Consider the following 230686-nt stretch of genomic DNA (forward strand, 5'->3'; position numbering starts at 1 on the left):
AAAGATCCACCGGAGCACCCAACACCACCATGCCCCTGCTGTTGCCGAGCGAGAGTGCCCAGGCGCCAGCAGCAACCACCCACAGACCGGTCCCCAAAATGGTGTTACGGATTTTCACAATATGTTCTGGTTTTGGTGCAGACCATTCTTGCACATAAGTCCCGCGCAACGCCAGAGCCATAATGGCGCTATGAAAATTCAGTTTCCCAACATCGGAATCGTGGGCACAGGGGCCATGGGCCGGGGCATTGCGCAGATCGCCGCGCAGGCCGGAAGCCAGGTGTTTTTGCTCGATGCAAACCCCGGTGCCGCGCAGGCCGCCCAGGCCGCGTTGCAAGAGCAGTGGGCCAAGCTGGTGGCCAAGGGGCGCATCGACGCCGACCAGGCCAGTGCATTGGCCGCAAGGCTGCACCCCGTGCAGGCCGTCACCGATCTGGCGGGCTGCGACCTGGTGGTGGAAGCCATCGTCGAGCGCCTGGATGTGAAGAAAACGCTGTTTGCCGAGCTCGAAGCCGTGGTGCGCAGCGATGCGGTGCTGGCGACCAACACCTCCTCCCTGTCCGTCACCTCCATCGGCGCGGGGCTGCAGCGGCCCGAGCGTTTGGCGGGCTTCCACTTCTTCAACCCCGTGCCCCTCATGAAAGTGGTCGAGGTGATTGCCGGGCTCAAGACCGATGCCGCCGTGTGCACCGCGCTGGCTGCCTATGCCAAAGAGATGGGCCACACCCCCGTGCAGGCTCAAGACACGCCCGGCTTCATCGTGAACCACGCAGGCCGTGGGTTCGGCACCGAAGCATTGCGCATCGTGGGCGAAGGCGTGGCGGACTTCGCCACCATCGACCGCATCCTGCGCGATCAGGTGGGCTTCAAGCTCGGACCGTTCGAGTTGATGGACCTCACGGCGCTCGACGTGTCCCACCCGGTAATGGAATCCATCTACCGCCAGTACTACGACGAACCGCGTTTTCGCCCCAGCGTGATCACGGCGCAGCGGCTGGCCGGGGGCATGGTCGGCAAGAAGGTCGGTGAAGGCTTCTACCGCTATATCGACGGAGCTGCCCAGGTGCCGGCCGAGCCGCCCGTGCCGGTGGTGGCCGATATTCCGCCGGTGTGGGTCTCGCCCCGCGCTGCGCGGCGTGCCGAGCTGTACCAGTTGCTCAAGGACCTGGGCGCCACCATCGAGACGGGCCAGTCGCCATCGCCCCACGCCCTTACATTGGTCGCGCCATTGGGCTTTGACATCACGACCGTGGCCGTGGTCGAGCGGCTGGACCCGGCCCGCACCATCGGCATCGACATGCTGGTGGAAGATGCAGCCACCAAGCGCCGCGTGCTGGCCACCAACCCTGCTACGCGCGTGGACATCCGCAATGCCGCGCATGCCCTGTTCGCACGCGACGGCAAGGCCGTGAGCGTGATCCGCGACAGCGGCGGCTTCGTCACGCAGCGCGTAGTGGCCACCATCGTCAACATCGCGGCCGACATCTGCCAGCAGGGCATCTGCTCCCCCAAGGACCTGGAAACCGCCGTGACCCTGGGCCTGGGCTACCCACAGGGCCCGCTGGCCATGGGTGACCGCTGGGGCCCGACCAATATTCTTGAAGTGCTGTTCAACATGCAGACCGTGTACGGCGACACCCGCTACCGCCCCAGCCCGTGGCTCCGCCGCCGCGGTGCGATTGGCCTGAGCCTTTCTCACGTAGAAGAAGCCTGACGCTTTACTGCCCTTTCCCTCGAAGTCGAAGGCCTAGTCCATGACCGCAGAACTGCAGAGCACCAGCCGGGGCCAGACCCTGATCCTGACCCTTCGCAACCCGGAGCGGCGCAATGCCATCGACCCTGCGATGTACGCGGCGGGCGTGGAGGCGCTGAGCGTGGCTGAAAGCAGCGCCGACATCCGCAGCGTGGTCATCACCGGGTCTGACGGCATGTTCTGCTCGGGGGGCAACCTGCAGCGGCTGCTGGCCAACCGGCAGCAGCCGCCCGAGGTGCAGGCGCAGAGCATCGAAGGCCTGCACAACTGGATCGAGACCATCCGCACCTACCCCAAGCCCGTGGTCGCGGCGGTGGAAGGTGCGGCGGCGGGCGCGGGCTTCTCGCTGGCGCTGGCCTGCGACTTCATCGTCTCGGCTCGCAACGCGGTGTTTGTGATGGCGTACAGCAACGTGGCGCTGTCGCCCGATGGTGGCGCCAGCTGGAGCCTCTCGCAGGCCCTGCCGCGGCAGGCAGCCACCGAGATCCTCATGTGCGGCGACCGCATCGGCGCGGAGCGCCTGCACGCGCTGGGCGTGGTCAATCGCATTGCAGAGCCCGGCGCGGCGCTCGACGCTGCGCTGGCGCTGTGTGAGCAGCTCAATGCCAAGGCACCCAACGCGCTCGCCAGCATCAAGGAACTGCTGGGCGAGGCACCCCAGGCCAGCCTCACTGCGCACCTGGGCCGCGAGCGCGATCACTTTGTCAAAAACCTGCACCACATCAACGGTGGCGCGGGCATCACGGCTTTCCTTGAAAAAGGCGTGCCGCGTTACGAATAGCGCCGCATCCTGGGCACCCACGCCTGCCCAAAAGCCCCGCTTGCTCATCAGCAACCGGGGCTTTTTCTTTTCTTAGGTCCCGCTTGCACCGCACAGACACGCAGGTGACAACCCTGACGCAGGACGAAGGTCCCTGACGCGACAATGGTCCTGTTTCTAGTCACGCAAAAGACAGGCCATGGACGACCCGATTCTTACTATCGAAGAACGTGAAGCGATCAACTCAGGTCGCTGGTTTTCATCCCTTTCACCTTCGCTACGCCACGACATCCTCCGATGTGCATACGTCAAACGCTTCAAGGACGGCGGCCTTATCGCCGCACGCGGCGACCCGCCCGAGGAGTGGATTGCCTGCGCGCGCGGTGCGGTGCGGGTGAGCTCCACCTCCATCTCGGGCAAGCAGATCACGCTGACCTATGTGGAGCCGGGCATCTGGTTCGGCGATGTGGCGATCTTCGACGGGGACCGGCGCACGCACGATGCCTATGCGCACGGCGACACCACGATCCTGTGTGTGGCCAAAGCCGACTTTCGCAAAATCCTCGCGGCGCACACCGAGTTCTACGAGGCCATGCTGCGCTTGCATGCACGGCGCATTCGCCAGCTGTACGGTTTGGTGGAAGACCTCAACACCCTGCCCCTGCGCGCGCGGCTGGCCAAGCAGCTGGTGCACCTGGTGCGCAGCTACGGCATTCCCAGCCTGTCGGACGGCAGCGAGATGCGCATTGGGCTGCAGCTGGCGCAGGAAGAGCTGGCGCAGCTGCTGGGCGCATCGCGCCAGCGGGTGAACCAGGAGCTCAAGGCGATGGAGCGCGAGGACGCCATCCGCATCGAGCCGGGTGGCTTGGTGGTGCGCGACCGCGAAGCGCTGATGCGCATTGCCGAAACCGACAACTGAAGAAACACGGACTCCCCGCCCACCCATGAGCAATTTCGACCATTTCGTGGGCACCCGGCCCGTCTCCGACCAGCATGCGTTCGATATCGACACGCTGACAGCCTGGTTGACTCAAAACATGGAAGGCTTTGCCGGCCCTCTGGCGGTAGAGATGTTCAAGGGCGGGCAGTCCAACCCCACTTACAAGCTCATCACACCCGGCACCAGCTATGTGATGCGCGCCAAGCCCGGCCCGGTGGCCAAGCTGCTGCCCTCGGCCCATGCCATCGAGCGTGAATTTGCCGTGATGAGCGGCCTGTACGGCACCGATGTGCCCGTGCCCCGCATGTTTGTGCTGTGCGAGGACGAGTCGGTGATTGGCCGCGCGTTCTACGTGATGGAGTGCATGCAGGGCCGCGTGTTGTGGGACCAATCCCTGCCCGGCATGACACAAGCCGAGCGCGGCGACATCTACAACGAGATGAACCGCGTCATCGCCGCACTGCATACCGTCAAGTTCGCCGACCGGGGCCTGGCCAGCTACGGCAAGCCTGGCAATTATTTCGACCGCCAGATCGGCCGCTGGAGCAAGCAGTACGTGGCGTCCGTCACGCAGCCCATCCCCGAGATGGACAAGCTCATGGAATGGCTGCCTGCCCACATGCCCGCCAGCGCGCGCGACGAGGCCCACGTCTCCATCGTGCATGGCGACTACCGGCTCGACAACCTAATGTTCCACCCCACCGAGGCGCGTGTGATCGCGGTGCTCGACTGGGAACTGTCCACGCTGGGCCACCCGCTGGCGGACTTCAGCTACCACTGCATGAGCTGGCACATCCCCGCCGCCATGGGCCGCGGCATTGCCGGGCAGGACCTGGCCACCCTGGGCATCCCCGACGAAGACAGCTACATCCGCCGCTACTGCGAACGCACCGGCATCGCCACGCCCGAAGCACTGCGTGCCGACTGGAACTTCTACCTGGCCTACAACATGTTCCGCATCGCCGCCATCCTGCAGGGCATTGCCAAGCGGGTGGAGGCAGGCACCGCCTCCAGCGCGCAGGCCAAGGCCTCGGGCGACACCGCGCGGCCCATGGCCGAGCTGGCGTGGTCGTTTGCGCAGCGTGGGTGAAGCAGGCACGACAACCACCGCACCCCAACAGGCGTACCCGGCAAACCAGGCTGGAGAGCCGCCCCTCGATTACCAACGGAGAAGACACCCATGGACTTTGACTACTCGCCCAAAACCAAGGAACTGCAGGCCAGGCTGCTCCAGTTCATGGATGACCACATCTACCCGAACGAGGCCGCGTACAAGAACGAGCTGGCCGCCAACACGACGGCAGGCAAGCGCTGGACGGCGCTGTCGACCATCGAGAACCTGAAACCCAAGGCCCAGGCTGCCGGTTTGTGGAACCTGTTCCTGCCGGTGGACAGTGCCGCCGCCTCGGGTTATGCAGGTGCGGGCCTGACCAATCAGGAATACGCGCCCCTGGCCGAGATCATGGGCCGTGTGCCATGGGCCAGCGAAGTGTTCAACTGCTCCGCGCCCGACACCGGCAACATGGAGACCATTGCGCGCTATGGCGACGATGCCAACAAGGCCCGCTGGCTCAAGCCCTTGCTCGAAGGCAAGATCCGCTCGGCGTTCGCCATGACCGAGCCCGACGTGGCATCGAGCGACGCGACCAACATCGAAACGCGCATCGAGCGCGACGGTGACGAGTACGTGATCAACGGCCGCAAGTGGTGGATCTCTGGCGCGGCCGACCCGCGCTGCGCCGTGTTTATCACGATGGGCAAGACCGACCCCGAAGCGCCGCGCCACTCGCAGCAGAGCATGGTGCTGGTGCCGGCCGATGCCAAGGGCATCACCATCATCCGCGCACTCAACGTGCTGGGCTACGACGACGCGCCGCACGGCCACGTGGAAATGACTTTCGAGAACGTGCGCGTGCCGGTGTCCAACATCCTGTTGGGCGAAGGCCGTGGCTTTGAGATCGCGCAAGGCCGCCTTGGCCCCGGGCGCATTCACCACTGCATGCGCCTCATCGGCCTGGCCGAGCGCGCGCTCGAGCTGATGTGCAAGCGCGCCTCGTCGCGCGTGGCCTTTGGCAAGACGGTGGCCCAGCAGACTGTTACGCAGGAGCGCATTGCCGAAGCCCGCTGCAAGATTGACATGGCCCGCCTGCTCACGCTGAAGGCTGCCTGGCTGATGGACGTGGCCGGCAACAAGGTCGCCAAGACCGAGATCGCCATGATCAAGGTGGTCGCCCCGAGCATGGCCTGCCAGGTCATCGATTGGGCCATGCAGGCCCACGGCGGCGGCGGCATGTGCGACGACTTTCCGCTGGCCTATGCCTATGCCGGTGCACGCACGCTGCGCTTTGCGGACGGCCCGGACGAAGTGCACCGCAACGCGATTGCCAAGTGGGAGCTGGGCAAGTACGGCACCTATGGCCGCGATGCGGGCGTGCCTGTCACCCGCGGAGGTTAGGAAATAAGCTCCCCCTGAGCCGCTTCGCGTCTTCCCCCTCTCTCGCGCTGCGCGCGGGAGGGGGACGCCCCCAGCGCGGCGGGGCGGCCCTTGCGCGGGGGCACTGGCCCTGGGGCGTGCCAGTCGCATAGGGCGTGGGACCCGCGCACACCATGAACAACGGGGCCACTGGCCCCGTTTTCCGTTTTCCGTTTTCCGCTCCGTTTCCTTTCGGGTCAGGCGCTCGCGGCGCTACCGGCTGATGTGTGACTCGTCGTCCGGCCCCGCCACCGACATCGGCGGCAGGTTCTGCAAAGCGGCCTGCCCGGCCACCAGCAGCAGCTGCTTAGCGTGCGCGATTTCGGCCAGGCTGCGCTGGGTGTGCTCCAGGCGCAGGTAGACCTTGCCCCGCGCGAGCATCAGCACCATGGGCGATTTGGCGCGCTCTGCGCCGCCCTCGCCTTCCACCGCGTTGAGCAGTTGCGAGACCACCGGCGCATGGATCCAGCGCTGCGCCAGCTCGATCCGCTCGGCCACCACCGTGAAGTGTTCGCGGAAGGATGCCGGTAGGCCGGGCCAGGTCATCTCTTCGTACATCGACAACCAGCGCATCTCTTCGGGCAGGTTGCTGCTGATGGCCGTCTGCAGCGTGTCGGTGATGGCGTTGTAGGCGGTGCCCTCCAGGACTTCCTTGAGCGGGCGGTTGATGACCATCACCGCAGCGTCGGGGTCCGCGCCCACGTCGGCGCGGCCGCGCAGTTCCAGGCCGTGCACGTAGTCGCGGGTGGGCACGCTGCATTCCAGCCGCCAGGGGTGGCCGTGGATGTCACCGCCCAGGTCGAAATGCCCTTCGGTTGCGTGGGCCACGATGGGCAGCCGCTGGTCTGCGGCCCAGCGGGACACGTCGCGGTTGGTCACCGGGCGGCCCGGGCCGGATGCTGGGCCGCCATAGGCGCTGAATGCTTTGCGGAGGCGATCAAACATGGGGCTGCCGAAGCCAAGGCTTCGCAAGAGTCACGGGTGCAGGCATTATTGGGGGCATTGGCTTGGAAGGGAAGAAGCCCCCCCTGAGTCGCCCGCGGCGCCTTCCCCCGAGGGGGACGCACCCGGTGGACTGGCGGAGCCAGATCCACGGGTGCACTGGTTTGAGCCGAGCCTGTTTGGGCGGCTGTGGCTTGCACAGCGTTTTGGATGAATGACATGCTTTTTGTGAACTTGAACCGCCGCCTTGCCCTTTCTACCGCAGCTTTGGCGCTGGTGACACCCTTGTCCGCCTTCGCGCTGCCCAAAGATGCCTCGGCCTCGGCGCGCCAATTAGTGCGTTGGGCCACTGCCACCGCCGACCACCAAGGCCTACCCTTTGCCGTGATCGACAAGCCAGCGGCCCGTATCCATGTGTTCTCGGCGCGCGGGGAATGGATGAGCAGTTCGCCCGTGCTGCTGGGCGCGGCATTGGGCGACCGGTCTGCGCCGGACATCGGCCAGCGGCCGCTGTCGCAGATCCGCCCAGACGAGCGCACCACGCCGGCAGGCCGTTTTGTGACCGAGCCTGGGCGCAATCTGAAGGGCGACGACATCGTCTGGATTGACTACGAGGCCGCTGTGTCGCTGCACCGCGTGCGCAGCGTCAGCGCCGCCGAGCGCCGCCACCAGCGCCTGGCCAGCCAGGGCGCGGGCGACAAGCGCATCAGCTACGGCTGTGTGAATGCGCCCGAGGCGTTTTACAACCAGTTCATCTCGCCGTTGTTCGGGCAAGCCCGTGGCGTGATCTACGTGTTGCCCGACACCGAACCGTTTGCTACATTTTTTGTAGCTGCAAACGCTTACCAATAAAGCGCTAGAGGCCATTTTGGCTTGATTTTTCAGCCTGACGCACCCGCGCCGGGCGCGCCACCGGCCTTCAAGCCCGGGCAGACTCCAGCCGGAACACGGCCCGGCGCCCACCCACCTGCAGCCCCCGCGGGTTGACGATGCGGTCTGACCGGCGCGGCGCCAGCGCCTCGCGTTGCCGGGCATCGAGCCAGCCGAGCTGGTCCATTACTTCCACGGCGGCGGCCACCTGCGCGACCATGTTGCCGTCCATGACCTTAAGTGCAAAGGCCTCGCCCCGGCTGCGGCTGCCCACCACCTGCACGCCGTCGGCGCCGGTCTTGGAGACCCAGTCCCCTTGACCCACGCGCATGAAGTCCAGGTCGTGCCGGCCTGTGCCCGAGCCCAGCTCCGGCCGCGCGACCATGGCATCGGCCAGTTCGGTGAGGCTCTGGTCCAGGTCTGTGTCCGGCGCGCCACCCGCCAGGCGGGCATAGCCCCGGGCCAGGCTCGCCAGCGGCATGGCGTAGTTGGGCGCCGAGCAGCCATCGATGCCCATGGCCAGTTGTTCAGGCGCCAAGCCCACCGCTTGCGCAACGTGTTCGCGGATGGCGACCTGCAGCGGATGGGCCGGGTCGAGGTGATCGTCCAGCGGCAATCCTTGCTGCACACAGTGCGCGACAAAGCCCGCGTGTTTGCCGCTGCAGTTGTTGTGGCGCTCGTCTGGCACAAAACCTGGGGGCAGCGCGCCGAGGCCCAGTTCGGCAAACAGCGGCCGGTGGCAGCCGCAGCGCAGCGCGTGGTAGTCCTTGCCCACGCTGGCCAGCATGCGCTCGGCTTGCTCTACGTGCATGGGCTCGCCGTTGTGGCTGGCGCACAGCAGCGCCAGCTCGCCCTGCCCCCAGCCCAGCGCGCGGGCTCCGCCCGACTGCATGAAAGGCAGCGCCTGGAACGCCTTGATGGTGGAGCGGGTGAAGGTGACCGTGTACGGGTCGCCCACCTGGGCCAACACCCTGCCGTCGCGGTCGGCCACGGCCACCGCGCCCCAGTGCTGGCACTCGACCAGGCCGCCGCGGGTGACTTCGATCAACGGTACAAAACCCATGGTGTGCTTTCTTGCAGCCTGCGTCACCGCGCGGCGGCGGCAGAGGTGGGGGCGCTGGATGGAGTGAGCGTGAGCTCGTGCGTCCAGCGCGCAGGCCGGCTTTGCAGCGCGCGGTAGCCGGTCTCGGCCCACGTGCTACTCATGTCGCGGTAGCGCGGAGAGAACACCAGGCCGCTCTGGCCTGTCTGGTAGATGAAGCGCGACTGTTCCAGGTCGGCCAGGTCATACACCGCGCGCAGCGATGCCGCATGGCGGTTCACATACGGGCCGCTCGCTTCGCCCGCGTTGTACTGGCCCACGTTCACGGTGTAGGCATCACCGTGGGATGGAACGCTCACATCAAAGAAGCGGGCGAGTGCCGGCACGTTGCCAAACGGCCGGTGCGCGCTGAGCGCCGGGTGCGCCGTGCCCCAGCGCCACGTGGCCGGGTTGGTGCCGTACACCGCCTGCAGGCGGTCGAGCGCACGGCCCAGGGCGGCGGCGGATTGCTCAGCACACGACGCCGGCTGGCACCACCAGCTGTCGTTGCGCTCCAGGATGCCTTCGAGCGCCGCACGGTAGTCGCGCTTGCCGTAGGTGGCGGTAAACCGCTCTTCGCCGATGCGCGGAATGATGACGCCGCGTGCCAGCTCGTCCGTCCAGGCCACAAAGATCAGCGGCGCGGCTTTGCCCGCGTCCATCACGCCATCGAAACCCTGCAGCTGCTGTTGCGCTGCGGCCGCCAGCGCGTGTTTTGATTGGGCCTGCTGCAGATGCGGCAACAGGCGGCGCGTAGCCAGCGAAGTCACATCGCGGTGGATGGCTTGCATGCTGGCCGCGTCGTGTTGGGGCGTGGCCTCGATGAGCTGCGCAATGCGCTCGTAGCGGTAGGGCAAGGCCCAGTCCTGCGTGAGGAAATGCGGGTAGCCCGGCGCTGTCACGCGCTGGTTGGCGGTGGCGATCCAGCCCCGGGTGCCATCGTCCTGCGGGGTCTGTTCGTAGGGGATCCAGCCCTTCCAGTCGTAGCGTGCATCCCAGCCGGGCGATGGTGCCACGCCGCGGATGTCGTTGGCGGCATCGCGCAGCGGCACGCGGCCTGCGGCCTTGAAGCGGATGTTGCCCTGCACATCGGCTGCCACCACGCTCTGCATGGGCGAGTGGTAGTGCGCCAGGCCTGCAAAAAGCTCGTCCACGCTTTGGGCCTGGTTGGTCTTGAAGCCCGCCAGCACGGTCTGGTTGTCGTCGTCCAGCGCGCTCCAGCGCAGCGCGATCACGTATTTGCCCAGGTCCAGCACGTCGGCGTGCGACTTCTGCACGTCGCTCAGCACGGGCCCGTGGCGGGTGCTGCGCACCTGCAGCTGCACATCGGCTTCGCCCTTGACGCGGATGGTTTCATTGCGCACCTTGAAGGGCGCCCAGCCGTCCGGCGTGCGGTATTGCGTGGCGTCGGCCGGGTTGATCTGCTCCAGGTACAGGTCCTGCACGTCGGGGCCCGTGTTGGTAAAGCCCCAGGCCACTTTGTCCGTGCGCCCCAGGACCACAAACGGCATCCCGGGCAAGGTGGCGCCCACGGCATTCATGGCGCCCATCGGCGTGCCGTCCGATGCCTGGCCCGCGGGCGCCTGCATGCCGGCAAAGTACCAGATGGCCGGCGCCGACAGGCCCAGGTGGGGGTCGTTGGCAAGCAGCGGCTTGCCGCTGACGGTGCGCGTGCCAGACAGCACCCAGTTGTTGCTGCCCTTGCCCTCGTTGGTGCCGGCGTTGCGGGTCAGCTCCTCGGCCCAGGCTAGCATGCCGGCGCTGATCTGCCGCGACAACACGCCGTCGCTTGGTGGCGGATTCACCTCGGGTGCTGTCGCCGTGTGGGCACGGCCCTGCGCCGCCGCCGTGGAGCCTGCGCCACCCGCGCGGTACACGCCCAGTTGCCGATACATCGCAGCCAGGTCGGCCGATGCAGCCGGCTTCTCGCCCGGATAAGGCGGCATCAGCTGCCACAGGCGGTCGGTGTCCAGCGTGCGGGCCACCGACAGGCGCGCGAACTCGGTGCCCCAGTTACCGCCCAGGTCCAGCGCCATCATCAGCGCCCAGCCCACACTGTCTTCTGGCTCCCACACCGCGCCCTGTGCACCGCCGGGTTGCACGCCCAGCACATGGAACTCGGGCGGCAGCGCCTGTGGTCGGTCTTTGTGAAAGGCGTGGATGCCTTTGCTGTAGGCCTGGAGCGCCTCCTTGGCGTACAGCGGCAGGCCGGCGTACTGCCGGCGCGCCACGCCCATGATGTCGAGTCCGCGCATGAGTTTGTCGGTCTCGAGCGTGGCGCTGCCAAAAACTTCGGACAGCTGGCCGTGCATCACGCGGCGGTTGAATTCGAGCTGCCAGGTGCGCTCTTGCGCATGCACGTAGCCGATGGCAAACCAGGCGTCCTGCGGGGTCTGCGCCTCAATGTGGGTGACATCGGAAGCATCGCGCCGCACCTGCACCGCCTGCGCAAGACCGGCCACCCCCAAAGTACCGTCCAGCGTGGCAAAGCTGCGCTGCACATACACCGCGGCGCCCGTGCCTGCCAGCAGCGCCACCACCACCAGACCGAGGGCGGTCCGTTTCATCCATGCCATGTTGTTGTCTCCTGTCGCATTGTTTCTTGTGGTGGCCGGTGCGTCGTGGGGACGCGTGGGCCCAGTTCGGAGTGCTGCGACCGCGGCGCACCAAAAGCCCGCGGGCGAGCCCCGCTTTTTTGAATTTTGCGCCGCGGCTTCAGCCCAGGTGCACGCTGCTGCCCGCCACGCGAAAACTCACCGTCGGGGCGCCGGGCTGCATGAACGACACGCCAAGCGCAATGTGCCCTTCGCCATGGAGGATGCAGGCGTCGCGCCGCAAACGCACGGGCGAGCCGCTGCCCTGAAACCGCACCCAGGTCCCGAAGCTGCTCATGTCCGTCAGCACAAAGCCGCTGTTGCGCCAGTCGATGCGCGCATGCAGGCGCGATACCCGCGGATCGTTGACGCACAACTGCGCGTGCAGCGCGCGGCCGACCAGCACAGGCGTGTCTGCGGACGTGAAGGCCCGGTCCACGCCGTGCCAGGAAAACTGGATCTGCCCCAAAACCGGATCGGGCGGGGCGAAGTTGCTGACCAGGGCCGCCTGCATGGTCAGCGAGTCGGGCGCTTCGTCCTCGCGCCATTCCACGTGGTAGAGCATGAGCAGCTCGGCCTTGCCGCGGATGTCCATCATGCCGAGCTTGCGGTACCAGACGTCCGGCGCGGCGCCTGCCAGCAGCACCGTGGTCTCGGTGGCCCAGATCTCGCTGGGCCCGGCCCGCTCGCACAGGCGGGACGCCACATTCACGGCGTCGCCGTAACAGTCGCCGTCCACATCCACTACCTCGCCACTCGCCACGCCGACGCGCACGTCCGGCCAGTGTTCCTTGCGTGCCTTGTGCTGGCGCAGCATCGCGGCCATGGCGCTGACACCACTGGCCGCATCGCCAAACACGCCCAGCACGCCGTCCCCCAGCATCTTGACCACCCGCCCGTTATGGGACTCGATGGCCTCGCTGATCCAATGGGTGACCTGGGTGACGGATTCGGTGGCGCGCTCGTTGCCCAGCGCCTCGTACAAAGCGGTACTGCCGGAGATGTCTGCGTAGACCATCGTGGACAACACACTCATGAACGCAGGCCAATCAGTAACATCATGTGAATCAGTTTAGTGCAAGCGCCCGGGGGGCGCACTCTGCAAAATGGCAGGAGATGTCGGGTGGGTGCGGGCTGCAGCCAGTTCGGTTTTAGAGACCGTCTATTGATCCCGATCCCTCCTCACCAACACGTAAAAATTGGCAACAAATCGGCAGTGCGTGTTGTCTTTATACAAAAACAGGAGCATTCCCCTTGCGCGGATGCTGGGCCGCGCTTAATTTGGCCGACCCCGCTCACTAAAGCTCCCTCGAAACCGCCCTCGCCTCCCTCCATGCGCTGGAACAAGCCCACTCTTCGCAACGACCTGCAGGACCTGCTCGGCCGCGACAAGCCGGCGTCGACCGCATGGGTGCGCAACCAGGGGTTGGAGGACGTGCGCCAAGCCATGCTGCAAACGCTGGTGGGCAACACGGGGTGCGAAGTGGCCAGGATGAACATCCGCTTGCGCTACGCGGGCGACATTGAAGCCCTGTGGTACCTGCGCGCTGACCTCTTCAACACCCTGTCACCCCTGCGCGGCGCGGCAGGTGCGCAGTGGGTGGTGGACCAGCTCACCACCCTCTTCCAGGGGCAATTGCCGCGCACGCTGCGGCCGCCACAAACCCCGCATTCGCCGCACGTTCACTGAGCATTGGACGCCCCGCTTCAGGGGCGCACCAGGCGCCGCGCCGGCCCGCATTGCAAGTCTTCAGGAAATCGCTCTTGCCAAAAGTTTGCTGAGCGACCCGAAGCCCCGCGCTAGTGCTAGTGCTGATGCCCCCAGTAGATCAACGCGTCGCGCTCTTCCACCGACAACGACACCGTGGCGCCCACGGGCAGCAGCACCTTGGTCTCCACATGGCCGAATGGCAGGTTCGTGAGCACGGGCGCCTTGATCTGGGTGCGCAGCCAATCCACCACCGACTGCAGCTTGTAGCCCTTGTCGTGCGGCGCGAGGGTGAAGTTGGTGAACTGCCCCAGGACCACGGCCTTTTGCTGGGCCAGCACGCCGGCGTGCAGGAGCTGGGTCAGCATGCGTTCGATGCGGTAGGGGTGCTCATGCACGTCTTCCAAGAACAGCACGCCACCCTTGACCGCCGGCAGGTACGGCGTGCCCACCAGCGAGGCCAGCACCGCCAGGTTGCCGCCCCACAGCGTGGCGCTTTTCACATACACGTTGGGCACCGCAGGCTTGCCCGTGGTGGCGCTGGGCTTTTCATTGTTCATGCGCCAGCCTGTGCCTTCGCCGTGGCCGGTCAGCAGGTCGTCAAAGCAGGCTTCCATGATGTCGTCGGGCTCGCCCGCCACACCAAAGTCGGCGCCCAATGACGGGCCCGCCCAGGACGTGGCGCCGGTCTTGGCCAGCAGCGCCAGCTGGAAGGCCGTGAAGTCGCTGACCCCCACAAACCGCATGCCGCCCGCAATCGCCTTGGCCACTGCCTTGTAGCGGATGCCCGGCAGGATGCGCGACAGGCCATAGCCCCCGCGCGAGATCAGCGCCACATCGGCCCCGCTCGCAGCGGCGCGGTGGATGGCGGCCAGGCGTGTGGCGTCGTCGCCCGCAAACCGGGTGTGTGTGGCCAACGCGTCCACGTCCACCTCGACCTCATGGCCCAAGGCCTTGAGGCGGGCTATGCCGCGCTTGAAGGCCGCCTTGTCGCGCACCGCACTCGAAGGCGAATAGATATAGATGTGCTTGGGCCCGTGGTCGTGGCTGCAGTGGGAATGGTCGTGATCGTGGTCGTGCAAAGCGCCCGGGCCCCCAAAGGGCCCGCTCCGTCAAAAAGAGAGGTCCGGTGCGATGTCAGCCGCTGGAACGGCCAGCGCCGGAAAGCGCGAAGTATTCCACAGCCCGCGCGGCGATCTCCTCGCCGTGTTCCTGCACGAAGTGGCCGGCCTGCGGCAGCACGATGGGCGCGGGGCAGCCGCGGATGTCGCGTTGTAGACCCTGCATGGCAGCAAGCCCCAGCACGGGGTCCTTGGCGCCGACAAACATCAGGCTCTGGCCCTGCCACTGCTGCTGCCAGAACTGGCGCGCCTGGCGCGACAGGGCTGCGCCCGGGGCGTCCTCAGCGTCGGGCACGCGCTCAGGGAAGGCGCGCAACGCCGCGCGATAGCCCTTGTCTGGGAACGGCGCGTCATAGGCCGCGCATTCCGCGGCCGACAGGTGCGGGTTGCCGCGTGCAAACAGCCGCCCCACGCCATACAGCGGCTTGTCGTGGCACATCGCGCGCCAGTCGACAAAACCCGCGGGCAGCGGCGCGTCGCCCGTGGCCAACAAGGTGTTCATCACCAGCACACCCGCAAAACGCTCAGGGCAGGCCATGGGCAAAGTCAGCCCGAGGATGCCGCCCCAGTCCTGCACCACGAGCACCACGTTGCGCAGATCCAGCCGCTCGAGCAGCTCCAGCAGCGTCTGGCGGTGCCATTCAAACTGGTGTGCGGCGTCTTTCTTGGGCTTGTCGCTTTTGCCAAAACCGATCAGGTCGGGCGCCACCACGCGGTCGCCCGCCGCGATAAAAGCCGGCAGCATGCGCCGGTACAGATAGCTCCAGGCCGGGTTGCCGTGCAGGCACAGCCAGGTGCGCGGCGCACCGTGCGCACCGCTCTGCGGGCCCTCATCCAGGTAGTGCATGCGCAGGCCGGCCAGGCTGGGCAGGTCGCTCACATACCGCGGCGCCCAGGGGTAGCCGGGCAGGTGGGCAAAGGCTGCATCGGGCGTGCGCAGGGCGTCGTCGCGCAGCGGGTGGCGGGCCAGCGCCTCGGTGCGCTGCTGGCTGCGGCGGCGGCGGAAGAACTCGCTCAGCGCCGCGCCGCATTCCTCGGCCAACACCCCGCCGTGCACCTGCGTCTGGTGGTTGATCTCGGCATGCCCAAAGAGGTTAAGCACCGAGCCCGCCGCACCCGTCTTGGGGTCCGGCGCGCCGTAGACCACCCGCGCGATGCGCGCATGCAGCATGGCCCCGCTGCACATGGCGCAGGGCTCCAGGGTCACGTACAAGCTGCAGCCATCCAGGCGGTAGTTGCCCAGGCGCTGGGCCGCGGCGCGCAGTGCCACGATCTCGGCATGCGCCGTGGGGTCGTGGCCCTCCACCGGCGCATTGCGGCCGGTGGCGATCACCTGGCCGTCCTTGACCACGATGGCGCCCACGGGCACTTCCCCCGCGTGCGCGGCGGCCTGGGCCTCGGCCAGCGCAAGCTGCATCCAGTGCATGTCGTCGTTCAGCGTCATTGCTACCAACTTAATAGCAAAAAACCATTACAAAACAAGCGCTAGAGGCCATTTTTAGCATTATTTCTCGTCTTCCGGCATGGGGCGTGCCTGCTGCATCAGCCCTTCCATCTGCTGCTTGACCTGCTGCTGGATCTGCTGGCTTTGGTCCCGCACCGTGGCGGCCGGCGCGGCCGATGCGGGTGCCCCGGCGCTGCCGACCGGGACCGTTTGCAGCGAAGGCACAGGCGTGCGGACGGCGGAGAGCTGCTTCTTGGCCAGCAAACCCACCACGCCCAGTACCACCACCAGGCCGACCAAACCAAAAACTGCACGCATGAAAGAACTCCTTAGGCGGGCTTGGCGCCCGGTCCACCGCTGGCAGAACTGCCTTGCCCGGCGCGATACCGGCCCGACTGTAAAGGCAAACAGCGACTGCCAACACCATGGAAAACGGCCGCACTGGGCGGCCGCTGTTGGAAGGGAACATGCACGCGTTGGCGAGGAGATCAGTTCAACGCCACGCGGTTGCCGTCCTTGTAGGTGTACAGCGTTACGGCGGGCGCCGTCAGCTCGCCCTTGGCCGTGAAGGCGATGTTGGCCGTCACGCCCTTGTATTCCGTCTTGCCGATGAAGGGGATGTACACCTTCGGGTCCACCGAGTTGGCACGCTTCATCGCATCGGCCAGCACCATGGCAGCGTCGTAGGCATAGGGGCTGTAGATCTGGAACTGGCCCGGGAACTTGGCGTCGTAGCGCTTCTTCCAGTCGGCGCCGCCCTGCATCTTGTCGACCGACGCGCCGCCCGTGGCGCAGGTCACGTTCTTGAGCGCGGGGCTCTTGCCCGACAGTTCGGGCAGCTTTTCGGTGCACAGCGCGTCGCCCCCGAAGAACTTCACATGGCCCAGGCCCAGCTGCTCCATCTGGCGCAGCATGGGGCCGGCCTGCGCGTCCAGGCCGCCATAGAAGATCGCGTCGGGCTTCTTGTTTTTGATGGACGTGAGGATGGCCATGAAGTCGGTGGACTTGTCGCTCGTGAATTCCTCGCCCACCACCTTCAGCCCCTTTTGTTGCGCCGTGGCCTTGAACACCGAGGCCACGCCCTGCCCATAGGCCGTGCGGTCGTCAATGATGGCCACGCTCTTGAGCTTGAGGTGGTCCGCCCCGAACAGCGCCAGCGCCGCACCCAGCGCGTTGTCATTGGCGATCAGCCGGAAAGTGGTTTTGTAGCCGGGCTTGGTCAGGTCCGGATTGGTGGCGGCCGCCGTGATGTGGGGCACGCCGCACCGGTCATAAATCGCCGCTGCCGGGATGGACGTGCCCGACTGCAGATGCCCGACGACGCCCGCCACCTTCTGGTCGCACAGCTTTTGCGCGACGGCGGTGGCCTGGCGCGGATCGCCGGCATCGTCTTCGGCCGCAAGTTCAAACCTGATCTTCTTGCCGCCGATCACGAGGTTCTGGGCGTTCAGGTCGTCAATGGCCAGGCGCACGCCGTTTTCGGTGTCCTTGCCAATGTGCGCAATGCCGCCCGACAGGGGGCCGGCGTGGGCGATCTTGACGGATTGCGTGTCCTGCGCAAAGGCGGGGCCTGCCGTGATTGCGCAGGTTGCTGCGGCTGCAGCAGTCCATTGCAGAAGTGACGGGGACGAAAGGCGCAGTCGGTAAGCACGGCGAAACACGGTGAGGATCTCCAAAAACAGGATGAGCAAACTGCCACGCACCACCTTGGGGCATGACAGGGCCCCGCATCCTAGCCACCCGAGCCCGTGTTTGCGCCCAATTGATATGTAAACATAGCAACGTGGCGCATCATTAATCTGGCTAATAGTCAGCCCACCGCCGCGGGCAGCGCGCGGGGATGGCGCTGCACCGACCATGGCTGGGATAATCACGCCCCATGTCCCTCCTGCCCCACCAGCTCGAACTACTCTCGCCTGCGCGCGACGCCGACATCGGCATCGAAGCCATCAACCACGGCGCCGATGCCGTCTACATCGGCGGCCCGGCCTTCGGCGCACGGGCCGGCGCAGGCAACGACATCCGGGACATCGAGCGCCTAGTACTGCACGCGCACCGCTTCAACAGCCGCATCTTCATCACCCTCAATACCATCCTGCGCGACGACGAGCTCGAAGCCGCGCGCCGGATGGCCTGGCAGGTGTACGAGGCTGGTGCCGATGCGTTGATCATCCAGGACATGGGCCTGCTGGCGATGGACGATATGCCGCCCATCCAGCTGCACGCCAGCACCCAGACCGACATCCGCACGCCCGAGAAGGCGCGTTTTCTGCAGGACGCAGGCCTGTCCCAGATCGTGCTGGCGCGCGAGCTCACGGTCCAGCAGATCGCCGCGGTGCACAAGGCGCTGGGGCCGGTGGATTCGCCGGGCCGCGCCAATATCGAGTTCTTCATCCACGGGGCACTGTGCGTGGCCTACAGCGGCCAGTGCAACATCAGCCATGCGCAAACCGGCCGCAGCGCCAACCGCGGCGACTGCAGCCAGGCCTGCCGCCTGCCCTACCAGGTGACGGACGCGCAGGGCCGCTTCATCGCGCACGACAAGCACGTGCTCTCCATGAAGGACAACAACCAGAGCGACAACCTGCGCGCGCTCATCGACGCCGGGGTGCGCAGCTTCAAGATCGAGGGGCGCTACAAGGACATGGGCTACGTGAAGAACATCACCGCCCACTACCGCACGCTGATCGACGAGATTCTGGAAGAGCGCGAGAGCGCAGGCCGGCCGCTGTCGCGCTCTTCCAGCGGCGCCACCACCTTCACCTTCACGCCCGACCCGCTGCAGAACTTCAACCGCGAGTTCACCGACTACTTCGTGACCGGCCGCAAGGAAGACATCGGCGCGTTCGACACCCCCAAGAACCCGGGCCAGGCCATCGGCTGGGTGACCAAGGTGGGCCCGGACTTCGTCGAGCTGGAGGTGAGCGACCCCGCCACCGTGCTGCACAACGGCGACGGCCTGTGCTACTACGACCTGCACAAGGAGCTGGTGGGCATGGCCATCAACGTAGCCGAGCCCGTGTCGGCCCGCAGCGTGGGCCAGTGGCGTGTGTACCCCAAGGACCCGATGGACGGCTTCAAGAACCTGCGCAAGGGCACCGAGGTCAACCGCAACCGCGACATGGACTGGGTGCGCACGTTGGAGAAAAAGTCCAGCGACCGCCGCATCGGCCTGTGGGCGCACCTGAGCGAGACGCCTGCCGGCTTCAGCCTGATGCTGACCGACGAAGATGGCAACGTGGGCTGCGCCGACGTACAGCAACCTCACCAGCGCGCCACCGATGCGCCCAAGGCCGAAGCCAGCCTGCGCGAGCAACTGGGCCGCTTCGGCGCCACCATCTTCGCGGTGCACGACATTGCGCTGCAACTGACCGAACCCTGGTTCGTGCCCGCGTCAGTCCTCAACGCGCTGCGCCGCGATGCGCTGGCCGACCTGGAAGACTGCCGCGCCCGCAACTTTGCGCGCCTACAGCGCGCGGTGCCGGTGGAGCCGCCCGTGCCCTACCCCGAGGACACGCTCTCGTTCCTGGGCAATGTGTTCAACCAGAAGGCGCACGATTTTTACGTGCGCCACGGCGTGAAGGTGATCGATGCGGCGTATGAGGCGCACGAGGAGGAAGGCGAAGTCAGCCTGATGATCACCAAGCACTGCGTGCGCTTTTCGATGAGCCTGTGCCCCAAGCAGGCCAAGGGCGTGACGGGCGTGCAGGGCACCATCAAGGCCGAGCCGCTGATGCTGATCAACGGCAAGGAGAAGCTCACCCTGCGCTTTGACTGCAAGCCGTGCGAGATGCATGTGGTGGGCAAGATGAAGAAGTCGGTGCTCAACCAGCACGCCAAGGAGACCGAGGCGCTGGCCGTGCCGCTGCAGTTCTACCGCGCGCGGCCAACGGGTAAATCGCTATCGAAATAGTAGCTGCTGGCGCTTGTCCATCAAGCGATAAAGGCACTTTTCATTCAATATTCGCAGGCCGTAACGCGCCTGCGGTCAGCCTGCATCGGCCCCGCGTCGAGCCTGAATGCAGCTTGAATACAGCCTGCGCTGAGCGCATAAGCTCATAGCCAACGATTCGACCCATGCGCACCGCCCCGGTGCAAGAATGGCCGCTGCCGCCTGCCAGCACCCTTCGCTGCAGGCGCCTCCATCAGCGTTCTCATTCCACACAACGGGAGACTCCTGCGCATGAAGATCGAAACCCTTGCCGTCCACGCTGGCTACTCGCCAGACCCCACCACCAAGGCGGTGGCCGTGCCCATCTACCAGACGGTGGCGTACGCCTTCGACAGCGCCCAGCACGGCGCGGATTTATTCGACCTGAAGGTGCCGGGCAACATCTACACCCGCATCATGAACCCCACGACCGACGTGCTGGAAAAGCGCGTCGCAGCGCTCGAAGGCGGCATCGCGGCACTGGCCGTGGCCTCGGGCATGGCGGCCATCACCTACGCCATCCAGACCATTGCCGAGGCGGGCGACAACACCGTGTCGGCCAGCACCCTCTACGGCGGCACCTACAACCTGTTTGCACACACGCTGCCCCAGCAGGGCATCACCACGCGCTTTGCCGACCCGCGCGACCCGGCCAGCTTTGCGCAGCACATCGATGCGCGCACCAAGGCGATCTTCATCGAGTCCATCGGCAACCCGCTGGGCAACGTGACCGACATCCGCGCACTGGCCGATGTGGCCCATGCGCACGGCATTCCGCTGATCGTGGACAACACGGTGCCCAGCCCCTACCTGCTGCGCCCCATCGAGCACGGCGCCGACATCGTGGTGCACTCGCTCACCAAGTACCTGGGCGGCCATGGCAACAGCGTGGGCGGCGCCATCGTGGACAGCGGCAAGTTCCCCTGGGCCGAGCACAAGGCCCGCTTTCCGCGCCTGAACGAGCCCGACGTGAGCTACCACGGCGTGGTCTACACCGAAGCCCTGGGCCCCGCCGCTTTCATCGGCCGCGCGCGCGTGGTGCCGCTGCGCAACACCGGCGCGGCGCTGGCACCGCTCAATGCCTTCTTGATCCTGCAAGGCATTGAGACCCTGGCCCTGCGCATGGACCGCATCTGCGACAACACGCTGGCGCTGGCCAAATACCTGCAGGGCCACCCCAAGGTGGAATGGGTGCGCTACGCCGGCCTGCCAGACCACCCCGACCACGCGCTGGTGCAGCGGCAGTCGGGCGGCAAGGCATCCGGCATTTTGAGCTTTGGCCTCAAGAGCGCCGATGCAGACCCGCGTGCGGCGGGTGCGCGCTTTCTGGATGCGCTGCAGCTCTTCACCCGTCTGGTGAACATCGGCGATGCGAAATCGCTGGCCACCCACCCCGCATCGACCACTCACCGCCAGTTGAACCCCGAAGAGCTGGCCAAGGCGGGCGTGAGCGAGAGCATGGTGCGCCTGTCGGTGGGCATCGAGCACATCGACGACCTGCAGGCGGACCTGGTGCAGGCACTCGACGCCGTTTGACCATTCGACCGCAGCCGGTGCCAGTTGCGGGATACTGGTGGGATTGCCCCGCAGATCGCGGGGCGCCCTGACCCTCCATCGCCATGTTCCGCCTAGCTCCTCTTGCACCACTCACCCTCGGCCTCCTGACTCTGGCCGGCTGCAGTTCCTCACTGTTCACCCCGCCGCGTGGCGCGGATGTGACCGAATCCCAAGTCACCAGTTTCCGCCAGCGGGAGGACGAACAACTGCTGCGGCAGCAGGTGTCGCCGCCGCTCGACACGCCCTTGACGCTGCTGGAGGCACCGCTGCCGCGCTACCCGTCTTTCCTGCTGAATGACACCTCGCACAAAGCGCGCGGCAATGTGACGGTGTCGTTCGAGATCATGCCCAGCGGGCTGGTCGGCACGGCGCGCGTAGTGTCTGGAACGGGGGAAGATGCGCTGCACAAACCAGCGATCGATGCGGTACGCCGCTGGAAGTTTGCGCCGCTGCTGCGCAACGGGGAACCCGCCCGCCTGATGCTGCAGCACACCTTCCGCATGGAGCCCTGAGCGGGCCAGATGCCCCGGTAAAGCGGCTCAAGCCACTCATGCATCCCGCGCCAGCCGCACACCCGTGTATTGCCAGCAGGCCGTGGCAGGAAAGAAGTTGCGGTAGGTGCTGCGCGCGTGCCCTGGTGGCGTGGCGCACGAACTGCCGCGCAGCACGTACTGATTGACCATGAATTTGCCGTTGTACTCGCCCACCGCGCCGTCCGCGGTGCGAAAGCCGGGATAGGCGGCGTAGCTCGACTGGGTCCACTGCCACGCGCTGCCGAACAGTTGTTCCAGCGCTTGCCCATCGTGGGCGCCGTGGCCATCATCGTCGTGCCCACCAGCCGCTACGGCTTGCGCAGCATGCTCCCACTCGGCTTCGGTGGGCAGGCGCGCGCCCACCCACCGGGCGTAGGCATCGGCTTCGTAGTACGACAGGTGCACCACGGGCAGGTCGCCCCGCAGCGGCTGCAGTCCTGCCAATGTGAACGCATGCCAGACGCCGCTGTCCAGCCGGTGCCAATACAGGGGGTGGTCAAGCACTTGGGCCACGCGCCAGTCCCAGCCTTCGGCCAGCCAGTGGGCTGGGTTGTCGTAGCCCCCGACCTCCACAAAGGCCAGCCATTCCGCGTTGGTCACCAGCCGCGAGGCCAGCGCATACGGCGCCAGATACGTGCGGTGGCGCGGGCTTTCGTTGTCGAAGGCAAAACCGTCGTCCCGGTGGCCGATGTCCACCAGCCCGCCGTCCAGCGTTAGCCACCCGAAAGGCTTGGTGGCCGGCACCAGGGCCAGGTCGCCGGTCGAACCGGCAGCGGTACCGTACGCCGGCCATGTGGAGTTGCACGACAGCAGGTGCTTGACGTCGGTCACCAGCAGCTCCTGGTGCTGCTGCTCGTGCTGCAGGCCCAACTCGATCAGTGCGCACAGGGCGGCGTTGTTCAGCACCGTGGGAAGCAGGCGCGCCATGCGTTGGTCCACATTGACACGGTAGGCGCGCACCTCGTCCAGCGGTGGCCGGGTCAGCAGCCCCCGCTGCGGCCGCGGGTGCTTGGCACCCACGCCGTTGTAGTAGGAGTTGAACAGCACGCGGAACGCGGGGTTGAATGGCACAAAGCCCAGTTCGTTGGGCTCCAGCACAAAGGTTTCGAAGAACCAGGTGGTGTGTGCCAGGTGCCATTTGGCGGGGCTCGCATCCGGCATGGACTGCGCGCCGCAGTCTTCAGCCGACAGGGGCGCGACCAGGGCCACGCTGTGGTCCCGCACAGCGGCATAGCGCGAGAGCAGCGCGGTCAGCGGGGGGCACACATCCATGTTGGTCATACTGAATCCATCCTCAGGGGCGCGCGTGCACCACGGCAAACCAGCCCCGGTCGTCCGTCCAGGCCTCGGCCTGCGAGAACCCGGCGCGGGCCAGCATGTCGGTAAACACGGGCAGGGGGTATTTGTAGCTGTTTTCGGTGTGGATGCGTTCACCCTGGTCAAACCGGCGGCCGCCCCCGGGCCAGCGCACTTGCGAGTCTGCAAGCGCCTCCAGGTGCATCTCGATGCGCGACTCGCCTTCATTGAAGAAAGCGCGGTGCTGCCACTGCTCCACGTCGAAGTCGCTGCCGATCAGCCGGTTCACGTGCGTGAGCACATTGCGGTTGAACGCTGCGGTGACACCGGCTGCGTCGTCGTACGCGGCTTCGAGCACTTGCACGTCCTTGGGCAGGTCGATGCCAATCAGCAGGCCGCCGTCGTTGTCGATCAGCTCGCGCATGTGGGCCAGCAGTGCAAGCGCATGGGGCGGGTCGAAATTGCCGATGGACGAACCCGGGTAGAACACCAGTCGGCCGCTGCGCGGGATGTCTGCGGGCAGGACAACGCCCTGCGTCATGTCGCCGCCCACCGCCCGGGCGTCGAGCTCTGGAAAGTCATCGCGCAAGCCCTGCACCGCGGCCTGCAGAAAGTCGGCCGAGATGTCCACGCCCACAAAACACGCCGGCTGCACCAGGCGGCACAGCGTGCGCGCCTTTTGGCAGTTGCCGGCCCCCAGCTCGACCAGCGTGCGCCCGGTGCCCACAGCCCGCTCGATGCTGGCGGCATGCTGCTGCATCAGGGCGGTTTCGGTGCGGGTGGGGTAGTACTCGGGCAGGCGGGTGATTTCCTCGAACAGCTGCGAGCCATGCTGGTCGTAGAAATATTTGGGGGAGATGCTCGCGGGCCGTTGGTTCAGGCCGCGCATGATGTCGTCGGTGGGGCTTGGCAAAAGCATGGGTCTTGAGGCGTCTTGCGCGGTGCAAGCCACCGCTGGTTCATCGATCGGGACCGCCCCGGATCAAAGCCCAGAAACTACCCCGCACCAGGCGGAGGCGCAAGACCCCACAACCGTCGCGCGATTCTGCGGTGCCCGGGTGAGGCTGCGTGTAGGTCGTTTCCCCGTTGCCTTGGACATCGGCCTGTGCCGTCGTCGGGCTGGCGCCATTCGATTTTGGGGCGCTGGCTGGGAGCCCACAGGGAATGCGGCACTTTTCTGGCCGCAGAAGCTCCCAGCCATTGCCACCTTTTTTGCAGGAGCGCTCCATGCCCGTCAGCACTGCCGATAGTTTTGCGCCATCTTCCACCCCTTCCCGCGGTGACCCGGTCGAGCGGCAGCCACCACCCACCCGGCGCCAGTGGCTGGGGCAAAGCCTGTGCGGCGCTGCCCTGGTGGCCGTGCCCGCCCTGGTGCAGCGGGCGGCAGCGGCCCAGGGCACCTTGGTGCCCACGCCGCGCCAGACCGAGGGGCCCTACTACCCGGTTCAAATCCCCAAAGACAGCGACAGTGACTTGCTGCGCAACGGCAGCCTGCGCTACGTGTTGGGGCAGGCAGTGTGGGTCGAAGGCCGGGTTACCGACACACACGGCGTGCCGCTGGCAGGCGGCACGGTCGAGATCTGGCAGTGCGACGCGACCGGCCACTACCACCACCCGGGCGATGGTGGCAAGGCGGCGCAGGCGTTCCAGGGTTTCGGCCGCGTGGCGCTCGGGCGCGACGGCCGCTACCGCTTTCGCACCATCCGGCCCGCACCGTACACGGGGCGCACGCCGCACATCCATTTCAAGGTACGCCTGCCCGGGCGCGAACTGCTGACCACGCAGATGTACGTGGCCGGAGACCCGGGCAATGCGCGCGACTCCCTGTGGAGCCGGTTGGGCGAAGCCGAGCGCGCGGCGCTCACGGTGCCCTTTGACCCGTCGCCCGACGGCATGCGGGCCCAGTTTGCGCTGGTGGTGCTGACCTGATACGCGCGCCAGACAACGTCGGTCCCCTGTAAGCGCCGCATCGCAGCACAGCGCAGTGCGGTCTGACGCGTTCATGGACCCTTCGCCAGATCCAGACGAAATCCCCCTGGTTCGCGCGCACAACGGCCAGCGGGTGTGCTGCCCGAAACCGCGCCATCTGTACCTTGCCCTGCTGCAGCGCCTGGCATACGCTTGGCGACGCTCGAGCCCAAGTCCCTGGCCCGCCCTCCCCCCACGCAAGGAACCCCCATGCTCCAAATGCGCCCCAACTGCGAATGCTGCAACAAGGACCTGCCGCCCGACACCACTGACGCGCGCATCTGCACGTTCGAGTGCACCTTCTGCAGTGACTGCACTGGCACCCGACTGGGCCATGTCTGCCCCAACTGCGGCGGCGATCTGGTGCAGCGCCCTCGGCGGCCTGCCTCCAAGCTCGCCCAGTACCCCGCGTCCACCGAGCGCGTCCTGAAGCCCCAGGGCTGTGGGTTGATGGCATGACGCTCGCTACCCTGCTCGTCTTTTCGCTGGTGGCCTTGGTGGCGATTGCCACGCCGGGGCCCACCGTGCTGCTGGCGCTGGCCAACGGCTCGCGGTACGGAGTGCGCCGGTCGCTGCCCGGCATGCTGGGCGCGGTCGTGTCGGACCTTGTGCTGGTGGGTGCCGTGGCCCTGGGCTTGGACGCGCTGCTGGCAGCGTCGGAGTTCTGGTTCTCGGTGGTGAAGTGGCTGGGTGCGGCGTATCTGGCCTGGCTCGGTGTGCGCCTTCTGCGCTCACAGAGCGGCCTCGACATGGCGCAAGCCGGTGGCGATGCGCCAGGCACTGCAGCCACGCCGCGCGGCATCTTTGTGCGCTCGTTTCTGGTGGCCGTCACCAACCCAAAAGGCTATCTTTTCTGCTCGGCGCTGCTGCCGCAGTTCATCGACGCCGACGCGCCGCAATGGCCGCAGTACACCGCCATCGCGGTGGTGTTTGCGGGCCTCGACTTTGTGGTGATGCTGGCCTATGCGGTGATTGGCGCGCGCGCCGTCAAGCTGCTGCGCCGCCGCGCCGTGTTGTGGCTGGACCGCTGCTGCGGCGGTGCCCTGCTGGCGCTGGCTGGCTCGCTGGCCCTGTACCGCAGGGCTTAGCACCATGCCGGTGGCACGGCCCGAGGCCGGTGTGCGGCCGCAGCATAGGCCCTAAGGCCATACAAAAAGGCCTGCACAGCGCAGGCCCGTTCTGAGCGCGTGGCAGGCCGTCAATGCGCAGAGGACTTGCCCCGCACGCGCTGCACCAGCTTGACGCCCACCAGCACCAGGCCGCCAGCGATGATGCCGACCACCGCGTTAAGCAGATTGGGCACCAGCACGCCCCACAGCCAGCCCACGGGCCACTGCGCAGCGGCCGCGCCCGCGCCATCGACCGCATGGTGCAGGGCCGGAACACCGTGCACCAGGATGCCGCCACCCACCAGGAACATCGCCGCCGTGCCCGCGATGGAAAGGCCCTTCATGAGCCAGGGCGCGGCACGCAGGATGCCCGTGCCCACGGCCTTCGCCACACTGCTGGCCTTGTTGCTGAGCCACAGGCCCAGGTCATCGAGCTTGACGATGCCGGCCACCAGCCCGTACACGCCAATCGTCATGATGACGGCGATGCCCGACAGCACAGCCACCTGCTGGGTGAAAGGCGCCGTGGCCACGGTGCCCAGGGTGATGGCGATGATTTCTGCCGAGAGGATGAAGTCGGTGCGCACCGCACCCTTGATCTTGTCCTTCTCAAAAGCCACCAGGTCCACCGCGGGGTTGGCGTTGGCCTGCACATGGCTTTCATGCTCTGCAGCGTCTTCGTGCGGCGCGTGCAGCAGCTTGTGCGCCACCTTCTCGAAGCCTTCAAAACACAAAAAGGCACCGCCAATCATCAGCAGCGGCGTGACAGCCCAGGGCGCGAACGCGCTGATGAGCAGTGCCGTGGGCACGAGGATGACCTTGTTGATCATCGACCCCTTGGCCACGGCCCACACCACGGGGATTTCGCGCTCGGCGCGCACGCCGGCCACCTGCTGGGCATTGAGCGCGAGGTCGTCGCCGAGCACGCCCGCCGTTTTTTGCGCGGCCACCTTGGTCATCACCGACACATCGTCAGCCATGGCAGCACTTTTTTTGGCTGCCACCTTGGTCATCAAGGCCACGTCGTCCAGGATCGTGGCGATATCGTCGAGCAGGGCCAGCAAGCTGCCAGAGGCCATGGGTAATCCTTGAAGAAATTGGTTTTGGTTGGGTTGGCCAGCGGGTCGCACGGCGCCGCGGCGCCCGCACAAGGCCGCCGGGGGCGCGGGCGTTTCGCACCGCCGCTGTGGGCTGCACTATAGCAACGCGGTGCAGCCCACAGCCGCGTCGTCGGCAATTGCAGGCATACAGGCCGCCGGGCGCAATGCTCGGGCTTGCATGGGCGGGCACTTCGCGGCAAGGCGCATACTCGCCGCTTCACCCCACCACTAGAGAGGGTCCCTGCAAGCCAGCGCTTGGACGGGCTTCGCGCCCCGCCATGCCAGGCTATCTCACCAAGCAGGAAGACATCGCCATCGCCGGCGTTGCCGACCTGGTCATCCGTTCGCTGCTGGACAAGCAGCAATTCAGCGACCCCGAGGGTGCCGCGGAGGCCCTGGGCATCTCATCGGCCGCGTGGCCGCTGTTCGGCCTTCTGTGGCCTTCGGGTGCGCAGCTGGCGCAACGCATGGCCAACCGGCCTTTGCAGACCGGAGAGCGCGTGCTGGAAATCGGCTGCGGCCTGGGCCTGTCCAGCCTGGTGTGCCACCGCCGCGGCGTGGACGTCACCGCCAGCGACTGCCATCCGATGGCCCAGCAGTTCCTTCAGGAAAACACGCGCCTCAACGGTCTGTCGCCACTGCAGTACCGGACCGGGCACTGGGGTGCAGACGACCACGGACATGGCAAGTCCGGTGCCGTGCAGGGCCGCTTCGACCTGATCATGGGCAGCGACGTGCTGTACGAACGCGATGCGCGCGCATCGCTCGCGGCCTTCCTGGACCGCCATGCCGGCAACGGCGCCCAGATCTGGATCGTGGACCCGAACCGGGGCAATCGATCCACCTTCCACAAGCAGATGGCCGTGCACCGGTTCGAAGTGGTCGAAGAGCGGCTGGACCACCCTGCAGTGGATACCGCACCCGCCTACAAGGGGCGACTGTTGGTGTACCAGCGGCCGGTGCTGGACTGAAGTCCGGCTGACGCTACCCGCAGGACGCTTTAATTGGCGCAATGCTGCGGGCCCGGACTCGGCCCCATGAGTAGGCCAAGGATCCGGCGGCAGGTCAGGGGCACGAAGCCCCGGCCGGCTGGACTGCACCAGCCAGCGTCGCCTGCACCCGCCAGGCCGGAGCGCTCACCCAGCGCTCACCTCACCCACTTGCGCGCATTGCGCCAGATGCGCATCCACGGGCTCAACTCGCTGTGGTCGCCGCTGGTCCAGCTCATCTGCACGTTGCGGAACACGCGCTCGGGGTGCGGCATGATGGCCGTGAAGCGGCCGTCCGCCGTGGTCACGCCGGTCAGGCCGCCGGTGCTGCCGTTCGGGTTGAACGGGTACTGCTCGGTGGCTGCGCCGTGGTTGTCCACGAAGCGCATCGCGCCAATCGCCTGCGCCGCGTTGCCGCGGAACTTGAAATTGGCATAGCCCTCGCCGTGCGCCACGGCAATCGGCAGGCGGCTGCCCGCCATGCCGGCAAAGAACAGGCTGGGGGATTCCAGCACTTCGACCATCGACAGGCGGGCTTCGAAGCGCTCGCTCTGGTTGGTGGTGAAGCGCGGCCAGTCCTGCGCACCGGGAATGATGTCGGCCAGCTCGGCAAACATCTGGCAACCGTTGCACACGCCCAGGCCGAAGGTGTCCGTGCGGCCGAAGAAGCCCTGGAACTGCGCGGACAGCACTGGGTTGAAGGTGATCGAGCGCGCCCAGCCGATGCCGGCGCCCAGCGTGTCGCCGTAGCTGAAGCCGCCGCAGGCGACCACGCCCTTGAAGTCTTCGAGCTTGACGCGGCCGGTCTGCAGGTCGGTCATGTGCACGTCGTACGCCTCGAAGCCCGCCTCGGTGAAGGTGTAGGCCATCTCTATGTGCGAGTTGACGCCCTGCTCTCGCAGGATCGCGACCCGGGGTTTGGCCAGGTTCAGGAACGGCGCCGCCACGTTGTCGGCCGCGTCGAACGTGAGGTGCACGTGCATGCCGGGGTCGGTGGCCTCGCCCGCGGTGGCGTGCTCGGCATCGGCGTTGGCGGGGTTGTCGCGCTGCTGGCAGATCTTCCAGCTGACGGCGTCCCACACCTGGTGCAGGTCGGTGAGCTTGGCGCTGAACACGGCCTTGGCGTCGCGCCAGACCTGCAGCTCGCCCTTGCCGGCGTCGATGGTGGACGATTGCGGCCGGGTCTTGCCGACGAAGTGGCTGAATTTGGACAGGCCGTGCTCGCGCAGCACCTGCATCACCTCGTTGCGCTCTGCGGTGCGCACCTGCAGCACCACGCCCAGCTCTTCGTTGAACAGGGCCTTGAGCGTGAGTTCTTCGCGGCGTGCGCTGACCTGCTGCGCCCAGTTCTTGGCGTCGCCGGTTTCCATGCGGCTGTCGCTGATGCCGTCGCCTTCGGTGACCAGCAGGTCCACGTTGAGCGACACGCCCACGTGGCCGGCAAAGGCCATCTCGGCCGCGGCCGCCAGCAGGCCGCCGTCGCTGCGGTCGTGGTAGGCCAGGATGCGGCCCTGGGCACGCAGCGCGTTCACGGCATTGACGGTGTTGACCAGGTCCTGCGGGTCGTCCAGGTCGGGCACCACGTCGCCGCTTTGCTCCAGCGTCTGGCCCAGGATGCTGCCAGCCATGCGGTTCTGGCCCTTGCCCAGATCGATCAGCACCAGGGTGGTGTCGTCCTCCTGGGCGTTGAGCTGGGGCGTGAGCGTGCCGCGCACGTCGGAGAGCGAGGCGAACGCGCTCACGATCAGGCTGACGGGGGACGTGACCTTCTTCTTGTCTGTACCTTCAGACCACTGCGTGCGCATCGACAGGCTGTCCTTGCCCACGGGGATGGACACGCCCAGCGCCGGACACAGCTCCATGCCCACGGCCTTCACGGTCTCGTACAGCGCGGCGTCTTCGCCGGGCTCGCCACACGCAGCCATCCAGTTGGCCGACAGCTTCACACGCGGCAGCTCGATGGGTGCAGCCAGCAGGTTGGTGATGGCCTCCGCCACTGCCATGCGGCCGGACGCGGGCGCATTGATGGCCGCCAGCGGGGTGCGCTCGCCCATGCTCATCGCTTCGCCGGCAAAGCCTTTGTAATCGGCCAGCGTCACCGCGCAGTCCGCCACCGGCACTTGCCAGGGGCCGACCATCTGGTCGCGGTGCGACAGGCCGCCCACGGTGCGGTCGCCGATGGTGATGAGGAAGCGCTTGGACGCCACCGTGGGGTGGGCCAGCACGTCGATCACGGCCTTTTGCAGCGGCACGCCGTTGAGGTCCATGGGCGCGAACTGGCGCTGCACGGTGGCCACGTCGCGGTGCATCTTGGGCGGCTTGCCCAGCAGCACGTTCATGGGCATGTCCACCGGCAGCTTCTGGTCGCCCGCGACCACGGCGGTGTCTTCCAGCACCAATTGGCGCTCTTCGGTGGCCGTGCCAATTACGGCGAAGGGGCAGCGCTCGCGTTCGCAAAACGCCTTGAACAGCGGCAGCGACTCGGGCGCGATGGCCAGCACGTAGCGCTCCTGGCTTTCGTTGCTCCAGATTTCCTTGGGTGCCATGCCCGATTCTTCGAGCGGCACAGCGCGCAGGTCGAAGCGTGCGCCGCGGCCGGCGTCGTTCGTCAACTCGGGGAAAGCGTTGGACAGGCCGCCCGCACCCACGTCGTGGATGGCGAGGATGGGGTTGGCAGCGCCCTGAGCCCAGCAGTGGTTGATGACCTCTTGCGCGCGGCGCTCGATCTCCGGGTTGCCGCGCTGCACGGAATCAAAGTCGAGTTCGGCCGCATTGGTGCCGCTGGCCATGGAGCTGGCAGCACTGCCGCCCATGCCGATGCGCATGCCGGGGCCGCCCAGCTGGATCAGCAGCGAACCCGCGGGGAATTCGATCTTGGTCGTCAGGCCCGCGTCGATCACACCCACGCCGCCGGCGATCATGATGGGCTTGTGGTAGCCGCGCTGCACGCCGGCGACTTCCTGCTCGTATTCGCGGAAGTACCCGGCCAGGTTGGGGCGGCCGAATTCGTTGTTGAACGCTGCGCCGCCCAGGGGTCCTTCGACCATGATCTGCAGCGGGCTGGCGATGTGCTCGGGCTTGCCCACGGTGCTGCCCCAGAGCTTGGACACGGTGAAGCCGGTGAGGCCCGCCTTAGGCTTGGAGCCCCGGCCGGTGGCGCCTTCGTCACGGATCTCGCCGCCTGCGCCGGTCGATGCGCCCGGGAAGGGCGAAATGGCGGTAGGGTGATTGTGCGTTTCCACCTTCATCAGCACGTGCTGGGTCGCGCTACTCTTTTGATAGCTGGTAGCGCTTATGGAATCAGCGCTGGAGGCCATTTTGGCTACAAATCGCTCGACTTCGCCGCCTTCCATGACCGACGCGTTGTCCGAATACGCGATCACCGTGTGCTGGGGCGCCAGCTGGTGGGTGTTGCGGATCATGCCGAAGAGCGACTTGTCCTGCGCCACGCCGTCGATGGTGAACTGGGCGTTGAAGATCTTGTGGCGGCAGTGTTCGCTGTTGGCCTGCGCAAACATCATCAACTCCACGTCGGTGGGGTTGCGCGCGAGGCCCGTGAAGGCGTTGACCAGGTAGTCGATCTCGTCCTCGGCCAGGGCCAGGCCGAAGCGGGTGTTGGCGGACTCCAGTGCAGCGCGGCCACCGCCGAGCACGTTGACGTGCTCCATCGGCGCGGGCTGCAGCTCGGTGAACAAGGCTGCTGCGGCGGCGCGGTCGGCCACCACGGATTCGGTCATGCGGTCGTGCAGCAGGGCGGCCACCTGGGCCAGTTGCTCTGCGGTCAACTCGGGCGCGCGGCCCAGCAGACCGGATTTGAGGCTGATGCGGTATTCGGTGATGCGCTCCACCCGGCGCATGGCGATGCCGCAGTTGCGCGCGATGTCGGTGGCTTTGGAGGCCCAGGGCGAGAGCGTGCCCAGGCGGGGCGTGACGAGGATGGCAGCGCCGTCCTCCAGGCCCGTGTAAGGATCGCCGTAGGTGAGCAGGGCCGACAGGCGCTCGTGCTCGGCGGGCGTGGGGGCCGCATCGGTGGCGACCAGGTGCACAAAGCGCGCTGCAATGCCGCTGATCTTGGGGTGGATGGCTTCCAGGGCGGGTTGGAGTTGCTGTGCGCGGAAGGTGCTGAGGGCGTTGCCGCCCGCCAGCGTGGTCATGTGCAAGGTCACTGTAGCGGCCTGTTGGGTGTGAGGGTACGTGGTGGCGCTGACGTGAGGCCCCCGGTTGGTGGGCGGGAGCGACGTGGTCAGCCCGGCATTTTACCGGGCCGCAAAGCCGTGACTGCCGCCGCAAGAGGGCGATGGGATAATTGCGGCATGAGCATCACCATCAAAAGCGCCGCGGACATCGAAGGCATGCGCCTGGCATGCCGCCTGGCCTCCGAAGTGCTGGACTACATCGCCCCGCACATCAAACCCGGCATCACCACCAAAGAGATCGACCGCCTGGGCGCCGAATGCATGGCGCAGCAAGGCACCATCTCAGCCACGGTCGGCTACCAGCCGCCCGGCTACCCGCCCTACCCCGCCTCGCTGTGCACCTCGGTCAACCACGTCGTGTGCCACGGCATCCCCAACGACAAGCCGCTCAAGAAAGGCGACATCGTCAACGTGGACGTCACTGTGATCACCAAGGACGGCTGGTACGGCGACAACAGCCGCATGTACATCATCGGCGAAGGCTCCATTGCCGCCAAGCGCCTGTGCGCGATCACCTTCGAGGCCATGTGGCACGGCATCGTCCAGGTCAAGCCAGGCGCCCACCTGGGCGACATCGGCCACGCCATCCAGAAGTTTGCCGAGGCCCAGGGCTTCTCAATCGTGCGCGAGTTTTGCGGCCACGGCATCGGCAAGAGGTTTCACGAAGAGCCGCAGGTGCTGCACTACGGCCGCCCCGGCACGCTGGAGGAACTGGTGCCCGGCATGGTCTTCACCATCGAGCCCATGATCAACGCCGGCCGCCGCGAGGTGAAGGAATTCGGCAACGACGGCTGGACCATCGTGACCAAGGACCACAGCCTGTCCGCCCAGTGGGAGCACACGGTGCTGGTCACCGAGACGGGCTATGAAGTGATGACGCTGTCGGCCGGCTCGCCGCCGCTGCCCTCCTTCGTGACTGCGACCAAGACCTGACCCTGCGCCGGCCCCTGCCCGCCGGCGCGCACAACTCTTGCATGGCTTTTGGCATGGCCCAACATCATCGCGACACCCGACGACCATGACCGAAATCCATGCATTGCCTGAGGTGCGCCCCTTGGCCGACGTGCATTCCCTGCGGGACGCTTATCGCCGCGACAAGGCCGCGCTGCTGACCGACCTGCAGGCCACGGGTGCCTCGATCCGCGGCATCCGGGGGCTGCTGCGCAAGCTATCCACCCTGGCGGGCGGCCTGCTGCAAACCTTGTGGCAACGCGCCGATCTGCCGGCCGACATGGCACTGGTGGCGGTGGGCGGCTTTGGGCGCGACCAGCTCTTTCCGCATTCGGACGTCGATGTGCTGCTGCTGTTGCCCGACGGCACGGCGCCCGAGGCCGGCAGCGTGCTGCGCGCCCAGCTGGAAGGCTTTATCGGCAGTTGCTGGGATGCGGGGCTGGAGATCGGCTCCAGCGTGCGCACGGTGGCGGAATGCCTGGCCGAAAGCGCGGGCGACGTCACGGTGCAAACCTCGCTGCTCGAGTCGCGCCTGGTGTGTGGCAACGCGGCGCTGTTTGCCGATTTCCAGCGCCAGTACCGCGAGCAGATGGATCCCCAGGCCTTCCTGGTGGCCAAGACGCTGGAGATGCGCCAGCGCCACAACAAGTACGAGAACACGCCTTACTCGCTGGAGCCCAACTGCAAGGAGTCACCCGGCGGACTGCGCGACCTGCAAATGATCCTGTGGGTGTCGCAGGCCGCGGGCCTGGGCCGCAACTGGAAGGAGCTGGCCGCCAGCGGCATGGCAACCGCCTTCGAGGTGCGCCAGATCGAGCGCAACGAGGCCGTGCTGTGCCTCATCCGCGCGCGCCTGCATGTGGCAGCCGGCCGGCATGAGGACCGACTGGTGTTCGACCTGCAGACCGCCGTGGCCGAGTCCTTTGGCTACCGCTCACAGGCACCCGATGGCTCGCGCCTGCCGATGCGTGCCAGTGAAAGCCTGATGCGCCGCTACTACTGGGCGGCCAAGGCGGTGTCGCAGCTCAGCCAGATCTTGCTGCTCAACATCGAGGAGCGGCTGAACCCGTCCACGCACGAACCGCGCCCGATCAACGAGCGGTTCTTTGAAAAAGCCGGACTCATCGAGGTGGCCAGCGACGACCTGTATACGCGCGACCCCCACGCCATCCTCGAGACCTTCTTGCTCTACCAGACCACGGTCGGGCTCAAGGACTTGTCGGCCCGCACGCTGCGCGCGCTGTACAACGCGCGCGGCGTGATGGACGGCGCCTTCCGGCGCGACCCGGTCAACCGCGCCAACTTCATGCGCATCCTGCAGCAACCGTCGGGCATCACGCATGCGATGCGGCTCATGAACCAGACCTCGGTGCTGGGGCGCTACCTGTGGGTGTTTCGCGGCATCGTGGGGCAGATGCAGCACGACCTGTTCCACGTGTACACCGTGGACCAGCACATCCTGATGGTGCTGCGCAATGTGCGCCGCTTCTTCATGGCCGAGCATGCGCACGAGTACCCCTTCTGCTCGCAGCTGGCCGGTGGCTGGGACAAGCCGTGGATTCTGTACATCGCCGCACTCTTTCATGACATCGGCAAAGGCCGTGGCGGCGACCATTCACAGATCGGCGCCGTGGAAGTGCGGCACTTCTGCCGCCAGCACGGCGTGGACCGGGAGGACGCCAAGCTCATCGAGTTCCTGGTGAGCGAACATCTCTCGATGAGCCGCATCGCCCAGAAGGAAGACCTGAGCGATCCGGATGTCATCGCCGCCTTCGCACTGCGGGTAGGCAACGAGCGCTATCTCACCGCGCTGTACCTGCTCACCGTGGCCGACATCCGGGGCACCAGCCCCAAGGTGTGGAATGCCTGGAAGGGCAAGCTGCTGGAAGACCTGTACCGCGCTACCTTGCGCACCTTGGGCGGCCGCGCGCCCGACGCCGCTGCCGAGATCGAGGCCCGCAAGCGCGAGGCCCTGGTGCTGCTGGCACTGAGCGCCTTGCCCTTTGAAGCGCACAAGGCGCTGTGGGCCACGCTGGATGTGAGCTATTTCATGCGCCACGAGGCGGCCGATATCGCCTGGCACACACGGCACCTGTCGCGGCACGTGGGCGCGGCCAAGCCCGTGGTGCGTGCGCGCCAGTCGCTCGCGGGCGATGGCCTGCAGGTGATGGTGTACGCGGCCGACCAGGCCGACCTGTTCGCGCGCATCTGTGGCTACTTCGACCGCGCGGGTTTTTCCATCCTGGACGCGCGCGTGCACACCGCCAACAACGGCTACGCGCTCGACACCTTCCAGGTGGTGGCCTCGTCGCAACCGGGGCACTACCGCGAGCTCACGCATATGGTCGAAAGCGACCTGGTGCGGGTGATCGAAGCTGGGGGCCCGTTGCCGGAGCCGACGCGTCGACGGGTTTCTCGCCGGGTGAAGAGTTTTCCGGTGGCGCCGCGCGTGACGCTGCGGCCCGACGAAAAGGCGCAGCGCTGGCTGCTGGCCATCTCTGCCAGCGACCGCGCAGGCCTGCTCTACTTGGTGGCACGCATCCTGGCGCAGCACCACCTGAGCGTGCAGTTGGCCAAGGTCAGCACGCTGGGCGAGCGGGTGGAAGACACCTTCCTCGTGCAGGGGCCGGAGCTGCAGAACAACGCGCGGCAGATCCAGATCGAGACGGAACTGCTGCGCGAGCTGTCGGACTGAAGAGCGGTGTGGCGGGGGCAGCGCTGCTGTGCCCCGTCCTGCCCGGGCTTCAGCGGTGCAGCAATGCGACGGACTGAATGCTATTATTTTTATAGCGATAAGCGCTTATAGATTAAGCGCTAGCGGCCATTTCTATCTAATTTTGATGCTGTGGCGCACTCAAGCAGCGGGTCATTCGCCGCTGCAGACAACCGGCGCCGGGGAGATGCCGCATCGCCCGCCGCCGACCGCCCGAGCGCAATGCTCAGTCGTCTTCCGTGGCGCTGATGTCAGGGAACAGCACCTCGGTAAAGCCGAACTGCGTGAAATCGCGCACCCGCATCGGGTAGAGCTTGCCCACCAGATGGTCGCACTCGTGCTGCACCACCCGCGCGTGAAACCCGTCCACCGTGCGATCAATCGGATCGCCATAGGGGTCGAACCCCGTGTACCGGATGCGCGACCACCGCGGCACCTTGCCCCGCAGGCCTGGCACCGACAGGCAACCCTCCCAGTCTTCCTCTTCCTCGTCGCCCAGCGGCGTGATCACGGGGTTGAGCAGCACCGTGGGCGGCACCTGCGGCCGGTCTGGATAGCGGGGATTGCGCTCATTGGAGCCAAAAATCACGAGCTGCAGGTCGACCCCGATCTGTGGTGCGGCGAGGCCCGCGCCGTTGACGGCGCGCATGGTGTCGAACATGTCGCGCACCAGCAGATGCAAGGCGTCGGTATCGAATTCGGTGACGGGCTGGGCAATGCGCAGCAGGCGCGGGTCGCCCATTTTCAGAATGCTGTGTACGGTCATCTTCGTGGTGTGTGATGTGGGGCCGCGAGGGTCGAATGCACAGCATAGCGCGGCGGTCACCGGCGCCCCCCCGTGCGACCTGCGACCTGCGACCTGCGACCTGCGACCTGCGACCTGTGGCATGTGGCAAGTGGCATGTGGCATGTGGATCATGCAAGCCGTGGGCTCGGGCGACAATCGCGCCATGGCCACCACGCCCACTGACCCCGCAGATCCTGCTGGCGCCGATCAACCGCCCTTGCGCCCATTGCCCTGGCCCGTGCGGTGGCTGCTGCTGGGGTTCGCGGTGCTGTGTCTCGTGATGGGCGTCATCGGCGTGATCGTGCCGGGTCTTCCCACCACCGTGTTCATCCTGATGGCCGCGTGGGCCGCGGCACGCAGCTCGCAACGGCTGTACCGATGGCTCTGGAACCACCGGCTGTTCGGCCCACTGTTGCGCAACTGGGCACAGGGCGGCAAGGTCAGCCGCCGCGCCAAATGGAGCGCAGCCCTCTTCATGGCCGCCAGCGCAGCTATCTTGTGGATGGGTGGCGCACGCACCTGGGTGGCTGTCGTCGCCTCGGCATGCATGGCCTGCGTGCTGGTCTGGCTGTGGCTCAGACCCGAGCCCTGAGTGCGCGCCGGTCTGTGCCGCGTGCACGCTCATCGGTGCGGCGGAGGTACTCCACGCAGGCCCGCTTGAGTATTCAAATCACTATTTTTGTGTATATAATCTAAGTCTTGTTCCTCGATAGCTCAGTTGGTAGAGCGCCGGACTGTTAATCCGTAGGTCCCTGGTTCGAGCCCAGGTCGAGGAGCCAAAATTTACAGGCCCTGCATGTGTACGCGGGGCCTTTCAGTTAGTCAATTGTCAGTACCGATCATTCCTCGATAGCTCAGTCGGTAGAGCGCCGGACTGTTAATCCGTAGGTCCCTGGTTCGAGCCCAGGTCGAGGAGCCAAACAAAAGCCCACCATGTCCTTCATGGTGGGCTTTTTTGTTGACGCGCAGACCCTCGATGCGCTGCTGCACCACATGCCGGACAATGGCAGGTATCCCGCCTCTGCCGCCCCACACATGTCCCCGCAACTGCCCTGGCTGGAACCCGACGACACCCTGCCCCATCCCGAACAGGCCTGGGGCCCGGCAGACCCGGCGCCGGGTCTGCTGGCCGCCGGTGGCGCACTGGACGTGGCGCACCTACGAGCAGCCTACGCGCAAGGCACCTTCCCTTGGTATGGCCCGGGGCAACCCATCCTTTGGTGGGCACCCGATCCGCGCATGGTGCTGCCGGTGGCCGAGTTCAAATTGCACCGTTCGCTGCGCAAGACTCTGCAGGCTTTCCGTGCCGCCCCACATTCAGAAATTCGCGTTGACCACGCCTTTGACGACGTCATCACCGCCTGCGCAAACAAGGAGCGCGACGGCCAGGCTGGCACCTGGATCGTGCCCGAGATGGTGGCGGCCTACTCGCAGCTGCACGCAGCGGGCTATGCACACAGCGTCGAGACCTGGATCGACGGGCGTCTCGTCGGCGGGCTCTACTGCGTTGCCATCGGCCGGGCCGTGTTCGGCGAGTCGATGTTCGCCCACGCTACCGACGCCTCCAAAATCGCGTTGTCGGCGCTGGTAGCGATGTGCCGCCATCACCAAGTGGCGCTCATCGACTGCCAGCAGAACACCCGCCACCTGGCTTCGCTGGGCGGCCGCGAGATTCCGCGCAGCACATTCCTCGCGCACATCCGGCAGGCCCAGGCATTACCCCCTCCTGCGTGGACATTTGACCCCGTATACTGGAACGAGCTGCTGCCCTCCACCGCCTCCACGGCATGACGCAACTCAACGACCTCCCGCTGCAGACCCTGCAGTTCTATGCGACGGCCCCCTACCCCTGCAGCTATCTGCCGGACAGGCAAGCGCGCTCGCAGGTCGCCACCCCCAGCCACTTGATCCAGAGCGATGTGTACTCCGACCTGGTGGCCAAGGGTTTCCGCCGCAGCGGCATGTTTACGTACCGCCCGTATTGCGACGGCTGCCACGCCTGCACCCCCCTGAGGGTGTTGGTCAACGAATTCCAGCCCGACCGCAGCCAGCGCCGCTCCACGGTGCGACATGGCAACCTCCACGCACGCGTACTGCGACTGTGTTTTGTGCCGGAGCACTACCAGCTGTATTTGCGCTACCAAAACGGCCGCCATGCAGGCGGGGGCATGGACCATGACAGCATCGACCAGTACACGCAGTTCTTGCTGCAAAGCCGGGTGAACTCCCGCCTTGTGGAGTTCCGCGAGCTGGATGCCCATGGCGAGCCCGGCACGCTCAAGATGGTGTCTATCCTCGATGTGCTCGACGACGGCTTGTCGGCGGTCTATACGTTCTACGAACCTGAGCCGCACTGCAGCTATGGCACCTACAACGTGATGTGGCAGATCGCCCAGGCCCGGTCCTTGGGCTTGCCACACGTGTACCTGGGTTACTGGATCGAAGCCAGCCCCAAGATGAATTACAAGGCCCGCTTCTCACCCCACGAGATCCGCACGGGCGGGCAATGGCAACGGGCTGCCCCGGCAGCCACGCAGACCGGCTGAAGCGCGTTCGCATTTCACAAGATAAAATGGAGCGGTCGCTACAACACCGCCGCCATGAAAAAAATCGATCCGAGCATTCCCGCGAAACCAAGCGTTCAGGTGCTCGAGCGCATGTTCACTTTGATCGATGTGTTGGCGTCTCGTGAAGAGGCGATCTCGCTGAAAGAGATCAGCGAAAAGACCGGGCTGCACCCCTCCACCACCCACCGGATCCTGAATGACCTGACGATTGGCCGGTTTGTGGACCGCCCCGAATCAGGCAGCTACCGCCTTGGCATGCGGCTGTTGGAGTTAGGCAATCTGGTCAAGGCCCGACTCAGTGTGCGCGATGCGGCACTGACGCCCATGCGCAACCTGCACAAGCTGATTCAGCAACCGGTGAATCTGAGCATGCGGCAAGGCGACGAGATTGTGTACGTGGAGCGTGCTTACAGCGAGCGCTCTGGCATGCAGGTCGTGCGCGCCATTGGAGGCCGCGCCCCACTGCACCTTACCTCCACGGGCAAGCTCTTCCTCGCCCTGGACGACCCGCAACGTGTGCGCGCCTACGCCACCCGCACCGGGCTCGCCGGCCACACGCGCAACAGCATTACCCAATTGCCCGTGCTCGAGCGGGAGCTTGCCAAAGCCCGGCAATACGGCATGGCGCGCGACAACGAGGAACTGGAGCTGGGCGTGCGCTGCATGGCTGCGGGCGTGTACGACGACCAGGGCAAGCTGGTGGCGGGGCTGTCCATTTCAGCCCCTGCGGACCGGCTGGACGAAGGCTGGTTGCCCAAGCTGCAGGCCACCGCCAATGAGATATCGCACGCGCTGGGATTTATCGTCAGTACTGAAACCTCAGGTGACACCGCAAGCGGCCACAGCACCGGGCTTCGCTGATTTCCGCGGACAACTCCTTGGAAGGCGGCTTTGCTTCGCCAAACGCTCTGGACTATCAACACACCGCCAGCATTGCCAAAATAAAAAGGCCGACCGGCTATGCCTGGTCGGCCTTTTGATCAATTCACTGCGATGTGCATCGCCGCCTCATGCGATATGCGCGGTCTCGCGGTCACCTCAACCGTGATTGCCAGCGCGAGCCTGCAACGGTGCCGTCAGCGACGAAGGCAGCGTTTCTACCCAATGGCGCACACGTTCCGCGTCGCCCAGGCGGCTGAACTTGCCCGCAGAATCCAGGAACACCATGATGAGCTTGCGGCCAGCAACCTGCGTCTGCATGACCAGGCAGCGACCTGCCTCGGAGATGTAGCCGGTCTTTTGCAGGCCAATGTCCCAGGTGGGGTTCTTCACCAGGCCATTGGTGTTGTTGTATTGCAGCGTACGCTGGCCGACGGCCACTTCGTAGCCTGGCGAGGTGGACAGTTCACGCAGCAGCGGGTCACCGTGCGCAACGTTCACCAGGGTGGCCAAATCGCGCGCACTTGACTGGTTGCGGCTCGACAGGCCGGTAGGCTCCACATAGCGGGTGCCGGTCATACCCAACAGCTTGGCTTTGGCATTCATCTGCGCCACAAACACGTCGAGCCCGCCGGGATAGGTACGGCCCAAGGCATGCGCCGCGCGGTTTTCGCTGGACATCAGCGCCAGGTGCAGCATCTCGCCCCGCGTCAGGGTTGTGCCCACGTTGAGGCGCGAGCGGCTGCCCTTTTCGGTGTCCACATCATCTTGCGTGATGGTGATGGGCTCGTCCATGGGCAACTTGGCCTGCGAAATGATCATGCCCGTCATGAGCTTGGTCAGCGATGCGATAGGCAACACGGCCTGGTCGTTCTTGGAGAGCAAGACTTCGTGTGTGTCCTGGTCGATAACGAGTGCCACGCTGGACTTGAGATCCAGGGGATCGTTGATCTCATGCAAGCCTGCCATCTGACCAAAGGACGGCTTCGCGGGAACAAACGCGACCCGGGTCGCTGCCTTGGATGTCCTGGCGGACACGCGTACTGGCTTGGCTGCTGCAGCAACCTTGCGGGGCGCCACGGCCCGTTTGACAGTAGCGCTGGACGCGCTGACCTGCGATTTTTTAACGGAGGCTTTTTTGCGGTCCTGTGCATGGACGCCGGGCGCTACCAGCGCCGCGCTCACCACAACAAAACCCAGAAGCTGAAGAAAACGGTTCACTGCGGTGCGATTGCGAAGGTGCATCCGAATGCTCCAAACGGTAAGAAGTATTGTGCAGTGTACAGAATCAAAAAAAGTCGCGCAAGATCAATACCTTGCGCGACTTTCCCAGAAAGCGAATGAAATTATAAAGTGATCAATCAGCCTTGTGCGGCTACCCGATCAGCTTTACTTTGTAACTTGTTCAGGGCACTCAGGTAGGCCTTGGCGGAAGCCACAACAATGTCCGGGTCAGCCCCGACGCCATTAACCACGCGGCCGCTGTTTTGCAGTCGCACAGTGACCTCGCCCTGGCTTTCTGTCGAACCACTGATCGCATTGACCGAGTAAAGGACCATTTCCGCACCGCTCTTGACGAGCGATTCGATGGCCTTAAGGGAAGCATCCACCGGGCCATTGCCATCCGACTGGCCTTGCACTTCCTTGCCTCCCACCGTGAAAACGATGGAGGCCTGCGGGCGCTCACCGGTTTCGCTGTGCTGGGACAGGGATACGAACCCGTATTGCTCCTTCTCGTTGGTCACGCTTTCGTCGCTGACCAATGCCAGGATGTCTTCGTCGAAGATTTCGCTCTTGCGGTCGGCCAGTTCCTTGAATCTGGCAAAGGCGCCGTTGATCTCAGTTTCGCTGTCGAGCTGGACACCCAACTCCTGCAGGCGCGCCTTGAAGGCATTGCGGCCGCTGAGCTTGCCCAACACGATCTTGTTGGCCGACCAACCTACATCCTCAGCCCGCATGATTTCGTAGGTGTCGCGCGCCTTGAGGACGCCGTCCTGGTGGATGCCGCTGGCATGCGCGAAGGCATTGGCGCCCACCACCGCCTTGTTGGGCTGAACCACAAAGCCGGTGGTCTGGCTGACCATGCGGCTGGCAGCCACGATGTGCTTGGCGTCGATGTTCAAGTCCAGGTCGAAATAGTCGCGGCGCGTCTTGATCGCCATGACCACTTCTTCGAGCGAGCAGTTGCCCGCGCGTTCGCCCAGGCCATTGATGGTGCATTCCACCTGGCGAGCGCCGCCGATCTTCACCCCGGCCAGCGAGTTTGCCACGGCCATGCCCAAGTCATTGTGGCAGTGCACCGACCAGATGGCCTTGTCGCTATTGGGAATGCGCTCGCGCAGCGTCTTGATGAAGTTGCCGTACAGCTCGGGGATGGCGTAGCCCACGGTGTCGGGCACGTTGATCGTGGTGGCGCCTTCGGCAATGACGGCTTCGAGCACGCGGCAGAGGAAGTCAGGGTCGCTGCGGTAGCCGTCTTCCGGACTGAACTCGATGTCGGCCACCAGGTTGCGGGCAAAGCGCACCGACTGTTTGGCCTGCTCGAGCACTTGCTCGGGCGTCATGCGCAGCTTCTTTTCCATGTGCAGCGCCGATGTGGCGATGAACGTGTGGATGCGCGCGCTGTTGGCGCCCTTCAGGGCCTCGGCCGCCCGCGAGATGTCGCGGTCGTTGGCGCGGGAGAGCGAGCAGATGGTCGAGTCCTTGATGGCGTTGGCAATGGCCTGCACCGCTTCGAAGTCGCCATTCGAGCTGGCTGCAAAGCCGGCTTCGATCACATCCACCTTCAGTCGTTCGAGCTGGCGCGCAATGCGCAGCTTTTCGTCCTTGGTCATCGATGCGCCTGGGGACTGCTCTCCATCGCGCAAGGTGGTATCGAAAATGATGAGTTTGTCAGCCATGTCGTTCTCCTGGTATTGGTGGGTGAGGTCCCGCAACGTCAAAAATCTGGCGCCCAAAGCAAAAGGCCCGTTGCGGGTGCATACGGGCCTTTGTGGAAAAGTGTGCGCGTGCGCCTACTGTCTCCGCCCGTGGGGAGGTAGCAGTAGAGCCAGAGCAAACGTGTTCATGCAACGCAATGTAGCACAATTGCTCCGCCGCCCTTAATGTCACTTGTGCAGCCCGCGCTCATCCGGCTCGTCCGTCGAGGTGCTGATCACGCTGGTGTGCTGCCCCTTGGCCTTGCGCCAGGCATACACGCCATAACCGCTCACGCCATAGAAAACGAACAGGCCGAACAGCACGATGGGCGGATGGATGTTGATGACCGCAATACCGAGCGCAATCAGCACGATGGCGGCAAACGGTACGCTCTTTTTCATCTGGATGTCTTTAAAGCTGTAAAACGGCACGTTGGTCACCATCGTGAGGCCCGCGTACAGCGTGAAGGCAAACATGGTCCACGTGATCTGCGACCAGCTGAGCCACAAGTCCTCGCCAGGGCGAACGCCCAGTTCAGTCATCAGCCAGATAAAGCCTGCGACCAGCGCCGCGGCGGCTGGCGACGGCAGGCCCTGGAAGTAGCGCTTGTCCACCACGCTCGTGTTCACGTTGAAACGCGCAAGGCGCAGCGCCGCGCAGGCGCAGTACACAAACGCCGCGATCCAGCCCCAGCGGCCCAGACCCTGCAAGGCCCATTCGTAAGCAATGAGTGCCGGGGCGGCTCCGAACGACACCATGTCGGAGAGCGAATCCATCTGCTCTCCAAACGCACTTTGGGTGTTGGTCATGCGGGCCACGCGCCCGTCGAGGCTGTCGAGCACCATGGCGCAAAACACCCCCACGGCGGCCATGTCAAAACGGCCATTCATGGCCATCACGATGGAATAGAACCCACCAAACAATGCTGCCAGCGTAAAGAGGTTGGGCAGAATGTAGATGCCCTTGCGCCGTTTGCGCACCATCACACCGGGGTTGTCGGTGGACTCATTGCCGTCATGCATCAAATAGACCTCCAGCGCTTGCCCAGCCTACGCAAGTCGCTATTAAATTTATAGTTTTTGACCTGAGCTCGAAGATCAGGCAGCGCGCGGTGCACGCCAAAGGCGAAGGCCGCAGTGTAGCGCTTGGAAACATGGCTCCCGACCTCGCACGTCCCCATAAGATCCGACCAGACTCAGGTCCGTCTGGCCACAAAAAAGGCCACCGAAGTGGCCTTTTGATGCATCCCTCTGGCAAGAGGAAAGAATCAGTTGCGGGTCTGGTCAACCAGCTTGTTCTTGGCGATCCAGGGCATCATGGCGCGCAGCTTGCCACCCACCACTTCGATGCTGTGGTCAGCCGTATTGCGGCGGCGGGCCGTCATCGATGGGTAATTCAGGCGGCCTTCCTGAATGAACATCTTGGCGTAGTCGCCGTTTTGGATGCGCTTCAGAGCATTGCGCATGGCAGCGCGCGACTGCTCGTTGATCACTTCAGGACCGGTCACGTACTCGCCGTATTCGGCGTTGTTCGAGATCGAGTAGTTCATGTTGGCAATGCCGCCTTCGTAGATCAGGTCCACGATGAGCTTGAGCTCGTGCAGGCATTCGAAGTAGGCCATTTCAGGGGCGTAGCCGGCTTCAACCAGGGTTTCGTAACCCATCTTGATCAGCTCGACGGCACCGCCGCACAGCACGGCCTGTTCGCCGAACAAGTCGGTCTCGGTTTCTTCCTTGAAGTTGGTCTCGATGATGCCGGCCTTGCCGCCGCCATTGGCTGCAGCGTAGCTCAGGGCCAGGTCACGGGCCTTGCCGGACTTGTCCTGGTGCACAGCGACCAGGTGGGGCACGCCGCCGCCTTGGGTGTAGGTGTTGCGCACAGTGTGGCCAGGGGCCTTGGGGGCGACCATCCACACGTCCAGGTCAGCGCGGGGCACGACTTGGTTGTAGTGCACGTTGAAACCGTGGGCGAAGGCCAGCGAAGCGCCTTGCTTGATGTTCGGTTCGACATTGTTCTTGTAGACCGCTGCAATGTCCTCATCGGGCAGCAGGATCATGACCACATCGGCAGCCTTGACCGCGTCGTTGACTTCCAGCACGTTCAGGCCGGCCTTGCCAACCTTGTCCCACGATGCACCGCCCTTGCGCAGGCCGACCACGACCTTCACGCCACTGTCGTTCAGGTTTTGTGCGTGCGCGTGGCCCTGCGAGCCATAGCCGATGATGGCCACGGTCTTGCCCTTGATCAGGCTCAGGTCGGTGTCTTTGTCGTAGAAAACTTTCATGGGTCGCTCCGGTAGAAATGCGTTGTTGGGGGTTGAAAAATAAACCGTCGATTGTCTTACATCGGATTGGGATTCGGCCGGATGGCTAGGCGGGAGGCCGCAAACAGTGCTGTAGCACGGCAAGGCTCCCCAACGACGCTAGCCGGTCGAAGGCCAATCCGTCACACGCGCAGGATGCGCTCGCCGCGGCCAATGCCGCTGGCACCAGTGCGGACGGTTTCGAGAATGGCCGTGCGGTCAATGGCCTGGAGGAAAGCGTCGTTCTTCGACTGGTCGCCGGTGAGCTCGATGGTGTAGCTCTTCTCGGTCACGTCAATGATGCGGCCACGGAAGATGTCGGCCATGCGCTTCATCTCCTCGCGCTCCTTGCCCACCGCGCGCACCTTCACCATCATGAGCTCGCGCTCGGTGTAGGCGCCTTCGGTGAGGTCCACCACCTTCACGACCTCGATGAGGCGGTTCAGGTGCTTGGTGATCTGCTCGATGACGTCGTCAGAGCCCGTGGTCTGGATCGTCATGCGCGAGAGCGACGGATCCTCGGTGGGCGCCACGGTGAGCGATTCGATGTTGTAGCCACGGGCAGAAAACAGACCCACAACGCGTGACAGCGCACCGGGTTCGTTTTCCAGCAGAACGGCAATGATGTGTTTCATAGGTGCAGATTCCTCTTTTCGCTGCCCTCCCCCGTGCACGGTAATACACAGGCTTGGCAGGCAATAGATTCGTCAAAAAAAGTGATTGCTATCTAATTGATAGCTATTGGCGCTTGATAAACAAGCGCTGGCGGCCGATTTGGCTTAAAGGTCTTCCGACCCCAGCAACATTTCGGTAATGCCCTTGCCGGCCTGCACCATCGGGAACACGTTCTCGGTGGGGTCGGTCCGGAAGTCCATGAACACCGTGCGGTCCTTGAGCTTGCGGGCTTCACGCAGTGCAGGTTCGACGTCCTTGGGATGCTCGATCAGCATGCCCACGTGGCCGTAGGCTTCTGCCAGCTTCACGAAATTGGGCAGCGCATCCATGTAGCTGTGGCTGTAGCGGCCGGAGTACTCGATCTCCTGCCACTGGCGCACCATGCCCAGATAACGATTGTTCAACGAGCAGATCTTGATCGGCGTGTTGTACTGCAGGCAAGTGGACAGCTCCTGGATGTTCATCTGCACCGAGCCTTCGCCGGTGATGCAGAACACTTCGGAGTCCGGCTTGGCCAGCTTGATGCCCATGGCGTAGGGAATGCCCACGCCCATGGTGCCCAGGCCACCGGAGTTGATCCAGCGGCGCGGCTCGTCAAAGCGGTAGTACTGCGCGGCCCACATCTGGTGCTGGCCCACATCGGATGTGATGTAGGTGTCCGCATCCTTGGTCATGTTCCACAGCGTCTCGACCACGTACTGCGGCTTGATGACGTCGCTGCTGCCCATGCTGTACTTCAGGCAATCGCGCTTGCGCCAGCCTTCGATGGTGTCCCACCACGCGGCGAGCGCACCTGCATCGGGGCGGGTGCTGCTCTCGCGGATCATGGAGATCAGCTCGGTGAGCACATCCTTCACGTCGCCGACGATGGGGATGTCGACCTTCACGCGCTTGGAGATGCTCGACGGGTCGATGTCCACGTGGATGATCTTGCGGTCGTTCTGCGCGAAGTGCTTGGGGTTGCCAATCACGCGGTCGTCAAAGCGCGCACCCACAGCCAGCAGCACGTCGCAGTTCTGCATCGCGTTGTTGGCTTCGATGGTGCCGTGCATGCCAAGCATGCCCAGGAACTTACGGTCACTGGCCGGGTAGGCACCCAGGCCCATCAGCGTGTTGGTGACTGGATAGCCCAGCATGTCAACCAGCGTGCGCAGCTCGTTAGTGGCGTTGCCCAGCAGCACGCCACCGCCGGTGTAGATGTACGGGCGCTTGGCCGCCAGCAGCAGTTGCAGCGCCTTGCGGATCTGGCCGCCGTGGCCCTTCTTCACCGGGTTGTACGAGCGCATTTCGACGCTCGACGGGTAGCCGCTGTAAGGCACCTTCTTGAAGGAGACGTCCTTGGGCACATCCACCACAACGGGGCCGGGGCGGCCGGTGCGGGCAATATGAAAAGCTTTTTTCATCGTCATGGCCAGATCGCGTGGATCCTTGACGAGAAAGTTGTGTTTGACGATGGGGCGGGTGATGCCGACGGTGTCGCATTCCTGGAAGGCATCGAGCCCGATGGCGGGCGTAGGCACCTGGCCGGAGATGATCACCATGGGGATCGAATCCATGTACGCCGTGGCGATGCCGGTGACCGCATTGGTAAGGCCAGGGCCGGAGGTCACCAGCGCAACGCCCACTTCGCCCGTCGCGCGGGCATAGCCGTCGGCGGCGTGGACTGCCGCCTGCTCGTGCCGGACCAGCACGTGCTGGATGGTATCTTGCTTGTAGAGCGCGTCGTAGATGTAGAGAACGGCACCGCCGGGGTAGCCCCAGATGTACTGGACGTTCTCAGCCTGAAGCGACTTGATGAGGATCTCAGAACCCATGAGGTCCTGCGAGCCGGGTGCTGGAGAATTGGTGTTGCCCTGCGCAGCAGCGGCCGCCGAAGTGATTTCGGCCTTGGAGATTTCCATGATCAACCTTTGTGAATTTCTCTGACGAAAAACCTTGGGTGCTCCTCGCATGAGCTCTTGTGAAGCCAGCTTGGAACTTGAGGCCAAGGACATTGGCGGGATGATTACCGCGCCGGACCGTGACCCGTTTGCCTTTTGAATTGCAGCGGCGATTATCGCACTGCAACACATGTAAAGCGGTAGCGCGCCGAAAAAAACACCTGCGGATGCGATAATCAGCGGCTCAGCGTGCCGGACGGCCACATTTTTGTGGCCACTGCGGCGCCGAATTCTCCCGGACTACCCTGTCTTGGCCACCGAACAAGAACTCTCCGACTTCCTCAAAAGTGTAGAAAAGCGCGCGTTCAAGCGTTCGCTTTATCACGTGCGCAATGAGGAAGCGGCTCTTGATATCGTGCAGGACAGCATGCTCAAGCTCGCGGAACACTATGGCGACAAGCCAGCCGCCGAGCTGCCCATGCTCTACCAACGCATCCTGTCCAACTGCACGCTGGACTGGTTTCGCCGGCAGAAAACCCGCAATGCACTGTTTTCGAGCATGAGCGACTTCGAAGGGCCCGGCGAAGATGGCATGGATTTTGATCTACTCGAGGCGTACTCCGGCCCTGAGGGCAGCGAAAGGGCCGAGAGCGCAGAAGACCTGACCCGCCGGGCCCAGGTGTTCTACGAAATTGAAGCGCAGATCGCCGAGCTTCCGCCACGTCAACGGGAAGCGTTCCTCATGCGTTACTGGGAAGAAATGGATGTAGCAGAAACGGCAGCCGCCATGGGTTGCTCGGAAGGCAGTGTCAAAACGCACTGTTTTCGTGCAATACAAACCTTGAGCAAGGCACTGAAAGCCAAAGGAATCGAGCTATGAACACTGTACAGATCCCATCGACATCCGCACAGGACGCTGCAGACCGCTTTGCGCTGCGCGTGACTGCGCGGTTGTCCAGCGGCACGGACGAGCTTGCCTACGATATTTCCGAGCGTTTGCGCGCGTCGCGCATGCAGGCACTTGCCAAGCGAAAGAAGTCGGTGGCGCCCGTGCGCATCGCGGCGCCGGTGACCGTGAATGCCGGCGGCAGCGCCACGCTGGGCCGTGGCGGTAGCGAAGGCGGCGGCTGGTGGAGCGCCCTGGTGTCGGCAGTACCGCTGATGGCCCTGGTGGTCGGTCTGGTGATGATCAACATCGCGCAAGACGAAAGCAGCGCCAACGACGTGGCCGAAGTCGACGCCGCGTTGCTCACGGACGATTTGCCCCCTGAGGCATATTCGGACCCTGGCTTCGTACAATTCCTCAAGACCTCTGCACAGTCGAACTAAGCTTTTTTGGGTATCGACAACACCGTCCTGCATGCACCCAAGCCCTTCTGACGCTTCCCCCGCCCTGCCAGCCTTCGTGCTGGCATTGGCGCTCTTGGGCGTGCTCGCAGTGGTCGGCGGTCAGGTGCTCGTGCAGATGCGCATGGCGCCCGGCACACTGGTACCTGCGGGTGCAGAGGCTGCGGTGGCCAGTCCCAACAACGCGCGCGCGCCCAGCGGGTATGGTGCATTGGCAGCCCCCCAGATAGAGACCGGCCCTGGCTGGGAGACCCTGACCCGGGCCCAAAAGCTGGCGCTCTACCCCCTGGCCGAGCGCTGGGCGCTTCTTAGCGAAGCACAAAAGCGCCGGTGGGTGGCGCTGGCGGGTAATTTTTCGAGCCTGCCGCCCGAAGAGCAAACCAAGTTTCACGAGCGCATGACGGACTGGGCGAGCCTGAGTGCCCAGCAGCGCAACCAAGCCCGGCTCAACTACGCCGTCACCAATCGGCTGGCGGGCGACGACAAACGCGCCCAGTGGGAGGCTTACCAGGCGTTGTCCGAGGAAGAGCGCCTGTCCCTGGCAGCCCGTGCCGCGCCCAAGCCCAAGGGGGCGGCGACAGCCCTCCAGCCCGTGTCTCCGAAGAAATTGGCCCAGGTCCCCGCAGCGACCCAAGCCAACCCGGCGCGCCCCAACGTGCCCAAGATTCCTCCCGTGGCCGACAACTCTCCGCGGGTGGCGGCCCCTGTGCCCTCATCTGGTGCTCCCGCTGCACCAAGCTCGGCAGCCACGTCGTCTTCCAGCACGGTAGAAACCACGCCGGTCTCGGTGCCCGTCGCCGTGCCCGCAGCGCTGCCCCCCCTGGGCAGTGGTTCGTCTGAAAGCCCGGCTGCTGCCCCAGCGCCTGTCACGCCCGATAATTCCGGTTTGTACCCTCAATAACCGGGCCGCCCGCCGGCCCGGCCTGCCTTGTTATCCGGATGATCGACTCTTCACCTGCCACCTCACCGCAGGCCGACGCCGCCAGCACCCCACCCCTTCGCAGCATCACGCCCAATCTCTGGCGGCGCATGGCCTGCTGGCTGTACGAAGGCATGCTCATGTTCGGGGTCGTTTTTATCGCCGGCTACCTTTTCGGTACGCTGAGCCAGACGCGCAACGCCATGGACAACCGCCACGCGCTGCAAGCCTTTCTGTTCGTGGTCTTCGGCATCTACTTCACGTGGTTCTGGGCCAAGGGCCAGACGCTGGCGCAAAAGACCTGGCTCATCCGCGTGGTCGACCCCGCCGGGAAACCCATCACGCAGGCCCGCGCCTTGCTGCGCTACGTACTCAGCTGGGTGTGGTTTTTGCCGCCGCTGGCGGCTTACCTGTTTGGGGTACCGGTGCTGGAAGTCCTTGTGCTGCTGGGTGGCTGGGTGGCTGTGTGGGCCATCCTGAGCCGCTTTCACCCCGAGCGCCAGTTCTGGCACGACGCGTTGGCGGGCACGCGCCTGGTGCACTACGAGCTCCCGAAAAAATAGCGCCGGGCGACGTGCAGCGCGCCGCAGCTGTCATGCGGCTGCGAGAGAATGTGTTCACCATGTCCACTCCCCTTCCTGAGCCCCACGCTCCCGCCAACCCACAAAAGGCCCGGTCGGGCCTGAACCGCATCTGGCACGCTGCCGGTTATTCACTCGAGGGGCTGCGCGCAGGCTGGGGCGAGAAGGCATTCCGCCAGGAGGCCATCGCCGCCGCAGTGCTTTTGCCCGTGTCGCTGTGGTTGGGGCGCAGCTGGGTCGAGGTGGCGCTGCTTGCTGGCTCCGTACTCATTGTGATGATCGTGGAACTGCTCAACACCGGCATCGAAACCGCCATCGACCGCATTGGCCCCGAGTGGCACGACCTGTCCAAGCGCGCCAAGGACATGGGCAGCGCGGCCGTGCTGCTGGCCCTGCTGCTGTGCGCGGGGATCTGGGGCGCTGCGGTTTTTCAAAGGATTTTTATTCGTGGCTGAACCCGCTTTTTCCGTGTGTGTGTACTGTGGCTCGCGCCCCGGCGAGAACCCGGCCTTTGCCGACGCGGCGAAAGCCGTGGGCCACTGGATCGGTCGCCAGGGCGGCCAGCTGGTCTACGGCGGTGGCCGCAGCGGCCTGATGGGCACGGTGGCAGAGGCCACGCGCCTGGCTGGCGGCCGTGTGGTGGGGGTGATTCCGCAGGCGCTGGTGGACAAGGAGTTGGCCAACCGCCTGTGCGACGAGCTGCACATCGTGCAGACCATGCACGAGCGCAAGGCGTTGATGGCCGAGCGCAGCGATGCCTTTCTGGCGTTGCCCGGCGGCATCGGCACGTTCGAGGAGTTGTTTGAAGTGTGGACCTGGCGCCAGCTCGGCTACCACGACAAGCCGCTCGGGCTGCTCAATGTCGCGGGCTATTACGACGCGCTGATGGGCTTTCTGAACCACAGCGTGGCCAGCGGGTTCATGGGCGAATGGCAGATGGGCTTGCTGCATGCATCCACCGATGCCGAGGACCTGTTGTGCACCCTGGTCCAGTCTGCAGGGCCCGACCAGACACAGGTGACGCTGCGCGCGGTGATCTGAGCGGCCCGGTCGCACAACACGGCCAAAACGACAGGGCCCGGGGAAGGCCCGCCGTACCCGAGAACAAAAAAAGAAAGGGGCGGAAATCCGCCCCGTTACTTTTGGGTGGCGAGAACACTCGCCAGCCAGCCCGCAGCCTCAGACCGCAGCGTCGTCCAGGTCACCGGTGCGGATGCGCACCACACGCTCCACGGCCGTCACAAAGATCTTGCCGTCGCCGATCTTGCCGGTGCGGGCCACGTTCACGATGGCGTCCACGCAGCGGTCCACGTCTTCGGTCTTCACAACCACCTCGACCTTCACCTTGGGCAGGAAGTCCACCACGTATTCGGCGCCGCGGTACAGCTCGGTGTGGCCCTTCTGGCGGCCAAAACCCTTCACCTCGGTCACGGTGAGGCCGGTGACGCCGCACTCGGCCAGGGCTTCGCGGACTTCTTCAAGCTTGAAGGGCTTGATGACGGCGGTGATCATTTTCATGGCGGGTCTCCTGTGGATATGGAAAAAATTAAAAAGGCTGGGGGCTGGCGCTGCACAACGGTATCAGTTCTCTGGGCCGATCACACGGCCGCTGGTTCTTGACCAGGCCGGCAGTACAAGCCTGCTGCGCAAAGACCCATCGGCGGTTGCAGGCGCCTAAGGCGCTCAAAGCGTTCGCACTTGCACGCAGCGCGAGAGGTGGCCGAAGCCCCCCAGTAGCTCAAAAGTAGCCGTCGTCGCGCCATTTCAAGCCCGAAACTTGCTGGTGATAGGGTAACGCCAGTCCTTGCCAAAGCTGCGGCGCGTCACGCGAATCCCCACGGGCGCCTGGCGGCGCTTGTATTCGTTGAGCTTGATCAGCCGCGTCACGCGCTCCACATCGGCGCGCTCAAATCCGCTGGCGATGATGGATTCGATCGGCTCGTCGTTTTCCATGTAGCGCGCGACGATGGCATCGAGCACCTCGTAGGGCGGCAGGCTGTCCTGGTCTTTCTGGTCGGGGCGCAGCTCGGCGCTGGGCGGGCGCGTGATGATGCGCTCCGGAATCGGATTGGCGCCCGTGCCGTACGGGTCGTTGGCGTTGCGCCAGCGCGCCAGGTCAAACACGCGGGTCTTGGCCACGTCCTTGATTACCGCAAACCCGCCTGCCATGTCGCCATACAGCGTGCAGTAACCGGTGGCCATTTCGCTCTTGTTGCCCGTGGTCAGGACGATGGAGCCGAACTTGTTGGACAGTGCCATGAGCAACGTGCCGCGGATGCGCGCCTGCAGGTTCTCTTCGGTGGTGTCTTCGGGCAGGCCGACAAAGTCTGTCGCCAGCGCAGCCTTGAAAGCCTCGAACTGCGGCTTGATCGAGATCTCGTCATAGCGCACGCCCATGCGCGTGGCCATGTCGCGCGAATCGATCCAGCTGATGTCGGCCGTGTAGGGCGAGGGCATCATCACCGTGCGCACCTTGTCGGCGCCCAGCGCGTCCACCGCAATCGCCAGCACCAGGGCCGAATCGATGCCGCCCGACAACCCGAGCACCGCCCCGGGGAAACCATTCTTGCCCACGTAGTCCCGCACGCCCAGCACCAGCGCATTCCACAGGTCGGCTTCCCAGCTTTTCTCTGGATCGACGATTGCTTTTATTTTGATAGCGCCTTGCGCTTGCTGGACCTGCGCAAACACCAGTTTTTCTTCAAAAGCAGGCCCGCGGCCGGCCACCGAGCCGTCGGCGTCGAGCGCGAACGAGCGGCCTTCGAACACCACTTCGTCCTGGCCGCCCACCAAATGGGCATAGACCAGCGGCAGGCCCGTTTCGGTCACCCGCTCGCGCATCGTGGTTTCGCGCTCGGAGCTCTTGCCCACATGGAACGGCGACGCATTGATCACCGCCAGCAACTGCGCACCCGCGGCCGCCGCATCGCGCGCGGGCTCCGGAAACCAGGCGTCCTCGCAGACCAGCACACCGACGCGCAGGCCTTCGACCTCAAACACGCAGGGCTTGTCGCCGGCCACAAAGTACCGGCGCTCGTCAAACACCTGGTAGTTGGGCAGCTCGCGCTTGGCGTAGGTCTGCTCGATCTGCCCGTCGCGCAGCACGCTGGCGGCATTGAAGCAGGCACTGAATGCAGGCGCATCGGGCGCCACGGCCTGCGGGTGCCCGAGCACGATGGCCAGGCCTTTCAACCCTGCCGTCTCGCGGGCCACGGTTTTCACGGCATCATCACAGGCCGCAATGAAGGCGGGGCGCATGAACAGGTCTTCGGCCGCGTAGCCGCAGATCGCCAGTTCAGGCGTCAGCAGCAGCCGCGCGCCCTGGGCGTAGGCCTCGCGCGCCGCGGCAATGATCTTCTGCGCATTCCCGGGCATATCGCCCACCACAAAGTTGAGCTGCGCAGTGCAAATGGAGAGCGTCATGGAACTGAAGGCGGCCCTGGTGGCCGGGTTGGATACCGCCATTGCAGGCCCGCGCAACGGTCGGCGGCACGGGAGAGTGCATGGCTGAGGAAGCCGCCATTATCGCCCGCGTACTCGCGTCTCCGCTCGACGTGGACGCCGCCGCCTGGAACGCGCTGCTGGCCCGCCAAAGCCACCCCACGCCCTTCATGCGGCACGAATACCTGGCCGCCCTGCACGAAAGCGGCAGCGCCACGCCGCGCACCGGCTGGGCGCCGCGCTTCATGACACTGTGGGACGGCGACGCACTGATTGCCGCCTGCCCGCTGTACCTCAAGAACCATTCGTACGGCGAATATGTTTTTGACTGGGCCTGGGCCAGCGCCTACGAGCAGCACGGCGTGCCCTACTACCCCAAGGCCGTGGTGGCCGTGCCCTTCACCCCCGTGCCCGGCACCCGCCTGCTCGCACGCGACGACGCAGCGCGCGCCCTGCTGGTGCGGGCCGTGTGCCAGTGGTGTGAAGAGGAGAACGTGTCGTCCGTGCACATCCTGTTTGCCAGCGACGACGATGTGCTGACCAGTGCGCAGCAAGAACTGATGCTGCGCCACACGGTGCAATTCCACTGGAAGAATGTGGCCCCCACGCTCGGCACTGGCGTGTCCTCGCTGCCCCCCGAGGGGGCCCTCGCCGCCTTGGGGCGGCCCGGCGGCGGCGAGAACGTGGCCCCCACGCTCCCCGCTGCGCGTGGTTCGCTGCCCCCCGAGGGGGCCCTCGCCGCCTTGGGGCGGCACGGCGGCGGCTCGGGACAAACCTTCACCAGCTTCGACCACTTCCTTGCCAGCCTGGCCCAGGACAAGCGCAAGAAGATCCGCCAGGAGCGCCGCCGCGTGGCCGAGGCTGGGGTGAGCTTCCGCTGGGCACGCGGTGCGGACATCGCCCCGGCTGACTGGGATTTCTTCTACCGCTGCTATGAGCGCACCTACCTCGAACATGGCAACCCGCCCTACCTCACGCGGGATTTCTTCGCGCGCATGGCGGCGCACATGCCCGAGGCCTGGCTGCTGTTTGTGGCCGAGCGCGGCGGCCAGCCGATTGCTACCAGTTTGATAGCTATTGGCGCTTATCCATCCAGCGCTGGCGGCCAAAATGACCAGAACATGGTGGCCTACGGCCGCTATTGGGGTGCGCTGGAGCGGGTGGACTGCCTGCACTTTGAGGCCTGCTACTACCAGCCGCTGCAGTGGTGCATCGACCAGGGCGTGGCCCGTTTCGAAGGCGGCGCGCAGGGCGAGCACAAAATGGCCCGCGCGCTGCTGCCCGTGCAGGCCACCAGCGCCCATTGGCTGGCGCACCCGGCCTTTGCCGAGGCGGTGGAGCGGTTCCTGCAGCGCGAAGGCGCCGGGGTGGAGGACTACCTGAGCGAGCTGCAGGCGCGCAGCCCGTTCAAGGCCACGGCCTGATCAGCCGAGCGATTGATCCGTCCATACAAGGCCGTCGCCGCCGGAGTGGGCGTGGGCGTGGGCGCGGGCTTGGGCACGGCTCAGCGACGGGCGAATAGGCAAATGTGCGAGTAGGCGCGCCAACGATCACGCCAAGGGCCCATCCGCTCCAGCAAATGAAGCGGATCAAGCCGCGGAGAGCCTGAAAAACGCCACCGTGTTCACCAGCGCCTGCGCCTGGCTGCTCAGGCTGCTGGCGGCGGCGGCCATTTCTTCGACCAGCGCGGCATTCTGCTGCGTGGCCTGGTCCATCTGCGTCACGGCCTCGCCCACCTGGCTCACGCCCTGGCTCTGTTCGGTGCTGGCGGCACTGATCTCGCCCATCAAGTCGGTCACGCGCTTGATGGCGCCCACGACCTCGGCCATCGTGGCGCCGGCCTGGTCGACCAGTGCAGTGCCTGTGCCCACGCGCTCCACGCTGTCGCTGATCAGCGCCTTGATCTGCTTGGCGGCGTCTGCCGAGCGGCCCGCCAGGCTGCGCACTTCGGTGGCCACCACCGCAAAACCCCGGCCCTGCTCGCCCGCACGCGCCGCCTCCACCGCGGCGTTGAGCGCCAGGATGTTGGTCTGGAACGCAATGGAGTCGATCACGCCAATGATGTCGGTGATCTTGCGACTGCTGTCCTGGATGCCCTTCATGGTGCCCACCACCTGGCTGACCACATCGCCGCCCCGCACGGCCACGGCGGATGCACTGAGCGCCAGCTGATTGGCCTGGCGGGCGTTGTCGGCGTTCTGGCGCACGGTGGAATTGAGTTCTTCCATCGACGCAGCGGTTTCCTCCAGCGCGCTGGCCTGCTGCTCGGTGCGGGCGCTCAGGTCGTTGTTGCCCTGGGCGATCTCGGAAGAAGCCGCGGCCACGTTTTCGGAGCCCGAGCGCACCTGCCCGACGATGCCCGACAGGTTGTGCTGCATTTCGGCCAGCGAACGCAGCAGCTGCGCCAGTTCATCCCTGCCCTCCGCATGAATGCGCGAAGACAGGTTCCCGCGGCTGATTTCGCCCGCCGCCTGCGCGGCCTGGCGCACGGGCCCCACGATGGAGCGGGCGGTCCACAGCGCAAACACCGCACCGAGCACCATCGACACCAGCGCACCAAGCGCCAGCGCCCACTGGCTCGCAACCGCCGTGCGGATGTTGAGCTGCCCGAACTGCCCGAGCTGCTTGTGGGTGTGGTCGGCCATGTCGGCCAGCGCCGTCAGGTAGTTGTTGGCCAGGGGCTTGAGGTCGCTGTCCACCAGGGCAAAAACATCTTCACCCGCCTTTTTGCGCTCCAGCAATTTGGCGCGCGCGCCCACATAGGCAGAACGCGCGGTGGCAATGCGGTCCATCAGCGCTTTTTCCGCTGCGCCATCGCTCAAGCCTTCGAGCTTCTTTTGCGCAACGCTCGCCCGCTGCGAGGTCGCCGTCATATCTGCCGCAAGCGATTCGATGTAGCCCGCGTCCGTTGCCTTGAGCGAGGCCGACGCGCGCACCCAGTTGAGGTCGATGGCCGCCTTCCAGTCCTGCGCCAGCGCATTGCGCTCCATCTCGGTGGTGGCAATCTGGACGCTCGCGTCCTTCAAAACCCCCAGCCGCCAGACGCCCAGCGCCGCGATGGCCGCAGTGATAAGGAGCACAAGGGCAAACGCCAGGCTCAGGCGTGCGCCGATTTTGAGATGGTTCATGGGACTGTTTCGGGGGAGAAGAAGGGCTGTTGTCTGGTGACAGACCAGCCTTTGCGATTGCCGGGCGGCTCACTTGGCGCCACGGCGGCCACGCGGCATAGCGCCTGATGGGGTGTCAAACACGGGGTCGATTATCGACCGATTAATAAGCATGCATTCTATTGACCCGCAGGGTTTCACGGCGGTCCGGCGGCAAAGTGGGTTGCACGCAACAAAAAGCACGCTGGAGGCGGACCTTCACCGTGCTTTGTTTTTGATAGCTATCAGCGCTTATTGGACAAGCGCTAGAGGCTATTTTTACCCCTGTTTTTGTCCGCAACCGAAGCGGTCCCCTCAGAAGCTTTCCCAGTCCTCATCGTTGCCGCCCTTGGCGGGCGCAGGGGCCGGGCCTGGCGCGGTAGGCTTGCTGGCTGCCGGGGCTTTGGCGTCGGGCCTTGGGGCGGACAAGCTGGCCCGCGACTTGGCGGCGGTCTTGCTGCCACCGATGGCGCTGCTAGCGCTCTGGGGCAAGGCGCTGCGTGTGGCGGCATAGGCCGGTGCCGGCACCGGCGCCCGGTGTGCGAACGATGGTGCAGGTGCCGCGGCCTGGGCGCGGGTGGTGTTGCCGGCACTGGCATCGAGCTTGAACACGGCCACCGCATTCACCAGCTCGCCGGCCTGCGCATTCAGCGCACTGGCGGCGGCAGCCATCTCTTCGACCAACGCGGCGTTCTGCTGCGTGGCCTGGTCCATCTGCATGACGGCTTCGCCGACCTGGCCCACGCCCGCGCTTTGTTCACTGCTGGCCGCACTGATCTCGCCCATGATGTCGGTGACCCGGCGGATGGCTGTGACCACTTCGGTCATCGTGGCGCCGGCCTTGTCGACCAAGGCAGTGCCTTGCTCCACCCGCTCCACGCTGGCGCTGATCAGGGCCTTGATTTCCTTGGCGGCCTCGGCGCTGCGCCCGGCCAGGCTGCGCACTTCGCCGGCCACCACCGCAAAGCCACGCCCTTGATCGCCCGCACGCGCGGCTTCCACGGCCGCGTTCAACGCAAGGATGTTGGTCTGGAAAGCGATGCCATCAATCACGCTGATGATGTCTGCGATCTTCTTGCTGCTTTCGTTGATGCCCTTCATTGTCTCGACCACTTCGGACACTACGTCACCGCCCTGTACGGCCACGGTGGATGCGCTCATCGCCAGCTGATTCGCTGCCCGCGCGTTGTCGGCGTTCTGCTTGACGGTGGAGCCGAGCTCTTCCATCGACGCTGCGGTTTCCTCCAGTGCCGAGGCCTGCTGCTCGGTGCGGGCCGACAGGTCGTTGTTGCCCGAGGCAATCTGCGAACTGGCCGAGGCCACGCCCTCGGCATTGCTGCGCACGGAACTCACGGTGTTGACCAGGCTTTGCTGCATGCGCTGCAGCGCACTGAGCAGATGGCCGGTTTCGTCCTGGGACTGGACAACGATCTGCCCGCTCAGGTCGCCACTGGCCACGCGGTCTGCCGCTTCGACGGCCTGCGCCAGGGGTCGGGTGATCGACCGGATGATCGAGATCGCCAGAAAGACCGCCATCGCAATCGCAATGGCGCTCGCGATCAGCACATTGCGCACCAGCGCATGGGCCGCAGCTTCGGCCCGCTGGCCAGCCGCCACCGTGATTTGCGCTTGAAACTCCACCTGCTCCTGAATCGTGGCCTGGTAGGCCAGCTGCACCGGGCGAAACTGCTCCTCCAGCAGCTTGATGGCCTCGTCCTTTTGACCCTGCTGGATCAACGCCAGGTATTGGTCCCCCACCTTGACGAACTCGGCGCGCCGCAGTTGCATGCGGGCCAGTATGTCTTCGCCCTTGGGCGAATTGATGAGGGTGTCGAGCGTCTTGTATTGCTCTGCCGTGCTGGTCCTGGCGGCCGCAATCTGGTCCCGGGCAAATCGGGTCACCGTGTCGGTGGAGAACAGCGCCAGGTTGCGAAACTGAATAGCCTGCACGTTCACGCGATCCGCCAACGTCCCCAAGGATCTTGTGATGGGTATGCGCGCGTCGATGACGTCCTTGAGTTCTGCACGCTGGCTGGCCGACTGGGCCAAACTCACCGCCCCCAGCGCGATGAGAAGCAACACCATGACGGCAAACGCCGCGGCCAGTCGGGTTGAGATCTTCAGCTGATTCATGTTCTCTGTCTCCTCGGGTTGACGGTGTTTTTTAGCTGTGGAAACCGCGTCGGCACAGAGCGTTGTGGCAGGCCTTCATCGCCACTGCGCCGCGGCGCGCGCGGTCCACGCCATCGCCATCGATGGCGGCAACGAGGGCAGCTCACCCGCCGCTGCACAGCCGCACGCTGACGGATTGATACCAGCGTGCGCTGTCGCCCCGCGTAGGCCGACGGCGCATGTACTTGCGTCTGGACAGTGCGGGCATCCCGGGTGCCCCGATGGCAACGAGCGCGTGAGAGGCTGTCCCGCGCGCCTTCGCTGCCGAGGCGTGCCCCAGCGCTTACCCCCTGGCGCCCACGGTTGAATTGGAGAGCTAGCTCCATTCCCGCCCGGCGTTCGCGCACAAAAAACTGCTACCGTGCAAAGCCGCCCCGCCGGCCGCACCCTTCCCCGCTTTTGAATGACGCCGTGATGCCCTTTTTCAGCCAGAAGAAAGAAACCGACCCCCACCACTTTCCGCCCCCGAGCCTGCCGTTGCTGGCGCTGGAGTTGCGGGCGCCCTGGGAGTTTGGGGCGGTGCTGCCGGCCTGGCCCGTGCTGCAGCGCGCCCCCAAGGGCGACGGCCACACGGTGATCGTCTTCCCGGGCCTCACCGCGGGCGATGTCACCACGTCGCCGCTGCGTCGTTATCTTGAATCCCGCAACTACCACACCGAAGGCTGGGGCCAGGGCCTGAACCTGGGCCCGCGCGACGGCGTGCTGGACGCCGCCAAGCGCCAGTTGCAAGCTGCCCATGAGGCAAGCGGCAGCAAGGTGAGTTTGGTGGGCTGGAGCCTGGGCGGCGTGTACGCGCGCGAACTGGCCAAGGAGATGCCCGAGCGCGTGCGCTGCGTGATCACGCTGGGCACGCCATTTGCGGGCCACCACACTTCGACCAACGCCTGGCGCCTGTACCAGCTGGCCAGCGGCCGCAGCATCGAGCGCGAGACCGAAAACTACAACCTGCCCGAAGCCCCGCCCGTGCCCACCACCAGCATCTACTCGCGCAGCGATGGCGTGGTGGCCTGGCGCGGCAGCGTGCAGGCGCCCGCTGCGCACAACCCGCACACCGAAAACATCGAGGTGGTCGCCAGCCACTTTGGCATTGGCCTGAACCCAAGCGCCTGGTGGGCCGTCGCCGACCGGCTGGGGCAGCCGCAGGGGCCCGGCGCCGTGTGGCAGCCGTTTCAGCGGCCCCGCGTGCTGGGCTCGCAGATCATGTTCCCAGACCCGCAGCGTTGAGCGGGCCGCGGCCTGCCTGCGCGGTGGGCGGCCGTTGCGGACATACATGCGGCTTTAGGGTGATCTGCTATTTTTTTTATAGCTACTAGCACTTACTGGATAAGCGCTAGGGCCCATTTTCTCTCAAACCCATGCTCCGGGCCAAGCCACAGCCAACCTGCTGGCGTGTCGCCAGCCGCCGACCTGGCGAAAAGTTTGGTGGTGGCGAACAAGCTGAAGCCGTCGTCGGCCGCACGCCGCACTCCAACGTGCGGCGCACCCTGGAGCTGGCGATTCAGCGCCGCAGATCTTCCTGATGCACCTCGCCAAAGCGGGTCACTTCGCGCTCCTGCGGCTCGGGGATGGCCTCGCTGGGTGGGTCAGATTGGGCGGGCGCCACGGCCGACCCGCCCAGCGCGCCGGTGACTGCGCCCACCACTCCGCCGACGACGGCGCCGGCAGGCCCTGCAACGACAGTGCCCACCACTGCGCCCGCAGCAGCGCCGGCCACTGCCCCGCCGCCGACTGCGACGCCTTGCAGTTGTGCGCCAGGGCGGTCTGCACCCGTGTGCACGACGCCGTCGTCGCGCAGGTTGGGGCCAGGCAACGGCGCGGTCTGTTCGCGGCGCGCCTGCTCGGACAGGTCGTTGTCACGGGTCACGGCTTCAATGGTCGATGGGTTCATGGAGGTCTCCTGCAGTGGATGGGCTGGCAGGCGCTCGGTGAGCGCTGCCGTCCTTCGGTTGTAGGCCTCCTTGATGGGCTATTGCGCCGTCTGCGGGCGTTCAACGCTGTCGGACAAGGACTTCGTCCAGGGTGTGCCGCGGGTTCCAAACGATTGCCAGCGGGGCGCGGTGCTACGCACGTGCGGGCGTTGTGGTCACTGCCCGGCGCGTGGTCGGCAGCCCAGCCGGGGTGGTCGGCGACTGCGGTTCAGCACCGGCTGATGCGCGTACCTGCAGCCTTCTCCAAAGCCCCGACGCGGGCACCCCTCAGGTGGCAGGCAGATAGGGTCGCCGTGGGCGACGGGGACGCGCCCATGGGCTGAGCCGGGCATGGCCGCACGCAACCCATTCACCGTCGCGCCAGCCTCAATTGCTCCTATCCTGATAGCTGCAAAGGCAATAGGAATAAGCGCTAGAGGCCATTGAGGCCCTTACCCTCCATTGCATCCCCGCAGTGCCAGCAAGACACCGCAGAAATCAGAAGCTCTCCCAATCGTCATCACCGCCCGCAGCCGTGGCAGTGGATGGCGCAGGTGCTGCTTTGGCCGTGGGCTTGGCAGCGGGCTTGGGGGCCGACAGGCTCGCCACAGGCGCCGCACTGCGCTGGCTGGCTGGCGCCGCCGATGCGCCACTGCGCGCAGCGCCCAGTTTGGCAGCCGCAGGCGCAGCCACCCGGCGGGCCGGTGGCGCAGGGATGGGCGTGGGGCTGCGTGCTGCGACAGGTGCGTGCACTGCGGGCGCGCTGCGCGCCACAGCGGTCGTTGCGGCATCCAGCTTGAACACGGCCACCGCATTCACCAGTTCGCCGGCTTGGGCATTGAGCGCGCTGGCGGCGGCAGCCATCTCTTCGACCAATGCCGCGTTCTGCTGCGTCGCCTGGTCCATTTGCGTGACGGCTTCGCCCACTTGCGATACGCCCTGGCTTTGCTCGCCGCTGGCCGCGCTGATCTCGCCCATGATGTCGGTCACGCGGCGGATGGCACCGACCACCTCGGTCATCGTGGCACCGGCCTTGTCGACCAGCGCCGTGCCTTGTTCCACACGCTCCACGCTGGCGCTGATCAGGGCCTTGATTTCCTTGGCGGCCTCGGCGCTGCGCCCGGCCAGGCTGCGCACCTCGCCGGCCACCACGGCAAAACCGCGGCCCTGCTCGCCGGCGCGGGCGGCTTCCACGGCGGCGTTCAGCGCCAGGATGTTGGTCTGGAAGGCGATGCCGTCGATCACGCTGATGATGTCTGCGATCTTCTTGCTGCTGTTGTTGATGCCCTTCATGGTCTCAACCACTTCGGCCACCACGTCGCCGCCTTGCACTGCCACCGTCGATGCGTTCAGTGCCAGCTGGTTGGCAGCGCGTGCGTTCTCGGCGTTCAGCTTGACGGTGGAGCCGAGCTCTTCCATCGATGCTGCGGTTTGTTCCAGTGCCGAGGCCTGTTGCTCGGTACGGGCCGACAGGTCGTGGTTGCCCGAGGCGATCTGCGCGCTGGCGGTGGCCACGCCTTCGGCGTTGCCGCGCACGCCCGACACCACATGCGACAGGTTGTCACGCATGGCGCCCAGCGCGGTGAGCAGCTGGCCCATTTCATCGCGGCCGCCGGGCGGCACATCGGCCGCCAGGTCGCCCGCCGCAATGCTGCGCGCCGCCTGCACGGCGTGGCGCGCCGGCACGGTCACCGAGCGCGTGATGCCCACACCCAGCAGCGCGGCCAGCACCACGCAGGCCACCATGGTGCCCAGCAACCACAGGCGCGCCATGTCAAACACGCTGTGCGAATCGGCACTGGCCTGCGCCGCGTTCTCGGCGTTGATCTTTTGCAATTCGCCCAGCGATTCGGCGGTGGCCACAAAGGCGGTTTCCGACTCGCCGGCGTAGAGCATGCCCAGCGCGTCGCCGGTGAGGTCATGGGTTTCGGTGGTGCTGAAGTCGACGTTCTTGGCCACCTCGATCAGGTCGGCCTGCAGCGTGATGTATTTGGTCTTGCGCTCTTTGTACTGCTTGAAGGCCTCGCGCTCGCGGGGGGTGTCGGCCAGGGGTTCCAGCGCAGTCTCGACGCGCTCGACGTCCTTGTGCCGCGCCAGCACCTGCTCGGAAAACGCCTTCACCTCGGCGGCATTGCGCGCGGTGGCCAGGCCCCCTTCGGAGCGGCGCATGCGGTTGAGCAGCACCCGCAGTTCGCCCACCTGGGCCACGGTCGGCAAGAGGTCGGTGGCCAGGCTGTCGGCACTGCTTTGGATGCGCGACATCTGGACCAGGGCCATCACGCCCAGCAGCGTGGTGAACAGCACCATCAGCAGGAAGCCTGCTCCCAGCTTGACGCCGATGCGCAGATCGGAAACTTTCATGAATCACCCTTCAGAGGGCGGTGCCCGGGCCCGCCGCCATTTGTAACAAAATGCTGACCCAGTCTATCAGTCCGGGGCCGCATCTCGTCTCAGGTGTTTCACGGTTTCGGCATCCGTTGCGCAGCAACAGCGACGGGCTCCACAACTCCATTTTGCTACCAATTTCATAGCATCAAGCGCTTAACCAACAAGCGCTGGGGGCTTCTACGGCACCCATTCTGTAGGGTTGGGTCCCCTGCCCTACTGCGGCAGCACCTCCAGCACGATGAACTGGTTGGCCTGCGTGTCGGCCGTGAAGTTGTTGTCGGCCGCCAGCACCAGCGTGCGGTGGCCGTTGGGCAGCGTGTGGCCCCAGGTGATGGCTTCGATGTTGTCGAGCTTCACGCCCTGCCAGGTAAGCGGCATCTCCAGCAGCACCTTGCGCGTCATGGGCGTGTAGGTGGCGCCCGCCAGGCGCTGCGTGCGGCTCACGTCGGTGGTGGCGCTGGTGATTTCGGTCCACACGAGGCGGACGGTGTTGCCCACGCCCGAGGCAAACGCGCGCTCGACCGCGATGAACTGGCCGTTGCCCACGGCCAGCAGGTCTGACAGGCCGTTGTCCGGGCCAAAAGGCGCGCCCGGCGCGGCATCCACCGGGATCTTGGGCAGCGCATAGGCGTACTGCCCCTTGGGCTGGCCGGTGGTGGGGTCGATGGCGGTCACGCGCACGACGCTGCCGGCCTGCAGCGTGGTGAGCGGGCCGTCCTGGATCAGCGCGTCTTCGTTGGCGGCATACACCGTGCCGTCGGGCGACACGGCCAGGGCCTCGAACACCTTGTTGCTGCGCGCGCCGTCGGTGGTGTTGTCGGCGTACTGGTACATGGCAGGCAGCGTGAATTCGCGCACAAAGCGCCCTTCGCGTGTCATCTGGCGCACAAAGGGCTGAAAGCGGCTGGCGGGGGTGGCGTTCCAGTTGCCTTCCGATGCCCAGTACAGGCTGCCATCGGGTGCGGTGCGGATGGCTTCGGGGTCGACCGTGCGGGCGTTGGCGGGGAATGGCGTGCCGTCCTCGCGCAGCATGTGGGCTTGGCGGTTGATCTTGATCTTGACGGCGCCGCTGGCGTCGTAGTCGATGCCCAGGTTGTAGAAGCGCGGCGTGCCACGCTCGCCGCCGCGGTCGTCCGAGATGGCCCAGTAGCTGCCGTCGGCCGCACGGTCCAGGCCCGAGATACCGCCAAATTCCACACCGTCGAACACCGTGCCCGTGGGCAGCGACGCACTGCCCAGCAGGCGCAGCGATGCGATGGGCTGTGCGCGGCCGCCATCCACGCCATCGCCATCGTTGCCGCCGCAGCCGGCGAGCGCAGTGGCCATCGCAATCGCCGCCGCCACGGTGGTGGCGAAATGCCGCCAGGAATGATGTTGCCCTGCCATGTGTTTGCTCCCGCCCTGTCAGGCCGTTGAATGGATGAAAGCGCCCGAGGCTAGGGGGCGCATGTTTCCCGGGCGTGACAGGGAGAGCTCAGCAGCTGGTCGGTGGCGGGTCGGGATACCGAGTGGCGAGTGGCGGAAGAGCGACCGCGGACGAGATCAACGGCACGGACCGCAGCGCGACGATCATCAAAGCGGCCAAAAAAAAAAGCGCACAGCCAAATCGCTGTGCGCTCTTATTTTGATAGCTACTTGCGCTTATGGATCAAGCGCTGGCGGCCATTTTGGCTTCAAACCCGGCATGGACGGCCGGGCGCCGGGCCTCAGGCGTTGTTGGCCTTCTTGTAGGCCGCGATACCGTCGGTGACTTCCTTCTTGGCGGAGTCGATGCCTTCCCAGCCGACGACCTTGACCCACTTGCCCTTTTCCAGGTCCTTGTAGTGCTCGAAGAAGTGGGCGATGGCGTTGCGGCGCATGGCGTTCACGTCGTCGATGGTCTTCCAGTGGTCGTACATGGGCAGGATCTTGGACGTGGGCACGGCGATGACCTTGCCATCCACACCGGCCTCGTCTTCCATCATCAGGATGCCCAGCGGGCGGCAGGGCACCACCACACCCGAGTGCAGCGGGTACGGCGTGATCACCAGCACATCGACCGGGTCGCCGTCGCCCGACAGGGTCTGCGGCACGTAGCCGTAGTTGGTCGGGTAGTGCATGGCCGTGGTCATGAAACGGTCCACGAAGATCGCGCCGGATTCCTTGTCCACTTCGTACTTGATCGGGTCGGCGTTCATCGGGATCTCGATGACCACGTTGAACGCTTCAGGAATGTTCTTGCCAGGGGTGACGTTGTTGAGGGACATGTCTTTGAATAGTGGTTAGTGAACGTAACCCACGATGCACGCTGTAATCGGCCGTGTCCGTTCAAGGGACAAAGCAACCTGCGGTTGTCGGGATTAACCCTGATTTTAGGTGCACGCCCCTTTCTGCCCGCTTGCATGTCACCGTTTGGCTGTAAATTGGCCCTGTTGGCCAATCGACTCCTTGCGCGTTAGCAGCCCGGGAGCACGAGGAAGCAACGCAGCGGAAGCACCACCGACCTGCGTTGTGTTTCCTTCCGTGCGACTGAATTTTCAAGGAGTGACGAATGGCTGGAACTACAGCGCTGACTGCCCCCCTGATATTGGCTCTGGTTTGCGGATTGATTGCGGTGGGCTACGGGATCTGGGCGCGGGGATGGATCCTCGCCAAGGACCCCGGCAACGCCCGCATGCAAGAGATCGCCGCCGCCATCCAGGCCGGTGCCGCCGCCTACCTCGCCCGCCAGTACAAGACCATCGCCATCGTCGGCGTGGTGCTGGCCATCCTCATCGGCATCTTTCTGGACGGCACGACCGCCGTGGGCTTTGTGGTGGGCGCGGTGCTCTCCGGAGCCTGCGGTTTCATCGGCATGAATGTCTCGGTGAAGGCCAACGTGCGCACGGCGCAGGCCGCCACGCACGGCATCGGACCAGCACTCGACGTGGCGTTTCGCGGCGGGGCCATCACCGGCATGCTGGTGGTGGGGCTGGGCCTGCTGGGCGTCACGGGCTTCTATTGGTTTCTGGCGGGCAACGGCAACCTCACGCCCACCGCCAACCTGGCCACGCTGCTCAACCCGCTGATCGGTTTTGCGTTTGGCTCGTCACTGATCTCGATCTTTGCGCGGCTCGGTGGCGGCATCTTCACCAAGGGCGCCGACGTGGGCGCCGACCTGGTGGGCAAGGTCGAGGCGGGCATCCCTGAAGACGATCCGCGCAACCCCGCCGTGATTGCCGACAACGTGGGTGACAACGTGGGCGACTGCGCCGGTATGGCGGCCGACCTGTTCGAGACCTATGCGGTGACGCTGATCGCCACCATGGTTCTGGGCGCGTTGCTGGTGGTGAGCGCCCCGGTCAACGCCGTGGTGTACCCGCTGGCGCTGGGGGCCGTGTCCATCATCGCGTCCATCATCGGCTGCTTCTTTGTGAAGGCCTCGCCGGGTATGAAGAACGTGATGCCCGCGCTGTACAAGGGCCTGGCGATTGCGGGCGTGCTGTCGCTCATCGCCTTCTACTTCGTCACGGTGTGGATCATGCCGGACAACTCCATCCTGGCCAGCGGCAGCCAGATGCGCCTGTTTGGCGCCTGCTTCACCGGGCTGGCGCTGACGGCTGCGCTGGTCTGGATCACCGAGTTCTACACCGGCACGCAGTACTCGCCCGTGCAGCACATCGCGCAGGCCTCCACCACCGGGCACGGCACCAACATCATCGCGGGCCTGGGCGTGTCGATGCGGTCCACCGCCTGGCCGGTGATCTTTGTCTGCCTGGCCATCCTCTCGGCCTACCAGCTCGCAGGCTTGTACGGCATTGCGGTGGCGGCCATGTCCATGCTGTCCATGGCGGGCATCGTGGTGGCGCTGGATGCCTATGGCCCCATCACCGACAACGCAGGCGGCATTGCCGAGATGGCAGAGCTGCCCAGCAGCGTGCGCGACATCACTGACCCGCTGGACGCCGTCGGCAACACCACCAAGGCGGTGACCAAAGGCTACGCCATCGGCTCCGCCGGCCTGGCCGCCCTGGTGCTGTTTGCCGACTACACCCACAAGCTCGAGAGCTACGGCCGCGCCATCACGTTCGACCTGTCGGACCCCCTGGTCATCGTGGGCCTGTTCATCGGCGGGCTGATCCCCTACCTGTTCGGTGCCATGGCCATGGAGGCTGTGGGCCGCGCCGCCGGCGCCGTGGTGGTGGAGGTGCGCCGCCAGTTCCGCGACATCCCCGGCATCATGGAAGGCACGGCCAAGCCCGAGTACGGCAAGGCCGTGGACATGCTGACCACCGCCGCCATCAAGGAGATGGTGATCCCCAGCCTGCTGCCCGTGGTCGTGCCCATCGTGGTGGGCCTGGCCCTGGGCCCCAAGGCGCTGGGCGGGCTGCTGATGGGCACCATCGTCACCGGCCTCTTCGTGGCCATCAGCATGTGCACCGGCGGCGGCGCGTGGGACAACGCCAAGAAGTACATCGAAGACGGCCACCACGGCGGCAAGGGCAGCGAAGCCCACAAGGCCGCAGTGACCGGTGACACCGTGGGCGACCCCTACAAGGACACGGCCGGCCCGGCCATCAACCCGCTGATCAAGATCATCAACATCGTGGCCCTGCTGATCGTGCCGCTGGTGGTCAAGTTTCACGGCGGTTAACGCACACTGACTCCGGGCGACGCGGGCTTGGAGTAAGGGACAACAGGGGGCCTCGGCCCCCTTTTTGCCGCGTACGATGGCAGCCATAGGCCCCCCTTTACCCACCACGACGGCCATGACACCCACCCCACCGCTGGCCACTGCCCCCTCTGACAGCCATTCGGCGGCATACCAACGCATCGTGCACAGCGTGCTGGCGGATGCCCGGCACCAGATGGAGCACATTGCCGAGGCTGCGCGCATGGCCCTGCAGTCGCGCCAGGACCAGGCGCGCACGCCCGGCGAGCTCCACGCCCTGCGCGAAGCGCGCGAGCAGCTGTCACGCCTGGCCTTTGTGATGGCCGAGCGTTATCCCGACGCACTGCGCAAGGCCCTGGCAGAAGAATCCGCGCAGCACGAGGAGAAACCCACCCGCTCGCTGTTCAGCATCCACTTCGACGACCTGGAGCTGATGGACGAGGCGCAGATCAACGAAAGCGTGGAGCGTGCCCGCGCGCGGCAGGTGCTGATCACGGCCGTGGAGGGGCCCCTGGCCGACCTGGACGCCCTGGTGTGCGCAGCGCTCGGTCTGCCGCGCGTTCAGCCCGAACACAACCCGCTGCGGCCCGAAGTCTTCTTGCAGGCGTTGCAGGCCCTGGTGTCGCAGATGCAGGTGACCACCCAAGTGCGCCACGACTGGATGGGCCCGCTGGCCCACGCGCTGGGCAACGAACTGCGCGCGCTGTATCTGGCGCAGATCGAGCGGCTCAAACAAAGCGGTGTGCAGCCCGTGGGCTACGCCATGCGCCAGGGCGATGGGCAGGTGATCTACGTTGCCCCGGCTGCGGGCGGCGCATCGCCCGGCTTTGCGTCCGAGACCGACCTGCCCGAAGCGGCGGCTTCGGCCGACCCGCTCTTGACGCTGGACCGCCTGCGCCGCCTGCTGCTGGGCGAATTCAGCGAGCCCGCGGCGCTGATGGAGGAGGCGCTGCCGTTCCAAGCCGCGCTACCGCCTTCATCCCCAATCGCTGCTGCGCCTGGGCGCGGACCGGCCGAGCCTTTCACCAACCCGTTGGCCCGCGAGTTCGATCACCCGGACCCGCTGCCCCCCATCGACGTCCCCATCGACCCCCCTGCCCCGGATTTCGCCGCCACCGTGCCCGCCGCTTTCGAGGCGCTGCAGGAGATGAACCAGGTCGACCGGATGATGGAGCGCCTGGGCAGCCAGCGGTCAAAGGCAGGCGATGGCAGTGCAGACCACGCGGCCCATACACCGCGCAGGCACGCTGGCGGCCTGGGCGAGGTGCTGAGCATGGAAGTGGTCTCGCTGATGGTGGACAACATCGCGCGCGACGCCCGGCTGATGTGGCCCGTGCAGCAATTCGTCCGCGCGCTGGAGCCTGCGCTGATGCAGCTGGCGCTGGCCGACCCCCGCTTCTTCAGCCACAAGGAGCACGCCGCGCGCCGGCTGCTGCAGGACATCACCGACCGCAGCTTGGCCTTCAACGGCACCGAGGCGCCCGGGTTTCAGAGCTTCATGCGGTCGCTGATGAACATCGCCGGCCCGCTGGCCACCGCCACCATCGAAGGGCCGCAGGATTTTGAGCACGTGCTGGAGCAGCTGCACGCCAAGTGGGCCGAGAAGGACCAGGCGCGCAAAGAGGAGCGCCTGCGCGCCATCGAGGCACTGCAGCACGCCGAGCAGCGCCACCTGCTGGCCGCCCAGATCTCGCGCGAGATCTGGCTGCTGCCCCAGATCGGCGAGGTGCCCGAAGCCGTCTCCCGCTTCCTGCTCGGCCCATGGGCGCAAGTGGTGGCCCAGGCGCGCCTGACCGACACCAGCGGCAGCACCGACCCGGGCCGTTATCAGGAGCTGGTGGACGCGCTGATCTGGAGCGCACAGCCCCAGCTGACCCGCGCCCACACCGGCCGCCTTGCCCGCCTGCTGCCCAAGCTGTTGGCCAAGCTGCGCGAGGGCTTGGCGTCCATCGACTACCCGGCGGCCCGCACCGAGGCCGTGTTCGAGCTGTTGATGCAACTGCACCAGCAGGCCTTCAAGCATGGGCCCCGTGCAGCGGCCCCACCCCCGGCTGCCGTGGCGGACGCGCCGGCCCTGGCCCAGCCCGCGCCGCTGGACGACGACGACCCGTGGGTCGCGCCCTCCGAGGCCCGCGAATCGGGCCACATGGACCTCTCGGAGTCGCCCGAATCCGTCAACGCCGCAGTGGCGCCGGAGCCCACAGCCGTCGACCCCACCGCACTGCCCCCATTGGCTGTCGGCACCTGGGCGAACCTGCTCGTGGCCGGCCAGTGGGAGCGCACGCAGCTGTCCTGGATCGGCTCGCAGGGCAACCTTTTCCTCTTCACCAGCGCGTCCGGCCGCACCCAGTCGATGACGCTGCGGCTGCTGGACCGGCTCTTCCAGCAAGGGGCCCTGCAGGTACTGACCGAGCAGTCCGTGGTGGACGGCGCGCTCGACGCCGTGGCGCAGGCGGCCATGCGCAACAGCGTGGAGAGCAGGCTATGAGGGTTTTGCTACTAAAAGAAGAGCTACTTGCGCTTATGGAATAAGCGCTGGAGGCCTTTTTTATTGAAAAAATGGCCCGCTGCACCGGCTTGGCGGATCTCCCGCGCTGAGGGCCTCGCTGCCGCGGTCTTGGAATCCCCTTCACGAATTGCGCGGCGTGGAGCGTAGACCCGGCGCTCGGCAGCGTTGAAAAGGCTGGGGCAGCGATTGCCGAAGGCTCACCGGGCACCCCATCGCTCCACATTCGCACCGCTCGATGGCCGCTCGATCGCGCAGCAGCTCCTTAGCGTTCCCCAGGTAGTCAAATCCGTGGCAGGGTGATACCCTGCATGCGTTCAGTCCAAGGCTTTTGCGACATTCGAGAGATCGAGGGGATTTGTCAGGGCCTTAGCCCGCTTCGGCGGGCTTTTTTACGCCTGCACTTCGGCAGGCGTTTGGCGCCTTTCGTTTAGCACGGGGTTTACGCATTCCCTTTGGCGCGTGGTCTGGCGTGCCGGCTGGCTTCAGCAGGCCTCCCGCATCGGCCTTCAACTCCGCTTTTCGCGCCGCCTTCACGGCATAAGGTCAGGGGCTGACCAGACCCGCGCCGGCACGCAGCGCGCGCCCTTCACACCTGCGCCGCCACCGCCGCCCGCAGCAAGGCCGCCGAGGGCGCCACCAGTTCCGCCAACTCCCCCGCTCGGCCTAGTTCAATGGACTGCAGCACCATCTCATTAATGCCCCCCACCACCGCGATCGCCATGGCCGGGTGCAACGGCGCGCCGTGATCTTTGTCGGCGCGCCGGTTGATCACTTCCAGCATCAGGTCCACCAGTTGCTGGTTGGCCCGCCGCCGTGCGGCAAGGCCCGGCATGCCCAGGCCCAGAATCTCGATGAAGAGCGTGCGCAGCAAGACCGGATTGCAGGCCAGCGCGCCGAAATACGCCGACAGCGCCTGCTCGAGCTGCGCCTGCCAGTCGCTTTGCGGGTCAATGGCGCCGCGCAGCACCGCCAGCGCGTTGCGGCTGGCCGATTCGTACAGCGCCGTCAGGCATTCGGCCTTGTCGGCAAAGTGTTCGTAGAACGTGCGGCGCGACACGCTGGCCTCGCGCACGATGTCGGCGATCGTGGTGTCGGCATAGCCCTTGGCGGCCACGGCGCGGGCCATGCCCTCGAGCAGGCGGGCGCGGTGTTCCGCAACCAGCGGCGGGGTGCCAACGGGGGTGGTTTCCTCAACAGCAGTCATAGCGCGCAGATCCCTTCTCACCAAAAGGTACTTGACAGTACCACACCCGCCATCCATGATGCGGCACCCTGGTACGGCCAAGTACCAATGCCGTCTAGATGCCCTTTTTTTACCAGCGCCAAAGCGCTGCAGGAGATTCTTTCATGACCGAACTCGTCGTGCGCCGGCTGCTCATCGACCTGGAGACTCCGTTTGACCGCCACTGGTGCGGTGGCGACGCGTTTCGCACGGCGTTCTTCAACGCGCTGTCGATGAGTTTCCCGGTGGGCGAGCAGTTCTTTATCGACGCGGTGAAGGGCGGCCACAAGGCCATGGCGCCCGAGCAACACGCGCAATTTGCGGACGAGGTGCGCGGCTTCATCGGGCAGGAGGCCACGCACCGCCGCATCCACGCCCTGTTCAATGGCCACCTTGAAAAGCAAGGCCTGGTCAACGAATGGGCCGCACGTGCGCAGGAACGCATGAAGCTCTTCGACGGCGCCGACCCGCGCCACCCTCTGGCCGTGACCGCGGCCAACGAGCACTTCACCGCCCTGCTGGCCGAATGGCTGCTGGCCCACCCCGGGACCCTGCAGGGTGCGGAGCCGCGCCTGGCCACCATGTGGCAGTGGCATTGCGCCGAAGAGTCCGAGCACAAGAACACCGCCTTCGACATCTATCAAGCCCTGGGCGGCAACCACGAGTGGCGCATCACCTGGTTTCGCCGCATCACCATCGTCTTTCTCGGCGATGTGCTGCGCCAGACGGTGGGCAACCTGCGCCGCGATGGCACGCTGTGGCAGTGGCGCACCTGGTCCAGTGCCGCGCGCACGCTGTTTGGCAAAGGCGGCCTGGTGCGCGAGACATGGCGCCCCTGGCGCGAGTACCTGCGGCGCGACTTCCATCCCAGCCAGCACGGCACCGACCTCTCGCAGCGCTGGTTGGCCGAGCACAGCCAGGCGTACGTGCCCGTCGGCGCGCGATGAGCCTTCCCTGACACCCGCAGGATTACCTTCAACGGCCCTGGGGCAACCCGGCCCACACATCCATCGGCAGCCATTCCAGCGGCAGCCGCACCTCCACCCCCTCGCGGCTCCCCCGGGCACGCAGGTAGGCCATGGATGCATCAAAGTCGTCGAGCGGCGGCGGCATCGGCTGCAGGGGTTGGCCGGGCGGCTGCCAGAAGTCGTCCCAGTGGATAGGGATGACGCGCCGCGCGCCCACTGCGGTAATCACCTCGGTCCACAGCGCGTCGCGGTAGCTCTCGGGCCGCGGGCCCAGGGCGCCAATGCCCTGCATCACCACGTCGGCGTGCACGCCCCGCAGGGCCCCGTGCTCAAAGCCTGCGCTGCCCACGATGAGCAAGGTCTTGCCGCCATGCTCGATGTGCAGCGCATAGCTCTGGCCTTCCTTGTAGTCGCTGGCACGCACAGGCGGGTGCAAGGGCTCTGTGATCTCGCCGCCGGTGAAGCCGGTGGGCGCATGCCGGCTGGGGTACAACGTGGCGGTAAAACGCCCAAAATGCAGGGGCTCCCCCAGCTTGGCGATGCGGATCTGCGCTTCAGGCAATCCCGCGCCCCGGCCCACGTTGGCCGTGGACGGCGAGCCCAGCAGCAACGCGCCCGTGCGCCGGGCGACCTCGGGAGCATCCATGGCATGGTCATAGTGCGAATGCACGGGGATCACCGCTGCGAGCCTGCCCGTCTTGCCGGTCAGCCCGGCACGCTCCAGGCCCTGGGCGATGGCCTGCAGGTCGGGCTCCACCTTGCCAAGGAAGGTCTGCAGCTTGCCGGGGCGGGAGAAAAAGCCGTCGGTGAGCAAGGCCGTTTCACCATCGTCCAGCAGCACGGTGGAAACCCCGAGGAAAGTCACCTTCAGCGGCGCCGGCGGCCCGCTGCCAACGGGCGCCTTCCAATGCAGGTCCGCGTACGGGGCGAGCGATCGATGCTGCTGCAGCGCCCACCAGAGCGCAGCCAGCGCCAGCAGCACCAGGGCCAGCACCGCCAGCACTGCCCTCTTGAACACCGTCACGGTCCCCACTAGGGCACCGCCTTCACAGCAGCCTGGGCTTGCCGCCGCAGCACCAGCGTGCCAAACAGCGTGGCCAGGACGTACATGCTGACCGAGTAAATGGCTGCAGGCAGTGCCAGCTGGAAATTGCCCAGTACCGACAACGCAATAAAAATCGCCAGCGTGGAGTTGTGGATGCCGATCTCAAAGCTGATGGCCGTGGCCATCGATTTATCCAGCCCCGCCGCGCGCGACAGGTAGTAGCCCGACGCGAGGCTGATGGCGTTGAACAGCAACACGGCCGGACCGATGCCCGCGAAGGATTCGACCAGCGCTGTCCATTCCTTGGCAATCGCAATCAGCGCAAACGCGGCCAGCACCACGGCGCTGAAGATCTTCATGGGCTTTTCCATGCGCGCGCTGAAGGCCGGCGCGCGTCGGTGCACCGCCATGCCCAGGACCACGGGCACCAGCACGATGACGATCACCTCGACCACCTTGCCAAACTGCAGCGGCACCACCTGCCCCGTGTGCGCAAAGGTGTTGATGGCCCAGTTGGTGATGAGCGGCAGGCTCACGATGGACAGCACGGTGTTGATGGCCGTGAGCGAGATGTTCATCGCCACGTTGCCCCCAAACAGATGGCTGAACAGATTGGCCGACACACCGCCGGGCGACGCTGCCAGCAGCATCAGCCCCACCGCGTAGATGGGCGCCACGCCCAGCAGCACGATGAGCGCATAACACGCTGCGGGCAACACCAGCACCTGCAGCGCCAGGGCCAGCACGACGGCCCGCGGGTGGTGCATGAGGCGCTTGAAATCGCCCACCGTGAGCGACAGCCCAAGACCAAACATGACCAGCCCGAGGGCGATGAACAACAAGGTGGGAAGCACGGACACAAAACTCATGTGCGCACGCGGCCGCAATCGGCCGCGCTCCATTCAATGCGGGTAGAAACAGCACGGCCCACGGCATACCCCGAGGGCGCCGTGGGCCTGGTGCCGCAACCCGGACAACAACAAAAAGAACAGGAAAAAAGTGGGGCGGAAGGCGATGCGTGCTTACGCAGCCGCCTGGCCCGTACGCTGCCGCACCGGGCCGCTGCGGGCTTCGATGGCGGCCTGTACTTCCTTGCGCAGGCCGAGGGCAAACGCCCACTCGGCCACCACAAACAGAGGCCCGACCAGCAGACCCACAAGGTCGTCCACAAAGGCGGGCTTGCGGCCTTCGTAGTAGTGGCCCACAAACTGGATCACCCAGCCCACCGCAAACAGGCCGATGCCCGAGGCCAGCCACACGGCCATGCTCTGCACGGCCAGCCATTGCGCCACTGCCAGCATGGCTGCCAACAGCGCGGCCATGGTCAGGCCGAAGCGGGCATCGAGGCGAAAGTAAAAGACGCTGCTGGCCAGTGCGCAGAACAAGGCCGGGGTGACCGGCAGATCGCCCACCATCCACGTGGGGCGCGAGAGCAGCACCACCACGGCGAACATGATCATTGGCACGCCCACAAAATGGGTGTGGATGTTGCGCGGGTCGCGGTGGTAATCGGCGTACTGGGAGAGGTGGTCGATCAGGGTTTTCATGGGTGTCTCCGGGTGTTCTTTTGAGCAGCATCAATACTCGCTCCGCGGCCACGCCAGCGTCTGTCGTGCACACGACAAAAAGACCTACTCCGGCCACCCTCCTCCGGCCCCCGCCGCCCTCCACTACGCGCCTTGCGCACTGTTCAGACTGCATGACCGACCCCGCCGCCTATCTGCCCATCCTTGCGTCCGGCCGCTGGTTTGCCCACCTGCCCGCGGACTTTGCCCAGCCGCTGATCGGCATGGCGCACCTGCGCCAGCTGCAGGCGGGCGAGGTGCTCTTTTTGCGGGGTGACGCGCCCTGTGGCCTGTACGCGGTGGTGCGCGGGGCGATCAGCATCTCGGGTACGGGCGGGCGGGCCAATGAGGCGCGCGCCGCGCTGCTCACGCGGCTGGAACCACCCAACTGGTTTGGCGAGATCTCGGTGTTTGACGGCTCCGCACGCACGCACGACGCCCATGCGGCCGAGGCCAGCACCCTGCTGCAGGTGCCGCACGAACGGCTGCAGGCCTGGCTGCAGGCGCACCCGGTGCACTGGCATGCGCTGGCCCTGCTGCTCACCGACAAGCTGCGCACCGCCTTTGTGGCCATGGAGGAATTGGCCCTGCTGCCCGCCCCGCAGCGGCTGGCCAGGCGGCTGGTGATGATGGCCGAGGGCTACGGCCAATGGACGGCCGAGGGCCAGTCGCGCCGTGTGCTGTCCATCTCGCAGGAGCAGTTGTCGCTGATGCTGGCGATCTCACGCCAGACCACCAACCAGATCCTCAAAGACCTGGAGGCGCGGCACCTGCTGCGCGTGCAGCGCGGCGAAGTGGAAATCCTGGACCTGGGCGCACTGCGCGCCACATGCTACTGAAACAATAGCTACCAGCGCTTATGCAACAAGCGCCAGGTGCCTATTTGACACAAATAATAAGCACACATTCCATTTCCGGGCAAAATGACGGCCATGCAACTGAACTACATCGCCAACGCCTCGGTTCCTTCCGCATCGGGCCGCACGATCCCCATGATCGATCCGTCCGACGGCCAGCCCTTCGACGAGATCCAGCGCAGCAACGCCGACGACATCGATGCGGCGGTGCATGCGGCGCGCCAGTGCTACCACGCGGTGTGGCAAAAGCTGGCGCCGGTCGAGCGTGGCCGGTTGCTGCAAAAGCTCTCGGCCAAGATCCTGGAGCATGCCGATGAGCTCACCGCGCTGGAACAGCGCGACTGCGGCAAGCCCACCAAGCAGGCGCGGGCCGATGCGATTGCGCTGGCACGCTACTTCGAGTTCTACGCTGGCGCCTGCGACAAGTTCCACGGCGAGACGATCCCCTACCCCGATGGCTACAGCGTGCTGACCTGGCGCGAGCCGCACGGCGTCACCGGTCATGTCATCCCCTGGAACTACCCCATGCAAATCTTTGGCCGCAGCGTGGGCGGAGCCCTGGCTGCAGGCAACGTCTGCGTGGTCAAGCCGGCCGAAGACGCCTGCCTGTCGCTGATCCGCGTGGCGCAGCTGGCGGCCGAAGTGGGCTTCCCCTCCGGCGCGCTCAACATCGTCACCGGCTACGGCCACGAGGTAGGCGACGCGCTGGCGCGCCACCCCGGCATCGACCACATCAGCTTCACCGGCAGCCCCAAGATCGGCACGCTGATCCAGCAGGTGGCCGCCGAGCGCCACTGCCCAGTGACGCTGGAGCTGGGCGGCAAGAGCCCGCAAATCATCTTTGCCGATGCCGACCTCGATGCTGCCGTCCCCGTGGTCATCAACGCCATCGTGCAGAACGCCGGGCAGACCTGCTCGGCGGGCTCACGCGTGCTGATCGATGCGTTGATCTACGAGCCACTGCTCGAGCGCCTGGGCACGGCCTTTGAGGCGCTGCGCGTGGGCCCGGCCGCGATGGACCTGGACGTGGGCCCGCTGATCCGCCAGACGCAGCAGCAGCGCGTGTGGGACTTTTTGTCGGACGCGCAGGTCGCCGGCATTCCCATGGTCGCCCAGGGCATCGTGGTGGCTGACGCACCCGACACCGGCTACTACCAGGCGCCCGTGTTGCTGCGCGATGTGCCGGTGAACCACCGGCTGGCGCAAGAGGAAGTCTTCGGCCCCGTGCTCAGCGCCATGGCGTTCGAGGACGAGGACCATGCGGTGGAGCTGGCCAACGCCACGCAGTTCGGCCTGGTGGCCGGCATCTGGACGCGCGACGGCGCCCGCCAGTTCCGCATGGCCAAGCGCGTGCACAGCGGCCAGGTGTTCATCAACAACTACGGCGCTGCGGGCGGCGTGGAGCTGCCGTTTGGCGGCGTCAAATCCAGCGGTTACGGCCGTGAGAAGGGTTTCGAAGCGCTGTATGGCTTCACGACCTTGAAGACCGTCGCCATCAAGTACGGCTGAAGCACACAGGTGTCCCGCTCGCACACGACGGCGCGTGCAGGCCCCGCTAACCTCGGCTTCTTCTGTACGACGATTTTTCTTCCGCCATGCCCCTGAGCCCTCCCGCCCCCCGCACCCTGAAGCATGTCCGCCGGGTGAACTACCAGGGCTTTGAACGCGACGATGGCCTGTGGGACATCGAAGGCGAGCTGCACGACAGCAAAGCCTACGACGCGCCCTCGCACCGCGATCCGACGCGCACGCGTCTGTCGGGCGAGGCCATCCACCACATGTGGCTGCGCGTCACGGTCAACCGCCAGCTGGTGGTGCAGGCCATCGATGTGGCCATGGATTCGCACCCGCTCAAAGGCTGCACCGAGGCCCAGGCCGCGCTGCAGCAGATGGTGGGCTGCAGCATGGCGCGCGGCTGGCGCCAGGCCATCCAGAAGCACCTGGGTGGCGTGGCCAGCTGCACCCACCTGCGCGAGCTGCTGTTCAACCTGGCGACGGCGGCCTTTCAGTCGGTGCCGGCCGTTTTTTCGTCGAGCAACCCCGACGAGCCGCCCCGCCACCTGGGCCAGTGCACGGGATGGGACTTCAACGGCAACGGCGTGAAGGAATTTTTTCCGCAGTTCTACGGCCGGGTGCCGCAGGCGCCTGCTGTCCGAGCGAGCGCCTCGCAAACGTCGTCGCAGCCGACCACACCAGAAATACCAGTCAAATCAGCCTCTAGCGCTTGATAAATCAGCGCAAGCAGCTATCAAATTTGATTTAAACCCCAAACACCCATCGGAGACCCCATGCGCGCACAGAACAAATCCATCATCGTTACCGGCGCCGGCAACGGCATTGGTGAAGGCATTGCCAAGCGCCTGGCGGCCGAGGGCGGCAAGGTCATCGTCAACGACATCAACGAAGCCGGTGGCCAGCGCGTGGTGGCCGACATCACGGCGGCCGGTGGCACAGCGGCCTTCTTCAAGGCCGACGTGACGAAGTCTGCCGAGGTCAAGGCGATGGTGGACGAGGCCGTGCGCCTGTACGGCCAGCTCGACGTGGTGGTCAACAACGCGGGCTGGACACACCGCAACCGCCCCATGCTGGAGGTGAGCGAGGAAGACTTCGACAAGGTCTACGCCATCAACATGAAGAGCATCTACCTGTCGGCCATCCACGCCGTGCCCGCGCTGCGCAAGGCCGGTGGCGGCAGCATCATCAACATTGCCTCCACAGCCGGGCTGCGTCCGCGCCCGGGCCTGACCTGGTACAACGGCTCCAAGGGCGCCGTCATCATCACCAGCAAGTCCATGGCCGCCGAGCTGGGCCCCGACAACATCCGCGTGAACTGCATCAACCCCGTGTTCAACCCCGACACCGGCCTGGCCGCCGAGTTTGCCGGTGGCCCGGTAGACGAGGCGCGCCGCGCCAAGTTTTTGGCCAGCATTCCACTGGGCCGCTTTTCCACCGCGCTCGACGTGGCCAACGCTGCGCTCTACCTGGCCAGTGATGAGGGTTCGTTCATCAGCGGCGTGTGCATTGAGGTAGACGGCGCGCGCTGCGTTTGAGGCCCGCAGGGCGGGGATGCCGCGTCCACGGCTGCCGCATTCCTCGCGCCTCGCCCCTTCGTTTTGCCGGCGCGCACTGCGCTGCGGCCTGAATACGCAACCTCGCTGGCCCGTCACCGCAGGCTGCGCCACCATGCCGCCCATTGATCCCGGTCAATTCCCCTGCCAGGGGCATCCCCCCGCGAAAGCAGTCCATGCGGCAAAATCACGCCATGGCCGAACGTGTGATTCCCCTGGTTGACCAACGCATCGCCGCACTGGCGGCACGGGTGCCGTTGCACGCCACGGCGCCCACGGGCCTGCTTACCGACACCCGGGGCCGCCCGCTGCGGGACCTGCGCATCAGCGTCACGGACCGCTGCAACTTCCGCTGCAACTACTGCATGCCCAAGGAAGTGTTCGACAAGGACTACCCCTACCTCCCCCATGGCGCCCTGCTCAGCTTTGAAGAGATCACGCGGCTGGCGCGGCTGTTTCTGGCGCACGGCGTGCGCAAGATCCGGCTGACCGGCGGCGAGCCCCTGCTGCGCAAGAACCTTGAAGCGCTGGTGGCCCAGCTGGCCGAGCTGCGCACCGTGGACGGCCTGGCGCCCGACCTCACGCTCACCACCAACGGATCGCTGCTCGCGCGCAAGGCCAAGGCCTTGAAGGACGCCGGCCTGAGCCGCGTGACGGTGAGCCTGGATGGCCTGGACGACGCGATCTTTCGCCGCATGAACGATGTGGATTTTCCGGTGGCGGACGTGCTCGACGGCATCGAGGCCGCGCACGCTGCCGGCCTGTCGCAGATCAAGGTCAACATGGTGGTCAAGCGTGGCACCAACGACCATGAAATCCTGCCCATGGCCCGCCACTTCCGCGGCACGGGCACCACGCTGCGTTTTATCGAATACATGGACGTGGGCGCCACCAACGGTTGGCGCATGGACGAAGTGCTGCCGTCGGCCGAGCTCATCGAGCGCCTGCGCGCCGAGCTGCCACTGGTGCAGCTCAGCCCCAGCAGCCCCGGCGAGACCGCCGAGCGCTGGGGCTACGCCAATGCCGCCGGCCAGCACGACGCGAGCCTGGGAGAGGTGGGCGTGATCAGCAGCGTGACCCAGGCCTTCTGCCACGACTGCAACCGCGCCCGCCTGTCCACCGAAGGCAAGCTCTACCTGTGCCTCTTTGCCAGCCAGGGCTACGACCTGCGCACCCTGCTGCGCGGCGGCGCCAGCGACGATGCGATTGCATCGGCCATCGCCCCCATCTGGCAGCAGCGCACCGACCGCTATTCGGAGCTGCGCAGCAGCCTGCCTGCGGAAACCGGGCAAGGAGCGCGGCGGGTGGAGATGAGTTACATCGGCGGATAACAGTGGTGGCCGTCGCAACACGATTGCCCTGCAGAGCGTTATCGCCGCGCGATGGCTCGAACACCGATTTGTAAGGCACCATGGGTTGCTGCCGACATCCTCTTTTCCTCGAACCCACGCCATGCCCCTCGCCCCCAAGCACCGTGCGCTGTTTCTGGCCAATGCCACGGTCCTGATCACCCACCAGATCGACGCCGCGTACTGGCACGAATGGGAGCTGTTTCACATCCCCGGCGGCAACCAGGTCAACCTGTTGCTGAACCTGCCCATCATTGCGCTGGTGCTGTACGCGCAGGCGCAGGTGGCCCGCGGCACGGGCACCAGCGCCCTGCTGTTCTACAAGCTGATGCCTTGTCTGGGGGCCCTGACCGTGGCGATTCATGGCCTGTTCTTTGCGCTGGGGCACGACGCATTCACTCAACCTGTGTCCCTGGGCTTGTTGGCCTGCACGGCCGTCCTTTCGTGCCTGCAGCTGACCGCACTGCGTGGCCAGCAGCCCGGTTAACACCTTCATTTTTACGCCAGGCGCACCTCCATGATTGACACCCAATACATCACCGGCCTTGTGCTTGCCGGCGGCCGAGGCTCCCGCATGGGCGGGGTCGATAAGGGCCTGCAGAACTTTCGCGGGCTGCCGCTGGCGCTGCACACGCTGATGCGGCTGCAGATGCAGACGGGCGCTTCGATGGTCAACGCCAACCGCAATCTTGCGGCCTACGAGGCGTTTGGCGCCCCGGTGTGGCCCGATGTGCTGGCCGACTATGCCGGCCCGCTCGCAGGCTTTTTGACCGGGCTTGAGCGCTGCGAAACACAGTGGCTGCTGACGGTGCCCTGCGATACGCCCCTCTTCCCGCTCGACCTGGCCACCCGCCTGGCGGCGGCTGCCAGCGAGCAGGACGCGGACATCGCCATGGCGTGTGCGCCGGAGGACGACGGCCAGGGCCGCCTCAATGTGCGCCCCCAGCCGGTGTTCTGCCTGCTGCGCGTGGAGCTGCTCGAAAGCCTGGTGGCGTTCACCCAGGCAGGTGGCCGCAAGATTGACGCGTGGACGGGCCAGCACCGCTGCGCGTTGGTGCCGTTTGACCGGCCGGGTGACGATCCGCAAGCCTTCTTCAACGCCAACACGCTGGCCGAGCTGCACGCGCTGGAGGGGGCGGCAAACCGTTAGGCCTGGCGCGCACTGTGCGCTCCCAGCCATATCCCGCACGCCGTACAACACATCGCGCCGCCCCCCAGCGCTGTCTTTACCCCACCATGCCCAACGCCCACAGCAATGCATCCGCGGCCCCGGTGCCCGCCCCACCGGCAGTGCGCATCCGCGCGCTGACGGCGGCCGATGCCGTGGCCTACAAGGCATTGCGCGACGAGGCGCTGCGCACGGCGCCCGATGCGTTCACGTCCGACTACGCCTCATCGGTGGGCCGCCCGGCCAAGGAATACGCGGTGCGTTTTGGCTCGGTGGAATCGGGCATGTTCTTCCTGGGCGCGTTCAACACGGCCGGCCAGCTGCTGGGCTGTGTGGGCTGCGAGCGCGAGCAACGCGCCCAGCAGCGCCACTGCGCCAGCGTGGTCGGCATGATGGTCGCGCCCGCGGCGCAGCGCCAGGGCATCGGGCAGCAACTGGTGGCCGCCTGTGTGCAGGCCGCGCGCCAGGTGCCGGGGCTCACGCAACTGGTGCTGACCGTGACCTCGACCAACACCCACGTGGTGCGACTGTACGAACAGGCAGGCTTTAGCGCCTGGGGGCTGCTGCCGCGCGCTGTGGTGGTCAACCACGTGGCCTACGACAAGCTGCACATGCTGCTTTTGCTAACCTCGGACCCTTTTCCCGCCTGCCGCTCCAAGTGACCGCAGCCGCACCGCGGTGACCACAATACGGCAGAGCAGATTGCCCTAATCGATTGCCTCATCGCCCATGAAGACCATTGCCCAAATCGCCGCTGAACTGCAGGGCTACGACCCGCAGGCCCTGAGCGCTGCCGACGTCAACGCGTTTCTGGACCGCCTGGTCGAGCCCGTGACGCAGACCGAAGAGCTGCCGCTCTTCCAGGCGCTCGGCCGCGTAGTGGCACGCGACGTCGTATCGCCCATCAGCGTGCCGCCCCACGACAACTCGGCCATGGACGGCTATGCGCTGGCCGGCGCACAACTGGTGGAGGGCCAGCCGCTCACGCTGCGCGTGGTGGGCACGGCGTTGGCTGGCAAGGCCTGGGCCGGCAGCGTGGCCGTGGGCGAGTGCGTGAAGATCATGACCGGCGCCATCATGCCCGCGGGGCTGGACACGGTGGTGCCGCAGGAGTTCACCAGCTCACCTGACGCGGGTCAGCACATCACCATCGCGGCCGATGTGCTGCGGGTGGGCGACAACCGCCGCTTCAAGGGTGAAGACTTGATGGAAGGCGGCGTGGCGCTGGCGCGTGGCGAGCTGCTCACGCCCGCGGCGCTGGGCCTGGTAGCCAGCCTGGGCCTGCCCACCGTGACGGTCTACCGGCGCCTGCGCGTGGCGTATTTTTCGACCGGCGACGAAATCCTGAGCCTGGGCGAGGCGCCCCGGGAAGGCGCGGTGTACGACAGCAACCGCTACACGGTGTTCGGCCTGCTCACACGACTGGGCGTAGAAGTGATCGACCTGGGCGTGGTGCGCGACGAGCCTGAGCTGCTGGAGGCCGCGTTCCGCAGCGCGGGCCAGCAAGCCGACGCCATCATCACCAGCGGGGGCGTGAGCGTGGGCGAGGCCGACCACACCCGCACGATGATGAAGAAGCTGGGCGACGTGGCCTTCTGGCGCATCGCCATGCGCCCCGGCCGCCCGATGGCCGTGGGGCGCATCGCCGGCGCTGAATTTGAAGCCAAAACAGGCTCTAGCGCTTTATCTATAAGCGCTGATAGCTATAAAAATAATAGCGAACGCAATCCAAACACAGGGGCAGTGCTTTTTGGGCTGCCGGGCAATCCTGTGGCGGTGATGGTGACGTTCCTCGCCTTTGTGCGCCCCGCCCTGCTGCGCATGATGGGCAGCACCCGCGCCGCGCCACCGCTGCTGCGTGCGGTGTGCACTGAAGCGCTGCGCAAAAAGCCCGGCCGCACCGAATACCAGCGTGGCACCGTCACCACCGCACCCGACGGCACGCTGCAGGTGCGCACCACCGGCAACCAGGGGTCGGGCGTGCTCAGCTCCATGGTGCAGGCCAACGGTCTCATCGTGCTGCACCACGGCCAGGGCAACGTGGCCGTGGGCGACATGGTGGACGTGATGGTGTTTGACGGCGCCATTTGATCCGCCCTGGCAAGGTCTTCGTGGATCGCGGTGTCGTCCCGCACTGACACCCGTTCGCGGCGATAGCCCCTGCCCTCACCTTGCCCTGACTGCGTACGCTGGACCCATTCCGCTGGACCCTCTTAGTTGATAGAAACACGCCATGCCCTACACCGCCACACACCTTGCCCAGCCACCATCCCGCGAAGCCATCGACAGCCTGAACGGCGCCACGGTGCTGGAGTTCGGCACGCCCTGGTGCGGCCACTGCCAGCGGGCCCAACCCCTGATCGAGGGCGCCCTGAAGGACCGTGCTGAGGTCTCCCACGTCAAGGTGGAAGACGGCCCCGGCCAGCGCCTGGGCCGCAGCTTTGGCGTGAAGCTCTGGCCGACGCTGGTGTTTTTGAAGGACGGCAAAGAAGTAGAGCGGCTGGTGCGCCCGCAGGGCCAGCAGGACATCGTGAACGCCCTGCAAACCATTGCAGCGCCAGCAGGCTGAACACGCCTCCAGCGGTGGGCGGCGAGCAACTCGGGCTCGAACCCCAGCCGACACAAAAACAAAAGGCCCCGACGGGGCCTTTTGTTTGAGAGTCAGCACAACAGCTACTTGCCTACGTAATCATGCATGTGCAGCGTGTGCGCGGGCTCTTCGGTCGCCACCGCCGTGTTCGCGCCCGGCACCGATTTGCGCGCGAACAGCGTGTACATGGTGGGCACCACGAAGATGGTAAGCAGCGTGCCCAGCGACATGCCGCCCACGATGACCCAGCCGATCTGCATGCGGGTCTCGGCACCTGCGCCGGTGGCCAGCGCCAACGGGATGGCGCCCAGCACCATGGCGCCGGTGGTCATCAGGATGGGGCGCAGGCGCTGGGCCGACGCCTTGACCAACGCATCGACCATCTCCATGCCCTGCTCACGCAGCTGGTTCGTGAACTCGACGATCAAGATCCCGTGCTTGGTGATGAGGCCCACCAGCGTGATCAGGCCGATCTGCGAATAGACGTTGAGCGATCCGCCACTCCACTTGAGCGCCAGCAGCGCGCCCACCATCGACAGCGGTACCGACACCATGATCACCAGCGGGTCGATGAAACTTTCGAATTGCGCGGCCAGCACCAGGAAGATGAATACCAGCGCCAGCACGAACACAATGCCCAAAGCACCCTGCGAGCTCTTGAACTCGCGCGAGGTGCCGTTCAGATCGGTCGTGTACCCGGGCTTGAGCACCTTGGCAGCAGTGTCGTCCATGAACTTGAGCGCTTCGCCCAGTGAGTAGTCGGGCGACAAGTTGGCGGTGATGGTGGCCGAGCGGCGCTGACCGAAGTGGTTGAGCTCGCGCGGGCTCACGCTCTCGCGCACCTTGACGAGGCTTGAGAGCGGGATCATCGAATCGTTGCGCCCGCGCACATAGATGGCGTCGATGTTCTCGGGCGTGGTGCGGCCGCGTGCGGCGGTCTGCACGATCACGTCGTACTGCTCGGCATCGCGCTTGTAGCGCGTGACAGTGCGCCCGCCCAGCATGGTCTCGATGGCTTTGGCCACCACGTCGACGTTCACACCCAGGTCGGCCGCGCGCTCGCGGTTCACTTCGATGCGAAGCTCGGGCTTGTTCAGGCGCAAGTCGATGTCGGGGCCGACGATGCCCGGGTTCTGCGCGATCTCGGCCATGAACGCCGTGGTGACCTGGTTGAGGTTCTCGTAGGTGTCAGAGGTCTGGATCACATAGGTGAGCGGCCGCGCACGAAAGCCCTGGCCCAGCGATGGTGGCGTGATGAGGAACGCGCTCACGCCCGGAAGGCCGGCCACCTTGGGCTGCAGGTCACGCGCCAGCTCCAGCGTGGTGCGTTTGCGCTCCTCCCAGTCGACGGTGCGGTAGATCACGCTGGCTTGCGCCACGGTGGGGTTGCCGATGTTGGCGAAGATCCGGTCGAATTCGGGGTAGTCGCGCCCGACTTTTTCAAGCTCGAGCGCGTAGCGGTTGGTGTATTCGAGGGTCGCGCCGTCGGGCGCGGTGACGTTGACGAGCACCGTGCCCCGGTCTTCCAGCGGCGACAGTTCCTGGCGCATGCTGGGGTACACCACGAAGAGTGCAGCGCCGCTGATCGCCATGATCCCGACCACGATCCAGCGTGCCTGGAAGATCGCGCCCCGGATGCGGCCGCCGCGCCCGGTGCCGCTGTCTTTGCCGCTCCCACCCCAACGGGCCGTGACGATCCAGCGCAGCAGGCGGCCATAGGCGTCCGACAACTGGGTGAGCCAGCGCTCCATGGAGCGGTCGAACCAGTTGGGCTTGGGGTTGTGCTTGAGCAGCAGCGAACACATCATCGGCGAGAGGGTCAGCGCCACGAAGCCCGACACCACCACCGCCCCGGCCAACGCCAGCGCAAATTCGACAAACAGCCGGCCCGTGCGGCCCGGCGTGAAGGCCAGCGGTGCATACACCGCCACCAGCGTCAGCGTCATGGCCACGATGGCAAAGCCGATCTCGCGCGCGCCCTTGATGGCGGCGGAGAAGGGGTCGAGCCCTTCTTCGATGTGCCGGTAGATGTTCTCCAGCATCACGATGGCATCGTCCACCACCAGGCCAATGGCCAGCACCAGCGCCAGCAGCGTGAGTGTGTTGATGGAGAAGCCCGCCAGCGACATCAGCGCAAAGCTGCCCACCAAGCTCACCGGGATGGTGATGATGGGGATGATGGACGCGCGCAGCGTGCGCAGGAAGACGAAGATCACCAGCGCCACCAGCACCACGGCTTCGATGATGGTGGAGTACACGCTCTTGATGGACCGGTCGATAAAGAGCGAGTTGTCGTTGGCCACGTCGATCAGGATGTCCGCGGGCAGATCGGCCTTGAGGATGGGCATCATCGCCCGCACCCCCTTGGCCAGTTCCAGCGGGTTGGCCGTGGCCTGGCGGATCACCCCGACCGAGATGGCCTCGCGCCCGTTCAGGCGCACGCGGCTGCGGTCGCTGGCGGCACCTTCTTCTACCCGCGCCACATCCTTGATGCGCACAGGAAAGTTGTTGACGGTGCGGATCACTATCTCGGAGAACTGGCCCGGTGTGGACAGGTCGGTTTGCGAGGTGACGCTGAATTCGCGCTGCTGCGATTCGATGCGGCCGGCGGGCAGTTCCAGGTTGTTGCGCCGGATGGCGTCTTCCACGTCCTGCGTGGTCAGGCGGTAGCCGGCCATGCGTTCAGGGTCCAGCCACACGCGCATGGCGTACTTGCGCTCGCCGTAGATGGGCACATCGGCCACGCCGGTCACCGTCTGCAGGCGCGGCTTCACGATGCGGTTGACCAGGTCGTTGATCTCAAGCGGGCTGCGCGTTTCGCTGCTGAAGGCCAGCCACATCACGGGCGACGCATCGGCCTCGACCTTGGCGATGACCGGCTCGTCCACGGCATCCGGCAAGCGGTTGCGCACGCGGGCCGTGCGGTCGCGCACTTCGGCGGCGGCGTTGTCGGCGTCCTTCTCGAGGCGAAAGCGCACGCTGATCTGGCTTTGCTCGGGGCGGCTGATGGAGGTGATCACGTCCACCGCGTCGATGCCGGCGATGGAGTCTTCCAGCGGCTTGGTGACCTGCGACTCGATGACCTCGGCCGAGGCGCCTGCGTAGCGCACGCTGACCGTCACCACGGGCTCGTCGATCTTGGGGTATTCGCGCACCGACAGGCGCGTGAAGCTCACCGCGCCGATCAGCAGCACCAGCAGCGACAGCACGGTCGCAAAGACCGGCCGGCGTATCGATATTTCAGCGAGTTGCATGGCAGTGGGGGCTCAATCAGGCTGGCGCACGCGAAGGGGCCGGTGGCGCATTGCGCCCGGAGGACATGCTTGCTGCAAGGCAGGGGTTGGCGCCCGGCAGGGGCACCGCCAGCGGTGGCAGTGCAGCCGCAGCGACCGGCGGCGCAACTGCCGCGGTTGCAGGGGCCGCGGCAACGGGCGCGCTGCCCGCGGTACCCGTTGTCGCAGGTGCATCGGCAGGTGCCGAGGTGCGCGAAGCTGCAGCGCCGGGGCCAGATGCCGCGCGGGCCGCCGAAGGCGCCGCCCCGTTGCCGGGCTTGCCCAGCTCCACCACACGCACCGCCGTGCCGTACTTCTGAACACGCTGCTGTCCGGCGGACACCACCAGGTCGCCTACGGCGAGGCCGTCGACCACCTCTACCCAGCCGGGGGTGCGCGCGCCCAGCTTCACGGGGGTGCGGCGGGCCACCCGGCTACCGGGCTCCTTGCCATCGACGATCTTGAATACATGCGGGCTGGTGCCGTCGGGCACCACAGCCTCTTCGGGGATCACCCGCGCATCCGCGCGCTCTGAAAACACGGCCGTCACGCGTGCAAACATGCCCGGGCGCAGCTCCAGCCGGCGGTTGTCGATGCAGCCGCGCACTGCCACGGAGCGGCCGTCGGCATCGATCTGCGGGTTGATGGCCTGCACCACGGCGCTGTAGCGCACCCCGGGCAGCGCATCAAAAGACACCTGGGCGGTCTGCCCCGTGCGCACCTTGCCCTGCAGGCGCTCGGGCAGGCGAAAGTCCACATACACCGCGTCGAGGTCTTCCACGTTGACGATGTCCGCGCCGTCTTTGAGGTAGTCGCCCACGTTCACCCCGCGGATCCCGGCAATGCCGTCGAACGGCGCCACGATCTTCAGGCGCGATGCGGTGGCGCGCGCCAGCGAGAGCTTGGCCTGGGCGACTTCGAGGTTGGCTGCGCTTTCGTCCACCGAGCGCTGGCTGATGAAGCCCTGGGCCACGAGCTCCTGGTTGCGTTTGTGGTTGGCCTGGGCAATCGACATTTCTGCCTGGCTCTGCTGGATCTGGGCACGGGGCAGCTGGTCGTCAAACTGCACCAGCACCTGGCCGCGCTTGACGCGCTGGCCATCGCGAAAGTTGAGCTGTGTGATGCGGCCGCTGACTTCAGGGCGCAGCACCACGCTTTGGCGCGACCGCAGGCTGCCCACGGCATCGGCGTCGTCGCGCAAGGCCATCTGCCGCACAGGCACGGCCTCTACCGCCACGGCCCGGCCGGCACCGCCCTGGGCGCCGCGGCCCGGCGCGCCGCCTGCGGGCGCGCCGTTGCTGGCGCCTGGTGCAGCCGCCACTTCGGTGCGCGGTGCCTGGGCAGGCTTTTGCAGCCACCAGGCGGCTCCGGAGGCGGCAGCAATGCCGATGACAGCGAAAACGATGGTTCTGTTCTTGGACGCCATGGATCAATCAAGCCGAGTGAGTGGGGAGCGCAACCAAAGAATGTATCAGTGCGTGTCACGCGCTGCAGCGGCTGCCAACTCGACCCCAAGGTCAATTCGGTGGTTTTACGCAGGCTTTACACAACACAGAATGGAAAAAGGCTCCCGTTGGAGCCTTTGAGAACCAGCGAACAACGTCAAGGGTCAACCGCGCCCTCGCGCCTGGTCCACACCTCTGTTGGCCAGTGCATCCGCCCGGTCATTGCCCGGATCGCCCGAGTGGCCCTTGACCCAGCGCCATTCGATGCGGTGGCCGCCCGTGCTGACCAGCGCGTCCAGCCGCTGCCACAGCTCGACGTTCTTGACCGGCTGCTTGGACGCCGTGCGCCAGCCCTTGGCCTTCCAGCCATGGATCCATTCGGTGATGCCCTTGCGCACGTATTCGCTGTCGAGGTACAGCGTGACGGCGCAGGGCCGCTTGAGCGCCGACAGCGCCTCGATCACAGCCATCAGCTCCATGCGGTTGTTGGTGGTGCCCAGCTCCCCGCCAAAAAGCTCTTTTTCGGTATCGCCGGCGCGCAGCAGCACACCCCATCCGCCGGGGCCCGGGTTGCCCTTGCAGGCGCCATCTGTGTATATCTCGACCTGGTTCAAACTGATTTCCTGCTTGTGTTTTTGATTCTGTCGCGGCGTGGGGTGAAGTCCGCTTTGGTGCCGGCTGGCCCGTGGGCCGTGCCAACGGGCATGTGCGGGCCTTGCGGCACTGCGGCGGCCGCATGCGCGCGGTTGGCAATTGGCACGGCAGCCGCGGCGCGCTGGCGGTGGCTGCGCCATGCGGGCTCCAGGAGCCGCATGCCGTGCACACGCTTTACCGCCACCATGAAGTAGGCCGCCCCAAAGATTGGCCACCACCGTTCGCCCAGCGGGTCCATGAAGCCGAAACGGTCCAGCCACTGGGTGCTGCGCACGGCGGGACGATAACAGCCAAACTGGGCCGACTCGACCTCAAAGCTCAGCAGCCGCAGCCAGTCCCGCAGGCGGCGGTAGCCGATGAATTCACCGACATCGGGCAGGTACAGCGTGCCCTTGCCCATGCGCTGGTACAGCCGGGCACGCGCCTGGCGCAGGCCCCACAGGCTGATCGGGTTGAGCCCGCTGATGACCACCCGCCCTTCGGGCACCAGCACCCGTTCCACCTCGCGCAGCGCCGCGTGGGGGTCGATGCTCAGCTCCAGGGTGTGGGGCAGCACGATCAGGTCAAGGCTGCTTTCGGGAAAGGGCAAGGCCACCGGCTCGGCCAGCAGGTGGATGGCACGCAGCGGTGCCTGTGCGGGGTCGACTTCGCCTCGCAACGGCGCCGCCCCATGACCCGCCACACCCGTCACCCCCTCTTGCCCCAGCGCCAGCCACTGGTGTGGCATGCGGTTGGCGCGCAGGCTGTCGAGCAGCGGCATGCCCAGCTGCAGGCTGTGGTAGCCAAAAATATCCGCCACCGCTTCATCGAAGCGTGCCTGCTCCCACGCCAGCAGGTACCGGCCCGGCGGGGAATCGAACCAGTGGTGCAAACCTATAATTTGATCGCTCATGAACTTGCTGCCACTGCCCGCCTTTACCGACAACTACATCTGGATGCTGCACGACGGGCACCAGGCGGTCGTCGTAGACCCCGGGGATTCCGCGCCCGTGGTGCAGGCCCTGCAGCAGCTTGGCGTGCAGTTGAAGGCCATTCTAGTCACGCACCACCATGCCGATCATGTCGGTGGGGTCGATGCACTGCGCGATGCCACAGGCGCTGTGGTGTACGGCCCGGCACGCGAGCGGATTCCCGAGCCGGTGGTGCGGCTGGCACAGGGCGACACCGTAGATGCCCTGGGCCTGCGCTTTGAAGTGATCGATGTGCCTGGCCACACGGCAGGCCACATTGCGTATTACTGCCCGGCCGTTGACGGCGCCCCGTTGCTGTTCTGCGGCGATACGTTGTTCTCTGGCGGCTGCGGCCGCTTGTTCGAGGGCACGCCTGCGCAGATGCTTGCATCGCTCGATCAGCTCGCTGCCCTGCCCGGTGACACCCGTGTGTGCTGCACGCACGAGTACACCCTGTCCAACCTGAAATTCGCGCGCGCTGTGGAACCTGGCAACACCGCGCTGCTCCACTACAGCACCCAGTGCGAATCGCTGCGGGCCCGCAACGAGCCCACCCTGCCTTCGCGCATGGCACTGGAGCGAGAGATCAACCCCTTCCTGCGCGTGCGGCAACCTGACGTGGCCCATGCGGCCCAGGTTTTCGACGCGCAGGTCCACCAAGAAGACGCCGTAGCGGTACTGGCCGCGCTGCGCCAATGGAAGAACGAGTTCCGATGAAAATTTTGCACATTGCCTGCCTGGCTGCAGCCGTCTGGCTCACAGGCTGTGCCACCACAGGCACACCGCAAGACAACACCGCCACCAGCGGCACTGCCACCCCTTCGGCCAACGCCCCTGCGGCCCGCGCCCCCCACACCCCCGTCATTCCCAACGGCCCCCTGCGCCCGATCACGGCCACGCAGGCGTCCAGCGGCGAGGTGGCTTCGCTCTCGGCCCCCGCCGACCTCTGGGACCGCATCCGGCGCGGCTTTGCTATGCCCGACCTGCAGCACGAGCTGGTGCAGGACCGCGAGCAGTGGTACGCCAGCCGGCCCGACTACATGCAGCGCATGACCGAGCGCTCGAGCAAGTACCTGTTCCACATCGTCGAAGAGCTGGAACGCCGCGGCATGCCCACCGAGCTGGCACTGCTGCCCTACATCGAAAGCGCTTTCAATCCGCAAGCGGTGTCCAGCGCCAAGGCGGCCGGCATGTGGCAGTTCATGCCGGCCACGGGCAACTACTTCGACCTCAAGCAGAACGCTTTCCGCGACGACCGCCGCGACGTGCTCGCCTCGACACGCGCCGCGCTGGATTACCTGCAAAAGCTGCACGGCATGTTCGGCGACTGGCACCTGGCCCTGGCCGCCTACAACTGGGGCGAAGGCAGCGTGGGCCGCGCCATTGCGCGCAACCAGAAGCAGGGCCTGGGCACCTCGTACACCGACCTCAACATGCCGGCCGAAACGCGCATGTACGTGCCCAAGCTGCAGGCGGTCAAGAACATCGTGGCCAACCCGGAGGCCTTCCGCACCGAGTTGCCACTCATTGAGAACCACCCGTATTTCCAGACGGTGGACGTTACGCACGACATCGACGTAGCTTTGGTGGCGCAATTGGCAGGCATCCGCGAAGAAGACTTCCGCGCCCTGAACCCATCGTTCCACCGGCCCGTGATCCTGGCCGCGGGCACACCGCGCATCCTCCTGCCGTGGGACAACGCCAAGGTGTTTCAGCGCAATCTGGAAGCGCGCCGCGAAGGCCAGTACGCCAGCTGGACGGTATGGACCGTGCCTTCGAACATGACGGTGGCCGAAGCCGCACAGCGCGCTGGCATGAGCGAGAACGACCTGCGCAGCCTCAACCACATTCCGCCACGCATGCTCATCAAGGCCGGCTCGGCGCTGATGGTGCCGCGCTCGGCCGCCATCCGCCAGGACGTGTCATCCCACCTGGCGGACAACGGCCAACTGGCCTTTGCCCCCGAGGTGGTGACACGCAAGACGATGGTGCGCGCCGGCAAGGGTGAAACCGTGGCCAGCATCGCTCGGCGCTACAAGCTGGCCGCCTCTAACGTGGCCGACTGGAACGACGTGCGCGCCAACGCTGCTTTCAAACTGGGGCAGCAGATCGTGGTGTACCTGCCGGTGCAGGCAGCGCGGGCCAGCGCCAGCCCACGGGCAGGCACCGTGCGCGCCACCGCGGGCAACAACACCAGTAGCAACAGCAAACGCGCTGCTGCAGCCCCCTCGCGCAAGGGTGGCGCCCCGTCCAAGGTCAAGCGCCGCTAGCCATTGGGCGCGGCGGGCATTTATTGCCGCGCCGCGCGGGTGTGTCTGCGTCAGAACTTGAGCGCGTGCATGCCCAGCAGGCCCAGGACGCCCATGACGATGAGGTAGACCGCCACGATGGTGCTGAGCAGGCGCGGCATCACCAGGATGAGGATGCCGGCAATCAGGGAAACGAGGGGACCGATGCTGAGGCTGAACGTCATGGCGCAATCCTTGATGGAAATAAGAACGAAGAATGGAACGGGTGGCGGACCACGGGCACCATGCGTCTGCACGGCACGCGGAGCGAAGGACTGTAGTCCATCAGGTCGCCGGTTCGAGTCTCGCAGGACAGGCGCCCGTCTGCTGTAGGCGCCGCCCGCGACATGCCCCCAAACCTTGAATTCACACGTTGAATTTTTGCCGCGCCTTGCGCACAAAGTCGTTGGTGTAGGTGCGCGCCAGGTCCACCTTGAAATCCCCGAGCTCCGGATGTACCCGGGCCAGCGCACGCAGTGCCGTGGCGGCGCCGTCGTCGGCCATGAGGCCGTTGGTGGAATAGGTCTCGCGCACACGGCCAAACGCCGCCAGGTACAGCCCCCGGTCCCCCATGAGATACCCCACCGGCACCGCCTTGACCAGGTCCGCCGGCGCGGCGGTCTGCAGCCACTTGAGCGCGTGCACGATGCCATTGGCCAGTGCCTGCGCCTGGGGCGCGTTTTTTTGCAGAAAAGCCTGCGGCGCATACAGGCAGCTCGCAGGCATATTGCCCCCAAAAATCTCTTGCGCAGCCTTGAGCGAGCGGATGTCGCCCGCAATGCGCGTGTCGGCCTTTTGCTCCAGCAAAGTCATGATCGGGTCTGCATGGCACAGGGCATGGACCTGGCCGGAGCGCAGCGCATTGAGTGCCGCCGTGCCTGACCCGACGCCGACAAACGACACATCCTTGGGGCCCAGTCCGGCGCGGCCCAGCGTGACACTGGCTGCCAGATGAGTAGACGACCCCACGGACGACACCCCGATGCGCCGCCCTGCGAGGTCTGTCAGGTCCTTGAATGAAGGCAACGAGCGCTGCGATACGCCCAGGGCCAATTGCGGAGCACGCCCTTGCACCACCAGCGAGCGGTACACCTGGCCGCGGGCCTGCTGGCGCAGCGTGTGCTCGAACGCACCGGCGCACACATCAGCCACACCCTCCTGCACCGCCTGCAGGGCCAGCGCGCCGGCCGAGAAATCCCGCACGGTGACGTCCAACCCTTCCGCGCGAAAGAAACCAAGCTGGTCTGCCAGCGCGAGTGGCAGGTGATAGAGGGTGCCCTGCCCGCCCACCGCTATCGTCACGCGGCCCAAGGACATCGGTTCGGCCTGCGCCCGCACGGCAGCGGGCGCAAACACTGTGGCCGCAGAGGCAGCTGACAGTGCGCCAAAGGCACGGCGGGTAAGCAAAGGACGAGTCATGGGATCAGGATAGGTGATTGTTGCACCGCAACAATCGTGCCGCAGAGTGGGCCCGGCCGCATCAGGGGGATTCCCAGCGGGTTTCTACTTACCGGAAAGGCAGTGCATCAACTGCACGCGGAAGGCCGCACCAGTGGGGCGGAGCGCCTGGCGCGGAGCAGGAACCTGCCGCAGGCTCAGCGATAGCCCACGAACAGGATCGCGACGTTCACCAGAAACGCCCCCGTCCAGACCGCGCTGCGCACGGTGGGCATGTCGGACACGTACATCAGGATGTAGAACACCCGCAGCATCACGTACAGAAACGCCAGGATGTCGAGCAGTGTCTGGCCCGCGCCCAGCAGGTGCGCAATGATCACCGCGCCGATGAAAAACGGCAGGGACTCGAAGCTGTTGGCCTGCGCCGCGTTGGCGCGTGCGCGCCAGTCGGTCTGGCGTCCCATCCAGGCGCGCGGGTCGTGGTTGTCAAAACCGCCCTCCTTGCGCGACTTGCCCAAGTGCCCGCTCTTGGCCAGCCAGGCGCAAGCCAGCGGCAGCAGCGCTGCGATCAGCACGCACCAGTAGGCGACCGTGAACCGTGCGACGTGCATGGTGGTGTTCATTTTTGAAGCTTTTTTGGCCGCCAGCGCTTATCCAATAAGCGCTGATAGCTATTAAATTGTGAGTATTCTAGCGGGCATGCGGCCCCCATGAAAAGACTTTGAACAGGCTCTTGGGTCTCACCGGCGGTCTACCAGCGCATGCGCGATGGTGCCCAGGTCCACGTACTCCAGCTCGCTGCCCACCGGCACCCCGCGCGCCAGCCGGGTTACGTGCACACCACGGCTTTTGAGCACTTCGCTGATCACATGCGCCGTGGCCTCGCCCTCGGCATTGAAATTGGTGGCCAGGATGACTTCCTGCACGCCCTCATCGAGCGCGCGCTGCATGAGCTTTTGCAGCCCGATCTCTTTGGGCCCCACCCCATCCAGCGGACTGAGCCGCCCCATGAGCACAAAGTACAGCCCTTTGAAAGCCCCCGTCCGCTCCATCGCCGCCTGGTCCGCCGGCGTCTCCACGACACACAACCGCGACCCGTCGCGCGATGGGTCAAGGCAGGTGCTGCACACCTCCGCCTCGGTGAACGTATGGCAGCGCGCGCAATGGTGCACCGACCCCACGGCCTCATGCAGCGCCTGCGACAACACCTGCGCGCCCTCGCGGTCGTGCTGCAAAAGATGAAACGCCATGCGCTGCGCAGACTTCACCCCCACCCCCGGCAAACGGCGCAGCGCCTGGATCAGCGCATCAAGGGAGTTGGCGGAGGACATGGATTGGCAAGCGATTCAAAAAAAAAAGCGGGTTGGGGAGCAGGCTTCAACAACCTCAGCCCGGACGGTTTGGAGGACACGGCGGCACTGCAAAAGCTCAATGGACCGCAAAAAAGACGTCCAAATAAATCGGTATTCACACCCCACCCTCCAGGGCGTAGCGGGCGGGATGAGCTGCTAGGCGGACGGAGCACAGGAACCGGAACGTACTTCCTGTACGTGAGGATTCCGAGCACCGCCCAACGACGCAGATCGCCCGCTCGCTAGCCAGAGAACTAAAACGGGAATTTCATGCCGCCGGGGAGGCCTGGCATCCCTTGCGTCAACTTGCCCATCTTCTCCTGCGAAGTCTCCTCCGCCTTGCGCACCGCGGCATTGAACGCCGCAGCCACCAGGTCTTCCAGCATGTCCTTGTCCTCAGCCAGCAGGCTTGGGTCAATGGTGATGCGCTTGACGTCGTGTTTGCAGGTCATCACCACCTTCACCAGGCCGGCACCCGATTCGCCTTCGACTTCAACGAATGCCAGTTCGTCCTGGGCCTTCTTCAGGTTGTCCTGCATCGCCTGGGCTTGTTTCATCAGGCCGGCGAGTTGTCCTTTGTTGAACATGGGTAGGTTCCTTTGCTTTCTTTTGGGTTGATCGATTCCCCGCGAAAGGGAGATTGGAATTCGGTATCAGCGATTCATTGGTCTGCGCCCTCCGGGCAGTGCCCGGGACGCGCAGGGCCGCAGCGATTGCACCGTGGGACGAGTGGCGTCGCCAACATCATGGCTCACACCGGCTTGACGCTCCCCGGCACGATTTTCGCGCCGAAGTCGCGCATCAGCGACTGCACATAGGGGTCGTTCGCCACGATCTCCTCGGCCCGGCGCTGGCGTTCCGCGGCGGCGGCCGCGTTGCGGCGCGCAGGGCTGTCGATGACCATGCCCAGCTCCACGCTGATCTGGCTTGCGTGCCCGGCGCTCTCCAGGGCGGCACGCAGGCGCTCGCGTGCAGTCGGCTGGTTGAGCGACTCGCGCTCCACCCGCAACAGCCAGTGGCCGCCGTCGCGCGCCACCAATTGCGACTGCAGGGCGAGTTCGCGCACCAGGGCGCTGATGGCTTCGGCCGCCACCAGTTGCTGCACCGTCGTGTGCCACAGATCACCCTCTTCGGTGGGCGTGTAGCGCGCCGATACCGGCACGGGCGCGGAATGGGGCGTGGGCTGCAGGCGCGATCCAGGCTCAGGTGCGAGACGCACGGGGATTGCTACGAATTCAGGAGCGCCCTGCGCTTGTCCTGCTTGCGCAGGGGGCAAATTTTGCTCAAAACTTCCGGCATTTCGGACAGGGAGCGCCATGACGGGGGCGTGGGCAACAGGCGCGGTCTGCGCGGCGCGGTCTGCCTGAACATTTGCCAGGGCCGCCGCCGGTGCTACCGCAGTCGCACTGCCAGCCTCTTCGTCAGACCCGGGCCACGGAGGCGGCTCGGACGACGCGTCATCATCCGATGCAGACACCTCGGGTGCTGGTGGCGCTGCTGCTGCTAACGACGCAGGAGCTGCCGCCGTGCGTGCCGCGGCGGGCGGTACGGGGGTTGCTGTCGGCGCTGCGAGCGTCGTGAGCAGTGGCGGTGCGGGCCGCACGGCAGGAGTCGCCGAGGCCGCTGGTGCCGCTGGTGCCGCTGGTGCCACCGCAGCGGGCACCTGCGCCGACGTCGTTTCAGCCCGCGTTAGAGTTTTTTTTTCAGCCGATTCGCCGCTGGGCTTGAAGGCCAGAAGGCGCAGCAGCACCATGGTCAAGGCGGCGTACTCATCGGGCGCCAGGCCCAGCTCGCCGCGCCCGTGCAGGCACAGGCTGTACAGCAGCTGTGTTTCGTCGGCGGGCATCTGGCTGGCGAGCCGCGCGGTTTCCGCGGCTTCGGGGTCGTCGGCATCCACGGCAGCGGCCATTTGCGGCACGGCCTGGAACACCGCCATGCGCTGCAGGACCGCACTCATCTCCTCCAGCGTGGACGCAGCAGACAGGCCGTTGACCCGCAGCGCGTCGGAGGTCTCCACCACCGTTTTGCCATCGCCGTGCGCCAGGGCGTCGATCAGGCGGAAAACGTATGTCCGGTCCACCGCGCCCAGCATCTGGCGCACGCCTGCCTCTTGCAACTGGCCGCTGCCAAAGGCGATGGCCTGGTCGGTGAGCGACAGTGCATCGCGCATCGAGCCGCGCGCCGCGCGGGCCAGCAGGCGCAAGGCCTGCGGTTCAGCCGGCACGTTTTCTTGGGCGAGCACGCCAGTGAGGTGCTCCAGCACCGTCTCGGGCGCCATGGGCCGCAGGTTGAACTGCAGGCAGCGCGACAGCACGGTGACCGGCACCTTCTGCGGGTCGGTGGTGGCCAGCACGAACTTGAGGTATTCGGGCGGCTCTTCCAGCGTCTTGAGCATGGCGTTGAACGCCGTGTTCGTGAGCATGTGCACTTCGTCGATCATGAAGACCTTGAAGCGCCCTTGCACCGGCTTGTACACGGCTTGCTCGAGGAGGCTTTGCACCTCGTCCACGCCGCGGTTGGAGGCCGCATCGAGCTCGGTGTAGTCCACGAAGCGGCCACTGTCGATGTCGGTACACGCCTGGCACACGCCGCAGGGCGTGGCGGTGATGCCGCCGTTGCCGTCGGCCCCCTGGCAGTTGAGCGACTTGGCCAAAATGCGCGACACCGTGGTCTTGCCCACACCCCGCGTGCCGGTAAACAGGTAGGCGTGGTGCAGACGCTGCTGCGTGAGGGCGTTGGACAGCGCCTGGACCACATGCTCTTGCCCCACCATTTCCGTGAAATTGCGGGGACGGTACTTGCGGGCGAGCACGAGATAGGACATTTGGTCGATTCTACGGGTTGGACTGACGGCCTCGGCAGACGCAGGGGTGATGCGGGCCGGTGCTATCCGGGGATTGGGAAGGCGGCGGATCAGGCGGGGCTGGGTGGACGTGAACCTGTGTCTTGCGCCCCGCCCATCGTGATGCGCCACCAAGAAAAGTGGGCTTCGCATCCAGCGTACAATTGCTGGTGACGGGCCTCCTCGCATGGTGAAGCGGCCAACCGGGTCAGGTGGGGAACCAAGCAGCCCTAACTGTGGAGTCAGTGCCGGGGGTAAGGCTCGTCAACTTCTTTTTCTGTCTCTGCGTTTGGCTGCACCCGATGCTGCCGGCGCCAGGATCGCCAGGGCCTCTCGTGCCGCCCTGGCTTAAGTCCACCACCCTCTCAAGCCCCCTTTGCCATTGATGCTTTGGCTTGCCGCTGGCGTTGGGCCGCACGCCGTGCCACCATGGTGTCAGTGATTTCCCACGCGGTTTTGAGGCATTCGAGACTGCGCGGGTCAGGCAGTCCCAAGCACACTTTGTTGCATCGCTTCATCCCTTCTTTTCACGGGTGCCGCCATGCCAAACCGCAACCCAGCGCAGGTGACTTCCATCCGCCACACCGTGGCGAAAAAGCTTTGTTTTTCTCGCATTGCCTTTGTCTCGCGCAAGCGGCAAAGAACCGCCACCCCCTGGATCCGTTCCCTGATCGCACCGTGCTTTTGCGCAGCGCTTGCAAGCCCGGCAATGGCAACAGACACCTCCGCGTTTGGCGAAGAGACGATGGCGGCGCTGCAGGAGGAAACACGCTCTGCGGCACCGTTGTCTGCGTATGAGGTCAACAGCCTCGTGCTGCCCAACCTGGGCGACACCAACTGGGGTGCTTCCGCGCAGCGCGCAGGGGGCGCCAGCGGATTCGCCAATGCCACGCAGCACATCGACGTCACGCGCTGGCTCACGCCAGAGGCGCCGCGGAGCCTGGGTTTTTCGCTGGGCGTTACATCGGCAGCCCCCTCGGCCAGCGCGCTGGCAAACACCAGCGGCAACTTCAACGGCCCCGCCACGCCGACCAGCCTGGACCTGGGCGTGCGGTGGCGTTCGCGCCTGGACAGCGGCCGCCAGCTGGACGTGTCGGCCTGGGCGCAAACCCCGCGGTTTGCGGCCCAGTCACCCGACGCGATGGGGCTGATCTGGCAGCAGCAGCAACCGGTGTATGGCACACGGGTCGAAGTGCAGTGGGCCTCGTCGCGCACGCGGGGGTTGGTGCCGGAGTTCGGGGCCATCGGCGTGCAGTTGCAAGGCGGGTCCAAACTGGTGCTGCGGGCGCGCAAAGGCGGGCCGATGCTGTACTACCGCGCTAAATTTTGACCCCCTGAGACGCTGCGCGTCTTCCCCCCGAGGGGGACGCACCCGGTGGACCGGCGAAGCCGGATCCACGGGTGCTCTCGCGTTGAGAACGCGCCGGTTTTCACCGGCGCGCCTTCCTCCTCAAACGCCCTGTGCCAGCCAGCGCCGCGCGCCCTCGCCTGCCACGCGGCCGCTGGCCATGCTGGCGGTGAGCAGGTAGCCGCCGGTGGGGGCCTCCCAGTCGAGCATTTCGCCGGCGCAGAAGACGCCGGGCAGGGCCGTGGCCATGAGGTTCGCGTCGAGCGCCTCAAAGGTCACTCCGCCGGCGGTGCTAATGGCTTCGTCCAGCGGGCGCGTGGCGACGACGGTGATGGGCAGGGCCTTGATGGCGTGGGCCAAGGCCACAGGGTCATTCACGCCGTCCTTGCCCAGGTGTTCGTACAGGATGCCGGCCTTGATGCCTTCCAGCCCCAGGCGGCTCTTGAGGTGGCTGGAGAGCGAGCGCGATCCGCGCGGATGCCGCACTTCCACCAGCACGCGTTCGGGGGTGTGGTCGGGCAGCAGGTCGAGGTGGAAGGTAGCGTGCCCGTGGGCCTGCAACTCGTCGCGCAGCAGGTGCGATACGGCGTAGACCAAACTGCCTTCCACACCCGTAGCGGTGGCGACGAACTCGCCACGGCGGCTGAAGCTTTTGCCCTGGCTGTCGGTGAAGTTCAGCTGCACCGTCTTGAAGGGCTGGCCCGCAAAGCGCTCGGCAAAATGCGGTGTCCAACCCACGGTGGGGGTGGGCGCGCGGCCCAGCAGCTCTTGCAGGAATTCGCGGCGGGTCTCGCCGGTGGGTGCAGCGGAGCGCAGCACATCAAAGCCGCAATTGGACGGGCGCAGCGGGGCCACGGCCACACCAAGCTCGGACAACAAGGGCGCCCAGGCGCCGTCCGACCCCAGGCGCGCCCAGCTGCCGCCGCCGAGGGCCAGCACCACGGCGCGTGCCCGCACTGTCGACTCCGTGGGCTCACCCCCCGCACCCGGTGCCGCAAACCGCAGCGCGCCGTCACCCGCCCAGCCGAGCCAACGGTGGCGCATATGAAACTGCACGCCCTGCCCCCGCAGACGCTGCAGCCACGCCCGCAGCAGCGGTGCGGCCTTCATGTCGGCCGGAAACACGCGGCCTGAAGTCCCTACGAACGTCTCCACGCCCAGGTCTTGCGCCCAGCTGCGCAGCTCGGGGCCGCCAAAGCCTTGCAGCAGCGGCTCGATCTGCGGCTGACGCTCTGCGTAGCGCGCCATGAAGGTCTCGTGCGGCTCGGAGTGCGTGAGGTTGAACCCGCCCTTGCCGGCCAGCAAGAACTTGCGCCCCACCGAAGGCATCGCATCAAACAGGTGCACAGACGCTCCGCCTTGCGCCAGCACCTCGGCCGCCATCAGCCCCGCGGGGCCGCCCCCGACCACGGCGACATCGCAGTGCAGGTCGGCCACGGCGTCGGGCGAAGAAGGGGTGGTAGCGGGCATGAAAAGACCTTTGGGTAGGGTGTGCGGTGGCCGTTTTCAGGGTCAGAAAAGTGAACCCTGGGGCGAATCTGGATCGTTGCCCGCGGTCACGGAGGGAGCTGGTGGCGCAGGCGGCGACACGGGTGACGCGGTGGGGGCCGGAGTATGCCTGATGGCCTGCTCGCCGGCTTCAGGGTACGCCGCCGCTTCAGGAGCTGGTGCGTCACTTGTACTTGTCACGGCGTCAGACACCACCACCATGCGCCCGTCCCCCGTGAGGAACGCGGCCCGCACCCGCTCGCCCGGCGTCTGGCGCTCTACCGCATCGCGGTAGCGGCGCAACTGGGCTATCAGGGCGGGCTGGCGCTCAGGCTCGGCGGCGCTTTTGTAGTCCAGCACCCACCAACCCGCCCGCTCGAGGGGTTGCGTGCAATGCACCAGGCGGTCCAGGCGCAGGCTTTGGCCACCGTAGCGCAAGGGAGCTTCATTGATGGCGGTATCGACAGCGGCCGGGTCCCAAGCCCACGCGCCCTCGCCTGCCAGGATGCGTTGGGCTGTCTGCGCGGCCAGCCGTGCGGCGCCGGGGGTGATGTCAAAGTCCTGCGCCAGGCGGGCTGCGCGCGCGGCCGGCCAGCCGTGGGCGCGCAGGTCGGCCAGCGGCGCACCGGCCACGCCCGCTTGTTCCAGCAACTGGTGCATGGCCTCGCCCAGCCGCGATGCCGGAGTGGACGGAGTGGCCGCGCCGTGCGCCAGATCCACCCCGCTGCCCAGGGCGGCATCTTCCGACGCGCCTGCCGACGTCTCAGACGATGCAGCAGGGGCGTTGGATGGCATGCGCAGGTGCTCGGGCACGGGCGGCAGTTCGGCCAGGGTGAACTGCGCGGGTGGCACAAGGCCCGGTGCAGTTTCTTCGCCCCCTCCATCTGCTTTCGGCGCGACGATCTCCATCGACACCTCCACCGTCAGCGCGGAGAGCCGGTTCCACCAACTGCCAGGGGCCGACACGCTGGGCAGCACCGACGAGATCGCCAGGCAATGCTTGGCGCGCGTCATGGCCACGTAGAGCATGTTCAGCTCTTCACGCTGGCGTGCCTGCTGCTCAGTGGCCAGCGCGTCCGCTGCACTCGGTGGCGGGCTCGATTCGCTGGCCAGGAAGACAAAGCCCGTGGGCGCAGTCTGCTCGCCGGGCCAGTCGACCAGCACGCCCATGGTCTCGGCCTTCTGGGGGCGGGTGTCGGTGTCGAGCATGAGCACGCAGCGCGCCTCCAGCCCCTTGGCGCCGTGCACCGTCAGCAGCCGGATCGCCTCGGCATCTGCACGGCCCGGGGCGCGTACACCGCCGCGCTTCATCGCACGGATGAAGGCATAGGGCGTGAGGTAGCGGCCGCCGTCGTGCTGCAGCGCGGCTGACAACAGAGCGCGAAGGTTGGCCTGCACCGCCAGGCGCTGCGTGGCCGGCGCGGCCGCGGCAAAGCGCGCAAGCACGTCGCCGTGTTGGTAAATGGCGTGCAGCGCGTCGTGCGGCGGGAGGCTGTCCACCCAGGCCTTGTATTGCATCAAAACAGGCCCTAGCGCTTGCATATCAAGCGGTAGTAGCTCACTTTTTTGTAGCAAATCAAACCAACTACAGGCAGCGTGCTCAGGCTGGCGGCGCAGCAGGGCCAGCGCCACGAGCGCGTCGTCGTCCAGGCGGAACAGCGGCGAGCGCAGCGCACGCGCGAGCGACAGGTCGTGACCTGTGGACACCAACGCGTCCAGCAGCGCCACCATGTCCTGCACCTCGGGCGCGTCGAACAGGTCGGCCTTCTCGGGCTGCACGCAGGGCAGGTGCAGTGCGCGCAGCGCATCCTGCATGGCAGCCAAGCGGTCGCGCTTGCGGGCCAGCACCAGCACTTCGTTGGGCGGCGTTCCTTGCGCAATCTGCTCGGCCACCCAAGCGGCAGCCTGGGCGCACTCGCGCATGCGCTGGGTTTCCTCAGCTTCGTGGCGCGGCTCGGTCAGGCTGTCGCGCCAGGCCAAGGGGTCGTTGCCGGCGCCACCCTCAGCATCCGGAGGCAGGATGGCGGGCAGGCGCAGCAAGGCGCCCGGGTCTTTGGATTCGGTGGTGTGGTCGCGAAAACCGGTGGTCTCGTGTTGCGCCTGCGCCGTGCCCATCACGTGGTTGACGGCGGCGATTACGCCGGTGGCGTTGCGGCGCGTGTGGTCGCAACTGAGCAGGTCGCCCCCAAGACCATTGCGTACAAAGGCCTGGGCCGCGATGAACACCTGCGGTTCGGCCCGGCGAAAGCGGTAGATGCTCTGCTTGGGGTCGCCCACGATGAACACACTGGGCGCCGTGGCGCCGCCGCCAGAGCCCGCGTAGCCCGACAGCCACGCATGCAGCGCCTGCCATTGCAGCGGGTTGGTGTCCTGGAATTCATCGACCAGCAGGTGGCGCACGCGGGCGTCGAGCCGCTCCTGCACCCAGCCCGACAGGATGGGGTCGGACAGCATGACCAGCGCGGTCCGCTCCACGTCGTTCATGTCCACCCAGCCGTGCTGGTTCTTCACGGCCGCAAATTCCGCGATCAGCCGCCGCGCCAGGCGCGCCATGCGCTGCTGGTGGTGCCAGGCGGCGTGCTGGCGCCGCGCGACCAGCAGGCGCTGCAGCTCGGGCTCGGCCTCCTGCGCGGCGGGAAACTTCTCCAAATTCTTCGACAGCCGGTCTTCCTTGGCCACAAACAGCGCCTTGCGCAGCAGATCGAGGCGTTCGTTGAGATCGGCACACGCCAGCGCATCGATGATCGCGTCCGCTGCCTTTTGCGGGGTCTTGTTGGTCTCGGCTCCCAGGGCCCTGGCACGGGCCAGCCAGCGCTGATGGCAAGCGTCGCCCTGCAGCGTGTCGGCAGGTTCTGCGCCGCCGCCGAGGTCCGGGTAGGCCCGCTGGAACGGCGGCACGGAGGCATCCACCACACCGATGGCATCGGCCAAATCAAACTCCACCCGCTTGGCCAGAGCGGCCGCCAGCGCCTTGTGGGTTTGCGAGCGGCCGTGCTGGGCCACGACGGCCTCGTAGTCGGCGCGGAGGCTGGGGCTTTCGGCCACCGCCTGCAAAAAAGGGCTCCAGACCTCGCGCACGGCTTCGGCGTCGTCCTCGAGCAGCTCGAAATGGGCGGGCAACCCCTGCGCCTGCAGCAGCGCCAGCGGGGCGGTGCCGAGCAGCGCGGCAAACCAACTGTGGAAGGTGCGGATCTGCACCGGCCGGCCGCTAGCCAACATCTGGCGGTATAAATTTTGTAGCGCCTCGCGTTTATCCAGCGCGCGTTGGGGGCTGATTCCCCTCGTAGTCAGCTCAGCGGTCAGGTCCTGCAGGGGCGCATGGGCAAATGCCTCAAGCCACTCTTGCAGGCGCTGGCGCATCTCGCCCGCGGCCTTCTTGGTGAAGGTGATGGCCAGGATCTCGTGCGGCGCGCAGCCATCGAGCAGCGCGCGCAGCATGCGCGAGACCAGCATCCAGGTCTTGCCCGCGCCCGCGCACGCCTCCACCGCCACGCTGCGTGCAGGGTCGCAGGCAATCGCGTAGAAACCCTCGCGAGAGATGGGCTGACCGTTGTGTTCGTAGGCGGCTTGTTCAGTCATTTCCTTGATCCACGATGCCCTGCCCATCTGTCCGGCTGCCGCCCTGCTCGCCGCCTGCGAAACCGGCGCGACCGCAGGCGAGAGACGACGCGCAAGGGCCGCCCCGCCGCGCTGGCGTCTTCCCCCTCCCGGCGCAGCCGAGAGAGGGGGCTGAGCGCCGCGGCTCCACGCCTGCCTGCGCAGGCTCGGACGGCAGCGAAGAGCGGACGCCTCTGGCGGATGCAACCGAGCCGCAGCGGCTCAGGGGGGTGTCCCTGCTCATTTCCAGAAATCCTTGCGGCAAAGACCTCGAGCTGCGCAGTACTCGCACACAGCGCCCTCGCCCAGCGCCGGCAAAGGGTCGCCCGCGGCGATGCGGTCAAAGTCGTGCTGAATGCCTTCGACCAGCAGGTCGCGCAGGTGCACCACCTCTTCCTGCTCGTGCATCCGTGTCTCGCCCCGCTCACCCACATTGACATAAGCGGCACGCAACGTGTCGTGGCTGAGCAGCGCGGCGTAGAAGGCAAGCTGGGTGTCCTCGGCGCCGGTCTTGATGCGCTTGGCCGTGACGGTGTCGTTCTCGGTCTTGTAGTCGATGACCAAGGTCGTGGACTCGCCGGGCGCAGCCACCGCATCGACGCGGTCGAGCGTGCCCACCAGTTGCAGGTTGCCCAGTGGCTGGGTGGTGCGCAACTCAGCCTGGCGGAAGTGGGCGCCGGTCTGCTCATGCTGGGCCAGCCAGCGCAGGTAGCCATCACGCACCTGGGGCCAGCCGGCAGCAAAGGGCAGGAAGTCGCCCTCGCCCAGGCCCTGCTCACGCGTCACGGCCTGGGCGGCGGTATTCATTCGCTGCGCACGTTCTGGCAGGCCGTCCACGGGGTCGGACAAAAGGGCTTCATGGAAGTGCTGCAACACCGCATGCAGCCAGTTGCCGAAGTCGCGCTTGTCCACCTCGGTGGCCAGTTCATCGGCCTCCTGCAGGCCCAGCTGGCGCAGCGCAAAGAAGCGGTAGGGGCAGTGCCGCAGGTCGGAATACGCGGTGGACGAGAGCCGAAGCATCGGAAGCTGATGCCCCTGGGGCTGGGGCCGTGGGGTGGGGGCGGCATCGACCGCACGCTGGATTCGGCTATCCGCGCCAGCGTGCGCCTCGCCGTCCAATTGCAACGCCAGCACCAACGGGCTGGCCAGCAGGGGCTCGCCGCCTTCGTCCCCTGTGCGCCACAGCACGTCCACGGCGGGAGTTTGCAATGCGTGCTGCCAGGCGGCGCGTTGGGCTGCCTCCATTGATGCACGCGTGGGCAAGCCCCAAGCCTCGCGCTGCGCCTGGGTCCACTCGCCGGCGGGCTCCGGCGCAGCTTGCAGGCGTTTTTCGTCGCAGCCCGGCAGCACCAGGGCTCCAAACGGGCGCGCCAGCAACTGAGGCAAGGGAAGCACCACCACGGGCGCGTCGCCCATCTGCGCGGGAACGTAGCGCGCGGCTTCCAGCACTTCATTGGCCCAGCGTGTGAATTCGGCCAGGGTCATGCGCCGACCTGCGCCATCGCCCCAGCCATCGAGCTCGATCTCTTGCCCTGCCTGCAGGCGCAGGGCAGACAGCACGCGTGTGCCAGCGGCGTCTTCTTCCAGCACGGGCCACTGGCCACTTTCAACCAGCAAGGCGCGCAACGCCTGCAACCATTGGGGCAAGGCACGCGCGGCGCGCAGGCCGTCGCGCCAAGCTTGGGCCTGGGCCACGACAGCCCCCACGTCGGGCGCGCTTGTCCAGTCATGCTGCGCCACGTGAGACCACGAGGCCATCGACGCCTTGCGCAGCGCGCGCTCCAACCGCCCGAGGACTGCCGCATCGGCATGGGGCACGTGCTTGAGCCAGTCCAGCACCGCGTCGGACGTGGCGTCCCAGGCACAGGCGTTGAGAGCCGCCATCAAGCGTGCGGCAGCCCGCGTAGTCGACAGCGTCCAGCCGTTTTCATCACGCACGGCCACACCGGCGCTGGCCAGATGGGCCCCGATGCGGCGGGTCAGCGCGCGGTCGTTGGCCGCCAGCGCGACGGGGACACGCCCGGCCGCCAAGTGTGCGAGCACGCAGGCGGCGGCGCGCTGCGCCTCGTCCTCGGCGTCGTGTGCGGCGTGCAGCGCAACGTGGCCCTGGCCCGCCGGCAAATCCCCCAATGGCGGATTCCACAACACCAGCGACAGGACCTTCTCGCCCCAGTGGTTCTGAAGTGCCTGCGCCAGCGCATCGGGCTGAAAGCCGGGGAGCAGCACCAGGGCATCCACCGATCTGGAAACGCCGGGCTCGAACAGCACGTCGGTGGCGTGGCGCGAAGCCAGTACCCATTCAAGCGCAATGCGCGCCACTACCGCCTCGTACCGCAGGGCCGAGCCTTCATCGGCCGGGGGCAGCAGGGTGCGGGCCTGCTGGCCCCAGGCGTCGCGCTGCGCTGGCGGCACGGCGGCCACCGCTGGCGCGAGCTGTGCTGCGGCCTCCTGCAGCGGCGCGGCAAGCACGTCCCGCTGCGCCGACAGACCAACCCGATCGAGCAACAGGCGTGCGGTGAGGGTATCGCGCGCCACGTCGCCGGCAAGATCGTCCCCCTGGGGCACAAAGGCCGCGAGCTGCCGCGCCCAATTGCGGGTGGTTTCAAACCGGGGAGCAAAGCCGTCTGGGTGTGCAAGGCCCCAGTAGCGCTGCGCCCACGGCATGAGCTGGGCGTAAGGAACCAACACCACCGTGCGCGCAGGGTGGGCGCCGCAACGCTCCATGTGCTGGGCGACTTGGGCCAGAACACGCTGCCACAAGAGCGCGCACTGATCACTTTTCGCTATGACTGTCATAGCGTCACAAGGCCCGGCCACACCGGTGAACGTGGGATTGGTTTCTGTCACAATGCCCTGACTTTATACGTACCTCGGTCGTAAACCGCCCAGAAACAAGGAATCCGCCATGGCCAGCGAACTCATCAAACATCTCTCCGACGCAAGCTTTGAAGCCGACGTGCTGCAGGCCGGCACCCCGGTGCTGGTGGACTACTGGGCTGAGTGGTGCGGCCCTTGCAAGATGATCGCCCCCATCCTGGACGAAGTAGCTGGCACCTACCAGGGCAAGCTGCAGATCGCCAAAATGAACGTGGACGAAAACCGCGAGATCCCCGCCAAGTTCGGCATCCGCGGCATCCCCACCCTGATGCTGTTCAAGGATGGCCAACTGGCCGCCACGAAGGTCGGCGCCATGAGCAAGGCACAACTCACCGCCTTCATCGATCAGCAACTGGCCTGATCAACCATGCCCCGCAGACATCGCCGTCTTGTGGGGCATTTTTCTTGGAGCGCCTGAACCCTGCGCCGCCCCGGCCAGCGACAAATCGCAAGCCGCTGAATATCCCGATTTTTTTCCTGTCATAATTCTTTTCGATCACCGGCCTGCACGCATTGGCAGCCGGAACAAGATCCCCGGCATGCCAGGCCTGCAAACAGCAGCCTTCCTGGCAACAGCCCTCCCCCCAAGATTCACACCAGCTCCGCCAAGGAGTCATTCCATGCACTTAAACGAACTCAAGGCACTGCATGTGTCTGAAGTCCTGAAGCAAGCCGAAGAACTCGAAATCGAAAACACAGGCCGCATGCGCAAGCAGGAGCTGATGTTTGCGATCATCAAGAAGCGTGCAAAGACCGGGGAGCAGATCATTGCCGACGGCGTGCTGGAAATCCTGCCCGACGGCTTCGGCTTCCTGCGCAGCCCGGACACAAGCTTCACCGCCAGCACGGACGATATCTACATCTCGCCCAGCCAGGTGCGCCGCTTCAATCTGCACACAGGCGACATGATTGAAGGCGAAGTCCGTACACCCAAGGATGGTGAACGTTACTTTGCACTGAACAAGCTGGACTCCGTCAATGGCGGCCCGCCAGAGCAGAACAAACACAAGGTGATGTTCGAAAACCTGACGCCCCTGTTCCCCAAGGAACAGATGCGCCTGGAACGGGACTTCAAGGGCGAAGAAAACATCACCGGCCGCATCATCGACATCATTGCGCCCATCGGCCGCGGCCAGCGCGCGCTGATCGTCGCACCGCCCAAGAGCGGCAAGACGGTGATGATGCAGCACATCGCCCATGCCATCACGGCCAACAACCCCGACGTACACCTGATGGTGCTGCTGGTGGACGAGCGCCCTGAAGAAGTGACCGAAATGCAGCGCACGGTGAAGGGCGAGATCATCGCCTCCACCTTCGACGAGCCTGCCGCCCGCCACGTGCACGTGGCCGAGATGGTGATCGAGCGCGCCAAGCGCCTGGTCGAGCTGAAGAAGGACGTGGTGATCCTGCTCGATTCGATCACCCGCTTGGCCCGCGCCTACAACAACGTCGTGCCCTCGTCCGGCAAGGTGCTGTCCGGTGGTGTGGACGCCGCCGCGCTGCAGCGCCCCAAGCGCTTCTTCGGCGCCGCGCGCAAGGTTGAGGAAGGTGGCTCGCTCACCATCATCGCCACTGCGCTGGTCGACACTGGCAGCCGCATGGACGAAGTGATCTTTGAAGAATTCAAGGGCACCGGCAACTGCGAAATCCACCTGAACCGCCGCCTGTACGAAAAGCGCGTGTTCCCGGCCATCGAGCTCAACAAGAGCGGCACGCGCCGCGAAGAGCTGCTGTTAGCCCCCGAGATCCTGCAAAAGACCCGCATCCTGCGCCAGTTCATGTACAACATGGACGAGATCGAGTCGATGGAGCTCATGATCAAGAACATGAAGGCCACCAAGACCAATGTGGACTTCTTCGACATGATGCGAAGGGGTGGATAAGCTCCCCCTGAGTCGCTTCGCGCCTTCCCCCTGAGGGGGACGCCACCCGCGGACTGGCAAAACCAGATTCACGGTGGCACTGGCACTAGGGTGTGCCGGTTTTTACCGCCGCCTCCGTAGCTGCCAGGCATCTCGGAAAGACCCAAATTCGCCCTGTGCCATAATGGAGAGCTTTTTCTGCGGAAAGTACGCTGAATGTTCCACGGCGCAAAGGTTGCACCGGGTTCAGCACGGCTCCCGCACTTGACAAGGATTGATCATGAAAGAAGGCATTCACCCCAACTACCGCGAAGTCCTGTTCTCGGACCTCTCCAACGGTTTCAAGTTTGTGACCCGTTCGTGCGTAAACACGAAGGAAATGGAAACGTTCGAAGGCAAGGAATACCCGCTGTTCAAGCTGGATACCTCTTCTGAATCGCACCCCTTCTACACCGGCACGCAAAAGTCGGTGGACAACATGGGTGGCCGCGTGGAGCGCTTCCGCAACCGTTTCGGCAAGACTGCAGCGAAGTAATTCGCCTCCTGCGTCGACGCCACAAAAGGCAGCCCGGGCAACCGCGCTGCCTTTTTGCTTGGGTGGCCTGCATTCGCCATACCCGATGTATCCGACAGCGTGTTTCTTAGGATGCGTTTGCCATTATTCTCAACGGCTCCGCTTTTGCTGCCCTTCTGACGCGTGACTCCACCCACCCCCGCCATCGTTACCCAAAGCGCCGTCAACCCGCTGCCGCGCTGGGCGCTGCTGCTGCTGTGCATTGCATACGTCGTACCGGGTTTTGTAGGCCGCGACCCGTGGAAGAGCGCGGATGTCACCGCGTTTGGCTACATGCTCGAACTGGCCCAGGGTCACACGCCGTGGTCCAGCCCCCTGCTGGGTGGCCTGCCCCCCGAAACCGAAGGCTTGCTGCCCTACTGGCTGGGCGCCTGGGCCATCCAGCTTGCCCCGTCGTGGCTGTCGGCCGAGATGGCGGTGCGCCTGCCTTTTGCGGCGTTACTGGTGGTGACGCTGATGGCCACCTGGTACGGTGTGTATTACCTGGCCCGCAGTCCGGGTGCGCAGCCGGTGGCGTTTGCCTTTGGCGGTGAAGCCAACCCGCCCGACTACGCCCGCGCCATTGCCGATGGCGCCCTGCTGGCTTTGATCGCCTGCCTGGGCCTTGCGCAACTCTCCCATGAAGTGACCAGCCATCTTGTGCAACTCAGTTGCACGGCGCTGCTCTATTTTGCGGTGGCCGCCATGCCCCACCGCACCGTGGCACCCGCCATTGCGCTGGTGGTGGGGCTGATGGGACTGACCCTGGCTGGCGCCCCTGCACTGGCCTCGATGCTGGGGGTTGGGAGCATGGCGCTGGTGGTGTTGGCACCGGGCAGCGCCAAAGACCGCCGCCTGCCCTGGACCCTGGCCGTGGCTGCCGTCACGCTGGTGGCCGCCCTGGTGGCCTGGAAGCTGGACCTGTGGCGCTGGCGGATTGCTGGAGGCGCCTCGGGCGGCAAGGAATGGCAGAGCCTGGCGCGGCTGATGCTGTGGTTTGGCTGGCCGGCCTGGCCGCTGGCGCTGTGGACTTTGTGGCGCTGGCGCAAGCAGATCATCAGCCGCCAGGCGCACAGGCACCTGCTGCTCCCGCTGTGGTTTTCTGCCGTGTCGATTGCCGCCACCCTCACCACCCAGCCGGCAGACCGGGCCCTGTTGCTGGGCTTGCCCGCCATGGCCGCGCTGGCAGCGTTTGCCCTGCCAACGCTGCGGCGCAGCGTGGGGGCGCTGATCGACTGGTTCACCCTGCTTTTTTTCACTATCTCGGCGCTGGCCATCTGGGTGATCTGGATCGCGATGCAAACCGGCTTTCCGGCGAAGCCTGCCGCCAATGTGGCCAAGCTTGCGCCCGGCTTTGTGCCGCAGTTTTCCTTGCTTGCGCTGATCGTGGCGCTGGCGGCCACCGCGGGTTGGATCGCACTGGTATGGTGGCGCGCCTCGCGCGACCGCGCGCCCATCTGGAAGAGCTTGGTGCTGCCCGCTGGCGGTGCTGCGCTGGGCTGGGTGTTGCTGATGACACTGTGGTTGCCGCTGCTGGACTACGCGCGCAGCTATGGCCCGCAAGTGCGCGCCGTGCAGGCGGTGCTGGGCCCCACCCCGGGCTGCGTGCAGACGGTGGGGCTGAGCCGGGCGCAAGCGGCAGCGCTGCAGTACCACGGCAAGCTGAGCCTGCAGCGCGCCGGCCTGCAGGACGAATGCGACTGGCTGGTGGCTGACATCGAGTCCTGGCCGGCTTCCGAGCGCATGGTCAACGCCGCGCGATGGGATCGGAAGGCCGTCATCCCCCGCCCTACCGATAAAAATGACCATCTCCTGGTGTTCCGTCGCGTCGGGTCTGCGAACTAACGCTGTTGCGCAACTCGGGGGGCCTGCGTGCCGCGACTCGGAGAGAAAACGGCCACTGGAGGCGATGCTGCTGCGGTACTTCGGCAGCCTGCAACAACACCAGCCCAGGCACGCTCCCACCTTGTCCTGATTCTCGATTCTTCGACCAACTCAACCAAAGGCAACCGCCCGCGGCGCTGCAGCACCTCTCTAAGCCCGGGCTCAGCGGCAGCGCACAGCGCGCCGTGCCCACAGGCCCTCGCGCCCACACGGATCCGTCCACGTGCCCCACACGCCCTCACCCATGTCTGAGTTCTCCACCATCACCCGGCACGCCGCCACCGTGCTCACGGGGCAACTGGCCGTCATGGCGTTCGGCGTCACCGACACCATCGTTGCGGGCCGCTACGGCGAAACATCCCTCGCGGCGCTGTCGGTCGGCTCGGCCATTTTCATCAGCGTGTATGTAGCGCTGATCGGCGCGGTGCAAGCACTGCTGCCGGTGTGGGCAGAGCAGCGCGGCGCCCGGAAGTCCGATGCCATCGGCCGATCGCTGCGCCAGGCGCTGTACCTCTGCGCCGCGGCTTCCGCCGTGGGCATGGCGATCCTGCTGGTGCCAGGCCCGCTTCTGCGGTGGACCGATGTGCCGCCCGGCCTCCGCGCCGAGGTGGAGCGTTACCTGGCCGTCCTGGCTCTGGCACTGCCGCCCGCCCTGCTCTTTCGCATCTACAGCACGCTCAACCAGGCGCTGGGGCGCCCGCAGTTGGTGACCTGGCTGCAGGTGGGTTCGCTGTTCATCAAATTGCCCTTGTCGATCTGGTTCACCTTCGGCGGAATGGGGCTGCCTGCACAAGGTGTGGTGGGCTGCGCGTGGGCGACGTTGGTGGTCAACTGCAGCATGCTGGCAGTGGCCGTGTGGCTGCTGCGCACGCAAGACGCCTATGCGCCGCTGCAGCTCTGGCGCCGGATGGAGCCACCCCACTGGCCCACCATTGCCAACTTTGCGCGGCTGGGCGTTCCGGCCGGGCTCGCCGTCATGGTGGAGGTGACGTCGTTCACGCTGATGGCGCTGTTCATCGCGCGCCAGGGCACGGTCAGCTCCGCCGCGCACCAGATCGCGGCCAACCTGGCGGCCGTGCTCTACATGGTGCCGCTGTCGCTGTCGATCGCCACCAGCGCACGCACCAGCTACTGGCTCGGCGCGGGTGACCGGGAGCGCGCCCGGCGCGCCGTTTTGATGGGTTTTAAGCTCTCAGCGCTTGCTGGTATTACCCTATCAGCTATTCTTTTAATAGCAAAAGACTTTTTGAGCAACATTTACTCCGGCCATCCTGCCGTGGTGGCCATGGCGGGCGGCGTACTTGTTTGGGTGGCGGCCTATCACTTTGCCGATGCACTTCAAACCCTGTGCGTCTTCGTGCTGCGCTGCTACCGGATCACTGTGGCACCACTGCTCGTGTATTGCGTTTTGCTCTGGGGCGCGGGGCTGGGCGGCGGCTACCTGTGGGCGTACCACTGCTCGGGCGTCTGGGCCATGCCGCCCTCGCCGATGCCGTTCTGGGCGGCCAGTGCCGGCGCACTGTGGGCGACGGCGGCGCTGTTCATCGCGATGCTGGCAAGGGCGATCCGGCGGCAGGGCTGAACGCGCTCTTGCGCCCGCCCCCGCCCTGTGGGGTCATCCGGCAATCGCCGGCGGCGCGAAGCCGCGCAACCGGTTGGCCGGGAAGGTGACCGAAAACAACGACCCCTTGCCCAAAACGCTCGTGATCTCCAGCGTGGCGCCGTGGCGCTGCAGCACGTGCTTGACGATGGCAAGCCCCAGGCCGGTACCGCCCGTCTCGCGGGACCGGCTGCGGTCCACCCGATAAAAGCGCTCCGTCAGTCGTGGGATGTGCTCCGGCGAGATTCCCGGCCCCGTGTCCTGCACCGAAAACACCGCGCGGCCATCGTCCTTGCGCTGCCACGTGACGGTGATCGATCCGCCCGCCGGCGTGTACCGCACGGCGTTGCTGATGAGATTGGACAGCGCACTCTGCAGCTCGCTCGGCACACCGGCGATCTCACCCTCGGCACGCAAGGCGTTCATCTCGGGGAAGACCATCACATGCTGCCGCGGCTGGTTTTGTGTGAGCAAGGCAGACAGCCCACGCCCTTCTTCCTCGCAGCGCTGCAGGAGCGATTGCACCGGCGTCCACTCTGCCATGCCCGGTGGGGGGCTGCCCTCAAGCCGCGACAGGGTCAGCAGGTCCTGCACCACGCTTTGCATGCGCAACGCCTGCTGCGCCATCATCCCCAGATAGCGCGACCGCTCATCGGGGTTCAAAGGCAAGGTCTGCAGCGTTTCGACAAAACCCGTCAGCACCGTGAGCGGCGTTCGGATCTCGTGCGATACGTTGGCGACAAAATCGCGCCGCATGGCGTCGGCCTGCTCCAGCGCCGTCACATCGCGCGACAGCAGCAAGGTGCGGCCGTCGCCATAGGGATGCAGATGGACCGAGATACGCACCGGTCGGGACGGGGTGCTGAAGCGGCCCTCCAGCACCACGTCATGGGCGAAGTCCTGCGCCGCGTAGTAGGCGGTGAACTCCGGGTCGCGCACCAGATTGCCGATGGACTGCATCACATCGCGTTGCGCATCAAACCCGAACTGGTTGGCTGCCATCTGGTTGCACCACTCGATGCGGCCTTGCGCATCGAGCAGCACCACGCCATTGGGCGTGGCCTGCAGTGCGGCCAGGATCTCCTGCAGCCGGTCCTGGCTGTCGCGGATCTGCGTCTCCTGCCTGCGCAGCAACCTTCGCGCGCGGTCCGCCGCTTCACCCCAGATGCCGCGCATCGAAGGTACATCGGTCAAATCGCCCGTGCGCAGCCAGCGCAACACCCGCACCCCGCGCAGCAGATCCCACACGAACCAAGCCCAGCCCGCCAGCGCTGCGCCCAGCGCCGCACCCCACGAACCGCCCTGCCACCAGCCCAGGCTACCGCCCGCTATCTGCCAGAGCAGGAAATACGTAATTCGCCACAACATCCCGTCAGCAACGCTTTCTGAAAAAAACCAAGGGCGCAACGCGTGCGCCCCCTGTCAAAACACCGGCCAGACAGCTCAGGCCTGCAGCTGCACCTGCGGCTGGACTTGCGGCTGTGCGGTGAGCCTATAGCCCGCGCCGCGAACCGTCTCCACCATCACCGAGGCTGCGCCCAAGGCCTCGCGCAGGCGCTTGACGTGTACATCCACAGTGCGCTCTTCGATGAAAACATGGTCGCCCCACACCTTGTCGAGCAACTGCGACCGGCTGTGCACGCGCTCGGCGTGTTTCATGAGGAAGTGCAGCAGCTTGAACTCGGTGGGGCCCACCTTGAGGGGCTGTCCTTGGAAGGTTACCCGGTAGGTCCCGGCATCCAGGATCAGCTCGCCAATCGTTACGCTGTCGCTCACCTGCTCTGGCGCGCGGCGGCGCAGCACGGCGCGAATGCGGGCCAGCAGTTCTTGCGTGGAAAAGGGCTTGGTGATGTAGTCGTCCGCACCCGCATCCAGCCCGGCGATCTTGTCGGGCTCATCGCCCCGGGCCGTGAGCATCAGGATGGGAATCGGCTTGGTGCGGCTATCGGCGCGCCACTTGCGGGCCAGCGACAGGCCGCTTTGCCCAGGCAGCATCCAGTCGAGCAGGATGACGTCCGGCAGCACGGCATCGAGCTCGCGCTGCGCTGAGTCGCCGTCTTCGGCCCAGAAGGGCTGGAAGCCGTTGTGCCGCAGATTGACGGCAATCAGCTCGGCAATTGCCGGTTCGTCCTCAACGATGAGAACGCGTGGGAGTTTTCTCATCGCCGGGCCGTCCCGAGATGAGAAAGCGCCCCCTTCAGGGGGCATCGACCCGCGCAGCGGCGGAGCGTGGGGGTGAGTTCTGTCATGGTGTTGCCCAAGCCCTTTCTTACAGGACGGCCGACTCGATCTCGTCGAGGGCAGTGTGGCGCACATCCTTGCCCTTGACCAGATAGATGATCAGCTCGGCCACGTTCTTTGAGTGGTCGCCGATGCGCTCGATGGCCTTGGCCAGGAACAGCAGGTCCAGGCTGGGCGAGATGGTGCGCGGGTCTTCCATCATGTAGGTGACCAGCTTGCGCACGAAGCCATCGAACTCCCTGTCGATGAGGTCGTCTTCCTTGAGGATGGCGACAGCAGCCTTCACGTCCAGCCGCGCGAACGCATCCAGCGTCTTGCGCAGCAGGCCGGAAGCCAATTCAGAGGCCACGCGCAGGTCGCTCGACGGCAGCGAACGGGGCGCTCCGCTTTCAATGATGGACCGCACCATGCGTGCCATCTTGTTGGCCTCGTCGCCCATGCGCTCGAGGTTGGCCGTGGCCTTGGAGAAGGCCAGCAGCAGGCGCAGGTCGCGCGCTGTGGGCTGGCGGCGGGCAATGATGGAGGACAGCTCCTGGTCGATCTCGACCTCCATCGCATTGATGCGGGTCTCCATCGAGGCCACGGTCTCCACGGCCTCCAGGCTGAACTGGGACAGCGCATACACGGCTTGGCGGATCTGTGATTCCACCAGGCCGCCCATTTCCATGACGCGCGCCGAGACGCTGTTGAGTTCGCTGTCGAACTGGGACGAAAGATGTTTATCGGGCATCTGCTGTCTCCTTAGCCGAACCGGCCGGTAATGTAGTCTTCGGTTTCCTTGCGCTCGGGCTTGAAGAAGATCTGTTCGGTGGCACCGAACTCGATCATCTCGCCCAGGTACATGTAGGCGGTGTAGTCGCTGCAGCGTGCGGCCTGCTGCATGTTGTGGGTCACGATGGCAATCGTGTAGTCGTGCTTGAGCTCGTCGATCAGCTCTTCGATCTTGGCAGTGGACAGCGGGTCCAACGCCGAGGTGGGCTCGTCGAGCAGCAGCACAGAAGGCTTGACCGCCACGCTGCGCGCAATGCAAAGGCGCTGCTGCTGGCCGCCGGACAGCGACAGACCGCTCTGGTGCAGCTTGTCCTTCACCTCGGTCCACAACGCGGCCTTGGACAACGCCCATTCCACGCGGTCGTCCATCTCGCTCTTGCTGAGGCTCTCATAGAGCTTCACGCCAAACGCAATGTTGTCGTAGATGGACATGGGAAACGGCGTGGGCTTCTGGAACACCATGCCGATGCGGGCGCGCAGCAGGTTGATGTCTTGCTTGGCATCCAAGATGTCCTGGCCGTAGAAGTTGATCTTGCCCTCGGCCCGTTGGCCGGGGTACAGGCTGTACATGCGGTTGAGCGTCCGCAGCAGGGTCGACTTGCCACAGCCCGAAGGGCCGATGAAAGCGGTGACCTTGTGCTCTGCGATGTTGAGGCTGACGTTGCGCAGCCCTTGGAACTTGCCGTAGAAGAAACTCAGATTGCGCAGTTCCAGCGCGTTTTTGCTGGCAGTGGCGGTAGCGGTGGCGTTCATTGTCAAATCCTGAAAATGGAGATGTCGGGGAGGCGTGTCTGCGTGTCTGTGCAGACGGATCAGCCGCGGGTCTTCTCGCGCAGGAACACCCGCGCCACGACGTTGAGGATCAGCACCGACAGGGTGATGAGCAGTGCGCCCCCCCAGGCCAGGCGCACCCAGTTTTCGTACGGGCTCAGCGCAAACTGGAAGATCACCACGGGCAGATTGGCCATGGGGGCGTTCATGTTGGTGCTGAAGAACTGGTTGTTCAGTGCGGTGAACAGCAGGGGCGCCGTCTCCCCGCTGATGCGAGCCACGGCCAGCAACAGGCCGGTCATCACGCCGCTGCGCGCTGCGCGCAAGGTCACCATGATGGAGACCTTCCAACGCGGTGCGCCCAGCGCAAAAGCCGCTTCGCGCAGGCTGCCGGGCACCAGACGCAGCATGTTCTCGGTGGTGCGCACCACAACCGGCACGGCAATCAGCGACAGCGCCAGGCTGCCGGCCCAGCCCGAGAAGTTGCCCACTGTGGCCACGGCAATCGCGTACACAAAGAGCCCCAGCACGATGGATGGTGCGGACAACATGATGTCGGTGACGAAGCGGGTCAGCTCGGCCGTCTTGCTCTGGCCGCTGTACTCAGCCAGATACACCCCCGCCAGCACGCCGATCGGTGTGGACACCAGCACGGTGAAGCCGACCATCATCAGGCTGCCGACAATGGCGTTGGCCAGACCACCGCCTTCGGAGCCTGGGGCCGGGGTCGACTGGGTGAACATGTTCCAGTCCAGCGCGGCAAACCCGTTGGACAGCAGCACGCTCAGGATCCAGAGCAGCACGAACAGGCCCAGCACCATCGCACCCAGGGACAGGGTCAGACCGATGGCGTTGGAACGCTGGCGCTTTTTGTAGAGTTGTTGGTTGAATTCCATGGAGCGGTTCTCAGAAGCGTTGTTTCATGGTTTGCATCAGAGGCCCTTGGCCTTCTCGGCGCGCAGCAGCATGATCTTGGCGGCCGACAGCACCACAAACGTGATGACGAACAGCAGAAAGCCCAGGGCGAAAAGCGTGGAGAGGTGGAAGTCCGCCGCCTCGCCAAACTCATTGGCCAACGTGGAGGCAATCGAGGTGCCAGGGGAAAACAGCGAGGTAGGCATGCGGTTGGCATTGCCGATCACGAACGTCACCGCCATGGTTTCGCCCAGCGCGCGCCCCAGGCCCAGCATGACGCCGCCGATCACACCCTTTTGTGTGTACGGCAGCACGACACGGCGCACCACTTCCCAGGTCGTGCAACCGAGGCCGTAGGCCGATTCGCGCAGGATGGGGGGCACGATCTCAAACACATCGCGCATCACGGCCGCCACGAATGGCAGCACCATGAAGGCCAGCACAATGCCCGCGGCGAGGATGCCAAAGCCATTGGTGCTCCCGCCAAACAGAAAGCCCACCAGCGGCATGGAGCCGAGCAACTTTTGCACCGGCATCTGGAAGTAGTCTGCAAACAGCGGGGCAAACACAAAGAGCCCGAACATGCCGTAGATGATGGACGGCACGGCCGCCAGCAGCTCCACTGCGGTGCCCAGCGGGCGGCGCAGCCACACGGGACAAGTCTCGGTGAGGAAAAGTGCAATACCAAAGGCAAGCGGCACCGCAATCAACAGCGCAATGCCGGCGCTTGCCAGGGTGCCGACGATGGCAATCGCGGCACCAAATTCTTCATTGATGATGTCCCATTCGACACGCCAGATGAACTGGGCGCCGAACTTGTGGAATGTGGGCCACGCGTAGACAAAGAGCGAAACGATGATGCCCAGCAACGCTGCCAGTACCAGCAGCGAGAGGCTTTGGGTCAGCCGATGGAAAAAGATGTCCTGCAGGCGTTGCCGCTTGGCAATCGAGACCATGGACTCTGTGGGGGCGCCCGTCACTTTATTGACGGACACGGGTTGCGAACTCATGGTGGTTCCCACGCTCATGTTGACTCCCATCTGGCTTCTGGAGGCCCCATAAACCAGCGCCCATCGACCAGACCGGTCGGCCGATGGGCGCTATTTTGGGGCAGACTGCTTTTTTGTTGGATTACTTCTTGATCTGCGACCAGACCTTGGCCCGAATCTCTGCAGTCAGGCTGTCAGGCAGTGGCACATAGTCCAGTTCGGTGGCCATGCCCTTGCCGTTCTTGAACGCCCATTCAAAGAACTTCAGCACTTCGGCCGATTGGGCTTTGTCGGCGGGGTCCTTGTACATCAGGATGAACGAGGCCGTGCTGACCGGCCAGCTCTCGGCGCCCTTGGCGTTCACCATCGAGATGCCCATGCCGGGCACGCTGAACCAGTCCGCGCTGGCGGCGGCGGCCGCAAACGTCTTGTCGTCCGGGCTCACGTACTTGCCGTCAGCGTTTTGCAGCTGCAGGAAGTTCATGTTGTTCTTCTTCACATAGGCGTACTCAACGTAACCGATGGAGCCCTTCACGCGGGACACGTTGGCGGCTACGCCTTCGTTGCCCTTGCCACCCACCGACGAGGCTGCAGGCCACTTGACGGCAGCGCCCTTGCCCACGGAATCAGCCCATTCCTTGCTCACGGCCGACAGGTAGTCCGTCCAGTTGAAGGTGGTGCCAGAGCCGTCAGCGCGGTGCACCACGGTGATGTTCTGGTCTGGCAAAGTCTTACCGGGGTTCAAAGCTGCCAGCTTGGCGTCGTTCCACTTGGCGATCTTGCCGAGGAACACATCGGCCAGCACAGGGCCAGTGACGCGCAGTTCGCCGGGCTTGAAGCCATCCAGGTTGATTACAGGTACCGTGCCGCCAATGATGGCGGGGAACTGCACCATGCCGTCCTTGTCGAGGTCGGCGCCCGATACAGGAGCGTCGGTGGCGCCAAATATGACCGTCTTGGCGCGAATCTGGCGGATGCCGCCGGAGGAGCCGATGGACTGGTAGTTCAGGCCAGTACCAGTTTCCTTCTTGTAGGCTTCAGCCCACTTGGCATACATGGGGAACGGAAAGGTGGCGCCAGCGCCGGTGATGTCCGCTGCAAAGGCACTGCCGACCGCCAGGGTGGCCAGCGCGACTGCAACGGATTTGAGGAAAGTGCGTTTCATGAAATGACCTTGGAGCTAGGGTTAACAGGAACAGCGTGAACTTTAGGCGGGCAAGATGACAGTTCGGTGACAAAAATCACCCATTCATCGAACCGCCACAGAGGGAAAATTACTCTGAGGCAGCGTCACCAACCTGTCACAGAACAGGCACACACTGGTCGGTCGCTGGCCGGCCTTCGCTCCTCTGCCGTGTGCGCACCGTGCCATTCGTCCTCCGCAGCACGCGGTAGGATGCCGGTCGAAGCTCCCTACCAAGAACAACATGCAGAACGGCACACGCCTCGCCGCGGTCGACCTCGGCTCCAACAGTTTTCGCCTTGAAATCGGGCGCTACGAGTTCGGACATATCCAAAGGGTGGAATACCTGAAGGAAACCGTGCGCCAGGGCAATGGCCTGGATGAAGACCGGAACCTGACACGCGAAGCCATGGAGCGTGGCTGGGCTTGCCTGGCGCGGTTTGGTGAACGGCTCGCCGGCTTTCCAAGAGCCCATGTTCGCGCAGTGGCCACGCAGACCCTGCGTGAAGCACGCAACCGAGAAGATTTTTTGTCGCGCGGCAGCGAAGTGCTGGGCTACCCCATCGACGTGGTCTCTGGCCCCGAAGAAGCCCGCCTCATCTATCAGGGCGTGGCCCGGCTGTTGCCCCAGTCCGACGAGCGCCGCCTGGTGATTGACATCGGCGGGCGCTCAACCGAGCTCATCCTGGGGCAGCAGTTCACGCCGCACGCCGTAGCATCTTTCCGCGTCGGTAGTGTGGCCTGGTCGCAGCGCTATTTCCCCCAGGGCGAGTTCACCGCCAGCGCATTGATGGCCGCCGAGATTGCGGCCAAGGCGGTACTTGACGAAGCACTGGAAACATTCCGGCCAGATGCCTGGGAGGTTGCCTATGGCTCTTCGGGGACCGCCGGGGCGGTGGGCGATATTCTGGAAGCCGCCGGCGGCCCAGCGGGAGTTATTACCCGGGAGGGACTGCAGTGGTTGCACGAGCGGCTCTTGCGCGCACAAACCACCGACCGCCTGCGCGTAGAGGGACTCAAGGAAGAGCGCCGCGCCGTTATCGGGGGGGGCATCAGCATCTTGCGGGCCGCGTTCGATCTTCTTGAGATCGACCAGATGCAGGTAGCGCAAGGCGCCCTCCGGCAAGGCGCCCTGTACGACCTGTTGGACCGCGAACAGCCTGGCACCGATTTGCGTACCACTACCGTGAACGGCCTGATGCAGCGTTTTGGCGTCGACGCCGAACACGCCGAACGCGTGGCGCGCACGGCGTGCGCCTTGTTTGACCAAGCAGCTCCCGCAGGCAGCGAACGCGCAGCGAGAAAGGTGGACTGGGCGGCTCGCTTGCACGAGATTGGCTGCCTCATTTCACACAGCGACTACCACCGCCACGGTGCCTACATCCTGGACAACACCGATGCTGCCGGCTTTGCGGTGCCCGAATTGCACCGGCTGGGCATCCTTGTACAAGGCCAACGCGGCAAGGTGAGAAAGATCGATGCTGATCTGGAGGACCCGATGTTTGTGCTCCAACTGCTGAGCCTGCGCTTGGCAGTGGCCCTGTGCCACGCGCGGCGCGACCCGGACACCGCGGGCTTGACGCTCAAGCAGGACGGCCAGCGCTTTCACCTTGCGGCACGTGGGGGCTGGGCCGTCGCCTACCCACAATCAGCCCACCTTCTGCGTGAGGAAGCACAGGCCTGGCAGAAGACGCCATGGGAATTGGTCGTCGGGCTGTCTTGAGCGCGAATCAGAAACGGTATAAACTGTTTATACCGTTTTATTTGATCACATCATGACCACGACCAGCACTGTGCTTTCAGCAAATTCCGCCGTCCCAGCACCCGCATCCAAACCCGCCAAAGCGGCGGCAGTGGCGCCAAAACAAACCGCGAAGGTATCTACTAAGGCTCCGGCAAAGGCCGCCGTGAAGACCGCGAAGCCATCCCGTCCCGCTGCTCAAAAGAAAGCCGCGCCCAAAGTCGCCAAGCCGGTCAAGGCTGCGGTGGTCGAGAGCACCAAAGACCTCAAGCCGAAGAAGCCCAAGCTGGTGCGCGACAGCTTCACCATCCCCAAAGATGAATACGCCGTCATCGAGACGTTGAAGCAGCGCTCAGCGGCACTGGCCCAACCAGTGAAGAAGAGCGAATTGCTGCGCGCAGGTCTCAAAGTGCTCGCCACCATGCCCGACAGCGCGCTGCGCGCCGCCTTGCAGGCGGTTCCATCCATCAAGACGGGTCGCCCAAAAGCAGAGGTGGCAGCCGCAGCGCCGATTCCGGCCAATAGTGCCAAGCCAGCTGCCAAAGCCAGCCGCAAGTGATTGGCCGAGCGAGAAGCACACAGTAGCTTCTCGGCCTTAAGCCCGGTCTACAGCAGGTCCGGCGACTGGACGGTGAGGAGCACCGTCTCGCTCTCGTCCAGCCGCTGCCTCTGACGCAGCCACCACACGGCGCCCTTGCGCACCGAGCATTCCGATGCTTGCAGCCCCAGCAGTTGCGCAATGGTCTGGCCCAGCACCGGCTGATGGCCCACAACCAAGACCGTGCCTTTAGCGCGGGGCCACTGCGCAAGCTCGAGCAATTCCTGTGGTGTTCCACCGGGCAACAACTCGGCCCGCAGCTTGAATTTGCGGCCCAATGCGCTGGCCGTCTGCTCCGTGCGGCGCGCCGGGCTCACCAACACACGCAGGCCTTCGGGCAGCTGCCGGTCTAGCCATGCAGCGACCCGGGCAGCTTGCTTTTCACCACGCGCCGTCAAGGGCCGCGCGAGGTCGTCGCACCCTTCTTGTGGGTCTTCCGCCTCCGCGTGCCGCCACAGGATGAGGTCCATCATGCGGCTCCTTGCTCGGCGGCCCCGTTGGAAGCGGTGGGGGAAGCGGGGCCATACCGCACCATCAGCGCATCCTGCGCGCCCAGACCGTCCGTAGGGTGTGGTGCGCGCTCGTAGCGCCCGTCGGCATTCAGCGTCCACGCGTCGCGGTTGTCATGCAGATAGGCCACCAGGCACTCGTCCACAATCTGTTGGCGCAGCCCAGGATCAGTGACGGGCCAAGCGAGCTCGACGCGGCGCATCATGTTGCGGTTCATCCAGTCGGCACTGGAGAGGTACACATCCTCCTGCTCCCCAGCCAGGAAGTAAAAGACCCGGGTGTGCTCAAGAAAGCGACCGATGACCGAGCGCACCCGAATGTTGTCGGTGCTACCCGGCACCTGCGCGGGCAGCATGCAGGCGCCGCGCACGATGAGGTCGATGCGCGCCCCCCGCTCCCCGGCCAGGATCAGCGCACGGATGAGGGCTTCATCGGTAAGCGCGTTCATCTTGGCGACGATACGCGCCTCCTCTCCCCGGCTGGCCGCCAGCCCCACCTGCTCGATTTTCTCCAGCATGCGGCGGTGCAGATGGAAAGGCGCCAACATGAGCTTGCGCAACCGGGGCGGCCGGTTCTGGCTGGCCAGGTGGTTGAAGACGCCGTCCATGTCGGCCGTTGTGTCCTCGTCTGCCGTGAGGTAGCTCAGGTCCGTGTACAGCCTGGCAGTGCGCATGTTGTAGTTGCCGGTAGAAAGGTGGCCGTAGCGCCGAAGCCGACTCCCCTCCCTGCGGGTGACCAACAGCATCTTGGCGTGGGTCTTGAGCCCCACCACCCCATACACCACCTGCGCACCGATGGCTTCCAACGCTTCGGCCCAATTGATGTTCGCCTCTTCATCAAAACGCGCCTTGAGCTCCACGACCGTCATCACCTCCTTGCCACGGCGCACCGCCTCGGTCAGAAGGGTCATGAGTTCAGAGTCAGACCCCGTGCGGTAGATGGTTTGCTTGATGACCAGCACGTCGGGATCGTTGACCGCCTCGCGCAGGAACGCGAGCAGCCCGTCAAAGCTCTCGAAGGGCTGATGGATCAGCACATCGCGCCGCCTCAGTTGCTCCATGATGGGCATCCCGGGCTGCAACTGGCGTGGCCAGGCCGAATTCCATGGCGGGAACAGCAGCTCGGGCGCATTCACCAAATCCACCAGTTGGATAAGGCGCACAAGATTCACCGGCCCTTGCACGCGGTACAGGGCGGCCGACGGCAAGCCAAACTGCGCCAGCAAGAAATCCGACAGGAACTGCGAGCACCCGGAAGCAACCTCCAGGCGCACCGCCTGCCCGTAGTGCCGGTGTTGCAGGCCCTGGCGCAAGGCAGTGCGCAGGTTGCGCACGTCTTCCTCGTCCAGCGCCAGATCCGAGTGCCGTGTGACCCGGAACTGCGAAAACTCCGTCACCTCCCGGCCCGGGAACAAGTCCGCGAGATGTGCCCGGACAATGCTGGACAGGCTCACAAACAGCTTTTGCCCGGAGGCCACGCGCTCTGGGATGCGGACCAGCCGCGGCAAGGCACGCGGAACCTTGACGATGGCAATTTCGTTTTCGCGGCCAAAGGCATCATGTCCCTTCAGGCGGACGATGAAGTTGAGCGATTTGTTCGCGACCTGTGGAAAGGGATGGGCCGGGTCCAGCCCGATCGGGATCAGAAGCGGCCGGACCTCATCCATGAAGTACTCGTGGACCCAACGGGTCTGTGCCGCAGATCGCTCCCCATACCCCACGATGCGGATGCCGTGCTGCGCGAAAGCAGGCACCAGAGCGTCGTTGTACAGCGCGTATTGGCGCTCCACCAGCTCGTGAACCTTGCTCGACACCGCCTCGAAGGATGCCGTGGAGTAGCGGCCTTGCGTCTCCCCCTTCTGCGCCGCAGTGATATGCGGCGCAGCACGGACTTCAAAGAACTCATCCAGGTTTGACGAAACGATGCACAGGTAGCGCAGGCGCTCGAGCAGGGGGACGTCACGGCGCACCGCCCAGTCCAGCACACGCTCGTTGAAGGCCAGGATGCTGTGGTCTCTGTCGAGGAACACCGGCATCGCGGAGCTAGCGGTTACCGCGGTCGTCCCCCTACCCCCACTGTCTTGTGACACCGAAGAGGGTACGTCGGCCGCCCCCGATTCATTGTCAGGTCGCATCGCAGCAGCAACGTCGGAAGGCAAAGGCAGCATGAGGTAAGCAAACGCGGCAAGTCCAGAATCACCGCAGTATTTAACGCTCAGATGACAATGATGTGACAGGTTTTGTGACAGAAACCTGAGCCGTCACACCACCTGAGCGCGCAGGGACAAGATATTGCTCGAACAGGCGTGATGCATGCGCCCAGGTGAAATCCAGCGCCCGTGAACGCGCCTCACAGCGCGGCACAGCCAACGCCTGCTGGCTCGCGAGGAGCAGGTTGTCGTGCAGCACGCCGCCTTGGGGCGACTGGCCGGTGTGAGCCCCAAGGACTTCCATGGGCCCCTCGACTGGAAACGCAGCAACCGGTGTGCCACAGGCCATCGCCTCCAGCATCACCAAACCGAATGTTTCGGACCGGCTCGGGAACACGAACACATCCGCCGCCGCGTAGACCTGCGCCAATGCAGCGCGGTCAAGAATGCCCAGCCAGCGCACCTGCGGGTAGCGCGCCTTTAATCGCGCCTCCAGGGGCCCTACCCCGCACACGACCTTGGTGCCTGGCATGTCCATCTGCAAGAACGCCTCGATGTTCTTCTCATAAGACACGCGCCCGACGTACAGCGCGACAGGATGGGCCAGCGTCCCCGTGAGAGGGCTTTGCGTGACCTCGCCATGGAACGGAAAGGCCTGCGTGTCCACACCATGCGTCCACAGCCGCAGGTTGCAGAAACCCCGCGCTGCCAGCATCTGCAGAACGCCTTGCGTCGGCACCATGACGCCAGAGGATGGATGGTGGAAATGCCGGAACAGCGCGTAGCCCCACGTGAGGGGGACGCGCACTGCGGCGTTCAGAATCTCAGGAAATCGCGTGTGGAATGCTGTGGTGAAAGCGAGGCCCTTGCGCAAGCAGTAGCTGCGTCCAGCCCAGCCGATCGGCCCCTCGGTGGCGAGGTGAATGGCGTCGGGCTTCATTTCATCGAGCAACTCAGCCACTTTTTTCGCCGGGCGAACTGCCAGCTCGATGCCGGCGTAACCGGGGCAAGGCCGCGTGGCGAACTGGCCGGGCTGCACGACCTGCACCTCGTGCCCGAGGGCTTCAAGCTCGCGCACCAGTTCCAGCAGCGTGGTGACAACACCATTGACCTGGGGCTGCCAGGCATCAGTCAGCAGCGCGATCCTCATGCCACCACCTCTGCCGCGATGCGAGAGGCCGTTCCGGAACCCGCTGACGGATGCCATTGAAGCAGCTCCAGTTGGCCGTCCAGGTGCTCGACCAAAGCTGTGCGGCTCTCCACCCAGTCACCGTCGTTGCAATAAAGCGTGCCGCCTATCTCCCGCATCTCCGCGCGGTGGATGTGTCCGCAAACCACACCGTCGTGGCCCCGGCGCCGGGCCTCGGCCGCCACCGCCACTTCGAAGTCGGTCACGTAATTGAGCGCTGTTTTTACCTTGCCTTTCAAGTAGGCCGACAGTGACCAGTACGGCAGCCCCATGCGCGCCCGCAAGGTGTTGAGATGGCGATTGAGCTTGAGCGTGAACTCATAGAGGTTGTCACCCAGGTACGCCAGCCACTTGGCGCACTGGATCACGCCGTCAAAATGATCGCCGTGTGTCACCCACAGGTGGCGCCCGTCGGCCGTGGTGTGCACGGTGTCAGACGCCACCTCGATACCTCCGAAGGAATGCCCAACGAACGCGCGGGCGAACTCGTCATGGTTGCCCGGCACAAACACCACACGGCACCCCTTGCGCGCGCGCCTCAGCAGCTTTTGCACCACGTCGTTGTGGGCCTGGGGCCAGAACCAGCGGCGGCGCAGCTGCCAGCCATCGACGATGTCGCCCACCAAGTAAAGGTAGTCGCTGGGGTGGTGCTTCAGAAAATCGAGCAGGGCTTCAGCCTGGCAGCCAGGCGTTCCCAGGTGAAGGTCCGAGATGAAAACCGCGCGGTACTGGCGCTGTCCCGCTGTCGGAGCCGACGGCTGCGCCATGGTGTCCTCGGGGCCCAGGGCATCTGACATCCAGGGTCCGAGGGCATCGAACGCGGCGCGCATCAGGCCCCCAGAAAATGCTTGCGGTAGCGGGGATGCAGGTCGGCCAGCCGCATGAGCATGGGCAGGTCCGCAGTGTTGAAGTCGGGGTCCCAGGCCGGTGCGCCCAGCACCCGGGCACCCAGGCGCAAATAGCCTTTGATAAGTGCAGGAGGCTCCACAACGATCGAACCGTCGAGGTGCTCGACAGGCAACGGCAACCGTGGCAACACGTGGTATTCAATGGGTGCCAGATGCGTCTTGCGCACCTGCTGCCAGATGCTGGCTGCGGCATCGCCGCTGACCACGCCGTTGTACAGCATCGGGATGCTTGCACAGCCAATCATGGTGTCGAGTTGGTTGCGGACCATGAAGTCGGCCAGAGCACTCCACAGGGCCATGATCACGCCGCCATGGCGGTGGTCTGGGTGCACGCAGCTTCGGCCCAGCTCTACCATGCGCGGGCGCAGCGACCGCAGGCGGGTCAGGTCGAACTCGGTGTCGCTGTAGGTGCTGCCCACGCGCCGCGCCTGCGCCGGTGTGAGCACGCGGTAAGTCCCAATGACTTGCCGGCTCTGGGCGTCGCGCACCAGCAGGTGCTCGCAATAGTCGTCGAACAGGTCCACGTCATGGCCGGGGATGGGGGTCGTCAATCGAGCGCCCATCTCCGCAGCAAACACGTCGAACCGCAACCGCTGCGCCTGGCGCACCTCGTCCTGGTGCCGGGCCCAGCTCACTTCAATGGCACCGCGCGCAGGGGCCGACAGTGTTGCCACCGGGCTTTCCCCCATGCGATGAAGCGCCCGCCCGGGGACAATTTCGGGAGACATGAGTGGCGTCAGGCTGGGCAGTTCATTCATGGTGCAACATCTCCTTGTTCAGGCGGGTTCAGCTGGAGTCCCAGCCGTGGGGCGGGAACCGCTTCCCTTGCGCCGGAGTGTGGGTTTGGCGCGTGACATCGCCATGTCGACAGCGTGTCAGCGCCGTGACAACAGATCCCTGCCCAGAGCCTCCCGCGCGCAAGGCCGGGCCTGCATAATTGGCTGAGGAACCCGCACCGTGCCAGCCTCTGCTTCACCCCGCTTCCAAAGCCCTCTGAAGGGCTCGCTGGTCGTGTTTTTCCTGGCGGCCGCCTGTGCCGGCGTGGTGATCTGGGCTATTGAGCGGCAGGAGCGGGCACAGCAACAGACGCAGGTGGCCGACATGGCGGGCGACCATGCACAGGCCCTGCAGCGAGCCATCGAGCTGGCGCTATCTGCCAACAACGCCCTGGTCGCGCTGGTGCGGCAGGGCCAGGGCCAGGTGACGCAGTTCGAAGAGATCGGCACCCAGATGCTGCCGTTCTACCCTGGCATCGCCGCCATGGGGCTGTCGCCCCAAGGGGTGATCCGCCACGTGGTGCCGCGCAAGGGCAACGAAAACTCCATCGGCTTCGACCAGCTCAACGACACTCGGCAAGGGCCGGAATCTGCCCGGGCCCGGGAATCGGGGCGGCTCACCCTGGCTGGCCCGATGGAACTGGTGCAAGGCGGCCTGGGGGTCGTGGGACGCCAGCCCGTCTATCTGGACGATGCGCTCGGGCAGCGCGTCTTCTGGGGGTTCACCTACGTCACCATCCGGCTGCCTGACGTGCTGGCCGCCGCGCGCCTGCCGCAGCTCACCGTGCGCGGATACCACTACCGGCTGTGGCGCGTGCGGCCCGATACCGGCGAGCAGCAGACCATTTCATCATCGACGCCACCGCCAAGCGCAGACGCCGTGAGCCGGCCCCTGACCCTGCCCAATGGGCAATGGACGCTGAGCCTCATGCCCATCAACGGCTGGGGCGACCCAGGCGTGCTGGCCATGCGCTGTGGGCTGGGCCTGCTGTTCGCTTTGATGATGACCTATCTGGCCCGGCTGCTTTTCGAATTGAAGGCCCATGAACGCGGGCTGGCTTACCAAGTCGCCCAACGCACCTCCGAGATCCAGGCCACGCAGGAGCAACTGCACGCCACCATCGACGCAATCCCGGACCCGCTGTTCGAGCTGGACCAGGATGGCCGCTACTGCAGCGTCCACAGCCAGCGGGCCGAATTGCTGCTGGCACCGGCCGACACCTTGGTCGGGCGCAACGTGACAGAGGTGATGCCCGCCCTGGCTGCCATGTCGGTCATGGAAGTGCTGGCCGAAGCCGATGCGCAGGGCTGGTCCACAGGGCGGCAGATCATGCTGGACCTGCCCGGCGTGGGCACCACGTGGTTCGAGCTTTCGGCCGCGCGCAAGGCAGCGTCTCCCGGCGGCAAGCCGCGGTTCATCCTTTTGTCGCGCGACATCACGGAGCGCAAGCGGTCCCAGGAACAGTTGCTGCTCACCGCCCGGGTGTTCGACCAGAGCAGTGAAGCCATCGTTGTTGCCGACGCGGGACACACCATCGTGCGCATCAACCGCGCTTTCACGCGCATCACTGGCTACACCGAGGCCGAGGCCGTAGGGCAGACCGTCAGGCTGCTTACCGTGGGCGAATCGGGCCACGACTTCGATCCCGAAACCGTGTACGCGCGCCTGTCTCACGACGGCAACTGGGAGGGCGAGGCCTGGGGCCGCCGCAAGGACGGATCCACCTACCCGCAGTGGTTGTCGGTCAGCAGCGTGCGCGACGGCCGGGGCACGGTCACCCATTCGATCACGCTGTTTCGCGACATCACCCAGCAGCGGGAGGCCCAGGACCGCATTCAACGCCTGGCCCACTTCGACCCACTCACCGAGTTGCCCAACCGCGCGCTGCTGGCCGAGCGCGCGCAGCGCTATATCAAGGAAGAGCAGGCGCGTGGCGGAACGCTGGCCATGCTCTTCCTGGACCTCGACCATTTCAAGAACGTCAACGATTCGCTGGGGCACCGGGTGGGCGACATCCTGCTGGTGGCGTTGGCGCAGCGGCTGCAGTCATTGTTGCAACCGCAGGACACCGTATCGCGCCTGGGCGGCGATGAATTTCTGCTGCTGTTGCCCGCCACGTCGGCAGCCGGCGCCGCGGAAGTGGCCGGCCGGCTGCTCACTGCCGTGTCCCAGCCTTTCCAGATTGAGCCGTACGAGCTCACCACCACCTTGTCGGTGGGCATTGCGATGTACCCCGCGGATGGGGATTCGTTCGAAACCCTCTATCAGCGCGCCGACGCCGCCATGTACCGCGCCAAGCAGAACGGGCGCAACCGCTACGGTTTCTTCACTGCCGACCTGGAGGAACGCACCGCCCGCGCCCTGCTGATCGAAAACGCGCTGCGCCGCGCGCTGGAGCGCGAACAGTTCGAGCTGCACTACCAGCCCCAGGTTTCGCTGACCGACCGGCAGGTGGTCGGGGCGGAGGCCCTGCTGCGCTGGCGCCACCCCGAGCTGGGGATGGTGTCGCCGGCAGAGTTCATTCCCGTGGCCGAGAGCAGCGGCATGATCGTTGCCATTGGCGAATGGGTGCTGCGCACCGCGGTAGCCGACGCCAAGCGCTGGCTCGATCTGCAGCTCCCATTGCGGGCCATCTCGGTCAATGTGTCGGCGGTTCAATTCAGGCACCCGCAGCTGCCCGAGATGGTCACGCGGTGCCTGGAACAAGCCGGGCTGCCCGCGCGGCGGCTGGAGCTGGAACTGACCGAAGGCGCTGCGGTGGACGACCCCGCGGCCGCGCTGGCCATGATGGACCAGCTGCACGACCGCGGCGTGCGCCTGTCGATGGATGACTTCGGCACCGGGTACTCGTCCCTGAGCTACCTCAAGCGCTTCCAGATCTACAAGCTCAAGATCGACCAGTCGTTCGTGCGCGACCTCGAGGAAGACCCGAACGACCGCGCCATCGTGAGCGCCATCATCCGCATGGCGCAGGCGCTGGGCATGCAGACCACCGCCGAAGGGGTGGAGACCGAAGGGCAGATCCGTTTCCTGCAGGCCCAGGGATGTGACGAAGGCCAGGGCTACTACTTCAGCCGCCCGCTTCCGGCTGCAGCATTCGAGGCGTATTTGCGGGAGCACCTCGAGCGCTGAACACCTTCTGGCGCAGGCCTGTGCGGAGCACATTGCAACTGCTAACCATCCGACGCTCGCCAAGCCTGGACAGCAGCGCAGAGCGCGACAACCAAGCGCAAAGGGGTCGACTGCTACAATTTGCTACAAATACCCTTGAGGCCGCTTGGCCATTCGCCTGTCCGGTCTCCATGTCTGCGCCTTCCAGCTCTCCAGAATTGCAGCGTTCTGGAGCCGCTCTTGATACCCCCCTGCAGCGCGCTTTGCGCGAACAGCAAACCCTGCTCGACAGTGCGGGTGTGGGCATCGTGTTCCTGCGCCAGCGCAGTGTCGTCCGGTGCAACCAGCGCTATGCCGACATCTTTGGCTACGCGAGCGCCGAGCAGCTCGTGGGGCTCAACACCGAAGCGTTTTATCCGGACCGGGACGCCTTCCGGGAGTTGGGCCGCATGGCGTACCCGGTGCTCGCCCAGGGTCAGTCTTTTCGGGTAGAGCGCCACCTGCGCCGGCGCGACGGCGGCCTCTTCTGGGGCAGCCTCACCGGGCGGCTCATCAATCCGCACGACACCACCGAAGGCTCGATCTGGATCATCGACGACATCGATGAACACAAACGCGCCCAGGCCGCCCTGAACGCCGCGGTGAGTGAAAAGCAGCTCCTGTTCGACAGCGCCATGGTGGGCATCGTCTTTCTGCGCGACCGGCGCCTGACCCGCTGCAACCACCACTTCGAACAGATGCTGGGCTATCAGCCCGGAGAGCTTGCCGGCAGCTCGTCACGACGGTGGTATGCCAGTGACGAGGCCTGGGAAGACGTGGGCCGCCGCTGCGATCCGCTGATGGCATCGGGCCGCACCTACGAGGGTGAGATCGAGCTGTGCCGCAAGGACGGCACGGCGGTGATCTGCGAAGTGCGCAGCAAGTCGATCGACCCTTCGGACCTGTCCCAGGGCGCCATCTGGATCACGATGGACATTACCGATCGCAAGCAGGCCCAGGCGGCGCTGGCGCGAGCGCACGAGGACCTGGAGCAGCAGGTGCAGGACCGCACCCGCGAGCTGCGCGAGACGGTGGACAACCTGCACCGCGAGATCAACGACCGCAAGGCCGACCAGGAACGCATCTACTGGCTGGCGCACTACGACGCCCTGACCGGCCTGCCCAACCGCACCCTGCTGTCCGAACGTGCGCAGCAGGCGATCCGCGTGGCGCAAGAGGGCAACACACCGCTGGCCCTTATCTTCTTGGACCTGGACCACTTCAAGCACGTGAACGATTCGCTCGGCCACCGCGTGGGCGATGCGCTGTTGGTGGAGATCGCCAAGCGGCTGCGCGCCGTGGTGCGGGACAAGGACACGGTCTCGCGCCTGGGGGGCGATGAATTCATCCTGCTGCTGCCCGGCGCCAACGCTCACGGCGCGGCGCGCGTGGCCGGCAAGCTGCAGGAGGCCTCGCGCCAGCACTACCAGATCGACCACCACGAGCTCACGATGGCGCCGTCCATGGGCATTGCGCTGTTTCCGCAAGATGGCGCCGACTTCGACACGCTAACCCAGTCGGCCGACGTGGCCATGTACCGTGCCAAGCTCGACGGGCGCAACACCTTCAAGTTCTTCACGCCCGAGATGCAGGCCCAGTCCGTGCGCGCGCTGCAGCTTGAAAACGCCCTGCGCCGGGCGCTCGAGCGCGGCCAGTTCCATCTGCACTACCAGCCGCAGATGAGCCTGACCAACGGCGCGGTGCGCAGTGTGGAGGCGTTGCTGCGCTGGCAGCACCCCCTGCTGGGCAGCGTCTCGCCCGCCGAGTTCATCCCGATTGCGGAAGACACCGGGCAGATCCTGCAGATTGGCGAGTGGGTGCTGCGCACGGCGCTGGCGCAGCTCAGGGACTGGCGCACGGGCGGGTTTCCGGGGCTCACGATGGCGGTCAACCTGTCGGCCATCCAGTTCCGCGAACCGCAGTTGCCCGAGCTGGTCAGCCGCATGCTGGCCGAGTTCGATCTGTCGCCCGATGCGCTGGAGCTGGAGCTGACCGAAGGCGTGGCGGTAGACGACCCACACGCGGCAGTGGCCACCATGGACCAGCTGCATGCGCGCGGCGTGCGCATGTCAATGGACGACTTCGGCACCGGCTATTCATCGCTGAGCCAGCTCAAGCGCTTTCAGATCTTCAAGCTCAAGATCGACCAGTCGTTCGTGCGCGACCTGGGCGACGACGGCAACGACCGCGCCATTGTCAGCGCCATCATTCGCATGGCCCAGGCGCTGGGCATGCGTACCACCGCAGAGGGCGTGGAGACCGAAGGGCAGCTGGCGTTCTTGCGGGCGCAAGGCTGCGACGAAGCGCAGGGCTACCACTTCAGCATGCCGCTGGCAGCGCCGGAGCTGGAGGCCTTCATGCGGCGGCAGTTGCACTGAGCGGTGACGGTGAGTCACCTGGAAGGGCCTGCAACTTCTTGCGGCGCTGTGCGCAGCTACAGGCAACCATCATTGGCTTAAAAACAAGTAAAAATAGGCTCCAGCGCTTGATGTATAAGCACTTATAGCTATTATTTTCATAGCACCTTGCAATTGAACACAGCGGGCCAGTCCATCGCGTCGTGGCCCCAGCTAGGCCGAGCCCTGCCAAAGTCAGCGAATCGGATATGCGTACATCAGGCCCTGCTTGTTCCACAGGTTGTTGAGGCCACGTGGCAGCCCCAGCGCCGATTTGGGGCCCACGTTGCGCTCGAAAATCTCGCCGTAGTTGCCGGTCGTCTTGACCGCACGCAGCAGCCAATCGCGGTCCAGCCCCAGCAGCTTGCCGGTGTCTTCCGAGGTGCCCAGGATGCGCTGCACCACCGGGTGGGTGCTGCTGGCCTTGAGCTGGTCGGCATTGGCCTGCGTCACCCCGTATTCCTCGGCTTCAACCAGGCCGTAGATCACCCACTTGACCACCGCAAACCACTCATCATCGCCCCGCCGCACCAGGGGGCCCAGGGGCTCTTTGGAGATGAGGTCCGGCAAGATGCTGTGTATTGCGGCCCCACCCGGCACCCGGCTGCGCAAGGACGCGAGGCCCGAGGCATCGGTGGTGTACGCGATGCAGCGCCCGGCCAGGTACGCACCGGTGGCCGTGTCAATCTTCTCGAACATCACGGGCTTGATATCGAGGTCGTTCGCACGCGAGTAGTCGATCAGGTTCTTCTCGGTGGTGGTGCCCGACTGCACGCACACCGTCTGCCCCTTGAGCTGGCGGACGTTCTTGATCTTGCTCTTGGTGGGCACGATGAAGCCCTGGCCGTCGTAGTAGGTCACGGCGGTCTGGTGCAGGCCCAGCGACGCATCGCGCGTCAACGAGAACGTGGTGTTGCGCGACAGCACGTCCACCTCACCGGATTGCAACGCGGTAAATCGCTGGGGCACATCCAGGGGCACGTACTTGACCTTCTGGCCGTCGCCCAGCACAGCAGCGGCAAGGGCACGGCACACATCGACGTCCAGGCCCGACCATTTGCCGCCGGCGTCGGCGATGGCAAACCCGGCCAGCCCGGTGTTGACGCCACACACCACCTGCCCGCGCGCCTTGATGGCGTCCAGCGTCTTGCCCGCGTGGGCTGCAGGTGCCGCAAGCAGCGCGGCCAATACGGCGGCGCCCATCGCTGCGATCTGGCAAAGAAAAGTCTTCATACGGTCTTGCCTTTGAGGAAATGATTCAGGGTGCCGCGGGTGGCAGCAGCCCTGCCCCATCCAGCACCTTCTGAAGAAACTGTGCTTGCCCCATGCTGGGGTCCAAAGTGTAGGCCGCAAAACCTTCGCGCTCGTACGCGCGCAGCGCGCTGTGGTTGCCCGACAAAACCTCGAGCGTGAGCTTGCAGGCGCCGCGCTCGCGGGCCAATATTTCGACCACCTGCAGCATACGCTGGGTGATGCGGTGGCCACGCCAACCCGGCACTACCACCACGTCGTGCACGTTGACCAACGGCCTGCAGGCAAAGGTCGAAAAACCTTCCAGGCAATTGATCAAGCCCACCGGCACTTCGCCGTGGAGCGCCGATGTATCCGCGGCCCAGGCGATCACGCTGAAGGCCTGGGCCCGCTGGCGCAAGGCCTCCGGGAGTCCGCGTTTTACATCGTCGCCGAGCGGTGTGCCGCCACCGGCCACGTCCTTCGCATAGCTGTCGAGCAGATCGACCAGCGCCAGGGCTTCGCGGGCATTGCCATAGTCCACCCGGCGGACGGTGATGGCGGGGGTGGCCGAAGCCGCCGCAGAGGTGGCGGCAGCGGCGGCGGTGTTGTTGGCGTCAGGAGTGGCGGACATCACGAGTTACCAGCTGGAGGCAAAGGCATCAGCGCAGCGGATCGCAAGGTGCGCCAAAGGGCTGAAATATCGCGTGGCGCCATCAGCCGGCACGGACCGCGTCGACGAGCTTTTGTGCACACAGGCTCGCCTGCTTCGCATCGCGCGCTTCCACCATCACCCGCAGCAGCGGCTCGGTGCCGCTGGCGCGGATCAACACCCGGCCGGTGGCGCCCAGTTCCTGCTCCACCGCGCGGGTGGTTTCCTCCAGGAGGCGATTGGCCTTCCAATCCTGCCCCGGCGCCAGGCGCACGTTGAGCAGCACCTGCGGGTACAGCGTGATGTCGGCCAGCAACTGCGCCACCGTGCGCCCGCTGCGCACACAAGCCTGCAGCACCTGGAGTGCGCTCACCAAGCCATCGCCGGTGGTGTGGCGGTCCAGCGCCAGCAAATGGCCCGAGCCCTCCCCGCCCAGCAGCCATTGGTTGCGGGCCAGTTCCTCCAGCACGTAGCGGTCGCCCACCTTGGCACGCACAAACTTCACGCCACGCGCCTGCAGCGCCACCTCCACCGCCATGTTCGTCATCAGCGTGCCCACCACCCCAGGCACGTGCTCGTCGCGGCCCATGCGGTCGGCGGCCATCAGGTAAAGCAGCTCGTCGCCGTTGTAAAGGCGACCCGTGGCGTCCACCACCTGGAGCCGGTCTGCATCGCCATCGAGCGCAATGCCGTAATCGGCCCGGTTGGCGCGAACCGCACGCACCAGCGCATCGGGGTGCGTGGCGCCCACGTCGCGGTTGATGTTGAGGCCATCGGGCGAGCATCCGATCGACAGCACCTCGGCGCCCAGCTCATGGAACACCTTGGGCGCCACCTGATAGGCCGCACCGTGCGCGGCATCCACCACGATCTTGAGACCACGCAGGGTGAGGTCCTGTGGAAAAGTGCTCTTGCAGAACTCGATGTAGCGGCCCGCAGCGTCGTCCAGCCGCCGTGCCTTGCCCAAGCTGGCCGAGTCGGCCCACACGGGCGCCTCGGCCACGGCAGCCTCTACCGCTTGTTCCCAGGCGTCGGGCAGCTTGGTGCCCTGCGCGCTGAAGAATTTGATGCCGTTGTCGGGATAGGGGTTGTGGCTGGCGCTGATGACCACGCCCAGGCTGGCCCGCTGCGCGCGCGTCAAATAGGCCACCCCCGGCGTGGGCAACGGACCCAGCAGCACCACATCAACGCCCGCGGAGTTGAAGCCGGATTCCAGCGCGCTTTCGAGCATGTAGCCAGAGATCCGCGTGTCCTTGCCGATGAGCACCGTCGGGCGCTCTTCCGTGCGGCGCAGCACCCGGCCCACGGCGTGCGCCAGGCGCAAAACAAAATCTGGCGTGATCGGGGCCTGGCCCACGGTGCCGCGGATGCCATCGGTTCCAAAGTATTGGCGCGTCATGTCAGAGCGTCTCCTCGTCTATCTCTCGTTATTGGTTATTGAACGCGCCCCTCGGCGCCCCACATCCTGCGGCCCGCAGCGCCGGGTTGTCCCCGATTGGCGCCCCCACCCGCCACACTGCCTCAGCCCAAGGCCTGCTGCATCGCACCCCACACCTTCAACGCCGCCACGGTATCGCGCACGTCATGCACTCGCACCACCGACGCGCCACGTTCCACGGCCAGCACGGCAGCCGCCACACTGGGCACCATGCGCTGATCGACCTCCAGCCCGGTGACCGCACCCAGCGACGATTTGCGCGACCACCCGGCCAGCACCGGGTACCCCACATCGCACAGCCGCCGCTGCTGCGCAAGCAAGGCAAAGTTCTGCGCGACTGTTTTGCCAAAACCTATGCCGGGGTCGATGACAATCCGATCCTTTTTGACCCCCAGCGCTTGCAGATTCTGCGCTGACAGCTCTAAAAAAGATAGCACTTGCGGTAACACATCCCCTTGCATGGGCGCCGCCTGCATCGTTTGTGGATCGCGGTGCATGTGCATCAGGCAGACGCCGCAGCGCGGATGCGCAGCCACCACCTTCGCAGCGCCCGGCTGGCGCAGCGCCCAAATGTCGTTAACGATGTCGGCACCCAGGTCCAACGCCGCCTGCATCACCTCCGGCTTGTAGGTATCCACCGAGATGGGCACCCCCAGGTGAACAGCATCCCGAACGAGCGGAAGCACCCGCGCCAGCTCCTGCTCGAGCGGCACCGCCGGGCTGCCAGGCCGCGTCGATTCGCCCCCGATGTCCAGGATATCCGCGCCTTCCTTGAGCAGCTGTTCGCAGTGACGCAAGGCAGCCAGCGCAGAGCCATGGTGCCCACCGTCGGAAAACGAATCCGGAGTGACATTGACGATCCCCATGACCTGCGGGCGGGCGAGGTCGATGGCGAAGCGGGAGGTCTGCCAGATCATGAAGCGGTCGGAGGAAGGGCGAAAACGGTGCTCGGGATGCCAGGCCGGGAACGGCAAAAAGGTTAGAACCAGGCCTGAACCAGAACCGGAGCCAGAACTGCAAGAGCTGAACTAGCAACATCAGTCAGTGAACCCCGGCACCACACCACGAAAAACGGGGCACAAGGCCCCGTTTCAGCGGTTGGAAACGCCCCGCCGCCTTCAGGCAGCCGAAGGCGCGGTGTCCGTTGCCACGGCAGGGGTACCGCCGCTGGAGTTGTCGCCACCCGAGGAGGGAGGGGTCCGCGGTGTCCAGTCCTTCGGCGGACGGGGCTCCTTGCCGGCCATGATGTCATCCAGCTGTTCCGAGTCGATGGTTTCCCACTCGAGCAAGGCCTTGGCCATGGCATGCATCTTGTCGCTGTTGTCCTCGATGAGGCGGCGGGCCAGGTTGTACTGCTCGTCGATGATGCGGCGCACTTCCATGTCCACCTTTTCCATGGTCTGCTCGCTCATGGTGGTGGTCTTGGTGACCGAACGGCCCAGGAACACTTCGCCCTCGTTCTCGGCATAGACCATCGGGCCCAGAGCATCCGTCATGCCATAGCGCGTGACCATGTCGCGGGCAATGTGCGTGGCACGCTCGAAGTCGTTGCTGGCGCCGGTGGTCATCTGGTTCATGAACACTTCTTCGGCAATGCGCCCCCCAAACAGCATGCTGATCTGGTTGAGCATGTATTCGCGGTCGTAGCTGTAGCGGTCCTGCGCGGGCAGGCTCATCGTCACGCCCAGGGCACGGCCGCGAGGGATGATGGTGACCTTGTGGACCGGGTCGCACTTGGGCAGCATCTTGCCGATCAGCGCATGGCCCGACTCGTGGTAGGCCGTGTTGCGGCGCTCTTCTTCGGGCATGACCATGCTCTTGCGCTCGGGGCCCATGAGGATCTTGTCCTTGGCTTTCTCGAAATCCTGCATTTCCACGGTGCGCGCGTTGCGGCGCGCAGCCATCAGGGCAGCCTCGTTGCAGAGGTTGGCCAGGTCGGCGCCGCTCATGCCGGGCGTGCCACGGGCAATGATGCCGGGGGCCACGTCCTGGCCCACCGGGATCTTGCGCATGTGGACGTTCAGAATCTGCTCACGGCCGCGAATGTCGGGCAGCGTCACATACACCTGGCGGTCAAAACGGCCGGGGCGCAGCAAGGCAGCATCCAGGATGTCCGGGCGGTTGGTGGCAGCCACCACGATCACGCCCAGGTTGGTCTCGAAGCCGTCCATCTCGACCAGCATCTGGTTCAGGGTCTGTTCGCGTTCGTCATTGCCACCGCCCAGGCCCGCGCCACGCTGGCGGCCTACTGCGTCGATTTCATCGATGAAGATGATGCAGGGGGCGTTTTTCTTGGCGTTGTCGAACATGTCGCGCACACGGGCCGCGCCCACGCCGACGAACATTTCCACGAAGTCCGAACCCGAGATGCTGAAGAACGGCACCTTGGCTTCGCCGGCGATGGACTTGGCCAGCAGGGTCTTGCCGGTGCCGGGCGGGCCGACCAGCAGCAGGCCACGGGGAATGCGGCCACCAAGCTTCTGGAACTTCTGCGGGTCCTTGAGGAAGTCCACGACTTCCTTCACTTCTTCCTTCGCTTCGTCGCAACCCGCCACATCCGCAAAAGTGACCTGGTTGGTGTTCTCGTCGAGCATGCGCGCCTTGCTCTTGCCAAAGCTGAACGCGCCACCCTTGCCGCCGCCCTGCATCTGGCGCATGAAGTACACCCACACGCCGATCAACAGCAGCATGGGGCCCCAGCTGACCAGCAAGGTCATCAGCAAAGAGCCTTCTTCGCGGGGCTTGACGTCGAACTTGACGTTGTTGTTGATGAGGTCGCCCACCAGGCCACGGTCGAGGTAGGTGGCGGTTGTGCGGATCTTGCGGTCGTCGTTGGTGACGGCCACGATCTCAGTGCCGCCTTGGCCTTCCTGGATGGTTGCGCTCTTGATGCGGTTGCTGCGGACTTCCTCAAGGAATTCCGAGTAGCCGACGTGGCCTGCGCTGGCGCCTGCACGGGTGTCAAACTGTTTGAACACCGTGAACAACACCATGGCGATGACCAGCCACACGGCAATTTTTGAAAACCACTGATTATTCAAGCGGGGCTCCAGTTGCAGGGAACAGAAAACGGACACACTGCCGTCACGGCTTGCATGTGCGGCTCATTTTAGGTGTTTCAAGCGGGCAGGCTATCCTTATTCCCCCTTGCGGCCATGGAAACAGCGCTGGATTTGGGGCGCAATTCACGGATATTGGGCGGAAAGCAGCGGCCCTAAATGGCCTTTTTCAGCCCTCTCCCCACCAGAAACGTTTCTGACGATTTATCGCGCGACGCCTTGGGTTTGAGGGGTTTCACGACCTTGAAGGTCTGCTTGAAGAGCGTGACCAGATCGCTGTAGCCACTGCCATGAAAAAGCTTGACCACCAGGGCCCCGTCCGGTTTCAAATGGTTGCAAGCAAACTCCACGGCCAGCTCCACCAGATGCGCAATGCGGGCCGTGTCGGCGGATTCAATCCCAGAGAGGTTCGGGGCCATATCGGACACCACGACATCCACCGCCCGGCCATCCAGCGCCTGTTCCAGGCGCTCAAGCACTTCGGCCTCGCGGAAGTCGCCGTTCAAAAAGGTCACACCTTCGATGGGCTCCATCGGCAGGATGTCCAGCGCGATGATGGTCCCGTTGAGCTGCCCTGCGGCCGCGCCCGTGGGCGACATTCGGCGGCGCAGGTATTGACTCCAGGCGCCGGGGGTCGAACCCAGGTCCACCACCGTGTTGCCGGGCTTCACCAGCCCCAATTGCTCGTCAATTTCCTTGAGCTTGTAGGCCGCCCGCGCACGGTAGCCCTCTTTATGGGCCAGCTTCACGTACGTGTCGTTCACGTGGTCGTTCAGCCAGGCCTTGTTGACCTTCTTGCTCTGGGTTTTGACTTTCATACGGCCGTATTGTCTCTCGGGAGGCACACTCACCGACCACACCCGCGCCATTGGCCCCCGGGAAAATGAAGCCGCGGCACGGCAGGCCGCGGATAATACGGCCCATGCCCCAAATTCAATTGACTCCCGCCGAGCGCCGATTTCACCGCGCTGATGCCCACCACCTGGACCCCGTGGTCCTGGTTGGCGGCGATGGCCTCACCCCTGCCGTCAAAAAAGAGATCGACGCTGCCCTCAACGCCCATGGGCTCATCAAGGTCCGCGTGTTCGGCGACGACCGCGCAGCCCGCGAGCTGATGTACCAGGAGCTCGCCGCCGAGCTCAATGCGGCCCCCGTGCAGCACATCGGCAAGCTGCTGGTGCTCTGGCGTCCCATTCCGGCCAAGGAAAAGACAGCGGATGATGACCGCATGCCCGGCCCTCGCGACGTCAAGGTGCTCAAATTCAGCAAGCGCGGCGGCCAGCGCCCGGAAGTCAAGCAACTGCGCGTGCTGGGCAACCAGCGCCTGACGTCGGGTGGCCAGATCAAGCGCGCCAAGCCCAAGCAAAAATCCATCAAGAAGCGCCAGGCGGACTGATGGGGCTTGATGCAGTACCTGCAGCTTCTGCAGCACCTGCCGGCGCGGTAACGACGCGCCACATTCTCTGCATGAAGTGGGGCACGAAATACGGCCCCGAATACGTCAACCGGCTTTACGCCATGGTTCGCAGGCACCTTAGCGGGGATTTCCGCTTTGTTTGCCTGACTGACGACAGTGCAGGCATTCGCAGCGAAGTGCTCTGCTTGCCCATTCCTGCCCTCGACTTGCCTGCGGGCATTCCCGAGCGGGGGTGGACCAAACTCGCCACTTTTGCCGCCGATCTGCATGGATTGAAAGGCACGGCACTGTTCCTGGATGTAGACGTGGTCATCACCGGAAGCCTGGAGGGGTTCTTCACCCAGCCGGGCGAGTTTTTGATCATCCATGACTACAAGCGCCCCTGGCGCGTCACGGGCAACTCGTCGGTCTACCGGTTCGAACTGGGCGCGCACCCGGATGTGCTGGAACACTTCCGCATGCACTTTGCTGAGATACGGCAGGAGTTTCGCAACGAGCAGGCCTACCTTTCTGATTTCCTGCACAGGCAAGGCAAGCTGCAGTACTGGCCTGCCGAATGGTGCCCCAGCTTCAAGTACCACGGCATACCGCCCTGGCCCACCAACTATTGGCGGCCACCTGCCGTGCCGTCTGGGGCGCGGATCGTGATCTTTCATGGGGAATGCAACCCACCGGACGCGTTGGCGGGGCGGCGCAACCGCCGGTTCCGCTACATCCGGCCGGCGACCTGGGTGGCTGAGCACTGGCGGGAATGAGGGCAAGGCCCGCAGTGCAGCCCAACCGCTCTTGAAGACTCTCCGCTCGCCGGGTACTCCCGTCTCTCGGGCCTTTGCAGCAGGCGCTAGTGCAGTGTTTCACGCTTGATGGCACAAATAAAAAGGATGGATTTTTGGCTCTGGCAAGGCGCAAACCGGAGCGATACCGGGTGTATCGCGAGGATTTGCAACGCCGCCAGGGGCGAAAAGACGCCTTTTTATGTGCCAGATAGCGTGAAACACTGCACTAGCATCCCGCCGCGTTCACGCCCAGTCGCTACGGCGTTTCTGAGGCTTCCACCGGAGTGTTCGTGGCCCCTGGGCGCAAGGTGCTCCATAGCACCACCAATGCGCAGCCCCACTGCAGCAAATACATGACCGACCCCACGCTGTGCCACAGGCGCAGATCCTGGCGGGCGACGATGCGCGGCGCCACGCCAAATTGGGACAACAATGCCAGAAGCATACCGCCCAGTATGAAAACCATAGCAGCCTGTGCCCATGGATACTGCGCCAGGGCATGTTTTGGCCTTGAAACCAGCAACAGCACGATGCAGCACACCACCGCCACCCAGGTCTGCGCTGCGAACAACTTGGCAGCCATGGTGCCAGCGATGGCGGGCGACGGCAGGTGGGCAAACAGCAGGGGCACCACCAGGAAACCAATGGTGGTCAGGCTGCCCCACCACAGGGCCGCCACCAAGGCGGGAAGACGCTGGAGCATGCCCGGGCCGATCACTTGTAGCTGACGCCCACCACCTCGTAGCGACGGATGCCACCGGGTGCCTGCACTTCGGCCGTATCGCCCTCCCCCTTGCCGATCAGCGCACGGGCGATGGGGCTGGAGATGTTGATCAGACCTTGCTTGAGGTCGGCCTCGTCCTCGCCCACGATCTGGTACTTGACCGCTTCACCGGATTCCTCGTCTTCGAGCTCGACCGTGGCGCCGAACACCACCCTGCCACCGCCGTCCACAGCGCTCGGGTCAATCACTTGCGCCACCGAGAGCTTGCCCTCGATCTCCTGGATACGGCCTTCGATGAAGCCCTGGCGGTCCTTGGCGGCGTCGTAGTCGGCGTTTTCGCTCAGGTCGCCCTGGGCGCGCGCCTCGGCGATGGCAGTGATCACCGCGGGCCGTTCCACGGTCTTGAGGCGGTGCAGCTCTTCCTTGAGTTTCTCAGCGCCGCGCTTGGTAATTGGAATGGTGGCCATGTTGTTGCGTCTCCATAAGTCAAAACGGTGAAAGCGCTGGGAGCACTTCCACCGGTCAGTCACCGCATCACGCCCCGGTTGCAAGGGGGATGCAAATGGCAAGTCTACAAAAGGAAACCGCCGCACGTTGCCGCGCGGCGGTGTCTGTTCAGGCGAAGATTATGCCGCTTTTGCCAGCGGTCAGGCCGCCAGTTGGGCGTGCAGTTCCTGCACCGAGTACACGTCGAGGTTGTCCAGGTACTTCATGCCTTCCACGGCCGCTTCGGCGCCGAAGATGGTGGTGAAGGTCGTGACGCGGGCCAGCAGCGACGAGGTGCGGATGGCGCGTGAATCGGCGATCGCGTTGCGGCGCTCTTCCACGGTGTTGATCACCATCACGATCTCGTTGTTCTTGATCATGTCCACGATGTGCGGACGGCCTTCGGTCACCTTGTTGACCACCTTGACCGGCACGCCGGCCGCTTCAATCGCGGCGGCCGTGCCCTTGGTGGCCACCAGCTCGAAGCCCATGGCTGCGAGCTGGCGCGCGATGTCGACAGCGCGCGGCTTGTCGGCGTTCTTCACGGTCAGGAACACCTTGCCCGAGGTGGGCAGCTTGGTGCCCGCGCCGAGCTGGCTCTTCACGAAGGCTTCGCCGAAGGTCTTGCCCACGCCCATGACCTCGCCGGTGGACTTCATCTCGGGGCCGAGGATGGTGTCCACGCCGGGGAACTTCACGAAGGGGAACACGGCCTCCTTCACGCTGAAGTAAGGCGGCGTCACCTCCTTGGTGATGCCTTGCGAAGCCAGCGTCTGGCCGGCCATGCAGCGCGCAGCCACCTTGGCCAGCTGGATACCGGTGGCCTTGCTCACGAAGGGCACCGTGCGCGATGCGCGCGGGTTCACTTCGAGCACGTAGATCACGTCCTTGCCATCGACTTCCTGAATGGCGAACTGCACGTTCATCAGGCCCACCACGCTCAGGCCTTCGGCCATGGCGGCGGTCTGGCGCTTGATCTCGTCGATGGTGGGCTGAGACAGGTAGTACGGAGGCAGCGAGCAGGCAGAGTCGCCGCTGTGCACGCCGGCCTGCTCGATGTGCTCCATCACGCCGCCGATGAAGGTGACGCCTGCGGAGTCGCGCACGCAGTCCACGTCGCACTCGATGGCGTTGGAGAGGAAGCGGTCCAGCAGCACGGGCGAGTCGTTGCTCACCTTCACGGCTTCGCGCATGTAGCGCTCCAGGTCACGCTGCTCGTGCACGATTTCCATCGCCCGACCGCCCAGCACGTAGCTGGGGCGCACCACCAGGGGGTAACCCAGGGCGGCGGCCTTTTCCAGGGCCTCGGGTTCGGTACGCGCAGTCGCGTTAGGCGGCTGGCGCAGGCCCAGTTCGCCCAGCAGCTTCTGGAAGCGCTCGCGGTCTTCGGCCGCGTCGATCATGTCGGGGCTGGTGCCGATGATCGGCACGCCTTCAGCCTCGAGGCCCAGGGCCAGCTTCAAAGGCGTCTGGCCGCCGTACTGCACGATCACGCCGACCGGCTTTTCCTTGTCCACGATCTCCAGCACGTCTTCGAGCGTCACGGGCTCAAAGTACAGACGGTCAGAGGTGTCGTAGTCGGTGGAGACCGTCTCGGGGTTGCAGTTGACCATGATGGTCTCGTAGCCGTCTTCGCGCATCGCCAATGCCGCGTGCACACAGCAGTAGTCGAATTCGATGCCCTGGCCGATGCGGTTCGGGCCACCGCCCAGCACCATGATCTTCTTGTTGTTCGTCGGCTCAGCCTCGCACTCGTCCTCATACGTGGAATACAGGTAGGCGGTGTTGGTAGCGAACTCAGCCGCGCAGGTGTCCACGCGCTTGTACACCGGGCGCACGTTGAGCGCACGGCGCGCCTCGCGCACGGCCTTCTCGGTGGTCTTGAGCAGCTTGGCCAGGCGGCGGTCAGAAAAGCCCTTTTTCTTGAGCGAGCGCAGGGTGTCGGCATCTAAGCTGGTGAGCGCTGCATCGCCCTGGTCCACAGCCAACTGGTCCAGCTCGAGCTCAATCTTCACGATCTCTTCGATCTGCACCAGGAACCACTTGTCGATCTTGGTGAGGTCATAGACCTCATCCACCGATAAGCCCATGGCAAACGCGTCGCCCACGTACCAGATGCGCTCGGGACCGGGTTCGCCCAGTTCCTTTTCGAGCACTTCGCGGTCCTGGGTTTTTTCGTTCATGCCGTCCACGCCGACTTCCAGTCCGCGCAGGGCTTTCTGGAAGGATTCCTGGAAGGTGCGGCCCATGGCCATGACCTCGCCCACGGACTTCATCTGCGTGGTCAGGCGGCTGTCGGCCGTGGGGAATTTCTCGAACGCAAAACGGGGGATCTTGGTGACCACGTAGTCAATCGAGGGCTCGAACGATGCAGGCGTGGCGCCACCGGTGATCTCGTTCTTGAGTTCATCCAGCGTATAGCCCACGGCCAGCTTGGCGGCGACCTTGGCGATCGGGAAACCCGTGGCCTTGGACGCCAATGCCGACGAGCGCGAGACGCGCGGGTTCATCTCGATCACGACCATGCGGCCGTCCTTGGGGTTGATCGAAAACTGCACGTTGGAGCCGCCCGTGTCCACACCGATCTCGCGCAGTACCGCCAGACTGGCGTTGCGCATGATCTGGTATTCCTTGTCGGTCAGCGTCTGCGCGGGGGCCACGGTGATCGAGTCGCCGGTGTGCACGCCCATAGGGTCCAGGTTCTCGATCGAGCAGATGATGATGCAGTTGTCCGCCTTGTCGCGGACCACTTCCATCTCGTACTCTTTCCAGCCGAGCAGCGACTCTTCGATCAGAAGCTCGTTGGTGGGCGAGGCTTCGAGGCCGCGCTTGCAGATGGTCTCGAACTCCTCGGGGTTGTAGGCAATGCCGCCGCCCGTGCCACCCAGCGTGAAGCTGGGCCGGATCACCGTGGGGAATCCCAAGCTCTTTTGCACGGCCCAGGCTTCGTCCATGCTGTGGGCGATGCCCGAGCGCGCGGAGCCCAGACCAATCTTGGTCATGGCGTCCTTGAACTTCAGGCGGTCTTCGGCCTTGTCGATGGCCTCGGGCGTGGCGCCAATCAGCTCGACCTTGTACTTGTCGAGCACCCCGTTGTGCCACAGGTCCAGCGCGCAGTTGAGCGCCGTCTGGCCGCCCATGGTGGGCAGGATGGCGTGGGGGCGCTCCTTGGCGATGATCTTCTCGACCGTCTGCCAGGTGATGGGCTCGATGTAGGTGACGTCGGCCGTGGCCGGGTCGGTCATGATCGTCGCGGGGTTGCTGTTGATCAGGATGACCTTGTAGCCCTCTTCGCGCAGGGCCTTGCAGGCCTGCACGCCGGAGTAGTCGAACTCGCAGGCCTGGCCGATGATGATCGGGCCGGCGCCGATGATGAGAATGCTTTTAATGTCTGTACGTTTTGGCATGGTGCGTCGATCAGTCGATCGTAGGTTCGGCTGCCTGGGGACCAGGGGTCTGGACAGGGGTTGCGGCGTCTGCCAGCGGTCGTCGCTCGGTCAGTTTGGCCAGCAGCGCCTGGGCCCGCTCGGGGGGAAGGTTCTTCTGCATCAGTTGCAGCAGGCCATCGCCCTGGATCAGCGGGCGAAGAACTTCTTCTTCGGCGTCATAGAAGGTCACTTCCCACTCTTGCAGCAACTCTGCAAAAGCTGCGTCTTCGAGCGTCTTGCCTTTGGCCACCAGCGTGACCAGGGGCATGGCCTTGTTTTCGACAAAGGCCTTCTTGTAGGGCTTTTGAGCCCAGCGCTCGGTGAACCACTCTCGGTGCGGCGAGGGCAGCGTCAGAACACGCTTGTGGATCGCCTTCTCGAGCGTTGCCAAGGGGAAGCTGAACAATTTCATGGCGCTGCTCCTTGGGCTCAGGCTGCCTTGGCCGCGCGCATGGCGTCGGTAAAGCGGTCGAAGAGATAGGCAATGTCGTGCGGACCAGGCGATGCTTCAGGATGGCCCTGAAAACAGAAAGCCGGCTTGTCCTTGTGCGCCAGGCCCTGCAGCGTGCCGTCGAACAGGCTCACGTGCGTGGCGCGCAGACTGTCTGGCAGCGACGCCATGTCCACCGCAAAGCCGTGGTTCTGGCTGGTGATGCTCACGCGGCCGGTGTCCAGGTCCTTCACGGGGTGGTTGGCGCCGTGGTGGCTGTTCGCCATCTTGAAGGTCTTGGCGCCTGCTGCCAGGGCCATGATCTGGTGGCCCAGGCAGATGCCAAACGTCGGCACGCCGCTGTCCACGATGGTGCGCGTGGCTTTGATGGCGTAGTCGCAAGGCTCTGGATCGCCAGGGCCGTTGGACAGGAACACGCCGTCGGGCTTCATGGCCAGCACTTCGGCGGCGGGCGTTTGCGCGGGCACCACGGTGACCTTGCAGCCGCGCTGGGCCAGCATGCGCAGGATGTTCAGCTTCACGCCGTAGTCGTAGGCCACCACGTGGAACTGGGGCGACTCCAGCTTGCCGTAACCCGTGCCCAGCACCCACTCAGTCTGCGTCCACTCGTAGGAAGCCTTGGTCGACACCACCTTGGCCAGGTCCAGCCCTGCCATGTTGGGAGCTGCCTTGGCAGCAGCCAGGGCTTCGTCGATGAGCGCCTGCGTCACTGTCTGGCCTTGCGCCAGGCCCACGATGGCGCCGTTTTGCGCGCCCTTGCTGCGCAGCAGGCGGGTGAGCTTGCGGGTGTCGATGTTGGCGATGGCGACCGTGTTCTCGCGGACGAGGTACTGGGCCAAGGTTTCCGTCTGGCGGAAATTGCTGGCCAGAAGCGGCAGGTCCTTGATGATCAGGCCGGCTGCATGGACCTTGTCGGCTTCGATATCCTCGGTGCTGACGCCGTAGTTGCCGATGTGCGGATACGTGAGCGTCACGATCTGCTGGCAGTAGCTGGGGTCGGTGAGGATTTCTTGGTAGCCAGTGATGGCGGTGTTGAACACCACTTCACCGACGGTGGTGCCGGTCGCACCGATCGAGTTGCCGATAAAGACCGTGCCGTCTGCGAGCGCCAGGATGGCGGGCGGGAAATTTCCCTTGAGAGACAAAAGCACTGGGTTCTCCGGATGGTTACGGTCGCCCGGCGCCTGCAGGCCACTGGTACACGCTGTTGTACGCAAGTGCCGGTGGCTGCTCTCAGATGGGTTGTTGCTTTGGGTGCGATCGGGCGACGCTGTTGCGAGAAAAGCTCCCGATTATACCCTTGGGAGGCCCTGCCTGGGCAATGCAGGACTTGCATAACCTGTAACGTCCGCCGCGTTTTCGGTCGCGGGCTGGGGCCAGTTCGGAGTGCAAATCAGTGTCGGCCACAGGTAAACCCGCAGCGGCCTTTTCGAGGCTCATGCAGCGCGCGTAGCGCCGCTCGCATGCAGGCAGATGGCAGCTGCAGCAGCAACGTTCAGCGATTCCTCGCCGCCCGGCTGTGCGATGCGGATGCGCATGGCGGAACGCTCTTCCAGCACCGGCGACACCCCCTGCCCTTCGTGGCCCAACACCCACGCGCAAGGCCAGGGCAACGCGGCGCGGTGAAGCCATTCGCCCGTATGCGAACTGGTCACCAGCATCGGCACCTGCAGGGCCTGGAGCTGCGCATGCTCCACGCCCTCGATCAGGTCGAGCGCGAAATGCGCGCCCATACCAGCGCGCAGCACCTTGGGTGACCACAGGGCCGCGCTGCCTTTGATTGCAGCAATCTGGCGAAAGCCGAAAGCCGAGGCGCTGCGCAGGATGGACCCCACGTTGCCGGCGTCCTGCACACGGTCAAGCACCACGGTGGCCACGTCTGGCCGCAGGGCCGACGGCGCAGCCATATCCAAGATGAAGCCGATGTGCGCCGGGGATTCAAGCCCGCTGATGTCTGCAAACAGTGCGTCCGCAATTACTATGTTTTTGATAGCTGCTTGCGCCCATTCCACCTGCGCTAGCGGCCAAAAAGACTCTGAAAACACCGCCACCGCCGGGCGCTGTTGCCTCTCCAGCGCTGCGCGGCAGAGGTGATCTCCTTCCAGCCACACCCGGCCCTGCTTGCGGTAGGCAGTGCTGTCCTGAGCCAGGCGGCGCAGGTCCTTGACGAAGGTGTTGTCCCGGGAGTGGATGAGGGTGACGGAGGGTGAAGTCATCAGGGGTGAGTGTTGCCCGGACTGCGTCAGAGGAAGAGGCTTTGGGCCACGGGCGCAAACGAGCGTCGGTGGTGGATGCAGGCACCGTGTTCGCGCAGGGCCGCCATGTGCGTGGCGGTGCCATAGCCCTTGTGCCCCGCAAAGCCATAGAGCGGAAAGTCCTGGTCGATCTGCGCACACCAGCGGTCGCGGTGCACCTTGGCCAGGATGGACGCCGCTGAAATGGCCTGCACCAGAGCGTCGCCTTTCACCACCGCTTCGGCTGGCACGTCCAGCAGCGGCAATCGGTTGCCATCCACCAGGACCCGTACCGGCTTGAGGCGCAGCCCGATCACCGCGCGGCGCATCGCAAGCATCGTGGCCTGAAGGATGTTCAGGCTGTCGATCTCTTCGACCGTTGCTTCGGCGATGGAGCAGCACAGCGCATTGGCACGGATTTCGTCATAGAGCTTCTCGCGCCGTGCCGCAGTGAGTGTTTTGGAATCCGCCAGACCTTTGATGGGACGCAGGTCGTCCAGGATGACCGCAGCCGCCACTACCGGGCCCGCCAGGGGCCCGCGCCCGGCCTCGTCGACGCCGGCCATCAGGCCGGGTGGGTGCCAGGGCAAGGAGGTCTGCTCAGCTTGCGGGAGCGAGGATTTTCTGGATCGCATCGGCTGCCAATTGGGGAGTGTTGCGTTGCAGGCTTTCATGCAGCGCGGTAAACCGCTGTTCCAGCGCGCTGATGCGGGATGGATTGTGCCTGCGTGCGTCCAGCCAATCCAGTGTGGCGGCGCACAGTGCTTGCGGCGTCGCGGCATCCTGGATGAGCTCGGGCACCACGAATTCGCCGCACAGGATGTTGGGCAGGCCCACCCAGGGCTGCAGCTGCTTGCGGCGCATGAGCCACCAGCTCAAGGGCTGCATGTGGTAGCCGATCACCATGGGGCGCTTGAAAAGAGCGGCCTCCAACGTGGCGGTGCCGCTGGCGATCAGAGTGGCGTCGCACGCCGCCAGCACGGTGTGTGACTGGCCCGGGATGATCTGGACCGCATCTTGCAGGCCACAGGCCTGGGCAACCTGCACGATGCGGCTGTGCAGCGCCGGCACCGCAGGCACTACCATTTTGATAGCAGGACGCGCTTGCCGGATCAGCGCTGCGGCCTCAAAAAAGGGCTTGGCGATGTACTGGATTTCGGACGAGCGACTGCCCGGCAGGATGGCCAGGACCTCGTCCGCGTCTTGCAGGCCCAACTGGGCGCGTGCTGCCGACCGGTCGGGCACCATCGGTATGACGCCCGCCAGCGGGTGCCCGACATACGTCGCGGCAATGCCGTGTTGGGCCAGCAGGTCGGGCTCGAACGGAAAGATGCACAGCACGTGGTCGCAGCTTCTGCGGATTTTCTCGACCCGGTCTGCGCGCCAGGCCCAAATGGAGGGGCAGACGAAATGCACGGTCTTGATGCCAGCAGCCCGCAGGTCAGCCTCGAGCCCGAGGTTGAAATCCGGGGCATCCACGCCGATAAAAACGTCGGGACGGCTCTTGAGCAGGTCTTGGCGCAGCGCCTTGCGGATGCCCAGCAGTTCGCGCAGGCGCCGCAGCACCTCCATGCTGTAGCCGTGCACGGCCAACTTCTCACTGGGCCAGCGGGCATCAAAACCACGGCGCACCATCTGCGGTCCACCAATGCCAAAAGACTGCAACGTGGGCCAGTGCGCCTGCATGCCATCGAGCAACAGCCCGGCGAGCAGGTCGCCCGAAGTTTCGCCCGCCACCATGGCGACACGGGGGGAAGCGTTCATGCGGGCAATCAGCGGGCAATGCCGCGGGTAGACTGGTCCAGGAAACCCAGCACCATGGCGACGTCGGAGGCAGCCTCAGGGTGTGCAGCCGACAGGTCGGTGATGGCAGCACGGGCGGCCTCCAGGGTCAGGCCCTGGCGGTAGAGCAAGCGGTGCATCTGCTTGATGACTGCGATGCGCTCGGCGGAAAAACCGCGGCGGCGCAAACCTTCCAGGTTCAGGCCACGCACGGCGAGCGGATTGCCATCCACCATCATGAACGGGGGTACGTCTTGCGAGATATGGCTCGCAAAACCCGCCATCACATGCGCCCCGACCTTCACGAACTGGTGCACGCCCGTCAGGCCGCCAATGATGGCCTGATCGGCCACCTGCACGTGCCCCGCCAGGGTCGCGTTGTTCGCCAGGATGGTCTGGTTGCCCACCACGCAGTCGTGCGCGATGTGCACGTACGCCATGATCCAGTTGTCATCGCCAATCGTCGTGACACCCCGGTCCTGGGTGGTGCCCAGGTTGAAGGTGCAGAACTCGCGGATGGTATTGCGGTCGCCGATGACCAGCCGGGTGTCTTCACCGGCGTATTTCTTGTCCTGCGGCGCAGCGCCCAGCGACGCAAACTGGAAGATGCGGTTGTCCGCACCGATGGTCGTGCGGCCTTCTATAACGCAGTGGGCCCCGACGGTGGTGCCAGGGCCGATCACTGCGTGCGGGCCGATCACGGCATACGGCCCGACCGTGACGGAAGGGTCAATGAGCGCGCCCTCTGCAACGATGGCGGTGGGGTGAATGTTGCTCACGGTCCAGGCAGATCGATCGTTCAACTCAGCCCACGTTGCGCATGGTGCACATGAGCTCCGCTTCGCAGGCGACCTCGTCACCCACGCTGGCAACGCCCTTGAACTTCCAGATGCCGCCGCGCACGCGGTCGATGGTGATCGTCAGGATCAGTTGGTCGCCGGGCTCCACGGGACGCTTGAAGCGCGCGCCGTCGATTCCAACGAAATAGTAGATATTGTTTTCATCGGGCACCTTGCCGATGGCATCAAACGCCAGCAGCCCTGCGGCCTGGGCCAGCGCTTCAAGGATCAACACGCCGGGCATCACGGGACGCCCTGGAAAATGCCCGCCGAAATAGGGTTCGTTGAACGTGACGTTCTTGATCGCCTTGATGCGGGTGTTGCTCTCAAGCTCGATCACCTTGTCTACCAGCAGAAAGGGGTAGCGGTGCGGCAGTTGCTTGAGAATTGCGTGGATATCCATCATCGAGTTCTTCTTCCGTTCATGCTGCTTTCAGTGCCTGCTCGAGCGCCTTGATGCGCTCTCGCAAGCTATGCAATTGTTTGAGTGTTGCAGCGTTCTTTTCCCAGCGCGCATTGTCGTCGATGGGAAACATGCCGGTGTATTGGCCAGGCCGGGTGATGGAACGCGTGACCACCGTGGCCGCAGAAATATGCACGTTGTCCGCCAGCTCCAGATGCCCCAGCACAATGGCACCGCCCCCCACGGTGCAATGCGCCCCAATCGTGGCGCTCCCTGCCACGCCCACGCACCCGGCCATTGCCGAGTGTTTGCCGATGCGCACGTTGTGGCCCACCTGGATCAGGTTGTCGAGCTTCACGCCATCTTCGATGACGGTGTCCTGCAGTGCGCCACGGTCGATGCAGGCATTGGCGCCAATCTCCACATCGTCGCCGATGCGGACGGCGCCGAGCTGCTCGATCTTGACCCACTGGCCGTTCTCGGGCGCAAACCCAAAACCGTCGGCCCCAATCACCACGCCCGCATGCACGATGCAGCGTTCGCCGATGACGCAGTCCTCGCCCACTGTGACGCGGGACTTGAGCACCGTGCCTGCACCAACGCACGCGCCGCGCTCGACCACGCACAGCGGCCCGATGGTGGCGGTGGCATGCACCTGGGCGGACGGGTCAATTACCGCGCTTGGATGAACTCCACCCTGCACCGCAGGCGCCGTCAATTGGCGCCAGAGCTGCGTGGCCCGGGCAAAGTACACATACGGGTTGTCCGCGACGATGCAGGGCCCGCGGGCCACCGCGACATCGCGCATCGCGGGCGCCACAATGACACAGGCCGCCCGGGAGGCGGCCAGTTGCTGTTGGTAGCGGGGGTTGCTCAAGAAACTGAGATCCCCCGAGCCCGCAACCTCCAGTGGCGCGATGCGGGAGATGGTGGTGTCAGCCACCGCCCCTCCCTCCAGCGAGCCACCGAGCGCATCAACTATGTGCCCGAGAAGCAAGCTCACGCGCCACCTGTCCTGCGCGCTGGCTTACTTGGTGCCAGGAGCGGCATTCAGCGCCTTGATCACCTTGTCGGTGATGTCATGCTTGGGGTTGATGTAGACGGCTTCCTGCAGGATCACGTCGTACTTTTCAGCTTCTGCGACTTGCTTGACCACCTTGTTGGCACGCTCAAGCACCTGGGATAGTTCTTCGTTCTTGCGCGCGCTCAGGTCTTCCTGGAATTCGCGGCGCTTGCGCTGGAAGTCACGGTCCTGGTCCACCAGCTGACGCTGGCGCGTGGTGCGCGCACTCTCAGCCATCGTCGGCGCTTCGCGCTCGAACTTCTCGCTGGCAGTCTTCAGGGTATTGCCCAGATCCACCAGCTCTTTTTCACGGCGAGCAAATTCTTGCTCCAACTTGGCCTGGGCGGCCTTGGCGGTGTTGGCTTCGCGGAAGATGCGGTCGGTGTTGACAAAACCGGCGCGGAAAGACTCTTGCGCCTGCGCGGGAGCTGCCACGGCCATCGAGCCAAACAGCAGGGCCAAAGAAATATGGCGAGAAAAGGATTTCATTAGAAAGACGTTCCAATCTGGAATTGCAGTTTCTGGATTCTATCGCCAGCGAACTTGCGCACCGGTTGCGCAAACGCCAGACGCAGCGGGCCGAGCGGGGAAATCCAGCTCAGGCCCAAGCCAACGGAAGCACGCATATCACTGAAAGTGACCTTGTCGTTCTCTCCGTACACGTTACCGACGTCAAGGAAGGTAAACACGCGCAGGGTCCGGTCGTTCCCCGCGCCAGGGAACGGAGCAATCAGCTCCGCGTTGAGGGTGACTTTCTTCGGGCCGCCGAGCGAGGCGCCCGTCACGTCCCGAGGGCCCAGCGTGCCTTGGTCAAAGCCACGCACCGAGCCCAGGCCACCCGAGTAGAAGTTCTTGAACACCGGGAACGGGCGGCCGTTCATGCCTTTGCCGATACCCAGCTCGCCGTTGAACGCGAGCGTGAAGCGCTTGTTCAGTGGCACGTATTGCTGGTACTGGTAGTTGGCGCGCACATAACGGGCATCCCCGGCCACCGACCACTCGGAATTCAAGCGCTGGTAGCGGCCCGAGTTGGGCGCCAAAGCGCTGTCGCGGTCGTCGCGCGACCAACCCACGGTCAGCGGGATAGACGTGCTGCTGTAGCCAAACTTGTCGGCATAGGCCAGGTACGTGGCTGGGATGTTCGTGCCCGGCTTGATCTTGGTCTGCTCCAGGCCACCGCCGAAGAACACGGTGTCGGTCTCGCTGAATGGAACGCCAAAACGCACCGACGAGCCAGTGGTCACCAACTGGTAGTTACCGCCCTGGTCTTCGTAAGGCTTGTCTGTGCGGTAGTAGACGTCCAGCGTGCGGGAAATACCGTCCCGTGTGAAGTAAGGGTCGGTGGTGCTGAACACCAGCGTGCGCCGGTATTTGCTGGTGTTGACGTCGATGCCCAGGTAGTTGCCCGACCCAAAAATGTTCTCTTGCTTGATGCCGAACGACAGCGACACCTTTTCGGCGCTGGAAAAACCCACGCCCATCTGGAGCGAGCCCGTGGGCTTCTCGGCCACGTTGATCACCAGGTCCACCTGGTCCGGCGAGCCTGGCACCTCCTGGGTTTCCACATTCACTTCTGTGAAGAAGCCGAGACGGTCCACGCGGTCGCGCGACAGGCGGATCTTCTCGCCGTCGTACCAGGAGGCTTCGTACTGGCGGAATTCCCGCCGGATCACTTCGTCACGCGTGCGGTTGTTGCCGCTCACGTTGATACGGCGCACATAGGCGCGGCGCGATGGCTCGACCTGCAGCACGAAGGCGACGCGATTATTCTCGCGGTCAATCTCCGGCACGGCCTCCACCTTCGCAAAAGCAAAGCCGAAGCGCGAAAAATACTCGGAGAACGCCTTGGTGGTTTCGGTCACCTGGTCTGCGTTGTACGGTTCGCCCGCGCGGATCGTGATGAGCGACTTGAACTCATCCTCACGATCCAGGTAGTTGCCCTCGAGCTTGACGCCGGAGACCACGTAGCGTTCGCCTTCGGTCACGTTGACGATGATGGAGATGTCCTGCTTGTCCGGCGAAATCGCCACCTGCGTGGAGTCGACGCGGAACTCCAGGTAGCCGCGCTGCAGGTAGTAGGAGCGCAGTGTTTCCAGATCGGCATTGAGCTTGGTGCGCGAGTAGCGGTCGGACTTGGTGTACCAGCTGAGCCAGCCGCCCGTGTCCTGGTCGAACAGGCCTTTCAAGGTCGATTCGCTGAAAGCCTTGTTGCCGACGATGCGCACTTCCTTGATGCGGGCAGGATCGCCTTCGACCACCGTGAAGGTCAGGTTCACCCGGTTGCGTTCGATCGGCGTCACGGTGGTCACCACTTCGGCGCCGTAGAGGCTCTTGTTGATGTACTGGCGCTTGAGCTCCTGCTCGGCGCGGTCCGTGAGGGCCTTGTCGTAAGGCCGCCCTTCGGTCAAGCCCACATCGCGCATTGCTTTCTTGAGCGTGTCCTTGTCGAACTCGCGGGTGCCAGCAAAGTCTACGTCGGCAACGGTCGGGCGCTCTTCCACCACCACGACCAGCACGTTGCCATTGGCTTCCAGGCGAACATCCTTGAAGAGGCCCAGACCGAAAAGCGCACGGATGGCCGCGGCGCCCTTTTCATCGTTGTAGTCGTCGCCCACGCGCAGGGGCATGGAGGCGAACACCGTGCCAGGCTCCACACGCTGAAGGCCCTCGACGCGGATGTCCTGCACCTTGAAGGGCTCCAGTGCCCATGCCGCGTTCGCGGCAAAAATCATGGCTGCAACGGCCGATGCGGTACGCACGCCCAGGCGATTGATGTGTTTTTTCATGAATGAAGCTAGGGCCGCAGTTGCGTTACAAGCGCGGCAAAGGTTAGCCAAAAAGCCGGGTGATATCGTTGAACAGGGCGATGGACATCATGAGGAGCAAGACTGCAACGCCTCCGCGCTGCAGGCGCTCCATCCATGCGTCTGAGACTCCCCTGCCCGTCACACCCTCCCAAAGATAATACATCAGGTGCCCACCGTCCAAGACAGGCAGCGGCAGGAGGTTGAGCACGCCCAGGCTCACGCTGATCAACGCCAGGAAGACCAGGTACTGCGTCAAACCCAGGCTCGCGGAGCGTCCCGCATAGTCCGCAATCGTCAGAGGCCCACTGAGGTTTTTGAGGGATGCCTCGCCGATCACCATACGGCCCATCATGCGAAGCGTGAGGATCGACACGTCCCAGGTCTTGACGACGCCGGCCCATGCCCCCTCCAGCACACCGTATTCCACGGTGACAAATTCAGGTGATGCCCCCACGTAGGCGCCGATGCGGCCGACCGTTGCGCTTTGCTCCAGCTTGGCTTCGGGGACCACGTCCAGATTCAACACCTGTCCCGCGCGGTCAATGCGCCAGGGCTGCGCCAGCGGCTGCGTGCCCTTGACCGACTGGCGGATCAGCTCCCGCAGCTGCTGGCCGTCCACCACGTCCGTGGTGCCAACCTTCAGCACGACGTCGCCTTGCCGCAGTCCGGCGCGCGCGGCGGCCCCGTCGGGCATCACCTCGCCAAGAACCGGGCGAGTCCACGGCCCCAGGATGCCGATCTTGCGAAAGAGTTGTGCATCGGCTTCGCGGCTGTCGATCTTCGACATGTCCAGCCGGATCTCGCGGTGCGCAGCACCGGACTGCGGACGCACGTCCAGACGAACGGACTCGCCTTCGAGCGCACCCCGCGTGAGCAGCCAGCGCAGGTCCTCGAACGAGCGGACGGGATCCATGTCCTCAATGCCCAGCGCCGCCTGCGTGACCAGCTCGCCCCCCCGCAGGCCCGCGCTGTGCGCCACCGACCCCGCCACCGGGCTTGCCAGCACGGCCTTGGGTTCTTGAACGCCGTTCCAGTTCACGATGGAATACAGCAATACCGCCAGCAGCAGGTTCGCAATGGGCCCCGCCGCCACGATGGCCGCGCGGGAACGAAGGGGTTGGGTATTGAAAGCCAGGTGCCGCTCTTCGGGCGCCACAGGCGCCTCGCGCTCGTCCAGCATGCGGACATAACCGCCCAGCGGAAATGCCCCCAGCACGAACTCGGTGGGGGACCCCTTGGGCTGCCAACTCAACAGTGGCTTTCCAAAGCCGACCGAAAACCGCAGGACCTTCACACCGCACGCCACCGCCACCCGGTAGTGCCCATATTCGTGCACGGCAATCAGCAGGCCCAGTGCGACGATAAAGGCAACGATGGTGAGCAGCATGGTGGTTTCCGTGGATCTGGTGGCGCTCAGGCCGCCATGCGGCCTGCAGCATGCTCGGCCGCGTGGCGGGCCTGGGCGTCCAGGTCCAGCAGCGCTGCAAGCGAATCGGGCTTGGAGGGGGACACCGCGTCCAAAGTTGCAAGATTTACCGCGTGAATGCGGTCAAAACGCAGCCGACCCTGTAAAAACGCTCCCACCGCGACCTCGTTCGCCGCATTGAGCACCGCCGTGGTGCCCTCTGCCGCCTTGAGTGCATGCCACGACAGGTGCAAGCCAGGGAAGCGGACGGCATCGGCTTCCTCGAAAACCAGCGCAGCCAGGGTCGAGAAGTCCAGCCGGCTCGCTCCGCTGGCAATCCGCTCGGGCCAGGCCAAGCCGCAAGCGATGGGTACGCGCATGTCGGGCGTGCCCAGCTGGGCCAGGATCGACGCATCCTTGAACTGCACCATCGAATGGATGATCTGCTGCGGATGGATCACCACTTTGATCTGGTCCGGCTGCAGATCGAACAGCCAGCGCGCCTCGATCACCTCCAGCGCCTTGTTCATCATGGTGGCCGAATCCACCGAAATCTTGCGCCCCATCGAAAAGTTGGGGTGAGCGCAGGCTTGCGCCGGCGTAATGTCGGCGAGCGTGGCGGGATCGCGCTGGCGGAACGGCCCGCCCGAGGCCGTGAGCAGAATGCTGTCCACACGGTCGGGCCAGGTGGCCGGATCTTCGGGCAGGCATTGGAAGATGGCCGAATGTTCGCTGTCGATGGGCAGCAGCGTCGCACCGCCCTGCTTTACGGTCTGCATGAACAGCTCACCGCCCACCACCAGGGCTTCCTTGTTGGCCAGCAAGAGGCGCTTGCCCGTACGCGCGGCCGCCAGGCAGGGAGCCAAGCCCGCCGCCCCCACGATCGCGGCCATCACCGCATCGACCTCAGGGTGTGATGCTATTATTTCTATAGCATCAGGAGCAATCAGGACCTGCGTAGGGAGGCTATTTGCCTGCAATTTCTCGGCCAGCAGCCGCGCATGGGACTCGCTGGCCATCACGGCAAAACGGGGCTTGAACTGCGCGCACTGGGCGAGCATCAGGTCGACCTGCGTCGCAGCACTCAGCGCAAACACCTCGAAGCGGTCCGGGTGGCGGGCCACCACATCCAGCGTGCTGGTGCCGATGGAGCCGGTAGAGCCCAGAACCGTGAGTCGTTGTTTCATCATCATTGTGCGGTCGTCAGGCTCGTGAGCATCATGGCCAGCGGCAAGGTGGGCAACAAGGCGTCCACCCGGTCGAGCACGCCGCCATGCCCGGGCAGCAAGCCGCTGCTGTCTTTCACGCCCGCGCTGCGCTTGATCAAGGACTCCACCAAATCACCCGAGACGCTCATGGCCACCATGAACAACGCTGCGATCACCAGGAGCCACCATCCCTGCTGGGCCATGCGGCTGTAGAAACTGGGCACGGCGGCCTGGAAGTAGCGATCGGCCGCCACCCACACAAAGGCCATGATGACCACGCCCGCCAGACCACCCCACACGCCTTCCCAACTCTTGCCCGGGCTGATCGACGGGGCAAGTTTGCCTTTGGTGAAACGCAGGCCAAAAGCACGGCCCGCAAAGTAGGCAAAGATGTCGGCGACCCACACCAGGAGCAGTACCGACAGCAGAAAATTGATGCCCACATTGCGGGCTTGCACGACTGCCAGCCACGCAAGCCACAAGGCCAGGACCCCGGCCACCAGCCGCACCGCAGCCGGGATTCGGGGCCAGCCGGGGACCCCGGCCTTGAGCAGCCAAGCGGTCGACAGCACCCACAGCCCGCCGCCCACGACCCAGAGTGCTGTCAAAGGACGCCCCACCCACCCAAGCGCCCACGACCCGGCGCAGAGCGCGACACACGCCGCCCCCACCGCCACGGAGCCTGCCTGGCTAAAACCGCTCAGGCGCCCCCATTCCCAGGCACCGGCCGCCATCAGCACCAGCACGACCACCGTGAACGGGACCGTCGACGAGTAGAAAAGCGCTGGCAGCAGGATGGCCAGCAGGACAAGGGCTGTGATGACGCGCTGTTTGAGCATGGGGCCTTTCAGCCCGGCATCGAAGGGGGATGCGCGGACAGGATCTGTTCGGAGGTTTTGCCAAAACGGCGCTCGCGGCCGTTGAAGGCTGCAATCGCCTCGTCCAGTGCCGACTCGTCGAAGTCGGGCCACAGCCGGTCACTGAAGAAGAACTCGGAGTATGCCGCCTGCCACAACAGAAAGTTACTGATGCGCATCTCGCCCCCAGTGCGGATCACCAGGTCAGGATCTGGCACATGGGCCAAGCCCATCGCGCCATGCAGGCTGGCTTCGGTAATGGGCTCGCCGCGTGCTGCTACGGCCGCAGCCGCCTGGGCAATGTCCCAGCGCCCCCCGTAGTTGAAGCAGACGTTCAGGATGAGGCGGTTGTTGACTGCCGTGGCGGCCTCAGCCTGTGCCAAGCCTTCGCGCACTTTGGGCGACAGGCCGGCGCGTTCGCCCACAAAGTACAGGCGCACGCCGTCTTTCTTGAGCTCAGGCACCTCGCGCGCCAGCGCCATCGCCAGCAGCTCCATGAGGCCAGACACCTCGTCGGCGGGTCGGTTCCAGTTTTCGGACGAGAACGCAAAAACGGTCAACACCGCCACGCCGCGCTGCGCGCACGCACGGGCGCAGCGGCGCAGTGAATCGACCCCTTGCTTGTGGCCCGCCAGGCGCGGCAGGAAGCGGCGCTTGGCCCATCGGCCGTTTCCATCCATGACGATGGCGATGTGGTGTGGCACCACCGCAGATTCAGACATGCAGAACGTTCAGAGAGCCCTTGTGTCAGGCCATCAAACCGCCATGATTTCCTGTTCTTTGGCCGCCACCAGCGCATCGATCTCTAGGATGTGCCGGTCGGTGAATTTCTGCACGTCGGTTTCGGCGCGCTTTTGGTCGTCTTCAGACGCCAGCTTGTCCTTGACCAGCTTCTTGACGGACTCGTTGGCATCGCGGCGCAGGTTGCGCACGGCGATCTTGGCGCTCTCGCCTTCGTTGCGGGCCAGCTTGGTCATTTCCTTGCGGCGCTCTTCGCTCATGGGCGGCATCGGCACGCGGATCAGGTCGCCCATCGACGCGGGGTTCAGTCCCAGGTCGCTTTCGCGGATCGCCTTTTCGATCTTGGCGCCCATGCCTTTTTCCCAGGGCTGGACGCTGATGGTGCGCGAGTCGATCAGCGATACGTTGGCCACCTGGCTCAGCGGCACGAAGGAGCCGTAGTACTCGACCTGCACGCTGTCGAGCAGCGCGGGGTTGGCACGGCCGGTACGGATCTTTTGCAGGCTGTTCTTGAAGGCCCCGATGGACTGGTCCATCTTGGTCTCTGCGGTTTTCTTGATGTCGGCAATCGTCATGTTGTTCTCCTGGAGCAGCGCGCACCGCATGCGGCGCGGCGGCAAATCGTCAAGCGTAGACCAGCGTGCCTTCGTCCTCGCCCATCACCACACGCTTGAGGGCCCCATGCTTGATGATGGAGAACACCCGCACCGGCAGCTTCTGGTCACGGCACAGCGCAAACGCCGTGGCATCCATGATGCCCAGGTTGCGGGACATGGCCTCATCGAAGCTGAGCTTGGTGTAGCGCGTGGCCGTCGGGTCCTTCTGGGGGTCGGCAGTATAAACGCCGTCCACCTTGGTGGCCTTGAGCACCAGCTCGGCACCTATTTCGGCGCCACGCAGGGCCGCCGCAGTGTCAGTGGTGAAGAATGGGTTGCCGGTGCCGGCCGCAAAGACCACGACCTTGCCCTCTTCGAGGTACTGCAGCGCCTTGGGGCGTACGTAGGGCTCGACCACCTGCTCGATGGCAATCGCGGACATCACGCGGGCCACCAAGCCCTGCTTGTCCATCGCGTCGGCCAGGGCCAGTGCGTTCATCACGGTGGCCAGCATGCCCATGTAGTCGGCAGTGGCCCGGTCCATGCCGACCGACCCACCGGCCACGCCACGGAAAATATTGCCCCCACCGATCACCACGGCCACCTGGACACCCAGGCGGGTGACCTCAGCGATCTCTTCCACCATCCGAACGATGGTGGCGCGGTTGATGCCGAAGGAATCATCCCCCATCAGCGCCTCACCAGACAGCTTGAGCAGGATGCGCTTGTGGGCTGGTGCAGCGTGGGACATGGGGAATTTCTCCGGTAGGTGGTGCGGGGCTTTGGTGGTTTTTTTGCCGAGAACGGCGATCAGGCAGCGGCCTTGGCGGCGGCAACCTGGGCGGCCACTTCGGCAGCAAAGTCGTCCACCTTCTTCTCAATGCCTTCGCCGACCACATAGAGCGTGAAGCTCTTGACGGTGGTGTTGGTGGCCTTGAGCATCTGCTCCACGGTTTGCTTACCGTCCGCAGCCTTCACGAAGACCTGGTTGAACAGCGAGACTTCCTTGAGGTACTTTTGCACGCCGCCTTCGATGCGCTTGGCAACGATTTCGTCGGACTGCACGGGCTTGCCTTCGGCTTCGGCCTTGGCCTTGTCTTCAGCCGCCTTGGCAGCAGCCACCGAGCGCTCTTTTTCGATCAGGTCGGCAGGCACGTCGGCGCTGGTCAGGGCCACGGGCTTCATGGCGGCCACGTGCATGGCAACGTCCTTGGCAGCCGTTTCGTCACCTTCGAACTCGACGACCACGCCGATGCGCGTGCCGTGCAGGTAGGAGGCCAGCTTGCTGGCGCCGCTGAACTGCTTGAAGCGGCGGAACGACATGTTTTCGCCGATCTTGCCGATCAGGCCCTTGCGCACATCTTCCAGCGTGGGGCCGAAGCTGTCCTGGCTGTAAGCCAGCGCGCCCAGAGCAGCCACGTCGGCGGGGTTGTGCTTGGCAACCAGCTCGGCAGCGGCGTTGGCCAATGCGATGAAACTGTCGTTCTTGCTCACGAAGTCGGTTTCGCTATTCACTTCGATCAGGGCGCCAGTGGTGCCGTTGATGAAGCTGGCGACCACGCCTTCGGCGGTGATGCGCGAAGCGGCCTTGCCAGCCTTGGTGCCGAGCTTGACGCGCAGCAGCTCTTCAGCCTTGGCCAGGTCGCCCTCGGCTTCCGTCAAAGCCTTCTTGCATTCCATCATCGGAGCGTCGGTCTTGGCGCGCAGTTCAGCGACCATGCTTGCGGTAATTGCAGCCATCTTTGTTCCTTCGGTATTCAGTTCAATCGATTGAATTTCAGCCTAAAAAAAAGGGGGCTAACCAGGAGCCCCGCTTTCATTCGCGACGTATCGCGCAGCCGGGTATCAGGCGGCGGCTTCTTGCACTTCCACGAACTCGTCGGAGCTCTCAGTCGTGGTAGCAGCGGCCTTGACCACTTCGTTCACGGCGTTGGCGCGGCCTTCGATGATCGCGTCAGCGATGCCACGGGCGTACAGCATCACAGCCTTGGCCGAGTCGTCGTTGCCGGGGATCACGTAGTCGATGCCTTCAGGCGAGTGGTTCGTGTCAACCACACCGATCAGCGGAATGCCCAGCTTCTTGGCTTCAGCCACGGCGATCTTGTGGAAGCCCACATCGATGATGAAGATGGCGTCGGGCAGAGCAGCCATGTCCTGGATGCCGCCGATGTCTTTTTCGAGCTTGGCGATTTCGCGGGAGAACGTCAGTTGCTCCTTCTTGCTCAGGCTGTCCAGGCCAGCTTCTTGCTGGGCCTTCATGTCCTTCAAGCGCTTGATCGAGGTCTTGACCGTCTTGAAATTGGTCAGCATGCCGCCGAGCCAGCGCTGGTCCACGAAAGGCACGCCTGCGCGCAGGGCTTCGGTGGACAGGATTTCACGGGCTTGGCGCTTCGTGCCGACCATCATGATGGTGCCGCGGTTGGCAGCCAGTTGCTTGGCGAACTTTTGGGCTTCCTGGAACAGTGGCAGCGACTTTTCCAGGTTGATGATGTGAATCTTGTTGCGGTGGCCGAAGATGTAGGGGGCCATCTTGGGGTTCCAGAAGCGGGTTTGGTGACCAAAGTGGACACCGGCTTCCAGCATTTCGCGCATGGTAACGGACATAAAAATACTCCAAAGGTTGGGTCTAAAATCCAGCCCCAATACTTGCGCTGCCGTGATTTCCTCACGAGAGACGCAACACCTTGACAGGGCTGGTTTGCGATTAGTCTTGTGAAAGCCGCCACATGCGTTGGCGGCGGTGCCCGCCAAAATCGATTTCAACATCGACCTCAACAGCTTGCACTGCCGCGTTGCCTGCGCTACTGCTCCCAGCAAAACCCAAAGATTCTAGCACACCCATGCTTGCTGACCTGACCGCCACCCGAGGTGGCCTGCGCGATGGCACCACCACCGCGCCCGCGGAACTTGAGCGCTGCATTGCAGCCGCCCAGGCACCCGCCAACACCCACACTTTTGTGCGCACGACGTTCGACGCGGCACGCACCACCGCGGTGCAGCCGGACTTGGGGCGCCTGCCGCTGGCGGGCTTGGCGGTGTCGGTCAAGGACCTGTTTGACATTCAAGGCCAGCCGACGCCGGCCGGATCGACTGCACTGGCCGACGCCCCGGCCGCCGCCGAGGACAGCCCGGCGGTGGCGCGGCTGCGCACTGCGGGCGCGGCCCTCATCGGCCGCACGAACATGGTGGAGTTCGCGTTTTCGGGCGTCGGCGTCAACCCGCATTTCGGCACGCCTGCCGCCTTTGATGCGCGCCACGGCGCCGTGCCCGGCGCGCCGCGCGTGCCGGGGGGCTCCTCGTCTGGCGCCGCAGTGTCGGTGGCCACGGGCGCTGCGTTCATCGGGCTCGGGTCGGACACGGGCGGGTCCATCCGCATCCCGGCAGCGCTCAACGGCATCGTCGGATTCAAAAGCACGGCGCATTTGGTGCCCACGTCCGGCACCGTGCCACTGTCCTCCACGCTCGATACCGTCTGCGCAATGACGCGCACGGTGCGTGACGCCATCGTGGCGCACGAGGTCCTGGCCGCCCGTCGCGTGACACGCAGCCCGGCGCCGCTGTCGCAGTACTGGCTGGCGGTGCCCCGCACCCTTTTTCTGGACGGCATGGACGCCACCGTGGCGCGGGCGTTTGAACGCACGCTGGCCACGCTGCGCGCTGCGGGGGCGATCATCGACACCATCGATCTGCCTGCCGTACAGGAGCAGCCGGCGTACGGATTCGCGGCGCCCGAGGCCTTTGCCTGGCACCGCGAGCTGATCCAGCGTGCCGGCGATCACTACGACCCGCGCGTGCGCCAGCGCATCGAAAAAGGCGCCACGCTGATGGCCTGGGAATACATTGCCCTGATCCAGGGCCGCCAGCAATGGATCGCACGCATGCAGACCGCCATCGACGGCTATGACGCGCTGCTGTCCCCCACCGTGCCCATCGTGGCCCCCCTGTGGGCGGACGTGGCACCAGCCGACGGTGCGGACGCCGCAGCCGACGCCGCGCGGGATGCCGAATTCTTCCGCGTCAACACCCTGCTGCTGCGCAACACCAGCGCCATCAACCTGCTGGACGGCTGCGCGCTCTCCCTGCCCTGCCACGTGGCGGGGGAACTCCCCGTCGGCATCATGGTCTGGCACGGGGCGCTTCGGGACGATACGGTGCTCAATGTCAGTCAGCAGATTGAAGATACGCTACAAAAACAATAGCTACCAGCGCTTATCTATCAAGCGCTAGGGCCCAATAACACTCATATTCATGAAGATTGCCATCGTGGGCGCCGGCATTGTCGGCGTCACCACTGCCTATGAACTGGCCAGCGATGGCCACGAAGTCACCGTTTTTGAGCAGCGCAGTGCCGTGGCCGAAGAGGGGAGCTTTGCCCCAGCCGGGCTGCTGGCGCCGTATTTGCTCAACCCCTGGTCCGTGCCCGGCTTCGGCCACACGCTGCGGCTCACTGGCGCCAACGCCACGCTCCGGCTGGCGGGCGGCATGGGCCGTGCCAACCTGGCTTGGGTGTGGCGCTGGCGCGGCGCAAGCCGGCAGCACACCGCACCGGCCAGCGCGCTCGAGCGCCTGGCGCAGTACAGCCTCGCGCGGCTCAAGGCCATTGCCGCCCAGCACGAGCTGGACTTTGAAGCCAACGACGGCCGTCTGGTGCTGCTGCGGAGCGAGGCCGAGCGCCAGTCGCTGCAACCGGCTCTGCAATTGCTGCGCGATGCAGGTGTGACGGCGCACGAAATCGACGCCGATGCCGCGCGCAAGATCGAGCCCGGCCTCTCGCCCGAGGCGCCGCTGGCGGGCGCGATCCACCTGCCCGATGCCGCGGCGGGCAACTGCCGACTGTTCGCGCAATGGCTGCGCCAAGGCACGCAGGGTTCGGGTGTGCAGTTTGTGTTTGGCACCCGCGTGGACCGCATCAGCAGCAACCCCGTCGGCGTGGCCTTGCAGGGCGAAGCCGAACTGCGCCGCTTTGACGCCGTGGTGCTGTGCGCCGGCATGGCTTCGGCCGCGCTGCTGCCGGCGCTGGGCCTTCGGCTGCCGATGACGGCGGTGTATGGCTATTCGGTGAGTGCACCGCTGCGCGAGTCCACCCACGCACCACGCGCCAGCGTGGTCGACATGGCCCAGCAGATCAGCATCACCCGCCTGGGGCAGCGTGTGCGCATCGCTGGCGGCGCAGAGCTGGCAGGCGCAGATGCGGAGCACCACACGCCCACCTTGCAGCGCCTGTACCGCACGCTGAACGACTGGTTTCCCGGCGGTGCGCAACTGTCGTCGGGACTGCAGATCTGGCGTGGCGCGCGCACCATGCTGCCCGACGGCGCGCCCGTGGTCGGCGCCAGCGGCCTTCCGGGCCTGTGGATCAACACCGGACACGGCGCCGGGGGTTGGGCGCTGGCCTGTGGCTGCGCGCGGGTGGTGGCCGACCTGATCGCACAGCGCGCTCCCGACATTCACCTCGACGGCCTGGGCATGCGCCGGTTCTAAAGCTGCGCAGTGCGCGGTGCTTCTGCGCACTGCGGCGCCATCGCCGGCACCCGCATTCTCCAGCGCGTCTGTCGGCACGCCAGCACCATCGCCGCGATGCTCCCACGCGCCTTGCGTACAGGGTAGGAGCCCACACCCCGCCGGCGCACAATGGCAGCCTTCCCCCGCACGCAGCCGTGTCCAACCCACGGCGCCATCCGTTCGCCACCCGCCAGGCCGCTGCCCACCCAAGCCACCATGCAACGCATCGCGCCCCACCAGCCCCACCCGCTGTTCAACACCGCCGCGACGCGCAGCATTGAGCACGCCGCCGCAGCCGCCCTGCCCCCGCATACGCTGATGCAGCGCGCGGGTTTGGCGACGGCCCAGTTGGCCCAGGCGATCGCACCCCACGCCCGCACCGTCTGGATCGCCTGCGGCCCGGGCAACAACGGCGGCGACGGCCTGGAAGCCGCGTTTCACCTGCAGCGCAGCGGGCGGCAGGTGGTGGTGACGTGGCTGGGTGACCCCGGCAGCACGCCCGCCGATGCGTTGGCCTCTTGGCAGCGCGCGCAGAGTGTGGGGGTGCAGTGGGCCGATGTGCCTCCCGAATTCCTCGCGGCGGCGGACCTCTGCATCGACGGCTTGCTGGGCATCGGCGTCTCGGCACAGCCCCATGCGCCCATCCGCGTGCCCGATGAGAGACTGCTCGCCTGCCTGCAAGCCCTGCGGCGCAGCCCGGCGCCGGTGCTGGCCATCGACCTACCCAGCGGACTGGACGCAGACACCGGCCAATTTGCCAGCGGCTTGGCGCCCGACGCCCATCCGCCCCACCTCGCCCCCCACCACCCGGCCCCGCGCTACACGCTGAGCCTGCTCACGCTCAAGCCCGGCCTGTTCACCGCCGCCGGGCGCGATGCAGCCGGGCAGGTGTGGCTGGATGACCTGGGTGTGGACGCGGGCCACGCCACGCCCTCAGCCTGGTTGTCGGGCCCCTCCCTGGCTGCGCCGCGTGCCCACGCCAGCCACAAGGGCAGCTACGGCGATGTCGCCGTGGTCGGGGGCGAAGGCCTGGCGGAGCGCGGCATGGGCATGGGCGGCGCAGCGCTGCTGGCGGCCTCTGCTGCGTTGCACGCGGGCGCGGGCCGGGTGCTGGTGGCGCTGCTCGACAACGGCCACCTGCAGCTCGACCTGCAGCAGCCCGAGCTGATGTTCCGCCGCTTCGAAGCGCTGGAACTGGAACAGCTCACCGTTGTCTGCGGCTGTGGCGGCGGCCAGGCCGTGGGCCGGGTGCTCGCCGAGGTCATCACGCGCGCGGCGCGCCTGGTGCTCGATGCCGATGCACTCAATGCCATCGCCACCAATTCCACGCTGCACGCGCTGGTGGTGGCACGCGGCCAGCACGGCCAGTCGACGGTGCTCACACCGCACCCGCTGGAGGCCGCGCGGTTGCTGGGCCTGTCGACGGCCGAGGTCCAGTCCGACCGACTGCGTGCCGCGCAGCAACTGGCCGCTCAATTCAACTGCGTGGCGGTCCTCAAGGGCTCCGGCAGCGTCGTGGCGGCGCCAGACCGCGTGCCCGCCATCAACCCCACCGGCAACGCCCGCCTGGCCACCGCCGGCACGGGCGATGTGCTGGCCGGCATGGTGGGCGCCCACCTGGCCGCGGGTGCCAGCGCATTCCGCGCGGCCAGCGAGGCGGTCTACCAACATGGGCAGGTGGCCGATGAATGGCCCAGAGGCCTGGCGCTGACCGCCAGTGGGCTGGCGCGGCGGGTGGGCGGCTGACCCGGGCTGGCGGACTCGTGCAGGCGTGTGCCATGCCGGGAGGCGCAAACCACCGGCAGCGGTTTTGCAGCACAAGGCGTCGCGTTGCTGCGCCCACCGACGCACCGAACTGAGCCTCACGCCAGCAACGTGACCTGCTTGAGCGGCTTGAGCACACTCGACGGCGTCATGCCAAAGGTCTGCCGAAACATGCGGCTGAAATGGGCCGAGTCGGAAAACGCGCCGTGCAGCGCGGCGTCGGTCAGGCGCGGGCTCACCGCCAGACCTGCCATGGCCAGCCTGACCTGCGACCACACGCGATAGCTGCGCAGGCTGACGCCCATTTCAGCGCGGAAAAGGTGGTTGAAATGCGAGGCCGACAGCTGCACGCCAGCAGCCAGCCCGGCGCGCGCCAGGCGCTCGTCTTGCGGATGGCGCAAGGTGTGAAGGCTCTGTGCAACGCGTGCATCCAGCGGCGGTCCATCGACACCGCGCAGGCTTGGCAGCAGGGCGGGCAGATCAAAGTGGTGCAGATAGCCGTCCATGGTGCTGCGCGCGCCGACAGGAACCGCCACGTCCAGCACCACCCCGCCGAGCTGCTTGAAGAACCCACGCAGACTGCGCGCCTCGCGCGCGTCGGGTTCCAGGTACACCAGGGCCACGGTCTCCCCGCAGGGGTCGAACAAATGCTCCACGCCGGCCGCAACCAGCGCGCTGTGGCATGTCTCCACCTGCCCCGGCCCCCAGTGCAAGGCGAACCGGCCCGACAAACCCATCAGGAGCACCGGCGCCGCATGGCAGTGCCAACCGGTCGACGGAATATCCCCGACGTACAGCGCCTTGTCTGTGCCCAGGGTCAGTGTGTTGGTCGCTGGCATAGCCCAAACCTACAAGTTTTGTGATCGCGTTCTCGATAGCCTTGCCCGGCCCGCGCCGCCGCACCACAGAACCCTGGCAAGCAGCGGGCGGCAACGTGCAACGAACACACCATTTTGGAGACTGGCTTTTGAAACGCATCGCTTTTTTTTCTGTCGCGGCGGCCCTGGCCCTGGGCACCATCGCGCTCTATTACGGCGCCCCGTCGCTGTTCAAACAACCCCTGCTCAGCCTCAATCGCAGCCTGTCGGGAATGGAAGAAAAAACCGTCGGCGCCGCGATGCACACCATCCACTACCTGGACAGCGGCGCGCCCAGCGCCACTGCGCCGCACGGTGGCAGCGGTGGCGAGGGCGCACCCATCGTGCTGCTGCACGGCATTTTTGCGGAGAAGGACCATTGGGTGGATTTTGCGCGCCCACTCACGAGCCAGCACCGGGTGATCGCCCCAGACATCCCCGGCTTTGGGGAGAGCACGCGGCGCGACGACCAACCCTACGACTACGCCGCGCACACCGCGCGCCTCGCCGCGTTCCTGGACGCGCTCGGCCTCCAGCGTGTGCATCTGGCGGGCAATTCGATGGGCGGGACGATTGCTGCATTGTTTGCCGTGCAGCATCCAGAGCGCGTGGCCAGCGTGGCCTTCATCGGAGCGCCCCATGGCATCCGGTCGCCACAGCCCAGCACCATGGACCGCCTGATCGACGCCGGGCAGCGCCCCTTGATCGCGCACGACGCCGCCACCTTCAACGCGATGATGGCCCTGGTGTTTGAGAAGCGCCCCTTCCTGCCCTACCCCATCCTGCATGCCACTGAGCAGGATGCCTTGCGCAACGCAGCATCCAACACCCGCCTGTGGGACGCGCAGTTCAAGGACCGCTACCTGCTGGAGCAGCACCTGGGCAAGTTGCAGCAGCCCACCTTGGCCCTGTGGGGCGAGAGCGACCGCGTGTTCGACCGCTCGGGGCTTCAAACGCTGACGAAGCTGCTGCCCCAGGCCCATGCCGAAACGCTGCCCGGCATTGGCCACCTGCCCATGATGGAGGCGCCTGTCGACACGGCGCAGCGGTATGCCCGCTTTCTGGGCGGTTTGGTGCCGCCTGGCAGTCCAGGCGGGTCTGGCTACACAGGCCCTGTGAAAAACAAATAAAAATAGCCGCCAGCGCTTATCTATCAAGCGCTAGCAGCTATCAATTAGTGAGCAAAACAACTATGAGGAGGTTTTGCTTGCTGCCCGTCCTGGTCAGCTCCGGCGCGGCTTGCGCGCCTTGCCTTTGCTCGCCTTGCCTGCGACCGCACTCTTGACGGACGCCTTCAAGGACTGGATGGGCGAACGTGCAGCCCGCTCGCGGGTAAGGCCTGCCTGCTCGGTGACCGATGGCGCCGCGCCTTTGTCGGACTTGCGCCCGCCTGATCGCCCGCCCGACTTGCGCGCACCGCCACCGCTGCCGCCACCACCTCCGGAGCCCACGCCCTTGTCCTTGAGCGCGCGGTTGAGCAGCTCTTCGCCCTCGCGCACCAGGCGAAAGTCGATCTTGCGGCCGTCCAGGTCTACCCGACTCACCTGCACGCGCACCCGTGCGCCGATGGCGTAGCGGATGCCGGTGCGCTCGCCGCGCAGCTCCTGGCGCGCCTCGTCGAACTTGTAGTACTCGCCACCGAGTTCGGTGATGTGCACCAGGCCTTCGACGTACATGGCATCCAGCGTGACGAAGATGCCGAAGCTGGTGGCCGCACTGACCACGCCGCTGAATTCCTCGCCCAGATGCTCGCGCATGTACTTGCACTTGAGCCAGGCTTCCACGTCGCGGCTGGCCTCGTCGGCGCGGCGCTCGTTGGCGCTGCAGTGCAGGCCTGCGGCCTCCCAGGCCTGGACTTCGCGGCTTGGAGGCTTCACGTCCTTGCGCGGCTTCATGCCGGGCGCGGCGACGCGGGACGCCAGGCGCTTGGCCAACTTGGCGTGGGCCTCACCCGGTGTGGGCAGCGATGGCAGCTTGTACTGCGACTTGTTCAGGATGGCCTTGATCACGCGGTGCACCAGCAAATCCGGATAGCGCCGGATGGGGCTGGTGAAGTGCGTGTACGCGTCAAACGCCAGGCCGAAGTGACCGCTGTTGATGGGCGTGTAGATGGCCTGCTGCATGGAGCGCAGCAGCATGGTGTGGATCTGCTGCGCGTCGGGCCGGTCCTTGGTCGCCGTAGCAATCGCCTGGAAGTCGCCCGGCTTGGGGTCGTCGCCGATGGTCATGCCCACGGCCATGGCCTTGAGGTAGTTGCGCAGGATCTCCTGCTTCTCGGGCGTGGGGCCTTCGTGCACGCGGAACAGGCCGGGCTGGCCGCCCTGCGCGATGAAGTCGGCGCTGCACACGTTGGCGGCCAGCATGGCCTCTTCGATGAGCTTGTGCGCATCGTTGCGGGTGCGCGGCACGATCTTTTCAATGCGGCCGTTCTCGTCGCAGACGATCTGCGTCTCGGTGGTTTCAAAGTCCACGGCGCCGCGCGCCTGGCGTGCAATCAGCAGCGCGCGGTACACGTCGTGCAGGTTGAGCAGGTCCTTGACCCGGTCCTTGCGCTTGCTCGCCTCAGGGCCGCGGGTGTTGGCCAAAATGGCCGCCACCTCAGTGTAGGTGAAGCGTGCGTGGCTGTGCATCACGGCCGGGTAGAACTGGTACGCATGGACCTCGCCCTTGGCCGTCACCAGCATGTCGCAGACCATGCACAGGCGCTCCACATCCGGGTTGAGCGAGCACAGGCCGTTGCTGAGCTTCTCGGGCAGCATGGGGATCACGCGGCGCGGGAAGTACACACTGGTGGCGCGGTCGTACGCATCGATGTCGATGGCGCTGCCGGTCTCCACATAGTTGCTCACGTCTGCAATAGCCACCAGCAGGCGCCAGCCCTTGGCACGGCCCACCTTGGCGGGCTCGCAGTAGACGGCGTCATCAAAGTCGCGCGCGTCTTCGCCGTCGATGGTGACCAGGGGCACGTCGGTCAGGTCCACGCGGCGCTTCTTGTCCTGCGCACGCACCTTGTCGGGCAGCTCCTTGGCCTGGGCCAGGCACTCGGCCGAGAACTCGTGCGGCACGCCGTACTTGCGCACGGCGATCTCGATCTCCATGCCCGGGTCGTCCACCTCGCCGAGCACTTCGGTGATGCGGCCCACGGGCTGGCCGAACAATGCGGGCGGCTCGGTCAGTTCAACAACGACAACTTGCCCTGGCTTGGCGGCGCCAGTAGCCCCCTTGGGGATCAACACATCCTGGCCGTAGCGCTTGTCTTCAGGCGCCACCAGCCATACGCCGCTTTCCTGCAGCAGCCGGCCAATGATGGGCTGCGGCGGGCGTTCGATGATCTCGACCACACGGCCTTCGGGACGGCCGCGGCGGTCCTGGCGCACGATGCGCACGCGCACACGGTCCTTGTGCAGGACGGCGCGCATTTCGTTGGGGGGGATGTAGATGTCGCCTTCGCCATCGTCGCGGATAACGAAACCGTGTCCATCACGGTGCCCCTGCACGCTGCCTTCAATCTCGTCCGACAAATGCGCGGACTGCGCGCCGGGGGTGGTTTTTTTGTTATACAATCTTAGTCTTTCCTGAAATGCCCAGGTGGCGGAATTGGTAGACGCACTAGTTTCAGGTACTAGCGAGTAACATCGTGGAGGTTCGAGTCCTCTCCTGGGCACCAAGTTTAACGAGAACCTGTGAAGGTTTTCAAAATATCGAAGCCGCTGTTTTCACAGCGGCTTTTTTATTTTCTGAACACTCCACGCCGGTATCACTGCCGATGTCGGCTTGCGCAACAGATCAGAAATTATTCGACGTTTCTTCCGAGCGCGTTAAATTGTTGTTCTATAATTCGAGGCTGATCTGAAAGCCCAGGTGGCGGAATTGGTAGACGCACTAGTTTCAGGTACTAGCGAGTAACATCGTGGAGGTTCGAGTCCTCTCCTGGGCACCAAACATATAAAAAGCCGTTGCAATTGCAACGGCTTTTTTGTTGGCTGCACCCCTTCTTCGCGCACCTGAAGGCTGCCTTCGCACCTCACAGGCAGACTGAGCTCTCGCCCTCACAACATCTCAGCCGCCGGGATTGGTCTTGATACGCCGTAGTTCCGCGCGAGGCAAGGCCGGCACGCCCTAGCGCCCGCCGCCAATCCATCCACAGAAATAAAAACGCGCCCTCGCGCCGGTGCCCAATGGCAACCGCGCGGGGCGCGTCACGGCTGGCGGCCCAGCCCAGTCGAACGGTTTGCGACTTCTTACTTGCGCAACAGGTTCTTCAACACGTTCTGCAGCCGGCGTGCCGTGGCCGCATCGCTGGCGCTGGACAGCACGCGCGCGGTGTCCTGGCCCCAGGTCTGTTCGGGCGCTGGGTCATTGCGGCGCGTGAGCAACTGAAGCTGCAGCATGCGGCGGGCTGAGATGTGCTCAGCGGGCGTGGGCACCTCGGCCGCCATCTCCAGGCGCAGCAGGGCTTCTGCCGCATCCCCCTTTGGGGCGGATGAGAGGGCCTGAGTCCAGGCAGTGCGCACGGCCGGCGTCACGCGGCCACCCAGGTCCTGGGTGCTCGGAATCTGCGCGGCATCGCGCTGTTCCCACGCGGTGAGCAGCTGCGTCAAGGCTTCGCCATGGGCTTGCGCAGCCAGCTTCTTCAGGGCCATCTGGGCGTGTTCCATGGCATCGCGCTGGGCGCGGAAAGCCGTGTCACCCAAGCGTGGGCCACGGTCTTCGTACGCTGGACGATCGCGGTCGCCAAAGCGAGGACCGCGGTCTGCGCCGCGATCACCAGGACGGCCATCGCGTGGGCCGCCACGGCCAGCATCACCACGGCCGCCATCGCGGCGGTCACCAGGACGTACACCGCGGCCTGGCGCTGCGGGCGCATCCTTTTTCATGCCAGGGCGGTCATCACCGCGCACGGCCACCACAGGGCGGGCAGGCTTCGGCGGCGCGACCGGCGCTGCGGCGGCAGGAGCAGCGGCGTCGCCGTCCACAGCTGCGGCTTCACCCTCAGATGCATCACCCTCACGGGGTGCCGTGGCACTGGCCGCAGCTTCGTCAGCCTGCGCTACCGACGCGGCAGCGTTTTGTTCGTTGGTCTTCGCAGATGCCGCCGCTTCAGCCGCCTGGGCCTGGCCACGCAGCGCGGCTTCCAGCGCTTGCACTGCCGCGCGGATCTGCTGGGCGTCACCCGTGGCGTTGGCGGCTTCCAGAGCCTTTGAAGCTTCGAGCACCACGCGGTCGCGCGCACTCAGCTCGGTCACCGTACGTTCGCGGTCTGCGGACTTGCGGTTGAAGGCTTCATCGATGGGCTTGCGGAAGGCATCCCACAGCTTTTGCTCGTGCTTGCGATCCAGCGGCACGCCCTGCGCTTCGGCCTGCCAGCGTTGCTGCAAGGCTTTGATCGCATCAATGCGCAACGCGGGCGCAGCGCCCAGCGCCACTGCTTCGTCGATCATTGCGTGACGGCGCACCAGGCTTTCCTTTTGGGCTGTTTCCAGCGGAGCAGCGGCACCGGAGATGGCTTGTTTCCACAAGGGCTGCAGCTCGGCAAAGAGCTTTTCGCCCACGTGGCCGCCTTCGCGCCAGCGGTCGCCAAACTGATGCAGCGCACGGTTGATCGCCTTCCAATCGCCCGAAGCTGCGTGCTCCTGCGTCCAGGCCTTGACCTCTTCGATCAATGCCAAACGCTGGGCTTTGTGTTCTGCGGCTTCCGAGCGGATTTTGTCCAGCCAGGCTTCCACGACCTTGTGCGCGGCGTTGCAGGCCTCGTCAAACTTCTTCCACAGCGCGTGGTTGGGCGCACCGCCCTGGTCTGCCTGCTTCCATTGCTCGCGCAGGCTGCGCAGGGTCTCCTGCATCTTGCGGCCACCCAGTGCCTGGCCCTCAGGGCGGCTCAGCAGCGCCTCGGCCCTGGCCACGAGGTCTTCTCGCACCTGGTCGGCGCTCCAGCGCTGCCAGCCTTCCAGTTCACCTGCGGCCACCAGGGCCGTGTGCACTTGCTGCTCCAGGGCATTGTCGATGTGCTTGCCGTGCACCTTGAGCACCGCACGCAGCGCAGCCGCAGCGCCGGCGCTGGCCTTGCCGTGGCCTTCTGCGGTTTCCTTCTCCAGTGTGGCCAGTGCCGCGCGCACGGCCTGCGTGGCCTTTTCAATCACTTCCGGCGCAACCTTGGGCTTCGCAGTACGAGCAGGTTTGGCCGCCGCAGCTGCAGCAGCCGCTTCCGTGGGCAGACCACGCGCCGCGCGCAGTTCATCGGCCCATACGGGCACGGGCGGCAACGGCGCATTAGTGTCTTCAGCGGCTGCAACAGCCTGGGCCAGTGCGGGCTGGAACGCCTCCCACACCACCAGCAACTGCGTGCGCGATGCATCCAGCAGCGGCGGAAAGCGCGCTTCGACGCTCGCCCAGCTCGGGTCACCCGTCAGCTCTTGCGCCTGCTCTTGCCAACGGGCGACGTCGGCACGCAGCAGCTCAAGTGCAGTCTGAGCATCGCGCCAGGGTTTGGTGGACAGCACCTCGATGCGCTGAGCCAACAACACGGCCGCCTCGCGCTGCACCTGCACACGGTGCTGCAGGTCTTCGATGACCTTGACGCGGTCCGCCACCTGGACCTTGAGCAGCGACAGCGGCTCGCGCGACAAAGGCGCGCCGGCTTTGGCGGCATCACGCTGCCAAGCCAGCGCATCGGCGATATTGAGTTTGGAAGCGGCCAGCAAAGCCTGGGCTTTTTCTGCCCACTCGGCCGCAATGGCCTCCTGGCCCTTGGCCCGGCGGATCTCGTCCAGGCGCTCGCGCACCGCACGGGCCGCGCCCTTGTCGCGCCCGCTGAGCTCCTTGAATACCTCTTGCAACTGCTCAGGGGCGGGCTGGGTCGCCAGCCAGTCACGGATACGGGAGGCACGCTCGCCGGACGTTGGAGCGGAAAAGGCACCGCCGGTCAGCGCATCCAGCGGATGGGGCTCATGGGTTTTGGCCGGGGCCGGATTCACGTCAGGTGCGTCGGACATTTTGCTGCGGGAAAAAAATGGAAACATGGATCCAATGGATAACGAATGCGCCCCCGGCGCACTGCCGAAGGACCCGCCATGGCGTTCGCACTGCATGCGAGCCAAGGCAACAAAGGGGCTATTTTCACCGGGTTTGGCGCGCGGACCGCTGCGTCCACCATGCTGAGCCCTGAGAGGGTGATCTGGCACAGGGCTTTGCCAGACGGACTGACACGCTGCGCGCCCCGCTCGAGGCGCCACCGTCCCTGGGCGCGAAGCTCGCCACACCTGGGAACAGACCCCATTATCTATATATAGACGCCACCCCCCAATTACCAGGAGCCTCTGCACGAATCAAAGGGTAAGCGAACGCCGCGGACCACGGTGTTGAGAGGCGTGGGGCACGGCCCAGCAATCGCAATCGCTGTGGTGAACACAAACACGCTTGCCGCTTCAGTTGGGTGCGCCCGGTACTCTGCAAACGCCCTTTGTGCCGCACCAATAAGAAAGCCCGGCGGACAGTGCCTTGAGGCCTGCCTGCCGGGCTTGACGGCTGACACAACGGTCTTTGCCATCGGTCGCAATGCGGAGATAAAGGTCCGCAAGGCGGGGAGGCAAGGGATTGCCTCCAGGGGGTTGCCGTAGAAGCCGCATCTGCTGCACCGTGGCACTGTATGCCCTCGGCGGGAGACTTGGCTTCGTCTGGCGATGCCTGAAAAGTACAGGCAACTGCACCTTATCAAACTCGCACCGCGAACTCAAACGGCATTGTCAATGACAGGATCACGCCCGATTGAATTTGACATGCGCTTGTAACAACGCAAGCCTCCGTATCAGGCCATTGCGCAAACCAAGACCCCAAAAACTGTGATTTTCCACATGTTTTTAACAACTTATCAATCTAACAAACGTAATTGTTAGTATTGACTATGTATTAAGTGAACTTCTAGAATCCGCCAGCCCCAAAACGGGCTAGTAAAAACCCCAACCCGCTGCCGAACCCGGCTAAGTCGAACCAGGGCGCAAAGCACTTCCCCACGGTGCTGCCCGGCTTGATGGCGTACCAATCCAGGCGTTGCCGGGAAAGGCGCAGTCTCAGTTTCCTGCTGACTGCCTCGCCTCCCTGCCCCGCTTCAGAAAGGAAGAGCTATGACAGCGTCAGGAAAAATAGTCTCCGGCGTGCGAACCTTCGCGGCCGACGTGACCGAAGGTTTTCTTGAGATCACCCACAACAGCTTCGCCCTTTTGGGCCTGGCTGTGGCCTTTGTGGCCATCGCCCTCACCGCTCGGCCCGATCTGCGCCAGGCGGGTGAAGAAGAACTCATGAATTGGCTGCAGGCGCGGCAGGTCGAAGTCGTCGGCATGCCCATCGAGCCAGAAGCCAGCGAGCGTGCCACCGCCGGAAACCCCAAGGACCTGCCCAAAGAGCAAGCCGCGGTGGCCTTCTGGCTGAGCAAGAAGTACCGCGTGGCGCCCGAGCCACTGGCCGTGCTGGTGGCCGAGGCCTACGACATTGGCGCACGCGCCAAGATCGACCCCACCCTGATCCTGGCGATCATGGCCATCGAATCGAGCTTCAACCCGTTTGCGCAAAGCGCGGTGGGTGCGCAGGGCCTGATGCAGGTGATGACCAATATCCACACCGACAAGTACCAGAACTTCGGCGGCCACTTTGCGGCGTTCGATCCCGTGACCAACCTGCGGGTGGGCGTGAAGGTGCTGCAGGAGTGCATTGCACGCGCCGGCTCTGTCGAAGGTGGTTTGCGCTTTTACGTGGGCGCTGCCAACCTGGCCGATGACGGTGGCTACGCCGCCAAGGTGATGGCCGAGCATTTCCGCCTGCGCCAGGTGGCCGGTGGCCGCTCGATGCCCACGGCTCCGCCCATGCTGTCGACCCAGGCACCGGCCCAGATGGTGCCCGTGGCTGCTCCGCCTGCCGCACCAGCAACTACCAACGCTGAAAAAGTGGCGCTGCTCTCCGCCCTCTGAACCGTATTCCCCTCTCCCGCCGGCCTTTAGCGGGACGTGCAACCCGCCCACCAGGGATATGGGGCACTCGCCGGGGTCAGCTACACTAGCGGGGTACGCAACTGGCGATAGGCGCGGTGCCCTCAAGGTGCTGCCGCTGACGTGGAAACCAGCAAGGGCTTGCCTCTTGTGAACCACTGGGGAGCGTGCCGCAGGAAACGAAATTTCTGCGTTCCGCCGTTCGCCTGGGCAGCCCTTGTTTCAAGGGACACAAGTTCATAGGACTGCCAATCATGTACGACCGCAATATTCTTGTAGAACAAGCCGACCCTGAGCTGTTTGCCGCCATCCAGGCCGAAAACGCCCGGCAAGAGCACCACATCGAGCTGATCGCCAGCGAGAACTACGCCTCCCCCGCCGTGATGTGGGCGCAGGGCACCCAGCTGACCAACAAGTACGCCGAAGGCTACCCCGGCAAGCGCTACTACGGTGGCTGCGAGCACGTGGACGTGGCCGAGCAACTGGCCATCGACCGCGTCAAGAAGATCTTCGGTGCCGACGCGGCCAACGTGCAGCCCCACTGCGGCGCCTCGGCCAACGAGGCCGTGTTCCTGGCCTTCCTCAAGCCCGGCGACACCATCATGGGCATGAGCCTGGCCGAAGGCGGCCACCTGACGCACGGCATGCCGCTGAACATGTCGGGCAAGTGGTTCAACGTGGTCTCCTACGGCCTCGATGCCAACGAAGCTATCGACTACGACGCGATGGAAAAGAAGGCGCACGAAACCAAGCCCAAGCTGATCATCGCCGGTGCGTCGGCCTACAGCCTGCACATCGACTTCGCACGTTTTGCCAAGGTGGCCAAGGACGTGGGCGCGATCTTCATGGTGGACATGGCCCACTACGCCGGCCTGATTGCCGCCGGTGTGTACCCCAACCCCGTGCCCCACGCCGACGTCGTGACCAGCACCACGCACAAGAGCCTGCGCGGCCCGCGCGGCGGCATCATCCTGATGAAGGCCGAGCATGAGAAGGCCATCAACAGCGCCATCTTCCCCGGCCTGCAAGGCGGCCCGCTGATGCACGTGATCGCGGCCAAGGCCGTCGCCTTCAAGGAAGCCCTGCAGCCCGACTTCAAGGCCTACCAGGAACAAGTGGTGAAGAACGCCAAGGTGGTGGCCGAGACGCTGACCGCACGCGGCCTGCGCATCGTTTCCGGCGGCACGCAAAGCCACGTGATGCTGGTCGACCTGCGCGCCAAGGGCATCACCGGCAAGGAAGCCGAGGCCGTGCTGGGCGCCGCCCACATGACCATCAATAAGAACGCAATCCCCAACGACCCTGAAAAGCCGATGGTGACCAGCGGCGTGCGCATCGGCACCCCGGCCATGACCACGCGCGGCTTCAAGGAAGAAGAAGCGCGCATCACGGCCAACCTGATCGCCGACGTGTTGGACAACCCGCGCGACGAAGCCAACATCGCCGCCGTGCGCGAGAAGGTCAACGCCCTGACCGCCCGCTTCCCTGTCTACCGTTAATCCACTGACCCCGGCCCATCAGCTCCCATGAAGTGTCCCTTCTGCAGCCACCTCGAAACGCAAGTCGTCGAAACGCGGGTGTCTGAAGAAGGGGACTTCATCCGGCGCCGCCGCCAGTGCGGCGCCTGCGACAAGCGCTTTACGACCTACGAGCGGCCGGAAGTGAGCTTTCCGGCCATCGTGAAAAAGGACGGCCGGCGCATCGAGTACGAGCGCGGCAAGCTGCAGGGCTCGTTCAACCTGGCGCTGCGCAAGCGCCCGGTGAGCACCACCCAGATCGACAGCGCCATCGAGCGCATCGAGGAAAAGCTGCTCAACCTGGGTCAGCGAGAAGTCATGTCCGCGCGCATCGGCGAACTCGTGATGCGCGAGCTGAAGAAACTCGACAAGGTGGCCTACATCCGTTTTGCCAGCGTGTACCGCAGCTTCGAGGACATCGACGACTTCCGGGCCATGGTGGACGAGGTGCGCAAGTAGGCCCAAGGCCGCCCAAACCCAAAAATACGCATCGAAATGCTGCCAAGCGCTTATTCAGCAAGCGCTTATAGCTACATATTTCGTAGCAAGGCATGGATGTGCGCGGCAGCGAGGCGTCTGCGGGCAACTCCATGGCCCCCACTGCCTACAAATTTTCCGGCCTTAAACTGCTATTAATTCAATAGCTACAAGCGCTTATACCTCAAGCGCTAGCGGCCATTTTCTCCCTTAACCTGACGCCTGGGGAGCAGCCGGCACCCCCACGCTGCCCGACAATGCGTCCGGTGAAATCCCGCCACTTCCTGCAGCTCGTGCTGCTGTCTGCCCTGTGGGGCGCCTCCTTCCTCTTCATCCGCATCGCGAGCCCGGTGCTGGGCCCCAATGTGATGGCCGCGTTGCGCATCGGGCTGGCCACGCTCACGCTGATCGGCATCATGCGGGTGGCCGGCGAATCGTGGCCGTGGCGCCATTGGCGCGAGCTGTTCGGGCTGGGCACGCTGACGGTAGCCCTGCCCTTCCTGCTGTACGCCTGGGCCGCCCTGCACTTGCCAGCGGGCTACAGCTCGCTGCTCAACACCATGGCGGTTCCGTTTGGCGTGCTGGCCGCCGCGTGGATGAAGGAAGACACGCTGAGCCTGCGCAAATGGCTGGGCTGCATTTGCGGCTTTGCGGGGGTGGCGCTGATCGTGCAGCTCGGCCCCGTGGAGCCCACGCCCGCCCTGCTGACCGCGGCGCTGGCCTGCGTCACCGCGTCGGCTTGCTACGGCGTTTCGACCACGTGGATGAAGCGCGCCACCACGCGCATGTCGCCGCTCGCCATTGCCGCCGGCATCCATGCCGCCGCGCTGGTGCTGCTGTTGCCGGGCGCGGCCTGGAGCCTGCCCGACGCCCGATTCACCCCCGGCGCCCTGGCGGCGGTGGCGGTGATGGGCGTCGTCACCTCGGGCCTCGCGTACTGGCTCAACCTGCGCGTGCTGGCGCAGGTGTCGCCGGTGGCGGCCATGAGCTCGGCCTTCATGATCCCGCTGTTTGGCGTGGCATGGGGCCATGTGTTCCTGGGCGAGGCACTGGGCCCGGGCATGGTCTGGGGCGGCGCGCTGGTGCTGGTGGCTACAGGCCTGGTCACGGGGTTCAACCCGCTGCGCTGGCTGGCGGCACTGCGGCCGGGCAAGGAGTAGCTCGGCCCGCAGCTACAACGCCCCCTCGCCCGGCCCACAGCCCACGTTCGACGCTCCATGCTCAACGCGCCCCAGTGATGCGGTCGGTCGCAGGCAGTGCCACCGGGCTGTGCGTGCGGAAGTAGGCTTCGAGCGCATCCAGATCCAGCCCACCCACCAGGCGGTCACGCCCTTCGGTCAGCGCCGTGAAGTTGTCGCCGCCGCTGTCGAGGTAACTGCTCATCACGACGCGCACTGGCGTGTCACCCTGCAGTGGCACGCCGTGCAGCACCATGCGGCTGATGCGCGCACCTGCGGGCTCTGACAGGTCGAACTGATAGGAGAAGCCGCGGGACACCGACAGCACGCGGGGCCGCTGCACGGTGTTGCCACCGCTCGCAAACTGCTGCTCCAGCGCCGCCTTTATCTGCGCGCCGGTCAAAGTCTTTACCACCAGCTGGTTGCCGAAGGGCTGCACCGCAAACAGCTGCCCGTAACGCACCACACCCTGCTCATCAGGCACCAGGTCTGCGCGCAAGCCGCCCGGGTTCATCAGCGACAGCTGCGCCCCGCCGCTTTCTGCCGCGCGGGTGGCCTCAAGCTGGGCATCAGCGACCAAGTTGCCCAAGGCGCTTTCCAGCGACGGCGTCAACCGCCGCCGCAGCGGCGCCACGGCCTGGCCCATCGGGCGCTGCGCCAGCGGCACGGCGGCGGCACGGTAGGTGTCGATGATCTTCTGCACCTTCGGATCGGCGCCAAAAGCCGGCACCGCCGCCGTCATGGGCACACGCCCCTGGCTGCCCGTGAAGGCTTCGCCCTGCACGATGACGTTGCGCGCGGTCTTGCTCACCACGCGGCGCGTGCGGGTGTCCACGCGCAGCTGTATGTCGGTGAGCAGGGTTCCATATTGGCCCGCACTGGTCAGCAGGAACGGCTTGGCCGGGTTCACGCGGCTGTAGTCGCACACGTAGGCCTGGTGGGTGTGGCCCGACACGACGACATCCACGGCCGGGTCCAGGCGCTCCAGGATGGGAACGATGTCGCCGGAGAGCCCGGCGCAGCTTGTCTCTTGCACGCCTGCGGTGGTGTTGCCGCCCTCATGGATGACGACCGCGATCACGTCGGCGCCCTGGGCGCGAAGCTGGGGAATCAGCGCGTTGGCGGTGGCCGCCTCGTCCTCAAAGCGCAGGCCCGCCACGCCTGACGGGCTCACCATCGTGGGCGTGGCCTGCAGCGTGAGCCCGATCACGCCTAGCGTGACCGTGGCGCCGCCCTGCGTGAAGCGTTTGAGCCCCGTGGCGGGCAGCAGCGTACGCCCGTCTTCCACGCGCACGGTGTTGGCGGCCAGAAAACCAAAGCGCGCCCCTGCGAAGGGCTGGCTGATCTGGCACGGCTGGCGGGTGGTGAACTTCTCGCAGCCGCCATGCTGCAGGCGCAGCAGCTCGCGCCAGCCGCGGTCGAACTCGTGGTTGCCCACCGCGTTGAAGTCGATGTGCATCTCGTTGACTGCCTCGATGGTCGGTTCATCCAGGAAGAGCGAAGACACCAGCGGCGACGCGCCCACCATGTCGCCCGCGGACACCACGGCATGGTGCGGCCCGCGCGCCTTGAGCGCGGCGATGGCGCTTGCGAAATAGGCCATGCCTCCTGCCGGCACAGCCACGGGTCCCGACGGGGTCTGCACCGTGTGCGCCATGCGGGGTGGCTCCATGTTGCCGTGCAGATCGTTGAAGCCAATCAGCGTGATGTCGAGGTGCGCGGGCACAGCCTCCCCGGGCGACGGCGCGGCGGGCGTGCCGCAGCCCGCCAGAACAATGCCGGCGGCTCCCAGGGCCACCCAGGCGGCGCTGCGCGCCCGCCGTAGACCCACCAATGATGTCTGTGCCAACAACCTGCGCATGAAGTGCCCCGTCAGTGCCGTGCTCGACCAAAAAAAAAAGGGCGCGCATCACCGCTGCACGCCCCGCCATCGCCGTCCTGCCCTCCAGCGCGCAGGCCAGGCCCGCAGCGCTTTGCAACGGCTACAGAAAAGATGCCTGGATGGGTGGCACGGGCTGCGCCACGTCGCCGCACTGCGCGCGGTGGCGCAGTGCATGCTCCATCACCACCAACGCCAGCAGCGCCTCGGCAATCGGCGCAGCGCGGATTCCCACGCAGGGGTCGTGGCGGCCCTTGGTGATGACCTCGGTGCTTTTGCCATGCACGTCGATGGATTCACGCGGGCTGATGATGGAACTGGTCGGCTTGATCGCAATGCTCACCTCCAGGTCCTGCCCGGTGCTGATGCCGCCCAGCACGCCACCGGCGTTGTTGGTGCGAAAGCCCTGGGGCGTCATCGAATCGCCATGCATCGTGCCCCGGTGGCCCACGCTGGCAAAGCCGGCACCAATCTCCACGCCCTTGACGGCGTTCAGCCCCATCATGGCGTGGGCGATGTCGGCGTCGAGCTTGTCGTAGAGCGGTTCGCCCAGGCCCACGGGCACACCGGTGGCCTGCACACGGATGCGCGCGCCGCACGAGTCACCGGCCTTGCGCAGCGCGTCCATGTAGTCCTCGTACTGCTGCACGTCGGCCACAGGGGCGAAGAAGGGGTTGCTGCGCACATGGTCCCAGCTCTCGAACGGGATGGACAGTTCGCCCAGCTGCGTCATGCAGGCACGGAACTGTGCGCCGTACTGCTGGGCCAGCCACTTCTTGGCCACCGCGCCCGCGGCCACCGTGGGCGCGGTGAGGCGGGCCGAAGAGCGGCCGCCACCACGCGGGTCACGGATGCCGTATTTGTGCCAGTAGGTGTAGTCGGCATGGCCGGGGCGGAAGCTCTCGGCAATGTTGCTGTAGTCCTTGCTGCGCTGGTCGGTGTTGCGGATCAGCAGGGCGATGGGCGTGCCGGTGGTCTTGCCCTCGTACACGCCAGAGAGGATCTCCACGGCGTCGGGCTCGTTGCGCTGCGTGACATGCCGGCTCGTGCCCGGGCGGCGCCGGTCCAGGTCGGCCTGGATGTCTGCCTCGGTAAGCGGCATGCCGGGCGGGCAACCGTCGATCACGCAGCCAATGGCTGGGCCGTGGGATTCACCGAAGTTGGTGACTGCGAATAGGGTTCCGATAGTATTGCCGCTCATGGCGCAGGATTATCCCAGAGCGACGATGGCCGCCACGCTGGCGGTGCCTGCCTTGCCCGCGACACAATCCGTCGACTGGCAAAGGTTCACGCGAACCGTCCCAGGGGAAGTGCCCGCCTAGCCCCCCGACTCGTCTTCCGGCCAGTCGCGGATATAGGCCTTGAGCATCTTGTTCTCGAAGTTCTGGCTGTCCACCACGGCCTTGGCCACGTCGTAGAAGCTGATCACGCCCATGAGCATCTTGCGGTCCATCACGGGCATGTAGCGCGCGTGGCGGTCCAGCATCATGCGGCGCACTTCGTCCATTTCGGTTTCAAGCGTGCAGGTCAGCGGCGCATCGTCCATGGCCGACCGCACCTGCATGTTGCCCACGCTGCCACCGTTTTTCACGATGGCCTGGATCACCTCGCGGAAGGTGAGCATGCCCACCAGATCGCCCAGCTCCATCACCACCAGCGATCCGATGTCGCGCTCGGCCATCAGGTCCACAGCGTTGGCCAGCGGCTCCTCGGGCGTGACGGTGTACAGGGTGTTGCCCTTGACGCGAAGGATGTCGCTGACTTTCATGGTGCTGTGTCTCCGAGAAAACGAGAAGGGCGCGGCGTGCGCTGCAGGCGGTCTGCCAGCAAATATAGCCCACAATGCCCGGCTGAACTGACAACATGGGAGACACCCGGATGCCTGGTTATTCCGACCCCGGCTTTGACACGCTGGCCTTGCACGCGGGGGCGAGCCCCGACCCCGCCACCGGCGCACGCGCCACCCCAATCCACCTGACCACGTCGTTCGTCTTCGAATCGAGCGACCACGCGGCATCGCTGTTCAACCTGGAGCGCGGCGGGCATGTGTACAGCCGCATCAGCAACCCCACCAATGCTGTGCTTGAGCAGCGCGTGGCCGCGCTGGAAGGCGGCGTGGGATCCATCGCCACCGCCAGCGGCCAGGCCGCGCTGCACCTGGCCATCGCCACGATCATGGGCGCGGGCAGCCACATTGTGGCCAGCACGGCGCTGTACGGCGGCTCTCAGAACCTGCTGCACTACACGCTCTCGCGTTTTGGCATCGAGACCACCTTCGTCAAACCTGGCGACATCGACGGCTGGCGCGCTGCGGTGCGCCCCAACACCAAGCTGTTCTTTGGTGAGACCGTGGGCAACCCGGGCCTCGACGTGCTGGACATCCCCACCGTAAGCGCCCTCGCGCACGAGGCCGGCGTGCCGCTGCTGGTGGACTCCACCCTCACCTCGCCCTGGCTCATGAAGCCGTTCGAGCACGGCGCGGACCTGGTCTACCACTCGGCCACCAAGTTCCTTTCGGGCCATGGCACGGTGGTGGGCGGCATCGTGGTGGATGGCGGCAGCTTTGACTGGGACGGCCTCCGATCCGCGGGCAAATTCGCCGAGCTGACCCAGCCCTACGACGGCTTTCACAACATGGTGTTCACCGAAGAGAGCACCGTGGGCGCCTTCCTGCTGCGCGCACGCCGCGAAGGGCTGCGCGACTTTGGCGCCTGCATGAGCCCGCACACCGCCTGGCTCATCCTGCAAGGCATCGAGACACTGCCGCTGCGCATGCAGCAGCACATGCGCAATACCGAAAAAGTGGTCGAATTTTTGGCCGCACAGCCGTTTGTCTCGCGCGTAGGCCATCCGATGCTGGCATCGCACCCAAGCCACGCCCTCGCGCAAAAGCTGCTACCGCGCGGCGCAGGGTCGGTGTTCAGCTTTGATCTCAAGGGCAACCGCGAGCAGGGCAAGAAGTTCATCGAGACCTTGAAGGTGTTCAGCCACCTCGCCAACGTAGGCGACTGCCGCAGCCTGGTCATCCACCCCGCCAGTACCACCCACTTCCGCATGAGCGACGAGGCCCTGGCGGGCGCGGGCATCACACAGGGCACGATCCGCCTGTCCATCGGCCTTGAAGATGCAGACGACCTGATCGACGACCTCAAGCGTGCATTAAAAGCCGCCGAGAAAGCAGGAGCCTGACCCATGCACGTCCAAGTCAACGGCGCAGCCACCTACTGCTACACCGGCGGCAAGGCCTTCGATGCCGCCAAACCTACCGTGGTCTTTATCCACGGCGTGCTCAACGACCACAGCGTGTGGGCGCTGCAAAGCCGCTACATGGCCAACCACGGCTGGAACGTGCTGGCCATCGACCTGCCCGGGCATTGCAAGAGCAGCGGCGAGGCGCCCGCCACCGTGGAGCAGGCTGCCGACTTCATCGGTGCGCTGCTCGATGCTGGCGGCGTGCAGCGCGCGGCGCTGGTGGGCCATAGCTGGGGCTCGCTCATCGCGATGGAAGCCGCCGCACGCCTGAAGGACCGCATCAGCCACCTGGTGTTGGTGGGCACGGCGTTCCCCATGAAGGTATCGCCCGCGCTCATCGAAGCTTCGCAAAGCGATCCTGAACGGGCCATGCGCATGGTCAACGTGTTCTCGCGCAGCACGCTGGCGGCACCGCCTTCAGCCTTGGGGCCGGGCACCTGGGTGTTTGGCGCAGGCATGGCGCTGGGGCGCAAGGTGCTGCGCAGCAATCCGGCCATCAATGTGTTCCACCGCGGGTTTGTAGCCTGCGACAGCTACACGGGTGGCGAGGCGGCCATGGCGCAGCTCACCTGCCCGGTGCTGTTTGCGCTGGGCGAACAGGACCAGATGACGGCACCCAAGGCGGCACAGGGCTTGATCGCCGCTGCACGCGCGGCCGGGCGCACTGTGCAGGTCGCGCCGCTGCCGGTGGGCCACAACCAGATGACCGAAGCGCCGGAAGAAACGCTGTTCGCGCTGCGGGACTTTCTGGCCCGCTGAACGCGCGGGGCACGACGCGGCACGCTGCGCGATCGGCCGGCGCTGTGCTGCGCTGTCGCCGCCCGGTTTAACGTCTGTGGCCGTCGGCGTGGACTGGCCCCCACGCGGGGCGGCGCCAGAGCGTGAAGGCGCGCAGCAGCCACTCCACCGGGCCGTGGGCATGGGCGGCCATCCAGGAGCGGCTCTGCACCAGCTGGGCGGCGTACAGGGCTAGCACCCCCAGCACCGCCTGCCACGGTGCTACCCGCCCCACCAACGCAAAGCCATAGGCCGTGAAGACCACCGCACCCACCAGCGACTGCAGCAGGTAGTTCGACAGCGCCATGCGCCCCGCAGGCGCAAGCGCCGCACCCAACTGGCGGCCCGCCGGGCCCCGCTGCAGGAGCCACAACAGCAGCGCCACGTAGCCGAAGGTGAGGAACGGCGCCGTGGCCAGGTCCACAGCCAACCCGGCCAGCCCGACATGCTCAGGCTGCTGCACGCTGCGGGTGCCGTCCTGCGTGGAAGCATAGAGCAGTGCCCCCGCAGCGCCGATGGGCAGGCAGCACGCCATCCAGCGCACCAGTTGCGCGGGCTGCTGCGCCAACCGGGCCAGATACCCCGAGCGCTGCGCGGCCAGCCCCAGCAGAAACATCGCCAGCGCGCACGGGCCCTGCACAAACACCAGTACGAACCACACGCCTTCGGCCATGTCCCGCCCACGCTGCGCGATGGCGTCGAGTGCACTGGCACGGTAGGCCTGTGCGGCCTGCTGCGCCTTGGCGTGCAACTCGGCCACCGGCAGGTCCATGGGCGGCATCTGCGCCACCAACCAGGCCAGCAGGCCCCAGCCCGCAGCGGTCGCGCCCAGCAACCCAATGGCCAGCGCCACGGCAGTGACCGGCTGCACCCTGCGCACCACCAGCAGCACCAGACCGAGCAGCGCATACGTCACAAGGATGTCGCCCGCAAACAGCAGCCATGCATGGGCGAGCCCCAACAGCGCGAGGCCGACCAGGCGCCGCAGCATTCGCGGCACGAAAGCACTGCCGGCGCGCTGGGCTGAATCCATTTGCAGCGCAAAGCTGTAGCCGAACAGCAGCGAGAAAAGCAGGTAAAACTTGGTCTCGAAAAGCAGGGCCACGCACCAGCGCACCGCCTGGTCCACCGGCCGCGCGAAGGCCGGGTCGACCACGCCGGCTCCGAAGTAGGTCGAGGCGAAACTGCCAGCGTTCACCATGAGGATGCCCAGCAGCGCAAAGCCGCGCAGTGCGTCGATGGCGTGTTCACGGCCGGGGGCCGGGGCGCTGGGCGCAGCGACCGTGGTGGCGGTGGAGTCGACGGGCGTAGCGTCCACGGCGTGATGGGTCTCGAGGGTCATGCGGCGGGTACGAGCGGCCCCGCTGCCGTGGCCGTTGCTGCGCCATGCATCGGCGTGCGGTCGGTCGCGACGTCACGCCCGTTGCCCAACCACATTCGAGGGCATCGTTCCATCTCTGCCATCCAACTTCTCATTTTCATTCCATTCCTTGCGTCGTCATTCAGACCCACCACCGCCCTGCCCCGAACACTGCGCAAAACCCCTGTCCCGCGCGGCACGCCACCCATGCCGGCCTGGGCGTATAAAGCCAGGGCGAGTCGACATTTCAAAAATGCTGCGGTCGCCACCACGCCAGACGCCGCACGATCCCCAGGAGACAACGATGGACATCAGCGCCGCGCCCCCCACCGCCACCGACCCCCGCACCTTCAAGAGCTTTGCAGAGTTCTACCCCTTCTACCTGACCGAACACAGCAACCGCACCTGCCGGCGCCTGCACTTTGTGGGGTCCACGCTGTCCCTGCTGTGCCTGGCGATGCTGGTGGCCACGGGCAAGCCACAGTACCTGCTGTACGGCCTGCTGTGCGGCTACGGCTTCGCCTGGGTCGGGCACTTCGGGTTTGAGAAGAACAAGCCGGCCAGCTTCAAGCGGCCGCTGTACAGCTTCATGGGCGACTGGGTGATGTACAAGGATCTCTGGACGGGCAAGGTGCCGTTCTAATTCAAGGCCGAATTGGCCACCAGCGCTTGATTGACAGGCGCTTATAGCTACTAATTTTATAGCAACTGCAAAAATGGACCGCGCAGGCCACCCAGGCCCTTGGAACGTGTTCTTAGCGCGCCGTCCCGTCGTCGCCCAGCACGTCGGCCACGTGCAGTGCCTCCAGCCCCGCCCGCTGCCACAAGGGCCCCAGGCTGTGCGTGCGCTCCAGCAGCAGCTTTTGCACCAGCGGTGCCAACAGCGTGCGTGCAGGGTCGGCCAGCAGCACGTAGCGGGACTCCGGCACGTCCGACGCGCTCGTGGCGGCGTCCGTCACCTCGCCCACCCAGTCCAGGGTTTTGAGCGTGCCCAGCACCGGCTCAAGTTGCAGCACGTCCACCCTCAGCAACTGGGCGATCTGGCTTGGGCGCAGCCCTTTCATGGGCTGGCTGCGTGCGCGGTGCAGCTCCTGCAGCACCTCGACCGCCAGCTGAAAAGTCCACCCCGCCACGGTTCCGCGCCGCGCCACACCGGCCAGCAGGCTCGGCAGGTACGCGGTGACCACCGCCCCCAGCAGCACGATGACCCAGGCCACGTAGATCCACACCAGCAAGATGGGCAGCGTGGCGAAGGTCCCGTACACCACCGAGTAAGTGGGCACGCTGCTGAGGTACAGCGCAAGGACCTTCTTCGCCAGCTCAATACACACCGACACGAACAGCCCGCCGGTCCAGGCGTGCCGCCATTTCACCGGCGTATTGGGCACGTAGTGGTACAGCGACGCCATGCCGCCGGCCAGCACCACAAACTGGATCGAGTCGAAAAGCAGATGCACCCCGTCTGGCAGGCGCCGCACCAGGCCACCCGAGGCCGACATCACGTACGAAGTGACCGCAAGGCTCCCCCCCAACAGCAGGGGCCCGAGCGTGATGGCCGCCCAGTAAATCAGCACCCGCTGCCCCAGCGGCCGCAGGCTTGGCACGCGCCAGATGTCGTTGAGCGTGCGGTCAATGGTGAGGATCAGCGCCAGCGCCGTGGCCAGCAGGATCGAAAAGCCCGCCACCCCCAACCCGCTGGCCTTGGCCGCAAACTGGTTGAGGTAGCCCAGCACCTGGCGCGAGATGCTGTCCGGCACCAGACTGCTCACCAGCCAGCCCTGCAATGCGTCCTGCAGCTTGCCGAATATTGGGAACGCGGTGAACACCGCCAGCGCCACCGTAAAAAACGGCACCAGCCCCAGAACGGTCGTGAAGGTGAGGCTGCTGGCCGTGAGGCCCAGGTGGTCTTCCCGAAACCGCTCGCGCAGCGTTTGTGCCGTGGTCTTCCAAGGGAAGTGCGACAGCTCGGTCATCAGCGCTTCGATGCGCAACGCGGCTTTCTGGAACGCGCTATGCACCTTGAAGCGCCCCCGAAAGTACAAATCCAAGCACGGGCGCCCGCAGCGCTGCGGTGCTGGACCAGGCACCGGCCGTGGCTGCTGCCCGCGCCTTGTCATCCAGGGCCATCGGGCCCACCGCGGGTACGTCAAAGTGCATGGCACGCTCTAGGGAAAAAGGCATGGCCGATATGATGCCACCCCAATGACCGCGTCCCCTTCCGCCCCCTCCGCCCCTCCCCACCACAGTTCCATCCCCCCTGCCCCGCTCGACCACCGCGTCGCCGCCACGCGCTGGGTGGCCACGGGCGGCCTGCTGGGCCTCATCGCCCTGTGCCTGGCGTGGGAGCTGGCGCTGGCGCCGCTGCGCCCCGGCGGGTCCTGGCTGGCGCTCAAGGCGCTGCCGCTGTGCATTCCGCTGGCCGGCATCCTCAAGAACCGCATGTACACCTACCGATGGGTCAGCCTGGTGATCTGGCTCTATTTCATCGAAGGCGTGGTGCGCGGCTGGAGCGACAAGCCCCCGTCGCAATGGCTGGCCTGGACCGAAGTGGCCCTGTGCCTGGTGCTGTTCACCGCGTGCACGCTGCACGTGCGGCTGCGCCAGCGCAACGCCAAGGCGGCTGCAGCAGCGGCAGACGATGCCTCCCCGGCCGGCTGACACCCGCCGCCCCCCCCGCCCACCGAATTCAAGAAGGCACTTGCCATGACCACTTTGCTTGACACCCTGCGCGCCATCGTTGGCGCCGCCCATGTGATCACCGAAGGCGACCTGACCGCCTGGGAGCAGGACTGGCGCCGCCGCGTGCGCGGCAAGGCGCTGGCCGTGGTGCGCCCTGCCAGCACGCTCGAGGTGGCCGCCGTGGTCAAGGCCTGCGTGGCGGCGGGCACCTCCATCGTGCCGCAGGGCGGCAACACCGGCCTGGCCGTAGGCTCGACGCCCGATGGCTCGGGCACGCAGATCGTGCTGAGCCTCACGCGCATGAACGCCGTGCGCAGCGTGGACACCGACAACCTCACCATGACGGTAGAAGCCGGCTGCATCCTGCAGAACCTGCAGGACGTGGCAGAAAACGCGGGCGTGTTGTTCCCCCTGTCGCTGGCGGCCGAGGGCAGCTGCACCATCGGCGGCAACCTGGCCACCAACGCAGGCGGCACGCAGGTCGTGCGCTACGGCAATGCGCGCGACCTGTGCCTGGGTGTCGAAGTGGTAACTGCCCAGGGCGAGGTGTGGGACGGCCTCAAGGGCCTGCGCAAGGACAACACGGGCTACGACCTGCGCGACCTGTTCATCGGCAGCGAAGGCACGCTGGGCATCATCACAGCCGCGACGATGAAGCTTTATCCCCAGGCCGCCGCCAACCTCACCGCCTGGGCCGCGGTGCCGTCGATGGAGCAGGCCGTTACCTTGCTGGGCCTGGCGCACAAGCAGCTCGGCGCGGGCCTCACGGGCTTTGAGGTCATGGGCCAATTTGCGTTGAGCCTGGTGGGCAAACACATGCCACAACTGCGCGTACCGTTTCTGGGCGACGAGAATGCCCATTGGTGCGTGTTGCTCGAGAACTCCGACAGCGAATCCGAAGCACACGCCCGCGCGCGTTTTGAATCGCTGCTGGAAACGGCCTTCGAAGCCGGCTGCGTGACCGACGCCGTGGTGGCCGAGAACCTCACGCAGGCCCACCAGCTGTGGCATATCCGCGAGAGCATTCCGCTGGCGCAGGCCGAAGAAGGCCTGAACATCAAGCACGACATTTCCATCCAGATCTCGCGCATCCCCGCCTTCGTAGCGCACACCGACGCGGTGCTGCAGCGCGAGATCCCGGGCGTGCGCCTGGTCAACTTTGGCCACCTGGGCGACGGCAACCTGCACTACAACGTGCAGGCCCCGGCCGAGGGCGATAGCAAGGCCTTCCTGCGCGAGCATGAGGACCACGTGAACCACTTGGTCTATGAAGCCGTGGCTGAGTTCGGCGGCTCGTTCTCGGCCGAGCACGGCATCGGCGAGCTCAAGGCCGACAAGCTCGCCAAATACCAGTCGCCTGTGGCGCTGACGATGATGCGCGCCATCAAGCAGGCGCTGGACCCGCAGGGCACCATGAACCCTGGGCGGGTGCTGCAGGCGTAGGCCCTACCGCAAGCATAAAAGCCGGCGGGCCAAACTTGCGCATCACGGCGCGTGCAGCGCCGGGGTCCGCCTCTCCTATCGATCCCGCACGGCCACGCCAATCACGCCAATCAAGCCGCTCACGTCCCCACGCGGCAGCGACACCAGCCGGGTCAGCGCGCGCTCATCGCTGACGCCCCGCGCCCACCACTCCAGCTGATTGAGCACCGGCACCAGTTGCTGTGCGGCCGGCGTGAGCCCGTAGGCAACGCCCCGCGGCACGGCCACGATGTCCACCCGGGTGAGCAGGCCCCGCTCCTGCAAACCGGTCAGCCGCTCACTGAGCACCTTGGCGGTGATGCCGGGCAGACGCTCCAAAAGCAGCGCATGGCGCAGCGGCGCGCCCTGCAGGTGCCACAGGATCAGTGCGTTCCACCGGTGCCCCAGGAAACCCAGCCAGTCTTCCACCGGGCACATGCTCGCGTGGCGCGGGGCCGGCGCGTCCAACCCAGCATGCACCGCGTCCACGCTGCCCCCGCGGCCTGCTTGCCGCGATCCGCCTGCACTACTTTCCATTTGGTAACCCCGTCACGTTGCCCGTCCAATCCGCAGCTTAGCCATTCATTCATCTCATACCCATTGCAAGGACACCATGACGCGCGTGATCGATCCCCAAAAAATGAACGAGCAATTTGCCCACAGCTTCAATCTGCGCGAGGTGGACGCCCTGCTCGCGTTGTATGAGCCCGATGCGCTGCTGCAGGCCGACGCCGCAGGCCCCGTGCGCCACGGCCTGCAGGACATCCGCAGCGTGCTGGCGGGTCTGCTGACCGTGCCCGGGCGCATGCGATCCATCAACAACTTCTGCCTGGAGCTGGGCGAGGTCGCGCTGCTGCGCGCGGACTGGGACATCACGCTGGACAACGGTGAAGTGATCGCCTCGGGCAGCTCCGCCGAACTGGTGCGCCGGCAACCCGGCGGCCACTGGCTTTACGCCATCGACCACGCGGTGGGCGCCATTGTTGCGCGCGTGATCTGACTTTGTGGGGCCGGGGCCTGCGTGGCGCGCACTGCGCGCAGGCTGCAAGCGGCAGCTGCACATGGGCGGGACTCTCTAGAACCCCTCGCGTGCGTTGTCGTTGGGCCCTGCACACTGCCGGCGAAAAACGCCCGCAAAATCGCAGCTCCACATCTGCAGGTCACAACCCATGAGTTCTGCCATTTCCGTCCGCCCCGTCCAGCCAGCAGACTACGCCGCGTGGCGCCCGCTCTGGGACGGCTACAACGCGTTCTACGGCCGCTTTGGCGCCACTGCACTGCCCGAACACATCACCGAGGCCACATGGCAGCGCCTTCACGACGCTGCGGAGCCGATGTTCTGCCTTGTGGCGCAGGACAACGCCAGCGGCAAGCTGCTGGGCCTCACGCACTATCTGTACCACCGCAGCACAACCCGCATCGAGCCCGTGTGCTACCTCAGCGACCTGTTCACCACCGAAGCGGCACGGGGCCGGGGCGTGGGGCGTGCGCTCATCGACGCGGTGTACGCCGCGGCGCGCGCGGTCCACTCAATTCGGGTGTACTGGCAGACCTACGAGACCAACGCCACCGCCCGCCTGCTGTACGACAAGATGGCCAAGCACCACGGGTCCATCGTTTACTCGCAAGAACTCTGAGCAACGCGCCGCGCCAGCGGGGTCGTCCAGGCCGTGGCACCAAGCAAATGCGCCGCTGCGCACGCTATAAAAATAGTAGCTATCAACGCTTACTAATCAAGCGCCAGAGCCCGATTTCATTCAAAAACAGCAGTACAAGAGCCACGATGACGCCCGCAGCGCCCCTTCAAAGCAGCTTGCGCATGGGCTGCGCCTGCAGACCCGCCCACGCTTGCGGCGGGCCCGAAGGCTCAAAGCCATTGCGCCGATAGAACGCCTCGGCCGTGCGCGTGCTCTCCAGCTGCAGGGCCGCCACACCCGCCTGCCGCGCATGGGCCTCGGCCTCCCGCAACAAGGCACGGCCGACTCCCTGGTGCAGAGCTTCCGGCACCACGTAGCACAGCGCCAGCGTGGGGCCGGCCAGCAGCGCAAAGCCCACCATGGCCTCCTCGCGATAAGCACCCCAGGCGATCGTGCCCGGCGCGGTCATCCACGCGGCCAGGTTCTCAGGCGTCTTGTTGGCCAGCCATGCGCCAAGGATGGTGGCGTCGTGGTGATGGTCGAGGGCGCAGCAGTGGGTAATGGACTGGCGGACAACGGTGCAGGCGTCGGCTGCCGTGTGAACCTGGGCGGGGCGGATCAACATGATGTGAAAGCGGTGCGTGCGGCGCGCCGCGGAGATGGGGCCTATGTCGGCGAACGAGGGGCGGGACATCGTACCGCCCGGCCCCGGCCCTCACCGCCAGCCGCAAGGGGCCAGAGGGCCCTTCCCCGGCCACCTACTCGGCCAGCGCAGGACGCGCCTGCGCCCACTCGCTTGCTGCATCCCACCCCGGCGGCACGCACCCTTGCTCCATCACGCACAAACTCGCACTGGCCAGTGCGTGGCGCAGTGCCTGCTCGCACGCCTCCGCAGTCAGCGCTTCCACAAATTGAACGAACCCGGCAGCGCCCGCGCCCTGCGCCTGCCGCAGCAGGTGCGCCAGCAGCCCTGCCAGAAAGCTGTCGCCCGCGCCCACGGTGTCGACGACCTCTAGCGGCTGCGCTTCTTTGGCAAAACATTGCGTGCCGTGGCGGTGCAACAGCCATGCGCCCTCCGCCCCCAGTGTCAGGGCCAGCAGATGGGCCTGGGGATTGGCGGCGAGCAGGTTGCGCGCGCGGTCCAGGGCATCGGCGCCGGGCACGGCCAGGTGGTCCAGGTCTTCGTCGCTGGCTTTGATGATGTGCGCGTGGGCCAGCGCGGCATGCACGGTGGCGCGGTAGGCCGCCAGGTCAGGCATGACAGACGGGCGCAGGTTGGCATCGACCACCACGCAGCGGCCTGCAGCGCGCTGGGCTGCAAGCCACGGCAAATAGATGGCGGTGTCGCGGGCATCCAGCGCGAGGGCGCCGGTGCACACCAGTTGCAGCGCAGGCAGGGCCGTGCAGGCGTCGCCCAGGCCTTGGGCGGACACGGCGCGGTCGGCCACGCCTTCGCGGTAGAAGGCGTAGTCGGGGTGGCCCTGCGCATTGAGGTTGACCACGGCGAGCGAGGTGACCTGTTGCACCGGGTCGGGTCGCGCCAGTTGCACGCCGTCGCCCGCCAGCTGCGCTGCCAGCTCGCGGCCAAAACGGTCGCGCGACAAGGGGTTGAGGTACTGCGTGCCCACGCCCTGCCGGGCCAGCGCACGGCTCAGGTTGTACAACGCGCCACCCAGGCACGGCAGGTAGCTGCCGTCGGGGCGGCGGATGAGATCGATGAGGGCCTCGCCTGCGATGGCGGCCTGGATGGAGGCTGTGGCGGTGGGGGCGTGTCCTGCGGAAGTCATGGCGGCTTTGGAGAGGTGCAGGCAGTGCGTCAGAACTGCGATTGAAGTGCCGGATACAGCGCCACAAAGCGGGCGTAGCGCTCGGCCAGCAAGGTTTGTTGTGGGGGCTGTGGGGTGAAGGTAGCGTCGGCAGGCAAGGGCTGGCACCAGTGGGCTTCCTCGCCGCCGCAGGCCATGGCAGCCAAGCGGGCGGCGCCCAGGGCAGCCGCCGCGTGGGCTCCCTGTGGGCGTTGCAGCGGTGTGCCCAGCGCACTGGCCAAGAGCTGCGCCCAGGGGTTGCTGCGGGCTCCGCCACCGACCAAGGCGAGGGCACTGTCAGCAGTGCGCGGTGCTGTCGGGGATATCCCAAGCTCAGCGTCAATAGCGGTTTTGGTGTCCGCGCCATTGCCGGCGGCAGAGCCCTGCACGGCCTGCGCGGCGCGCATGGCGTTGAAGCCATCCAGCAGACCGAAGCCCACCCCTTCCATCACGGCGTAGGCCAGGTCGGTGGCGTCGTGCTCGGCCCGCAAGCCCATGAAGACACCCGTGGCCGCGGCGTTGTTGTGGGGGGTGCGCTCGCCGCTCAGGTAGGGCAAGAACAGCGGCGCATGCGCCTGCCGGCTGGCGGGCATGGCGCCCACGGCGTCTGACAGTTGTGCCTCATCACCCCGCCCCGTGAGCCGCGTGACCCAGCCAAACGCACTGGCTGCGCTGAGCATGACGGACATGTGGTGCCAGCGCTTCGGCAGCGCATGCGCAAAGGCGTGCACGGCGCGTTCGGTGGCAGGTGCAAAGGCATCCGTCACACGAAAGACCACACCCGAGGTCCCCAGCGACACAAAGCCCTGGCCCCTGGTGCGGGCGCCCACGCCCACGGCGCTGGCAGCGTTGTCGCCCGCGCCGGCCGCCACCACCACCCCATCACCCAAGCCCCAGCGGCGCGCCACATCGCTGCGCAAGGTGCCGGTGGCCGCGCTGCCCTCAGCCAGCAGCGGCATGTGAGATGCATCGAGCCCTGAGGCCTGCAGCATCGCCGGGCTCCAGGCGCGGGCCTGCACATCGAGCCACAGCGTGCCGGATGCATCGGACATGTCGCTCACCGCATCGCCGGTGAGCTGCAGCCGCAGCCAGTCCTTGGGCAGCAGCACCGTGCGGATCTGTGCAAACACCTCTGGCTCGTGCGTGCGCAGCCACAGCAGCTTGGGCGCGGTGAAGCCAGGCATGGCGAGGTTGCCGGTGATCTGGCGCGAAGCGGGCACGGCCTGCTCCAGCGCGGCGCATTCGACACTGGCACGGCCGTCATTCCACAGTATGGCGGGGCGCAGCACGTTGGCCTGCGCACCCAGCACCACGGCGCCGTGCATGTGGCCCGAAAGCCCCACGCCCCGCACCTGCGCCCATGCTGCAGGCGCCTGCGCGCGCAGCTGCGCCACGGCGGTCTCCACGGCCGCCAGCCAGTCCGCTGGGTGCTGCTCGCTCCAGGTGGGCTGGGGGCGGTATTGGGCCACGGCAGCGTCGGCAGTGGCGATCACGGTCTGCGTTTCGTCGAGCAGCAGGAGCTTGACACCCGAGGTGCCTAAATCGATTCCGAGGTACATGGGGGGGTTGGCTTGGTCTTTGGGCTGTAGCAGGGGTGAAGGCAGTGAATGTGGGTGATGCGACCTGGCTTTAACAGGCTCAGCCCGAACGGTGGCGGTTGGATCGGTGTGGGGGCTATGGCCTTGAGCCACGAGAGCGTGCGACCGCTCGCCCTACCACGGCAGGCGACCGACGACCGGCGTCACACCTTGCCGAACCGCCCCACACCCTGCTTGCGGTACTCACTTGGCGTCATGCCCTTGATGTCCATGAACCGGCGGTTGAAGTTGGCCATGTTGTTGAAGCCCACGTCGTAGGCGATGTGGGTGATGTAGCGCTCGGTCTCCATGAGCAGCTGGCACGCGCGGTTCACGCGCACCAGGTTTACAAAGTCGGTGAAGGTGTTGCCGGTGGCGCGGCGAAAGAAGCGCGAGAAGCGGCTCTCGGTCATGCCCAGCTCCTGCGCCAGGTCGGCGGCCGACAGCGGCTCGGCCAGGTGGTCGGTGATGCGGCTCACGATGGCGTTGATCTGGTCGAGCTGGGTGTCGTTGTCCTCGCTTTGCAGCTGCGTGCTCGACAGCAGGCGGAAGTCGGTGCAGCGGGCCAGGTCGCTCAGAAATTCGCAGAACGCACCAAACCGCGCAAGGCCCTGGCGGGCCTTGATGCGGTGCCAGTGTTCTTGCGCCTGCGCATCCATGCCAAAGAACTCGATACCGTGGCGCGCGCGCTCGAGCAGGGGCAGCACCTCGCGCAGCTCGGGGATGCTCTCACTGCTCGCCACCAGCGGCGCGTGCGAGAACTGGATCACCAGGTCGCGCAGCGGCACGCCGCCTTCGGGCAGGTCCATGCTGATCCAGTTGTGAGGCAGGCGCGGGCCGGTCAGCACCAGGTGGCCCGGCTGAAACTGCCCGATCCAGTCGCCCACAAAGACTTTGCCCGAGGTGGCAGTGATCAGGTGCAGCTCGTACTCGTCGTGGTAGTGCCAGCGCGCCAGCGGCGTGGGAAACCCGTGCGCCAGGCAGCGGATAAAACCCGCTGTCTCGGGCGACTCGTAGCCCAACTCGGGCGATCGCACATAGTCGTGCTCCAGCTCGGGCTTGGTCTGGCGTGGCGAGACGGGCGTCTTCACGGTCATGGCGTCGTTCCGGTGGGCGGGGCGTTCAACTTACACCAAAGCCCGGGCCTCGGCACGCTCCGCTGCAAAGGCCTGCACGCGGGCGAACGCGCTGCGCAACGTATCAAGCAGCCGCGGGTGCGATGCCATCTCGCCCCACAGCGTCGTGTCCGCCGCAAAGGCGGCGACCGGGTCGGCGGCGTCGCAGATGGCGTGCGCCACGGCCGGGTCCATGGCCTGGTCCTGGTAGGTGTAGGGGATCTGCCCCGCATGCCAGCGCTGCAGGTAGGCCAGGAACAGCGCGGGCAGCATGGCCACGCCGTCGAACGGCGCATTGCGCGCCAGCTTGTCGCGGATGGTGGGCGCGATCATGCCGGGGATCTTGGAGAACGCGTCCATCGCCACGCGCTGGTTGGTGTCGGCAATGGCGGGGTTGCCGAAGCGGTCCAGCACCACGTCGCGGTAGGCCTCCAGGTCGATGGGGCACGGCAGCAACACGGGGATCGCGTCGTCGGTGACGTAGTCGTAGGCCATCTGGCGGATGGCGGCGTCGTGCGTGCCTTCGTGGATGTACTGGTAGCCCGCCAGCGTGCCGGCCCAGGCAATGCAGCTGTGGGTGGCGTTCAGCAGGCGGATCTTGGCCTCTTCATGCGCCTGCACCGACTGCACCATCTCCACGCCCACGGTCTCCCAGTCGGGCCGGCCGGCGATGAAGTCGTCTTCGATGACCCACTGGATGAAGCTCTCGCCCATCAAGGCCGCCTTGTCGTCCCAGCCGGTGGCCGCGCGCACGCGCTCGGCCACGTCGGGCGTGGGGCGTGGGGTGATGCGGTCCACCATGGCATTGGGGCTGCTGGTGTGCTGCACCACCCAGGCCTTGAGCTCTGCGTCGCCCAGTGCATCGATGAACTGCAGCAGGCCACTGCGTGAACGGTCGCCGTTGTGGCGCAGGTTGTCGCAGTTCATCAGCGTGACGAGGCCGGCGCCCGAGCGCATGCGCGCGCGCAGGATGCTGACGAGGCCACCGTAGATGGTGTGGCCTGCCTGGCCGGCTTTCACGGCCGCCAGGTCGGCACGCAGGTCGGCAAACGTGGGCCAGTCGAGTTGGTTCTGGGCATCCAGGTAGTAGCCCGCCTCGGTCACCGTGAAGCTGATGATGCGCGTGGCGGGGTCGGCGCCAGCAGCGATCAGCGGGGCCAGGTCGTCCTGGTAGGAAATCACGCGCTGTATGGATTCGATGACGGTGTAGCTGCGCTCACCCTGGGGCGTGACGGTCTCGAGCGTGTAGCGGCCGCTCTGCGCCTGCAGGGCCGCGATGGTGTCGGCCATGTCGGGGCGCAGGTTGCCGCCTGCGATGGCCCAGCCCGTGTCACCTTGCTGGCGCAGCTGGTGAACGTAGACGGCCTGATGGGCACGGTGGAAGGAGCCCAGGCCCAGATGCAGGATGAAATTCATGGTGCGTGAAGACGGGTATTCAGAGATCAAAATTCGTGGGCATCATCACCACGTCGCGGATGGTCATGCCGCGCGGGCGGTTGAGCATGAAGAGCACCACGTCGGCCACTTCGGAGGCCTCGATGAGGCTGCCGCTGGCCTTGGCCTCGGCGAGCTTTTCCGCCGGCCAGTCGGCTAGCAGCGCGGTGATGACCGGCCCGGGCGAGATGGAGCCCACGCGGATGCCGTGCTTGAAGACCTGGCGGCGCACGGTCTGCACGAAGCAGTTGACGGCCCACTTGGACGACGCGTAGACGGGCTCCCACGGCGTGGGGAAATGCGCGGCCAGCGAGCTGGTGACGATGATGTCGCCCCGCCCCCGCTCGATCATGTGGGGCAGCACGTTGTGCACGTTCTTCATCACCACGTTGACGTTCAGGTTCAGCATGCGGTCGATGGCATCGGGGTCGGCATCCACCAGGTCGCCACCCACATAGAGCCCGGCGTTGGCGTGGAAGATGTCCAGTTGCCCCGCGAGCGCCAGCGTGCGCTGCAGCAGGCTGGCGCACTGCTGGGCATCGAGCAGGTCCAGCACCAGCGGCAAGGCGCTGGGGCCGATGGCGGCGCACGCCTTGGCCAGCGCGGCCTCGTCGCGGTCGATCAGCACCACACGCGCGCCGGCATCGGCCATGGCTTTGGCGCTGGCGAACCCGATGCCCGACGCAGCGCCAGTGACGGCCGCCACCTGCCCTTGCAAGGTCTGCGTGGCACTCATGCTGCGTGGCCCGCCACGACGCGGCCGGCAGTGTCGAACCAGTGCGCGTGCGATGCATCGATGTCCAGGCTGACCGCATCGCCTGCGCGCAGGCCCGTGCGGTCGTTCTGGCGCGAGACGAACTGCGCGCCGCCGGGCGTGCTGACGTAGATCAGCGTCTCGGCGCCCAGCGCTTCGATCAGGTCCACCTGGCCTGTGACCGCGGTAGCGCCGGTGTTCCGCACAGCGATGTTCTCGGGGCGCAGGCCGATGGCGCCCACGGCGGCGCCATCGGGGGACGTTGGCGCCTGCTGCTGCACGGGCTGCGGCAGCTTGTCCACGGGCACCACGTTCATCTGCGGCGTGCCGATGAACTGGGCCACGAACTGGTTGGCGGGCTTGTCGTACAGCTCCAGCGGCGTGCCCACCTGCTCGATCACGCCGTCGCGCAGCACCACCACGCGGTCGGCCAGCGTCATGGCTTCGACCTGGTCGTGCGTCACGTAGATGGTGGTGGCACCCAGGTCGCGGTGCAGCTTGGCGATCTCCACGCGCGTCTGGCCGCGCAGCGCCGCGTCGAGGTTGGACAGCGGCTCGTCGAACAAAAACACCTTGGGCGCGCGCACGATGGCGCGGCCGATGGCCACGCGCTGGCGCTGGCCGCCCGACAGCTCCTTGGGCGTGCGCTGCAGGTAGCTCGTGAGGTTGAGGATGCGCGCGGCGTTCTGCACCTTTTCGTCGATCACCTGCTTGTCGACCTTGGCGAGCTTGAGTGCGAAGCTCATGTTCTCGTACACGCTCATGTGCGGGTACAGCGCGTAGCTCTGGAACACCATGGCCAGGTCGCGCTTGCTCGACGGCTGGTCGGTGATGTCGCGGCCGTCGAGCATGAGCGAGCCGCCGTCGATGGCTTCGAGCCCCGCGATCAGCCGCAGCAGCGTGGATTTGCCGCAGCCCGACGGGCCGACGAAGACGATGAACTCGCCCTGCTGGATGGTGAGGTCGATGCCTTTGATGGCGCGGTGCTCGCCGAAGAATTTTTCGATGCCGCGCAGTTGAAGGTAGGCCATGGAATCGGGTTCCTGAAATCTTGAAAAACTGTGGGAAAGACAGGCTGCGGATTTACTTGACCGCGCCGAAGGTCAGGCCCTGAACGAGCTGCTTCTGGCTGAACCAGCCGAACACCACGATGGGCGCAATGGCCATCAGCGACGCGGCGGACAGCTTGGCCCAGAACAGGCCTTCGGGGCTGGAATAGGACGCGATCAGCGTGGCCAGCGTGCCGGCCTTGGCGGCGCTGAGGTTCAGGCTCCAGAAGGCCTCGTTCCACGACAGCACCAGGCACAAGAGGCCGGTGGATGCGAGGCCCCCCATGCCCAGCGGCAGCAGCACCAGGCGCACCTCTTGCCACAGCGTGGCGCCGTCCATGCGCGCAGCCTCCAGGATCTCGTGCGGGATGTCCTTGAAGTGCGAGTACAGCATCCAGACCATGATGGGCAGGTTGGACAGCGCGAACACGATGATCAGCGCGAGCTGCGTGTCCAGCAGGTGGCTCTTTTGCGCCAGCACGTAGATGGGCACCAGCGCGCCCACGGCGGGCATCATCTTGGTCGACAGCATCCACATGAGGATGTCCTTGGTGTACTTGCCCTTGAAGAAGGCCATGGCATACGCCGCGGGCGCGGCCAGCATCAGCCCCACCAGGGTGGACAGCACGCTGGTGATGACCGAGTTCTTGGCGTACAGCAGGTAGTCGCTGCGCTCTTGCACTTCATGGAAGTTCTCGAGCGTGGGCGTGAAGACGAACAGCGGCGGCACCGCGATGGCCTGCAGCTCGGTCTTGAAGGCGGTAAGGAACAGCCACCCCAGCGGAAAGAACAGCAGCAGCGCCACGCCCCAGGCGGCAGCGGTGCGCAGGGCCAGCAGGCCCAGTGGAAAGTTGGAACGGCGTCGTGTGGTGGTTGCAGTCATGTGCGTTGCCTCTGGTCTTATTTGTCGAGGTTCTTGCCGACCATGCGTATCAAAAATACGGCTGCGATGTTGGCAAGCACCACCGCGAACAGCGCCCCCGCCGAGGCCACGCCCGCGTCGAAGTTGAGCAGCGCCTGCTTGAAGATCAGGAAGGTGACGTTGGTGCTCGCATCGCCCGGCCCGCCGGCGGTGGTGGTGTAGATCTCGGCAAAGATGCTGAGCAAAAAGATGAGTTCGATCATGACCACCACAGCCACCGAGCGGCCCAGGTGCGGCACGTACAGGTAGCGCAGCTGCTGCAGGTAGTTGGCGCCATCCATGCGCGAGGCTTCCAGCTGCTCGTGGTTCATGCTCTGCAGCGCGGTCATGAAGATCAGCGTGGCAAACGGCAGCCATTGCCACGACACCATGACGATGACCGAGAACAGCGGGTGGTCGGTGAGCCAGTCCACCGGCGCCGCGCCGAAGAAGATCCACACCTGCGCGAGCACGCCGTAGATGGGGTTCATCATCATGTTCTTCCACATCAGCGCATTGACCGTGGGCATGACGAAGAACGGCGAGATCAGCAGCACCCGCACGATGCCCCGGCCCGGAAACGGATCGTTGATGAGCAGCGCGATCGCCACGCCGAAGAACACCGTGATGAGGATCACGCTGCCCAGCAGCAAGATGGTGTTGACCACTGCCGCCCCGAACGATGGGTCGGTGACGAAGTACTCAAAATTCTCCAGCCCCGCAAAGCCCGTCTGGTCGGGCTGCATGAGGTTGTAGCGGATGAGCGAGAAGTAGATCGTCATCACCAGCGGCACGATCATCCACAGGAAGAGCGTGGCCATGGCTGGCGTGAGCAGCAGGCGGGGGAGCAGGCGGCGGTTCATGGGAAGTCCGTCAAAGCAGCAAAAAATGGCAAGCGGTGGGCGTAGGCGATGGTTTGCAAGTCTCACCACTCCACAGACCGTTGCAGAGTAGATTCGCGAACTCCACAACCTGTAGGTCGGGAAAGCACAACCTCCACAAACCGTTCGGGCTGTGCCTGTCGAAGCCGGGACGTCTTGTGCGAACAGCCCTTCGACAGGCCCAAGGCGAACGGAGGAAAAAGGCGCGGTGGCTCAACGTGCAGAGCGCGAACAGCCACCGCCTTGAATACTGAGCTACCCAGGTTGGGCCGAGCCGCGCCGCGACCCGACCTGACCCCTTACTTGTAGTAGCCGCCCTTTTTCATCTCACGGTCAGCCGACACCTGGCTGGCCTTCAGCGCCGCATCCACCGTCGTCTTGCCCGCCAGCGCCGCGCTCATCTGCTGGCCCACGGCGATGCCGATGGCCTGGAACTCCGGAATCGCCGCGAACTGCACGCCCACGTACGGGCTCTTGGGCAGGGTCGAATCGGTCGGGTTGGCCGAGTCGATGGCGACCTTCTCGGCGGCGGCAAAGCGGGCGGCCTTCTGGAACTCCGGCGATGCGTAGGTGCTCTTGCGCGTGCCGGTGGGCACGTTGGCCCAGCCGTTGGTCTTGGCGACCAACTGGATGTAGTCCTTGCTGGTGGACCAGGTGATGAACTTCTGCGCGGCGTCGACCTTTTTCGAACCGGCGGGGATGGCCAGGTTCCACGACCACAGCCAGTTGGCGCCCTTGGGCGTGTTCATGGTGGGGGCCTGGGCAAAGGCCATCTGGTCGGCCACCTTGGACTGCTTGGGGTCGCTCACGAACGATGCCGCGATGGTCGCGTCCACCCACATGCCGCACTTGCCGGAGTTGGTCAGCGCCAGGATCTCGTTGAAGCTGTTGGCCGACGAGCCGGGTGGGCCGTAGTTCTTGAGCAGGTCCACGTAGAAGGTGATTGCGTCCTTCCAGGGCTTGGATTCGAGCTGCGGCTTCCACTGCATGTCGAACCACTGGCCGCCGAAGGTGTTGACCAGCGTGGTCAAAAACGCCATGTTGTCGCCCCAGCCCGGCTTGCCGCGCAGGCAGATGCCGTACACGCCGTTCTTGGGGTCGTGCATCTTGGCCGCCAGGTCCTTGATCTGCGGCCAGGTGGGACGCTCGGGCACCTGCACGCCGGCCTTGTCGGCCAGGTCCTTACGGTACATGAGCATCGAGCTTTCGCCGTAGAACGGCGCAGCGAACAGCTTGCCGTCGATGGACAGGCCGCCCCGCACGGCGGGCAGCAGGTCGTCCACGTCGTAGGCGGCGTCGGTTTTGAGCTCCTGCAGCCAGCCCTTCTTGCCCCAAATGGGCGCCTCGTACATGCCGATGGTCATCACGTCGAACTGGCCGCCCTTGGTGGCGATGTCGGTGGTGACGCGCTGGCGCAGCACGCCTTCTTCGAGCGTGACCCACTTGAGCTTGATGTCGGGGTTGGCCTGCTCGAAGTTCTTGCTGAGCTTTTGCATCTCGATCATGTGGCCGTTGTTCACGGTGGCGATCACAAGCTCGGTCTGTGCGCTGGCGGCGCCGCACAGCGACGTCAAAGCCAGCGCAACGGCGACGGCCAGGCGCTTGGGCATGGTGACAGGGGTGGAATGTGGCATCGGAAAAGTCTCCTCGGTCGTTGGTATGGGAATCTGCCTTTCAACACCGGCGCAAGGCATGCAGGCATTGACGAACTGAACGATACCGATGCTGCGATGCTCGATTGGTACTCCAGAAACCTCAACAAATACTAATTTGCACCAGATACTCAGGATTTATACCTAGATGTGTCAACAGGGTATCTAACCGCGTGCAAAAAGGCGGCTATCCCGTTGCAGCGTTGGCGTAGCGAATGCCCCGGATTACTATCAAATCAATAGCTGCTAGCGCTTACCTATCAAGCGGTAGAGGTCAATTTAATCCACATTTCCATGCACCAAGACCCACTGGGTGCAGCCAGTACCCCCTCCTCCCTCCATTTGCCCGCCCGCCCGCGGCAGCACTGCTCCCGTCAGAAATCCAACGTGGCAGAGAGAGTCACTGTGCGAGGACTTCCCACATACAGCCAGTTGCCGGAGCCGCTGGACCAGTAGTTGCGGTTGAACAGGTTGTCCACACCCGCGCGCAGCACCAGCGGCCGGCCCCACGCCTGGGTCTTGTAGCGGGCACCGATGTCCCAGCGCGTCCAGCCCGGAATGCGCCGCAGGTTGGCGGCGTCCACATGCTGCCCGCTGCTGGCGATCATGCGCGCCGACAGCGTCAGTCCTGGAACGGCAGCCACGTCGTGGTCGCTGCCCAGGTTGAGCTGCCAGCGCGACACATTGGGCGCGGCGTTGCCGTTGTAGGTGCCGCCTTCGGTTCGGGTCAGCCGGGCATCGTTGAAGGTCACGCCGCCTAGCAGGCGCGTGCCCCGGGCCACCTCGCCAAAGACATTGAGCTCGACCCCGCGGTTGCGCTGCTCTGCACCGACCTGGTAGGTGAACGTGCCATCGCCGTTGGACGCCACCAGCCCGCTCGGCTTTTGGATGTGGAACAGGCTCGCTGTGGTGCTGAAGCGGCCCCAGTCGGCCTTCACGCCCACCTCCCGCTGCTTCGTCCGGACCGGCGGAAACACCTGCCCGGCGTTGGTGGTGCCCAGCGGTGCTGAATCGCCCTGGACCAGCCCTTCGATGTAATTGCCGTAGAGCGACACGTGCGGCTGTAGCTTGAACACCGCCGCCAGCGCCGGCGTCACCGCGTGCTCGTCGTACGCGGCGCTGCCGGCCCCGGTGGCGGTGTCGTATTTGACGACCTTCACGCGCTGGTAGCGGGCACCCAGGGTGACGGACAGGCGGTCTTGCCACAGCGAGACGGTGTCGGACAGCGCCACCGACGGCAACTGCAAGGAATCGGTCTGGGGCGGCCGCGATGAGAAACCGTCGATGGACGGACGCGCGGTGGCCGCGGGCGCATACATGTTCGTGGCGAAGCTGTCGAAGCCGTAGTACTGCGCCGTGAAGCCGCTGTCCTTCTTCAGGTACGACGCATGCAGGTGGATGCGGTGCGTAAGCTCGCCGGCACGCACCGTGCCCTGCAGGCCGCCTTGCAGGGTGCGGTAGTTCGTCCAGTTGGGCCAGAAGTACGTGGTGGCCTGCGCATCGCCCTGCACGCTGGTCACGAACACGTCGGTGGCGAGGTAGCGGGACCGCGTGTGGCTGCCACCCGCGGCTGCAGAGAGCGTCCAGTCCGGGGTGAGGTCGTACTCTGCCTTGGCCAGGAGGTAGTTGCTGCGCGACCTGGCGAACTCCCAGTCCTGCGCGATGCGATGGCTGGCCCGGGGCGGCCTGGGGATGGCAATGCCGTCGTCGATGCCGAAGCCCGCGGCGCCTTGTGGCGCTTCGTTGTTCATCGTCTGGTGGCCGGCATCTACCGAGGCCCGCAGCTGGCTGCCCCGGTAGTCCACGGCCAGCGCCGCAGCCCCCAGCTCGACGGACTGGCCCTGGGTGGCGGTCTTTCCGTCGCGGTAGACGCCGTTGAAGCGCACACCCCACTGGTGGTCGTCGCCGAACCGGCGGCCCACGTCCAGGTGGCCGCCCAGGTTGCCCTTGGACAGGTAAGTGGTAGTCAGGCGGGTCAGCGGCACATCGCCCGCCCGCTTGGGCACCAGGTTGATGGCGCCGCCCACCGCGCCGCCCGCCCCAGGCGCCATGCCGTTGAGCAGCGCGTTGGGGCCCTTGAGCACCTCGACGCGCTCAGCCGCTTCGACCGCCACGGCACGGTTGGTGGCGATGCCGCCGATGCCGTCGAAAAGCACGGAGTCCTGCACCGAGAAGCCGCGGATCAGAAAGATGTCGCCCCCCGCAGCAGCGTTGGTCAGGCTGTAGGACACCGTGCGCACGGACGGGTCGTTGGCCAGCACATCGGCTACGGTGATCGCCTGCTGGTCCTGCATGAGTTCGGCCGTGTAGCTGGTGATGTGAAACGGCGTGTCCATCAGGCTCTGGTGACCCAGCAGGCCGACCCGGCTGCCCGTGGCAACCTGGCCGCCGGCATAGGCGGGCGGCAAATCGCCGGGCGCTGCCTCGGCGCTGGCCGTCACGGTGACGGCGCCCAGGGTGGCGGCATCGCTGAGCCGGGGTGCCTGCGCTGCAGGGCGCGATGCCTCGCGCAGCGTGAAGACGCCGCCCGTGGTCTGCCGCAGCTCCAGCCCCGAACCCGCCAGCGCGCGGCGCAGTGCCTCGGGTGCATCGAAGCGGCCCCGCACGGGCGCCGCGTTGCGGCCTTCCACCAACTGCGCATCGGCGGTGAGCGCCAAGCCTGCATCGCGCGCGATGCGGTTGAGGGCAGCCCCCAGTGGCCCGGCGGGCAGGTCGTAGTCGCGCACTGCCGCAGCGCTGGCCGTGGGCGCAGGGGCCTCTGCCGTGGCTGGCTGTGCGGCCACGGCAGAGGCCGCCAGCGCGAGCAGCAGCGCCGCAGCGCAGGGGTTCAGCGGAAAGGGGAGAACGGCAGAGGGCATGGGTCAGGCTCCGAAACGGTCATGTCAGAAAAGAGGGGCAACCGTGCGGATGCACGGTCTCTGTCTGACTGCCGAACGGGTGCCGAAAAGTGAGAGGGGGCCGGGGCAATTTCTTTTCTGGGCCGACATTGCCAGTGGATGGGATGCCGGCTGGCAGCGGCGACCTGCGCTGACCGGCGTGTGTCGAATGGGCAGAACCGGGTGAATTGGTTGGCCAGGTTGATCTACTTCGGCTGGTGGATCTGGGTTGAACTGAATGGAACCGTCGATCAGCCGCACCAAGTTACTCATCTTTTGATAGCTGCCAGCGCTTTCCCATCAAGCGGTAGCGGCCGATTTTCTTCACATTTTCATCCTCAGGGCGCAGCACGCGGCTTGAGCGTGACCCACCAGCGTGTGGTCCAGACCACCTCCACCGGCACGGCCGCGGTCAGCGCCAGCAGGGCCTGGTCGGTGTCCGCCAGGGGCAGCGTGCCCGTCACACGCAACCCGGCCACACGGGGGTCGACACCCAAGTGGCCGACCCGGTGCCGCGCGAGCATGGCCACCACCTCGCCCAAGGGTTGGTTGTCCACGACCAGCATGCCGTCCTTCCAGGCATCGGCATCGGGCGGGGCCACCCACGGGTCCACCCGCCCGCCCTCCAGCCGCGCGCCCTGCCCGGCCGACACGATGCGCTCGGCAGCGCACGGCTCGGACGCCGCTGCCGCACAGGTCGCCGGGCGGGCCGCGACGGCCGACTGGGTGACGGCGACCTCGGTGGCGGGCGTGCCACGGCCCTGTGCTTCACCGATACCAGGGGTGTGCGCCTGTGGCCAGCGGCGCACGGTGAAGCGGGTGCCCAGGGCGCGAAGGCTGCCGTCCTCGGTCAGCACGACGAACGGGCGCCGCTCGGCCGGGTCGGCATGGCTGGTTTCCACGGCCACCTCGCCCGCGCGCAGGTGGATGGCGCGCTGGTCTTGGCTGAACACGACATCCACAGCGCTGCGGGTGTTCAGGTGCAGCACGGTCTGGTCGGGCAGCACGATGGTGCGGCGCTCGCCGGTGGCGGTGCGGTGGTCGGCCAGCAGTTGGCCCACGGGCTGGTAGCGGTCCAGCACCAGCACGCCGCAGGCCACCGCCAATGCCAGGCCCAGCACGGCGCCCGCCACATGGGCAGAACGGCGCCGGCGCGGTGGCAGCAGCAACGCTGCGCGGGCTCCGGGACCTGCGGCGGCGCGGGTCAGGTGCTGGTCGATGTCGCCCAGTTGGCGCCAGGCGCGGGCGTGGTCGGGGTGTGCGGCCAGCCAGTCGGCCAGGGCTTGGGCGTCCGCCGGCGAGGCGGCGCCCTCGCTCTGGCGCAGTTGCCAGCCGATGGCGGCCTCCAGCACGGCATGCGGCACGGGGTGGTCGTCGCCTGCACCACCAGGTGGGCCACCCGTGGTCCAGCCCGCACTGCTCACGCCGCGCCGCCAAAACGCAGGTGGTAGGCGTGGCGCATGGCGTTGGCCAGGTACTGGCGTACGCGGGGCACCGACACTTGCAACTGCTCGGCAATCTCTGCATGCGTGAGCCCATCGAGCCTGTTCATCAGCCACGCTGCGCGCGTCTTCGGCGTCAGGCCCTGCAGCAATGCATCGACCGCGTGGAGCATCTGCACGGCGGCCATGCGCTCTTCAGGGGATGGCTGCAGCACCTGGGGCTGCAGGGCCAGGTCTGCCAGGTAGGCGCGCTCCAGTTCACCCCGGCGCCAGAAGTCCACCAGCAGCCCGCGTGCCACCGTGGTCAGGTAGGCGCGTGGCTCGCGCATCGCGTCGGGGGCGATGGCGGTGGGCCGTGCGAGCAGGCGCACGAAGGTGTCCTGCGCCAGGTCGGCCGCATCGTCGGCACAACCGAGCCGCCGGCGCAGCCAGGACTGCAGCCACCCGTGGTGGTGGCTGTAGAGCGCGTGCAGGGGGTGAGCGGCAGACATGGCGTGACGGCCTTTTTGAGAATGATTCTCGATTATAGAAACACATTCCCGCCCAGACCCTGGGCACGCCATCACGCAGGCAGGTCGGCAGCGCGCTCAGCGCCGCGCGTTTTCCATCATCGTGGCAACGTCGGCCGGCAGGGTCTTCGGGGTCCCCTGGTCCTGCACGTCCCATTCCTCGCCCCCGGTCAGCAGCCACACGCGCACCGTGTCGGTGGCGGCGTGCACAACGACGGCGGCGGCCTCCGTGCTGCCTTCGTGCGGCCGGTTGCCGGTGATGTAGAGCATGGAGCCGTCTTGCCGCAGCGGCCCACTCACCTGCAGGTTGTCCAGCAGCACGTTGTAGTTGGCAAGACCGAGCAGCCCACGCAGCCGCTCGGCCAGCGGGCCGGCACGCAGGAAGTCTGAGCCCCCGACCGGATAGTTGCCCACCTGGGTTTGCAGGTTCGCCCAGGGATTGGCGGGCGCGGCAGCAATGTCGTTGGGCACAGGACGCGCGACCTTGCGGGGCGCAGTGGGTGCGGTGGGCACCGTGCCCCCGCAACCTGGCAGCAGCATCACCAACGCAAGAGCGGCCAGCACGGCGCGCGACAAGGGGGCTGGGGAGACAGGGCGCATGATCGGAGCTTCTTTCTAAAAAGGGCAGCGGGGCAAAAAGGTCTGCGAGCTTAGCCGGTTCCTGCCGGCACCCGTCCCCCTAAAATCGCATCTTTCGCCTTCCAACCGCCATGACAGAACACGCCCGCCCCGTCCGCTCGCAATACGAAGACTTCATGCGCCACGTGTTCACCCATGGGGTGCACAAGTCCGACCGCACCGGCACCGGCACGACCAGTGTGTTCGGCCACCAGATGCGGTTTGATTTGAAAGAAGGCTTTCCGCTGGTCACCACGAAGAAGGTGCACCTCAAATCCATCATCCAGGAGCTGCTGTGGTTCCTCACGGGGTCGAGTAACAACAACTGGCTGAAAGAACGCGGCGTGACCATCTGGGACGAATGGGCGCGCGAGGACGGCGACCTGGGCCCCGTGTACGGCGTGCAGTGGCGCAGCTGGCCCACACCGGACGGCGGACACATCGACCAGATCAGCGATGTGATCAAGACGCTCAAAACGAATCCCGACTCGCGCCGCATCATCGTGAGTGCCTGGAACGTGGCCGAGTTGAACAAGATGGCGCTCATGCCCTGCCACGCCTTCTTCCAGTTCTACGTAGCGCCAGCGCAGGAGCCCGGCGGGCGCGGCACGCTCAGCTGCCAGCTTTACCAGCGCAGCGCAGACATCTTTCTCGGCGTGCCGTTCAACATTGCCAGTTATGCCTTGCTGACGCACATGGTGGCGCAGCAGTGCGACCTGGACGTCGGCGACTTCATCTGGACCGGTGGCGATTGCCACATTTACAGCAACCACCACGAGCAGGTGCAGACGCAGCTAGCGCGTACGCCTTACCCCTACCCCGTGCTGAATATCAAGCGCCGCCCGGACAGCATCTTTGGCTACGAGTACGAAGATTTTGAAGTGTTGGAGTACCAATGCCATCCGGCGATCAAGGCGCCTGTCGCGGTCTGATCCTTTAAGCGACTTTTTCGCCCCGCCCTGTTGAGCCTGCCGGCAGGTGACACCTGGCGCTGGCCACTCACCCTACAACCTACATCTAAGAGTTTTCATCCATGTCTTCCGGCGGATTTCACGTACACGGCCCCCACGACCACGCGGTAGAGCATGCGGCGCACGGCCACGCTGACCATGCAGCGGAGCACAGTGCCGAAAGCGGCAGCGGCTCGTCGATGAACAAGATCGCGATGTTCACCGCCATCGTGGCCACGGTGGGCGCGATCTTCTCGTACATGGGCGGGGCCACGCAGGCCAATGCTGGCCTGCTCAAGAACGACGCAGCCATCAAGAAGACCGAGGCATCCAACCAGTGGAATTACTTCCAGTCCAAGAGCACCAAGCAGTCGCTGGCGGAGCTGGCCCGCGACCTGGCGCCCGATGACCGCAAAGCCGGCTACCAGACCAAGATCGAGCGTTACGAGACCGAGAAAAACGAGATTAAGGTCGCGGCCGAAAAGCTCGAAGCCGACGCCCACGAATTCGACCGCAAGAGCGAAGTTCAGATGCACCAGCACCACCGCTGGGCCCAGGCCACCACGGCGCTGCAGGTTGCGATCGCGCTGGCCGCCATTGCACTGCTCACGCGCAAGAAGTGGCTCGAGTACGGCATGTATGGCGTGGCGGCACTGGGCCTGGGAGTAGGCGTGATGGCGGCATTGCATATCTAAGAGCCTGATCAAAGGACCCGAAGACCATGCCCCTGCACCTCATCTACGCCCGCGCCGCCAACGGCGTTATCGGCAAGGACAACACCATCCCCTGGCACATTCCGGAGGACATGGCGCACTTCAAGCAGCTCACGCTGGGTTGCCCCGTTGTCATGGGCCGCAAGACCTGGGATTCGCTGCCGCCGCGTTTTCGGCCGCTGCCGGGCCGCACCAATATCGTTGTCACGCGCCAGGGCGACTGGCAGGCCGACGGCGCTGAGCGGGCTGCCAGCTTGCAGGACGCACTGCAGCAAGCCCCTGCCGGCCAGACCGTGTGGATCATCGGCGGCGCCCAGATCTACGCCGAGGCCTTGCCCCTGGCCGACCGGCTGGAGGTGACTGAAATCGACCAGGCTTTTGACGGGGACGCCTACGCGCCTGCATTGGGCGCGGAATGGGCAGAATCAGCGCGCAGCCACCATGTCAGCACCAACGGCTTGGCGTTCAGCTTTGTGACCTATGTGCGCGCCAGCTGATGCGCCGCAGATGGATTACTCATAAATTGATAGCTTAAAACGCTTATAAATCAAGCGCTGGAGGCCAAAAAACATGCAAATTGCGACTTGGAACATCAACTCCCTCACCGTCCGCCTGCCGCAAGTGCTGGCTTGGCTGCAAGCCAACCCGGTGGACGCCCTGTGCCTGCAAGAGCTCAAACTCACTGACGACAAGTTTCCGCACGATGCGCTCAAGGAGGCGGGCTATGGGGCGGTGACCTTTGGCCAGAAAACGTACAACGGCGTGGCCATCCTGAGCCGCCACCCGATGCGCGACGTGGTGCGCAACATCCCGGGCCATACGGATGAGCAGGCGCGCGTGATCGCCGCGACGATTGACACGCCTGCCGGTGCCCTGCGGCTGGTGAACTGCTATTTCGTCAACGGCCAGGCCCCTGGGTCGGAAAAGTTTGCCTACAAGATGCTGTGGCTGTCCGCCCTGCACCGCTGGCTGCGCGAGGAGTTGCTGGCCCACCCGCGGCTGGCGCTGCTGGGGGACTTCAACGTTGCGCCGGAAGATCGCGATTCGTTCGACCCCGTGGGCCTCAAGGACACGATTCACCACACGGTGGAAGAGCGCCAGCACTTTCAGGATTTGATTTCGCTGGGCCTCACCGATACCTTTCGCATGTTCGACCAGCCCGAGAAGGCGTATTCGTGGTGGGACTACCGCATGCTGGGCTTTCAAAAGAACCGCGGCCTGCGCATCGACCACATCCTGGTCAGCGATGCTCTGCGCCCGAGCGTGACCGGCTGCACGGTCGACCGCGCTCCGCGCAAAAACCCGCAGCCGAGTGACCATGCACCGGTGGTGTTGACGATGGCGTGAGGGCCAACGCGGTCTACGGGGTATGAACGTTCGTCAAGGGGGCCGCGACCCGCGAAGCAACGCACAGCGCGCTTAGTTCGGACTGCGGGGGTGAGCAGGTGAGCAGGTGCAGTGGAAAGCGCAAACGGCAGCAACGCCATGGCCGTCGATTTCGCTCGGTGGTCAAAGCGATGCGATGCGATGCGTTGCCTAGCCACGCAAAGCGAAAAAGGCTGCAAGGTATTTACCTCGCAGCCTTTGTTTTACCTGGCCGATGCTGAACGCTTTGCAGCAGAGGCTACATCTTCAGCACCCCGCCAAAAGCCCACGGGTGAGCCCTCGGCGCGGTTTATCGAACTGATCAGGTGTTGGCGAACGAATCGCGCAGGCCGCGCACTTCGTCGTGGTTGCGCTGTGCGCCTTGGGCCTGGCGCTCCACCAGAGCACGCACGTCGGCAGGCAGCGTAGCCTTCAGCGCCTTGCGGTAACGGGCCACAGCCGCGTCTTCACCGCGTTCGCATTCTTCCAGCACAGCCTTGTCATCGTTGATCGACAGGGCCGACTTGACCGACACCCAGCCGCGGTGCAGCGCACCGGCCACGGTGCCACCCGATGCAGGCTCGCCACCCAGACGACGGACATGCTGCTCAAGTTCGGTCCCGGCGGCGGCGCACTCTTGTGCATGGCGCTGGAACACGTTCTTGAGCTGGGCCGAAGTGGCGCGTTCGGCGCAGGCCTTGAAGCCATATTCACCATCACGGGCAGATTCAAGCAGGTCGTTGAGCACATCCACCGTGTCTTCGGTGTCGGCCACATCCAGGGGGTCGTTGTTGTTCAAGCGCGCGGTTGCGGCGCGGTCCCACGCAGCGCGGGCTGCGGGACGGGCGTCCGTCCAGGCCAAACCGTCGGCATGGCGTGCGCGCCAGTCATCAGCCAGACGGGGTTCGACAGCCTCGAAGTCACCTTCGTAGCGGTCTACCGAGGACCAGCCCAGCTCGTAAGCAGGACGGTATTGGTCATAGGTGCGGCCACCCACGTAGTAGGGCTCGCGATGGTAGGTCTCACGCCAGTAGGCGTCTTCTTCCGTAGGGTTGACTGCTTCGGCAGCGGCCTTGCCAGCCAGGCCGCCGGCCACGGCACCGGCTACAGCACCCACTGCAGCACCGACAGGGCCGCCAAAGGCACCGGCGGCGGCACCAGCAGCTGCACCGCCCATGGCCGCACCCACGCCGGTTCCGACAGGATGGGCACCTGGTTCGTTGGTCAGGGGGTCACGGTTGGCATCGTTGAAATCCGACATAGAAGCTCTCCGGTTGGTTAACAGTGACTTCATTGTTCAAGTCACACCGGGGGAACGAGGTCGGCCCATGGAGGGCCTGCATGTAGGACGCGAACCAGCCCTGCCGGGCGTGCGACTTACACCCTAGGCAGGCCTGGTGGCATCCCATTGTGCAGAATGCAGCTACACCGATTGCTATGCTTTTAATAGCTTCATGCGCTTATATGTCAAGCGCTATCGGCCATTTTTATACTTCATCCGGCGCATCCAGGCCCAGTTCCTGGATTTTGCGCGTGATGGTGTTGCGGCCGATGCCCAGGCGCTGCGCGGCTTCCATCCGGCGGCCGTGGGTCGCGGCCAACGCCGTGCGGATCAGGCGAGATTCGAAGCGCCGCGTGAGCGCGTCCCACACCTCGGGCTGACCGCCAGAGAGAAGTTTTTGCGCCTCGGTTTCCAGCGCCTGTTCCCAGGTGTTGCTGACGTTCACTGCAGCGGGCGCGACGGGGGCCCCGGCGCCATCGGGCGCACCCGACCACGCAGCCGCTGCTGGGCCGCCGGACGCCCCGCCCACGGCCGTGGCCGAGGTGGCTGGGGGATGTATGCCGCCGACCCGCTCAGCGGGCGCCGCCGGAGTGCTGGCGTATGGGGCTGCCGCGCCGGATCCAGGGTGAGCCTGCTGTTGCGCCGCGGCGGCCTCGCTGGCCGCGCCAACACGCTGCGCCAATTGGGAGACCGGGGCCTCGAGCACCTCTGGCGGCAAATCCTGCTGCGAGATGACCTGTGCCGGCGCCATGACCGTGAGCCAGTGGCAGATGTTCTCCAACTGGCGCACGTTGCCCGGAAACCCGAACTGCTCGAGCCGCGCAATGGCCGAGTCGGCAATGCGCTTGGGCTCCACACCCAGCTGCCGCGCGCTTTGCTGCAGAAAGTGGCGCGTGAGCACGGGCACGTCTTCGCGCCGCTCGCGCAGCGCAGGCAGGCGCAGGCGGATGACGTTCAGGCGGTGGAACAAGTCCTCGCGGAACCCGCCCTCCTTCACGCGCCGCTCCAGGTCCTGGTGGGTCGCAGCGATCACGCGCACGTGCGACTTGACGGCAGCGTGGCCCCCCACGCGGTAGAACTGGCCGTCCGACAGCACGCGCAGCAGGCGCGTCTGCAAATCAAAGGGCATGTCGCCGATTTCATCGAGGAACAGCGTGCCGCCCTCGGCCTGCTCGAAGCGACCGCGCCGCTGCGTCTGCGCGCCGGTGAAGGCACCGCGCTCGTGGCCGAAGAGTTCGGATTCGAGCAGGTCCTTGGGAATGGCCGCAGTGTTGATGGCGACAAATGGGCCGTCGGCTACCGGCGAATGCTTGTGCAGCGCACGCGCCACCAGCTCTTTGCCGGAGCCCGATTCGCCGGTGATGAGCACGGTGACCTGGCTTTGGCTCAGTCGGCCGATGGCGCGGAACACGTCCTGCATGGCGGGCGCCTGGCCCAGCATTTCGGGGGCCTCTGCCTGGCGCTCTTCGGTGACCTCTTCGCGCTGGCTTTCTTCGACGGCGCGGCGGATGAGCTCGACGGCTTTGGGCAGATCAAACGGCTTGGGCAGGTATTCAAAAGCGCCGCGCTGGAAGGCCGAGACGGCGCTGTCGAGGTCGGAGTACGCGGTCATGATGATGACCGGCAGACCGGGCTGGAGCTCACGTACTTTTTCCAGCAGTTGCAGGCCCGAACCGCCGGGCATGCGGATGTCGCTCACCAGAACCTGGGGGCCCTGCCGGGCCGGGTCCCCAACCGTGACGTCGGCCAGGGCGTCGAGCACTTCCCGCGGGTGGGTGAAGCTGCGCGTAGGGAGGTTTTCGCGCGCCAGGGCTTTTTCGAGGACGAAGCGGATCGAGGGGTCGTCATCTACTAACCAGATCGGCTTCATATGTTTTTCTTACCTTCCCTGTGGTGGTGTGTCAGGGGACCTCAGGGCAAGGGAATCAGGATTCGGAAGTCGGTGCGACCCGGTACGCTGTCGCATTCGATCAACCCGTGGTGCCGCTGTACAAAGGTTTGTGCCAGCGTGAGCCCCAGCCCCGATCCGCCGTCCCGACCCGACACCAGAGGATAAAAAATCCGCTCCTTGATCGCGTCGGGCACGCCCGGTCCGTTGTCGATGACATGCAATTCCAGTGCCAGCCGATAGCGCTGGCGACCAAACGTTACTTGTCGCGCGACACGGGTGCGCAGCGTGATGACGGCGTCGCCTGCAGCAATGCGCTCGGTCAGCGCCTGTGCAGCGTTCTGCACGATGTTCAACAGCGCCTGGATGAGCTGCGCGCGGTCGCCGCGGAACTCGGGGATCGAAGTGTCGTAGTCGCGCACGACCTTGAGGCCCTGCGGATACTCCACCAGCACGAGCGAGCGAACGCGTTCGCACACCTCGTGGATGTTCACATCGCCTACCAGGTGCGGATGCCGATGCGGCGCCAGGAGCCGGTCCACCAGGCTTTGCAGCCGGTCGGCTTCGTGGATGATGACCTGCGTGTATTCGGTCAGCTCGCGGCTTTCAAGCTCCATCTCCAAAAGCTGCGCCGCGCCGCGGATGCCACCCAGCGGGTTCTTGATCTCATGGGCCAGATTGCGGATCAGCTCCTTGTTGGCCTGCGCCTGGTCAATCAGGCGCTCTTCGCGGTCCTGCCGGGCCTGCTGCTCCAGCGGCCACAGCTCCACCAGAATCTCGCCCACTTGCTCGGCGTCGGCCACGCTCACATGCACGGGCACCGGGTCCTGGTGAAGGCGTTTGAGGCCGGCTTCGTAGCGCAACGCGGCGAAGTCCTTGCCGCGGGCACCCGCCAGCGCGGTCTGCAGCAACGCGGGGTCGGTGAAGAAGGTGGAGAAGTCGGCGCCCTCGAGGGTGCGGCGCGAAAGGCCCAGCGTGTTCTCCAGCGCGGCGTTGGCAAACTGCACGGCCCCGTCGGCCCGCAGCACTGCCACCAAGGTAGACATCAAGTCCAACGAATGAAAACGCCCCGTGTCGGAGGACGGGGCATCAGCGGCAGAAGGAAGGTCGCTCACGCGAGTGCGGTGTGGCAAAAGGTCAGACAGAGTCGCTGGGCGATCCGCTCAATTGGCCGGCAGGCGTGAGATCTCGCGCTTGATGCCGGCAATATCGCTCTCGCTGCGGGCTACGTTGGCCTTGAGCTCAGCCGTGCGCTCCATGTAGCGCTGGGGGTTGCGCAGATCGAGCGCGTTGCGCTCGGGATTGCCGCCGTTGTATTCCTTCACCAGGTCGGCATGGCGGGCTTCGGCCTTGCGCAGTTCTGACTCGAGGATCGCGCGGGCATCAGAGTCGCGGGCCTTCTGGTCGTTGTTGTTGACGCGGGGTGCCGAGGGCGGCGATGCCGAGGATGGGGCAGCAGTACCCCCACCACCCGACGCAGGCGCCGCGGCACCCGCGGGGCGGGTGCCCTGCACCACGGTGACGTTGCCGCCTTCGACCAGCTTGCAGCCGCGCTCCCTGGCCTGTTGCGCGTTGTTCGTGTATTCGTTGCCGCAGCGGTAAATGCGGTCTTGGGCCCAGACGGCGGGAGCCGTCGCAGCAATCAGTAACAGGGTAATCAGCGTTTTCTTCATTCGGTTTCCTCGCACTGCCATGCAGGGGGTGCGGTGAGTATCCACCAATCACCTTGCATCGCCAATCCAACACCAGCAGGCCTGCACAGGGCATTGCTCAAGGACACAACGGGCGAGCAGTGGGTTCCGTTGCACAGCGCGCCACCGACGCGCCATGAAAAAAGGCGGCTTGCGCCGCCTTTTTCTAGAGGTAACAACCTGCAGGCAGGCGATTACAGCGAGTAGTACATGTCGAATTCGACAGGGTGAGGAGCCATGCGGAAGCGCGTGACTTCGCCCATCTTCAGCTCGATGTAGGCATCCAGCATGGAGTCGGTGAACACACCACCCTTGGTCAGGAACTCGCGGTCCTTGTCCAGGTATTCCAGCGCTTGGTCCAGGCTGTGGCACACGGTAGGCACCAGCTTGTCTTCCTCGGGCGGCAGATGGTACAGATCCTTCGTGGCGGCTTCGCCGGGATGGATCTTGTTTTCCACACCGTCCAGGCCGGCCATCATCAAAGCCGAGAAGGCCAGATAAGGGTTGGCCGATGGATCGGGGAAGCGTGCTTCGATGCGGCGGCCCTTGGGGTTGGCGACGTAAGGAATGCGGATCGAAGCCGAGCGGTTGCGGGCCGAGTAGGCCAGCTTCACAGGGGCTTCGAAGCCGGGCACCAGACGCTTGTACGAGTTCGTCCCGGGGTTGGTAATGGCGTTCAGGGCACGTGCGTGCTTGATGATGCCGCCGATGTAGTACAGCGCGAAGTCCGACAGGCCAGCATAGCCGTCGCCTGCGAACAGGTTCTTGCCATCCTTCCAGATGGACTGGTGCACGTGCATGCCGGAGCCGTTGTCGCCGGCGTAGGGCTTAGGCATGAAGGTGGCGGTCTTGCCGTAGGCGTTGGCCACGTTCCAGACAACGTACTTCAGGACCTGGGTCCAGTCAGCGCGCTCGACCAGCGTGCTGAAACGCGTGCCGATTTCGTTCTGGCCAGCGCCCGCCACTTCGTGGTGGAACACTTCGACCGGGATGCCCAGGGATTCGAGGATCAGGGACATTTCAGCGCGCATGTCTTGCGTGCTGTCGACGGGGGGCACTGGGAAGTAGCCGCCCTTGACGGTGGGACGGTGGCCACGGTTGCCGCCTTCGAGCTTGGAGCCCGAGTTCCATGGGGCTTCGTATTCTTCGATTTCGCTGAACACGCGGCCGGGTTCGTTGCTCCAGCGCACGCCGTCGAAGATGAAGAATTCTGGCTCTGGGCCAAAGAAGGCGGTGTCGCCCAGGCCGGAGGCCTTGAGGTAGGCTTCAGCGCGCTTGGCGATGGAGCGTGGGTCACGGTCGTAGGCCTTGCCGTCACCGGGTTCGATCACATCGCACTGCAGGAACAGCGTGGTTTCTTCAAAGAAGGGATCGATGTTGGCGGTGCTGGGGTCGGGCATGAGTTGCATGTCCGAGGCTTCGATGCCCTTCCAGCCGGCTACCGAGGAGCCGTCGAATGCATGGCCGGACGTGAACTTGTCTTCATCAAAGTGGGAAACGGGCACTGTCACGTGCTGTTCCTTGCCACGGGTGTCCGTAAAACGGAAGTCAACGAACTTGACTTCGTTCTCCTTCACCATCTTCATCACGTCTGCAACGGTCTTGGCCATCAGGTTCTCCTGGGTAAAGCGCTTGTTGAAAAAAAGATTTGCGTAAACAAAAGCAGTTTGCGTGCCAGCCGGGTGCAGGCACCGCACTATGAAGGAGCACTACGGACTGCAGGCCGACAGCACACCGATTGAATTGCACCAATATGGCGCAGTCAGTGGATCATCCAGAGACATCACAAGTTGCGCACCAATTCGGGGCCGCATTGCGCACCAAATTCGTGCAAACCCTGCTGGAGGTCCTTCCACGCAGCGGGGACAAGTGTCGCTGGACCTTTGACACCCAGTTCGATGTGCCGCCCGTATTGTGGATGATCCACGCTGGGCAAACTGAACACGCGGATCGACGGGTGCGACTGTTCAATGCGCTCCATCAAGGGGGTGAGTGCCGCCTCCATCGCGCCGTACACCACGACCGACTGCTCCGTCTGGGGCGTGCGGTTGAAATGTGCGGTGTAGTGCTGGTCCAGCACTCCTTCGATCATCGGCCAGGCCATGACGGGAAAACCCGGCACGAAGTGCACCGCCCCGCCGCCCACGCCGTCGCAGCTGAAGCCAGGGATCTTGTTGTAGGGGTTGGCAATGATGCGCGCACCCGCCGGGAACATGCCCATGTTGAGCCGATGCAGGTTATCCGGGCGGTCCGCCTCGTAGGGCATGCCTTGTTCACGTGCCACGTCCTGCATGCGCTCTCGGATCAGGGCTTCTGCTTCGGGGTGCAGTGCCAGGTCTCGCCCCAGGGCGCGCGCTGCGCATTGCCGCGTGTGGTCATCCGGCGTTGCGCCGATACCGCCGCAAGAGAACACGATGTCGCTCGAAGCGAAGGCTCGCTGCAAGGTGGCCGTAATACGGTCCGGGTTGTCGCCCACGTAGTCCGCATAGGCCAGCGCAAGTCCGCGGGCTGCCAGCAGTTCAATGACCTTGGGCATGTGCTTGTCGGCACGCTTGCCCGACAGGATTTCGTCGCCGACGATGATGAGGCCAAATGTGGGTGTCATGACGAAGGGGTTTGGTTGGCGGGAGATGCCGGCGGTGGCAACGCGACGACGGGTGCCGGTGCGGCGAGACCATCGAAGGTGCTAGCGCCCGCACCCTGGGCCGACACGATGTCCGCGGGCGTGAACGAGGCGTCCGGCGCTGCGGCCGCAGCTTCTGCGCGCAAGCGCTCCAGGGCAGCGAGTGCGTAATGCGCGAACCACAACGAAGAGAAAGCAAATACGAGCGTATAGATCCAGATCGCCAGCGGCACCAGCACAAAAAATGCGGCCGCAAACACCACGCCCGAAGCCCAAACGATGCTGGGCGCCGCGCCCAGGTAACCCGTAACAATGCCGATGCCCAGCAGACTGCTGCGGTGCCGGCGGAAAATTTCCTGGCGCTCTTCTTTGGTGGCGTGGTCTGCGAGCGCATCAAACACCATGACCCGGTAGGTGAGCCAGCCCCAGATCAACGGTGGCAGGATCAGCACCAGGGGTGGCACCAGCCACAGCGGCACAGACACCACCAGGGCGATGAGAGCCAGCACGGTCGATCCAAGCGACCAGGCGATGCTGGCGATAAAGGAGCCGCCCTTCTTGCGCTCCAGCGCCGGGAAGCGCCGGTCTGCCACCAAGGCCACCAGCGCGGGCGTCATCAACACGGCCACGAGCAGCAGGGATACCACCACCAGAACCGGTGCGACCGCCAGCACCACCATCAATGGGGCGACGACTCCCGTCACATCCCCCAGACCCCAGCCCTGCAACCAACCCCAGAAGCTCGTCAGCCATGCAGAAGCGTCCAGCAGCCCACGCATGCCGTGCACCGCTGCATCCCAATAGAAATAGCCCAGACCCAGCGCCAGCGCCACCATCACCAGGAGCGGCAAGATCGACAGGGCGATCACACGCGGGCGCAGACAATACGCCGCGGCACGCCAGAAGGAATCGAGCAGTAGTCCCATGTCGGCGAGCATACCTTCTGGAACGGTTGAAGGGCCTTTCAGGCCCGGCCCAGCAGCCGGAGCACGCCCCGCCACTGCTGCGACCAAAAACCGCGGCCATAGTCGCGCACTTTGCCGTCGGGGCCGGGCTCCACCTGATCACGAACACCGGTTGGGTCATAACGCTGTTCGAAATTGGCGGTGCGCAAAAGGATGTCCCACCACGGAAGCAGCACGCCAAAATTGTGGCCACCCAACACCACGCGGTACCTCGGGGGATTGCCCGACGCGGTGTCCATTGGCTTCAACGTTTCGTGGCCGATGCCAATGCTGTGGTGCAGGCGATGAAACCGCGGGCTGACCCACAGCCGCTCGCCCCAGTGCCCAAACCACAGCCGCACGTTGGCGTGCTGAAAGCTTTCACTGAGCTGCGTAATGACCACGATGGCGATGAACTGACCCGGGGCAACGCCAATAAGCTGAGCGACCACGACCAGGATGGTGTCGCGCAGCAGGTCATCAAAGAGGTGGTTGCGGTTATCGCTCCACATGGTCATCTGGCGCTGCGCATGGTGCAGCGAGTGCAGGCGCCACCACCATTCAAAGTGATGTTGGCCGCGGTGGATCCAGTAGTCTACGAAGTCGAACACGACGAGGTAAAGCAGCAGGCTGACCCAGGGCACATCGGTGAAGCCGGGCCACACACCATCCAATTGAAAGGTGCTGATGCCGGCCATTCGCAAGGTGCCGAAGAGCGAATCCGCCAGCGGGTCCACCGCCAGGAACAGACCCAGCCGGAACAGACCCAACCGGTGGACCAACGTGTAGAGAATGTCCGTGCGCACCGTGGCGCGGTCAGTGACCGCCTCCACGGGCTTCCAGCGCTGCAGCGGGCCGATCACTGCCGCAATGACCACCAGCTGGAGCAGCCCCACCAAAATCCAGCCTGAAGCTTCGTAGCCACTCTCCAATTGGCTACCCAGCCCCACGGAGAACATCAGCGGCTGCACCACGCTCTCAAACAGCCACTGTTGCGCAGCGTCAAACCCGTTACTCAGCCAATTCAGCCAATCCATCGCTCACGCTCCGTCCATTGGGCCACGCGCATCGCGCGCTGGCGTTTGTCCTCATCGATCGCCCACTGCAATGAGCCCTAGCGGCGAATCGTATTTGCGTAGTCAGGGTGCTCCCGCAGTGTCCTGAAACAAAACCCCCGCTCCTTCAAACCGACGATCAGCGGCTCCAGCACAGCAGGTGCCCAAGGGTCCTTGCGAGACCAGATGCCAAGATGCGCCAGCAAAATATCGCCGCTGCGCACATCCCGCAGCGCCTTGCGCAACAGTGCATCGTTGCTCGCGGTTTCGGTCGGCAATTCATCGCCCAGGAAACCCGCTGGCGACCAGCCGACATGCGCGTAGCCGCAGGCTGCGGCACTTGCAAGCAACTGGGGCGATGTTTTTCCGCCCGGTGCGCGAAACAGCGGCAGTGGCGGCTTGCCGGTAATGCTTTTCAGGCGGTCCGCAGCACGGGTGACTTCTTCGCAGTACTGCTTCGCAGTCAGCACAAAATTTTGCCCCTCGCGCGGCCCCGCCGACGGGCGAACGCGGAAGGATGGATTGCGCGCATCGCCCAGGTCGGCGCGCCAGTAGGTGTGGTCCCAGGTGTGCGAGGCAAACTCGTGCCCCTCAGCCGCACGCGCTTTCCACCAGGGCGCCCAATGGTCACCCAAGCTGTCATCACCTTCCTTCGTGCGCTCATTGGCGGCAAAGAAGGTGACGCGCACTTGCTGGCGCTTCAGGACGTCGGCCACCAGCGGGGCAACACCCATGTGGCCAGTGTCAAAGGTCAGGTAGAGAGGCTTTTCACAGTTATTTTGGGCCCCAGCGCCTGATACATAAGCGCTTAAAGCTATAAAAATAATAGCAATTCGAATCAAGTTGGTTTGCAGGCCAACGGGCTCTACCCTGGCACGCGCAGCTGGCATCACCGTGGAGCGTGTTGCAGCGTCCAGACGCCGTGGGGCGACTTGCCCACCGTGACTTGACGGACCACCTTTTTGGTTTCGGTGTCGACCACAGACAGCTTACGCGCCCAGCGAGAACTCACGTAGATCAGCCGGCCATCGGCAGACACTTCCATGCAGTCCGGGCCTCCTGGCACAGGGAACGACTCCACCACCTGATACGTAGTCATGTCGATCTTGCTGATGGAGTTGGCCACGCGGTTGCTCACGTACAGGTGCCGCCCATCTCCCGCGGCACGGAAAGCGTGGGCACCGTTGCCGGTCTTGATCTTTCGGATGCTCGCCGGCTCGCGGCCGGAAACATCGAAGACCTCTACGCTGTCACTGCCGGTAAGGCCCACAAACAATCGCTTGTCGTCGGAGCTGCCGTAGATGTCCGCAGGCATGGCACCAGTCTTGATGCGCCATTTGATGGTCTGGGTGGCGATGTCGATGGCCACCAGCTCATCGCTGTCCTGCATGGTGGAGTAGACCGTCGTGCTGCGGCTGTCGATCCACAAGTGGCTGGGAGTGCGCGAGGTGGCGACGCGCTGCACAAGCGTGAGATCTTTCCCGTCCCAGCGGTAAAAATCCACATGGTTCAGCCGATTGGCGGCGGTGATGAACCACTTCATGTCGGGAGTAAAACGCAGGTGGTACGGATCCACAATGCCACGCACTGTGCGCTGAACCTGCGCCGTGCGTGGGTCCAAAAAGGTCAGCGTGTCGCCTAGCGCGTTGGCCACGATGATGGATTTTTCATCGGGCGTGAGGTACAGATGGTGCGGCTCTTTGCCCGTCGGAATGCGTGACGTCTCGGTCCAGGTGGCCGGGTCAATCACACTGACGTTGGCCTCCAGAGAATTGAGCACAAACAGCGGTGGCGCTGAAGCCAACACCCCGCCCATCCAGATCGAAAGCCCAGCCAGGGCGATACACGTACGCGCAATCGAAAAAATCTTCACAGGACCACTTTCAACACAGCCTTTGAGTGTAGCGCCGCACTCACCAGCACTTTGATGCGAACACGTAACATCCTTGATCTGGAACGAATTTTTGCTCACCGCGATTGCCGAGTCAAAGTGCGCGGTCAGAGAAATATGGCAACAGATGGTCGCTTGGATCGGCGTGTTTGCACCGTCCAGGGAGTTATATGCGCTTGCGGTCGACGTAGCTCAGCGCACCGCCTGACGAGCTCCTGGTCGGCGATGTCAGTCGATGCGTGTCAACAGTTGGAGATCGCCCTCGCTGAGCCATCTCCACTGGCCCGGACCAAGGTCTTCCGGCAGCTCCATGGCACCGACGCGCGAGCGATGCAAGCCTTCGACGCGATTGCCCACAGCCGCGAGCATTCGCTTGACTTGGTGGTATTTACCTTCAGTCAACGTGAGATTCAGCCGATGCGAATCCACTTGCTCGCATGCCGCGGCTTTCACCGGCTTGGGATCGTCGTCCAGCACCACGCCTGCCAGAAGTTTCGATACCTGCGCGCCATCCACCGGATGCTTGGTGGTCACTTGGTAAACCTTGGGCACATGCTTTTTGGGCGAACTCATGCGATGGATGAACTGGCCGTCGTCACTCAGCAATAGAAAGCCGGTAGTGTCTTGATCCAGTCGACCCACAGCCTGAACCCCTTGCACGGCGCTTTTCGTTGGCCGTTGCCGCAAAGGGGCGGGGAGCAGGGTATAGATGCTGGGATAGGTCGAGGGCTTCTGCGAGCATTCCGTTCCTGCCGGCTTGTGCAAAAGGAGGTATGCCTTGGCTTGGTAAGGCCACTCGACACCCTGGACTTTGAAGCACAACCCGTTCTCATCGAAATCAGCCGCGGCGTCTGTCACCTGAACATAGATCGAACCCTGGTCGGACCGCACCTCGACAAAGCCCTGCTGAATCAAACCGGCGCAGACGCGACGCGTCCCAAATCCCTGGAAGTAAAGAATGTCCTGCAACTGCATCAAGGGCTCCTGCCGCAGGCCCAGTAGGTCCCTGCGCGCTCATATTGTGCGAACGTATTGCCGCTCTCTAGCTTTCGCAATTTCCAAAGCAAAAAACCCCAGTCATATCTGACTGGGGTTTTCTGGGCTGTAAGAGCCTGACGATGACCTACTTTCACACGGGAACCCGCACTATCATCGGCGCAAAGTCGTTTCACTGTCCTGTTCGGGATGGGAAGGAGTGGTACCAACTTGCTATGGTCATCAGGCATAAAGGGTTGCCATACTGAACGCCGCGTGGGGAGTTCAGTACAACGAATTCATAGAGTTAAATCAGCTTTTGGTGTTTTGACTGCGTCAACTTGGCATAACAATCTTTGAGCTTTGCACACATTCATTTCTGGATGCATGCTGGCAATCAAAGTTATAGGGTCAAGCCTCACGAGCAATTAGTATCAGTTAGCTTAACGCATTACTGCGCTTCCACACCTGACCTATCAACGTCCTGGTCTTGAACGACTCTTTAGGGGGCTCAAGGCCCCGGCAGATCTCATCTTGAAACGAGTTTCCCGCTTAGATGCTTTCAGCGGTTATCTCTTCCACACTTAGCTACTCGGCAATGCCACTGGCGTGACAACCGATACACCAGAGGTGTGTCCACTCCGGTCCTCTCGTACTAGGAGCAGGCTTCCTCAAATCTGCAGCGCCCACGGAAGATAGGGACCAAACTGTCTCACGACGTTTTAAACCCAGCTCACGTACCTCTTTAAATGGCGAACAGCCATACCCTTGGGACCGGCTACAGCCCCAGGATGAGATGAGCCGACATCGAGGTGCCAAACACCGCCGTCGATATGAACTCTTGGGCGGTATCAGCCTGTTATCCCCAGAGTACCTTTTATCCGTTGAGCGATGGCCCTTCCATACAGAACCACCGGATCACTATGTCCTGCTTTCGCATCTGCTCGACTTGTCAGTCTCGCAGTTAAGCACGCTTATGCCATTGCACTATCGTCACGATGTCCGACCGTAACTAGCGTACCTTCGAACTCCTCCGTTACGCTTTGGGAGGAGACCGCCCCAGTCAAACTGCCTACCATGCACTGTCCCCGATCCAGATAATGGACCTAGGTTAGAACCTCAAACACACCAGGGTGGTATTTCAACGTTGGCTCCATGAGATCTAGCGACCTCACTTCAAAGCCTCCCACCTATCCTACACAGATCTGTTCAAAGTCCAATACAAAGCTACAGTAAAGGTTCATGGGGTCTTTCCGTCTTTCCGCGGGGAGATTGCATCATCACAAACATTTCAACTTCGCTGAGTCTCAGGAGGAGACAGTGTGGCCATCGTTACGCCATTCGTGCAGGTCGGAACTTACCCGACAAGGAATTTCGCTACCTTAGGACCGTTATAGTTACGGCCGCCGTTTACTGGGACTTCAATCAAGAGCTTGCACCCCATCATTTAATCTTCCAGCACCGGGCAGGCGTCACACCCTATACGTCCACTTTCGTGTTTGCAGAGTGCTGTGTTTTTATTAAACAGTCGCAGCCACCGATTTTTTGCAACCCCGTTGGGCTCGCCTTGTACAGGTTCACCTACTTGGGGCATACCTTCTCCCGAAGTTACGGTATCAATTTGCCGAGTTCCTTCTCCTGAGTTCTCTCAAGCGCCTTAGAATACTCATCTCGCGCACCAGTGTCGGTTTGCGGTACGGTCGTCAATAGCTGAAGCTTAGTGGCTTTTCCTGGAAGCAGGGTATCACTCACTTCGTCTGCAAGCAGACTCGTTATCACCCCTCATCTAAGCCCGGCGGATTTGCCTACCAGGCACGACTACAGGCTTGAACCAACATATCCAACAGTTGGCTGAGCTAACCTTCTCCGTCCCCACATCGCACTATTGATCGGTACAGGAATATTGACCTGTTTCCCATCAGCTACGCATCTCTGCCTCGCCTTAGGGGCCGACTCACTCTACGCCGATGAACGTTGCGTAGAAAACCTTGCGCTTACGGCGAGGGGGCTTTTCACCCCCTTTAACGCTACTCATGTCAGCATTCGCACTTCTGATACCTCCAGCATCCGTCACCAGACACCTTCACAGGCCTACAGAACGCTCTCCTACCACGTGCAATAAATTGCACATCCGCAGCTTCGGTAACTGGCTTAGCCCCGTTACATCTTCCGCGCAGGACGACTCGATCAGTGAGCTATTACGCTTTCTTTAAATGATGGCTGCTTCTAAGCCAACATCCTGACTGTTTTAGCCTTCCCACTTCGTTTCCCACTTAGCCAATTTTAGGGACCTTAGCTGGCGGTCTGGGTTGTTTCCCTCTTGAGTCCGGACGTTAGCACCCGGTGCTCTGTCTCCCAAGCTGTACTCGTCAGTATTCGGAGTTTGCATAGGTTTGGTAAGTCGCCATGACCCCCTAGCCTAAACAGTGCTCTACCCCCGACGGTAATACTTGAGGCACTACCTAAATAGTTTTCGGAGAGAACCAGCTATTTCCAAGTTTGTTTAGCCTTTCACCCCTATCCACAGCTCATCCGCTAGTTTTGCAACACTAGTCGGTTCGGACCTCCAGTACCTGTTACGGCACCTTCATCCTGGCCATGGATAGATCACTTGGTTTCGGGTCTACACCCAGCGACTGATTCGCCCTATTCGGACTCGATTTCTCTACGGCTTCCCTATTCGGTTAACCTTGCCACTGAATGTAAGTCGCTGACCCATTATACAAAAGGTACGCAGTCACCCTTGCGGGCTCCTACTTTTTGTAAGCATGCGGTTTCAGGATCTATTTCACTCCCCTCCCGGGGTTCTTTTCGCCTTTCCCTCACGGTACTGGTTCACTATCGGTCGATTACGAGTATTTAGCCTTGGAGGATGGTCCCCCCATATTCAGACAGGATTTCTCGTGTCCCGCCCTACTTGTCTCTACCTTAGTACCACACGTCTGTTTTCGCATACAGGGCTATCACCTGCTATGGCCGGACTTTCCATTCCGTTTTGCTAACAATCGTGCTATCAATAGAAGGCTCTTCCGATTTCGCTCGCCACTACTTTCGGAATCTCGGTTGATGTCTTTTCCTCGAGCTACTGAGATGTTTCAGTTCACCCGGTTCGCCTCGCATGACTATGTATTCATCATGCGATACCTCTTGCGAGGTGGGTTTCCCCATTCAGAA

192 protein-coding genes, 4 tRNA genes, 2 rRNA genes, 1 other RNA gene and 1 riboswitch (1 of these 200 only partly in view) are annotated in these 230686 nt (G+C 65.2%); of the genes, 79 read left to right on the forward strand and 120 right to left on the reverse strand.

Annotated elements, in window-relative coordinates:
- Positions 1-190 precede the first annotated feature (190 nt).
- From ACSQ3Q_RS14975 to ACSQ3Q_RS14995, 5 genes are all read left to right on the forward strand, one after another.
- A complete protein-coding gene (locus ACSQ3Q_RS14975; protein ID WP_436135149.1) occupies positions 191-1714 on the forward strand; it encodes a 3-hydroxyacyl-CoA dehydrogenase in 1524 nt (507 codons plus the stop codon).
- Between the two features lie 40 nt (positions 1715-1754).
- On the forward strand, positions 1755-2534 hold the full coding sequence (locus ACSQ3Q_RS14980; RefSeq protein ID WP_436135150.1) for an oxepin-CoA hydrolase, alternative type: 780 nt from the start codon (positions 1755-1757) through the stop codon (positions 2532-2534).
- Between the two features lie 178 nt (positions 2535-2712).
- A complete protein-coding gene (locus tag ACSQ3Q_RS14985) occupies positions 2713-3432 on the forward strand; it encodes a Crp/Fnr family transcriptional regulator (RefSeq protein WP_436135151.1) in 720 nt (239 codons plus the stop codon).
- Between the two features lie 25 nt (positions 3433-3457).
- Complete coding sequence (locus ACSQ3Q_RS14990; protein ID WP_436135152.1) at positions 3458-4543, forward strand: phosphotransferase; 1086 nt, start codon at positions 3458-3460, stop codon at positions 4541-4543.
- Positions 4544-4633: 90 nt separating this feature from the next.
- Positions 4634-5908 (forward strand): acyl-CoA dehydrogenase family protein, encoded by a 1275-nt coding sequence (locus ACSQ3Q_RS14995; RefSeq protein ID WP_436135153.1) that lies wholly within the window; start codon positions 4634-4636, stop codon positions 5906-5908.
- Positions 5909-6139: 231 nt separating this feature from the next.
- Here ACSQ3Q_RS14995 and ACSQ3Q_RS15000 read toward each other — a convergent pair whose 3' ends face one another.
- Complete coding sequence (locus ACSQ3Q_RS15000) at positions 6140-6871, reverse strand: hypothetical protein (protein WP_436135154.1); 732 nt, start codon at positions 6869-6871, stop codon at positions 6140-6142.
- 207 nt (positions 6872-7078) lie between these two features.
- Between ACSQ3Q_RS15000 and ACSQ3Q_RS15005 the strand changes: the two genes are divergently transcribed.
- On the forward strand, positions 7079-7720 hold the full coding sequence (locus ACSQ3Q_RS15005; RefSeq protein WP_436135155.1) for a hypothetical protein: 642 nt from the start codon (positions 7079-7081) through the stop codon (positions 7718-7720).
- A gap of 67 nt (positions 7721-7787) precedes the next feature.
- Here ACSQ3Q_RS15005 and ACSQ3Q_RS15010 read toward each other — a convergent pair whose 3' ends face one another.
- The 3 genes from ACSQ3Q_RS15010 to ACSQ3Q_RS15020 all read right to left on the reverse strand — a co-directional run bounded on the left by ACSQ3Q_RS15010 (position 7788) and on the right by ACSQ3Q_RS15020 (position 12449).
- Positions 7788-8801 carry an asparaginase gene (locus ACSQ3Q_RS15010; protein ID WP_436135156.1) on the reverse strand — a complete coding sequence of 338 codons (1014 nt, stop codon included), beginning with the start codon at positions 8799-8801 and terminating at the stop codon, positions 7788-7790.
- A gap of 23 nt (positions 8802-8824) precedes the next feature.
- A complete protein-coding gene (locus ACSQ3Q_RS15015; protein ID WP_436135157.1) occupies positions 8825-11395 on the reverse strand; it encodes a penicillin acylase family protein in 2571 nt (856 codons plus the stop codon).
- Positions 11396-11534: 139 nt separating this feature from the next.
- Positions 11535-12449, reverse strand: a complete 915-nt coding sequence (locus tag ACSQ3Q_RS15020; RefSeq protein WP_436135158.1) for an FHA domain-containing protein — start codon at positions 12447-12449, stop codon at positions 11535-11537.
- Positions 12450-12746: 297 nt separating this feature from the next.
- Between ACSQ3Q_RS15020 and ACSQ3Q_RS15025 the strand changes: the two genes are divergently transcribed.
- Positions 12747-13103, forward strand: coding sequence for a hypothetical protein (locus ACSQ3Q_RS15025; protein WP_436135159.1), 357 nt, complete (start codon positions 12747-12749; stop codon positions 13101-13103).
- Positions 13104-13219: 116 nt separating this feature from the next.
- Here ACSQ3Q_RS15025 and ACSQ3Q_RS15030 read toward each other — a convergent pair whose 3' ends face one another.
- The 4 genes from ACSQ3Q_RS15030 to ACSQ3Q_RS15045 all read right to left on the reverse strand — a co-directional run bounded on the left by ACSQ3Q_RS15030 (position 13220) and on the right by ACSQ3Q_RS15045 (position 17302).
- Entirely contained in the window at positions 13220-14203 is a 984-nt protein-coding gene (locus tag ACSQ3Q_RS15030) for an LD-carboxypeptidase (RefSeq protein WP_436135160.1), read from the reverse strand.
- Positions 14204-14258: 55 nt separating this feature from the next.
- The gene (tadA, locus tag ACSQ3Q_RS15035) at positions 14259-15686 is read right to left on the reverse strand and encodes a tRNA adenosine(34) deaminase TadA (RefSeq protein WP_436135161.1); all 1428 of its coding nucleotides are present in this window, start codon (positions 15684-15686) and stop codon (positions 14259-14261) included.
- Between the two features lie 60 nt (positions 15687-15746).
- On the reverse strand, positions 15747-16004 hold the full coding sequence (locus tag ACSQ3Q_RS15040) for a hypothetical protein (RefSeq protein WP_436135162.1): 258 nt from the start codon (positions 16002-16004) through the stop codon (positions 15747-15749).
- A gap of 170 nt (positions 16005-16174) precedes the next feature.
- A complete protein-coding gene (locus ACSQ3Q_RS15045) occupies positions 16175-17302 on the reverse strand; it encodes a branched-chain amino acid ABC transporter substrate-binding protein (RefSeq protein ID WP_436137008.1) in 1128 nt (375 codons plus the stop codon).
- A 263-nt stretch (positions 17303-17565) separates the two neighbouring features.
- Here ACSQ3Q_RS15045 and ACSQ3Q_RS15050 point away from each other — a divergent pair, with 263 nt between their 5' ends.
- From ACSQ3Q_RS15050 to ACSQ3Q_RS15060, 3 genes are all read left to right on the forward strand, one after another.
- A complete protein-coding gene (locus tag ACSQ3Q_RS15050; protein ID WP_436135163.1) occupies positions 17566-19599 on the forward strand; it encodes a peptidase U32 family protein in 2034 nt (677 codons plus the stop codon).
- A 270-nt stretch (positions 19600-19869) separates the two neighbouring features.
- A complete protein-coding gene (locus ACSQ3Q_RS15055; protein ID WP_436135164.1) occupies positions 19870-21153 on the forward strand; it encodes an O-acetylhomoserine aminocarboxypropyltransferase/cysteine synthase family protein in 1284 nt (427 codons plus the stop codon).
- Between the two features lie 83 nt (positions 21154-21236).
- Positions 21237-21686 (forward strand): energy transducer TonB, encoded by a 450-nt coding sequence (locus tag ACSQ3Q_RS15060; protein WP_436135165.1) that lies wholly within the window; start codon positions 21237-21239, stop codon positions 21684-21686.
- 36 nt (positions 21687-21722) lie between these two features.
- Here the strand turns inward: ACSQ3Q_RS15060 and egtB are convergent, their stop codons facing one another.
- Positions 21723-22988: an ergothioneine biosynthesis protein EgtB gene (gene egtB / locus ACSQ3Q_RS15065; protein WP_436135166.1), complete on the reverse strand. Its 1266-nt coding sequence runs from the start codon at positions 22986-22988 to the stop codon at positions 21723-21725.
- Positions 22989-23001: 13 nt separating this feature from the next.
- Positions 23002-23922: an L-histidine N(alpha)-methyltransferase gene (egtD, locus tag ACSQ3Q_RS15070; protein ID WP_436135167.1), complete on the reverse strand. Its 921-nt coding sequence runs from the start codon at positions 23920-23922 to the stop codon at positions 23002-23004.
- A gap of 308 nt (positions 23923-24230) precedes the next feature.
- On the opposite strand from egtD, the gene ACSQ3Q_RS15075 reads away from it, so the two are divergent.
- From ACSQ3Q_RS15075 to ACSQ3Q_RS15085, 3 genes are all read left to right on the forward strand, one after another.
- Positions 24231-24932, forward strand: coding sequence for an intradiol ring-cleavage dioxygenase (locus ACSQ3Q_RS15075; RefSeq protein WP_436135168.1), 702 nt, complete (start codon positions 24231-24233; stop codon positions 24930-24932).
- 249 nt (positions 24933-25181) lie between these two features.
- The gene (locus ACSQ3Q_RS15080; RefSeq protein WP_436135169.1) at positions 25182-25430 is read left to right on the forward strand and encodes a DUF1272 domain-containing protein; all 249 of its coding nucleotides are present in this window, start codon (positions 25182-25184) and stop codon (positions 25428-25430) included.
- Complete coding sequence (locus ACSQ3Q_RS15085) at positions 25427-26059, forward strand: LysE family translocator (RefSeq protein WP_436135170.1); 633 nt, start codon at positions 25427-25429, stop codon at positions 26057-26059. The genes ACSQ3Q_RS15080 and ACSQ3Q_RS15085 overlap by 4 nt, the downstream gene beginning before the upstream one ends.
- Before the next feature lie 110 nt (positions 26060-26169).
- On the opposite strand, the gene ACSQ3Q_RS15090 is transcribed toward ACSQ3Q_RS15085, so the two are convergent.
- The gene (locus ACSQ3Q_RS15090; RefSeq protein ID WP_436135171.1) at positions 26170-27159 is read right to left on the reverse strand and encodes a DUF808 domain-containing protein; all 990 of its coding nucleotides are present in this window, start codon (positions 27157-27159) and stop codon (positions 26170-26172) included.
- A 299-nt stretch (positions 27160-27458) separates the two neighbouring features.
- Here ACSQ3Q_RS15090 and ACSQ3Q_RS15095 point away from each other — a divergent pair, with 299 nt between their 5' ends.
- Positions 27459-28151 (forward strand): class I SAM-dependent methyltransferase, encoded by a 693-nt coding sequence (locus tag ACSQ3Q_RS15095; protein WP_436135172.1) that lies wholly within the window; start codon positions 27459-27461, stop codon positions 28149-28151.
- Positions 28152-28327: 176 nt separating this feature from the next.
- On the opposite strand, the gene purL is transcribed toward ACSQ3Q_RS15095, so the two are convergent.
- Positions 28328-32335 (reverse strand): phosphoribosylformylglycinamidine synthase, encoded by a 4008-nt coding sequence (purL, locus tag ACSQ3Q_RS15100; protein WP_436135173.1) that lies wholly within the window; start codon positions 32333-32335, stop codon positions 28328-28330.
- 147 nt (positions 32336-32482) lie between these two features.
- On the opposite strand from purL, the gene map reads away from it, so the two are divergent.
- The gene (gene map, locus ACSQ3Q_RS15105) at positions 32483-33298 is read left to right on the forward strand and encodes a type I methionyl aminopeptidase (protein WP_436135174.1); all 816 of its coding nucleotides are present in this window, start codon (positions 32483-32485) and stop codon (positions 33296-33298) included.
- 85 nt (positions 33299-33383) lie between these two features.
- Positions 33384-36011, forward strand: coding sequence for a [protein-PII] uridylyltransferase (locus tag ACSQ3Q_RS15110; RefSeq protein ID WP_436135175.1), 2628 nt, complete (start codon positions 33384-33386; stop codon positions 36009-36011).
- 244 nt (positions 36012-36255) lie between these two features.
- Here ACSQ3Q_RS15110 and def read toward each other — a convergent pair whose 3' ends face one another.
- Complete coding sequence (gene def, locus ACSQ3Q_RS15115) at positions 36256-36795, reverse strand: peptide deformylase (protein WP_436135176.1); 540 nt, start codon at positions 36793-36795, stop codon at positions 36256-36258.
- 184 nt (positions 36796-36979) lie between these two features.
- Here def and ACSQ3Q_RS15120 point away from each other — a divergent pair, with 184 nt between their 5' ends.
- The 6 genes from ACSQ3Q_RS15120 (at position 36980) to ACSQ3Q_RS15145 (ending at position 40244) form a co-directional block, all read left to right on the forward strand.
- Positions 36980-37408 carry a YbaN family protein gene (locus tag ACSQ3Q_RS15120; protein ID WP_436137009.1) on the forward strand — a complete coding sequence of 143 codons (429 nt, stop codon included), beginning with the start codon at positions 36980-36982 and terminating at the stop codon, positions 37406-37408.
- Positions 37409-37519: 111 nt separating this feature from the next.
- A tRNA-Asn gene (locus ACSQ3Q_RS15125) sits at positions 37520-37595 on the forward strand.
- Between the two features lie 64 nt (positions 37596-37659).
- A tRNA-Asn gene (locus tag ACSQ3Q_RS15130) sits at positions 37660-37735 on the forward strand.
- Positions 37736-37851: 116 nt separating this feature from the next.
- A complete protein-coding gene (aat, locus tag ACSQ3Q_RS15135; RefSeq protein WP_436137010.1) occupies positions 37852-38607 on the forward strand; it encodes a leucyl/phenylalanyl-tRNA--protein transferase in 756 nt (251 codons plus the stop codon).
- Positions 38604-39362 carry an arginyltransferase gene (locus ACSQ3Q_RS15140; RefSeq protein WP_436135177.1) on the forward strand — a complete coding sequence of 253 codons (759 nt, stop codon included), beginning with the start codon at positions 38604-38606 and terminating at the stop codon, positions 39360-39362. Before aat ends, ACSQ3Q_RS15140 begins: the two co-directional genes overlap by 4 nt.
- A 54-nt stretch (positions 39363-39416) precedes the next feature.
- Complete coding sequence (locus ACSQ3Q_RS15145; protein WP_436135178.1) at positions 39417-40244, forward strand: IclR family transcriptional regulator; 828 nt, start codon at positions 39417-39419, stop codon at positions 40242-40244.
- A 177-nt stretch (positions 40245-40421) separates the two neighbouring features.
- On the opposite strand, the gene pbpG is transcribed toward ACSQ3Q_RS15145, so the two are convergent.
- From pbpG to ACSQ3Q_RS15175, 6 genes are all read right to left on the reverse strand, one after another.
- The gene (gene pbpG / locus ACSQ3Q_RS15150) at positions 40422-41507 is read right to left on the reverse strand and encodes a D-alanyl-D-alanine endopeptidase (RefSeq protein WP_436135179.1); all 1086 of its coding nucleotides are present in this window, start codon (positions 41505-41507) and stop codon (positions 40422-40424) included.
- Between the two features lie 116 nt (positions 41508-41623).
- The gene (locus tag ACSQ3Q_RS15155) at positions 41624-43162 is read right to left on the reverse strand and encodes a 2-isopropylmalate synthase (RefSeq protein WP_436135180.1); all 1539 of its coding nucleotides are present in this window, start codon (positions 43160-43162) and stop codon (positions 41624-41626) included.
- Positions 43163-43369: 207 nt separating this feature from the next.
- The gene (gene pssA, locus ACSQ3Q_RS15160) at positions 43370-44203 is read right to left on the reverse strand and encodes a CDP-diacylglycerol--serine O-phosphatidyltransferase (protein ID WP_436135181.1); all 834 of its coding nucleotides are present in this window, start codon (positions 44201-44203) and stop codon (positions 43370-43372) included.
- Positions 44204-44448: 245 nt separating this feature from the next.
- Positions 44449-45465, reverse strand: coding sequence for a ketol-acid reductoisomerase (ilvC, locus tag ACSQ3Q_RS15165; protein WP_436135182.1), 1017 nt, complete (start codon positions 45463-45465; stop codon positions 44449-44451).
- A 161-nt stretch (positions 45466-45626) separates the two neighbouring features.
- Complete coding sequence (gene ilvN / locus ACSQ3Q_RS15170) at positions 45627-46118, reverse strand: acetolactate synthase small subunit (RefSeq protein ID WP_007857867.1); 492 nt, start codon at positions 46116-46118, stop codon at positions 45627-45629.
- A 144-nt stretch (positions 46119-46262) separates the two neighbouring features.
- Positions 46263-48059 carry an acetolactate synthase 3 catalytic subunit gene (locus tag ACSQ3Q_RS15175; protein WP_436135183.1) on the reverse strand — a complete coding sequence of 599 codons (1797 nt, stop codon included), beginning with the start codon at positions 48057-48059 and terminating at the stop codon, positions 46263-46265.
- A 289-nt stretch (positions 48060-48348) separates the two neighbouring features.
- Between ACSQ3Q_RS15175 and ACSQ3Q_RS15180 the strand changes: the two genes are divergently transcribed.
- The 6 genes from ACSQ3Q_RS15180 to ACSQ3Q_RS15205 are packed head-to-tail and all read left to right on the forward strand — an operon-like array spanning position 48349 to position 51926.
- The gene (locus tag ACSQ3Q_RS15180) at positions 48349-48918 is read left to right on the forward strand and encodes an RNA polymerase sigma factor (RefSeq protein ID WP_436135184.1); all 570 of its coding nucleotides are present in this window, start codon (positions 48349-48351) and stop codon (positions 48916-48918) included.
- Positions 48915-49367, forward strand: a complete 453-nt coding sequence (locus ACSQ3Q_RS15185; RefSeq protein WP_436135185.1) for a DUF3619 family protein — start codon at positions 48915-48917, stop codon at positions 49365-49367. The genes ACSQ3Q_RS15180 and ACSQ3Q_RS15185 overlap by 4 nt, the downstream gene beginning before the upstream one ends.
- Before the next feature lie 31 nt (positions 49368-49398).
- Positions 49399-50286: a DUF3106 domain-containing protein gene (locus ACSQ3Q_RS15190; protein ID WP_436135186.1), complete on the forward strand. Its 888-nt coding sequence runs from the start codon at positions 49399-49401 to the stop codon at positions 50284-50286.
- A 38-nt stretch (positions 50287-50324) separates the two neighbouring features.
- The gene (locus tag ACSQ3Q_RS15195; RefSeq protein WP_436135187.1) at positions 50325-50867 is read left to right on the forward strand and encodes an RDD family protein; all 543 of its coding nucleotides are present in this window, start codon (positions 50325-50327) and stop codon (positions 50865-50867) included.
- Positions 50868-50926: 59 nt separating this feature from the next.
- Entirely contained in the window at positions 50927-51340 is a 414-nt protein-coding gene (locus ACSQ3Q_RS15200; protein WP_436135188.1) for a diacylglycerol kinase, read from the forward strand.
- On the forward strand, positions 51333-51926 hold the full coding sequence (locus ACSQ3Q_RS15205; protein ID WP_436135189.1) for a TIGR00730 family Rossman fold protein: 594 nt from the start codon (positions 51333-51335) through the stop codon (positions 51924-51926). Before ACSQ3Q_RS15200 ends, ACSQ3Q_RS15205 begins: the two co-directional genes overlap by 8 nt.
- Positions 51927-52064: 138 nt before the next feature.
- On the opposite strand, the gene ACSQ3Q_RS15210 is transcribed toward ACSQ3Q_RS15205, so the two are convergent.
- Both ACSQ3Q_RS15210 and ACSQ3Q_RS15215 read right to left on the reverse strand, forming a co-directional pair.
- The gene (locus tag ACSQ3Q_RS15210; RefSeq protein ID WP_007857855.1) at positions 52065-52403 is read right to left on the reverse strand and encodes a P-II family nitrogen regulator; all 339 of its coding nucleotides are present in this window, start codon (positions 52401-52403) and stop codon (positions 52065-52067) included.
- Between the two features lie 246 nt (positions 52404-52649).
- Positions 52650-54308, reverse strand: coding sequence for an NAD+ synthase (locus ACSQ3Q_RS15215; RefSeq protein ID WP_436135190.1), 1659 nt, complete (start codon positions 54306-54308; stop codon positions 52650-52652).
- An 80-nt stretch (positions 54309-54388) separates the two neighbouring features.
- Here ACSQ3Q_RS15215 and ACSQ3Q_RS15220 point away from each other — a divergent pair, with 80 nt between their 5' ends.
- Positions 54389-55750, forward strand: a complete 1362-nt coding sequence (locus tag ACSQ3Q_RS15220; RefSeq protein ID WP_436135191.1) for a GNAT family N-acetyltransferase — start codon at positions 54389-54391, stop codon at positions 55748-55750.
- A 165-nt stretch (positions 55751-55915) separates the two neighbouring features.
- Here ACSQ3Q_RS15220 and ACSQ3Q_RS15225 read toward each other — a convergent pair whose 3' ends face one another.
- Positions 55916-57454 (reverse strand): methyl-accepting chemotaxis protein, encoded by a 1539-nt coding sequence (locus ACSQ3Q_RS15225; RefSeq protein WP_436135192.1) that lies wholly within the window; start codon positions 57452-57454, stop codon positions 55916-55918.
- 333 nt (positions 57455-57787) lie between these two features.
- Positions 57788-59605, reverse strand: coding sequence for a methyl-accepting chemotaxis protein (locus ACSQ3Q_RS15230; RefSeq protein WP_436135193.1), 1818 nt, complete (start codon positions 59603-59605; stop codon positions 57788-57790).
- Positions 59606-60058: 453 nt separating this feature from the next.
- On the opposite strand from ACSQ3Q_RS15230, the gene ACSQ3Q_RS15235 reads away from it, so the two are divergent.
- Positions 60059-60868, forward strand: coding sequence for an esterase/lipase family protein (locus tag ACSQ3Q_RS15235; RefSeq protein ID WP_436135194.1), 810 nt, complete (start codon positions 60059-60061; stop codon positions 60866-60868).
- 274 nt (positions 60869-61142) lie between these two features.
- On the opposite strand, the gene ACSQ3Q_RS15240 is transcribed toward ACSQ3Q_RS15235, so the two are convergent.
- The 4 genes from ACSQ3Q_RS15240 to ppa all read right to left on the reverse strand — a co-directional run bounded on the left by ACSQ3Q_RS15240 (position 61143) and on the right by ppa (position 66185).
- Positions 61143-61532, reverse strand: a complete 390-nt coding sequence (locus ACSQ3Q_RS15240) for a hypothetical protein (protein WP_436135195.1) — start codon at positions 61530-61532, stop codon at positions 61143-61145.
- 517 nt (positions 61533-62049) lie between these two features.
- The gene (locus tag ACSQ3Q_RS15245) at positions 62050-63912 is read right to left on the reverse strand and encodes a methyl-accepting chemotaxis protein (protein WP_436135196.1); all 1863 of its coding nucleotides are present in this window, start codon (positions 63910-63912) and stop codon (positions 62050-62052) included.
- A gap of 240 nt (positions 63913-64152) precedes the next feature.
- A complete protein-coding gene (locus tag ACSQ3Q_RS15250) occupies positions 64153-65325 on the reverse strand; it encodes an esterase-like activity of phytase family protein (RefSeq protein WP_436135197.1) in 1173 nt (390 codons plus the stop codon).
- Between the two features lie 320 nt (positions 65326-65645).
- Positions 65646-66185 (reverse strand): inorganic diphosphatase, encoded by a 540-nt coding sequence (gene ppa, locus ACSQ3Q_RS15255; protein WP_436135198.1) that lies wholly within the window; start codon positions 66183-66185, stop codon positions 65646-65648.
- A gap of 284 nt (positions 66186-66469) precedes the next feature.
- Between ppa and ACSQ3Q_RS15260 the strand changes: the two genes are divergently transcribed.
- Complete coding sequence (locus ACSQ3Q_RS15260) at positions 66470-68551, forward strand: sodium-translocating pyrophosphatase (RefSeq protein WP_436135199.1); 2082 nt, start codon at positions 66470-66472, stop codon at positions 68549-68551.
- A 115-nt stretch (positions 68552-68666) separates the two neighbouring features.
- Positions 68667-71057 carry a DUF1631 family protein gene (locus ACSQ3Q_RS15265; protein WP_436135200.1) on the forward strand — a complete coding sequence of 797 codons (2391 nt, stop codon included), beginning with the start codon at positions 68667-68669 and terminating at the stop codon, positions 71055-71057.
- A gap of 607 nt (positions 71058-71664) precedes the next feature.
- Here ACSQ3Q_RS15265 and ACSQ3Q_RS15270 read toward each other — a convergent pair.
- Entirely contained in the window at positions 71665-72282 is a 618-nt protein-coding gene (locus ACSQ3Q_RS15270) for a TetR/AcrR family transcriptional regulator (protein ID WP_436135201.1), read from the reverse strand.
- 143 nt (positions 72283-72425) lie between these two features.
- Here ACSQ3Q_RS15270 and ACSQ3Q_RS15275 point away from each other — a divergent pair, with 143 nt between their 5' ends.
- A complete protein-coding gene (locus tag ACSQ3Q_RS15275) occupies positions 72426-73247 on the forward strand; it encodes a metal-dependent hydrolase (protein ID WP_436135202.1) in 822 nt (273 codons plus the stop codon).
- 28 nt (positions 73248-73275) lie between these two features.
- Here ACSQ3Q_RS15275 and ACSQ3Q_RS15280 read toward each other — a convergent pair whose 3' ends face one another.
- The 3 genes from ACSQ3Q_RS15280 to ACSQ3Q_RS15290 all read right to left on the reverse strand — a co-directional run bounded on the left by ACSQ3Q_RS15280 (position 73276) and on the right by ACSQ3Q_RS15290 (position 75860).
- Positions 73276-74286 (reverse strand): MBL fold metallo-hydrolase, encoded by a 1011-nt coding sequence (locus tag ACSQ3Q_RS15280; protein WP_436135203.1) that lies wholly within the window; start codon positions 74284-74286, stop codon positions 73276-73278.
- 14 nt (positions 74287-74300) lie between these two features.
- Entirely contained in the window at positions 74301-75182 is an 882-nt protein-coding gene (locus ACSQ3Q_RS15285; protein WP_436135204.1) for a bile acid:sodium symporter family protein, read from the reverse strand.
- Between the two features lie 153 nt (positions 75183-75335).
- The gene (locus ACSQ3Q_RS15290; RefSeq protein WP_436135205.1) at positions 75336-75860 is read right to left on the reverse strand and encodes a DUF962 domain-containing protein; all 525 of its coding nucleotides are present in this window, start codon (positions 75858-75860) and stop codon (positions 75336-75338) included.
- Positions 75861-76012: 152 nt separating this feature from the next.
- Between ACSQ3Q_RS15290 and ACSQ3Q_RS15295 the strand changes: the two genes are divergently transcribed.
- The 10 genes from ACSQ3Q_RS15295 to ACSQ3Q_RS15340 all read left to right on the forward strand — a co-directional run bounded on the left by ACSQ3Q_RS15295 (position 76013) and on the right by ACSQ3Q_RS15340 (position 84889).
- Complete coding sequence (locus ACSQ3Q_RS15295) at positions 76013-76717, forward strand: Crp/Fnr family transcriptional regulator (protein ID WP_436135206.1); 705 nt, start codon at positions 76013-76015, stop codon at positions 76715-76717.
- 93 nt (positions 76718-76810) lie between these two features.
- Complete coding sequence (locus ACSQ3Q_RS15300; protein ID WP_436135207.1) at positions 76811-78244, forward strand: aldehyde dehydrogenase family protein; 1434 nt, start codon at positions 76811-76813, stop codon at positions 78242-78244.
- 86 nt (positions 78245-78330) lie between these two features.
- Complete coding sequence (locus ACSQ3Q_RS15305) at positions 78331-78963, forward strand: DUF2889 domain-containing protein (protein WP_436135208.1); 633 nt, start codon at positions 78331-78333, stop codon at positions 78961-78963.
- Between the two features lie 60 nt (positions 78964-79023).
- Positions 79024-79785, forward strand: a complete 762-nt coding sequence (locus ACSQ3Q_RS15310) for an SDR family oxidoreductase (protein WP_436135209.1) — start codon at positions 79024-79026, stop codon at positions 79783-79785.
- A 212-nt stretch (positions 79786-79997) separates the two neighbouring features.
- A complete protein-coding gene (gene moaA, locus ACSQ3Q_RS15315) occupies positions 79998-81134 on the forward strand; it encodes a GTP 3',8-cyclase MoaA (protein ID WP_436137011.1) in 1137 nt (378 codons plus the stop codon).
- A 121-nt stretch (positions 81135-81255) separates the two neighbouring features.
- Positions 81256-81639, forward strand: a complete 384-nt coding sequence (locus ACSQ3Q_RS15320) for a DUF6713 family protein (RefSeq protein WP_436135210.1) — start codon at positions 81256-81258, stop codon at positions 81637-81639.
- A 30-nt stretch (positions 81640-81669) separates the two neighbouring features.
- A complete protein-coding gene (gene mobA / locus ACSQ3Q_RS15325; RefSeq protein WP_436135211.1) occupies positions 81670-82302 on the forward strand; it encodes a molybdenum cofactor guanylyltransferase MobA in 633 nt (210 codons plus the stop codon).
- 86 nt (positions 82303-82388) lie between these two features.
- On the forward strand, positions 82389-82982 hold the full coding sequence (locus ACSQ3Q_RS15330) for a GNAT family N-acetyltransferase (protein WP_436135212.1): 594 nt from the start codon (positions 82389-82391) through the stop codon (positions 82980-82982).
- 67 nt (positions 82983-83049) lie between these two features.
- Entirely contained in the window at positions 83050-84411 is a 1362-nt protein-coding gene (gene moeA / locus ACSQ3Q_RS15335) for a molybdopterin molybdotransferase MoeA (protein WP_436135213.1), read from the forward strand.
- A gap of 142 nt (positions 84412-84553) precedes the next feature.
- Entirely contained in the window at positions 84554-84889 is a 336-nt protein-coding gene (locus tag ACSQ3Q_RS15340) for a thioredoxin family protein (protein ID WP_436135214.1), read from the forward strand.
- 104 nt (positions 84890-84993) lie between these two features.
- On the opposite strand, the gene ACSQ3Q_RS15345 is transcribed toward ACSQ3Q_RS15340, so the two are convergent.
- The 4 genes from ACSQ3Q_RS15345 to ACSQ3Q_RS15360 all read right to left on the reverse strand — a co-directional run bounded on the left by ACSQ3Q_RS15345 (position 84994) and on the right by ACSQ3Q_RS15360 (position 91173).
- Positions 84994-88164 (reverse strand): efflux RND transporter permease subunit, encoded by a 3171-nt coding sequence (locus ACSQ3Q_RS15345; RefSeq protein ID WP_436135215.1) that lies wholly within the window; start codon positions 88162-88164, stop codon positions 84994-84996.
- Between the two features lie 16 nt (positions 88165-88180).
- Complete coding sequence (locus ACSQ3Q_RS15350) at positions 88181-89608, reverse strand: efflux RND transporter periplasmic adaptor subunit (RefSeq protein ID WP_436135216.1); 1428 nt, start codon at positions 89606-89608, stop codon at positions 88181-88183.
- Positions 89609-89791: 183 nt separating this feature from the next.
- Positions 89792-90241, reverse strand: a complete 450-nt coding sequence (gene rnhA, locus ACSQ3Q_RS15355) for a ribonuclease HI (RefSeq protein WP_436135217.1) — start codon at positions 90239-90241, stop codon at positions 89792-89794.
- Entirely contained in the window at positions 90238-91173 is a 936-nt protein-coding gene (locus ACSQ3Q_RS15360) for a class I SAM-dependent methyltransferase (protein ID WP_436135218.1), read from the reverse strand. The genes rnhA and ACSQ3Q_RS15360 overlap by 4 nt, the downstream gene beginning before the upstream one ends.
- Here ACSQ3Q_RS15360 and gloB point away from each other — a divergent pair.
- Together gloB and ACSQ3Q_RS15370 are read left to right on the forward strand one after the other, a co-directional pair.
- On the forward strand, positions 91172-91948 hold the full coding sequence (gene gloB, locus ACSQ3Q_RS15365; RefSeq protein ID WP_436135219.1) for a hydroxyacylglutathione hydrolase: 777 nt from the start codon (positions 91172-91174) through the stop codon (positions 91946-91948). The two genes, ACSQ3Q_RS15360 and gloB, sit on opposite strands and share 2 nt — an antisense overlap.
- Entirely contained in the window at positions 91945-93501 is a 1557-nt protein-coding gene (locus tag ACSQ3Q_RS15370) for a transglycosylase SLT domain-containing protein (protein WP_436135220.1), read from the forward strand. Before gloB ends, ACSQ3Q_RS15370 begins: the two co-directional genes overlap by 4 nt.
- A gap of 50 nt (positions 93502-93551) precedes the next feature.
- Here the strand turns inward: ACSQ3Q_RS15370 and ACSQ3Q_RS15375 are convergent, their stop codons facing one another.
- From ACSQ3Q_RS15375 to dnaX, 6 genes are all read right to left on the reverse strand, one after another.
- Positions 93552-93704: a DUF3096 domain-containing protein gene (locus ACSQ3Q_RS15375; RefSeq protein WP_436135221.1), complete on the reverse strand. Its 153-nt coding sequence runs from the start codon at positions 93702-93704 to the stop codon at positions 93552-93554.
- A 181-nt stretch (positions 93705-93885) separates the two neighbouring features.
- Positions 93886-94938 (reverse strand): ABC transporter substrate-binding protein, encoded by a 1053-nt coding sequence (locus tag ACSQ3Q_RS15380; RefSeq protein WP_436135222.1) that lies wholly within the window; start codon positions 94936-94938, stop codon positions 93886-93888.
- A 176-nt stretch (positions 94939-95114) separates the two neighbouring features.
- Positions 95115-95540 (reverse strand): MAPEG family protein, encoded by a 426-nt coding sequence (locus ACSQ3Q_RS15385; RefSeq protein ID WP_436135223.1) that lies wholly within the window; start codon positions 95538-95540, stop codon positions 95115-95117.
- 117 nt (positions 95541-95657) lie between these two features.
- Entirely contained in the window at positions 95658-96248 is a 591-nt protein-coding gene (gene recR / locus ACSQ3Q_RS15390; protein WP_436135224.1) for a recombination mediator RecR, read from the reverse strand.
- Positions 96249-96523: 275 nt separating this feature from the next.
- Positions 96524-96856, reverse strand: a complete 333-nt coding sequence (locus ACSQ3Q_RS15395) for a YbaB/EbfC family nucleoid-associated protein (protein ID WP_056163744.1) — start codon at positions 96854-96856, stop codon at positions 96524-96526.
- Between the two features lie 164 nt (positions 96857-97020).
- Complete coding sequence (dnaX, locus tag ACSQ3Q_RS15400; RefSeq protein WP_436135225.1) at positions 97021-99093, reverse strand: DNA polymerase III subunit gamma/tau; 2073 nt, start codon at positions 99091-99093, stop codon at positions 97021-97023.
- Positions 99094-99283: 190 nt separating this feature from the next.
- Between dnaX and ffs the strand changes: the two genes are divergently transcribed.
- Positions 99284-99380, forward strand: an RNA gene (gene ffs / locus ACSQ3Q_RS15405) — signal recognition particle sRNA small type.
- Between the two features lie 211 nt (positions 99381-99591).
- On the opposite strand, the gene ACSQ3Q_RS15410 is transcribed toward ffs, so the two are convergent.
- The gene (locus tag ACSQ3Q_RS15410) at positions 99592-99834 is read right to left on the reverse strand and encodes a hypothetical protein (RefSeq protein WP_436135226.1); all 243 of its coding nucleotides are present in this window, start codon (positions 99832-99834) and stop codon (positions 99592-99594) included.
- Between ACSQ3Q_RS15410 and ACSQ3Q_RS15415 the strand changes: the two genes are divergently transcribed.
- Positions 99821-100441, forward strand: coding sequence for a hypothetical protein (locus ACSQ3Q_RS15415; RefSeq protein ID WP_436135227.1), 621 nt, complete (start codon positions 99821-99823; stop codon positions 100439-100441). The two genes, ACSQ3Q_RS15410 and ACSQ3Q_RS15415, sit on opposite strands and share 14 nt — an antisense overlap.
- 120 nt (positions 100442-100561) lie before the next feature.
- Here ACSQ3Q_RS15415 and ACSQ3Q_RS15420 read toward each other — a convergent pair whose 3' ends face one another.
- The 3 genes from ACSQ3Q_RS15420 to ACSQ3Q_RS15430 all read right to left on the reverse strand — a co-directional run bounded on the left by ACSQ3Q_RS15420 (position 100562) and on the right by ACSQ3Q_RS15430 (position 108340).
- Positions 100562-101929: a TIGR03862 family flavoprotein gene (locus ACSQ3Q_RS15420; RefSeq protein WP_436135228.1), complete on the reverse strand. Its 1368-nt coding sequence runs from the start codon at positions 101927-101929 to the stop codon at positions 100562-100564.
- Between the two features lie 42 nt (positions 101930-101971).
- Positions 101972-105526: a UvrD-helicase domain-containing protein gene (locus ACSQ3Q_RS15425; RefSeq protein WP_436135229.1), complete on the reverse strand. Its 3555-nt coding sequence runs from the start codon at positions 105524-105526 to the stop codon at positions 101972-101974.
- Positions 105527-105784: 258 nt separating this feature from the next.
- Positions 105785-108340: a PD-(D/E)XK nuclease family protein gene (locus ACSQ3Q_RS15430; RefSeq protein ID WP_436135230.1), complete on the reverse strand. Its 2556-nt coding sequence runs from the start codon at positions 108338-108340 to the stop codon at positions 105785-105787.
- A gap of 109 nt (positions 108341-108449) precedes the next feature.
- Between ACSQ3Q_RS15430 and trxA the strand changes: the two genes are divergently transcribed.
- The 5 genes from trxA to ACSQ3Q_RS15455 all read left to right on the forward strand — a co-directional run bounded on the left by trxA (position 108450) and on the right by ACSQ3Q_RS15455 (position 114302).
- Complete coding sequence (gene trxA / locus ACSQ3Q_RS15435) at positions 108450-108782, forward strand: thioredoxin TrxA (RefSeq protein ID WP_436135231.1); 333 nt, start codon at positions 108450-108452, stop codon at positions 108780-108782.
- A 259-nt stretch (positions 108783-109041) separates the two neighbouring features.
- Positions 109042-110304 carry a transcription termination factor Rho gene (rho, locus tag ACSQ3Q_RS15440; RefSeq protein ID WP_436135232.1) on the forward strand — a complete coding sequence of 421 codons (1263 nt, stop codon included), beginning with the start codon at positions 109042-109044 and terminating at the stop codon, positions 110302-110304.
- 259 nt (positions 110305-110563) lie between these two features.
- Complete coding sequence (locus ACSQ3Q_RS15445; RefSeq protein ID WP_008906759.1) at positions 110564-110818, forward strand: type B 50S ribosomal protein L31; 255 nt, start codon at positions 110564-110566, stop codon at positions 110816-110818.
- Between the two features lie 162 nt (positions 110819-110980).
- Positions 110981-112681 carry a hypothetical protein gene (locus ACSQ3Q_RS15450; protein WP_436135233.1) on the forward strand — a complete coding sequence of 567 codons (1701 nt, stop codon included), beginning with the start codon at positions 110981-110983 and terminating at the stop codon, positions 112679-112681.
- A gap of 283 nt (positions 112682-112964) precedes the next feature.
- Entirely contained in the window at positions 112965-114302 is a 1338-nt protein-coding gene (locus tag ACSQ3Q_RS15455) for an MATE family efflux transporter (RefSeq protein ID WP_436135234.1), read from the forward strand.
- Positions 114303-114335: 33 nt separating this feature from the next.
- On the opposite strand, the gene phoR is transcribed toward ACSQ3Q_RS15455, so the two are convergent.
- From phoR to pstS, 7 genes are all read right to left on the reverse strand, one after another.
- Complete coding sequence (gene phoR / locus ACSQ3Q_RS15460; RefSeq protein WP_436135235.1) at positions 114336-115688, reverse strand: phosphate regulon sensor histidine kinase PhoR; 1353 nt, start codon at positions 115686-115688, stop codon at positions 114336-114338.
- A 75-nt stretch (positions 115689-115763) separates the two neighbouring features.
- Positions 115764-116483 (reverse strand): phosphate regulon transcriptional regulator PhoB, encoded by a 720-nt coding sequence (gene phoB, locus ACSQ3Q_RS15465; RefSeq protein WP_436135236.1) that lies wholly within the window; start codon positions 116481-116483, stop codon positions 115764-115766.
- A gap of 106 nt (positions 116484-116589) precedes the next feature.
- Positions 116590-117291: a phosphate signaling complex protein PhoU gene (gene phoU / locus ACSQ3Q_RS15470; RefSeq protein WP_436135237.1), complete on the reverse strand. Its 702-nt coding sequence runs from the start codon at positions 117289-117291 to the stop codon at positions 116590-116592.
- An 11-nt stretch (positions 117292-117302) separates the two neighbouring features.
- Positions 117303-118085, reverse strand: a complete 783-nt coding sequence (pstB, locus tag ACSQ3Q_RS15475; protein WP_436135238.1) for a phosphate ABC transporter ATP-binding protein PstB — start codon at positions 118083-118085, stop codon at positions 117303-117305.
- Between the two features lie 59 nt (positions 118086-118144).
- Entirely contained in the window at positions 118145-118999 is an 855-nt protein-coding gene (gene pstA, locus ACSQ3Q_RS15480; RefSeq protein WP_436135239.1) for a phosphate ABC transporter permease PstA, read from the reverse strand.
- A 36-nt stretch (positions 119000-119035) separates the two neighbouring features.
- Positions 119036-120058 carry a phosphate ABC transporter permease subunit PstC gene (gene pstC / locus ACSQ3Q_RS15485; RefSeq protein ID WP_436135240.1) on the reverse strand — a complete coding sequence of 341 codons (1023 nt, stop codon included), beginning with the start codon at positions 120056-120058 and terminating at the stop codon, positions 119036-119038.
- A gap of 91 nt (positions 120059-120149) precedes the next feature.
- Positions 120150-121172: a phosphate ABC transporter substrate-binding protein PstS gene (gene pstS / locus ACSQ3Q_RS15490; RefSeq protein ID WP_436135241.1), complete on the reverse strand. Its 1023-nt coding sequence runs from the start codon at positions 121170-121172 to the stop codon at positions 120150-120152.
- Positions 121173-121434: 262 nt separating this feature from the next.
- On the opposite strand from pstS, the gene ACSQ3Q_RS15495 reads away from it, so the two are divergent.
- Together ACSQ3Q_RS15495 and ACSQ3Q_RS15500 are read left to right on the forward strand one after the other, a co-directional pair.
- Positions 121435-122913, forward strand: coding sequence for a Ppx/GppA phosphatase family protein (locus ACSQ3Q_RS15495; RefSeq protein ID WP_436135242.1), 1479 nt, complete (start codon positions 121435-121437; stop codon positions 122911-122913).
- Positions 122914-122965: 52 nt separating this feature from the next.
- Positions 122966-123490: a hypothetical protein gene (locus ACSQ3Q_RS15500; protein WP_436135243.1), complete on the forward strand. Its 525-nt coding sequence runs from the start codon at positions 122966-122968 to the stop codon at positions 123488-123490.
- 47 nt (positions 123491-123537) lie between these two features.
- Here the strand turns inward: ACSQ3Q_RS15500 and ACSQ3Q_RS15505 are convergent, their stop codons facing one another.
- The 5 genes from ACSQ3Q_RS15505 to ACSQ3Q_RS15525 all read right to left on the reverse strand — a co-directional run bounded on the left by ACSQ3Q_RS15505 (position 123538) and on the right by ACSQ3Q_RS15525 (position 129043).
- Entirely contained in the window at positions 123538-124002 is a 465-nt protein-coding gene (locus ACSQ3Q_RS15505; RefSeq protein ID WP_436135244.1) for a SixA phosphatase family protein, read from the reverse strand.
- Positions 123999-126173, reverse strand: a complete 2175-nt coding sequence (gene ppk1 / locus ACSQ3Q_RS15510) for a polyphosphate kinase 1 (protein ID WP_436135245.1) — start codon at positions 126171-126173, stop codon at positions 123999-124001. The genes ACSQ3Q_RS15505 and ppk1 overlap by 4 nt, the downstream gene beginning before the upstream one ends.
- A 73-nt stretch (positions 126174-126246) precedes the next feature.
- On the reverse strand, positions 126247-127338 hold the full coding sequence (locus tag ACSQ3Q_RS15515; RefSeq protein ID WP_436135246.1) for a glycosyltransferase family 4 protein: 1092 nt from the start codon (positions 127336-127338) through the stop codon (positions 126247-126249).
- Positions 127335-128207 (reverse strand): UDP-2,3-diacylglucosamine diphosphatase, encoded by an 873-nt coding sequence (locus ACSQ3Q_RS15520; protein ID WP_436135247.1) that lies wholly within the window; start codon positions 128205-128207, stop codon positions 127335-127337. Before ACSQ3Q_RS15520 ends, ACSQ3Q_RS15515 begins: the two co-directional genes overlap by 4 nt.
- The gene (locus ACSQ3Q_RS15525; protein ID WP_436135248.1) at positions 128207-129043 is read right to left on the reverse strand and encodes a GNAT family N-acetyltransferase; all 837 of its coding nucleotides are present in this window, start codon (positions 129041-129043) and stop codon (positions 128207-128209) included. Before ACSQ3Q_RS15525 ends, ACSQ3Q_RS15520 begins: the two co-directional genes overlap by 1 nt.
- 199 nt (positions 129044-129242) lie before the next feature.
- Here ACSQ3Q_RS15525 and ACSQ3Q_RS15530 point away from each other — a divergent pair, with 199 nt between their 5' ends.
- The gene (locus ACSQ3Q_RS15530) at positions 129243-132194 is read left to right on the forward strand and encodes a bifunctional diguanylate cyclase/phosphodiesterase (RefSeq protein ID WP_436135249.1); all 2952 of its coding nucleotides are present in this window, start codon (positions 129243-129245) and stop codon (positions 132192-132194) included.
- 170 nt (positions 132195-132364) lie between these two features.
- Positions 132365-134590, forward strand: a complete 2226-nt coding sequence (locus ACSQ3Q_RS15535; protein ID WP_436135250.1) for an EAL domain-containing protein — start codon at positions 132365-132367, stop codon at positions 134588-134590.
- A 213-nt stretch (positions 134591-134803) separates the two neighbouring features.
- Here ACSQ3Q_RS15535 and ACSQ3Q_RS15540 read toward each other — a convergent pair whose 3' ends face one another.
- The 6 genes from ACSQ3Q_RS15540 to ACSQ3Q_RS15565 all read right to left on the reverse strand — a co-directional run bounded on the left by ACSQ3Q_RS15540 (position 134804) and on the right by ACSQ3Q_RS15565 (position 141805).
- A complete protein-coding gene (locus tag ACSQ3Q_RS15540; RefSeq protein ID WP_436135251.1) occupies positions 134804-135841 on the reverse strand; it encodes an amino acid ABC transporter substrate-binding protein in 1038 nt (345 codons plus the stop codon).
- Between the two features lie 25 nt (positions 135842-135866).
- Positions 135867-136472 carry a GNAT family N-acetyltransferase gene (locus ACSQ3Q_RS15545; protein WP_436135252.1) on the reverse strand — a complete coding sequence of 202 codons (606 nt, stop codon included), beginning with the start codon at positions 136470-136472 and terminating at the stop codon, positions 135867-135869.
- Between the two features lie 82 nt (positions 136473-136554).
- Positions 136555-137889, reverse strand: coding sequence for a phosphoglucosamine mutase (glmM, locus tag ACSQ3Q_RS15550; RefSeq protein ID WP_436135253.1), 1335 nt, complete (start codon positions 137887-137889; stop codon positions 136555-136557).
- A gap of 122 nt (positions 137890-138011) precedes the next feature.
- Positions 138012-138845, reverse strand: a complete 834-nt coding sequence (gene folP / locus ACSQ3Q_RS15555) for a dihydropteroate synthase (protein WP_436135254.1) — start codon at positions 138843-138845, stop codon at positions 138012-138014.
- A gap of 201 nt (positions 138846-139046) precedes the next feature.
- A complete protein-coding gene (gene ftsH, locus ACSQ3Q_RS15560) occupies positions 139047-140969 on the reverse strand; it encodes an ATP-dependent zinc metalloprotease FtsH (RefSeq protein ID WP_436135255.1) in 1923 nt (640 codons plus the stop codon).
- Positions 140970-141142: 173 nt separating this feature from the next.
- Entirely contained in the window at positions 141143-141805 is a 663-nt protein-coding gene (locus ACSQ3Q_RS15565) for an RlmE family RNA methyltransferase (protein ID WP_436135256.1), read from the reverse strand.
- A 104-nt stretch (positions 141806-141909) separates the two neighbouring features.
- Here ACSQ3Q_RS15565 and ACSQ3Q_RS15570 point away from each other — a divergent pair, with 104 nt between their 5' ends.
- On the forward strand, positions 141910-142383 hold the full coding sequence (locus ACSQ3Q_RS15570; RefSeq protein ID WP_436135257.1) for a YhbY family RNA-binding protein: 474 nt from the start codon (positions 141910-141912) through the stop codon (positions 142381-142383).
- Positions 142383-143159 carry a glycosyltransferase gene (locus ACSQ3Q_RS15575; protein ID WP_436135258.1) on the forward strand — a complete coding sequence of 259 codons (777 nt, stop codon included), beginning with the start codon at positions 142383-142385 and terminating at the stop codon, positions 143157-143159. The genes ACSQ3Q_RS15570 and ACSQ3Q_RS15575 overlap by 1 nt, the downstream gene beginning before the upstream one ends.
- 277 nt (positions 143160-143436) lie before the next feature.
- Here ACSQ3Q_RS15575 and ACSQ3Q_RS15580 read toward each other — a convergent pair whose 3' ends face one another.
- From ACSQ3Q_RS15580 to rpsB, 21 genes are all read right to left on the reverse strand, one after another.
- Complete coding sequence (locus ACSQ3Q_RS15580) at positions 143437-143883, reverse strand: DUF4149 domain-containing protein (protein ID WP_436135259.1); 447 nt, start codon at positions 143881-143883, stop codon at positions 143437-143439.
- Between the two features lie 11 nt (positions 143884-143894).
- Positions 143895-144371, reverse strand: coding sequence for a transcription elongation factor GreA (greA, locus tag ACSQ3Q_RS15585; RefSeq protein ID WP_436135260.1), 477 nt, complete (start codon positions 144369-144371; stop codon positions 143895-143897).
- A gap of 180 nt (positions 144372-144551) precedes the next feature.
- Complete coding sequence (carB, locus tag ACSQ3Q_RS15590) at positions 144552-147797, reverse strand: carbamoyl-phosphate synthase large subunit (RefSeq protein ID WP_436135261.1); 3246 nt, start codon at positions 147795-147797, stop codon at positions 144552-144554.
- A gap of 10 nt (positions 147798-147807) precedes the next feature.
- Positions 147808-148230 (reverse strand): hypothetical protein, encoded by a 423-nt coding sequence (locus tag ACSQ3Q_RS15595; protein WP_436135262.1) that lies wholly within the window; start codon positions 148228-148230, stop codon positions 147808-147810.
- 17 nt (positions 148231-148247) lie between these two features.
- A complete protein-coding gene (gene carA / locus ACSQ3Q_RS15600; RefSeq protein WP_436135263.1) occupies positions 148248-149420 on the reverse strand; it encodes a glutamine-hydrolyzing carbamoyl-phosphate synthase small subunit in 1173 nt (390 codons plus the stop codon).
- 285 nt (positions 149421-149705) lie between these two features.
- A complete protein-coding gene (locus ACSQ3Q_RS15605) occupies positions 149706-150485 on the reverse strand; it encodes a TrmH family RNA methyltransferase (RefSeq protein ID WP_436135264.1) in 780 nt (259 codons plus the stop codon).
- A 26-nt stretch (positions 150486-150511) separates the two neighbouring features.
- Complete coding sequence (gene rnhB / locus ACSQ3Q_RS15610; RefSeq protein WP_436135265.1) at positions 150512-151138, reverse strand: ribonuclease HII; 627 nt, start codon at positions 151136-151138, stop codon at positions 150512-150514.
- On the reverse strand, positions 151104-152267 hold the full coding sequence (gene lpxB, locus ACSQ3Q_RS15615; RefSeq protein WP_436135266.1) for a lipid-A-disaccharide synthase: 1164 nt from the start codon (positions 152265-152267) through the stop codon (positions 151104-151106). The genes rnhB and lpxB overlap by 35 nt, the downstream gene beginning before the upstream one ends.
- A gap of 8 nt (positions 152268-152275) precedes the next feature.
- Entirely contained in the window at positions 152276-153064 is a 789-nt protein-coding gene (gene lpxA / locus ACSQ3Q_RS15620) for an acyl-ACP--UDP-N-acetylglucosamine O-acyltransferase (RefSeq protein WP_436135267.1), read from the reverse strand.
- Positions 153065-153089: 25 nt separating this feature from the next.
- Positions 153090-153530, reverse strand: a complete 441-nt coding sequence (gene fabZ, locus ACSQ3Q_RS15625) for a 3-hydroxyacyl-ACP dehydratase FabZ (protein ID WP_436135268.1) — start codon at positions 153528-153530, stop codon at positions 153090-153092.
- A 16-nt stretch (positions 153531-153546) separates the two neighbouring features.
- Entirely contained in the window at positions 153547-154530 is a 984-nt protein-coding gene (gene lpxD, locus ACSQ3Q_RS15630) for a UDP-3-O-(3-hydroxymyristoyl)glucosamine N-acyltransferase (protein WP_436135269.1), read from the reverse strand.
- A 24-nt stretch (positions 154531-154554) separates the two neighbouring features.
- The gene (locus ACSQ3Q_RS15635) at positions 154555-155079 is read right to left on the reverse strand and encodes an OmpH family outer membrane protein (RefSeq protein WP_436135270.1); all 525 of its coding nucleotides are present in this window, start codon (positions 155077-155079) and stop codon (positions 154555-154557) included.
- Complete coding sequence (bamA, locus tag ACSQ3Q_RS15640; RefSeq protein ID WP_436135271.1) at positions 155079-157376, reverse strand: outer membrane protein assembly factor BamA; 2298 nt, start codon at positions 157374-157376, stop codon at positions 155079-155081. The genes ACSQ3Q_RS15635 and bamA overlap by 1 nt, the downstream gene beginning before the upstream one ends.
- A 43-nt stretch (positions 157377-157419) precedes the next feature.
- Complete coding sequence (gene rseP / locus ACSQ3Q_RS15645) at positions 157420-158784, reverse strand: RIP metalloprotease RseP (protein ID WP_436135272.1); 1365 nt, start codon at positions 158782-158784, stop codon at positions 157420-157422.
- Positions 158785-158810: 26 nt separating this feature from the next.
- Positions 158811-159989 carry a 1-deoxy-D-xylulose-5-phosphate reductoisomerase gene (gene ispC, locus ACSQ3Q_RS15650; RefSeq protein WP_436135273.1) on the reverse strand — a complete coding sequence of 393 codons (1179 nt, stop codon included), beginning with the start codon at positions 159987-159989 and terminating at the stop codon, positions 158811-158813.
- Between the two features lie 2 nt (positions 159990-159991).
- Positions 159992-160849: a phosphatidate cytidylyltransferase gene (locus ACSQ3Q_RS15655; protein WP_436135274.1), complete on the reverse strand. Its 858-nt coding sequence runs from the start codon at positions 160847-160849 to the stop codon at positions 159992-159994.
- Positions 160850-160857: 8 nt separating this feature from the next.
- On the reverse strand, positions 160858-161589 hold the full coding sequence (uppS, locus tag ACSQ3Q_RS15660) for a polyprenyl diphosphate synthase (protein WP_436135275.1): 732 nt from the start codon (positions 161587-161589) through the stop codon (positions 160858-160860).
- 33 nt (positions 161590-161622) lie between these two features.
- Entirely contained in the window at positions 161623-162183 is a 561-nt protein-coding gene (frr, locus tag ACSQ3Q_RS15665; protein ID WP_436135276.1) for a ribosome recycling factor, read from the reverse strand.
- A gap of 49 nt (positions 162184-162232) precedes the next feature.
- A complete protein-coding gene (gene pyrH, locus ACSQ3Q_RS15670) occupies positions 162233-162955 on the reverse strand; it encodes a UMP kinase (protein ID WP_436135277.1) in 723 nt (240 codons plus the stop codon).
- Between the two features lie 59 nt (positions 162956-163014).
- Complete coding sequence (gene tsf, locus ACSQ3Q_RS15675; protein WP_436135278.1) at positions 163015-163944, reverse strand: translation elongation factor Ts; 930 nt, start codon at positions 163942-163944, stop codon at positions 163015-163017.
- Positions 163945-164049: 105 nt separating this feature from the next.
- A complete protein-coding gene (gene rpsB / locus ACSQ3Q_RS15680; RefSeq protein ID WP_436135279.1) occupies positions 164050-164808 on the reverse strand; it encodes a 30S ribosomal protein S2 in 759 nt (252 codons plus the stop codon).
- Positions 164809-165044: 236 nt separating this feature from the next.
- On the opposite strand from rpsB, the gene ACSQ3Q_RS15685 reads away from it, so the two are divergent.
- The 3 genes from ACSQ3Q_RS15685 to ACSQ3Q_RS15695 all read left to right on the forward strand — a co-directional run bounded on the left by ACSQ3Q_RS15685 (position 165045) and on the right by ACSQ3Q_RS15695 (position 169452).
- The gene (locus ACSQ3Q_RS15685; protein ID WP_436135280.1) at positions 165045-166403 is read left to right on the forward strand and encodes an amidase; all 1359 of its coding nucleotides are present in this window, start codon (positions 165045-165047) and stop codon (positions 166401-166403) included.
- A 49-nt stretch (positions 166404-166452) separates the two neighbouring features.
- Entirely contained in the window at positions 166453-167685 is a 1233-nt protein-coding gene (locus ACSQ3Q_RS15690) for an FAD-dependent oxidoreductase (protein WP_436135281.1), read from the forward strand.
- A gap of 237 nt (positions 167686-167922) precedes the next feature.
- On the forward strand, positions 167923-169452 hold the full coding sequence (locus ACSQ3Q_RS15695) for an NAD(P)H-hydrate dehydratase (RefSeq protein WP_436135282.1): 1530 nt from the start codon (positions 167923-167925) through the stop codon (positions 169450-169452).
- A gap of 116 nt (positions 169453-169568) precedes the next feature.
- On the opposite strand, the gene ACSQ3Q_RS15700 is transcribed toward ACSQ3Q_RS15695, so the two are convergent.
- Entirely contained in the window at positions 169569-170309 is a 741-nt protein-coding gene (locus tag ACSQ3Q_RS15700) for a helix-turn-helix domain-containing protein (protein WP_436135283.1), read from the reverse strand.
- 128 nt (positions 170310-170437) lie between these two features.
- Between ACSQ3Q_RS15700 and ACSQ3Q_RS15705 the strand changes: the two genes are divergently transcribed.
- The gene (locus ACSQ3Q_RS15705) at positions 170438-171457 is read left to right on the forward strand and encodes an alpha/beta fold hydrolase (RefSeq protein ID WP_436135284.1); all 1020 of its coding nucleotides are present in this window, start codon (positions 170438-170440) and stop codon (positions 171455-171457) included.
- A gap of 93 nt (positions 171458-171550) precedes the next feature.
- Here the strand turns inward: ACSQ3Q_RS15705 and rnr are convergent, their stop codons facing one another.
- Positions 171551-173890, reverse strand: coding sequence for a ribonuclease R (rnr, locus tag ACSQ3Q_RS15710; protein ID WP_436135285.1), 2340 nt, complete (start codon positions 173888-173890; stop codon positions 171551-171553).
- A gap of 19 nt (positions 173891-173909) precedes the next feature.
- Between rnr and ACSQ3Q_RS15715 the strand changes: the two genes are divergently transcribed.
- Both ACSQ3Q_RS15715 and ACSQ3Q_RS15720 read left to right on the forward strand, forming a co-directional pair.
- Positions 173910-173994 (forward strand) — tRNA-Leu (locus ACSQ3Q_RS15715).
- 188 nt (positions 173995-174182) lie between these two features.
- A tRNA-Leu gene (locus ACSQ3Q_RS15720) sits at positions 174183-174267 on the forward strand.
- Positions 174268-174568: 301 nt separating this feature from the next.
- Here ACSQ3Q_RS15720 and ACSQ3Q_RS15725 read toward each other — a convergent pair.
- The gene (locus ACSQ3Q_RS15725; RefSeq protein WP_436135286.1) at positions 174569-177346 is read right to left on the reverse strand and encodes a DUF349 domain-containing protein; all 2778 of its coding nucleotides are present in this window, start codon (positions 177344-177346) and stop codon (positions 174569-174571) included.
- A gap of 1101 nt (positions 177347-178447) precedes the next feature.
- Here ACSQ3Q_RS15725 and ACSQ3Q_RS15730 point away from each other — a divergent pair.
- The 4 genes from ACSQ3Q_RS15730 to ACSQ3Q_RS15745 all read left to right on the forward strand — a co-directional run bounded on the left by ACSQ3Q_RS15730 (position 178448) and on the right by ACSQ3Q_RS15745 (position 182459).
- Entirely contained in the window at positions 178448-179287 is an 840-nt protein-coding gene (locus ACSQ3Q_RS15730) for a lytic transglycosylase domain-containing protein (protein WP_436135287.1), read from the forward strand.
- Between the two features lie 87 nt (positions 179288-179374).
- Positions 179375-179524: riboswitch (ZMP/ZTP riboswitch) on the forward strand.
- A 35-nt stretch (positions 179525-179559) separates the two neighbouring features.
- Positions 179560-180804, forward strand: coding sequence for a serine hydroxymethyltransferase (gene glyA, locus ACSQ3Q_RS15735; RefSeq protein WP_436135288.1), 1245 nt, complete (start codon positions 179560-179562; stop codon positions 180802-180804).
- Positions 180805-180831: 27 nt separating this feature from the next.
- Complete coding sequence (gene nrdR, locus ACSQ3Q_RS15740) at positions 180832-181281, forward strand: transcriptional regulator NrdR (RefSeq protein WP_436135289.1); 450 nt, start codon at positions 180832-180834, stop codon at positions 181279-181281.
- Between the two features lie 275 nt (positions 181282-181556).
- Complete coding sequence (locus tag ACSQ3Q_RS15745; RefSeq protein WP_436135290.1) at positions 181557-182459, forward strand: DMT family transporter; 903 nt, start codon at positions 181557-181559, stop codon at positions 182457-182459.
- Between the two features lie 61 nt (positions 182460-182520).
- On the opposite strand, the gene ACSQ3Q_RS15750 is transcribed toward ACSQ3Q_RS15745, so the two are convergent.
- The 3 genes from ACSQ3Q_RS15750 to ACSQ3Q_RS15760 all read right to left on the reverse strand — a co-directional run bounded on the left by ACSQ3Q_RS15750 (position 182521) and on the right by ACSQ3Q_RS15760 (position 186124).
- On the reverse strand, positions 182521-184338 hold the full coding sequence (locus ACSQ3Q_RS15750) for a bifunctional metallophosphatase/5'-nucleotidase (protein WP_436135291.1): 1818 nt from the start codon (positions 184336-184338) through the stop codon (positions 182521-182523).
- Between the two features lie 121 nt (positions 184339-184459).
- On the reverse strand, positions 184460-185557 hold the full coding sequence (aroC, locus tag ACSQ3Q_RS15755) for a chorismate synthase (protein ID WP_436135292.1): 1098 nt from the start codon (positions 185555-185557) through the stop codon (positions 184460-184462).
- Between the two features lie 117 nt (positions 185558-185674).
- Complete coding sequence (locus ACSQ3Q_RS15760) at positions 185675-186124, reverse strand: CBS domain-containing protein (RefSeq protein WP_436135293.1); 450 nt, start codon at positions 186122-186124, stop codon at positions 185675-185677.
- A 110-nt stretch (positions 186125-186234) separates the two neighbouring features.
- On the opposite strand from ACSQ3Q_RS15760, the gene ACSQ3Q_RS15765 reads away from it, so the two are divergent.
- Both ACSQ3Q_RS15765 and ACSQ3Q_RS15770 read left to right on the forward strand, forming a co-directional pair.
- On the forward strand, positions 186235-187545 hold the full coding sequence (locus ACSQ3Q_RS15765; protein WP_436135294.1) for an O-acetylhomoserine aminocarboxypropyltransferase: 1311 nt from the start codon (positions 186235-186237) through the stop codon (positions 187543-187545).
- Positions 187546-187548: 3 nt separating this feature from the next.
- Positions 187549-188367 carry an alpha/beta fold hydrolase gene (locus tag ACSQ3Q_RS15770; protein WP_436135295.1) on the forward strand — a complete coding sequence of 273 codons (819 nt, stop codon included), beginning with the start codon at positions 187549-187551 and terminating at the stop codon, positions 188365-188367.
- Positions 188368-188434: 67 nt separating this feature from the next.
- Here the strand turns inward: ACSQ3Q_RS15770 and ACSQ3Q_RS15775 are convergent, their stop codons facing one another.
- Positions 188435-189727 (reverse strand): DUF418 domain-containing protein, encoded by a 1293-nt coding sequence (locus ACSQ3Q_RS15775; protein ID WP_436135296.1) that lies wholly within the window; start codon positions 189725-189727, stop codon positions 188435-188437.
- A gap of 322 nt (positions 189728-190049) precedes the next feature.
- On the opposite strand from ACSQ3Q_RS15775, the gene ACSQ3Q_RS15780 reads away from it, so the two are divergent.
- Positions 190050-190388: an Mpo1-like protein gene (locus ACSQ3Q_RS15780; protein ID WP_436135297.1), complete on the forward strand. Its 339-nt coding sequence runs from the start codon at positions 190050-190052 to the stop codon at positions 190386-190388.
- A gap of 112 nt (positions 190389-190500) precedes the next feature.
- Here the strand turns inward: ACSQ3Q_RS15780 and ACSQ3Q_RS15785 are convergent, their stop codons facing one another.
- Entirely contained in the window at positions 190501-191718 is a 1218-nt protein-coding gene (locus tag ACSQ3Q_RS15785; protein WP_436137012.1) for a YihY family inner membrane protein, read from the reverse strand.
- A gap of 229 nt (positions 191719-191947) precedes the next feature.
- Here ACSQ3Q_RS15785 and ACSQ3Q_RS15790 point away from each other — a divergent pair, with 229 nt between their 5' ends.
- The gene (locus ACSQ3Q_RS15790; protein WP_436135298.1) at positions 191948-192403 is read left to right on the forward strand and encodes a DUF2069 domain-containing protein; all 456 of its coding nucleotides are present in this window, start codon (positions 191948-191950) and stop codon (positions 192401-192403) included.
- A gap of 45 nt (positions 192404-192448) precedes the next feature.
- Positions 192449-193867: an FAD-binding oxidoreductase gene (locus ACSQ3Q_RS15795; RefSeq protein ID WP_436135299.1), complete on the forward strand. Its 1419-nt coding sequence runs from the start codon at positions 192449-192451 to the stop codon at positions 193865-193867.
- Positions 193868-193942: 75 nt separating this feature from the next.
- Here the strand turns inward: ACSQ3Q_RS15795 and ACSQ3Q_RS15800 are convergent, their stop codons facing one another.
- A complete protein-coding gene (locus ACSQ3Q_RS15800; protein WP_436135300.1) occupies positions 193943-194422 on the reverse strand; it encodes a winged helix-turn-helix transcriptional regulator in 480 nt (159 codons plus the stop codon).
- A gap of 76 nt (positions 194423-194498) precedes the next feature.
- On the opposite strand from ACSQ3Q_RS15800, the gene ACSQ3Q_RS15805 reads away from it, so the two are divergent.
- Together ACSQ3Q_RS15805 and ACSQ3Q_RS15810 are read left to right on the forward strand one after the other, a co-directional pair.
- The gene (locus tag ACSQ3Q_RS15805; protein WP_436135301.1) at positions 194499-194885 is read left to right on the forward strand and encodes a YybH family protein; all 387 of its coding nucleotides are present in this window, start codon (positions 194499-194501) and stop codon (positions 194883-194885) included.
- Between the two features lie 169 nt (positions 194886-195054).
- A complete protein-coding gene (locus ACSQ3Q_RS15810; RefSeq protein ID WP_436135302.1) occupies positions 195055-195522 on the forward strand; it encodes an N-acetyltransferase family protein in 468 nt (155 codons plus the stop codon).
- A 166-nt stretch (positions 195523-195688) separates the two neighbouring features.
- Here the strand turns inward: ACSQ3Q_RS15810 and ACSQ3Q_RS15815 are convergent, their stop codons facing one another.
- From ACSQ3Q_RS15815 to ACSQ3Q_RS15880, 14 genes are all read right to left on the reverse strand, one after another.
- On the reverse strand, positions 195689-196147 hold the full coding sequence (locus ACSQ3Q_RS15815) for a GNAT family N-acetyltransferase (RefSeq protein ID WP_436135303.1): 459 nt from the start codon (positions 196145-196147) through the stop codon (positions 195689-195691).
- A gap of 133 nt (positions 196148-196280) precedes the next feature.
- A complete protein-coding gene (locus ACSQ3Q_RS15820; protein WP_436135304.1) occupies positions 196281-197309 on the reverse strand; it encodes a PfkB family carbohydrate kinase in 1029 nt (342 codons plus the stop codon).
- 29 nt (positions 197310-197338) lie between these two features.
- Entirely contained in the window at positions 197339-198886 is a 1548-nt protein-coding gene (xylB, locus tag ACSQ3Q_RS15825) for a xylulokinase (RefSeq protein ID WP_436135305.1), read from the reverse strand.
- Positions 198887-199068: 182 nt separating this feature from the next.
- Positions 199069-200001 (reverse strand): AraC family transcriptional regulator, encoded by a 933-nt coding sequence (locus tag ACSQ3Q_RS15830; RefSeq protein WP_436135306.1) that lies wholly within the window; start codon positions 199999-200001, stop codon positions 199069-199071.
- Positions 200002-200031: 30 nt separating this feature from the next.
- Positions 200032-201435, reverse strand: coding sequence for a D-arabinitol 4-dehydrogenase (dalD, locus tag ACSQ3Q_RS15835; protein WP_436135307.1), 1404 nt, complete (start codon positions 201433-201435; stop codon positions 200032-200034).
- Between the two features lie 19 nt (positions 201436-201454).
- Positions 201455-202189: an SDR family oxidoreductase gene (locus tag ACSQ3Q_RS15840; RefSeq protein WP_436135308.1), complete on the reverse strand. Its 735-nt coding sequence runs from the start codon at positions 202187-202189 to the stop codon at positions 201455-201457.
- Entirely contained in the window at positions 202186-203238 is a 1053-nt protein-coding gene (locus ACSQ3Q_RS15845; RefSeq protein WP_436135309.1) for an ABC transporter ATP-binding protein, read from the reverse strand. Before ACSQ3Q_RS15845 ends, ACSQ3Q_RS15840 begins: the two co-directional genes overlap by 4 nt.
- Before the next feature lie 52 nt (positions 203239-203290).
- Positions 203291-204139, reverse strand: coding sequence for a carbohydrate ABC transporter permease (locus tag ACSQ3Q_RS15850; RefSeq protein ID WP_056163515.1), 849 nt, complete (start codon positions 204137-204139; stop codon positions 203291-203293).
- A gap of 17 nt (positions 204140-204156) precedes the next feature.
- Positions 204157-205020 carry a carbohydrate ABC transporter permease gene (locus ACSQ3Q_RS15855; RefSeq protein ID WP_436135310.1) on the reverse strand — a complete coding sequence of 288 codons (864 nt, stop codon included), beginning with the start codon at positions 205018-205020 and terminating at the stop codon, positions 204157-204159.
- A gap of 317 nt (positions 205021-205337) precedes the next feature.
- A complete protein-coding gene (locus tag ACSQ3Q_RS15860; RefSeq protein WP_436135311.1) occupies positions 205338-206672 on the reverse strand; it encodes an ABC transporter substrate-binding protein in 1335 nt (444 codons plus the stop codon).
- A 392-nt stretch (positions 206673-207064) separates the two neighbouring features.
- Positions 207065-209548 (reverse strand): TonB-dependent siderophore receptor, encoded by a 2484-nt coding sequence (locus ACSQ3Q_RS15865; RefSeq protein ID WP_436135312.1) that lies wholly within the window; start codon positions 209546-209548, stop codon positions 207065-207067.
- A 356-nt stretch (positions 209549-209904) separates the two neighbouring features.
- Positions 209905-210990, reverse strand: a complete 1086-nt coding sequence (locus ACSQ3Q_RS15870) for a FecR domain-containing protein (protein ID WP_436135313.1) — start codon at positions 210988-210990, stop codon at positions 209905-209907.
- Positions 210987-211499, reverse strand: a complete 513-nt coding sequence (locus ACSQ3Q_RS15875) for a sigma-70 family RNA polymerase sigma factor (RefSeq protein ID WP_436135314.1) — start codon at positions 211497-211499, stop codon at positions 210987-210989. The genes ACSQ3Q_RS15870 and ACSQ3Q_RS15875 overlap by 4 nt, the downstream gene beginning before the upstream one ends.
- A 96-nt stretch (positions 211500-211595) precedes the next feature.
- On the reverse strand, positions 211596-212117 hold the full coding sequence (locus ACSQ3Q_RS15880; RefSeq protein ID WP_436135315.1) for a hypothetical protein: 522 nt from the start codon (positions 212115-212117) through the stop codon (positions 211596-211598).
- 110 nt (positions 212118-212227) lie between these two features.
- Here ACSQ3Q_RS15880 and ACSQ3Q_RS15885 point away from each other — a divergent pair, with 110 nt between their 5' ends.
- From ACSQ3Q_RS15885 to xth, 4 genes are all read left to right on the forward strand, one after another.
- Positions 212228-213067, forward strand: coding sequence for a thymidylate synthase (locus ACSQ3Q_RS15885; RefSeq protein WP_436135316.1), 840 nt, complete (start codon positions 212228-212230; stop codon positions 213065-213067).
- A gap of 101 nt (positions 213068-213168) precedes the next feature.
- Positions 213169-213780 (forward strand): DUF4337 domain-containing protein, encoded by a 612-nt coding sequence (locus ACSQ3Q_RS15890; RefSeq protein WP_436135317.1) that lies wholly within the window; start codon positions 213169-213171, stop codon positions 213778-213780.
- A 26-nt stretch (positions 213781-213806) separates the two neighbouring features.
- Positions 213807-214295, forward strand: coding sequence for a dihydrofolate reductase (locus ACSQ3Q_RS15895; protein WP_436135318.1), 489 nt, complete (start codon positions 213807-213809; stop codon positions 214293-214295).
- Positions 214296-214368: 73 nt separating this feature from the next.
- Positions 214369-215145: an exodeoxyribonuclease III gene (gene xth, locus ACSQ3Q_RS15900; protein WP_436135319.1), complete on the forward strand. Its 777-nt coding sequence runs from the start codon at positions 214369-214371 to the stop codon at positions 215143-215145.
- A 340-nt stretch (positions 215146-215485) separates the two neighbouring features.
- Here the strand turns inward: xth and ACSQ3Q_RS15905 are convergent, their stop codons facing one another.
- From ACSQ3Q_RS15905 to ACSQ3Q_RS15965, 13 genes are all read right to left on the reverse strand, one after another.
- The gene (locus ACSQ3Q_RS15905; RefSeq protein ID WP_436135320.1) at positions 215486-216424 is read right to left on the reverse strand and encodes a ferritin-like domain-containing protein; all 939 of its coding nucleotides are present in this window, start codon (positions 216422-216424) and stop codon (positions 215486-215488) included.
- Positions 216425-216650: 226 nt separating this feature from the next.
- Complete coding sequence (gene ntrC / locus ACSQ3Q_RS15910; protein ID WP_436135321.1) at positions 216651-218315, reverse strand: nitrogen regulation protein NR(I); 1665 nt, start codon at positions 218313-218315, stop codon at positions 216651-216653.
- A 41-nt stretch (positions 218316-218356) separates the two neighbouring features.
- Positions 218357-219379, reverse strand: coding sequence for a nitrogen regulation protein NR(II) (gene glnL / locus ACSQ3Q_RS15915; protein ID WP_436135322.1), 1023 nt, complete (start codon positions 219377-219379; stop codon positions 218357-218359).
- 117 nt (positions 219380-219496) lie between these two features.
- The gene (locus ACSQ3Q_RS15920) at positions 219497-220006 is read right to left on the reverse strand and encodes a hypothetical protein (protein ID WP_436135323.1); all 510 of its coding nucleotides are present in this window, start codon (positions 220004-220006) and stop codon (positions 219497-219499) included.
- A gap of 212 nt (positions 220007-220218) precedes the next feature.
- The gene (gene glnA / locus ACSQ3Q_RS15925; protein ID WP_436135324.1) at positions 220219-221634 is read right to left on the reverse strand and encodes a type I glutamate--ammonia ligase; all 1416 of its coding nucleotides are present in this window, start codon (positions 221632-221634) and stop codon (positions 220219-220221) included.
- Positions 221635-221807: 173 nt separating this feature from the next.
- A complete protein-coding gene (locus ACSQ3Q_RS15930; protein ID WP_436135325.1) occupies positions 221808-222629 on the reverse strand; it encodes a competence/damage-inducible protein A in 822 nt (273 codons plus the stop codon).
- Positions 222626-223573, reverse strand: a complete 948-nt coding sequence (locus ACSQ3Q_RS15935; protein ID WP_436135326.1) for an EI24 domain-containing protein — start codon at positions 223571-223573, stop codon at positions 222626-222628. The genes ACSQ3Q_RS15930 and ACSQ3Q_RS15935 overlap by 4 nt, the downstream gene beginning before the upstream one ends.
- A gap of 38 nt (positions 223574-223611) precedes the next feature.
- Positions 223612-224628: a sterol desaturase family protein gene (locus ACSQ3Q_RS15940; protein ID WP_436135327.1), complete on the reverse strand. Its 1017-nt coding sequence runs from the start codon at positions 224626-224628 to the stop codon at positions 223612-223614.
- A 77-nt stretch (positions 224629-224705) separates the two neighbouring features.
- Positions 224706-225536, reverse strand: a complete 831-nt coding sequence (locus tag ACSQ3Q_RS15945; RefSeq protein ID WP_436135328.1) for a polysaccharide deacetylase family protein — start codon at positions 225534-225536, stop codon at positions 224706-224708.
- Positions 225536-226519 (reverse strand): YncE family protein, encoded by a 984-nt coding sequence (locus ACSQ3Q_RS15950; protein WP_436135329.1) that lies wholly within the window; start codon positions 226517-226519, stop codon positions 225536-225538. The genes ACSQ3Q_RS15945 and ACSQ3Q_RS15950 overlap by 1 nt, the downstream gene beginning before the upstream one ends.
- A 246-nt stretch (positions 226520-226765) precedes the next feature.
- The gene (locus ACSQ3Q_RS15955; RefSeq protein WP_436135330.1) at positions 226766-227512 is read right to left on the reverse strand and encodes a 16S rRNA pseudouridine(516) synthase; all 747 of its coding nucleotides are present in this window, start codon (positions 227510-227512) and stop codon (positions 226766-226768) included.
- A gap of 135 nt (positions 227513-227647) precedes the next feature.
- Positions 227648-227760 (reverse strand): 5S ribosomal RNA (gene rrf / locus ACSQ3Q_RS15960).
- 159 nt (positions 227761-227919) lie between these two features.
- Positions 227920-230686: ribosomal RNA gene (locus ACSQ3Q_RS15965) — 23S ribosomal RNA — on the reverse strand; it runs 112 nt beyond the window's last position.

It is taken from the genome of Acidovorax sp. LjRoot129, assembly GCF_964253765.1.
Lineage (GTDB): Bacteria > Pseudomonadota > Gammaproteobacteria > Burkholderiales > Burkholderiaceae_C > Acidovorax.

Coding starts and splice junctions, on each gene's coding strand:
- trxA (WP_436135231.1), top strand. CDS start 108,450: ATGGCCAGCGAACTCATCAAACATCTCTCCGACGCAAGCTTTGAAGCC.
- ACSQ3Q_RS15090 (WP_436135171.1), bottom strand. CDS start 27,159: ATGGCCTCTGGCAGCTTGCTGGCCCTGCTCGACGATATCGCCACGATC.
- ACSQ3Q_RS15790 (WP_436135298.1), top strand. CDS start 191,948: ATGACCGCGTCCCCTTCCGCCCCCTCCGCCCCTCCCCACCACAGTTCC.
- ACSQ3Q_RS14990 (WP_436135152.1), top strand. CDS start 3,458: ATGAGCAATTTCGACCATTTCGTGGGCACCCGGCCCGTCTCCGACCAG.
- ACSQ3Q_RS15265 (WP_436135200.1), top strand. CDS start 68,667: ATGACACCCACCCCACCGCTGGCCACTGCCCCCTCTGACAGCCATTCG.
- ACSQ3Q_RS15940 (WP_436135327.1), bottom strand. CDS start 224,628: ATGGATTGGCTGAATTGGCTGAGTAACGGGTTTGACGCTGCGCAACAG.
- gloB (WP_436135219.1), top strand. CDS start 91,172: ATGAACTTGCTGCCACTGCCCGCCTTTACCGACAACTACATCTGGATG.
- bamA (WP_436135271.1), bottom strand. CDS start 157,376: ATGAAAAAACACATCAATCGCCTGGGCGTGCGTACCGCATCGGCCGTT.
- pstA (WP_436135239.1), bottom strand. CDS start 118,999: ATGGAATTCAACCAACAACTCTACAAAAAGCGCCAGCGTTCCAACGCC.
- pstB (WP_436135238.1), bottom strand. CDS start 118,085: ATGAACGCCACCGCTACCGCCACTGCCAGCAAAAACGCGCTGGAACTG.
- glnL (WP_436135322.1), bottom strand. CDS start 219,379: ATGTCTACCTTGGTGGCAGTGCTGCGGGCCGACGGGGCCGTGCAGTTT.
- aroC (WP_436135292.1), bottom strand. CDS start 185,557: ATGAGCGGCAATACTATCGGAACCCTATTCGCAGTCACCAACTTCGGT.
- ACSQ3Q_RS15155 (WP_436135180.1), bottom strand. CDS start 43,162: ATGGCTGACAAACTCATCATTTTCGATACCACCTTGCGCGATGGAGAG.
- ACSQ3Q_RS15270 (WP_436135201.1), bottom strand. CDS start 72,282: ATGACTGCTGTTGAGGAAACCACCCCCGTTGGCACCCCGCCGCTGGTT.
- ACSQ3Q_RS15060 (WP_436135165.1), top strand. CDS start 21,237: ATGTTCCGCCTAGCTCCTCTTGCACCACTCACCCTCGGCCTCCTGACT.
- ACSQ3Q_RS15445 (WP_008906759.1), top strand. CDS start 110,564: ATGAAAGAAGGCATTCACCCCAACTACCGCGAAGTCCTGTTCTCGGAC.
- ACSQ3Q_RS15830 (WP_436135306.1), bottom strand. CDS start 200,001: ATGACCGTGAAGACGCCCGTCTCGCCACGCCAGACCAAGCCCGAGCTG.
- glyA (WP_436135288.1), top strand. CDS start 179,560: ATGTACGACCGCAATATTCTTGTAGAACAAGCCGACCCTGAGCTGTTT.
- ACSQ3Q_RS15430 (WP_436135230.1), bottom strand. CDS start 108,340: ATGACAGTCATAGCGAAAAGTGATCAGTGCGCGCTCTTGTGGCAGCGT.
- moeA (WP_436135213.1), top strand. CDS start 83,050: ATGAAGACCATTGCCCAAATCGCCGCTGAACTGCAGGGCTACGACCCG.
- frr (WP_436135276.1), bottom strand. CDS start 162,183: ATGACGATTGCCGACATCAAGAAAACCGCAGAGACCAAGATGGACCAG.
- lpxB (WP_436135266.1), bottom strand. CDS start 152,267: ATGAACGCTTCCCCCCGTGTCGCCATGGTGGCGGGCGAAACTTCGGGC.
- ACSQ3Q_RS15860 (WP_436135311.1), bottom strand. CDS start 206,672: ATGCCACATTCCACCCCTGTCACCATGCCCAAGCGCCTGGCCGTCGCC.
- ppa (WP_436135198.1), bottom strand. CDS start 66,185: ATGTCCCTCAACAACGTCACCCCTGGCAAGAACATTCCTGAAGCGTTC.
- glmM (WP_436135253.1), bottom strand. CDS start 137,889: ATGACGCGCCAATACTTTGGAACCGATGGCATCCGCGGCACCGTGGGC.
- ACSQ3Q_RS14985 (WP_436135151.1), top strand. CDS start 2,713: ATGGACGACCCGATTCTTACTATCGAAGAACGTGAAGCGATCAACTCA.
- carB (WP_436135261.1), bottom strand. CDS start 147,797: ATGCCAAAACGTACAGACATTAAAAGCATTCTCATCATCGGCGCCGGC.
- ACSQ3Q_RS15110 (WP_436135175.1), top strand. CDS start 33,384: ATGACCGAAATCCATGCATTGCCTGAGGTGCGCCCCTTGGCCGACGTG.
- ACSQ3Q_RS15300 (WP_436135207.1), top strand. CDS start 76,811: ATGCAACTGAACTACATCGCCAACGCCTCGGTTCCTTCCGCATCGGGC.
- ACSQ3Q_RS15285 (WP_436135204.1), bottom strand. CDS start 75,182: ATGAGTTTTGTGTCCGTGCTTCCCACCTTGTTGTTCATCGCCCTCGGG.
- xylB (WP_436135305.1), bottom strand. CDS start 198,886: ATGTACCTCGGAATCGATTTAGGCACCTCGGGTGTCAAGCTCCTGCTG.
- ACSQ3Q_RS15040 (WP_436135162.1), bottom strand. CDS start 16,004: ATGCGTGCAGTTTTTGGTTTGGTCGGCCTGGTGGTGGTACTGGGCGTG.
- ACSQ3Q_RS15880 (WP_436135315.1), bottom strand. CDS start 212,117: ATGCGCCCTGTCTCCCCAGCCCCCTTGTCGCGCGCCGTGCTGGCCGCT.
- ACSQ3Q_RS15195 (WP_436135187.1), top strand. CDS start 50,325: ATGATCGACTCTTCACCTGCCACCTCACCGCAGGCCGACGCCGCCAGC.
- def (WP_436135176.1), bottom strand. CDS start 36,795: ATGACCGTACACAGCATTCTGAAAATGGGCGACCCGCGCCTGCTGCGC.
- ACSQ3Q_RS15310 (WP_436135209.1), top strand. CDS start 79,024: ATGCGCGCACAGAACAAATCCATCATCGTTACCGGCGCCGGCAACGGC.
- ACSQ3Q_RS15885 (WP_436135316.1), top strand. CDS start 212,228: ATGACAGAACACGCCCGCCCCGTCCGCTCGCAATACGAAGACTTCATG.
- ACSQ3Q_RS15575 (WP_436135258.1), top strand. CDS start 142,383: ATGGGGCTTGATGCAGTACCTGCAGCTTCTGCAGCACCTGCCGGCGCG.
- ilvN (WP_007857867.1), bottom strand. CDS start 46,118: ATGAAACACATCATTGCCGTTCTGCTGGAAAACGAACCCGGTGCGCTG.
- pssA (WP_436135181.1), bottom strand. CDS start 44,203: ATGCATGACGGCAATGAGTCCACCGACAACCCCGGTGTGATGGTGCGC.
- ACSQ3Q_RS15225 (WP_436135192.1), bottom strand. CDS start 57,454: ATGAACCATCTCAAAATCGGCGCACGCCTGAGCCTGGCGTTTGCCCTT.
- dnaX (WP_436135225.1), bottom strand. CDS start 99,093: ATGTCCTATCTCGTGCTCGCCCGCAAGTACCGTCCCCGCAATTTCACG.
- ACSQ3Q_RS15005 (WP_436135155.1), top strand. CDS start 7,079: ATGAATGACATGCTTTTTGTGAACTTGAACCGCCGCCTTGCCCTTTCT.
- ACSQ3Q_RS15815 (WP_436135303.1), bottom strand. CDS start 196,147: ATGTTGATCCGCCCCGCCCAGGTTCACACGGCAGCCGACGCCTGCACC.
- ACSQ3Q_RS15920 (WP_436135323.1), bottom strand. CDS start 220,006: ATGAAGAAAACGCTGATTACCCTGTTACTGATTGCTGCGACGGCTCCC.
- ACSQ3Q_RS15760 (WP_436135293.1), bottom strand. CDS start 186,124: ATGAAAGTCAGCGACATCCTTCGCGTCAAGGGCAACACCCTGTACACC.
- ACSQ3Q_RS15055 (WP_436135164.1), top strand. CDS start 19,870: ATGAAGATCGAAACCCTTGCCGTCCACGCTGGCTACTCGCCAGACCCC.
- ispC (WP_436135273.1), bottom strand. CDS start 159,989: ATGAAACAACGACTCACGGTTCTGGGCTCTACCGGCTCCATCGGCACC.
- ACSQ3Q_RS15505 (WP_436135244.1), bottom strand. CDS start 124,002: ATGATGGACCTCATCCTGTGGCGGCACGCGGAGGCGGAAGACCCACAA.
- ACSQ3Q_RS15200 (WP_436135188.1), top strand. CDS start 50,927: ATGTCCACTCCCCTTCCTGAGCCCCACGCTCCCGCCAACCCACAAAAG.
- ACSQ3Q_RS15345 (WP_436135215.1), bottom strand. CDS start 88,164: ATGCAACTCGCTGAAATATCGATACGCCGGCCGGTCTTTGCGACCGTG.
- phoR (WP_436135235.1), bottom strand. CDS start 115,688: ATGTTGTGGCGAATTACGTATTTCCTGCTCTGGCAGATAGCGGGCGGT.
- rnhB (WP_436135265.1), bottom strand. CDS start 151,138: ATGCGATCCAGAAAATCCTCGCTCCCGCAAGCTGAGCAGACCTCCTTG.
- ACSQ3Q_RS15685 (WP_436135280.1), top strand. CDS start 165,045: ATGCTTGCTGACCTGACCGCCACCCGAGGTGGCCTGCGCGATGGCACC.
- ACSQ3Q_RS15020 (WP_436135158.1), bottom strand. CDS start 12,449: ATGAGTGTGTTGTCCACGATGGTCTACGCAGACATCTCCGGCAGTACC.
- ACSQ3Q_RS15895 (WP_436135318.1), top strand. CDS start 213,807: ATGCCCCTGCACCTCATCTACGCCCGCGCCGCCAACGGCGTTATCGGC.
- ACSQ3Q_RS15185 (WP_436135185.1), top strand. CDS start 48,915: ATGAACACTGTACAGATCCCATCGACATCCGCACAGGACGCTGCAGAC.
- ACSQ3Q_RS15730 (WP_436135287.1), top strand. CDS start 178,448: ATGACAGCGTCAGGAAAAATAGTCTCCGGCGTGCGAACCTTCGCGGCC.
- ACSQ3Q_RS15520 (WP_436135247.1), bottom strand. CDS start 128,207: ATGCGCGCCGCGTTCGATGCCCTCGGACCCTGGATGTCAGATGCCCTG.
- rho (WP_436135232.1), top strand. CDS start 109,042: ATGCACTTAAACGAACTCAAGGCACTGCATGTGTCTGAAGTCCTGAAG.
- ACSQ3Q_RS15215 (WP_436135190.1), bottom strand. CDS start 54,308: ATGACGCTCTCCATTTGCACTGCGCAGCTCAACTTTGTGGTGGGCGAT.
- ACSQ3Q_RS15235 (WP_436135194.1), top strand. CDS start 60,059: ATGCCCTTTTTCAGCCAGAAGAAAGAAACCGACCCCCACCACTTTCCG.
- ACSQ3Q_RS15930 (WP_436135325.1), bottom strand. CDS start 222,629: ATGACACCCACATTTGGCCTCATCATCGTCGGCGACGAAATCCTGTCG.
- ACSQ3Q_RS15050 (WP_436135163.1), top strand. CDS start 17,566: ATGTCCCTCCTGCCCCACCAGCTCGAACTACTCTCGCCTGCGCGCGAC.
- ACSQ3Q_RS14980 (WP_436135150.1), top strand. CDS start 1,755: ATGACCGCAGAACTGCAGAGCACCAGCCGGGGCCAGACCCTGATCCTG.
- ACSQ3Q_RS15840 (WP_436135308.1), bottom strand. CDS start 202,189: ATGAGTGCCACGCAGACCTTGCAAGGGCAGGTGGCGGCCGTCACTGGC.
- ACSQ3Q_RS15655 (WP_436135274.1), bottom strand. CDS start 160,849: ATGCTCAAACAGCGCGTCATCACAGCCCTTGTCCTGCTGGCCATCCTG.
- ACSQ3Q_RS15495 (WP_436135242.1), top strand. CDS start 121,435: ATGCAGAACGGCACACGCCTCGCCGCGGTCGACCTCGGCTCCAACAGT.
- ACSQ3Q_RS15245 (WP_436135196.1), bottom strand. CDS start 63,912: ATGAAAGTTTCCGATCTGCGCATCGGCGTCAAGCTGGGAGCAGGCTTC.
- ACSQ3Q_RS15810 (WP_436135302.1), top strand. CDS start 195,055: ATGAGTTCTGCCATTTCCGTCCGCCCCGTCCAGCCAGCAGACTACGCC.
- dalD (WP_436135307.1), bottom strand. CDS start 201,435: ATGAATTTCATCCTGCATCTGGGCCTGGGCTCCTTCCACCGTGCCCAT.
- greA (WP_436135260.1), bottom strand. CDS start 144,371: ATGGCCACCATTCCAATTACCAAGCGCGGCGCTGAGAAACTCAAGGAA.
- ACSQ3Q_RS15455 (WP_436135234.1), top strand. CDS start 112,965: ATGTCTGAGTTCTCCACCATCACCCGGCACGCCGCCACCGTGCTCACG.
- ACSQ3Q_RS15000 (WP_436135154.1), bottom strand. CDS start 6,871: ATGTTTGATCGCCTCCGCAAAGCATTCAGCGCCTATGGCGGCCCAGCA.
- ACSQ3Q_RS15080 (WP_436135169.1), top strand. CDS start 25,182: ATGCTCCAAATGCGCCCCAACTGCGAATGCTGCAACAAGGACCTGCCG.
- ACSQ3Q_RS15565 (WP_436135256.1), bottom strand. CDS start 141,805: ATGAAAGTCAAAACCCAGAGCAAGAAGGTCAACAAGGCCTGGCTGAAC.
- ppk1 (WP_436135245.1), bottom strand. CDS start 126,173: ATGCGACCTGACAATGAATCGGGGGCGGCCGACGTACCCTCTTCGGTG.
- ACSQ3Q_RS15765 (WP_436135294.1), top strand. CDS start 186,235: ATGCCTGGTTATTCCGACCCCGGCTTTGACACGCTGGCCTTGCACGCG.
- pstC (WP_436135240.1), bottom strand. CDS start 120,058: ATGGGAGTCAACATGAGCGTGGGAACCACCATGAGTTCGCAACCCGTG.
- ACSQ3Q_RS15935 (WP_436135326.1), bottom strand. CDS start 223,573: ATGGGACTACTGCTCGATTCCTTCTGGCGTGCCGCGGCGTATTGTCTG.
- ACSQ3Q_RS15955 (WP_436135330.1), bottom strand. CDS start 227,512: ATGCAGTTGCAGGACATTCTTTACTTCCAGGGATTTGGGACGCGTCGC.
- ACSQ3Q_RS15570 (WP_436135257.1), top strand. CDS start 141,910: ATGCCCCAAATTCAATTGACTCCCGCCGAGCGCCGATTTCACCGCGCT.
- rpsB (WP_436135279.1), bottom strand. CDS start 164,808: ATGTCCGTTACCATGCGCGAAATGCTGGAAGCCGGTGTCCACTTTGGT.
- phoB (WP_436135236.1), bottom strand. CDS start 116,483: ATGAGAAAACTCCCACGCGTTCTCATCGTTGAGGACGAACCGGCAATT.
- ACSQ3Q_RS15210 (WP_007857855.1), bottom strand. CDS start 52,403: ATGAAAATGATCACCGCCGTCATCAAGCCCTTCAAGCTTGAAGAAGTC.
- ACSQ3Q_RS15095 (WP_436135172.1), top strand. CDS start 27,459: ATGCCAGGCTATCTCACCAAGCAGGAAGACATCGCCATCGCCGGCGTT.
- ACSQ3Q_RS15905 (WP_436135320.1), bottom strand. CDS start 216,424: ATGTCGGATTTCAACGATGCCAACCGTGACCCCCTGACCAACGAACCA.
- ACSQ3Q_RS15140 (WP_436135177.1), top strand. CDS start 38,604: ATGACGCAACTCAACGACCTCCCGCTGCAGACCCTGCAGTTCTATGCG.
- ACSQ3Q_RS15175 (WP_436135183.1), bottom strand. CDS start 48,059: ATGGAAATCTCCAAGGCCGAAATCACTTCGGCGGCCGCTGCTGCGCAG.
- glnA (WP_436135324.1), bottom strand. CDS start 221,634: ATGGCCAAGACCGTTGCAGACGTGATGAAGATGGTGAAGGAGAACGAA.
- ACSQ3Q_RS15580 (WP_436135259.1), bottom strand. CDS start 143,883: ATGCTCCAGCGTCTTCCCGCCTTGGTGGCGGCCCTGTGGTGGGGCAGC.
- ACSQ3Q_RS15305 (WP_436135208.1), top strand. CDS start 78,331: ATGCCCCTGAGCCCTCCCGCCCCCCGCACCCTGAAGCATGTCCGCCGG.
- ACSQ3Q_RS15250 (WP_436135197.1), bottom strand. CDS start 65,325: ATGGCAGGGCAACATCATTCCTGGCGGCATTTCGCCACCACCGTGGCG.
- ACSQ3Q_RS15320 (WP_436135210.1), top strand. CDS start 81,256: ATGCCCCTCGCCCCCAAGCACCGTGCGCTGTTTCTGGCCAATGCCACG.
- ACSQ3Q_RS15725 (WP_436135286.1), bottom strand. CDS start 177,346: ATGTTTCCATTTTTTTCCCGCAGCAAAATGTCCGACGCACCTGACGTG.
- moaA (WP_436137011.1), top strand. CDS start 79,998: ATGGCCGAACGTGTGATTCCCCTGGTTGACCAACGCATCGCCGCACTG.
- ACSQ3Q_RS15085 (WP_436135170.1), top strand. CDS start 25,427: ATGACGCTCGCTACCCTGCTCGTCTTTTCGCTGGTGGCCTTGGTGGCG.
- ACSQ3Q_RS15605 (WP_436135264.1), bottom strand. CDS start 150,485: ATGACTTCACCCTCCGTCACCCTCATCCACTCCCGGGACAACACCTTC.
- ACSQ3Q_RS15535 (WP_436135250.1), top strand. CDS start 132,365: ATGTCTGCGCCTTCCAGCTCTCCAGAATTGCAGCGTTCTGGAGCCGCT.
- ACSQ3Q_RS14975 (WP_436135149.1), top strand. CDS start 191: ATGAAAATTCAGTTTCCCAACATCGGAATCGTGGGCACAGGGGCCATG.
- ACSQ3Q_RS15290 (WP_436135205.1), bottom strand. CDS start 75,860: ATGAAAACCCTGATCGACCACCTCTCCCAGTACGCCGATTACCACCGC.
- ACSQ3Q_RS15025 (WP_436135159.1), top strand. CDS start 12,747: ATGCGCTGGAACAAGCCCACTCTTCGCAACGACCTGCAGGACCTGCTC.
- ilvC (WP_436135182.1), bottom strand. CDS start 45,465: ATGAAAGTTTTCTACGACAAAGACACCGACCTGAGCCTGATCAAGGGC.
- ACSQ3Q_RS15750 (WP_436135291.1), bottom strand. CDS start 184,338: ATGCGCAGGTTGTTGGCACAGACATCATTGGTGGGTCTACGGCGGGCG.
- ACSQ3Q_RS15545 (WP_436135252.1), bottom strand. CDS start 136,472: ATGTCCGCCACTCCTGACGCCAACAACACCGCCGCCGCTGCCGCCACC.
- ACSQ3Q_RS15500 (WP_436135243.1), top strand. CDS start 122,966: ATGACCACGACCAGCACTGTGCTTTCAGCAAATTCCGCCGTCCCAGCA.
- nrdR (WP_436135289.1), top strand. CDS start 180,832: ATGAAGTGTCCCTTCTGCAGCCACCTCGAAACGCAAGTCGTCGAAACG.
- egtB (WP_436135166.1), bottom strand. CDS start 22,988: ATGACCAACATGGATGTGTGCCCCCCGCTGACCGCGCTGCTCTCGCGC.
- ACSQ3Q_RS15190 (WP_436135186.1), top strand. CDS start 49,399: ATGCACCCAAGCCCTTCTGACGCTTCCCCCGCCCTGCCAGCCTTCGTG.
- tadA (WP_436135161.1), bottom strand. CDS start 15,686: ATGACGCTGAACGACGACATGCACTGGATGCAGCTTGCGCTGGCCGAG.
- ACSQ3Q_RS15395 (WP_056163744.1), bottom strand. CDS start 96,856: ATGTTCAACAAAGGACAACTCGCCGGCCTGATGAAACAAGCCCAGGCG.
- ACSQ3Q_RS15700 (WP_436135283.1), bottom strand. CDS start 170,309: ATGCCAGCGACCAACACACTGACCCTGGGCACAGACAAGGCGCTGTAC.
- phoU (WP_436135237.1), bottom strand. CDS start 117,291: ATGCCCGATAAACATCTTTCGTCCCAGTTCGACAGCGAACTCAACAGC.
- ACSQ3Q_RS15745 (WP_436135290.1), top strand. CDS start 181,557: ATGCGTCCGGTGAAATCCCGCCACTTCCTGCAGCTCGTGCTGCTGTCT.
- ACSQ3Q_RS15775 (WP_436135296.1), bottom strand. CDS start 189,727: ATGACCCTCGAGACCCATCACGCCGTGGACGCTACGCCCGTCGACTCC.
- ACSQ3Q_RS15770 (WP_436135295.1), top strand. CDS start 187,549: ATGCACGTCCAAGTCAACGGCGCAGCCACCTACTGCTACACCGGCGGC.
- ACSQ3Q_RS15690 (WP_436135281.1), top strand. CDS start 166,453: ATGAAGATTGCCATCGTGGGCGCCGGCATTGTCGGCGTCACCACTGCC.
- ACSQ3Q_RS15805 (WP_436135301.1), top strand. CDS start 194,499: ATGACGCGCGTGATCGATCCCCAAAAAATGAACGAGCAATTTGCCCAC.
- ACSQ3Q_RS15785 (WP_436137012.1), bottom strand. CDS start 191,718: ATGACCGAGCTGTCGCACTTCCCTTGGAAGACCACGGCACAAACGCTG.
- ACSQ3Q_RS15380 (WP_436135222.1), bottom strand. CDS start 94,938: ATGACTCGTCCTTTGCTTACCCGCCGTGCCTTTGGCGCACTGTCAGCT.
- ACSQ3Q_RS15375 (WP_436135221.1), bottom strand. CDS start 93,704: ATGACGTTCAGCCTCAGCATCGGTCCCCTCGTTTCCCTGATTGCCGGC.
- ACSQ3Q_RS15890 (WP_436135317.1), top strand. CDS start 213,169: ATGTCTTCCGGCGGATTTCACGTACACGGCCCCCACGACCACGCGGTA.
- ACSQ3Q_RS15240 (WP_436135195.1), bottom strand. CDS start 61,532: ATGAACCCATCGACCATTGAAGCCGTGACCCGTGACAACGACCTGTCC.
- ACSQ3Q_RS15525 (WP_436135248.1), bottom strand. CDS start 129,043: ATGAATGAACTGCCCAGCCTGACGCCACTCATGTCTCCCGAAATTGTC.
- pyrH (WP_436135277.1), bottom strand. CDS start 162,955: ATGTCCCACGCTGCACCAGCCCACAAGCGCATCCTGCTCAAGCTGTCT.
- map (WP_436135174.1), top strand. CDS start 32,483: ATGAGCATCACCATCAAAAGCGCCGCGGACATCGAAGGCATGCGCCTG.
- ACSQ3Q_RS15015 (WP_436135157.1), bottom strand. CDS start 11,395: ATGGCATGGATGAAACGGACCGCCCTCGGTCTGGTGGTGGTGGCGCTG.
- ACSQ3Q_RS15370 (WP_436135220.1), top strand. CDS start 91,945: ATGAAAATTTTGCACATTGCCTGCCTGGCTGCAGCCGTCTGGCTCACA.
- ACSQ3Q_RS15875 (WP_436135314.1), bottom strand. CDS start 211,499: ATGTCTGCCGCTCACCCCCTGCACGCGCTCTACAGCCACCACCACGGG.
- ACSQ3Q_RS15275 (WP_436135202.1), top strand. CDS start 72,426: ATGACCGAACTCGTCGTGCGCCGGCTGCTCATCGACCTGGAGACTCCG.
- fabZ (WP_436135268.1), bottom strand. CDS start 153,530: ATGATGGATATCCACGCAATTCTCAAGCAACTGCCGCACCGCTACCCC.
- ACSQ3Q_RS15350 (WP_436135216.1), bottom strand. CDS start 89,608: ATGGCGTCCAAGAACAGAACCATCGTTTTCGCTGTCATCGGCATTGCT.
- folP (WP_436135254.1), bottom strand. CDS start 138,845: ATGATCTGGCAGACCTCCCGCTTCGCCATCGACCTCGCCCGCCCGCAG.
- ACSQ3Q_RS15800 (WP_436135300.1), bottom strand. CDS start 194,422: ATGGAAAGTAGTGCAGGCGGATCGCGGCAAGCAGGCCGCGGGGGCAGC.
- ACSQ3Q_RS15295 (WP_436135206.1), top strand. CDS start 76,013: ATGACCGACCCCGCCGCCTATCTGCCCATCCTTGCGTCCGGCCGCTGG.
- mobA (WP_436135211.1), top strand. CDS start 81,670: ATGATTGACACCCAATACATCACCGGCCTTGTGCTTGCCGGCGGCCGA.
- ACSQ3Q_RS14995 (WP_436135153.1), top strand. CDS start 4,634: ATGGACTTTGACTACTCGCCCAAAACCAAGGAACTGCAGGCCAGGCTG.
- ACSQ3Q_RS15850 (WP_056163515.1), bottom strand. CDS start 204,139: ATGACTGCAACCACCACACGACGCCGTTCCAACTTTCCACTGGGCCTG.
- ACSQ3Q_RS15075 (WP_436135168.1), top strand. CDS start 24,231: ATGCCCGTCAGCACTGCCGATAGTTTTGCGCCATCTTCCACCCCTTCC.
- ACSQ3Q_RS15780 (WP_436135297.1), top strand. CDS start 190,050: ATGGACATCAGCGCCGCGCCCCCCACCGCCACCGACCCCCGCACCTTC.
- ACSQ3Q_RS15695 (WP_436135282.1), top strand. CDS start 167,923: ATGCAACGCATCGCGCCCCACCAGCCCCACCCGCTGTTCAACACCGCC.
- aat (WP_436137010.1), top strand. CDS start 37,852: ATGTCCCCGCAACTGCCCTGGCTGGAACCCGACGACACCCTGCCCCAT.
- ACSQ3Q_RS15260 (WP_436135199.1), top strand. CDS start 66,470: ATGGCTGGAACTACAGCGCTGACTGCCCCCCTGATATTGGCTCTGGTT.
- ACSQ3Q_RS15845 (WP_436135309.1), bottom strand. CDS start 203,238: ATGGCCTACCTTCAACTGCGCGGCATCGAAAAATTCTTCGGCGAGCAC.
- ACSQ3Q_RS15415 (WP_436135227.1), top strand. CDS start 99,821: ATGGCAACAGACACCTCCGCGTTTGGCGAAGAGACGATGGCGGCGCTG.
- ACSQ3Q_RS15635 (WP_436135270.1), bottom strand. CDS start 155,079: ATGAAATCCTTTTCTCGCCATATTTCTTTGGCCCTGCTGTTTGGCTCG.
- ACSQ3Q_RS15120 (WP_436137009.1), top strand. CDS start 36,980: ATGGCCACCACGCCCACTGACCCCGCAGATCCTGCTGGCGCCGATCAA.
- ACSQ3Q_RS15515 (WP_436135246.1), bottom strand. CDS start 127,338: ATGAGGATCGCGCTGCTGACTGATGCCTGGCAGCCCCAGGTCAATGGT.
- egtD (WP_436135167.1), bottom strand. CDS start 23,922: ATGCTTTTGCCAAGCCCCACCGACGACATCATGCGCGGCCTGAACCAA.
- uppS (WP_436135275.1), bottom strand. CDS start 161,589: ATGTCTGAATCTGCGGTGGTGCCACACCACATCGCCATCGTCATGGAT.
- ACSQ3Q_RS15220 (WP_436135191.1), top strand. CDS start 54,389: ATGGCTGAGGAAGCCGCCATTATCGCCCGCGTACTCGCGTCTCCGCTC.
- xth (WP_436135319.1), top strand. CDS start 214,369: ATGCAAATTGCGACTTGGAACATCAACTCCCTCACCGTCCGCCTGCCG.
- ACSQ3Q_RS15855 (WP_436135310.1), bottom strand. CDS start 205,020: ATGAACCGCCGCCTGCTCCCCCGCCTGCTGCTCACGCCAGCCATGGCC.
- tsf (WP_436135278.1), bottom strand. CDS start 163,944: ATGGCTGCAATTACCGCAAGCATGGTCGCTGAACTGCGCGCCAAGACC.
- recR (WP_436135224.1), bottom strand. CDS start 96,248: ATGTCCTCCGCCAACTCCCTTGATGCGCTGATCCAGGCGCTGCGCCGT.
- ACSQ3Q_RS15145 (WP_436135178.1), top strand. CDS start 39,417: ATGAAAAAAATCGATCCGAGCATTCCCGCGAAACCAAGCGTTCAGGTG.
- ACSQ3Q_RS15820 (WP_436135304.1), bottom strand. CDS start 197,309: ATGACTTCCGCAGGACACGCCCCCACCGCCACAGCCTCCATCCAGGCC.
- ACSQ3Q_RS15865 (WP_436135312.1), bottom strand. CDS start 209,548: ATGCCCTCTGCCGTTCTCCCCTTTCCGCTGAACCCCTGCGCTGCGGCG.
- ACSQ3Q_RS15595 (WP_436135262.1), bottom strand. CDS start 148,230: ATGAAATTGTTCAGCTTCCCCTTGGCAACGCTCGAGAAGGCGATCCAC.
- pbpG (WP_436135179.1), bottom strand. CDS start 41,507: ATGCACCTTCGCAATCGCACCGCAGTGAACCGTTTTCTTCAGCTTCTG.
- rseP (WP_436135272.1), bottom strand. CDS start 158,784: ATGCTGCTCACCATCGTTGCCTTTATCGTCGCACTGGGCCTGCTGATT.
- ACSQ3Q_RS15945 (WP_436135328.1), bottom strand. CDS start 225,536: ATGCCAGCTGCGCGTGCCAGGGTAGAGCCCGTTGGCCTGCAAACCAAC.
- ACSQ3Q_RS15420 (WP_436135228.1), bottom strand. CDS start 101,929: ATGCCCGCTACCACCCCTTCTTCGCCCGACGCCGTGGCCGACCTGCAC.
- ACSQ3Q_RS15540 (WP_436135251.1), bottom strand. CDS start 135,841: ATGAAGACTTTTCTTTGCCAGATCGCAGCGATGGGCGCCGCCGTATTG.
- ACSQ3Q_RS15795 (WP_436135299.1), top strand. CDS start 192,449: ATGACCACTTTGCTTGACACCCTGCGCGCCATCGTTGGCGCCGCCCAT.
- ACSQ3Q_RS15360 (WP_436135218.1), bottom strand. CDS start 91,173: ATGAGCGATCAAATTATAGGTTTGCACCACTGGTTCGATTCCCCGCCG.
- ntrC (WP_436135321.1), bottom strand. CDS start 218,315: ATGAAGCCGATCTGGTTAGTAGATGACGACCCCTCGATCCGCTTCGTC.
- ACSQ3Q_RS15385 (WP_436135223.1), bottom strand. CDS start 95,540: ATGAACACCACCATGCACGTCGCACGGTTCACGGTCGCCTACTGGTGC.
- ACSQ3Q_RS15340 (WP_436135214.1), top strand. CDS start 84,554: ATGCCCTACACCGCCACACACCTTGCCCAGCCACCATCCCGCGAAGCC.
- pstS (WP_436135241.1), bottom strand. CDS start 121,172: ATGAAACGCACTTTCCTCAAATCCGTTGCAGTCGCGCTGGCCACCCTG.
- ACSQ3Q_RS15230 (WP_436135193.1), bottom strand. CDS start 59,605: ATGAATCAGCTGAAGATCTCAACCCGACTGGCCGCGGCGTTTGCCGTC.
- ACSQ3Q_RS15010 (WP_436135156.1), bottom strand. CDS start 8,801: ATGGGTTTTGTACCGTTGATCGAAGTCACCCGCGGCGGCCTGGTCGAG.
- ACSQ3Q_RS15425 (WP_436135229.1), bottom strand. CDS start 105,526: ATGACTGAACAAGCCGCCTACGAACACAACGGTCAGCCCATCTCTCGC.
- ACSQ3Q_RS15330 (WP_436135212.1), top strand. CDS start 82,389: ATGCCCAACGCCCACAGCAATGCATCCGCGGCCCCGGTGCCCGCCCCA.